222 protein-coding genes, 2 pseudogenes and 1 riboswitch (1 of these 225 cut by a window edge) are annotated in these 230,686 nt (G+C 47.7%); of the genes and pseudogenes, 167 read left to right on the forward strand and 57 right to left on the reverse strand.

From position 1 onward, the window contains the following. A protein-coding gene (locus tag HPT30_RS28030; protein ID WP_175374548.1) for a PHP domain-containing protein crosses the window boundary here: on the forward strand, positions 1-241 show its end. Its footprint begins 650 nt before the window's first position; 241 of the gene's 891 nt are visible here — the last part of the coding sequence; its start codon lies beyond the left edge, outside the window; the stop codon is at positions 239-241. Between the two features lie 174 nt (positions 242-415). On the opposite strand, the gene HPT30_RS28035 is transcribed toward HPT30_RS28030, so the two are convergent. After that, positions 416-2,260 carry an Rqc2 family fibronectin-binding protein gene (locus HPT30_RS28035; RefSeq protein ID WP_175374549.1) on the reverse strand — a complete coding sequence of 615 codons (1,845 nt, stop codon included), beginning with the start codon at positions 2,258-2,260 and terminating at the stop codon, positions 416-418. 193 nt (positions 2,261-2,453) lie between these two features. On the opposite strand from HPT30_RS28035, the gene HPT30_RS28040 reads away from it, so the two are divergent. From HPT30_RS28040 to HPT30_RS28060, 5 genes are all read left to right on the forward strand, one after another. After that, positions 2,454-5,273, forward strand: a complete 2,820-nt coding sequence (locus HPT30_RS28040) for a calcium-translocating P-type ATPase, SERCA-type (protein WP_175374550.1) — start codon at positions 2,454-2,456, stop codon at positions 5,271-5,273. Positions 5,274-5,404: 131 nt separating this feature from the next. Beyond that, positions 5,405-6,241 (forward strand): diaminopimelate epimerase, encoded by an 837-nt coding sequence (gene dapF / locus HPT30_RS28045; protein ID WP_175374551.1) that lies wholly within the window; start codon positions 5,405-5,407, stop codon positions 6,239-6,241. Between the two features lie 153 nt (positions 6,242-6,394). Further along, entirely contained in the window at positions 6,395-8,068 is a 1,674-nt protein-coding gene (locus tag HPT30_RS28050) for a spore germination protein (RefSeq protein WP_175374552.1), read from the forward strand. Next, complete coding sequence (locus HPT30_RS28055; RefSeq protein ID WP_175374553.1) at positions 8,061-9,266, forward strand: Ger(x)C family spore germination protein; 1,206 nt, start codon at positions 8,061-8,063, stop codon at positions 9,264-9,266. The genes HPT30_RS28050 and HPT30_RS28055 overlap by 8 nt, the downstream gene beginning before the upstream one ends. Before the next feature lie 21 nt (positions 9,267-9,287). Continuing rightward, positions 9,288-10,394, forward strand: a complete 1,107-nt coding sequence (locus HPT30_RS28060; protein ID WP_175374554.1) for a GerAB/ArcD/ProY family transporter — start codon at positions 9,288-9,290, stop codon at positions 10,392-10,394. On the opposite strand, the gene HPT30_RS28065 is transcribed toward HPT30_RS28060, so the two are convergent. Beyond that, positions 10,367-10,624, reverse strand: coding sequence for a hypothetical protein (locus tag HPT30_RS28065; protein WP_175374555.1), 258 nt, complete (start codon positions 10,622-10,624; stop codon positions 10,367-10,369). The genes HPT30_RS28060 and HPT30_RS28065 overlap by 28 nt on opposite strands. Before the next feature lie 159 nt (positions 10,625-10,783). On the opposite strand from HPT30_RS28065, the gene HPT30_RS28070 reads away from it, so the two are divergent. The 16 genes from HPT30_RS28070 to spoVM all read left to right on the forward strand — a co-directional run bounded on the left by HPT30_RS28070 (position 10,784) and on the right by spoVM (position 29,009). After that, a complete protein-coding gene (locus HPT30_RS28070; protein WP_175374556.1) occupies positions 10,784-12,655 on the forward strand; it encodes a bifunctional homocysteine S-methyltransferase/methylenetetrahydrofolate reductase in 1,872 nt (623 codons plus the stop codon). 38 nt (positions 12,656-12,693) lie between these two features. Continuing rightward, positions 12,694-13,590 carry a YicC/YloC family endoribonuclease gene (locus tag HPT30_RS28075; protein WP_175374826.1) on the forward strand — a complete coding sequence of 299 codons (897 nt, stop codon included), beginning with the start codon at positions 12,694-12,696 and terminating at the stop codon, positions 13,588-13,590. A 54-nt stretch (positions 13,591-13,644) separates the two neighbouring features. Next, positions 13,645-13,905, forward strand: a complete 261-nt coding sequence (remA, locus tag HPT30_RS28080; RefSeq protein ID WP_006209218.1) for an extracellular matrix/biofilm regulator RemA — start codon at positions 13,645-13,647, stop codon at positions 13,903-13,905. A gap of 19 nt (positions 13,906-13,924) precedes the next feature. Next, positions 13,925-14,500 (forward strand): guanylate kinase, encoded by a 576-nt coding sequence (gene gmk, locus HPT30_RS28085; protein ID WP_066370710.1) that lies wholly within the window; start codon positions 13,925-13,927, stop codon positions 14,498-14,500. A gap of 39 nt (positions 14,501-14,539) precedes the next feature. Next, entirely contained in the window at positions 14,540-14,743 is a 204-nt protein-coding gene (rpoZ, locus tag HPT30_RS28090; RefSeq protein WP_175374557.1) for a DNA-directed RNA polymerase subunit omega, read from the forward strand. A 272-nt stretch (positions 14,744-15,015) separates the two neighbouring features. Next, on the forward strand, positions 15,016-16,266 hold the full coding sequence (gene coaBC / locus HPT30_RS28095; protein WP_175374558.1) for a bifunctional phosphopantothenoylcysteine decarboxylase/phosphopantothenate--cysteine ligase CoaBC: 1,251 nt from the start codon (positions 15,016-15,018) through the stop codon (positions 16,264-16,266). Further along, complete coding sequence (gene priA / locus HPT30_RS28100; RefSeq protein ID WP_175374559.1) at positions 16,266-18,821, forward strand: primosomal protein N'; 2,556 nt, start codon at positions 16,266-16,268, stop codon at positions 18,819-18,821. Before coaBC ends, priA begins: the two co-directional genes overlap by 1 nt. A 963-nt stretch (positions 18,822-19,784) precedes the next feature. After that, positions 19,785-20,270, forward strand: coding sequence for a peptide deformylase (def, locus tag HPT30_RS28105; RefSeq protein ID WP_175374560.1), 486 nt, complete (start codon positions 19,785-19,787; stop codon positions 20,268-20,270). Positions 20,271-20,274: 4 nt separating this feature from the next. Beyond that, positions 20,275-21,219, forward strand: a complete 945-nt coding sequence (gene fmt / locus HPT30_RS28110) for a methionyl-tRNA formyltransferase (protein WP_175374561.1) — start codon at positions 20,275-20,277, stop codon at positions 21,217-21,219. Further along, entirely contained in the window at positions 21,216-22,763 is a 1,548-nt protein-coding gene (gene rsmB, locus HPT30_RS28115; protein WP_175374562.1) for a 16S rRNA (cytosine(967)-C(5))-methyltransferase RsmB, read from the forward strand. The genes fmt and rsmB overlap by 4 nt, the downstream gene beginning before the upstream one ends. Positions 22,764-22,912: 149 nt before the next feature. Further along, a complete protein-coding gene (rlmN, locus tag HPT30_RS28120) occupies positions 22,913-23,953 on the forward strand; it encodes a dual-specificity RNA methyltransferase RlmN (RefSeq protein ID WP_175374563.1) in 1,041 nt (346 codons plus the stop codon). Positions 23,954-23,959: 6 nt separating this feature from the next. Beyond that, positions 23,960-24,736, forward strand: a complete 777-nt coding sequence (locus HPT30_RS28125; protein ID WP_175374564.1) for a Stp1/IreP family PP2C-type Ser/Thr phosphatase — start codon at positions 23,960-23,962, stop codon at positions 24,734-24,736. Beyond that, positions 24,733-27,012: a Stk1 family PASTA domain-containing Ser/Thr kinase gene (gene pknB, locus HPT30_RS28130; protein ID WP_175374565.1), complete on the forward strand. Its 2,280-nt coding sequence runs from the start codon at positions 24,733-24,735 to the stop codon at positions 27,010-27,012. Before HPT30_RS28125 ends, pknB begins: the two co-directional genes overlap by 4 nt. A gap of 99 nt (positions 27,013-27,111) precedes the next feature. Then, a complete protein-coding gene (rsgA, locus tag HPT30_RS28135) occupies positions 27,112-28,017 on the forward strand; it encodes a ribosome small subunit-dependent GTPase A (RefSeq protein WP_175374566.1) in 906 nt (301 codons plus the stop codon). 2 nt (positions 28,018-28,019) lie between these two features. Beyond that, a complete protein-coding gene (rpe, locus tag HPT30_RS28140) occupies positions 28,020-28,685 on the forward strand; it encodes a ribulose-phosphate 3-epimerase (RefSeq protein ID WP_175374567.1) in 666 nt (221 codons plus the stop codon). A gap of 243 nt (positions 28,686-28,928) precedes the next feature. Continuing rightward, positions 28,929-29,009, forward strand: a complete 81-nt coding sequence (gene spoVM / locus HPT30_RS28145) for a stage V sporulation protein SpoVM (protein WP_006675261.1) — start codon at positions 28,929-28,931, stop codon at positions 29,007-29,009. Positions 29,010-29,108: 99 nt separating this feature from the next. Here the strand turns inward: spoVM and rpmB are convergent, their stop codons facing one another. Continuing rightward, entirely contained in the window at positions 29,109-29,297 is a 189-nt protein-coding gene (rpmB, locus tag HPT30_RS28150) for a 50S ribosomal protein L28 (RefSeq protein ID WP_066370676.1), read from the reverse strand. 190 nt (positions 29,298-29,487) lie between these two features. Between rpmB and HPT30_RS28155 the strand changes: the two genes are divergently transcribed. The 4 genes from HPT30_RS28155 to HPT30_RS28170 all read left to right on the forward strand — a co-directional run bounded on the left by HPT30_RS28155 (position 29,488) and on the right by HPT30_RS28170 (position 34,638). After that, positions 29,488-31,263, forward strand: a complete 1,776-nt coding sequence (locus HPT30_RS28155) for a fatty acid kinase ATP-binding subunit FakA (RefSeq protein WP_175374568.1) — start codon at positions 29,488-29,490, stop codon at positions 31,261-31,263. A 96-nt stretch (positions 31,264-31,359) separates the two neighbouring features. Beyond that, positions 31,360-32,220 (forward strand): fatty acid kinase binding subunit FakB, encoded by an 861-nt coding sequence (locus HPT30_RS28160; RefSeq protein WP_175374569.1) that lies wholly within the window; start codon positions 31,360-31,362, stop codon positions 32,218-32,220. A 12-nt stretch (positions 32,221-32,232) separates the two neighbouring features. Next, positions 32,233-34,284: an ATP-dependent DNA helicase RecG gene (gene recG / locus HPT30_RS28165; RefSeq protein ID WP_175374570.1), complete on the forward strand. Its 2,052-nt coding sequence runs from the start codon at positions 32,233-32,235 to the stop codon at positions 34,282-34,284. 66 nt (positions 34,285-34,350) lie between these two features. After that, positions 34,351-34,638, forward strand: a complete 288-nt coding sequence (locus HPT30_RS28170) for a stage VI sporulation protein F (RefSeq protein WP_175374571.1) — start codon at positions 34,351-34,353, stop codon at positions 34,636-34,638. Positions 34,639-34,758: 120 nt separating this feature from the next. On the opposite strand, the gene HPT30_RS28175 is transcribed toward HPT30_RS28170, so the two are convergent. Next, positions 34,759-35,637, reverse strand: coding sequence for a YitT family protein (locus tag HPT30_RS28175; protein ID WP_175374572.1), 879 nt, complete (start codon positions 35,635-35,637; stop codon positions 34,759-34,761). 56 nt (positions 35,638-35,693) lie between these two features. Continuing rightward, on the reverse strand, positions 35,694-36,059 hold the full coding sequence (locus tag HPT30_RS28180; protein WP_175374573.1) for a hypothetical protein: 366 nt from the start codon (positions 36,057-36,059) through the stop codon (positions 35,694-35,696). A gap of 182 nt (positions 36,060-36,241) precedes the next feature. Here HPT30_RS28180 and HPT30_RS28185 point away from each other — a divergent pair, with 182 nt between their 5' ends. Further along, positions 36,242-36,655, forward strand: a complete 414-nt coding sequence (locus HPT30_RS28185) for a DUF2500 domain-containing protein (RefSeq protein ID WP_246317497.1) — start codon at positions 36,242-36,244, stop codon at positions 36,653-36,655. A 166-nt stretch (positions 36,656-36,821) separates the two neighbouring features. On the opposite strand, the gene HPT30_RS28190 is transcribed toward HPT30_RS28185, so the two are convergent. Next, positions 36,822-37,745 (reverse strand): C40 family peptidase, encoded by a 924-nt coding sequence (locus tag HPT30_RS28190; RefSeq protein ID WP_246317498.1) that lies wholly within the window; start codon positions 37,743-37,745, stop codon positions 36,822-36,824. Positions 37,746-38,081: 336 nt separating this feature from the next. Between HPT30_RS28190 and HPT30_RS28195 the strand changes: the two genes are divergently transcribed. The 9 genes from HPT30_RS28195 to HPT30_RS28235 all read left to right on the forward strand — a co-directional run bounded on the left by HPT30_RS28195 (position 38,082) and on the right by HPT30_RS28235 (position 47,391). Further along, on the forward strand, positions 38,082-39,158 hold the full coding sequence (locus HPT30_RS28195) for an ABC transporter substrate-binding protein (protein WP_175374575.1): 1,077 nt from the start codon (positions 38,082-38,084) through the stop codon (positions 39,156-39,158). 59 nt (positions 39,159-39,217) lie between these two features. Further along, entirely contained in the window at positions 39,218-40,138 is a 921-nt protein-coding gene (locus HPT30_RS28200; protein ID WP_175374576.1) for an ABC transporter permease, read from the forward strand. After that, on the forward strand, positions 40,131-40,925 hold the full coding sequence (locus HPT30_RS28205) for an ABC transporter ATP-binding protein (RefSeq protein WP_175374577.1): 795 nt from the start codon (positions 40,131-40,133) through the stop codon (positions 40,923-40,925). The genes HPT30_RS28200 and HPT30_RS28205 overlap by 8 nt, the downstream gene beginning before the upstream one ends. 194 nt (positions 40,926-41,119) lie before the next feature. Further along, positions 41,120-41,911, forward strand: coding sequence for an SDR family oxidoreductase (locus HPT30_RS28210; protein ID WP_175374578.1), 792 nt, complete (start codon positions 41,120-41,122; stop codon positions 41,909-41,911). A gap of 193 nt (positions 41,912-42,104) precedes the next feature. Further along, positions 42,105-42,821, forward strand: coding sequence for an MgtC/SapB family protein (locus HPT30_RS28215; protein ID WP_175374579.1), 717 nt, complete (start codon positions 42,105-42,107; stop codon positions 42,819-42,821). Between the two features lie 86 nt (positions 42,822-42,907). Further along, entirely contained in the window at positions 42,908-43,897 is a 990-nt protein-coding gene (locus HPT30_RS28220) for an aldose 1-epimerase (RefSeq protein ID WP_175374580.1), read from the forward strand. Positions 43,898-44,235: 338 nt separating this feature from the next. After that, the gene (locus tag HPT30_RS28225; RefSeq protein ID WP_175374581.1) at positions 44,236-44,904 is read left to right on the forward strand and encodes a TraX family protein; all 669 of its coding nucleotides are present in this window, start codon (positions 44,236-44,238) and stop codon (positions 44,902-44,904) included. 91 nt (positions 44,905-44,995) lie between these two features. Beyond that, positions 44,996-46,516 carry a copper amine oxidase N-terminal domain-containing protein gene (locus tag HPT30_RS28230; RefSeq protein WP_175374582.1) on the forward strand — a complete coding sequence of 507 codons (1,521 nt, stop codon included), beginning with the start codon at positions 44,996-44,998 and terminating at the stop codon, positions 46,514-46,516. Positions 46,517-46,791: 275 nt separating this feature from the next. Beyond that, a complete protein-coding gene (locus tag HPT30_RS28235) occupies positions 46,792-47,391 on the forward strand; it encodes a nitroreductase family protein (protein WP_175374583.1) in 600 nt (199 codons plus the stop codon). 108 nt (positions 47,392-47,499) lie between these two features. Here HPT30_RS28235 and HPT30_RS28240 read toward each other — a convergent pair whose 3' ends face one another. Both HPT30_RS28240 and HPT30_RS28245 read right to left on the reverse strand, forming a co-directional pair. Continuing rightward, positions 47,500-48,666, reverse strand: coding sequence for a peptidyl-prolyl cis-trans isomerase (locus HPT30_RS28240; protein ID WP_175374584.1), 1,167 nt, complete (start codon positions 48,664-48,666; stop codon positions 47,500-47,502). Positions 48,667-48,860: 194 nt separating this feature from the next. Beyond that, positions 48,861-49,199, reverse strand: a complete 339-nt coding sequence (locus tag HPT30_RS28245) for a LytTR family transcriptional regulator DNA-binding domain-containing protein (protein ID WP_175374585.1) — start codon at positions 49,197-49,199, stop codon at positions 48,861-48,863. A gap of 219 nt (positions 49,200-49,418) precedes the next feature. Between HPT30_RS28245 and HPT30_RS28250 the strand changes: the two genes are divergently transcribed. Beyond that, positions 49,419-50,540 carry a lactonase family protein gene (locus tag HPT30_RS28250; RefSeq protein ID WP_175374586.1) on the forward strand — a complete coding sequence of 374 codons (1,122 nt, stop codon included), beginning with the start codon at positions 49,419-49,421 and terminating at the stop codon, positions 50,538-50,540. A gap of 118 nt (positions 50,541-50,658) precedes the next feature. Here HPT30_RS28250 and hfq read toward each other — a convergent pair whose 3' ends face one another. Beyond that, positions 50,659-50,931, reverse strand: a complete 273-nt coding sequence (gene hfq / locus HPT30_RS28255; protein WP_312876386.1) for an RNA chaperone Hfq — start codon at positions 50,929-50,931, stop codon at positions 50,659-50,661. Between the two features lie 25 nt (positions 50,932-50,956). Here hfq and HPT30_RS28260 point away from each other — a divergent pair, with 25 nt between their 5' ends. After that, positions 50,957-51,640, forward strand: a complete 684-nt coding sequence (locus HPT30_RS28260) for a phosphatase PAP2 family protein (RefSeq protein WP_246317499.1) — start codon at positions 50,957-50,959, stop codon at positions 51,638-51,640. A gap of 51 nt (positions 51,641-51,691) precedes the next feature. Here the strand turns inward: HPT30_RS28260 and HPT30_RS28265 are convergent, their stop codons facing one another. After that, positions 51,692-52,180 carry a hypothetical protein gene (locus HPT30_RS28265; RefSeq protein WP_175374587.1) on the reverse strand — a complete coding sequence of 163 codons (489 nt, stop codon included), beginning with the start codon at positions 52,178-52,180 and terminating at the stop codon, positions 51,692-51,694. 380 nt (positions 52,181-52,560) lie between these two features. On the opposite strand from HPT30_RS28265, the gene HPT30_RS28270 reads away from it, so the two are divergent. The 3 genes from HPT30_RS28270 to bcbE all read left to right on the forward strand — a co-directional run bounded on the left by HPT30_RS28270 (position 52,561) and on the right by bcbE (position 58,062). Continuing rightward, positions 52,561-53,589 carry an FUSC family protein gene (locus tag HPT30_RS28270; protein WP_175374588.1) on the forward strand — a complete coding sequence of 343 codons (1,029 nt, stop codon included), beginning with the start codon at positions 52,561-52,563 and terminating at the stop codon, positions 53,587-53,589. Positions 53,590-54,259: 670 nt separating this feature from the next. Beyond that, complete coding sequence (gene helD, locus HPT30_RS28275; protein WP_175374589.1) at positions 54,260-56,608, forward strand: RNA polymerase recycling motor HelD; 2,349 nt, start codon at positions 54,260-54,262, stop codon at positions 56,606-56,608. Between the two features lie 173 nt (positions 56,609-56,781). Beyond that, on the forward strand, positions 56,782-58,062 hold the full coding sequence (bcbE, locus tag HPT30_RS28280; RefSeq protein ID WP_175374590.1) for a bacillibactin exporter BcbE: 1,281 nt from the start codon (positions 56,782-56,784) through the stop codon (positions 58,060-58,062). Between the two features lie 154 nt (positions 58,063-58,216). Here the strand turns inward: bcbE and fsa are convergent, their stop codons facing one another. Beyond that, positions 58,217-58,864 carry a fructose-6-phosphate aldolase gene (fsa, locus tag HPT30_RS28285; RefSeq protein ID WP_175374591.1) on the reverse strand — a complete coding sequence of 216 codons (648 nt, stop codon included), beginning with the start codon at positions 58,862-58,864 and terminating at the stop codon, positions 58,217-58,219. Between the two features lie 278 nt (positions 58,865-59,142). On the opposite strand from fsa, the gene HPT30_RS28290 reads away from it, so the two are divergent. Together HPT30_RS28290 and HPT30_RS28295 are read left to right on the forward strand one after the other, a co-directional pair. Beyond that, positions 59,143-59,604 (forward strand): hypothetical protein, encoded by a 462-nt coding sequence (locus HPT30_RS28290; RefSeq protein ID WP_175374592.1) that lies wholly within the window; start codon positions 59,143-59,145, stop codon positions 59,602-59,604. Positions 59,605-59,654: 50 nt separating this feature from the next. Further along, positions 59,655-60,146: a GNAT family N-acetyltransferase gene (locus tag HPT30_RS28295; protein WP_175374593.1), complete on the forward strand. Its 492-nt coding sequence runs from the start codon at positions 59,655-59,657 to the stop codon at positions 60,144-60,146. 3 nt (positions 60,147-60,149) lie between these two features. On the opposite strand, the gene HPT30_RS28300 is transcribed toward HPT30_RS28295, so the two are convergent. Beyond that, positions 60,150-60,347: a hypothetical protein gene (locus tag HPT30_RS28300; protein WP_175374594.1), complete on the reverse strand. Its 198-nt coding sequence runs from the start codon at positions 60,345-60,347 to the stop codon at positions 60,150-60,152. 322 nt (positions 60,348-60,669) lie between these two features. Here HPT30_RS28300 and rpiA point away from each other — a divergent pair, with 322 nt between their 5' ends. The 7 genes from rpiA (at position 60,670) to HPT30_RS28335 (ending at position 67,892) form a co-directional block, all read left to right on the forward strand. Next, positions 60,670-61,356: a ribose-5-phosphate isomerase RpiA gene (gene rpiA, locus HPT30_RS28305; RefSeq protein ID WP_175374595.1), complete on the forward strand. Its 687-nt coding sequence runs from the start codon at positions 60,670-60,672 to the stop codon at positions 61,354-61,356. Next, the gene (locus HPT30_RS28310) at positions 61,353-61,808 is read left to right on the forward strand and encodes a VanZ family protein (protein ID WP_246317500.1); all 456 of its coding nucleotides are present in this window, start codon (positions 61,353-61,355) and stop codon (positions 61,806-61,808) included. The genes rpiA and HPT30_RS28310 overlap by 4 nt, the downstream gene beginning before the upstream one ends. Positions 61,809-61,826: 18 nt before the next feature. Beyond that, complete coding sequence (locus HPT30_RS28315) at positions 61,827-62,267, forward strand: GNAT family N-acetyltransferase (RefSeq protein WP_175374596.1); 441 nt, start codon at positions 61,827-61,829, stop codon at positions 62,265-62,267. A gap of 187 nt (positions 62,268-62,454) precedes the next feature. Continuing rightward, complete coding sequence (locus HPT30_RS28320) at positions 62,455-62,898, forward strand: MarR family winged helix-turn-helix transcriptional regulator (protein WP_312876391.1); 444 nt, start codon at positions 62,455-62,457, stop codon at positions 62,896-62,898. Then, complete coding sequence (locus tag HPT30_RS28325; protein ID WP_175374598.1) at positions 62,895-66,059, forward strand: MMPL family transporter; 3,165 nt, start codon at positions 62,895-62,897, stop codon at positions 66,057-66,059. The genes HPT30_RS28320 and HPT30_RS28325 overlap by 4 nt, the downstream gene beginning before the upstream one ends. 202 nt (positions 66,060-66,261) lie before the next feature. After that, complete coding sequence (locus HPT30_RS28330; protein WP_312876387.1) at positions 66,262-66,792, forward strand: sigma-70 family RNA polymerase sigma factor; 531 nt, start codon at positions 66,262-66,264, stop codon at positions 66,790-66,792. Continuing rightward, positions 66,789-67,892, forward strand: a complete 1,104-nt coding sequence (locus tag HPT30_RS28335) for a DUF4179 domain-containing protein (protein WP_175374600.1) — start codon at positions 66,789-66,791, stop codon at positions 67,890-67,892. Before HPT30_RS28330 ends, HPT30_RS28335 begins: the two co-directional genes overlap by 4 nt. A gap of 91 nt (positions 67,893-67,983) precedes the next feature. On the opposite strand, the gene HPT30_RS28340 is transcribed toward HPT30_RS28335, so the two are convergent. Beyond that, on the reverse strand, positions 67,984-68,655 hold the full coding sequence (locus HPT30_RS28340; RefSeq protein WP_175374601.1) for a tetratricopeptide repeat protein: 672 nt from the start codon (positions 68,653-68,655) through the stop codon (positions 67,984-67,986). A gap of 646 nt (positions 68,656-69,301) precedes the next feature. Between HPT30_RS28340 and HPT30_RS28345 the strand changes: the two genes are divergently transcribed. The 3 genes from HPT30_RS28345 to HPT30_RS28355 all read left to right on the forward strand — a co-directional run bounded on the left by HPT30_RS28345 (position 69,302) and on the right by HPT30_RS28355 (position 71,798). After that, on the forward strand, positions 69,302-69,601 hold the full coding sequence (locus HPT30_RS28345) for a hypothetical protein (protein WP_175374602.1): 300 nt from the start codon (positions 69,302-69,304) through the stop codon (positions 69,599-69,601). Next, on the forward strand, positions 69,519-70,709 hold the full coding sequence (locus tag HPT30_RS28350) for a stalk domain-containing protein (RefSeq protein WP_175374603.1): 1,191 nt from the start codon (positions 69,519-69,521) through the stop codon (positions 70,707-70,709). The genes HPT30_RS28345 and HPT30_RS28350 overlap by 83 nt, the downstream gene beginning before the upstream one ends. A gap of 87 nt (positions 70,710-70,796) precedes the next feature. Continuing rightward, positions 70,797-71,798: an aldo/keto reductase gene (locus HPT30_RS28355; protein WP_376767073.1), complete on the forward strand. Its 1,002-nt coding sequence runs from the start codon at positions 70,797-70,799 to the stop codon at positions 71,796-71,798. A gap of 80 nt (positions 71,799-71,878) precedes the next feature. On the opposite strand, the gene HPT30_RS28360 is transcribed toward HPT30_RS28355, so the two are convergent. Further along, positions 71,879-73,543: a ribonuclease J gene (locus tag HPT30_RS28360; protein ID WP_175374831.1), complete on the reverse strand. Its 1,665-nt coding sequence runs from the start codon at positions 73,541-73,543 to the stop codon at positions 71,879-71,881. 208 nt (positions 73,544-73,751) lie between these two features. On the opposite strand from HPT30_RS28360, the gene HPT30_RS28365 reads away from it, so the two are divergent. Continuing rightward, positions 73,752-73,910 (forward strand): hypothetical protein, encoded by a 159-nt coding sequence (locus tag HPT30_RS28365; protein WP_175374604.1) that lies wholly within the window; start codon positions 73,752-73,754, stop codon positions 73,908-73,910. 226 nt (positions 73,911-74,136) lie between these two features. On the opposite strand, the gene HPT30_RS28370 is transcribed toward HPT30_RS28365, so the two are convergent. Together HPT30_RS28370 and HPT30_RS28375 are read right to left on the reverse strand one after the other, a co-directional pair. After that, positions 74,137-75,036, reverse strand: coding sequence for a manganese catalase family protein (locus HPT30_RS28370; protein ID WP_175374605.1), 900 nt, complete (start codon positions 75,034-75,036; stop codon positions 74,137-74,139). A 153-nt stretch (positions 75,037-75,189) separates the two neighbouring features. Then, positions 75,190-75,402, reverse strand: coding sequence for a hypothetical protein (locus HPT30_RS28375; RefSeq protein ID WP_066370491.1), 213 nt, complete (start codon positions 75,400-75,402; stop codon positions 75,190-75,192). A 280-nt stretch (positions 75,403-75,682) separates the two neighbouring features. Here HPT30_RS28375 and desA point away from each other — a divergent pair, with 280 nt between their 5' ends. The 11 genes from desA to HPT30_RS28430 all read left to right on the forward strand — a co-directional run bounded on the left by desA (position 75,683) and on the right by HPT30_RS28430 (position 89,603). Beyond that, the gene (gene desA / locus HPT30_RS28380; protein ID WP_066370487.1) at positions 75,683-76,747 is read left to right on the forward strand and encodes a Delta(5) desaturase DesA; all 1,065 of its coding nucleotides are present in this window, start codon (positions 75,683-75,685) and stop codon (positions 76,745-76,747) included. Between the two features lie 136 nt (positions 76,748-76,883). Next, on the forward strand, positions 76,884-78,020 hold the full coding sequence (locus tag HPT30_RS28385) for a sensor histidine kinase (RefSeq protein ID WP_175374832.1): 1,137 nt from the start codon (positions 76,884-76,886) through the stop codon (positions 78,018-78,020). Next, entirely contained in the window at positions 78,017-78,619 is a 603-nt protein-coding gene (locus tag HPT30_RS28390) for a response regulator transcription factor (protein ID WP_175374606.1), read from the forward strand. The genes HPT30_RS28385 and HPT30_RS28390 overlap by 4 nt, the downstream gene beginning before the upstream one ends. A 460-nt stretch (positions 78,620-79,079) precedes the next feature. Next, positions 79,080-80,519, forward strand: coding sequence for an SWIM zinc finger family protein (locus HPT30_RS28395; protein WP_175374607.1), 1,440 nt, complete (start codon positions 79,080-79,082; stop codon positions 80,517-80,519). 30 nt (positions 80,520-80,549) lie between these two features. Continuing rightward, positions 80,550-82,388, forward strand: a complete 1,839-nt coding sequence (locus HPT30_RS28400; protein WP_175374608.1) for a HEAT repeat domain-containing protein — start codon at positions 80,550-80,552, stop codon at positions 82,386-82,388. After that, on the forward strand, positions 82,389-83,489 hold the full coding sequence (locus HPT30_RS28405) for an ATP-binding protein (RefSeq protein ID WP_175374609.1): 1,101 nt from the start codon (positions 82,389-82,391) through the stop codon (positions 83,487-83,489). After that, positions 83,486-85,870: a DUF5682 family protein gene (locus HPT30_RS28410; protein ID WP_175374610.1), complete on the forward strand. Its 2,385-nt coding sequence runs from the start codon at positions 83,486-83,488 to the stop codon at positions 85,868-85,870. Before HPT30_RS28405 ends, HPT30_RS28410 begins: the two co-directional genes overlap by 4 nt. 2 nt (positions 85,871-85,872) lie before the next feature. Then, a complete protein-coding gene (locus HPT30_RS28415) occupies positions 85,873-87,090 on the forward strand; it encodes a VWA domain-containing protein (protein ID WP_175374611.1) in 1,218 nt (405 codons plus the stop codon). Positions 87,091-87,239: 149 nt separating this feature from the next. After that, positions 87,240-88,328: an aspartate-semialdehyde dehydrogenase gene (gene asd, locus HPT30_RS28420; RefSeq protein WP_175374612.1), complete on the forward strand. Its 1,089-nt coding sequence runs from the start codon at positions 87,240-87,242 to the stop codon at positions 88,326-88,328. Between the two features lie 326 nt (positions 88,329-88,654). Continuing rightward, positions 88,655-88,855, forward strand: a complete 201-nt coding sequence (locus HPT30_RS28425; RefSeq protein ID WP_175374613.1) for a DUF3934 family protein — start codon at positions 88,655-88,657, stop codon at positions 88,853-88,855. A gap of 43 nt (positions 88,856-88,898) precedes the next feature. Next, positions 88,899-89,603: a pseudouridine synthase gene (locus HPT30_RS28430; protein ID WP_175374614.1), complete on the forward strand. Its 705-nt coding sequence runs from the start codon at positions 88,899-88,901 to the stop codon at positions 89,601-89,603. A 90-nt stretch (positions 89,604-89,693) separates the two neighbouring features. Here HPT30_RS28430 and thiE read toward each other — a convergent pair whose 3' ends face one another. The 6 genes from thiE to HPT30_RS28460 all read right to left on the reverse strand — a co-directional run bounded on the left by thiE (position 89,694) and on the right by HPT30_RS28460 (position 94,693). Next, positions 89,694-90,365, reverse strand: coding sequence for a thiamine phosphate synthase (gene thiE / locus HPT30_RS28435; protein ID WP_175374615.1), 672 nt, complete (start codon positions 90,363-90,365; stop codon positions 89,694-89,696). Next, a complete protein-coding gene (gene thiD / locus HPT30_RS28440) occupies positions 90,362-91,177 on the reverse strand; it encodes a bifunctional hydroxymethylpyrimidine kinase/phosphomethylpyrimidine kinase (RefSeq protein WP_175374616.1) in 816 nt (271 codons plus the stop codon). Before thiD ends, thiE begins: the two co-directional genes overlap by 4 nt. 57 nt (positions 91,178-91,234) lie before the next feature. Then, complete coding sequence (thiM, locus tag HPT30_RS28445) at positions 91,235-92,026, reverse strand: hydroxyethylthiazole kinase (RefSeq protein WP_175374617.1); 792 nt, start codon at positions 92,024-92,026, stop codon at positions 91,235-91,237. 69 nt (positions 92,027-92,095) lie between these two features. Further along, a complete protein-coding gene (locus HPT30_RS28450; protein ID WP_246317501.1) occupies positions 92,096-93,130 on the reverse strand; it encodes an ABC transporter substrate-binding protein in 1,035 nt (344 codons plus the stop codon). Beyond that, a complete protein-coding gene (locus HPT30_RS28455) occupies positions 93,127-93,903 on the reverse strand; it encodes an ABC transporter permease (RefSeq protein WP_175374618.1) in 777 nt (258 codons plus the stop codon). Before HPT30_RS28455 ends, HPT30_RS28450 begins: the two co-directional genes overlap by 4 nt. After that, complete coding sequence (locus tag HPT30_RS28460) at positions 93,884-94,693, reverse strand: ABC transporter ATP-binding protein (protein ID WP_175374619.1); 810 nt, start codon at positions 94,691-94,693, stop codon at positions 93,884-93,886. Before HPT30_RS28460 ends, HPT30_RS28455 begins: the two co-directional genes overlap by 20 nt. A gap of 62 nt (positions 94,694-94,755) precedes the next feature. Then, positions 94,756-94,862: riboswitch (TPP riboswitch) on the reverse strand. 104 nt (positions 94,863-94,966) lie between these two features. On the opposite strand from HPT30_RS28460, the gene HPT30_RS28465 reads away from it, so the two are divergent. Genes HPT30_RS28465 through HPT30_RS28475 form a run of 3 tightly spaced genes read left to right on the forward strand, consistent with a single transcriptional unit; the run spans position 94,967 to position 96,422 of the window. Next, a complete protein-coding gene (locus HPT30_RS28465; RefSeq protein WP_175374620.1) occupies positions 94,967-95,452 on the forward strand; it encodes a hypothetical protein in 486 nt (161 codons plus the stop codon). 48 nt (positions 95,453-95,500) lie between these two features. After that, positions 95,501-95,884, forward strand: a complete 384-nt coding sequence (locus HPT30_RS28470) for a hypothetical protein (protein WP_175374621.1) — start codon at positions 95,501-95,503, stop codon at positions 95,882-95,884. Positions 95,885-95,924: 40 nt separating this feature from the next. Beyond that, positions 95,925-96,422 (forward strand): hypothetical protein, encoded by a 498-nt coding sequence (locus HPT30_RS28475; protein ID WP_175374622.1) that lies wholly within the window; start codon positions 95,925-95,927, stop codon positions 96,420-96,422. A gap of 619 nt (positions 96,423-97,041) precedes the next feature. On the opposite strand, the gene HPT30_RS28480 is transcribed toward HPT30_RS28475, so the two are convergent. After that, complete coding sequence (locus HPT30_RS28480) at positions 97,042-97,683, reverse strand: TetR/AcrR family transcriptional regulator (RefSeq protein WP_175374623.1); 642 nt, start codon at positions 97,681-97,683, stop codon at positions 97,042-97,044. Between the two features lie 182 nt (positions 97,684-97,865). On the opposite strand from HPT30_RS28480, the gene HPT30_RS28485 reads away from it, so the two are divergent. Continuing rightward, complete coding sequence (locus HPT30_RS28485) at positions 97,866-99,374, forward strand: DHA2 family efflux MFS transporter permease subunit (protein WP_175374624.1); 1,509 nt, start codon at positions 97,866-97,868, stop codon at positions 99,372-99,374. Between the two features lie 25 nt (positions 99,375-99,399). Beyond that, positions 99,400-99,759, forward strand: a complete 360-nt coding sequence (locus HPT30_RS28490) for a DoxX family protein (protein ID WP_175374625.1) — start codon at positions 99,400-99,402, stop codon at positions 99,757-99,759. 92 nt (positions 99,760-99,851) lie between these two features. Here the strand turns inward: HPT30_RS28490 and HPT30_RS28495 are convergent, their stop codons facing one another. After that, positions 99,852-100,523 carry an S-layer homology domain-containing protein gene (locus HPT30_RS28495; RefSeq protein WP_175374626.1) on the reverse strand — a complete coding sequence of 224 codons (672 nt, stop codon included), beginning with the start codon at positions 100,521-100,523 and terminating at the stop codon, positions 99,852-99,854. Between the two features lie 85 nt (positions 100,524-100,608). Then, the gene (locus HPT30_RS28500) at positions 100,609-101,184 is read right to left on the reverse strand and encodes a hypothetical protein (RefSeq protein WP_246317502.1); all 576 of its coding nucleotides are present in this window, start codon (positions 101,182-101,184) and stop codon (positions 100,609-100,611) included. A gap of 284 nt (positions 101,185-101,468) precedes the next feature. Between HPT30_RS28500 and HPT30_RS28505 the strand changes: the two genes are divergently transcribed. Continuing rightward, a complete protein-coding gene (locus tag HPT30_RS28505) occupies positions 101,469-101,939 on the forward strand; it encodes a Fur family transcriptional regulator (protein ID WP_175374628.1) in 471 nt (156 codons plus the stop codon). A 104-nt stretch (positions 101,940-102,043) separates the two neighbouring features. On the opposite strand, the gene HPT30_RS28510 is transcribed toward HPT30_RS28505, so the two are convergent. Next, positions 102,044-102,463, reverse strand: coding sequence for a GNAT family N-acetyltransferase (locus HPT30_RS28510; protein WP_175374629.1), 420 nt, complete (start codon positions 102,461-102,463; stop codon positions 102,044-102,046). A gap of 355 nt (positions 102,464-102,818) precedes the next feature. Between HPT30_RS28510 and HPT30_RS28515 the strand changes: the two genes are divergently transcribed. Then, positions 102,819-103,412 (forward strand): YdeI/OmpD-associated family protein, encoded by a 594-nt coding sequence (locus HPT30_RS28515; RefSeq protein WP_175374630.1) that lies wholly within the window; start codon positions 102,819-102,821, stop codon positions 103,410-103,412. Positions 103,413-103,946: 534 nt separating this feature from the next. Here the strand turns inward: HPT30_RS28515 and HPT30_RS28520 are convergent. Continuing rightward, a complete protein-coding gene (locus HPT30_RS28520; protein WP_175374631.1) occupies positions 103,947-104,126 on the reverse strand; it encodes a hypothetical protein in 180 nt (59 codons plus the stop codon). 47 nt (positions 104,127-104,173) lie between these two features. Further along, entirely contained in the window at positions 104,174-104,728 is a 555-nt protein-coding gene (locus HPT30_RS28525) for a hypothetical protein (protein ID WP_175374632.1), read from the reverse strand. A gap of 94 nt (positions 104,729-104,822) precedes the next feature. Here HPT30_RS28525 and HPT30_RS28530 point away from each other — a divergent pair, with 94 nt between their 5' ends. Then, complete coding sequence (locus HPT30_RS28530; RefSeq protein WP_175374633.1) at positions 104,823-105,410, forward strand: TetR/AcrR family transcriptional regulator; 588 nt, start codon at positions 104,823-104,825, stop codon at positions 105,408-105,410. Positions 105,411-105,465: 55 nt separating this feature from the next. On the opposite strand, the gene HPT30_RS28535 is transcribed toward HPT30_RS28530, so the two are convergent. Continuing rightward, positions 105,466-106,146 (reverse strand): TIGR00266 family protein, encoded by a 681-nt coding sequence (locus tag HPT30_RS28535; RefSeq protein WP_175374634.1) that lies wholly within the window; start codon positions 106,144-106,146, stop codon positions 105,466-105,468. A 589-nt stretch (positions 106,147-106,735) separates the two neighbouring features. On the opposite strand from HPT30_RS28535, the gene HPT30_RS28540 reads away from it, so the two are divergent. After that, positions 106,736-107,179, forward strand: coding sequence for a LytA/YqiH family protein (locus tag HPT30_RS28540; RefSeq protein WP_175374635.1), 444 nt, complete (start codon positions 106,736-106,738; stop codon positions 107,177-107,179). Between the two features lie 115 nt (positions 107,180-107,294). Further along, the gene (gene brfA, locus HPT30_RS28545) at positions 107,295-107,546 is read left to right on the forward strand and encodes a ribosome rescue factor BrfA (protein WP_175374636.1); all 252 of its coding nucleotides are present in this window, start codon (positions 107,295-107,297) and stop codon (positions 107,544-107,546) included. Here the strand turns inward: brfA and HPT30_RS28550 are convergent. Then, positions 107,543-108,361, reverse strand: a complete 819-nt coding sequence (locus HPT30_RS28550; protein WP_175374637.1) for a helix-turn-helix domain-containing protein — start codon at positions 108,359-108,361, stop codon at positions 107,543-107,545. The two genes, brfA and HPT30_RS28550, sit on opposite strands and share 4 nt — an antisense overlap. A 315-nt stretch (positions 108,362-108,676) precedes the next feature. Here HPT30_RS28550 and HPT30_RS28555 point away from each other — a divergent pair, with 315 nt between their 5' ends. The 5 genes from HPT30_RS28555 to HPT30_RS28575 all read left to right on the forward strand — a co-directional run bounded on the left by HPT30_RS28555 (position 108,677) and on the right by HPT30_RS28575 (position 113,784). Continuing rightward, positions 108,677-109,444: a sugar phosphate isomerase/epimerase family protein gene (locus tag HPT30_RS28555; protein ID WP_175374638.1), complete on the forward strand. Its 768-nt coding sequence runs from the start codon at positions 108,677-108,679 to the stop codon at positions 109,442-109,444. After that, positions 109,437-110,534, forward strand: coding sequence for a Gfo/Idh/MocA family protein (locus HPT30_RS28560; protein ID WP_175374639.1), 1,098 nt, complete (start codon positions 109,437-109,439; stop codon positions 110,532-110,534). Before HPT30_RS28555 ends, HPT30_RS28560 begins: the two co-directional genes overlap by 8 nt. A gap of 46 nt (positions 110,535-110,580) precedes the next feature. Then, a complete protein-coding gene (locus HPT30_RS28565) occupies positions 110,581-111,663 on the forward strand; it encodes a Gfo/Idh/MocA family protein (protein ID WP_175374640.1) in 1,083 nt (360 codons plus the stop codon). A 30-nt stretch (positions 111,664-111,693) separates the two neighbouring features. Continuing rightward, the gene (locus tag HPT30_RS28570) at positions 111,694-112,662 is read left to right on the forward strand and encodes a sugar phosphate isomerase/epimerase family protein (protein WP_066370351.1); all 969 of its coding nucleotides are present in this window, start codon (positions 111,694-111,696) and stop codon (positions 112,660-112,662) included. A gap of 153 nt (positions 112,663-112,815) precedes the next feature. Then, the gene (locus HPT30_RS28575; protein ID WP_175374641.1) at positions 112,816-113,784 is read left to right on the forward strand and encodes a phosphotransferase family protein; all 969 of its coding nucleotides are present in this window, start codon (positions 112,816-112,818) and stop codon (positions 113,782-113,784) included. 115 nt (positions 113,785-113,899) lie between these two features. Here the strand turns inward: HPT30_RS28575 and fabV are convergent, their stop codons facing one another. Next, a complete protein-coding gene (gene fabV / locus HPT30_RS28580) occupies positions 113,900-115,090 on the reverse strand; it encodes an enoyl-ACP reductase FabV (RefSeq protein WP_175374642.1) in 1,191 nt (396 codons plus the stop codon). A 234-nt stretch (positions 115,091-115,324) separates the two neighbouring features. Here fabV and HPT30_RS28585 point away from each other — a divergent pair, with 234 nt between their 5' ends. The 3 genes from HPT30_RS28585 to HPT30_RS28595 all read left to right on the forward strand — a co-directional run bounded on the left by HPT30_RS28585 (position 115,325) and on the right by HPT30_RS28595 (position 117,790). Then, a complete protein-coding gene (locus tag HPT30_RS28585) occupies positions 115,325-116,392 on the forward strand; it encodes an ABC transporter ATP-binding protein (RefSeq protein ID WP_066370345.1) in 1,068 nt (355 codons plus the stop codon). A gap of 306 nt (positions 116,393-116,698) precedes the next feature. After that, positions 116,699-117,445, forward strand: coding sequence for a VOC family protein (locus tag HPT30_RS28590; RefSeq protein WP_175374643.1), 747 nt, complete (start codon positions 116,699-116,701; stop codon positions 117,443-117,445). Positions 117,446-117,520: 75 nt separating this feature from the next. Beyond that, the gene (locus HPT30_RS28595) at positions 117,521-117,790 is read left to right on the forward strand and encodes a NifU N-terminal domain-containing protein (protein ID WP_175374644.1); all 270 of its coding nucleotides are present in this window, start codon (positions 117,521-117,523) and stop codon (positions 117,788-117,790) included. A 165-nt stretch (positions 117,791-117,955) separates the two neighbouring features. Here the strand turns inward: HPT30_RS28595 and fabF are convergent, their stop codons facing one another. Further along, complete coding sequence (fabF, locus tag HPT30_RS28600) at positions 117,956-119,194, reverse strand: beta-ketoacyl-ACP synthase II (protein WP_175374645.1); 1,239 nt, start codon at positions 119,192-119,194, stop codon at positions 117,956-117,958. A 124-nt stretch (positions 119,195-119,318) separates the two neighbouring features. On the opposite strand from fabF, the gene HPT30_RS28605 reads away from it, so the two are divergent. Then, the gene (locus tag HPT30_RS28605) at positions 119,319-120,170 is read left to right on the forward strand and encodes a helix-turn-helix transcriptional regulator (protein WP_175374646.1); all 852 of its coding nucleotides are present in this window, start codon (positions 119,319-119,321) and stop codon (positions 120,168-120,170) included. 127 nt (positions 120,171-120,297) lie between these two features. Here HPT30_RS28605 and HPT30_RS28610 read toward each other — a convergent pair whose 3' ends face one another. Together HPT30_RS28610 and HPT30_RS28615 are read right to left on the reverse strand one after the other, a co-directional pair. Further along, a complete protein-coding gene (locus tag HPT30_RS28610; RefSeq protein ID WP_175374834.1) occupies positions 120,298-120,585 on the reverse strand; it encodes a hypothetical protein in 288 nt (95 codons plus the stop codon). A 122-nt stretch (positions 120,586-120,707) separates the two neighbouring features. Next, positions 120,708-121,871: an MFS transporter gene (locus HPT30_RS28615; RefSeq protein WP_175374647.1), complete on the reverse strand. Its 1,164-nt coding sequence runs from the start codon at positions 121,869-121,871 to the stop codon at positions 120,708-120,710. 409 nt (positions 121,872-122,280) lie between these two features. On the opposite strand from HPT30_RS28615, the gene HPT30_RS28620 reads away from it, so the two are divergent. Further along, complete coding sequence (locus HPT30_RS28620; protein WP_175374648.1) at positions 122,281-123,039, forward strand: exodeoxyribonuclease III; 759 nt, start codon at positions 122,281-122,283, stop codon at positions 123,037-123,039. A 235-nt stretch (positions 123,040-123,274) separates the two neighbouring features. Here the strand turns inward: HPT30_RS28620 and HPT30_RS28625 are convergent, their stop codons facing one another. Together HPT30_RS28625 and HPT30_RS28630 are read right to left on the reverse strand one after the other, a co-directional pair. Beyond that, positions 123,275-124,447 carry a serine hydrolase domain-containing protein gene (locus HPT30_RS28625; RefSeq protein ID WP_175374649.1) on the reverse strand — a complete coding sequence of 391 codons (1,173 nt, stop codon included), beginning with the start codon at positions 124,445-124,447 and terminating at the stop codon, positions 123,275-123,277. 176 nt (positions 124,448-124,623) lie between these two features. After that, a complete protein-coding gene (locus tag HPT30_RS28630; RefSeq protein ID WP_175374650.1) occupies positions 124,624-125,766 on the reverse strand; it encodes a VanZ family protein in 1,143 nt (380 codons plus the stop codon). Between the two features lie 313 nt (positions 125,767-126,079). Here HPT30_RS28630 and HPT30_RS28635 point away from each other — a divergent pair, with 313 nt between their 5' ends. The 8 genes from HPT30_RS28635 (at position 126,080) to HPT30_RS28670 (ending at position 134,169) form a co-directional block, all read left to right on the forward strand. Next, the gene (locus HPT30_RS28635) at positions 126,080-127,003 is read left to right on the forward strand and encodes a LysR family transcriptional regulator (RefSeq protein WP_175374651.1); all 924 of its coding nucleotides are present in this window, start codon (positions 126,080-126,082) and stop codon (positions 127,001-127,003) included. Positions 127,004-127,274: 271 nt separating this feature from the next. Beyond that, complete coding sequence (locus HPT30_RS28640) at positions 127,275-128,288, forward strand: alpha/beta hydrolase fold domain-containing protein (protein WP_175374652.1); 1,014 nt, start codon at positions 127,275-127,277, stop codon at positions 128,286-128,288. Positions 128,289-128,330: 42 nt separating this feature from the next. Then, complete coding sequence (locus HPT30_RS28645; RefSeq protein WP_175374653.1) at positions 128,331-129,302, forward strand: alpha/beta hydrolase fold domain-containing protein; 972 nt, start codon at positions 128,331-128,333, stop codon at positions 129,300-129,302. 256 nt (positions 129,303-129,558) lie between these two features. Beyond that, positions 129,559-129,906 carry a hypothetical protein gene (locus HPT30_RS28650; protein WP_175374654.1) on the forward strand — a complete coding sequence of 116 codons (348 nt, stop codon included), beginning with the start codon at positions 129,559-129,561 and terminating at the stop codon, positions 129,904-129,906. 119 nt (positions 129,907-130,025) lie between these two features. Then, a complete protein-coding gene (locus HPT30_RS28655; RefSeq protein ID WP_175374655.1) occupies positions 130,026-130,661 on the forward strand; it encodes a hypothetical protein in 636 nt (211 codons plus the stop codon). Between the two features lie 149 nt (positions 130,662-130,810). Beyond that, positions 130,811-131,536 carry a response regulator transcription factor gene (locus HPT30_RS28660; protein WP_175374656.1) on the forward strand — a complete coding sequence of 242 codons (726 nt, stop codon included), beginning with the start codon at positions 130,811-130,813 and terminating at the stop codon, positions 131,534-131,536. Between the two features lies 1 nt (position 131,537). Beyond that, complete coding sequence (locus HPT30_RS28665) at positions 131,538-132,878, forward strand: sensor histidine kinase (RefSeq protein ID WP_175374657.1); 1,341 nt, start codon at positions 131,538-131,540, stop codon at positions 132,876-132,878. Positions 132,879-132,936: 58 nt separating this feature from the next. Beyond that, the gene (locus HPT30_RS28670) at positions 132,937-134,169 is read left to right on the forward strand and encodes an aminopeptidase (protein ID WP_175374658.1); all 1,233 of its coding nucleotides are present in this window, start codon (positions 132,937-132,939) and stop codon (positions 134,167-134,169) included. Positions 134,170-134,318: 149 nt separating this feature from the next. On the opposite strand, the gene HPT30_RS30530 is transcribed toward HPT30_RS28670, so the two are convergent. Beyond that, a complete protein-coding gene (locus HPT30_RS30530) occupies positions 134,319-135,386 on the reverse strand; it encodes a M23 family metallopeptidase (protein WP_175374659.1) in 1,068 nt (355 codons plus the stop codon). A gap of 436 nt (positions 135,387-135,822) precedes the next feature. Here HPT30_RS30530 and HPT30_RS28680 point away from each other — a divergent pair, with 436 nt between their 5' ends. The 4 genes from HPT30_RS28680 to HPT30_RS28695 all read left to right on the forward strand — a co-directional run bounded on the left by HPT30_RS28680 (position 135,823) and on the right by HPT30_RS28695 (position 141,397). Further along, a complete protein-coding gene (locus tag HPT30_RS28680) occupies positions 135,823-136,575 on the forward strand; it encodes a response regulator transcription factor (RefSeq protein ID WP_175374660.1) in 753 nt (250 codons plus the stop codon). Positions 136,576-136,577: 2 nt separating this feature from the next. Beyond that, positions 136,578-138,326 (forward strand): sensor histidine kinase, encoded by a 1,749-nt coding sequence (locus HPT30_RS28685; RefSeq protein ID WP_175374661.1) that lies wholly within the window; start codon positions 136,578-136,580, stop codon positions 138,324-138,326. A 362-nt stretch (positions 138,327-138,688) separates the two neighbouring features. Then, complete coding sequence (locus HPT30_RS28690; protein WP_246317507.1) at positions 138,689-140,650, forward strand: AraC family transcriptional regulator; 1,962 nt, start codon at positions 138,689-138,691, stop codon at positions 140,648-140,650. 72 nt (positions 140,651-140,722) lie between these two features. After that, a complete protein-coding gene (locus tag HPT30_RS28695; RefSeq protein ID WP_175374662.1) occupies positions 140,723-141,397 on the forward strand; it encodes a hypothetical protein in 675 nt (224 codons plus the stop codon). A gap of 247 nt (positions 141,398-141,644) precedes the next feature. Here the strand turns inward: HPT30_RS28695 and HPT30_RS28700 are convergent, their stop codons facing one another. After that, entirely contained in the window at positions 141,645-142,946 is a 1,302-nt protein-coding gene (locus tag HPT30_RS28700) for an MFS transporter (RefSeq protein ID WP_175374663.1), read from the reverse strand. A 198-nt stretch (positions 142,947-143,144) separates the two neighbouring features. Between HPT30_RS28700 and deoR the strand changes: the two genes are divergently transcribed. The 5 genes and pseudogenes from deoR (at position 143,145) to deoD (ending at position 147,297) form a co-directional block, all read left to right on the forward strand. Further along, positions 143,145-144,080 (forward strand): DNA-binding transcriptional repressor DeoR, encoded by a 936-nt coding sequence (deoR, locus tag HPT30_RS28705; RefSeq protein WP_175374664.1) that lies wholly within the window; start codon positions 143,145-143,147, stop codon positions 144,078-144,080. Between the two features lie 160 nt (positions 144,081-144,240). Next, on the forward strand, positions 144,241-144,909 hold the full coding sequence (deoC, locus tag HPT30_RS28710) for a deoxyribose-phosphate aldolase (RefSeq protein ID WP_175374665.1): 669 nt from the start codon (positions 144,241-144,243) through the stop codon (positions 144,907-144,909). A 50-nt stretch (positions 144,910-144,959) separates the two neighbouring features. Beyond that, positions 144,960-145,364, forward strand: a pseudogene (locus HPT30_RS28715) (cytidine deaminase); the annotation flags it as partial. Between the two features lie 17 nt (positions 145,365-145,381). After that, positions 145,382-146,563, forward strand: a complete 1,182-nt coding sequence (deoB, locus tag HPT30_RS28720; protein WP_175374666.1) for a phosphopentomutase — start codon at positions 145,382-145,384, stop codon at positions 146,561-146,563. A 26-nt stretch (positions 146,564-146,589) separates the two neighbouring features. Then, positions 146,590-147,297, forward strand: coding sequence for a purine-nucleoside phosphorylase (gene deoD / locus HPT30_RS28725; RefSeq protein WP_066370252.1), 708 nt, complete (start codon positions 146,590-146,592; stop codon positions 147,295-147,297). Between the two features lie 62 nt (positions 147,298-147,359). Here deoD and HPT30_RS28730 read toward each other — a convergent pair whose 3' ends face one another. Next, positions 147,360-148,253, reverse strand: a complete 894-nt coding sequence (locus tag HPT30_RS28730) for a LysR family transcriptional regulator (protein ID WP_175374667.1) — start codon at positions 148,251-148,253, stop codon at positions 147,360-147,362. Between the two features lie 117 nt (positions 148,254-148,370). Here HPT30_RS28730 and HPT30_RS28735 point away from each other — a divergent pair, with 117 nt between their 5' ends. Continuing rightward, complete coding sequence (locus HPT30_RS28735) at positions 148,371-148,991, forward strand: histidine phosphatase family protein (protein WP_175374668.1); 621 nt, start codon at positions 148,371-148,373, stop codon at positions 148,989-148,991. Positions 148,992-148,994: 3 nt separating this feature from the next. Here HPT30_RS28735 and HPT30_RS28740 read toward each other — a convergent pair whose 3' ends face one another. After that, positions 148,995-149,972: a phosphotransferase enzyme family protein gene (locus tag HPT30_RS28740; protein WP_246317508.1), complete on the reverse strand. Its 978-nt coding sequence runs from the start codon at positions 149,970-149,972 to the stop codon at positions 148,995-148,997. 199 nt (positions 149,973-150,171) lie between these two features. Between HPT30_RS28740 and HPT30_RS28745 the strand changes: the two genes are divergently transcribed. The 7 genes from HPT30_RS28745 (at position 150,172) to HPT30_RS28775 (ending at position 156,885) form a co-directional block, all read left to right on the forward strand. Next, positions 150,172-150,303 carry a sporulation protein YjcZ gene (locus tag HPT30_RS28745; RefSeq protein ID WP_175374670.1) on the forward strand — a complete coding sequence of 44 codons (132 nt, stop codon included), beginning with the start codon at positions 150,172-150,174 and terminating at the stop codon, positions 150,301-150,303. A 175-nt stretch (positions 150,304-150,478) separates the two neighbouring features. Continuing rightward, on the forward strand, positions 150,479-150,595 hold the full coding sequence (locus HPT30_RS29645; protein WP_217622566.1) for a YjcZ family sporulation protein: 117 nt from the start codon (positions 150,479-150,481) through the stop codon (positions 150,593-150,595). Positions 150,596-150,829: 234 nt separating this feature from the next. Continuing rightward, on the forward strand, positions 150,830-152,617 hold the full coding sequence (locus HPT30_RS28755) for a sensor histidine kinase (protein ID WP_175374671.1): 1,788 nt from the start codon (positions 150,830-150,832) through the stop codon (positions 152,615-152,617). Continuing rightward, on the forward strand, positions 152,607-153,692 hold the full coding sequence (locus HPT30_RS28760; RefSeq protein ID WP_175374672.1) for a response regulator transcription factor: 1,086 nt from the start codon (positions 152,607-152,609) through the stop codon (positions 153,690-153,692). Before HPT30_RS28755 ends, HPT30_RS28760 begins: the two co-directional genes overlap by 11 nt. A 91-nt stretch (positions 153,693-153,783) precedes the next feature. Beyond that, entirely contained in the window at positions 153,784-155,079 is a 1,296-nt protein-coding gene (locus HPT30_RS28765) for an ABC transporter substrate-binding protein (protein ID WP_175374673.1), read from the forward strand. A 97-nt stretch (positions 155,080-155,176) separates the two neighbouring features. Beyond that, on the forward strand, positions 155,177-156,058 hold the full coding sequence (locus HPT30_RS28770; protein ID WP_175374674.1) for a carbohydrate ABC transporter permease: 882 nt from the start codon (positions 155,177-155,179) through the stop codon (positions 156,056-156,058). After that, complete coding sequence (locus HPT30_RS28775) at positions 156,058-156,885, forward strand: carbohydrate ABC transporter permease (protein ID WP_175374675.1); 828 nt, start codon at positions 156,058-156,060, stop codon at positions 156,883-156,885. Before HPT30_RS28770 ends, HPT30_RS28775 begins: the two co-directional genes overlap by 1 nt. A 452-nt stretch (positions 156,886-157,337) precedes the next feature. Here the strand turns inward: HPT30_RS28775 and HPT30_RS28780 are convergent, their stop codons facing one another. The 3 genes from HPT30_RS28780 to HPT30_RS28790 all read right to left on the reverse strand — a co-directional run bounded on the left by HPT30_RS28780 (position 157,338) and on the right by HPT30_RS28790 (position 160,098). After that, positions 157,338-158,969: a DUF4179 domain-containing protein gene (locus HPT30_RS28780; protein WP_175374676.1), complete on the reverse strand. Its 1,632-nt coding sequence runs from the start codon at positions 158,967-158,969 to the stop codon at positions 157,338-157,340. Then, complete coding sequence (locus HPT30_RS28785) at positions 158,938-159,519, reverse strand: RNA polymerase sigma factor (RefSeq protein WP_175374677.1); 582 nt, start codon at positions 159,517-159,519, stop codon at positions 158,938-158,940. Before HPT30_RS28785 ends, HPT30_RS28780 begins: the two co-directional genes overlap by 32 nt. Before the next feature lie 156 nt (positions 159,520-159,675). Then, positions 159,676-160,098: a GNAT family N-acetyltransferase gene (locus HPT30_RS28790; protein WP_175374678.1), complete on the reverse strand. Its 423-nt coding sequence runs from the start codon at positions 160,096-160,098 to the stop codon at positions 159,676-159,678. A gap of 171 nt (positions 160,099-160,269) precedes the next feature. Between HPT30_RS28790 and HPT30_RS28795 the strand changes: the two genes are divergently transcribed. The 13 genes from HPT30_RS28795 (at position 160,270) to HPT30_RS28855 (ending at position 174,655) form a co-directional block, all read left to right on the forward strand. Continuing rightward, positions 160,270-162,252, forward strand: coding sequence for an AraC family transcriptional regulator (locus HPT30_RS28795; RefSeq protein WP_175374679.1), 1,983 nt, complete (start codon positions 160,270-160,272; stop codon positions 162,250-162,252). Positions 162,253-162,682: 430 nt separating this feature from the next. After that, the gene (locus HPT30_RS28800) at positions 162,683-163,690 is read left to right on the forward strand and encodes an ABC transporter substrate-binding protein (protein ID WP_175374680.1); all 1,008 of its coding nucleotides are present in this window, start codon (positions 162,683-162,685) and stop codon (positions 163,688-163,690) included. 19 nt (positions 163,691-163,709) lie between these two features. Next, positions 163,710-164,633, forward strand: a complete 924-nt coding sequence (locus HPT30_RS28805; protein ID WP_175374681.1) for an ABC transporter substrate-binding protein — start codon at positions 163,710-163,712, stop codon at positions 164,631-164,633. Further along, positions 164,630-165,790 (forward strand): phosphotransferase enzyme family protein, encoded by a 1,161-nt coding sequence (locus HPT30_RS28810; RefSeq protein ID WP_175374682.1) that lies wholly within the window; start codon positions 164,630-164,632, stop codon positions 165,788-165,790. The genes HPT30_RS28805 and HPT30_RS28810 overlap by 4 nt, the downstream gene beginning before the upstream one ends. A 620-nt stretch (positions 165,791-166,410) precedes the next feature. Then, entirely contained in the window at positions 166,411-167,163 is a 753-nt protein-coding gene (locus HPT30_RS28815; protein ID WP_175374683.1) for an ABC transporter permease, read from the forward strand. Between the two features lie 11 nt (positions 167,164-167,174). After that, complete coding sequence (locus HPT30_RS28820) at positions 167,175-167,936, forward strand: ABC transporter ATP-binding protein (protein WP_175374684.1); 762 nt, start codon at positions 167,175-167,177, stop codon at positions 167,934-167,936. 28 nt (positions 167,937-167,964) lie between these two features. Then, positions 167,965-168,813: a MerR family transcriptional regulator gene (locus HPT30_RS28825; RefSeq protein ID WP_175374685.1), complete on the forward strand. Its 849-nt coding sequence runs from the start codon at positions 167,965-167,967 to the stop codon at positions 168,811-168,813. Next, positions 168,806-169,639 carry a sulfurtransferase gene (locus tag HPT30_RS28830; protein WP_175374686.1) on the forward strand — a complete coding sequence of 278 codons (834 nt, stop codon included), beginning with the start codon at positions 168,806-168,808 and terminating at the stop codon, positions 169,637-169,639. The genes HPT30_RS28825 and HPT30_RS28830 overlap by 8 nt, the downstream gene beginning before the upstream one ends. A gap of 242 nt (positions 169,640-169,881) precedes the next feature. After that, the gene (locus tag HPT30_RS28835) at positions 169,882-170,385 is read left to right on the forward strand and encodes an SMI1/KNR4 family protein (protein ID WP_175374687.1); all 504 of its coding nucleotides are present in this window, start codon (positions 169,882-169,884) and stop codon (positions 170,383-170,385) included. Between the two features lie 390 nt (positions 170,386-170,775). After that, positions 170,776-171,699, forward strand: a complete 924-nt coding sequence (locus tag HPT30_RS28840; protein ID WP_175374837.1) for a phosphotransferase — start codon at positions 170,776-170,778, stop codon at positions 171,697-171,699. 429 nt (positions 171,700-172,128) lie between these two features. Beyond that, entirely contained in the window at positions 172,129-172,587 is a 459-nt protein-coding gene (locus tag HPT30_RS28845) for an SMI1/KNR4 family protein (protein WP_175374688.1), read from the forward strand. A gap of 651 nt (positions 172,588-173,238) precedes the next feature. After that, on the forward strand, positions 173,239-174,126 hold the full coding sequence (locus HPT30_RS30535) for a peptidoglycan DD-metalloendopeptidase family protein (protein WP_312876388.1): 888 nt from the start codon (positions 173,239-173,241) through the stop codon (positions 174,124-174,126). Between the two features lie 16 nt (positions 174,127-174,142). After that, on the forward strand, positions 174,143-174,655 hold the full coding sequence (locus HPT30_RS28855; RefSeq protein WP_175374689.1) for a hypothetical protein: 513 nt from the start codon (positions 174,143-174,145) through the stop codon (positions 174,653-174,655). A 236-nt stretch (positions 174,656-174,891) separates the two neighbouring features. On the opposite strand, the gene HPT30_RS28860 is transcribed toward HPT30_RS28855, so the two are convergent. Further along, positions 174,892-175,932: an NAD(P)/FAD-dependent oxidoreductase gene (locus tag HPT30_RS28860; RefSeq protein WP_175374690.1), complete on the reverse strand. Its 1,041-nt coding sequence runs from the start codon at positions 175,930-175,932 to the stop codon at positions 174,892-174,894. Positions 175,933-176,095: 163 nt separating this feature from the next. Between HPT30_RS28860 and HPT30_RS28865 the strand changes: the two genes are divergently transcribed. The 7 genes from HPT30_RS28865 (at position 176,096) to HPT30_RS28895 (ending at position 181,286) form a co-directional block, all read left to right on the forward strand. Further along, positions 176,096-176,536, forward strand: coding sequence for a GNAT family N-acetyltransferase (locus HPT30_RS28865; RefSeq protein WP_175374691.1), 441 nt, complete (start codon positions 176,096-176,098; stop codon positions 176,534-176,536). Positions 176,537-176,652: 116 nt separating this feature from the next. Then, the gene (locus HPT30_RS28870; protein ID WP_175374692.1) at positions 176,653-177,675 is read left to right on the forward strand and encodes an ABC transporter ATP-binding protein; all 1,023 of its coding nucleotides are present in this window, start codon (positions 176,653-176,655) and stop codon (positions 177,673-177,675) included. Then, positions 177,672-178,481, forward strand: a complete 810-nt coding sequence (locus tag HPT30_RS28875; protein WP_175374693.1) for an ABC transporter permease — start codon at positions 177,672-177,674, stop codon at positions 178,479-178,481. Before HPT30_RS28870 ends, HPT30_RS28875 begins: the two co-directional genes overlap by 4 nt. A 1-nt stretch (position 178,482) precedes the next feature. Next, complete coding sequence (locus tag HPT30_RS28880) at positions 178,483-179,286, forward strand: ABC transporter permease (RefSeq protein WP_175374694.1); 804 nt, start codon at positions 178,483-178,485, stop codon at positions 179,284-179,286. Between the two features lie 16 nt (positions 179,287-179,302). Beyond that, a complete protein-coding gene (locus HPT30_RS28885) occupies positions 179,303-179,671 on the forward strand; it encodes a VOC family protein (RefSeq protein ID WP_175374695.1) in 369 nt (122 codons plus the stop codon). A 780-nt stretch (positions 179,672-180,451) separates the two neighbouring features. After that, the gene (locus HPT30_RS28890) at positions 180,452-180,619 is read left to right on the forward strand and encodes a hypothetical protein (protein WP_175374696.1); all 168 of its coding nucleotides are present in this window, start codon (positions 180,452-180,454) and stop codon (positions 180,617-180,619) included. A gap of 46 nt (positions 180,620-180,665) precedes the next feature. Next, complete coding sequence (locus HPT30_RS28895; RefSeq protein WP_175374697.1) at positions 180,666-181,286, forward strand: C39 family peptidase; 621 nt, start codon at positions 180,666-180,668, stop codon at positions 181,284-181,286. Positions 181,287-181,336: 50 nt separating this feature from the next. On the opposite strand, the gene HPT30_RS28900 is transcribed toward HPT30_RS28895, so the two are convergent. Together HPT30_RS28900 and HPT30_RS28905 are read right to left on the reverse strand one after the other, a co-directional pair. Beyond that, a complete protein-coding gene (locus HPT30_RS28900) occupies positions 181,337-181,858 on the reverse strand; it encodes a dihydrofolate reductase family protein (RefSeq protein ID WP_175374698.1) in 522 nt (173 codons plus the stop codon). A 92-nt stretch (positions 181,859-181,950) separates the two neighbouring features. After that, complete coding sequence (locus HPT30_RS28905) at positions 181,951-182,976, reverse strand: LacI family DNA-binding transcriptional regulator (protein ID WP_175374699.1); 1,026 nt, start codon at positions 182,974-182,976, stop codon at positions 181,951-181,953. Between the two features lie 349 nt (positions 182,977-183,325). Between HPT30_RS28905 and HPT30_RS28910 the strand changes: the two genes are divergently transcribed. The 9 genes from HPT30_RS28910 (at position 183,326) to HPT30_RS28950 (ending at position 194,864) form a co-directional block, all read left to right on the forward strand. Beyond that, positions 183,326-184,378, forward strand: a complete 1,053-nt coding sequence (locus tag HPT30_RS28910) for a 2,3-butanediol dehydrogenase (RefSeq protein ID WP_175374700.1) — start codon at positions 183,326-183,328, stop codon at positions 184,376-184,378. 298 nt (positions 184,379-184,676) lie between these two features. Next, the gene (locus HPT30_RS28915) at positions 184,677-185,912 is read left to right on the forward strand and encodes an MFS transporter (RefSeq protein WP_175374701.1); all 1,236 of its coding nucleotides are present in this window, start codon (positions 184,677-184,679) and stop codon (positions 185,910-185,912) included. Positions 185,913-186,126: 214 nt separating this feature from the next. Further along, entirely contained in the window at positions 186,127-186,660 is a 534-nt protein-coding gene (locus HPT30_RS28920) for a CueP family metal-binding protein (protein WP_175374702.1), read from the forward strand. A gap of 289 nt (positions 186,661-186,949) precedes the next feature. Further along, the gene (locus tag HPT30_RS28925; RefSeq protein ID WP_175374703.1) at positions 186,950-189,175 is read left to right on the forward strand and encodes a methyl-accepting chemotaxis protein; all 2,226 of its coding nucleotides are present in this window, start codon (positions 186,950-186,952) and stop codon (positions 189,173-189,175) included. 83 nt (positions 189,176-189,258) lie between these two features. Further along, a complete protein-coding gene (locus tag HPT30_RS28930; RefSeq protein WP_175374704.1) occupies positions 189,259-189,933 on the forward strand; it encodes a response regulator transcription factor in 675 nt (224 codons plus the stop codon). Beyond that, positions 189,930-191,297: a sensor histidine kinase gene (locus tag HPT30_RS28935; RefSeq protein WP_175374705.1), complete on the forward strand. Its 1,368-nt coding sequence runs from the start codon at positions 189,930-189,932 to the stop codon at positions 191,295-191,297. The genes HPT30_RS28930 and HPT30_RS28935 overlap by 4 nt, the downstream gene beginning before the upstream one ends. 232 nt (positions 191,298-191,529) lie before the next feature. Beyond that, positions 191,530-192,513, forward strand: coding sequence for an alpha/beta fold hydrolase (locus HPT30_RS28940; RefSeq protein ID WP_175374706.1), 984 nt, complete (start codon positions 191,530-191,532; stop codon positions 192,511-192,513). Between the two features lie 13 nt (positions 192,514-192,526). After that, a complete protein-coding gene (locus HPT30_RS28945) occupies positions 192,527-193,507 on the forward strand; it encodes an alpha/beta hydrolase (protein ID WP_376767077.1) in 981 nt (326 codons plus the stop codon). 628 nt (positions 193,508-194,135) lie between these two features. Next, the gene (locus HPT30_RS28950) at positions 194,136-194,864 is read left to right on the forward strand and encodes a GNAT family N-acetyltransferase (RefSeq protein ID WP_246317509.1); all 729 of its coding nucleotides are present in this window, start codon (positions 194,136-194,138) and stop codon (positions 194,862-194,864) included. A 98-nt stretch (positions 194,865-194,962) separates the two neighbouring features. Here the strand turns inward: HPT30_RS28950 and HPT30_RS28955 are convergent, their stop codons facing one another. Both HPT30_RS28955 and HPT30_RS31040 read right to left on the reverse strand, forming a co-directional pair. Further along, on the reverse strand, positions 194,963-195,235 hold the full coding sequence (locus HPT30_RS28955) for a barstar family protein (RefSeq protein ID WP_175374708.1): 273 nt from the start codon (positions 195,233-195,235) through the stop codon (positions 194,963-194,965). After that, a pseudogene (locus HPT30_RS31040) lies at positions 195,232-195,803 on the reverse strand (ribonuclease domain-containing protein). Before HPT30_RS31040 ends, HPT30_RS28955 begins: the two are co-directional and overlap by 4 nt. A 210-nt stretch (positions 195,804-196,013) precedes the next feature. Between HPT30_RS31040 and HPT30_RS28965 the strand changes: the two are divergent. The 3 genes from HPT30_RS28965 to HPT30_RS28975 all read left to right on the forward strand — a co-directional run bounded on the left by HPT30_RS28965 (position 196,014) and on the right by HPT30_RS28975 (position 198,465). Next, positions 196,014-196,610, forward strand: a complete 597-nt coding sequence (locus tag HPT30_RS28965; RefSeq protein ID WP_175374709.1) for a TetR/AcrR family transcriptional regulator — start codon at positions 196,014-196,016, stop codon at positions 196,608-196,610. A gap of 183 nt (positions 196,611-196,793) precedes the next feature. Beyond that, a complete protein-coding gene (locus HPT30_RS28970) occupies positions 196,794-197,615 on the forward strand; it encodes an SDR family oxidoreductase (protein WP_175374710.1) in 822 nt (273 codons plus the stop codon). A gap of 175 nt (positions 197,616-197,790) precedes the next feature. Further along, positions 197,791-198,465 (forward strand): class I SAM-dependent methyltransferase, encoded by a 675-nt coding sequence (locus HPT30_RS28975; protein ID WP_175374711.1) that lies wholly within the window; start codon positions 197,791-197,793, stop codon positions 198,463-198,465. A gap of 114 nt (positions 198,466-198,579) precedes the next feature. Here HPT30_RS28975 and HPT30_RS28980 read toward each other — a convergent pair whose 3' ends face one another. Continuing rightward, positions 198,580-200,013 (reverse strand): family 43 glycosylhydrolase, encoded by a 1,434-nt coding sequence (locus HPT30_RS28980; RefSeq protein ID WP_175374712.1) that lies wholly within the window; start codon positions 200,011-200,013, stop codon positions 198,580-198,582. 219 nt (positions 200,014-200,232) lie between these two features. Beyond that, positions 200,233-200,790, reverse strand: coding sequence for a GNAT family N-acetyltransferase (locus HPT30_RS28985; RefSeq protein WP_246317510.1), 558 nt, complete (start codon positions 200,788-200,790; stop codon positions 200,233-200,235). Positions 200,791-201,216: 426 nt separating this feature from the next. Here HPT30_RS28985 and HPT30_RS28990 point away from each other — a divergent pair, with 426 nt between their 5' ends. The 3 genes from HPT30_RS28990 to lgt all read left to right on the forward strand — a co-directional run bounded on the left by HPT30_RS28990 (position 201,217) and on the right by lgt (position 203,301). Then, positions 201,217-201,648, forward strand: coding sequence for a BlaI/MecI/CopY family transcriptional regulator (locus HPT30_RS28990; RefSeq protein WP_175374713.1), 432 nt, complete (start codon positions 201,217-201,219; stop codon positions 201,646-201,648). After that, entirely contained in the window at positions 201,645-202,442 is a 798-nt protein-coding gene (locus HPT30_RS28995) for a M56 family metallopeptidase (protein ID WP_175374714.1), read from the forward strand. Before HPT30_RS28990 ends, HPT30_RS28995 begins: the two co-directional genes overlap by 4 nt. Before the next feature lie 61 nt (positions 202,443-202,503). After that, a complete protein-coding gene (lgt, locus tag HPT30_RS29000; RefSeq protein ID WP_175374715.1) occupies positions 202,504-203,301 on the forward strand; it encodes a prolipoprotein diacylglyceryl transferase in 798 nt (265 codons plus the stop codon). A gap of 80 nt (positions 203,302-203,381) precedes the next feature. Here the strand turns inward: lgt and HPT30_RS29005 are convergent, their stop codons facing one another. Then, positions 203,382-204,371 (reverse strand): alpha/beta fold hydrolase, encoded by a 990-nt coding sequence (locus HPT30_RS29005; RefSeq protein ID WP_175374716.1) that lies wholly within the window; start codon positions 204,369-204,371, stop codon positions 203,382-203,384. Between the two features lie 206 nt (positions 204,372-204,577). Here HPT30_RS29005 and HPT30_RS29010 point away from each other — a divergent pair, with 206 nt between their 5' ends. Both HPT30_RS29010 and HPT30_RS29015 read left to right on the forward strand, forming a co-directional pair. Continuing rightward, positions 204,578-205,009 (forward strand): DUF3888 domain-containing protein, encoded by a 432-nt coding sequence (locus HPT30_RS29010; protein ID WP_175374717.1) that lies wholly within the window; start codon positions 204,578-204,580, stop codon positions 205,007-205,009. A gap of 337 nt (positions 205,010-205,346) precedes the next feature. Continuing rightward, positions 205,347-205,694: a VOC family protein gene (locus HPT30_RS29015; protein ID WP_175374718.1), complete on the forward strand. Its 348-nt coding sequence runs from the start codon at positions 205,347-205,349 to the stop codon at positions 205,692-205,694. A gap of 126 nt (positions 205,695-205,820) precedes the next feature. Here HPT30_RS29015 and HPT30_RS29020 read toward each other — a convergent pair whose 3' ends face one another. Then, entirely contained in the window at positions 205,821-207,185 is a 1,365-nt protein-coding gene (locus tag HPT30_RS29020) for an LLM class flavin-dependent oxidoreductase (RefSeq protein WP_175374719.1), read from the reverse strand. Positions 207,186-207,482: 297 nt separating this feature from the next. Between HPT30_RS29020 and HPT30_RS29025 the strand changes: the two genes are divergently transcribed. The 6 genes from HPT30_RS29025 (at position 207,483) to HPT30_RS29050 (ending at position 212,125) form a co-directional block, all read left to right on the forward strand. After that, complete coding sequence (locus tag HPT30_RS29025; protein ID WP_175374720.1) at positions 207,483-208,268, forward strand: methionine ABC transporter ATP-binding protein; 786 nt, start codon at positions 207,483-207,485, stop codon at positions 208,266-208,268. Beyond that, positions 208,265-208,933, forward strand: coding sequence for a methionine ABC transporter permease (locus tag HPT30_RS29030; protein ID WP_066370004.1), 669 nt, complete (start codon positions 208,265-208,267; stop codon positions 208,931-208,933). The genes HPT30_RS29025 and HPT30_RS29030 overlap by 4 nt, the downstream gene beginning before the upstream one ends. Before the next feature lie 53 nt (positions 208,934-208,986). After that, on the forward strand, positions 208,987-209,853 hold the full coding sequence (locus HPT30_RS29035) for a MetQ/NlpA family ABC transporter substrate-binding protein (protein ID WP_175374721.1): 867 nt from the start codon (positions 208,987-208,989) through the stop codon (positions 209,851-209,853). A gap of 195 nt (positions 209,854-210,048) precedes the next feature. Continuing rightward, positions 210,049-211,113, forward strand: a complete 1,065-nt coding sequence (locus HPT30_RS29040; protein WP_175374722.1) for a serine hydrolase domain-containing protein — start codon at positions 210,049-210,051, stop codon at positions 211,111-211,113. A 16-nt stretch (positions 211,114-211,129) separates the two neighbouring features. Next, a complete protein-coding gene (locus HPT30_RS29045; RefSeq protein WP_175374723.1) occupies positions 211,130-211,306 on the forward strand; it encodes a hypothetical protein in 177 nt (58 codons plus the stop codon). Positions 211,307-211,399: 93 nt separating this feature from the next. After that, positions 211,400-212,125, forward strand: a complete 726-nt coding sequence (locus HPT30_RS29050; protein WP_246317512.1) for a serine hydrolase domain-containing protein — start codon at positions 211,400-211,402, stop codon at positions 212,123-212,125. Between the two features lie 27 nt (positions 212,126-212,152). Here the strand turns inward: HPT30_RS29050 and HPT30_RS29055 are convergent, their stop codons facing one another. Continuing rightward, on the reverse strand, positions 212,153-212,692 hold the full coding sequence (locus HPT30_RS29055) for a GNAT family N-acetyltransferase (RefSeq protein WP_175374725.1): 540 nt from the start codon (positions 212,690-212,692) through the stop codon (positions 212,153-212,155). A gap of 281 nt (positions 212,693-212,973) precedes the next feature. Here HPT30_RS29055 and HPT30_RS29060 point away from each other — a divergent pair, with 281 nt between their 5' ends. From HPT30_RS29060 to HPT30_RS29115, 12 genes are all read left to right on the forward strand, one after another. Continuing rightward, positions 212,974-213,834 (forward strand): ankyrin repeat domain-containing protein, encoded by an 861-nt coding sequence (locus HPT30_RS29060; protein ID WP_066369978.1) that lies wholly within the window; start codon positions 212,974-212,976, stop codon positions 213,832-213,834. A gap of 121 nt (positions 213,835-213,955) precedes the next feature. Next, positions 213,956-214,945 (forward strand): aldo/keto reductase, encoded by a 990-nt coding sequence (locus tag HPT30_RS29065; protein ID WP_175374726.1) that lies wholly within the window; start codon positions 213,956-213,958, stop codon positions 214,943-214,945. Between the two features lie 46 nt (positions 214,946-214,991). Further along, positions 214,992-216,359, forward strand: a complete 1,368-nt coding sequence (locus HPT30_RS29070; protein WP_175374727.1) for an LLM class flavin-dependent oxidoreductase — start codon at positions 214,992-214,994, stop codon at positions 216,357-216,359. Positions 216,360-216,407: 48 nt separating this feature from the next. Beyond that, positions 216,408-217,190 carry an ABC transporter permease gene (locus HPT30_RS29075; protein ID WP_175374728.1) on the forward strand — a complete coding sequence of 261 codons (783 nt, stop codon included), beginning with the start codon at positions 216,408-216,410 and terminating at the stop codon, positions 217,188-217,190. 32 nt (positions 217,191-217,222) lie between these two features. Continuing rightward, on the forward strand, positions 217,223-218,251 hold the full coding sequence (locus HPT30_RS29080) for an ABC transporter substrate-binding protein (RefSeq protein ID WP_175374729.1): 1,029 nt from the start codon (positions 217,223-217,225) through the stop codon (positions 218,249-218,251). 18 nt (positions 218,252-218,269) lie between these two features. Continuing rightward, complete coding sequence (locus HPT30_RS29085; RefSeq protein WP_175374730.1) at positions 218,270-219,043, forward strand: ABC transporter ATP-binding protein; 774 nt, start codon at positions 218,270-218,272, stop codon at positions 219,041-219,043. Positions 219,044-219,072: 29 nt separating this feature from the next. Next, a complete protein-coding gene (locus HPT30_RS29090) occupies positions 219,073-219,921 on the forward strand; it encodes a sulfurtransferase (protein WP_175374731.1) in 849 nt (282 codons plus the stop codon). Between the two features lie 528 nt (positions 219,922-220,449). Beyond that, positions 220,450-221,250 carry a helix-turn-helix domain-containing protein gene (locus HPT30_RS29095; RefSeq protein WP_175374732.1) on the forward strand — a complete coding sequence of 267 codons (801 nt, stop codon included), beginning with the start codon at positions 220,450-220,452 and terminating at the stop codon, positions 221,248-221,250. Next, a complete protein-coding gene (locus HPT30_RS29100) occupies positions 221,247-221,876 on the forward strand; it encodes a GNAT family N-acetyltransferase (protein WP_066369952.1) in 630 nt (209 codons plus the stop codon). Before HPT30_RS29095 ends, HPT30_RS29100 begins: the two co-directional genes overlap by 4 nt. Then, positions 221,849-222,934, forward strand: coding sequence for an alpha/beta hydrolase family protein (locus tag HPT30_RS29105; RefSeq protein ID WP_312876389.1), 1,086 nt, complete (start codon positions 221,849-221,851; stop codon positions 222,932-222,934). Before HPT30_RS29100 ends, HPT30_RS29105 begins: the two co-directional genes overlap by 28 nt. 614 nt (positions 222,935-223,548) lie before the next feature. Continuing rightward, complete coding sequence (locus tag HPT30_RS29110) at positions 223,549-224,463, forward strand: phosphotransferase (protein WP_175374733.1); 915 nt, start codon at positions 223,549-223,551, stop codon at positions 224,461-224,463. A 536-nt stretch (positions 224,464-224,999) separates the two neighbouring features. Then, positions 225,000-225,221, forward strand: a complete 222-nt coding sequence (locus HPT30_RS29115) for a hypothetical protein (RefSeq protein WP_175374734.1) — start codon at positions 225,000-225,002, stop codon at positions 225,219-225,221. A gap of 403 nt (positions 225,222-225,624) precedes the next feature. On the opposite strand, the gene HPT30_RS29120 is transcribed toward HPT30_RS29115, so the two are convergent. The 4 genes from HPT30_RS29120 to HPT30_RS29135 all read right to left on the reverse strand — a co-directional run bounded on the left by HPT30_RS29120 (position 225,625) and on the right by HPT30_RS29135 (position 228,926). After that, the gene (locus HPT30_RS29120; protein ID WP_217622547.1) at positions 225,625-226,608 is read right to left on the reverse strand and encodes an ABC transporter ATP-binding protein; all 984 of its coding nucleotides are present in this window, start codon (positions 226,606-226,608) and stop codon (positions 225,625-225,627) included. A gap of 8 nt (positions 226,609-226,616) precedes the next feature. Further along, the gene (locus HPT30_RS29125) at positions 226,617-227,429 is read right to left on the reverse strand and encodes an ABC transporter permease (RefSeq protein WP_175374735.1); all 813 of its coding nucleotides are present in this window, start codon (positions 227,427-227,429) and stop codon (positions 226,617-226,619) included. Positions 227,430-227,436: 7 nt separating this feature from the next. Beyond that, positions 227,437-228,237, reverse strand: coding sequence for an ABC transporter permease (locus HPT30_RS29130; protein ID WP_066369925.1), 801 nt, complete (start codon positions 228,235-228,237; stop codon positions 227,437-227,439). Positions 228,238-228,368: 131 nt separating this feature from the next. Further along, entirely contained in the window at positions 228,369-228,926 is a 558-nt protein-coding gene (locus tag HPT30_RS29135) for a DEAD/DEAH box helicase family protein (protein WP_175374736.1), read from the reverse strand. Positions 228,927-229,185: 259 nt separating this feature from the next. Between HPT30_RS29135 and HPT30_RS29140 the strand changes: the two genes are divergently transcribed. Further along, positions 229,186-229,884, forward strand: a complete 699-nt coding sequence (locus tag HPT30_RS29140) for a hypothetical protein (RefSeq protein WP_175374737.1) — start codon at positions 229,186-229,188, stop codon at positions 229,882-229,884. A 115-nt stretch (positions 229,885-229,999) separates the two neighbouring features. Beyond that, positions 230,000-230,656, forward strand: coding sequence for an SDR family NAD(P)-dependent oxidoreductase (locus HPT30_RS29145; protein ID WP_175374738.1), 657 nt, complete (start codon positions 230,000-230,002; stop codon positions 230,654-230,656). Positions 230,657-230,686: the final 30 nt, after the last annotated feature.

Raw genomic sequence — 230,686 nt, forward strand, 5'->3', positions numbered from 1 at the left:
CGGTGATGATGAACTAGTACATAGCATTCTGCAGAAAGGAACTTTTACCGGTATCGAAGTCTATCATTCGGATCATGGCCGCCAGGAAGAAGATCGTTATTTGACGATGGCACAGGACTATAGTCTAGCAGTGACCGGGGGCTCGGATTTCCATGGCGAGCGTCAGGGTGTTGTCTTTCACGGTGAACTCGGTAGTGTCAACGTCCCTGTGGATGTACTGGATCAGCTGGGTAGAAGTTAGAACCTGAGCATGTTCATGGTAAAAGAATTCCCTGGCTCCTGCTACAGCCGGGGTCATACGCAATAAATAGAAGAGCCTCCCGCCCATCCGGATAATGTCGGAAGATGGCAGGAGGCTCTATTTTTTATGACATGCGCTGTTTCTTGAGAATCTTTACATATGCATCTCTTACAATTAGCTTCTCAGTGTATTTGGCAGGCTCTTGATCATGTCCTCTACCGGGGTCACAAACAGGGTCTTTTGATGATCATAGATGACATACCCCGGCTTGGAGCCACTCGGTTTGCGCACATGGCGGATCAGAGTGCAATCTACGGGGACACTGCTCGATTGCTTGGCCTGGCTAAAATACGCAGCCAATTGAGCAGCCTCTTCCAGCGTAGCATCCCCGAAGCTATCGCTGCGGATAACGACGTGCGAACCGGGTATATCCTTGGTGTGCAGCCAAGTATCGTTTGATGAGGCCAGCCGGTTCGTGAGGTACTCGTTCTGCAGATTGTTTTTGCCGACATAGATGTCAATACCTTCTGAAGAAGTGAACACCTGAAGGGTAGGGCGGGTCGCTTTTTTCTTCTTCTTGCCTTTCTTGCTACGATCCCGCAGATATCCCTGTCCCACCAGCTCGTCGCGGATCTCTTCGATATCATTCAGCGAAGCGTGGTCGAGCTGCTGCAGCAGGCTCTCCATGTAGGCGATCTCTTCGTGTGTTTTGATCAATTGCTCGTCAATGACCAGCAAGCTGTTCTTATACTTGTTATACTTCTTGAAGAAGCGCTGTGCATTGTCCGAAGGGTTCAGGAGCGGGTCAAGCGGTATTGTAATCTCTGCCTGATCCTCGTCATAGTAGTTGACCAGCACCGCCTGCTTATCACCCTTGGATACTGCATGCAGTGAAGCGAACAGCAGCTCGCCCCAAATCCGGTAGCGGTCTGCCTCCTGAGCTTCCTCCAGATCCTCCTGCAGCTTCGCCAGCTTCTTGACATTTTTCGTCCGTTCGTTGCTCAGGAAGCGGATGAGGTCGCTGACCCGCTGCTTGACGGTATCCCGTTCAGCTTTGTCCCCATAATAGTCTTCCATGCACTGGCTCATGGATTCATAGTGCTTCGCCTGTTCATCAGAGAGAGTGAGCGGGATGGCTGAGAAGATCAGCTTACCTCTTGCATTGGCCCCGGAGATTGGTGAGAACGTAAAATTCCGTACCGGTTCCATGACCGAATTAAAGGCGTCCCATAAGCGCTCAGCTTCTGATGTACCCGCTGCTACTGTATCAGTGGTTTGATGATAGCGATGCACGATCTCGCCTGCGACAAGTGGGCTGAGGCCGCTAAAGGCATGCACGATCCAACCGATAGGGTCGGCGGAAGGTGCAGGTCCGCCCGAACCGTCTTTTTGCGGAGCTTGCGAGAGTTCGTCAGACTCGGTTTCATCACTATCAGTGACCTGAAGGGCGGCGTCTCTCTCGGCTGAAGCGACCAGCTCCAGAAATTCCTGACGACCAAGTTCCAGAGGATTTAGCTTGTGCTGTTGAGGCGGCTCAGTATAAGCGAAGCCCGGCATAATGATCCGGTAGCTGCTGATCGAAGGCGTAACATGATGAATGCCGTCTATAATTGTGCCGTTCATGTCTGTGAGAATGATGTTGCTGTGTCTGCCCATCAGCTCGATGATGATTTTTTTGGCGGACACATCACCAAGCTCATCTCTCTGCTTAATGTGGATATGGATAATCCGCTCCATACCCACCTGGGTGATACTTTCTATAGTCCCGCCCTCGCAATGTTTACGCATTAGCATGCAGAACATTGGCGCTTCGGGTGGATTTATGCTGTTTCTCTCCGTGAGATGCAGACGGGGATAGGTGGGGTTCGCAGATAGAAGCAGCTTTCCGCCGCCTCCCTGTCCTCTCAGAATAAAGATGAGGTCATGAGTGGTGGGTTGATATATTTTGCCTATGCGTGCACCTGTAAAGGCTTGCAATTCCTGCACGATAGCCCGGGTAACGATGCCGTCCAATGCCATGATATAGATCTCCTGTCGCCATAAAATTGAAATTGTTATCCCTCTATGATGCCACACTTCGCGGTCTTCGTGCAAAAGGAGAAGTTCGCAGGGTGATATTTTGGGACGACCCTGAATAGACTTGGTCATGAACAGGTGGAAAAGCTGTGCGCCGCCGGAAGTCAAGAAACGACCGGGAGGGGAAAGAAAAGACATGGAACAAAACAGTTGGCACCGGCTCGGTGCAGAGGAACTGCAGAAAATCTTCGGTGTTCAGCCGCAGACCGGACTCCGAGAGGAGGAGGCTACGGAAAGGCGCAAGGAGAACGGCTACAACGAGCTGACCGAAGGCAAGGCCATATCTCCGCTGACATTGCTGCTGAATCAATTTAAGGACTTCATGGTGCTTGTCCTGATGGGGGCAACGTTTATCTCGGGCCTGCTCGGGGAGTATCTGGATGCGATCACTATTATTGCGATTATTCTGCTTAACGGGGTGCTGGGCTTCGTGCAGGAATTCAGGGCTGAACGCTCCTTGCGGGCGCTGAAGCAATTGTCAGCGCCCACAGCGAAGGTCATTCGCGATGGCAAAAGTCAGACCCTTCCCGCCAAAATGCTGTTGCCCGGTGATATCCTCCTGCTGGAGAGTGGAGACCGGATTCCGGCAGATGTCCGCTGGCTGGAATGCAGCGCGCTCTATGTGGAGGAATCTGCACTTACCGGGGAATCCCTGCCGGTGTCCAAGCATTCGCAGCCGATTCATGCTGAAGAAATTCCGCTGGGCGATCAGAAGAATATCGGCTTCATGGGAACTATGGTCACGCGTGGGACGGGCAAGGCCATCGTGGTACGGACCGGGATGGATACAGAGATGGGTAAGATCGCTGATCTGATCCAGAACACGGACGCCCAGGAGACGCCACTTCAGCATCGGCTGGAGCAGCTCGGCAAGATTCTCATCTATGTTGCGCTCGGTCTAACCATTGTGGTGGTGCTGGCAGGCATTATGCACGGACAACCTGCCACAGCGATGTTCCTGGCCGGTGTCAGTCTTGCAGTTGCCGCCATTCCCGAAGGCTTGCCGGCTATTGTCACGATTGCGCTGGCGCTGGGCGTTCAGCGTATGATTAAGCGCAAGGCTATTGTGCGCAAGCTGCCGTCGGTGGAGACACTGGGCTGCGCCTCAGTGATCTGCTCCGATAAGACCGGTACGCTGACCCAGAACAAGATGACCGTGACCCAGGTCTGGAGTGGTGGACGCAGTCTGGAGGTCACTGGAGAGGGCTATTCACCAACCGGTCAGATTTTACTGAAGGGTCGTGCCGTTGAGCTTAAGAATGATCAGAGTCTGCGCCGTCTGCTTCAGGTAAGCGCACTTTGCAATAACGCGGAAATCGTAGAAACTTTCCCCGAAGACCAGGGTAAGCGTAAAAAAGGCAAGGACAACGACAGTGATAAGGAACAGCAAGGCCAGGCAGTATGGGAGCTGAAGGGCGACCCGACGGAAGGGGCCTTGGTTGCACTGTCTTCGAAGATGGGGCTAACTCCGCAGTTTCTGGCGGGGACATATACGCGCGAGAAGGAATTTCCGTTCGATTCAGAGCGCAAACTGATGTCCGTTGTAGTAGAGCACCCCGGTGGTCGTATGGTTTGCACCAAAGGCGCACCTGATGTGCTGCTTAACCGCTGCTCCTACTTACTCTGGGAGGGCGCGGTAGTTCCTTGCACACCGACACTGCGCCAGAAAGTAATGGATGCCAATGAAGCTATGGCTTCAGGCGCACTGCGGGTGCTGGCCATGGCGTACCGTGATCTGCGTCCCAATGAGGTCGTGGGTGAGGACAAGGAAGCGGAATCCCAGCTTATCTTCGTAGGTCTGGCGGGGATGATCGATCCGCCGCGCCGTGAAGTGCGCGATGCGATCAGTATCACTCGCCGGGCAGGGATTAAAACGGTTATGATTACCGGAGATCACGGGACGACGGCGGAAGCCATTGCCCATCAGCTCGGTATTCTACAGCGGGGCGGCACGGTGCTGACTGGCAGTCAGCTCAGCCGGATGGATGATGATGAACTGGATAAAGTGTCAGACAACGTGTTTGTATACGCCCGCGTGTCGCCGGAACACAAGCTGCGGATCGTCAAATCGCTGCAGCGACATGGCCACGTCGTAGCTATGACTGGGGACGGAGTCAATGACGCCCCTGCTATCAAGGCGGCGGATATCGGGATTTCCATGGGGATTACCGGAACGGATGTGACCAAGGAGGCTTCCTCGCTGATTCTTGGTGATGATAACTTCTCCACGATTGTAGCAGCCATTGAAGAAGGCCGGAACATCTATGAGAACATTCGCAAGTTTATCCGTTATCTGCTGGCTTCCAATGTCGGGGAGATTCTGACGATGTTCTTTGCCATGATGTTAGGACTGCCGCTGCCGCTCGTGCCGATTCAGATTCTGTGGGTCAATCTCGTCACGGACGGGTTGCCGGCCATGGCACTAGGCGTCGATCAGCCGGAGAAGGATCTTATGGAGCACAAGCCACGCGGCGCCAAAGAGAATATCTTTGCCCGCCGCCTCGGCTGGAAGATTATCAGCCGTGGCCTGCTGATCGGTTTGTGCACGCTGGGAGCTTTCTGGCTGACGCTGCGTATCGCGCCGGAGAATCCGGATCAACTGATTCTGGCGCAGTCGGTTGCTTTTGCTACATTAGTTATGGCCCAACTGTTCCACGTGTTCGACTGCCGCAGCTCCCGTTCCGTATTTCATCGGAATCCGTTCCAGAACAAGTATCTTGTGTTGGCCGTATTATCTTCCATTATTCTGATGCTAGCCGTCATGTACTTGCCGGTACTGCAACCGGTGTTCAAGACAGTGCCACTGAACTTCCGCGAATGGTGCCTGGTACTGGTAGCCGCCGGCATTCCTACCTTCCTTATGGGAGCAGGCAGCGTATGGGGTGGCAGACGCAACCGTCACAGCATGAACAGAGGCGGTCGTCCGGTGATAAAAAGTACAAAAATTTCGGCATAAAGTCAATAGCATAAGCACATTCCTTACGGTATGCTTGTTGCAGCTAAGGCCTGTATCTTGGTGTGCTGGACATCGGCACTAGTCTATACGGCCCATTATGACAAGCATATCTCTCAAGGAGTGACTAGAATATGGAATTTACTAAAATGCACGGACTCGGCAACGACTTTATTATCGTCTATGGAGAACAGGAGCTGCCTGCCAATGCCTCTGAGCTGGCTGTAACGCTCTGCAACCGGTTCTTCGGGATCGGAGCTGACGGACTGGTGTTCATCCTGCCCTCCCAGCGCGGGGATTATATGATGCGTATTATGAACTCGGATGGATCGGAAGCGGAACAGTGCGGTAACGCGATCCGCTGCGTCTCTAAATATGTATATGATCATGGCCTCGTGAACTCAGAGGAAATCGTCATTGAGACTATTGGTGCAGGTGAGCAGAAAGTTACATTGAAGGTTAAGGACGGCATAGTCGAGACTGTAACTGTGGATATGGGCGAGCCGGTACTGTCCGGTCTCCAAATTCCGGTTGCTATTGATGCGGAGCCTGTACTGAACCAGCCGCTTGAAACGGAAGGGGAGGCATTCAAATTCACTGCGGTGTCTATGGGTAATCCACACTGTGTAATTTACGTGGAAGATGCGGTGTCCTTTGACCTGGCGACCTGGGGACCAAAGCTGGAAGTGCATCCGCTCTTTCCGCGAAAAGTCAATGTGGAATTCGCAACTGTTCTCGATCGGGGCCGCGTAGATATGCGGGTCTGGGAACGTGGTGCCGGACCGACACTGGCCTGTGGGACCGGAGCCTGTGCGACACTTGTATCGTCTGTGCTGAATGGTCTGACCGACAGATCGGCCTGGATCAGTCTCAAGGGCGGGGATCTCTTTATCGAATGGAATGAAGAAGACAATCATGTATATATGACAGGTCCTGCTGAAGTGGTGTATACAGGGACAGTTGAAGTATAAGGGAACCGCTAAACAACCATATGAGTCAAGCCGTAAGCCAAGCCGTCACGCATTGTGACGGCTTTTTTGTCATGCTACAGCCGGAAATCAGCCGAATAATGGAAGAGCCTGCCGTGAATAATAAGCTCCAGTGTGAGAAAGGAGGAGTCCACGGTGAACAGAAACGGCAGATTCTGGCGCAGTAGTGACGGCGGGAGGAAATCGCCGGCAGGCTCTTCAAATGCAGGAAATGAGAATGGCAGTGGCACATCCGGACTCAGCGCTGTACTTGACGAGACGTTGGACAATATTAGAAACGAGCTCGGCAACAGCCCGGATCTCAAAATCCGCCACGTTCTTCTCCCTGGAATGGTACCCGTCAAAGCAGCGGCTGTTCATTTCAGCGAACTCGCGAATTCGGACAGCGTCAACCAGTTTGTGATCGGTTCTCTGCTGGAGGTCTCAGTTGACAATTTCAGGGATGGTAAGGGAGGGAGCACGAATCTACCGGACTATATCCTGAATCGAGCCTTGGAGATCGGGCAGGCAAGCAGGATGGAAGTGTGGAACGATGCACTGCTGGCCCTTCTCTCGGGAGAGACACTGATCCTGCTTGACGGCTATTCAGCAGTGATTTCCTGCGAGACGACGGGTGGAGAGTGGCGCGCTGTCGGTGAGCCAAGTTCCCAGCTAGTGGTGCGGGGTCCCAAAGACAGTTTTGTAGAGTCGGTTGCTACAAATGTATCGCTTATCCGGAGGAGAATCAAATCGTCTAAGCTCAGGCTGGAATATATGAAGATCGGCAGTGTTACTCAAACCTATGTGGCCTTGATGTATATTCAGGACACAGTGGATGACAAGCTGCTGGCTGAGGTCAAATTGCGGCTGAACCGGATCAAGATCGACGCAGTACTGGAATCAGGGTATATCGAAGAGCTTATTCAGGACAAGACTTTTACGCCATTTCCGACGATCTACAATACGGAGCGGCCCGATTCCGCAGTAGCAAATTTGCTGGAGGGACGTGTGGTGCTGATCGTGGACGGCACGCCATTTATTCTGGTACTACCAGCGGTTTTTACCCAGTTCTTTCAATCCTCTGACGATTATGCCCAGCGGTTTGATATTTCCCTGTTGATGCGCATTATCCGGTATATCAGTTTTATCGTGCTGATGCTTGGACCAGCCGTATACATCGCCCTTACTACCTATCACTATGAAATGATACCGACCACGCTACTGATCAGCCTTCTGGCCCAGCGAGAGAACGTTCCCTTCCCAGCTTTTGTAGAGGCATTGTTGATGGAAGGAGCCATTGAAATTCTAAGGGAAGCAGGGGTGCGTATGCCTCGTGCAGTAGGGCAGACGGTGTCTGTTGTCGGGGCCTTGATTCTTGGCCAGGCCGTGGTGGAGGCAGGAATCATTACACCGGTAATGGTCATCGTGGTCGCCTTGACGGGGATCGCAAGCTTCGCTATTCCCGCCTACAATATGTCGATTGCGGGTAGACTAATCCGTTTCGTCTTTCTGTTTCTCGCCGGGATGTTCGGTTTCTTCGGGATCACACTAGGTATGATTGTCCTGGTTGCACATATGAACAGTCTGCGTTCTTTCGGCATTCCTTATCTGTCGCCGATCGTTCCACCTTCATTAAAATCCCGCAAAGACACTATTTTAAGACTTCCACTGTGGGCTAAGGGAGCGAGCAAATCACGGCACACGACGAGGGTATCCGTTCCGTCGGGCAAGAAGATCACCAGCGGGCATGAGGAGAATCTCTCACCCAAGATTCCGGAGGAGCATGCCGAGACAACCGGCCCCATGGAAGGAAGAGATCAGCATGAATAGAAAATTCCTGCGAGGGACAGTGGCAGCACTATGTTGCATCGCAATACTCGGGCTGACGGGCTGCTGGGACAGTGTGGAGCTGAACCGGAGGGCTGTAGTCACCGGAGTAGCTATTGACAGGGGGCCATCAGAGGAGGAGAAATACGAACTATCCTTTCAGGTGGTCGTCGCAGATGAGATTTCTGGGAAAAACGCCCGGAGCACCTCGCCCGTTGCAGTCTATACCGGCAGAGGGCGCTCCATGTTCGAAGCCCTTGCCAATGCTTCCCGTCAGACCGCTCGTTTTCTGTCGCTTGGCCATGTCCGGGTACTGGTCATTTCCGAGAAGTTCGGGAGGGAAGGGATCAAAGATATTATGGACGTACTGGAAAGGGATAGTGAGACGCGCCTGACGAGTTTTATGTTCATCTCCAAAGGGCAGACAGCAAAGGACAGTTTGACGACAATGACGGTGTTCAGCAAGATTCCTGCTAATGATCTGGTGGAGAAGCTGGAGACTACCTCCAGGCAGTTTGGCTACAATTTCAGAATGGAAGTAGACGATGTGGTCCGGGGGCTTCAAATTCCGGGCGGAGGCCCGCTCATCAATGGTGTACTGGTCTCCGGGGATGAGAAGAAGTCTGATACCAATGACAATTTAAAAAGCATTGCTCCAAAAGCAACATTGAAGGTGACGGGTATTGCCGCTTTTAAAGCAGACAAACTAGTGGGTTGGCTCGAAGGCAGCGAAGCTGTTGGCACGGCATTGTTGAAGAACAAAATCTCACAGATGCCGCTGTTGGTCAAAAGCGGGAAGGGAAACTACGTGTCGTTTAGTGTCTACCTGTCACAAGTCAAGGTCGAGGCAGAGGCGGACAATCCCGAAGATCCGCTGATCACGATTAAAATCACCCAGCAGGCAGGCCTGAAGGAATCTCCCAATAATTTAGACCTCACTAATCCCAAGGTGTTGAACGACCTCTCAAAGTTATTGCAGCAAGAAACTGAGAAACAACTAACGGCGGCGCTGACAGCAGCCCGTAGGATGAATAGTGATTTTCTGGGCTTTGGGGAAGCCGTGAAGAGAGACAACAAGAAGGGCTGGAAGATGGTAGAGAATCATTGGGAGCAAATATTCAAAAAATGCCGGGTCAAGTATGAGATTGATGCAGTGATCAGACATACAGATATGCGCAGTAGCTCTTTTCAGGCAAATTAGTCCGGATTAAGGGGTGAGATTATGAATAAAGGCAGCGTCAAAATTGGATTATTCGAAATATTTACACTGACCCTGCTGTTCGAGCTCGGGACGGCACTGGTAGTGAATCTTGGCATGGAATCGGGAAAAGATGCCTGGCTCTCCATACTGATTGGAGATTGCATCGGTCTATTCGTTTTTGTAGGGTATGCTTTTCTCTACAGGCGTTATCCAAAGCTGTCTTTGACAGGCTACACCCGGAAGCTGCTCGGAAAATATATCGGCGCGGTGGTAGCGGTGCTGTACGTTATTCTGTTCATGAATCTGGCGGGGCGCGATTTGCGGGATGGAAGTACAATGCTCGTTATGGCGACCATGCACCGGACGCCGTTGTTTATTATTTCTGTGCTCATGATACTATCCTGTGCCTATGTGCTGCACAAGGGCGTGGAGGTGCTGGCGCGGACATCATTGATATTCGGGGTGATCGTCCTGTCTATCGGGATCTTCTGCACGATTTTGCTGGTTCTGTCGGGGTCGATCGATATCAACCACTTGCTACCAATGTTAGAAAACGGGATTCAGCCCGTCCTGTCTTCCGTTGTGCATCAGAATTTCATGTTTCCTTTTGGGGAGATGATCAGCTTCACCATGCTAATGCCTTACTTGAGCAACCGTAAAAAAGGACCTTGGGTCATCGGTGCAACGATGTTTTTATCCGGCCTGCTGCTCAGTTTTACAATGGCTTTGAATATTTCGGTGCTGGGCGCCGATATCGCGAAACGGTCTCCGCTTCCTCTGATGCCCACCATCAGCAAGATTTCCATCTCGGATTTTATCCAGCGCGTTGACATCTTGGTTGTGATGGTGCTAATTATCGGCGTATTCTTTAAAATGGCGGTTTTTTTTGCCGCAGCGTTGGTGGGGCTTTCCGAGCTGTTCAACTTGCCCTACCGGAAAATGGTCTACCCGGTATCCCTGATTATCCTGTTCACTTCCATGCTGGACGCCCGCAGCTTTACCGAGCATTTGCAGGAGGGCGGGAAGCTGCTTTATACGGTATATCCCGTCTTTATGCTGCTGTTCCCCGCGATTCTGATCCTTCTCTCCTTCATAAGGGGTCACCGTTCGCCGCCCCGCTCAGGCTGATGTCCTGTGATCCACTGCTTAATATCGGGGATCACCAGACACAGTAGCATAATGAAAGCTGTCAATTTCTCGGAAGGCGTGTAAAGTAAATAGTTCAGGATATATGAAATATTATCCAGGCCGTAGCCGAACATCCAGTCTCCCAAATACAGATAGAGCAGACTCAGTCCACACAGGAGCAGCAGGATTGCGTATTTCCGCAGCAGAAGCTTTCTTGTTTTATTCATCATAGGTACATCTCCCTTGTTCTGGCTTCAGCTAGTATGGGGCAATTGCCACAGGGACATGCATCTTCAGCGGTAACGGGAAATTGCTTTACTATGAAAGCTTATCATTCATCCCGAATTATGTTACATTAGTATGAAACTGATGTCAGGGGAGGGCTTGCGGTGAAGCCGGATTTACGTTCCGCATGGGGAAACAAAGTGCTTGTCGGTGATGGCGCGATGGGTACATTTTTATATCAGAAAGGCTTCCCTGTAGGGATCTCTTATGAAGAATTGAACTTGACCTCTCCGGAGGTTATTGAGGAAGTACATCGTAGCTATATTCAGGCGGGAGCGGTGCTGCTGGAGAGCAATACCTATTCGGCTAACTATGATAAACTGTCTAAATTTGGCTTGGAATCCAAGGTCGAAGAAATTAACCGGACAGGTGTGAGGATTGCCCGGCGTGCTGCTGGAGAGGCTGGCTATGTTGTTGGGGCCGTTGGCTCTATCCGTGCCGGGAAGCGGGCCAATCTGTCCTCTTCGGAGCTTAAGAAATATTTCACACAGCAGATTACCGCATTGTTGGAAGAGGATGTAGACGGCATTATGCTGGAGACGTTCTACGATGTCGAGGAAATGCATTTGGCACTCAAGACGATCCGCAAACACAGCTCGGTGCCGGTGATCTGCCAGTTCGCCATGGATGATACAGCCCGGACACTGGACGGGCTTACGCTGCCGGAGGCGTTCCGGATTCTGGAGCAGGACGGCGCCGATATTATTGGCTTCAACTGCCGTACCGGCCCGATGGGGATCAAGCGTGCTCTGGGCACACTCCAGGGAAGCCTGACGCTGCCGGTCTCCATATACCCGAATGCGGGTATAGCGGATTATGTGGATGGACAGTACAAATATGGGGCGTCGCCGGAGTATTTTGGCCAGATGGCGATGACCTTTGCAGAGATGGGCAGCCGAATTATCGGGGGCTGCTGTGGAACAACTCCGCAGCATATTGCGGAAATCTCGAAGGCGCTGGCGGGTTACGAGCCAGAGGCGCTGCCGGAGCCGACAGTGAAGCCTGTTGAGCGTATTACAATTGCAGAGCATTTGAGCGACGAGACCGGACTGGGCGGAGGAGAGCCGACTCTGGTTGACCTCGTTAAGGAACGCCATACTGTAATAGTTGAGCTTGATCCGCCGCGTGATCTGGATATTAACAAGTTCATGAAAGGCGCAGAAGCGCTGCGCCGCGCGGGTGCTGATGCGCTGACACTGGCGGATAACTCGCTGGCTGTTACCCGCATGAGCAATATGGCGCTTGGCCATCTCGTACAGGCACGTACAGGGCTGCGCCCGCTGGTGCACATTGCCTGCCGGGACCGTAACCTGATCGGCACACAGTCCCATCTGATGGGCTTCGATGCACTGGGCGTCAACCACGTTCTGGCTGTAACCGGCGACCCGGCTCGCTTCGGCGATCTGCCAGGATCAAGCTCGGTGTATGATCTGACCTCATTTGAAATTATAAGAATGATCAAGCAATTGAATGATGGCATTGCATTCTCGGGCAAACCGTTGAAGCAGAAGGCTAATTTCGTGATCGGGGCTGCCTTTAATCCTAACGTTAAGCATCTGGATAAAGCGGTACAACGTCTGGAGAAAAAAATCGCCTCCGGTGCGGATTATATCATGACCCAGCCGGTCTATGATCCAGAGCTGATTGCCAATATAGGTAAAGCTACAGCACATCTCAGCGTGCCTGTATTCCTCGGTATTATGCCGCTTGCGAGCGGTCGTAACGCTGAATATCTCCACAATGAGGTACCCGGCATTCAGCTGTCTGAAGAAGTCCGGAACCGCATGAGCGGTCTGGAGGGCGAAGCCGGACGGGCCGAGGGTGTGGCGATTGCCAAGGAGCTGCTGGATGCGGCTACGGAGCATTTTAACGGAATTTACCTGATGACGCCTTTCATGTTCTACGATATGAGCGTACAGCTGCTGGAGTATGTATGGCAGAAGTCCGGGCGCAAATTGTCCCCCTTGTTTCGTTAAGTATAATCAATTACAATAGTGTAATGGATGTGATTCCGTTGTCATTTAGCATGACCGGATACGGTCAATCGTCCCTGCAATTCGGCGGTTACAAGATTACGTTCGAAGTCAAATCGGTGAATCACCGGTACTGCGAAGTTGTGCTGCGGATGCCCCGGGATTGGATGGTTTATGAGGATGTACTGAAGCGCAAGGTGCAGCAGCACATCAAACGGGGACGGGTAGATGTAGTTATTAACAGGGAGCGCGACGAGGAAGCCGCTGCCGGCCTGGTGTTGAACCAGGCCGCAGTGAAGTCCTATCTTCAAGCGGCGGATACGCTGCAAGAGTCGTTCGGACTTATCGGCGAACTCAGTCTGCGCGACCTGCTCTCATTGCCTGGTGTAATGGAAAGCAGGGAGGGAACTGCGGGTCTTGACCCGGTATCCCCCGAAGTTCTGTCTGAAAGGCTCGAACAGGGCCTGGATCAGAGCCTGCAATCCCTTATGGAGATGCGTGTCCGTGAGGGCGACTATCTGGGTGCAGATTTGGAACAACGGCTAAGCCATCTGGAGAAACTTCATGAGGATATGGTGGAGCTGGCTCCAACGGTTGTAAGTGAATATCGGGACAAGCTGCGCCAGCGGCTTGGTGAACTGAATGATGGAACTTTCCCTTTCGATGAGCATAAATTTGGAATGGAAATCGCCATCTTTGCCGACCGCTGCAATATTGATGAAGAGCTGACCCGGCTCCACAGTCATTTCGAACAATGCAGAAGCCTACTACGAGGGGGCGAACCGGTAGGGCGTAAACTGGATTTTCTCATTCAGGAGATGAACCGGGAGACGAATACTATTGGCTCCAAATGTAATCACTTGACACTGGCTGGCTGTGCGCTGGAAATGAAAGCGGAGCTGGAGAAAATTCGGGAACAGGCGGCGAATTTAGAGTAACCAAGCCTTGATCCACAAGCGAAGATGTAACTTATTGGGGGGAACAAACGGAACATGGCCATTAAACTTATCAACATCGGCTTTGGAAATATCGTGTCGGCAAACCGTATCATTTCCATTGTCAGCCCGGAATCGGCGCCGATCAAACGCATCATCCAGGAGGCCAGAGACAGGCATATGCTGATTGATGCCACCTACGGCCGCCGTACCCGTGCCGTCATCATTACGGATAGCGATCATGTCATCCTGTCTGCGGTTCAGCCGGAGACTGTCGCGCACCGCTTGTCCAGCAAAGACGACGATAACGACGAATAACGATTAAATGGAGTGTATTATGTCAAAAGGATTGCTGATCATATTATCCGGCCCATCCGGTGTTGGTAAAGGAACTGTCTGTACTGCGCTGCGGCCAAAGATGCCGGAATTGATTTATTCCGTATCAGCTACAACCCGTAGCCCGCGTGCAGGTGAAGAAGACGGTGTCAATTATTTTTTCAAAAGCAGAGAGCAGTTTTTGTCCATGATCGAAGCCGATCAATTGCTCGAATACGCAGAATACGTGGGTAATTATTATGGTACTCCGCGTGATTTTGTGGAACGGACACTGGAGAGTGGAAAGGACATTATCCTGGAGATCGAGGTGCAAGGTGCCTTGAAGGTAAAGGAGAAGTTCCCGGAAGGCATCTTTGTGTTCCTGCTTCCGCCGTCCATGGATGAGCTCAAGGACCGCATTCGCGGCCGTGGCACCGAGCATCCTGATGTCATCAATCACCGTATGTCGGTGGCAGAGGATGAGATCAGCCTAATGCAGCATTATGACTATGCTGTCGTTAACGATGAGATCGATCTGGCCTGCAAGCGAATAGAAAGTATCATTATCGCCGAACATTGTAAGATCAGAGAACTGTAGGTCGGTTCTATCCACAGTAAATTATAAAGAGGTGCTCACGTGTTATATCCATCCATTGATGAAATGATGAACAAAGTGGACAGCAAGTATTCGCTCGTTGTCGCTGCATCCCGCCGTGCCAGACAATTGCGCGAAGGCGGAAAGACTGATATCAAATCTCCTAAATCCCACAAGTTCGTTGGGGTTGCTCTTGAAGAAGTCTATGAGGACCGTATTATCGTAACAAAAGGGGAAGAAAACTAGTCCCAAACAGCTTCAGCATAAACGGAGGCCGCCTTCCCAAGAGGCGGACGCTGCCGTTTTTTTTCTGAGTGGAGAAGCTAAAGGTTGAAGTGACAATTTAGCGATAATAGCCCGGACGGGGCTGTTCCTGACAACCGGAAGGTTGTTATTTTTTTAAATATAAGGATGTATATGTTCTACGCTTATATTTCTCGCAGAAACGGATACCGTCCCTTAAAGGACGGCAAAGCCGTTTCTACTTGCTCACATGATCGTTCAATTGCAGGATGAGTATGAGGAGGAGGATCATTTTGAATAGCTTGAAGGGGAAAAAAATTGTACTTGGCGTAACCGGAGGGATTGCAGCTTTCAAAGCGGCTGCTTTAACTAGCAAGCTGGCCCAGAAAGGGGCCGATGTACATGTTATTATGACGAATTCGGCCAAACAGTTTATCACGGAGCTGACGATGCAGTCATTATCCAAGAACCTGGTGTACAGTGATACGTTTCAGGAGCGGGACCCGTCTCTTTTTGCACATATAGACCTTGCCGGCAGCGCAGATCTGGTGCTGGTTGCGCCAGCCACAGCCAATATTATCGGTAAAATGGCCCATGGCCTGGCAGATGATATGCTGTCTACCACACTTCTGGCTACAACAGCCCCTGTCATGGTGGCCCCGGCTATGAACGTGCACATGTACCAGCATCCTGCTGTTTTGAATAATCTTGATATTCTTGCCCGACGGGGTATTCAGTTTATTGAACCAGGTGAGGGTATGCTGGCTTGCGGTTATGTGGGTAAAGGAAGACTGGAAGAACCGGAAACGATTGTGCAATGTGTTGAACGTTTTTTTGCCCAGCAGGAGACGGTGACGTCAGGACCTCTATCCGGTAAAAAAGTGGTTATCACTGCAGGCGGAACCGTGGAACGGATTGATCCGGTCCGTTATATTTCTAACGATTCATCCGGGAAAATGGGTTTTGCGCTGGCCCGTGCTGCAAGGCTTATGGGTGCTGAAGTCACTCTGATTGCGGCCCGTACAGATGAAGCTCTACCGCAAGAAGCCGGTATTCATGTGGTGCGGGTACAATCTGCTGAGGATATGTATAACGCTGTGATAGCGCACTGGGAAGATTGCGATATTCTAATCAAAGCTGCAGCCGTCTCAGACTACCGTCCAAAGTTCAGCGCGGATACCAAAATCAAGAAGAGCGGAGACACGATGACGCTCGAGCTTGTAAAAACAACGGATATTTTGGAAACACTGGGCAATAAGAAGGAAAAACAGTTTCTGATCGGTTTTGCAGCCGAGACGGGTAACGCGGAGATGTATGCGAAGGACAAGCTGGTCCGCAAGAACTGTGATTTGATTGTAGCTAATGATGTAGCTATACCGGGAGCCGGTTTTGGGACGGATACGAATATAGTATCCATCTATGACCGGGATGGACTGGTGAAAGAGCTGCCGCTGTTGTCCAAGGACGAGGTTGCGAAGCAACTGCTCATCCTGGCGGCAGAACGAACCTCCGGAGTCTCTTTATAATGGATATAGCCAAGGTCATTGTCGATGTACCTGTACGCAGCACTGACCGGCCTTTTGACTATAGTATCCCGGAATCGCTGAAGCTCTGGATTGAAATCGGCAGCCGTGTTGCTGTTCCCTTCGGGCATCGTACGGTGCAGGGCTTCGTTGTATCCCTGGAATCCGGGGAAACCGGATCAATGTCAGGACTAAAGCCGATTCAGGAGGTGCTGGACCTTATCCCTCCGCTGTCGCCGGAACTGGTTGAGCTAGCAGATTGGATGAGCCGGAAGTATGCGTGCAGAAGAATTTCCTCTCTACAGGCGATGCTGCCCACTGCATTGAAGGGCAAAGCTGAACGGCTGATCTCGTTGGGCGAGTCTGCAGATGAATTGTCCGCGGCGGATGGGACTGACGGATTTTTCCCTGAAGAAGAATTGTTCCCGATGTTTACCGATACAGAGAGCGAAGAGCGGGAGATTACCGAATTTGTGCGGCGGGCCGGGGAAGTGTCCATGAAGCAATTAACCCGGTCTTTCCCGGATGCTGCGGAGACGGTGAAGTTCATGCTGCGCCGAGGTGTTCTGTCGGAAAGTCAGAGCATCAAGGACAAGATGGGCAAGAAAAAGATAAAGGTCGTAGACCTGACTATGGATGTTGATTCGGCTCGTGAGGCGCTTGATGGCTTCCCGGCAAGGTCAGCACGGCAGAAGGAAGTATTTACCTTTCTGATTGAGATGGCTGCGATGTTGCCGTTACCTCTCAAGGAAGTATTAGCGGTCTTACAGGTGACAGCAGGTACAGTGAAGGGACTGGAGGAAAAGGGATATATCGAGATCGGTGAGATTGAGGTGTACCGTGATCCTTACCAGGGACGTGACTTCAAGCCAAGTAAGCCTTTGCCGCTTACGCTGGAGCAGCAAAGTGTGTACTCACGTATTGCGGCCACGGTAGATGAACAGCAGCATGAAGTATTCCTGCTGCATGGTGTAACCGGCAGTGGTAAGACAGAAATCTATCTCCAGTGCATACAGCGTTGTCTGGATCAAGGTCGGCAGGCGGTGGTGCTAGTACCGGAAATTTCCCTGACACCGCAGATGGTGGAGCGGTTCAAGGGCCGTTTTGGCAGCGGTGTGGCTGTGATGCACAGCCGCTTGTCGGCCGGGGAACGGTATGACGAATGGCGCAAGATTCGCGAGGGGAAAGCAACGGTTGCTGTCGGAGCGCGTTCGGCGGTGTTTGCACCGTTTACTAACCTGGGATTGATTATCATGGACGAGGAGCACGAGACTTCCTACAAGCAGGAAGAGAATCCGAAGTACCATGCCCGTGATGTTGCGGTCCGCAGGGCGGAGCAATGCGGGGCTGCGGTTATTCTGGGCTCTGCGACACCGTCGCTGGAGAGCTACCATGCCGCACGATCGCAAAGTGACATTCACTTCTCGCCAGTGCTGCTGGAAATGCCCAGTCGTGCACTTGGTAACCCATTGCCGAAAGTGCAGGTAGTGGACATGCGCGAGGAGCTGAAGGACGGCAACCGTTCGATGTTCAGCCGCAGACTGCATGCAGCGCTGGCCGAACGTCTGGAGCGGGGAGAGCAAACGGTGCTGCTGCTGAACCGCCGGGGCTTTTCCACCTTCGTCATGTGCCGGAGCTGCGGGTATGTAGCTACCTGTCCGGAATGCGATATTTCGCTAACCTTTCACAGCCGCAGCAACAACCTGCGCTGTCATTACTGCGGTCACGCCGAGCCGGCGCCGCAGCTCTGCCCGGAATGCGGCAGCGAGCATATTCGTTTCTTCGGGACCGGCACGCAGCGTGTCGAGGAAGAGCTCGGTAAGCTTTTTCCCGGAATCCGGGTGATCCGGATGGACGTGGATACCACCACGGAAAAGGGGTCGCATGAGAAGCTTCTGGGCCAGTTCCGGGATAAAAAAGCCGATGTGCTGCTGGGAACACAGATGGTGGCCAAAGGTCTTGATTTTCCCGACGTAACTCTTGTTGGTGTCATCACTGCGGATTCGGCGCTGAATCTGCCGGACTTCCGCGCAGCCGAGAAAACGTTCCAGTTGCTCACACAGGTGGCTGGTCGGGCGGGACGCCATCAGCTCCCGGGTGAAGTGGTTGTACAGTCCTATACGCCGGAGCATTATTCCATTATCCATGCCAGCGGGCATGATTATCATGCCTTCGTCCGCGACGAGTTGAAGCATCGCAGAGGCCTGCATTATCCGCCATACTGTCGGCTTATTCTTGTGACGCTGTCGCATGAGCAGCTTCCGCTGCTGTTGCGGCTGGCTGAGAATTATGCGCTGAATATTCAGGGTAAAGCGAAGCAGCTTCGTTGGTACGGAAGTCTGGACAAGCTGTCCGCGGATGCACTCGATCTGCTGGGTCCGGTAGCTTCGCCGCTGCCGCGCCTGAAGGGCAGATACCGGTTCCAGTGTATGATCAAATGGCGCGGGAGTATTGATGCGGTAGGACTGGCGCGCCAGGTAGCGGCTGAGCTGGAAGATTCCGCGCGGGATACAGGGCTTCAAATCAGTATTGATGTAGATCCGCAAATGTTGATGTAAGTCGGGATCGTGTTACAATAGGCAAAAGAATGATTGCAGGGTTATTAATGTGAACTTGAAAATCTAACGCTCTGGGTGGATCATGGGTGGAATCCATTGTGTGCAAGGGTGCGATTTGAGATAACCCCGGGTATCTCGGGTATCTTAGGTATCTTAGGTAAATTAGGTGACTCAGGTATCACAGGAACTCAGGTATCTCGGATAACTTAGGTGACTCAGATGTCTCATGTATCTAAAGCATCTCAGGCGTCTTGGATTCTTAGGTTCTCAGGTATCTTGCGTATCTTGTGGTGCATGTGTGTCTTGTATAACACTTCCATAGCCGTTCATTCTTAAGCTCGGCGAATAGAGTGGGTTTAACTTTGATGAATTTGGGGAGCAACAGCGACCGCAGTTCACACTTCGCGGGGATATCGCCTAAGTCGACGTTCGAGCTTAACAGGGGCTTTGATAACAGGAAAATTTACCGTTAATTCTCTCTTTTCGCCTTATTTCTCATAAATAACGGGAATTTATCCCGTTAAAAACCTCTTTTCACCTTAATTGTCTAGTTATGAGGTGATTAACGGGAGTTTTTCCAGTTATTTTTAGAAAAGAAGAGAATTAAACCAAAATAACAGGAGTTATTCCCGTTATTTTTATTACTCCCATGCCCTATCGAGTGAAGTTGAGCTTTTTGGCGCATTAGTCACCTGAATGAGTGAAATCCTTGTGAGCCAAGGGTTTATTTTGTCCCTTAGGCTATAAAATGGCCTTCCAGCAACAAAGTGGCTGGTAAGATACAAAGTGGCTGGTAGGATATAAGAGCCCGTAGGATACACAGTGGCTCGTAAGATACAAGAAGGCTGTTATTTAGACGTCGGCGTCATTTTCGAAATGACGTTGTGTTCTTAAATGCTTTATATATCTCTTTATTAAATTAATAATACAAACATGTATCAGAACAGGGATGGTGTTGTTAAAATGGCAATACGTTTGATTGTAAAAGAACCGGATGAAGTGCTTCACAAAATAGCAAAAGAAGTAAAGGCTGTAACGCCAAATGTGCAAAAGTTGCTTGATGATATGGCAGACACCATGTATGACGCGGAGGGCGTAGGTCTTGCTGCCCCGCAGGTCGGCATTCTAAAACGGCTTATTGTGGTTGATGCAGACGAAGAGCATGGCCTGATCAAAATGATCAATCCGGAAATTGTTTCCACTGAAGGCGAGCAACTTGGACCAGAAGGGTGCCTCAGTATCCCTGGCCTTAATGGTGATGTCCGCCGTGCGGAGACAGTGACCGTACGTGGTCTTGACCGTGAAGGCAAAGAAATTACAATTACCGGCAGCGGATTGCTTGCCCGAGCCTTTCAACATGAGATTGACCATCTGAACGGCGTGTTGTTCACGGACATTGCCGAGAAGGTATACGAATATACGGCTGAACGCAACGAATCCGAGGAGTGATCTGATGAAGATAGTATTCATGGGAACCCCGGCTTTTGCCGTGCCCAGTCTACAAATGCTGGTGGAAGAGGGCTACGAGGTTGTAGCTGTTCTCACCCAGCCGGATCGGCCGCAGGGCCGAAAAAAAACGCTGACCCCTTCTCCGGTTAAAGAAGCGGCGCTGGCACTGGGTCTTCCGGTGCTTCAGCCGGAACGTTTGCGTCGTCCGGAAGCAGTAGCTGAGCTGGCGGCTTATGCGCCGGATTTGATTGTTACCGCCGCTTATGGGCAGATTCTGCCCAAGTCGGTTCTGGATCTGCCGCAGAACGGATGTGTGAACGTTCACGGTTCGCTTTTGCCAAAGTATCGTGGAGGCGCTCCGATCCAGCGTTCGATTATTAATGGTGAAAAGGTTACAGGTGTGACCCTGATGTATATGGCAGAAGGACTGGATACCGGTGATATGATCTCTCGTGTCGAGGTACCGATCGAAGACGGAGATACCTCTGGTGATCTGTTCGAGAAGCTGAGTCTGGCTGGACGCGACTTGTTGAAGGCTGAAATGCCCCGCCTTGCGGCCGGTCGTGTGGACGCGGTGGCACAAGAGGAGAGTGAGGCTACCTATGCGCCGAACCTGAGCCGCGAGGATGAGCGTATAGACTGGAACGTGTCTTCACGTGACATCTATAACCGTATCCGCGGGCTCGTGCCGTTCTCCGGTGCGTTTACCCTCTGGAACGGGGAGACGTTCAAGGTATGGGCAGCGGGTAATCCTTCGCTGGCTCCTACCGGGAACGGCGGTCAAGCCGCACCAGGCACGGTGCTGGCGGTGGAAGCACAGGGCGTCGAGGTGAAGACCGGCGACGGCAGCCTGCTTTTGACGACCGTGCAGCCGGCAGGCAAAAAGGCCATGAGCGCCGCTGACTTCAGCCGCGGGGCAGCGATGAAGCCTGGCACGGTGCTAGGATGAGCGGCGGTAGTAATAGCGCAGGCCGGAATGGCCAGCGCGGACATTCATCCCGCCAGGACGGAAGCCGTCCGCCGGGCGCAGGGAAAGCCGCCGCCGCAGGGAAAACGGTAGCCGCAGGGAAAGCAGCTACCGCAGGAAGCGCCGCTGCTGGCAAAGCCAGCGGTGCAGGCAGCAGCAAGGGCGGCGGCGGTAAACAGGCCTCGGCCCGCGAAGTGGCCTTGGATGTACTGGTAAGAGTCGAGCAGCAGGGGGCTTACAGCAATCTGCTGCTGAACAGCAGCTTGCAGAAATCTTCACTGAGCCGGGAAGATACGGGACTGGCTACCGAGCTAGTCTACGGAACTATCTCCAGAATGAATACGCTGGATGAAGTGCTTGAAGGGTTCGTCAGCAAGGGAATCGCCAAGCTGCAGCCATGGGTACGTAATTTGCTTCGTCTGAGTCTGTACCAGATTATGTATCTTGATCGCGTTCCATCGCATGCAGCCGTGAACGAAGCTGTGAATATCGCCAAGAAGCGTGGACATCAGGGCATCTCCGGGATGGTCAACGGGGTCCTGCGCAGCGTGCTGCGCGCTGGTGACCTTCCTGTATTGCCGGAGAATCTCGGTCCGGCGAAGCGTATTTCTATTCGGCACTCGCATCCACTGTGGCTAGTAAAGCGCTGGATTGATGAGTATGGTGTGGAGACGGCAGAGGCGATGTGTGCCTCCAATAATGAGCCTCCCGCTGTCAGCGTTCGTGTCAACACGACGATGATCAGCCGTGAACGTCTGCTGGAGAAGATGGCGGCAGAGGGGCTGGAGGTTTCGCCTTCGAAGGTCAGTCCTTACGGGATTGTCATCAAGGGTGGCGGCAATCCGGCGCTAACCTCATGGTACCGGGACGGTTATCTGTCCGTTCAGGATGAAAGCTCTATGCTGGTAGCTGAGGTTGTGGCCCCGGAACCGGGTATGAAGGTGCTGGACTGCTGTGCCGCTCCAGGGGGTAAAACCTCGCATATGGGCGAGCTGATGAAAGACGAAGGCACGATTCATGCCAATGATCTGCATCCGCATAAAGCTGCATTGATTGCGGATCAAGCCCGGCGGCTTGGGCTGGAATGTGTCGTGACGGGAAGTGCCGACGCTTTGGACCTGGAGCAGAAGTTTGAGCCAGGCTCCTTCGACAGAATCCTGCTAGATGCTCCTTGCTCCGGCCTTGGCGTGATTCGCCGCAAGCCGGATTTGAAATGGCGCAAGCAGCCCGAGGATATCGATAGTGTATCTGCGCTTCAGCGGCAGCTGCTCCAGTCGGTCTCCCGGCTGCTTAAACCGGGGGGCGTGCTGGTGTACAGTACCTGCACGACAGAGAAAGCGGAGAACGGGGAAGTCGTGGCCTCCTTCCTGGAGCAAAACCCTGATTTTGCACCGTTAACCTTTGCTTCGGAGGTCTGGAATCGCCTGGAGGGGACGGCTCTGGCTGCAGGGGAGGGAATCCAGCTACTGCCCCATCATTATGGCAGTGACGGGTTCTATATTGCCCGACTGCAGCGAATCTTGTAATATAGTAAAGGCGAAGGTAAAACCTTTACTACCCCGCCCACCGGGCCCGGTGCGGCGGGTTTTCTTTTACCACCTTTGAAATTTGTGTTAAACTAGAAAGAATGAGAAACAATAAGCATATCCTTATGAAAGAACAGGTGCCAATACGAATGAAACCTTTAATATATGATTTTTCTTTGGAAGAGTTGCAACAATGGGCGAAAGACAACGGAGAGCCTGCTTTTCGGGGCGGACAGATTTTTGATTGGTTGTATGTGAAGCGTGTGAATGATTTTGAATCCATGAGTAATTTGTCCAAGGCTTTGCGGACCAAGCTCAGTGAGCATTTCTCTATTAACGTCTTAACTGAAATTACGAAGCTGGAATCGAAAGATGGTACTGTGAAGTTCCTGTTCGGTCTCCATGATGATCATGCGATCGAGACCGTTATTATGAAGCACAACTACGGTAACAGCGTCTGTGTTACTACACAGGTGGGCTGCCGGGTTGGTTGTACCTTCTGCGCCTCTACACTTGGCGGATTGAAGCGTGACTTGACGGCGGGTGAGATCGTAGCACAGGTTGTTCGCTCTCAGCAGATTCTTGACGCCCGGGGAGAACGCGTAAGCAGTATTGTAATTATGGGCACAGGCGAACCTTTCGAGAATTATGACGCAACCATGAGATTCCTGCGTCTGATGATTCATGAGAAGGGCCTGAACATCGGCCAGCGTCACATCACGGTCTCTACAAGTGGTATTGTGCCAAACATCTACAAGTTTGCCGACGAGGATACGCAGATCAATTTGGCGATCTCCATCCATGCACCGAACGATGCGCTCCGCTCCAAGCTGATGCCGGTTAACCGCCGCTTCCCCTTTGACGATGTGATCGAATCCCTGCGTTACTACCAGGCCAAGACAGGACGTCGTATTAGTTTTGAATACGCGCTGATCGGCGGAGTGAATGACCAGCCTGAGCATGCTGCAGAATTGGCGGGCGTGCTGAAGAACATGCTGTGCCACGTCAACCTGATCCCAATCAACCATGTGCCAGAGCGCAAGTATGTGCGTACATCCCGTAAAGATATCTTTGAGTTTCAACGTGTGTTGTCCGACCATGGTGTGAATGTTACCATTCGTCGTGAACAGGGCCATGATATTGCGGCTGCATGTGGACAATTGCGCGCTAAACATATGGATCTGAGGTGAGGATATTTGATCAGGACAGTTCATGTCAGCGACATTGGCCGGGTGCGCTCTGTCAATGAAGATTCAGTCTGGATCGGCGTTACGCGTTACGGCTACACACTTGGCATCATTGCAGACGGAATGGGGGGGCATTTGGCGGGCGACACGGCAAGCAGGCTCGCTTTGGAATCGATAAAGGACACCCTGGATAATCTGGGACCTGATGTTTCCGGTGAAGAACTGAGTGCGACGCTCTCTTCAGCCATTCTGAAAGCCAATGATGTTGTTTTCAAGGAGGCATCCAGTGACGAGAAGTACCATAATATGGGGACTACAGTCGTTGCTGTCTTGCTGAACGGGTCAAACGGTTTTATTGGCCATATTGGAGACAGCAGAGCCTACATGATAAGAGACGGTAACGCGGTCCAACTAACAGAGGATCACACGCTGGTCAATGAGCTGTTCAAGAACGGCCAGATCAGCCTGGAGGAGCTAGATAACCATCCGCGGAAGAATGTGCTGACCAGAGCGCTGGGCACAGATGCGGAGACCTCCGTCGATTTGGCCCCTATCAAGCTGGAGGCAGGGGAAGTTCTGTTACTGTGCAGTGACGGTCTGAGTAATTTCGTCAGCACAGAGCATTTGGCGAAGGTAGCGGGAATCCAAGAAATCTCGCTGGAAGAACGGGCGGATCGCCTGCTGCAGTTGGCCCTGCTTGCCGGTGGCGGCGATAATATAAGCGTCGCTATGTTAGAACATCAAGGAGAGGCCGCAGTGCCCGAAACAAAGGAGTGGGATAGATGATCGGTCACGAGTTGGGAGGCCGTTACCAAGTCATCGAACGAATCGGTGGAGGCGGCATGGCGCTTGTGTACAGGGCCCATGATATTTTATTGAACCGTAACGTCGCCATCAAAGTGCTGCGCAGTCAGTTTGTGCATGATGAGGAATTTATCCGCCGGTTTAGGCGGGAGGCGCAATCTGCCGCATCGCTGTCTCATCCGAATGTGGTCAGCATTTATGATGTCGGGCAGGAAGATGAAATTCATTATATCGTTATGGAGTACGTAGAAGGCAAGAACCTGAATGAAATTATTAAGGAGCGGGCTCCGCTGCAGGTGGACGAGGCCGTTCGCATTGCCTCCCAGATCTGCGATGCGCTTGACCACGCTCATCAGAATCAGATCATACACAGGGACATCAAACCACATAATATCCTTATTGGACGCAACGGGCGTGTCAAGGTTACGGATTTTGGCATCGCACGTGCAGTTACATCTACAACTATCACCCAGACAGGCTCTGTGGTGGGATCGGTGCATTATTTCTCACCAGAGCATGCCAAGGGAGTAGCTACAGGGGAAAAGTCGGATCTGTACTCTCTGGGGATTGTACTCTATCAAATGCTGACAGGCAGTCTGCCGTTTTTGGGAGAAAGCCCGATCAGCGTAGCTCTAAAGCATCTTCAGGAGGAATTCGAGGAGCCGAAACTTCTCAACCCGCTGATTCCGCAAAGTGTGGAGAACGTGATCTTGCGGTCCATGCGTAAGAACCCCGAGGAGCGCTACCAGTCAGCCAAACAAATGCTGCAGGATCTGGAGAGCTGTCTGTTGCCTGAACGGCGCAGCGAGCCAAAGGCCGAGTTTCAGGATGATGATGATGAGGATAAGACGCGGATTATTCCTGCCATCAAGCCAATTCAGAGATCACAGGGGAACCGGGGTGGCAACACAGAGAGAATGCGTCATTCCGACGAGCCGGAGGTTCCGGTATCTAGCGGCAAGAAAAAGTGGGGCCGCCCGGCACTCTGGATCGGATTAACACTTCTGATTCTACTCGCGATGGCGAGTGTAGTATGGTATGTGAATGCGAAGCTGGTTATCCCTGAGGTGGCAGTACCAAACGTCATAAACCTGTCACTGAATGATGCCAAGGCGAAGCTGTCCGAATTGGGAATCGAGGTTGAAGAGCCAGTCACCGAGATTTATAACCCTAACTACGGGGAAGGCATTGTCTACAAGCAGAGCAAACAGGAGAATACGAAGGTCAAGAAGAATACTTCGATTCAACTCACGGTCAGTACGGCCAAGCCGTTGACTAAAATGCCGGATCTCTCTAACCAGACATTTGATGAGGCTGTCAAAGCGTTACTTGATCTGGGTGTGGCACAGAATCGCATTTCCCAGGATACGCGTACGAGCTCTGATGTGGCAGCCGGCAAGGTTATTACCCAAGATCCGTTGCCTGCAAGTGACTTTGACCCGGAGGCGGTGCAGGTTACACTGATTCTCAGTAAAGGTGAGGAAAGCGTCACGATGCCAGATCTCATCAACTTGACGGAGAAGGAAGCCAGAGCGAAGCTTGAAGCAGTGAAGCTTGTTCTGGAGGAAGTCAAGGAAGAGGCGAGCTTCTCTGTTGACAAAGGTAAGGTCGTTAAGCAGTGGCCTTATGATAAGGGGGTTCCAACACCTCCAGGTACGAAGATTACTATTACCTTGAGTTCAGGATATCCGCCGGAAGCCTTGAATTATACGTATAATCTTCCGGTTGCGCCGACCCAGGAGGGTAAGAAGACCAAGATCCGTATTGAGTATGCGGATGCCCGCAACAACGGTGAGAAGCAGGAGTGGGGTACCCGGACGATTACCAAGAATCAAGTACTCTCCATTAACATGTTACTCGCTCCTAACAAAGATGGTGTGGTCTTGATTTATCGCGATGGTGAACTCTATGATACGTATCCAGTGTCCTATGTGGATGCCAAGAACGGAACGGTTCCTGTTCCGACGCTCCCAGAGCCATCCCGCACGCCGGACCCGACCCAGGCGCCTACGGAACCACCGCCATCGGAGCAGCCGACAAGCGATCCGGCTATGGCTCCTGATCAGGGAGGTAACAGTACCGGTAATGGCACCGGAAACAATGGTGGCGATAACGGTGCGAATGGAACCGGGAATGCCGATCAGACGGGCTTCGTACCCGGTAATGGGCAACAGGGAGACAGTGCAAAGCATGTTGCCAGCAGCAACGGCAAGAACAAAGATAAGTCTTTGAAACATAAAGATAATAAAGACCATTAGCAGCTGATCAAAGGTCAGTAGCCAATGGCAGAGCGAGATGACCCGGGGATAACTACTTGGGTCATCTTCGTAAATTAAGGAGAGGAAGGCCCACTATGTATGCCTGAAGGTGTAATTGTTAAGGCTTTAAGCGGTTATTATTATGTGAAGCCGCTTTGTGACGGACTTATCGTCTCTGAAGAGACATCGGTACAGTGTAGAGCTAGAGGAATCTTCAAGAAAAAAGGGGTATCTCCTCTGGTAGGCGATCGTGTGATTTATGGTTTGACGGAGAACGGAGAGGGCATGGTAGATCAAATTCTCCCCCGGGATTCAGAGCTGATTCGGCCGCCAGTGGCCAATGTTAAGCTTGCCGTGCTATTATTCTCTTTGCGTGAGCCGGATATGAACCTCAACTTGCTCGACAAATTCCTGGTGCATATAGAGCATTCTGGATTGGAAACGCTAATTGTGCTGACTAAGCAGGATCTGGCGGCAGGTGACGATGAAGCGACAGCCACGGTGAAGGCCCTGTATGAAGAAATCGGTTATGAAGTACTGGTAACGAGTTCGCTAACAGGTGCGGGCAGCGAAGAGGTTCACAGACGGCTCGCAGGAGGAATCAGCGTGTTCGCCGGACAATCGGGAGTGGGTAAGTCTACCCTGCTCAACCGGATCGTTCCCGGCCTCCTTCTGGAGACAGGAGAGATCAGCCTGCGGCTGGGCCGTGGCCGTCACACCACCCGCCATGTCGAGCTAATGGACATTGGGGACGGAGGCTTTGTAGCCGATACCCCTGGCTTTAGTCAGCTCGATTTCCTGGAGCTTGGTGTAGAGGAGTTGTCCACCTGTTTCCGAGAGTTCGCTCCATATGCGGAAGCTTGCAAGTTCCGCGGCTGCAGTCATCTTCATGAGCCGGGCTGCAAGGTCGTTGAAGCACTGGAACAAGGGGAGATTGCCCCGAGCCGCTATGAGCATTACAAGCTGTTTTTTAATGAAATGAAAGATAAAAAGCGGAGGTACTGATCATGATTATTTTAGCCCCATCGTTGTTATCCGCGGATTTTGCCGCACTTGGAGCAGAAGTGAAGGAAGTACAGGACAGCGGCGCTGACTGGCTTCACGTAGACGTGATGGACGGACGTTTTGTCCCGAATATCACCTTGGGACCGCCAATTGTCGATGCCGTTTCCAAGCACACTTCATTGCCGCTGGATGTACATCTTATGATTGAGAATCCTGAACGTTATATCGGAGACTTTGCCAAAGCCGGAGCCGCTGTTATTACAGTACATGCTGAGGCTTGCGTGCATCTTCACCGTGTGATTCACCAGATCAAGGAGCTGGGTCTCAAAGCAGGGGTAGCCATTAACCCGGGCACACCGGCATCTGCCGTGCGTGAAGTGCTGGAGGATGTGGATCTGGTGCTTGTAATGACTGTGAATCCAGGCTTTGGTGGACAGGCCTTTATACCGAGTACACTACGCAAAATCCGTCAAATTCGCGAATGGGCCAATGAGGTCCATCCAGATCTGCTGATTGAAGTGGATGGAGGCATTGCTGAAGCTACGGCACCACTGGTTGTGGAAGCTGGCGCTAATGTACTGGTCGCAGGCAATGCGGTCTTCGGTAGAAGTGACCGTGCAGCGGCTATCGAGTCGATTCGAAGCGCGGCAACACAGGCCAAGCTATAGAATACACTGTGCAGACTGCTGGTATAGGCCAAGTCTGCAGCGCATAAATATGGTTACATGAGCAGAAATCTCATGTAGCCTTTTTTTTCGTCGTCTCCGGCGTGAACCTGAGGCAAGCCAAAGGAAGGGTCCAAGGTTACGGAGAAATTCTGGCGATTGGGAGAGGTCTGCAGGATGTAACCGTCAGCGAAAGAGAATATAAAGTCTCCTACCGTACGGCACGAATTGATGGGAGGGTAAACCATGAAATTTTACACGTTCAAGCTGCCAAAGTTTTTAGGAGGTTTCGTTAAAGCGATTTTGAATACTTTTCAGAAGAGTTGAGGCTGTAAAAGAAAAAAAGACATGAAAAAAAGCACCTTACATATGTAAAGGGTGCTTTTTGCTTGATATGAGATATCGCTCGATCTAAAATGCTAAAGACTAGACGCGCTCAACTTTACCGGACTTCAAAGCACGGGTGCTGACATAGACGCGTTTCGGCTTGCCGTTCACGAGGATACGGACCTTTTGAACGTTAACTCCCCAAGTGCGACGGTTGTGGTTGTTCGCGTGAGACACGTGGTTACCACTTCCCGGCTTCTTGCCTGTTACGATACATTTACGGGACACAGATTACACCTCCTTGTTACTTACACCTGCATAAAACAATACTTAAATATAATATCACAGTAAAAAATGCTTCGTCAACCGCTCAAAAACATTTATTTCTTTAGTCTCTTATAGTACAATATAAATTAGTGTATTATGTCCAGTTAATCCTAGTGTTGATTAGGCATGAAGTTAGGAAGGGGAATTCTCATTGAGTAAGCGTTCTATCAACGGAACAGATTTTACCGCAATGGTACTTACCGGTGCGGAGAAGCTGCAGCAGCATGCAGAGCACGTCAATTCGTTGAATGTTTTTCCGGTTCCGGATGGAGATACGGGAACAAACATGAATTTGACGATGACCGCAGGCGCGAATGAATTGAAAAGGAATAATACGGCCTCTGTTGGCCAATGTGCAGGTGTACTCTCTAAGGGCTTGTTAATGGGCGCCAGAGGGAACTCAGGCGTTATTCTCTCCCAGTTGTTCAGGGGGTTCAGTCGCTATGCGGCGCAGCTTGATGAGCTGAACACACAACAGTTTGCAGCAGCGCTGCAGAACGGAGTGGATACAGCATATAAGGCAGTTGTAAAACCTGTAGAGGGAACAATACTTACGGTTGCCAAGGAAGCTGCGCGGCATGCGGTTTATTTTGCACGGCGCACCAATGATGTGACAGAGCTGATGACGGAGGTATTGTCCAAAGCCAAGGAAGCGCTGGCGAATACGCCTGAACTTCTGCCTGTGCTTAAGCAAGTAGGAGTAGTCGACTCCGGTGGACAGGGGCTTGTCTATATCTACGAAGGTTTTCATCAGCACCTGACCAGTGGAATCACAGGTATAGCTGCTCAAGGACAGGCTACCATTCCTGCACCGATTGCAGTGACACCAGGTCCGATCAAACCAGAGCTTAATTTGGCCTCGGTACAGACATCTGCACAATCGCAGCTTTCCACGGAAGATATTGAATTCTTATATGATATGGAATTTTTTATTAACCGTCAGTTGGGCGGTTCTGCGAGAGCAATTTTTGATGAGGATGTATTTCGGAAAGCGCTATCAGTGAACGGGGACTCTATCATCGTTATTTCGGATGACGAAACAATCAAAGTACATGTTCACTCCAAGGCTCCTGGTGAGGTGTTGAACCTAGCTTTGCTCTATGGGGAGATCACTCAGATTCATATTCTTAACATGCGTGAGCAACACCGGGATTTGCTGACAGCGGGTATGGACATTGCTCCGATGCCGGATGTGTTCGCCGATATTCCGAAGGAAGAGGTTAGCATACAGGCTCCGGCCGTGCCACCTGCTGATGATCTGGCTCCATATGGATTTATCGCGGTCTCTTCGGGTGCGGGAATTGCTGATATTTTCAAAAGTCTTGGCGTCGATGTTGTGCTGGCAGGCGGACAGACGATGAATCCAAGCACCGAAGATTTCGTAAATGCCATTTCTTCGATTTCTGCGAAGCATGTATATATATTGCCTAACAATTCTAATATTGTACTGGCTGCACAGCAGGCCAAAGAACTGCTTGCTGATGAGCGGGAGATCACTGTGATTCCGAGCAAGAGCATTCCGCAGGGGATTTCCGCAGCATTTGCGTTCCAAGAGGATGATGCAGTGGATAGCAACACAAGCAATATGCTTGAAGCTATCGCACAAGTGAAGTCCGGTCAGGTTACACATGCGGTTCGAGATACACTCTATGATGAGCTGGAGATCAAATCCGGTCAGTTTATAGGAATATCTAATTCCAAAATTGTAGCCGCAGCGGATGATTTGCTGGCGACGAGTCAGGCGCTCCTGACCAACATGCTGGAGAACGGTGACGAGATTGTAACGATCCTGAGCGGTGAAGATGCGCAGGAGGAAGTCACTGAAGCGCTGAGCGAGTGGATTAGCTCGGTGTATCCTAATGTAGAAGTTGAAATTCATGAAGGCGGACAGCCGATATACTATTACCTGTTCTCCGTGGAGCCGTAGGCTGAAACGATCCTGATAGGTAAAGGGTAAAGTGAAGTAGGATGTTCTGATTTGTTGCTTTGAGGGTTGACCAACTATAGTTTGGGGAGGAAATTCATGAACCGTACCATAATCGTCACTGACAGCACATCCGATATTCCACCGGCCCTGGCCGAGAAGTATGACATTGAGGTTGTGCCGCTGACATTAATGTTCGGTGATCAATCCTACCGGGACAATGTGGATATGACACCGGAGCAGTTTTATGAACGTCTTCCTAACTCGCAGAAGCTGCCGACTACTTCGCAGCCGTCGCCGGTTGAATATGTGAATGTTTACCGCAGCATTTTGGACCAGTACCCGGGTAGCCCTATCCTGTCTTTTCATATTTCATCCGGTCTCAGCGGTACCTTTCAATCGGCTATGCTGGCCAAATCCATGCTGGAGGAGGACGGGGAAGAGATTACAGTCGTGGATTCCCTGTCTGCCTCCTATGGTTTTGGAGTAATGGTAGTACATGCTGCTAGACTGGCGGCGGAGGGGAAAGAGCCGCAGGAGATCCTTGAGGCAGTAGAGACACTGCGTCAGTCCCGTAAGCTGTATTTCCTTGTAGATACGCTGGAGTACCTGCAAAAAGGAGGCAGAATCGGCAAAGCGTCCGCCTTTCTTGGCACGCTACTTAACATTAAACCGATCCTGTCCATTGATGCTGAAGGCATTATCTATGCAGTGGAGAAAGTACGGGGCCGCAAGAAGGCTGTTGCCCGCATGATTGAGCTGTTCAAGAACGATCTGCCGGGTGTAGACAAAATCAATGTGGCCGTGGGACATACCGCAGAACCGGCTTCTGGTGAAGAGTTCCTGAGTGAACTCGACAAGCATTTTACGCTTGAGGAGAAAGTGCTGACCAACATTGGCCCTGTGGTAGGCAGCCATGTTGGAAACGGAACGTTGGCTGTATTTATTTGGCCCGCATAATGAGGGATGAACATGACACTTTCTTTGAATGAAATTGAAGTGAAAAAAGTAACTGGCGTGAGTGCTCAAAAGCAAGGCGAGCTTCACGCCTTTGGCATCTTTACAGTGAAGGATCTGCTGGAGTATTATCCATTCCGTTACGAAGATTACCGGCCACGCTCACTTAGCGAGGTTAAGCATGGGGACAAGGTTACGGTGGAAGCCAAGGTGATTGGTATTCCGGTACTTCAGCGCTTTGGCGGTAAGTCCAGGCTTAGCTGCAAAATGGTCTCGGAACCGTTTATGTTCACCGCTACCTGGTTCAATCAGCATTATATCCGTGAGCAGCTTACCGCAGGACGTGGTATCGTGCTATCTGGCAAATGGGACCAGAAGCGCAGCCAGATTACTGTGACGGACTATGAATTTCCGGACCGCGGCGAAGGCAAGACGGGAACTTTGCAGCCGGTCTATTCTGTTGGCGGTAAAATTACACAATCCTGGATACGGAAGTCGATAAGTCAGGGGCTGCAGCAATTTGGAGAGCTAATCCCGGAGATTTTACCGCGGGTGATTTTACAAAAATATGACTTTATGCCACGTAAACGGGCAATTGCGACCATCCATCAGCCGGAAGACAGCCGGGAAGGGCAGCAGGGCCGCCGCCGCATGGTCTATGAGGAGCTTTTTCTGTTCCAGTTGAAGGTCCAAGCCTTCCGTGTGCTAAATCGCGGGAGAATGGACGGAGTAGTGCATACGGTGGACAATGCAACAGTTCGGCAATTTGTCCGCAGCCTGCCTTTTGAGCTTACTGACGCTCAGAAGCAGGTCGAGCTGGAGATTTTGCATGATATGCGGTCTGCTTATTGTATGAACCGTCTTCTTCAAGGAGATGTAGGTTCTGGTAAAACGGTGCTTGCAGCTATTTCGCTGTATGCCACGGTAAAGTCCGGTTTTCAGGGTGCGCTAATGGTACCTACTGAGATTCTCGCGGAGCAGCATATGCGTTCTCTTACGAGAATGTTCGAGCCGTTCGGCCTTACTGTAGCGTTGCTGACAGGAAGTGTGAACGGACGCAAGCGCAAAGATCTGCTGGCTTCCCTGCAAATGGGAATGATTGATGTGGTGGTAGGAACCCATGCACTGATCCAGGAGGATGTTTTCTTCAAAAATCTCGGGATGGTAGTCACAGATGAGCAGCATCGCTTCGGGGTGAACCAGCGCAGTGTATTGCGCCGAAAAGGCTATAACCCGGATGTGCTAACAATGACGGCTACTCCTATACCGCGTACACTGGCCATTACTGTATTTGGCGACATGGATGTGTCCACGCTATCTGAGCGGCCGAAGGGGCGTGTACCTATTACGACTTACTGGGTTAAGCATGATCTGATGGAACGGGTCTTGAATTTGATTCGCCGTGAAATCGACCAGGGCCGTCAGGCGTATTTGATCTGTCCGTTGATTGAGGAGTCGGAAAAGCTGGATGTGCAGAATGCGATCGATCTTCATATCCAGATGTCCCAAGCCTTCCCGGACTATAAGGTCGGGCTGCTGCACGGACGGATGACACCAGGGGAAAAAGATGAAGTGATGCGTGCGTTCTACAGCAATGAGCTGCAGTTGCTCGTGTCCACCACTGTCGTGGAGGTCGGCGTCGATGTGCCGAATGCAACCTTGATGGTAATTATGGATGCGGATCGCTTCGGTCTTTCCCAGCTTCATCAGCTGCGGGGCCGTGTGGGCCGGGGGCAGCACGCTTCGTACTGCGTGTTGGTGGCTGATCCGAAGTCGGAGATTGGCCGTGAGCGGATGACGGCTATGACGGATACCGATGACGGCTTCGAGGTGTCGCGTCGGGATCTTGAACTGCGCGGGCCGGGGGATTTCTTCGGGACTAAGCAAAGTGGACTGCCGGAATTCCGCTTGGCAGATATGACGGCTGATTTTGAAGTGCTGGAGCAAGCCCGTGACGATGCCGCCGGATTGCTGCGGGATGCTTCCTTCTGGACTTCTCCTGACTATGCGCCGTTGCGGAATTATTTGCAGAGTGAGCAAATTTTTCAGGGGGATTTAATTGACTAAATAGGCACATGGGGCAAGGCTCCCTCATATACTTTGAAAGATTGGATATGACGGGAGGTGCTGCACTTGGGTTACCAACAATATGGAATCAGTCCCCAACTCGTTGATCGCATCAAGGTCAAGATGAAGAATAAGGCGGTCAAGGAACGCATCAAAACTATGATTGAAGGAGTTTCAAAGAAAGAGCTGCAGGAAACGGCAACTGTCCGCAAGCTGGTACGGAATTCATCTGCTGTGCTCAATGAGAAACTGACCTCTGCGCAGGAAGAACAGATTGTGAGATTTGTGATTGCGCAGAAAATAGACCCGAACAATACGTTTCACCTGATCCGGCTTTGGGGAATGTTCCGTTAAGGAACCCCAAGTCTGGTCAGCCTTCTTCACAGCAAAAAAAGCGTCCCCTGTCGTCTGACGGGGAACGCTTTTTTTGATTTGCTAAATCTGAAATCCAATCAGACTGCTAAAGCACAAGAGCTATTCTTTCTTGTCATTTAAAAATAATCTGCGTCTCCGGGCGCTTTCGGAGGATTTGAAAACAATCCGTGAATCCGGATCGGCCTTACGGATCCATTCGGTTAACACTTTCTCCTCTGACCTGTCTGTGAGGCAGAACAAAGTGCCTGGCTGGCCGTTATGCCCACCTTCGCCAATAAGTGCCGCCTCACGATCCAGCTGCTCCTTTAAGACCCGCTGGATGTCATCACAGCGGCTGCTGGTAATCCAGGCGGATCTGGAGGGCGAGAGTCCGCGAAGAGTGAGGCGCACGCCTTCAAAGGCCAGCAGGTAGGCGATGATGGAATACATCGCTTGATCCCAGCCGAAAAGTGCCCCTGCTGCAAACAGGATGGCGCAATTCAGCAGCATGATTACAATTTCATAAGATCGGGGCGGCCCGCCGCTCAGCAGTGAGTAACCCTGATCGCTGGCGCTGGCCTCCTGATTCATTCCGCCGAAGCGAACGGAGATGCCGACTCCAAGGCCAAGACAGATACCTCCGGCGATGGCCGCGGGCAGCGGGTCGCCGATGATGGCCGGGAACTGGTGTAATGCCAGGGAACCTATCGTAAGGCAGGCCAGCCCCAGTACTGTATAGAGAGCAAACCGCAAATTGAGTTGTTTGCGGGACATAAAGATAAAGGGCAAATTAAACAAGAACAAAAACAGTCCAAGCCGCATTTCTGTAGTATGAGCAAATAGGGCAGACAGCCCAGTGATACCTCCAACGACCAGGCCGTGGGGCATCAGAAACAATTCGAGGCCAACTGCGGCCAGAAGCGCGCCTGTGATGACAGCGAGAATGCGAAAGCCTTTGCTGCCTGGGCGTCTCCGAATGCCAGCGAAGCCGGTCTTCATAAGCATTCCTCCCTTCAGCAGGGAACATTTTATTTTAAATAGTGCATCATTTAAGTCTAATAAGATGCTACGAATTTTGAAGTGAATTTTAAAGGGTCCAGCCATTGTCGCAGCAACCATTTATAGATTAGCGGACAGAAAAGTATACAGAGCACAGGCAGTATAACAAATTCAGGGGCCGGGACGGTGTTCCCTGATGGCTTTGTTTTTAACACAGGTGTGACCATGTCGTTATGGGGCTTCAGGCGTGCATGAGGCATGCTTCTGCGTTCATAACGTTCGGACTCGTAATTCTCTGCTTCCGGTTCGCTGCTGTTAAAAGTCTCGAAAGACCAAGCTGGCGGAAGGGTCAGAGAAAGCACAACACTGAGTGTAATATTCAACAGCCAAACTAACGCAAAACGGCTTGCTGATCGTACCAAGGGAACACCTCCTTTCCTGCATTTATTACTAAAAGCATAACATACGTTCTGAGGTTGCTCCAAACCCGTTTGCAAAAAAACAGGCCTATCGAACGATGAACAAGCGAAACCGGGCCCCACAAACCGCGTAAGCTGTAGTAAAGAACGCTTTAATGATAATTTTATGAACAGGAGGGATGGATTTGAACGGATGGGACGATTTTGGCGCTTTTCGCAAGCAAAGTTTCTTTGAAGGGTTTCTGGGAGATGTCCCTACATTCTTCAAGATTTTTTTCGTGTTCTTTTTGCTTGTTTTTATTTTTATAATTTATAAAATGGTACAGAACTGGTTAGCATATAAAGCCAGCCCGTTGACCACAGGGTATTATCAAGCCGTCGCTAAACGCAGCGAGGTATGGGGAGGTTCAGGGGACCACAGCGCCAGCACTAGTTACTATGTGACCTTCGAGGATGAGGGTGGTAACCGTGTAGAGCTGCAGGTTCCGAATTCGGCATACGGATATATTATTGAAGGCGATACCGGAGAGCTAACCTACCAGGGTATAAGATTCAAGCATTTCCAACGGCAAGGAAGCAGATCGGGTTCACGGCTATAAAGCGGGACCGATACGTTCGGGGGAAATTGAAAACGATGGATGGCGAAGCCGCATTTGGAATTATCGTGATTGTAAAGAATGGAAGCTGTTCATCTTATTAAGTGGAAAAGGGAAGACCAGAGGGGGATCCCCCAGGTCTTCCCTTTTTGTGATCTGAGGAGAATGGCTACAGCACCCGCTGCATATGCAGAAGTACATTGCTCCAATAGCCTGTATCCAGTTCGCTGATCTGGACACCGGGATCGCCCCAGGTGTGTATGAACTTTCCGTCACCGATGTAAATGCCGACATGGCCCGGAATGGCATTATTTTCGAACCGTCCGGGAACGGTGAAGAAGACCAGATCGCCACTCTTCAGCTCGTTCCGATTTACACGCGACCCCAGATTATCCTGATCCTTGGCCAGACGGGGCAGATTTAACCCGAACTTCTTGAAGACATACTGAGTAAAGGAAGAGCAATCGAACTTTTTGCTTTCTTCATATGGGGCAGCACCGAATTCATAAGGGACACCGAGAAAGGATTTAGCATATGACACAAGCTCATCGCTCTGAGAAGGAGAGAGACTTTGAATTTTTAATGGCCTGGCGAGCTGGCTCTGGCCTTCTTCAATCGCGGTATCTTTTACCGTTGGGGTTGCGATATTAATCTCCCCGGTGTACTGGTTCCAGGCCACCTTCGTCTGGAGTAGCTTGGAAAGCGCCTTGGGCGTAATATAGATCTGGCCATTGCGGATCTGAGGGGCATCGCTCAAGGAAACTTTTTCACCCAATGACAAGACTTCGGTTGAACCAGGACGAAGCTTGTACATCACATCAGTGTAACCTATGCTGGTATATCCGTCCGGCTTCTTCTCGTCCTTCATCTGGTAGCCGATGGAGGCAATAGCAGGGGAGAGAGGAATCCAGAACTTGCCGTTGGCGTCGGTGACCTTGGCTTTCTCATAATAGCTGGTAGCAGGCGACCCATCGGGAGTCAGTGATCTTACTTTTGCGGTTTCCTGGGGCTTATAATAGCTGCAGGCTGTACAAGCCAGGACAGTGCACAATAAAAGGGCTGCAGCCCTGTTTTTTTTGGAATATTTCATCATCTCACACGCTCCATATCTTAAGCTTTAGTGTTAAGTTTGCACAGGAAGCTCTTTTTTATGTGAGCTCAATTCAGTTAATCCATTCCATCCTGCTGAATGAGTGTCAGCTATTCTCCATATTGAGTGCAATTTTATTAAGATATTGTTAAAAATGAGCGTGTTATATGTGATTGACGGATATACAACCTCCATATAATATAAGTTTAATAGATTCGCATGTATCATTGTGAGATTCGTGTAAGCTTTCGCTTTAATGCATTCATCTATAAAAGCGATAATGCTTTACCACTACTTCTGATGCACGCGCTGATACTGTACAAGAAAAGGGGTTATCTAATGAAGAAAAAGAATATTTTGCTAAGCTTGAGCATGTGTATTTTGCTGCTTGTGGCAGCGGGCTGCGGTTCCAACAGCAACAATGCGGCTGTTAATTCGGGAGCTGGAAATTCGACGGGAAGTACTGCAGCTACGGAAAATACGGGTAGCGGGGATGCCAAATCCTACAAGATTGCCATCTCGCAGTATGTTGAGCATCCATCACTTGATGCTACTCGTGAAGGTATTCTGGCTGCACTCAAGGATGCAGGAATTGTTGAGGGCGAGAATCTGAAGGTGGATTTTGAAAATGCCCAGGCAGATCAGGCGAATAACCTGTCCATCGCCCAAAAGATCGCAGGGGATAAAAATGATCTTGTACTGGCGATTGCAACACCTTCTGCACAGGCGGTAGTGCAGTCCATCAAGAATGACACACCGATTCTGTTCGCGGCAGTAACGGACCCGCTTGATGCGAAAATTGTCAAGGATCTCGATCATCCGGGCGGAAATGTCTCCGGGGCATCCGATACAAATCCGGCAGCAATCACTGAGCTAATGGATTTCATTGCGGCACAATTTCCGAATGTGAAGAAGCTGGGTCTCGTTATTAATGAGGGAGAGCCTAACGCAGTAACGATGGCGGGAATAGCCAAGAAAGCGCTCGACAAGCACGGCATTGAACTGGTTAAAGCAGCAATTACAAATACTTCCGAAGTGAAGCAGGCTGCTGAATCGCTCGTTGGCCGTGTTGATGCATTGTATGTCACACTGGACAACACTGTGGTAGCGGGGATCGAGCCGATCATTCAAACGGCAAATGCCAATAAGCTTCCTTTCTTCTCCAGTGATCGTGATACGGTTGAGAAGGGCGCTTTTGCCACAGTAGGTTTCAAATACTTTGACCATGGTTACCAGGTTGGACAGATGGCTGCTGAAGTGCTGAAGGATGGCAAAAAACCGGGAGACATGAAGGTCAGCATGCAGGAGAAGCTTGATGTTATTTTGAACCTGAAAGCGGCAGCAGCACAGGGCATTGAGGTTACCGACGCGATGAAGAGCGCAGTCAAAGACCCGGCTAACAGCATTATTCAATAAGACATGACACACGGGGCGATTCTGAAGAACGCCCTTGCCGCTTAGGGAGGAAGTCAGCGATGATGAATTCGATGCTTGGTGCTACGGAACTGGGCTTACTTTATGCTTTTATGGCTTTAGGGGTATACATTACTTTTCGCATTCTTGATTTTCCGGATCTTACGGTGGACGGAAGCTATACTACCGGTGGCGCAATAGCCGCTGTTATGATCTCGCACGGGTACTCGCCTTGGTTGGCAACGCTGGCAGCTTTGGCCGGAGGGATGGCGGCAGGCATATGTACGGGACTGCTGCACACTAAGGGCAAGATTAACGGTCTCCTATCAGGTATCCTGATGATGATTGCCCTATATTCAATTAACCTGCGCATTATGGGCAAACCCAACGTCTCGTTAATGGGTGCGGATCTGATATTTGGCTCCGTGAATCCGTTACTGGTTATGCCGTTCGTGGTTCTTGTCGTAAAGCTGCTAATGGACCTGTTCCTGCGTACTGATCTCGGCCTCGCTTTGCGGGCTACCGGAGATAACGCGCGAATGATCCGCAGCTTTGGGGTGAATACAGACAATACTACGATTCTGGGGATTAGCTTATCAAACGGTCTAGTGGCACTTTCAGGTGCCCTGATCGCTCAATACTCGACCTTTGCTGACTCCTCTATGGGAATTGGGATGATCGTTATCGGCCTGGCCTCCGTAATTATTGGCGAAGCGATCTTCGGCTCCGGGAGTGTATTCCGGGCAACACTGGCGGTCATTCTGGGGTCCATCGTCTACCGGATCGTGGTCGCACTGGCCTTGCGAGTGCCGTGGCTGAATGCCTCGGATCTTAAGCTGATTACTGCCGTTATCGTCATCGTTGCGCTGGTATTCCCTTCGATTCAGCGTTACTTAAAGCAGAAGAATGTTGGACGCAAGCGGACAGAAGAATTGGCTGAGCAAGCGCTCCGCAGCAAGAAAGGGGGCGCACTCGATGCTTAAACTGGACAATGTATCGAAGCTGTTCAACCCCGGAACATCTGACGAGAAGATTGCTTTGCTTGGTATTGATTTGGAGCTTCATCCTGGTGATTTTGTTACGATCATCGGGAGTAATGGTGCCGGTAAGTCCACGCTGATGAATATTATTTCCGGGGTAATGAAGCCTGATCTTGGCGAAGTGCTGATTGAGGGCAGTTCAATCAGTGGTCTGCCTGAGTTTCAGCGCAGCCGCTGGGTGGGTCGGGTCTTCCAGGACCCGATGGCAGGTACAGCTCCGCATATGACGATTGAAGAGAATCTGGCGATGGCCTATAAACGAGGCAAGAACAGAGGCCTGAGCTTTGGGGTTAATGCGGCGAGACGGACAATGTTCCGCGAGCAGCTAGAGCGTCTGGGCATTGGCCTGGAGAATCGTCTACGGGCCAAGGTAGGGCTGCTGTCGGGCGGGGAGCGGCAGGCGCTCAGCCTGCTGATGGCGACCTTCACGCAGCCGCAGATTCTGCTGCTGGACGAGCATACGGCAGCGCTTGATCCTTCCCGTGCGGAGCTGATCACGAAGCTGACGGAGTCCATTGTCCGCGAAATGAAGCTGACCACCTTGATGGTCACCCATAACATGGAGCAGGCGATCCGCCTGGGGAACCGGCTGATTATGATGGATAAAGGATCGATTATTCTCGATATTGATGCCAGCCGGAAGCAGGATTTGACTGTGGAACGCCTGCTGGGAGAATTCGAGGCTATTAGCGGGCACAAGCTGGCAGATGACCGGATCGTGCTTGGTTAATGGTAAAGCCCGTATATCATAAGTAATTAACAGCAGGCAAAGAGGCAGGGATATAAGGTCCGTTGAGGACTTTATATTCAGGCCTTTTTGTTGTACAGAAGATACGCTGCCGATTCATGCACTCGTATGCGAGGTAAAGGTTAGGGAAAGAACTGATCTTGAAGCATGCAATATGATAAGGAGGATGGACATCCATGGCAGAGAACCAGTTGAAAGGTAAAGTAGCGATAGTGACAGGTGGAGGATCGGGTATAGGCCGAGCGGCAGTGCTTGAATTCGCCAGACAAGGAGCAAAGGTGGCTTTATTGGACCGGACAGTGGATAAGGCGGAAAAGGTGAAACGACAGGTGGAGCAGGAGGGTGGCCAGGTTCTGGTCATCGGATGCGACATTGCCGATCCCGGGCAGGTGGAATCAGCAGTTAGACAAGCGGCTGAGGCTTGGGGACAACTGGATATTGTCTTCGCCAACGCTGGTATCAATGGCGCTCTGGCCCCGATTGAGACGATGGATATCGAGAGCTGGGATCAGACCATTCAAATTAACCTTCGCGGAACGTTCGCTACCGTGAAATATTCAATTCCTTATTTGAAAGAAAAGGGTGGCAGCATCGTCATTACCAGTTCGATCAACGGAAACAGGGTCTTCTCCAATATTGGATTTTCCGCGTATAGCACGACGAAAGCTGGTCAGGTGGCCTTTATGAAGATGGCAGCGCTGGAGCTGGCCCAATTCAAGATTCGCGTTAACGCAATCTGCCCTGGAGCTATCAAAACCAACATTGATAAGAATACCTTTCCTTCAGATGATTTAAGTGAGGTACAAATTCCTGTGGAGTTCCCCGAAGGGGATCAGCCGCTGGAAGAGGGTCCAGGAAGTTCAGAGCAAGTCGCCAAGCTTGCACTGTTTCTGGCCTCTGACAACTCAGATCATATCACGGGTACAGAAATCTATTGTGACGGGGCAGAGTCACTGCTGCATGGCTAGTTCCGACTAATTTGAGCCGACCTTGCATATGATGAACCGAATGTCCTTTCCTACCTAAAACGGGTTTCCGCCCCGCGCAGATTTACGGTGTATCCGGCCGTGCCTGTCAGGGGTTGAAATTCCGTTTTTGCTTATAGAAAGGGGCAGGGGTTTCAGTTATAATGGATTATCTGTGAGGAGAGGAGAATACAGGATGGAATTACATTTTGAATCGATTATCAAACTTTGTGTGGCCATGCTGTTCGGGCTGTTCATCGGTATCGACAGGCAGATTAAGCAGAAACCGCTGGGGATTCGGACCAGTATGGTCATCAGTATTGCGAGCTGTCTGGTTACGCTCGTATCCATTCATGCGTTCGACAAGTTTGCTGGACCGGATCATCCCAACATGGACCCGATGCGACTAGCTGCGCAAATTGTGAGCGGGATCGGTTTTCTGGGTGCAGGTGTGATTCTGCGCAGAGGAGGCGATGCGATCTCCGGTCTGACCTCTGCGGCGCTAATCTGGACGGCTTCTGGCATCGGGATCGCGGTAGGCGCCGGCTTCTATGAGGAGGCGGCTTATGCAGTTGCACTGCTGATGTTTGCTGTGAACGCTGTTCCGCACCTGATTAAAGCGATCGGGCCGCAGGTGCTTAACAAGCATGAGGTTTCCGTCAAAATCATTATGGAACCCAATTACGTATTGACAGACGTCATCCTTAAAATTGAGAAGCCTGAAGCCATCTCGCAGAAGCGGCCGAAAGGCTATGTCAGAACCATTCGCCGCATAAAAATTAAGGATTTGGATGACGGCAGGCAATTGATTGATATGGTCCTGTCTACGCCAGACCGGGATTATGCCACGGAAATCTATTATGATATCAAGAAGATTGAGCATGTTATGAGTGTGGAAGTAGAGCAGTTATAAAAGGTCATGTTAACGCTTGCGAAGATGTGGTAATCTAACAAGTGGAGAGTATTTCTGAAGGTACTGAAGGGAGACTGTACACAATCATGTCGATTACAGCATTTGAAGGGCAATATGAAGGAGAAGCCGCCATTTGGCTCAAAGCCGGGCGTTATGAAGCGGCGCTACTACCGGGGATCGGCGGCAACTTGATTTGCTTCCGTGATACCGAAAACGGTTACCGTTTCCTGCACGAGCCAGGAGCGGAAGAAATGGAAGACTTTAAAGCCAGTCCTGGCATTCATGGCATTCCGGTACTATTTCCACCGAACCGCTACGAGGATGGTAAATTTCCGTGGAAGGGACATACCTATCAGTTCCCTGTGAATGAGGCGGCAACCGGCAATCACTTGCACGGGTTCCTTCATACGGCAGCCTGGGAGGTTGAGGAGTTCGGCAGCAGTAAGACTGAAAGCTTTGTTACCGTCAAAATAAAAGTGGATGAGAATCACCCCTCCTATCAATATTTACCGTTTAACTATACGATCAAGCTGCGCTACAGCCTCGGAGAAGGCGGTTTGTCCCAACAACTGCTGGTACATAATGACGGCACAGAGGAAATGCCTTGCCTCTTGGCATTCCATACGGCGATCAATGCCCCGTTCGCTCCGGGAAGCACGTCACAGGACTACCGGGTGAAGCTTACGCTTGGACAACGTTGGGAACTGAATGAACGGATGCTTCCTACCGGATCTTTCCAGGAACTGCAGCCCGAAGAGCTTCAATTGCGCGATGAAGGTGTGAATCCGTTCTATGCTTCAATGGATAATCATTACACAGCCGTGGCTCAAAACGGACGCAATCGGATGGAACTGACAGACAGTCGAGCCGGCGTTACGCTAGTCTATGATGTAGGTGCCTCCTACAAGCAATGGATGATTTGGAACAATGGTGCGACAGAGGGCTTCTTCTGCCCTGAACCGCAGATTAACCTTGTAAATGCTCCAAATGTAAATCTTCCGGCAGAAGAGATTGGTTTGTTCAGTTTAAAGGCGGGCGAATATTGGGAAGAGACCAGCCGTTTATATGTAAAATAAGGTAGGGTGTTTCTTCAAAATTAGTATTTGGTAGATAGGTCTTAAAGTCCTATGAGTAACTGGAAACCGCTCTTTTGAAAATGGGAACAGAGACCCTGTACCATGAAGAGAGCGGTTTCTTATATTTGTATATCCCACGTATACAAGGTTCTTCAACGCATTTATATTTCACTGCTTTAAACTGTTATTGTACATGTGGAATTTGCGTCTTTACGCAATATCCAGTTAGTACGAATTTTACATATTAGTAGAAGGGACAGGCTTGCGGTTGATGATAAACCATTGGATAATAGGTTGAAAATCAATCTGTCCCTTCCCGAGTCTAAAGGAGGAGTGGAATGCAGATTCTTGCAATGGTGACCATGCTGATCGATCATATCGGCGCCATCTTTTTTCCGGGCGAAATGACCTGGAGATATATAGGGAGAATTGCTTTTCCAATCTATTGCTATGCACTTGTACAGGGGCACATCCATACCTCATCCCGATCCAAATATGTACTGCGGCTGCTCTTCATCGCCCTGCTTGCCCAGATACCATACAATCTGGCCTTGAATCCGGGTGGATGGAATGTCGTATTTACACTATTGCTTTCGGTGCTTGTGCTGATCGTACTAGACAAACTGCCCAGTCCCTGGTTGGGTGTACCGGTCGTTGCCGCTGCTGTGCTGTTGATGGAATATTACCCGCTGGATTATAACGCTTACGGTCTGCTGCTGGTTCTCATTTTTCGCTATACGAGATCGCATGGGCTGGTGCTGGCACATCTGGCGCTCAACATATTCTATCTATTCTACTACGGCTGGCTGATACAAATGGCGAGTCTTATTCCGACCCTGGCTATTGTATACGCACCGGCCATATGGACAACCCTGCAGCGTCGTCGTGTGCCGCGTTGGGTATGGTGGTCTTTCTATCCGGTTCATCTCACAGTGTTGGCCGTAGTAAGAGGGCTAGTGAATGGTCAGTGGATGTCTATAGACTGGATGCAACTGCTTAAGCTGTAGTGGAACATCATCGACAAGAATAGCGTTTACAAATCTTGGCTTGGTTGAGATAATGAATTGATTTCACAAAATTCGGAAGAGGAGACATGCTATGAGAAAAATCAAATCGAGAGCCCTATGGTTTATGCCTTTCATTGCGCTTGTGCTGGTTCTGGCAGGTTGTCAATCAGTTGGTGGATTCGATGTTAACAAGGCGCTGCTTGGAGATTTGGATGTAAAGTCGTCCGAATACAGCACGAAGTTATCCTTGGCTGCTGTGCCGTCTAGTGACAAACTTAGTGAAGAGGATCAACAGATTGTAGATCTTATTAATTCTTTATCTTTGAATGTAAGCAACTTGAAGCTGCAGGATAATGGTGATATTTCCGCAAAAGGAACTGTGGGCTACAAGAAGTTGAACTTGCCGTTCGCATTCTTTATGGATAAGGAAGCGATCGTACTTAATGTAGAGGGTGCGAAACAGCCGTTCTATTTCCCAATTGCTTCTTACGAGAAGGAGTTTGGTGTCGCAGGTCTGGATCCAGCCAAAGCGGAAGATCTGTCCAAGCTGATTACGCAATTTGTTGTTAAAAATCTGCCGAACCCGGGTGTAATTAACGTCTCGAGCGTTAGTGAGGCAGTCTATGGTGAGCAGCTTAATCTGACTAAGCTGCATGCAGAGGTGACAGGTCAAGAATTGCCTGCACTTCTGAAAACATTCCTAAAATCAATATCTAAGGATACCGAGGGCTTCACTACTTTGATCAGCGGTCTTTATGACTATCTATATCCAATTGTTAAGGCCTCGGGTGTTAATGCAGACGACTACCTCAATCTTGGTCTCGGCGATCTTCCGCTGGATGATAAAGAGGGTGTTGTAACCGTTCTGCATGACGCGGCGAAGCTAGCTGTAGATTCCTTGCTGCTTGTTTATGACAAGGAGCTTGATAATCTGTATGAATACGAGCCTGAATTGAAAACAGTGCTCAGTAAGGATACAAAACTTCAAGTCGACCTCTATGTCGACAGTAGCCTGCATATCCGCAAGCAGAATATCGATCTGAAGATCGCGCTTCCGCAAGTGGATGGCATTCCGCTGAAAAGTATTTCTCTGAAGGCAGAGTCGCAAGCCTGGAACATTGGGGGCAAAGTAACGGCTGATCACCTCAGCACAGAGGGTGCCCTGGATGTTAATAAGGTGAACCTGACTCCAGGAGAGACGCTGAGAAGCTTTGAACCAGGGTCCGATGTGTACCGTCTGCTCAAGGACGAAATCGGCATTACCAAAAAGTCGCTTGTGATTGCTCCAGACGATGATTATTACTATCCGGTTGTGATTGATAATACAACTTATGTACCGCTGCGCTACTTGGCAGAGGATTTGGATGCGACCATTAAGTGGGATGGTGCAACCAGAACGATTACTGTCACTGACGATTTGGAAGGCGACCAATTGGTCTTCAAAGTCGGTTCTGCCCAAGCTACGCTGAATGGAACCAAGATTAATCTTGGGAAGGCTGTATTTATTGATGAGTACGGCGATGCCAATGTGCCACTCCGTGTTCTGGCGGAAGCCCTGCATGGCAAGGTGACCAGAGACGAAGAGGGCTGGATTTACATTAATCGTAATTAGTACACATAATGAATTATAGGTAAGAGTAAGGCCGCTTTCTCTGCGCAAAGAACTTGCGTGGAGGGCGGCTTTTTATGTGTCGGGATGGGTCTTGTCCATGAGGTTTATAAGCTATCTTCCAAATGGTGAATAATAAGGCACGAGGACAGCGAAAATAAGCAATGATAAACATTCATATCCGACAAAAAAAGTAGAGTATTACTGTTGCAAATCTCGAAAAAAAGTGCTAAGATGTAAAAAAGTAAGCAACTAAAATTAATGGAGGTAGTTATTTTATGTCCAAAAATTTTTTTGAAGCCGTTAAAGGTAGACGTTCTGTATATGCCATCAGCAAAGAATCCACGATTTCCGACGAAAGAATCAAGGAAATTGTTGAAGAGGCTGTATTACATAGCCCATCTTCTTTCAACTCCCAAAGTGCCAGAGCTGTAGTTCTGCTCGGTGAAAATCACGATAAACTTTGGAATATTGCGGAAGACGCCCTTCGTAAAATCGTTCCAGCGGATCAGTTCGAAGCCACTGCACAAAGACTGGGTGCTTTCAAAGCCGGTTACGGTTCCGTCTTGTTCTTTGAAGACCAAAATGTTATTAAACAACTTCAAGAAAAATTTGCAACCTATGCTGACAACTTCCCGCTCTGGTCTAACCAATCTTCCGGTATTCTGCAATTCGTAGTATGGACTGCATTTGCTGAAGAAGGCTTGGGTGCATCCTTGCAGCACTACAACCCGCTGATCGATGATGAAGTCAAGAAAGAATGGGGCATCCCGCAAGAATGGAAGCTGATTGCTCAATTGCCGTTTGGCAAGACAGTAGCTGCACCTGGACCGAAAGAATTCCAACCGATTGAAGAGCGCGTGAAATTCGTTAAATAAGAATGACTCAATAACAAGAAAGCCTCCATTCCCTAATACTAGGGCCTGGAGGCTTCTTATAATTGCGGCTATGCTGTAAACAAGTAATGCCCGCACAGATAGTGCTACTTATTTTTTTGGTGCTTCTGTTGCTGCCGGTGCTTCAGAAGGCGTAGCTGCTTTCTTGGCATCGGTCAAAGTGTTGGTGATTTTAGCTTTCTCAGTTTGTTCTTGCAGCCAAGTTGAGGACAGTTCAGAGATCTTCTGAGAAACGAGAATTTTGCGAATCTCATCCTTCTTCTCATCCAGGGTATAATGCTTGGCTTCCTTGCGGTCGGTTACCTTGATGATGTGATATCCGTATTGGGATTTCACTGCACCGCTTGTTTCCCCAACCTTCAGCTTAAATGCTGCATCGGCGAACTCAGGCACCATATCGCCGCGTTTGAAGAAGTTCAGGTCTCCGCCGTTATCCTTGGAACCTGTGTCCGTAGACTTTTCCTTGGCAACCGTAGCAAAATCTTTACCATCTTTCAATTCTTTGAGAACGGCATCCGCTTCTTCTTTAGTTTTCACCAGAATATGGGAGGCACGTACTTCTTCTTCGGTATCGAAGTGCGCTTTATTGTCATCAAAATATTTCTTAATTTCATCATCGGTAATCTTCACTTGTGGCTCAAGGATTTTACGCAGCTCCACCTGAAGTGGCATTTGCTTCTTGAGATCATCCAGGGTCATTCCACTTTGGGCCAAAGCGCTGTTAAATGCCTCTTCGCCTCCGAATTGGGCCTTCAGATCTGTAAGCTCTTCAGCAATATCAGCATCGGTTACAGTGATGTTGGCTTTCTTAGCTTCTTGTGACACCAGTGTAGTGGTGATCAGAGATTGCAGAGTAGATGGGCCACCGGCTTCCACCATCTTATCGTAAAGCTGGGATTTTGTAATATCTTCACCGTTAACCGTTGCTACAGCTGTATTGTCGTCTCCCTTTTGGAAGGGGGGCTTGATCAGAACAATAATGAGCGCGGCAGCCAATACGATAGAGGCGATCATCCAGCCTTTTCCGTTTTTAGGGGCTGCAGGAGCTGGCGGAACGTTTTCGCCGACTTTGTTCATGACGGGAACGCTTTCTTCATTTTCCAGTCCGACCGGTTCAGCAAGCTTGTCCTCTTGAACGGTCTCAGAAGGGAGGCTGCCCTCGATAACTGTCTCGTTTACAGCTTCGGGAGAATCCGGTTCTTCCGTCTTACCGTTGTTGTCCAGGTGTTCATTTTCATTCAAATCTTTTTTGTCCATTAGAATTAATGACTCCCTTCAATATAGGTGTTGCCTGTCTTTCTACAACTTTACCAGAAATCGTGCTCCCAAACCTTAAGAAAGTATAAAAATGCACAATTTCTTTTTAAGTTTTCATTAAGATATGGAAAAAAGCCGGAAGACTCATGTAATCATGAGCTCCGGCTTTTTGGAATAGACAGATCAATGTCTTCCTAAGCGCGCCGTTTGATGAGCAAATGGCGGATGCTTTCCTGTTTGCGTCTAGGCACACGGACATTTTTGGCGTATGCACCCATTTCTCCGAAGTAGATGCAATCGTCTGTGATGGAGCTAATCTTGTTGAGATTGACGTAACAGCCTCCATAGACCTGATAATAATTCGGATTGGACAACAAGCGTTTTAATTGCTCGGCAGTCATTCTTTTTTTAATGTTATAGTTTCTGCCGTGAAAGATGACCAAATCATGGTCTCCGACCTTAAAGAACAGAATGTCCGTCTCCACCTCGAAGTCCTCATATACGTTTCTGGCTTCCAGCAGGATGCTACTCATTCATGTTCCCCCTTTATAAGGATTAAAAAATAGATGTTAGCGCTTTCATTATATCATAACAATCAACCCCTGAAAAGCCTTATTTTTAAAATAATTTACGACATTTTTAACGTTGTATTTGTCATGGACGCTGAAAAACTGTAAATTAATAAGGATAGCTACTTGTCCATCCGCAGACAGAAAGCCTTAAAGAGAACAACTATGGAGGAGGAACATGAAATGAGTGAACATAAGAGACTTTTATTGTATACAGGTGCCTATGCCAGCGCAGAGGAAAACGGTGTTCAGGTGTTTGAGTTTGACGGTGAGGCTGGAGGGACGCTTAAGCTGCTGGATAAGGCTCAAGGGATTACCAACCCGACGTTTGTCAATGTAGACCCGGTAAGATCACGGCTCTATGCTATCGGTGAGCAGCCAGACGGAAAAGGCAGTAAAGAAGGAGAGATCGTTACTTTTGCGATAGATCCGCAGACCGGTGCGCTGAATCGTCTGGGCGTTATCCCCACTATGCCTCCAGCAGGTGGGAAGCAAGCGACTACTTGCCATATTAACCGTGAGCCGCAGAATGAATTCTTAGTGGTATGCAGCTATCATGGAGGGACTGTTGGATTGATCTCGCTGGATGAACAAGGTCTGCCAGTTGCCTTAACGGACACAGCTGTACATAGCGGGCATGGTGCTCACCCGGAGCGTCAGGATCGCCCACATCCGCATTCGGCTATTTTCAGCCCTGACGGTCGTTTCCTGTTCGTATCAGATCTCGGACTTGATCTTATCCGCACTTATGTCATCAACCGTGATAAGAAGACTCTGGAAGCGCAAGGCGATACCGTGCTGCATCCTGGATCCGGTCCACGTCACCTGGCCTTCCATCCGGACGGTAAATCCGCTTATGTGATTAACGAAGTGGATTCTACTATCACCTCATTTACATATGACAGTGAGACAGGCACACTGACGGCGGTTGTTACAGTTCCTACGCTGCCAGCAGATTTCACGGAAGAGAATACTTGTGCCGAAATCGCCTTGACGCCGGATGGCCGTTATTTGTACGGTTCCAACCGTGGACATGACAGCCTTGTGGTATTTGCGGTTGATGCTGCAACAGCAGGTCTGACACTGGTAGAGCATGTATCTACGCACGGTGGCCATCCTCGCCATTTCACATTAACTCCTGACGGCGCTTATTTAATAGCTGCTAACCGGGATGCGGGCAATCTTGTCGTTTTCTCTGTGGATAGTAGCAGCGGCAAGCTGACCTTCACAGGGAACACAGCGGAGTTGTCCAAGCCGGTTTGTGTGAAGCCCGCCTTTCTTCCATCTGTGACTGCTGCGCTGTAATGCTGGATTGAACCCTTTACACAGCAGGGAAAAACAAAGGGAACACCGGATAATTCCGGTGTTCCCTTTGAATTGAATAGGGTAAAGCATTGGATGGAGACTACTTTTAATGGAGATCTTATTTAAGAGAGACAGGCTTGAGCGGAACAATGGTGGAGATCGCCGATTTGAAGAGGATATTCTGCCTGCCATCACCCTGGCCTTGCAAGGAAATGGTGTAAGCGTCATATGCGGTAACAAGACCCTGCATTTTGACCCCGTTAGTTGTAAAAATCGTTACCGGCACTTTTGTTGAGATCACCTGGTTCAACAAACGTTCCTGCAGTTTTAGACTTTCCACTTGGCAGCACTCCATCTTCTTTAGATTCAATTTCTCTAGCAAGTATACCACGGGAAGACCTCCATGAAAATGTGGTTTGCTGCTTCATGTACAGACAGGGGGGTTCACACTGAATTACCAACAATGGCCCAGAGGGTATCGTCTTTTTATATGGTTTGCGTTAGTTTTCGGGCTGATCGCCGCATGGGTGACACTTGGGAATGTCTCTTCTTTTGACAATCCCGTCATTCATGCCGTGCAATCTATGGAATCACCAACATTAACAGCCTTAGCGAAAATGCTATCCCTGGTGGGTTCTTCCAGACTCGCCATTGGCATATCTGTGTTGACTATAATTCTGCTCTACTTTCTGCTCAAGCACCGGATGGAGCTGCTTTTGTTCATATGGGTTGGCCTGGGCTCACAACTGCTCAACTCGTTAATGAAGCAATGGTTTCACAGAGAGCGGCCCAACATCCACCGAATTATCCAGGAAGTAGGTTACAGCTTTCCAAGCGGACACTCTATGGCAGCTTTCTCTTTGTATGGGGTAATTGCTTATCTGCTCTGGAGGCACTTGCCGAGACGCCGAGAACGGGCTATACTGGTTATTCTTGCCGTATTGATGACGGGAGGCATTGGCTGGAGCCGCATTTATCTCGGGGTACATTATCCTAGTGATGTTATCGGCGGTTATGCAGCAAGCGGGGCTTGGCTGATGCTGTCCATCGGGTGGTTTGAATCTTATCGTTCCAGAAGAAAGCGTATAACCGCAGCTTGACAGATAACAGGCGGGTGACCCTGAGAACAGGGCACCCGCCTGTAGATATTCCTAGATGTTGTTACGGTGAGGATTAACCGAACGATCCTGGAATTGTCCGACTTGGCCGATTCGTTGTTTGAGGATAGCGGGCAAGCCGGCTTTCAGCTTCTGGGCTTCGGCATCCGTGATCCGGCCCTCCGTAACAGCTTTATCCAGCCGCTTGCCGGCTGCTTCACTTAGCTTCTGCACATATTGATCTTTGTTCCAGCCTTTTTTTTCCTGGGCGAGAGCATACAGTGTTTTGCCGCCCTTCAGGTTCTGGACAAGATCCGACCGATCCATCTCCAGCAGCCTGGCGGTTTCGTTAATGATGAAGTGGCCGCCGCCAGTGCGGAATTTCCCGTTCCTGCCCTGATGATGAGGCTCACGTTGAATTTGAGGGGCGTGGGACGGTGTCGCACTCTCAGCTTGGACGCTGTTTGGGAGCGTTAGCGCCGAGGCAGCGGTGAACAGTAGCACAGCGGCGTAAGCCGCTATTTTTGAGACAGAGTTGTTCATGGAATCACCTCTTGTAGATTTTTAAATGGTCAGGCTCTTGAACTAGTATCCCCGAAAAGCTGAAATGATCCTGAATAGAGGCTTAAAAGAGTCTAAATTTCGTCAGCTTGCTCCAGGGGTAATAATGTTTGTACTATAATAAGGATGAAATATATGAGACGAACAAAAGACAGTAACAAAAAGTGAGAAGGAACAATGGGGAAGGTTTGGAACTGTAGGAGCGGAGCGATCGCATTTGTCACCGGATTTCAACCGCTAAAAGCGGTTATAAAGAAGAAATCTGGGAACAAGAGCGACCGGAAGTCCTAACATTCAACGTAGTAAACAATCGAGCTTTACCGTTCAGATCTTATGTTTGTCAAAATGAAGGAGGGATGGATTTGGCTTTTGGAGCCCGCATTCTTAAAACAGGGATGGCAGTTACCCTGGCCCTGTACCTGTCTGTGCTGCTGCAATTTTCATCTCCAGTCGGCGCGGCGATCGCTGCTATTTTCGCCATGCAGCCTTCCATTTACCGATCTTGGCGCTATTTCCTGGACCAGATTCAGACGAGTACGATGGGGGCGGTACTGGCTTTACTGGGCGGAATGCTGCTGTCCAATGAACCAATTGCCGTAGGACTGGTATGTATTCTGGTGATTATGATAAGCATGAAAATGAAACGGGCTGACACCATTGGCCTGACGCTGGTTACTGTAATTTCTGTCATGGAAGCATCGGGGCAATGGGAATTCGCCCTGACCCGTTTTCTGCTTACGCTGACGGGGATTGTCTCGGCCTTCTTAATTAATATAACTGTATTTCCGCCAAAGCCTCGTAAGCAGTATATCCAGCAAATTGAGAGTGTCTTCGCGAGTCTGTCCCTGTTACTTAGGACTTGTGTGTCGCATGAGATGAAGGAAAGCGTGTTCCGTGATGAGAAACAGGCACTGGAAGGCTCGATCAAATCGCTGTCGGACAAATACAGCCTGTTCGAAGAGGAGCAGAAGCAGCTCAGACGGGCCAAGTATAGCCAGACCAGGCAAATGGTCGTGTACAAGAACCTGCTGGCTTCCCTGCTGAAGGGGTATGCGGTACTGGAGGCTGTGGATCGCCATTATTTTCAGGCAGAGCGTACGGAGGAGACGGATCAGTTGTTCGACCGTCATCTGGAGCTGCTGATCAAATATCATGAGCATATTCTGCTCAAATTTGAAGACAAGCTGAAGCCGGGAGCAGCCGAGTGCAGGACGCTTTCCGAAGAGAACGACAAGTTCCTGGAGGCAGCGATCGAGGGGTACAATGGTGAGAAATTCGGGCAATTGCGTCTTTCTGTGGTGGCCGGAGCCATTTACGATTACGGATATCAGCTGGAGCGTCTCGATAAAGTGGCGGATCAGATCCACCGAATGTCGGAGGAGAAGGAATAGCTTTTTAAGAAAAATTGATTTGATTTAAAAGACCCGTCTGACTCAGTAAAATGTACCCTATAAGATAGACACTTTGAAAAAAAGTCCATCTTATAGGGTATTTTGTTAATAATGAAAAAAAGAATTGCGTCAGAAGGTGGAAGCTCATGCGTGGGGGCTAACGGACCCTATCGTCGTTATTTACATAGAAAGCAGCAGGTGGAACATGTAACGGACTCAGGGGGCGCTATTTCCTCCAAAACCGTGGATTTCACACAGTATTTCGACTCATAACGTCTTTCGAGTCCGTTATATTCTAGAATGGTAGGTGGATTAGGAAATAACGTTTCTGGGGTCCGTTAGCAGACGGAATAAGAAGTAGGTACTGGGTTCGAGCAAGATCCTTAAATTTGACATGAGCGCAGCGATGCAAGGTCCCATTTTTGCTATCTTCCCAATTGAATGCACTCAACAAAAAAATCCAGTCCCAAGGGGACCGGATTAATTATAATGTATTTGTTATTGCTGCATGTAAGAGAATAAAGTTACTATTCAACTTGAAAAAAAGAGGTGGAGTTGGTACAATATAAAAACGCCAGATAAGAAGAATTTGTGAGAAAACACAATTATTCAATATGAATTTTATCATGAACAGTTTGGAATGTCAACCTTCAAAAGGGGATGAAATGTAGTGGAAAATCAGCAAGAGGAATGGAAAGAAGAGCAGGAGCGGGTAACTCAGGTAACCCAGATCTTGTCGGGGCATATCCGGCAGTTATCTGAGGAGCTGGGGCTGCACCGGACCGATGTGGTGGATATGCGTAAAGAATTTTGGGAAGAGGTAACTGTCAACTTCAGTAGTCCCGATGATTTGGGCGAGACCTCAACCAGCTTGCGTCAGCAAGCACAGATTCTTAACGAACGGGAACGCCATCATCTGCAGTCCAGCAAAGCTCTTAAAAAATATAAAAAATTGGTCGTCTCCCCCTATTTTGGCCGTATAGATTTCTCAGAGGGTCCAAATGGAGAAGCGGAGCAGATTTATCTAGGGATTGGATCACTTATGGAGGATGACGGCCAATTCCTGATTTATGACTGGCGTGCACCGATCTCAAGTCTTTACTATGACGGAGCGCCCGGACCGGCAACCTATGATACCCCTGGCGGGATCATTTCCGGCACTATGGAGCTGAAACGCCAGTTTGTGATTGACAGCGGGAAGATCGAGGTCATGTTCGACACCGGGGTGACCATCGGGGATGAACTGCTGCAACAAGTGCTTAGCCACAGTGCGGATGACAAAATGAAGAACATTGTCGCTACAATCCAGAAGGAGCAAAATGCCATCATCCGCAATGATAAAAGCCGTATGCTGGTCGTTCAGGGAGCGGCCGGTAGCGGTAAGACTTCGGCAGCGCTTCAGCGGGTGGCGTACTTGCTCTACAAATACAGAGCAGTGCTACAGGCAGATCAAATGCTGCTGTTCTCACCCAACCCGCTGTTTAACAGCTATGTCTCCACCGTTCTGCCTGAATTGGGGGAGGAAAATATGCAGCAAACCACGTTCCAGATGTATTTGGAGCATCGGTTATCCCAAGAGTTTCAACTTGAAGATGTCTTTAGCCAGACGGAAAGCCTGCTGAACGCCCCAGACGGTCCTGAAGCCCGCGTCCGCAGGGACGGTATTCAGTATAAGTCCTCGGTAGCCTTCTTGGATGCTATTCGCCGTTATGCCACCATGCTGGAGAAGGAAGGTATTCAGTTCAAGCCGGTCGTATTCATGGGTCGTATCGTAGTCACCAAGGAAGAGATGGCGGCTCAGTTCTATAGCTATGATTCAGCGATCCGATTGGCAAACCGGGTGGAGCTGATGACTGGATGGCTGCTCAAGAAGCTGGCGGCCTACAGTCACGAGGAGCGGGGCTCAGAATGGGTAGAGAGCCAGATTGAGCTGCTGGATTCCAGCGATTATCACCGGGCTTACCAGATGATGCGGCGTAAGAAGCGGGGGACTGAGAGTAGCTTTGACGATTTTGACACGGAAAAAGAGGTACTGGCCCGCTATGTGGTCAGTCAGCGTCTTAAGCCGCTTCGCGGCTGGATCAAGCGCGGGCGCTTTGTGGATGTTAAGGCACTATACAGCAAGCTGTTCAGCGATCGCAAGCTGATGGAAAGCTTGAACGGCAGTCCTCTTCCAGCTGAATGGGATGAGATTAGTCAACAAACCGTGTCTGCTCTCGCAGAGAATCATCTTTATTACGAGGATGCCACGCCATTCCTTTATCTGAAGGAGCTTAGCCAGGGCTTCCGGACCAACACCCTGATTCGGCATGTCATTGTTGACGAAGTTCAGGATTATTCACCGTTCCAGCTGGAATTCCTGCGGCGGCTGTTCCCGCGGGCGAAAATGACGGTGCTAGGCGACCTAAACCAGGCAATTTATGCTCAAGGTGAGGTACTTGGTGAGCTGGGTAATCTTGTGAGCATTTATGGGGAAGAGAATACGGAAGTGATCTCGCTAACGCGCAGCTATCGCTCAACGTATGAAATTGTCGAGTTCACGAGATCGATGATTCCCGGCGGGGAGCGGATCACACCGTTCAACCGGCGCGGCGAGGAACCGCTGATACAAGTCGTATCAACTGGTGGGGAGCTGCTGGACGCGGTGGAAAGGGATATTTTGCAGCTGCATGCCCAGGGCTATCATTATGTGGCGGTGATCTGCAAAACAGCCGAAGAGAGCGCACGTGTTCATGCCGCACTAGAGGATAAATTACCTGCCAGACTGGTAACGAAGGATACGCCGAACTTCCAGAAGGGTACGCTGGTTCTGCCGGCTTACTTGGCGAAGGGTGTGGAATTCGATGCCGTTATTATTTATGATGGCTCGGATCAGCAGTATAACCGGGAGAGCGAACGCAAGCTGTTCTATACGGCATGTACCCGGGCGATGCATTTGCTGCATATTTATTGTCTGGGACGTCCCAGCCGGTTTATGCCGACCTCTAAGACTGAGTCACTCACAGTGGGCAGCGTATAATATAAAGAAATTCAATTTTTAAAAATCCCTAAAAACCGTCTTCGCTTCGCGAAGTACGGTTTTACTTTTTTTCACAGTCTACAAACGGCTGTTTATTTACATCACGGTGTATAAAGAGAGGGGAACAAACCACAATAAGGGGTAATGTCAACTAAGATAAAGGTGGTCAGTCCATGAAGGATAAAAAATGGGATCTGGTTGCACTGGCTTCCATTCCGCTGATAATGACGCTAGGCAACTCCATGCTACTACCAACTTTACCGCAGATTGAACATGCCCTGGGGATCAATTCTTTTCAGGTCAGCATGATCATCACGGTTTATGGTCTGATTGCCATTTTAATGATTCCAGTTGCCGGTTTTTTCTCCGACCGCTATGGACGGAAAATTGTGATACTGCCCAGCCTTATGTTAGCCGCTATTGGTGGAGTTGTTTGTGTAATCGCCGCCTGGTTCATGAAAGGGTATAGCGCATATTGGGTGATTCTTGCCGGGCGACTGCTTCAGGGAATCGGTGCTGCAGGCGCTTTTCCAATCGTGCTACCGTTCGTGGGGGATCTGTTCAAAGATGAGAAGGAGGTCAGCAAAAGTCTAGGGCTGATTGAGACCTCCAATACCTTCGGCAAGGTGCTTAGCCCGATTTTGGGCGCATACCTGGGGACGCTGCTCTGGTACGCTCCATTTATCGCGATTCCGTTTCTCTGCATTCTTTCATTCGTGCTGGTATTGTTTCTGGTCAAGCCGCCGAAAAAGGAAGATCAGGCTGCAGAGGAGAAACCGACCCTACGCAAGTTTTTATCCGATATTAAGGACATTCTCCGCAAAAGGGGGCGCTGGCTCTATGCGATATTTGCCATCGGGGGCATATGCATGTTCGTAACCTTCGGAGTGCTTTTTTATCTGTCAGAGATCCTGGAAACAAAACATAAGCTGCATGGAGCGATGAAAGGGCTGGTGCTGGCCATCCCGCTGGCGCTACTCTGTCTCGCTTCCTACGGGTGCGGGAAGATCATCGGCCAGAACAAGGCCCTGATGAAGTGGCTGGGCTTTGGCGGAATGGTTTTGCTGACAGGCGCGATGGTGATCACCGGCTTCAACAAAGGAATTTATATGATGGTGGGGTTCCTGACAGTGAGCGGCATCGGTATTGGGGTGGTCCTGCCCTGCATGGATGCGCTGATCACCGAGGCTTTTGAAAAAGAAAACCGGGGAACAATTACTTCGCTATATAGCAGTATGCGGTTTATCGGGGTATCGCTGGGACCTCCGGTAGTCTCGCTGCTGATGACCCGGGGGCATTGGGTGCTATTCGGAACCATGGCTGTATTGGGCGCTGTAGGCGGTTTGTTGAGTTTGTTTGCTGTAACGCCAAGCAAAGAAGAAGGCGGACAAGATGGAGCCCAAAAGACAGCGAAGTCTTTCTCGATCCGGACTCAGCGGGCCCGGGCTCGCTGAGCTACCGAAAAGAGCAGGGCTAGCACATTCTTTTGCATATATTCTAGGCTCTGCCTTTGTGGATGAATGCCAAGTAAATAATTAACGCTACTAAAAAGCCCTTGTCTGGACATTCGGACAAGGGCTTGGTGTTCACCATCAAGTGAATCTATATTTAGGATTTTGGAACTGTCTCCCAGTCCTTGAGGAAACGCTCGATACCGTTATCGGTGAGCGGGTGCTTCCAGAGAGATGGCAGGAGGGAACCAGGAATAGTTGCGATATGTGCACCCGCTAAGGCAGCTTGCTCGACATGGGCAATGTTGCGGATGCTGGCTGCGATAATTTCGGAAGTCAGGCCGTAGTTGGTCAGGATAGTCTTAAGATCTCTGATCAGCTTCAAACCGTCCACGCCGATATCATCCAGACGTCCTACGAATGGGCTGATATAGGTGGCGCCGGCCTTGGCGGCCATCAGGCCTTGGGCGGCGGAGAAGATAAGCGTCACATTGGTTTTGATACCTTTTTTCGTGAGTTCGTAACAGGCTTCCAGACCATCCTCGGTCATAGGCAGCTTGATTACCACATTCGGTGCCCACTCAGCGATTTCATAGGCTTCCTTCAGCATTTCGTCTGCCTTCAGGCCGATGACCTCAGCGCTGACAGGACCTGGCACGATCTCAACGATTTCTTTGATAACGTCTTTAAAGAGTCGGCCTTCTTTGGCGATCAGTGAAGGATTAGTCGTTACGCCATCCACCAAACCGAGGCGGGTGATACGTTTGATCTCTTCAATATTCCCTGTGTCCAAGAAAAATTTCATTGCTGATATCCTCCCTTGATTTCCTAATGGATTGGCTAGCCGCTTTCAGCTTTAATTATGGGACATGGCCGAAAAAGTTTCAACTGTTATTTTGAATATTTTAAAATGACTTTATAGGGTTTCTCCCGTAGTCCCTGTTATTATGGTTCACTGGAAGGCGAGACATACAGAAGGTGGATTGCAAAATCATATGTCTGCAAAATCCCCATTCCCGTGCGTCTTGTTACCGTGATAAGATAAAGGAAGTGTTGTTAATTAGGAATGGACGGTGAGGATGGATGATCCTGACGGTATTGGCTGCTGCACTCCTGTTGCTGCTGGCTTCGGGATGGCTTGCCTATCAGAACAGCCGGCTGATTGCCGGACGCAAGGGAAGCGGAGCAGCGGTGCATACGCCGTCCAGGCGTTATTCTGTGTTTAGCCAAGCTACACCTTGCCAGCTGGGGGATTCTGGACGAGGACATTTATTCAGCTTGAGGTTGCCTCTGGAATCAGCTGCATCAGTGACTGAAGGGCAGGGATACGCTTGGGTTACATTATGCAGGGATGACACAGGGCAAGGAGAAATGTTATTGCCGGATGCACAGCGCTATATGCTGAGCAGGATCAGGCAATTGGCCGGTCAGGGACAGCCGATCGAATATGTTGCCTATGTGGAGGAGGGAGTCAGTGATCTTGAGCAGGAACTGATCCTGAATCTGGAGAGTGCGGTAAAAGAAGCAGTTCAGCTTGCCGATTAGTGTTGATGGAATGCAGTTCATTATGAGAAAGTGCATGGAGGGAGTAACATATGCTGCCTGTTACAGATGTGGAATTTGTAGTTGTAGCTCCGGATAACAAAGAATTGCGGGAGCTTATTGTCACTCTGGATGAGGAACTGCGGGAGCGATATCCGCATGAGACGATTTATGTCGTGGATTTCAGTGATCCCAAGGTTCAGGAAATGACTTTTGTTGTGGCTTATGTGAACGGACAGCCGGTGGGCTGCGGCGGGTTGCGTCCGCTGGATTATCTGGATCCTGAAAGAAAGGCGATGGAGTTGAAACGCTTCTATGTAGATTCCAGCTGCCGCAAAATGGGGATCGCCACTAAAATGCTGCTGTTTCTCGAAGGAAAGGCCTTGGCCGCCGGTTACCGGGAAGTTCTGCTGGAGACCGGGATCAAGCAGCCGGAAGCCATTGGGCTGTATGTCAAGCACGGCTACCGGCCGATAGATCTGTTTGGGCCTTATGTTGGAGATCCTGACAGTCTATGCTACGGCAAAACGCTGATAGAAGAATAAGCGTCAGGCGTGGTATTTACCGACGGGTGCGTTAAGTACCCATTCCAGCATTAGAATCATATCTTTGAGTCGAACAAGCTGTGCCTGCAATGAACTCCGCTGGGTATCTTCCTCTGCCAAGGGGGCGAGGCGTGATTCCAGCGATCTGCGCTGCAGGGTTAGTTCATTAATTTTGGATTGAATCTGGTTTTCAGTTCTCATCTTGCTCCTCCTGGAGTTTGGTTATATAAGATGAACTTAATGTCTTAACATAAGGCTCGGTCGTCAATACGGTGGAATGTTTGGACTTCCGGTCGCTGTTGTCCCCAGATTTCTTCTTTATAACCGCTTCTAGCGGTTGAAATCTGGACACAGCTTAGGCTTCCGATGCGAGCTTTCCTGCGGAAAGCTTTCAGGCGAACGCTTCGCTCCTCCAGTTCCAAACTTCCCCCTTCGTTCCTTCTCGCTTTTTGTTACTTTCTTTTGTTCATCTTATATAGTTTTTGTATCATAAATATTATAACGGAAATGTGGAGGGAATAAAATGAGCGTCAATGTAAAGCAGTTAGCCGCTGAGAAAGCAGTAGAATATGTGAAGGATGGTATGAAGGTAGGCCTTGGTACCGGTTCGACGGCTTATTGGGCGATCCGCAAGCTTGGCGAACGGGTGGCTGAAGGGTTGAAGATTACGGCAGTTGCCACGTCACAGGCTTCTGAGGATCAGGCGCGTGAGCTGGGAATTCCACTCGTGGGCTTCGGTGACATTGACCGCCTTGACCTCACGATTGACGGCGCGGACGAGCTGGATGGCAAGCTGCAATTGGTGAAGGGTGGCGGTGGTGCCCTGCTGCGCGAGAAGATTGTCGCTATGGGGAGCGAGCGCATGATCGTGGTTGCCGATGAGAGCAAGGCAGTGGAGACACTGGGCAAGTTTCCGTTGCCTGTAGAGATTGTTCCATTCGCTTGTGAATGGACGCTTAGTGATCTCGCCAAGCTCGGTTGTGAGCCGGTACTGCGCCGCACCGGAGATGAGCTGTATAAGAGTGACAATGGCAATTACATTGCTGACTGCCACTTTGGAGCAATCCATTCGGCACCGGAGCTGGCTAAGGCGCTGCAAGGCATACCAGGCGTAGTTGAACACGGTCTCTTTATTGGCATTGCAGACTTTGCGATTATTGGCAAAAGTGATGGCAGCATTGAAGTTATCGAAGGAGATAAGCATCGTTGATCTTCCTTCCAGCGTCCGGACCCAGGCGCAGACGTAGGTGCGGGGCTGTTCTTATTTTATACAGTGCGCTGCTGCTCTACTGGATGTTTCTCGGTTTCGGCCGTGAAGCCCATATGGGTGGACCGTGGCAGTATAATCTGGTACCATGGAAGACCGTCTCTCTTTATCTGGACATGGGGAACCGCCTTTCCATTTGGAATCGGGCGGTGAACCTGCTGGGGAATGTGGCTGTATTTGTTCCGTTCGGGTTGTTATTGCCCCTGATTTGGAACAAGCTGTCTTCTGCGGTCAGACTGGCGCTAGTTATGATCCCTGTTATTCTGCTGCTAGAATGTCTGCAGATGCTTCTGCACGTTGGAAGCTTCGATGTGGATGACCTGCTGCTGAATATGCTGGGGGTATGGGCTGGCTATGCTGTACTTCGGCTGGGGAGAACTGGAAGGAATTCATAAGATGGAGGGATTACATACATGCTGATTGATTTGACACCGCGCATCGGAACACCTGAGGTGAATGAACTGCTGGAGTATGCGGTGGTTGAGGAAACCGAGACCCTTCAGCAGACTTCGGAGGAATACCGCAATTCATCCGGGCTGCAGTTGTTTGGCTGGGAAGAAGAGGAATTGCTCCTTGGTCTGGTAGGATTCGAGGAAACAGAAGATGGCTCGCTGGATATCCGCCACATTGCCGTACTGCCGGAGAATCGGGGCAAAGGGTATGCCCGTGGGATGATTCTGGAGCTGCTTACTGCCAGAGAGCCGCGTTACTTACTGGCAGAGACTGAAGATGAGGTAGCGGCCGATTTCTATCGGGCCCTGGGCTTTATGGTCTATAGTCTCGGCGTGAATGCAGCCGGAATCGAGATGTTTCGCTGTGTATATGAGGTTGAAGAGTTTGAGGATGAGGAATAACCTCACCCTGAACGGCATAGAATGGCAGGCCAAGGAGTTTTGTTGGCCTGTCATTTTTTTTCATGCAAATACAAGCACTACGTCATTAGATTTGACTTTTGAGTGCTGAAGTCATATAGTTCTAAAGTGAAACTATTCTACACATGAACTATTGTGGGGTTGTAAGGAGGATTAAGCTTTGGATGAAGTGGCAGAACAGTGGATAAACCGTTATCTGGATGCCTACCTGGCGGTGTCAAGAAATATCAGTGCCCAAATCAGGGATAGTATCGCTGGCGGACTTACGACAGACCAATACCTGATCTTGCGGCTGATCAACGGGAAGGAGCGCTGCACCTCCACATATCTGGCCGAATCGTTCGCTGTAGGTAAAAGCTCGATTACAGCAATCAGCAACCGGCTGGTCGATGCGGGACTTTTGGTGCGTACGCGCGACGAGAATGACCGGAGGCAGGTCTACCTCTCAATGACGGAGCAGGGGCGTGAAGTATTTGAAGTGGCGGGTAAGCATGTCATGGATACGGTGTCGCCGTACTTCTCCCATTTTGGAGACAAAGAGATTGAGAATTTCATTATGATGTTCGAGAGGTTGGCAAGAATGATGCAAGACTCAGGAGGGAAAGAGGATTGAAGACCATACTTAAGGCCCGATGGGCCATCATTGTGATCTGGATTGCAGCGGCTGTTGTATTGATGTTGACAGCACCTGGAATGTCCGATCTAGTCCGCGAGAAGGGACAGATTGCGGTTCCGGCCGGATATTCTTCATCCAGAGCAGCCGAGATTATGAAAGAAGCTGCTGAGGCCAAAGGCGGGGAGACGCTCCATCAAGTTGCACTTGTGTTCAACAAGCCGCAAGGCATTGGGGCCAAGGAAATGGAGAGTATTAAGCAAGGCGTTGAGAAGCTGAACCAGAATAAAGCCGATCTCAAACTGGACTCCATTACCGACCCGTTCTCGCAAAGTGAGCTGAAAGATACACTGATCGCCAAGGATGGCAAAACAATTATGGTGGCGTTGTTTGTCGCTGGCAGTGATGAAGACGTCAAGTTGCTTCCAGGTAAAGTAGACGCGCTACTGAAAGATGTGGACGCTGATCATTATCTGACGAGTGAAGGTTTGATTACCGAAGACACGATTGCCAGCTCCGAAGCGGGGCTGAAGAAATCAGAATATATAACCGTTGTATTCATTCTTCTAATTCTGTTCTTAGTGTTCCGGTCGTTCGTAGCTCCATTTGTTCCGCTGCTAACTGTGGGATTGAGTTATGTGGTCGCCCAGTCAGTTGTAGCGTTTCTGGTCGATCGTTATGATTTCCCGCTATCCACGTTCACCCAGATCTTTATGGTGGCCGTATTGTTCGGGATCGGGACGGATTACTGTATCCTGCTGATAAGCCGATTCAAGGAAGAACTGGCTGCTTCCGCGGATACCAAAACTGCAATTATTGAGACTTATCGTAAAGCAGGCGGTACGGTGTTCTACTCCGGCCTTGCCGTGTTTGTGGGTTTTGTAGCCATCGGCTTTTCTAAATTTATGCTGTATCGCTCGGCGGTGGCCGTGGCTGTCGGCATAGCGGTGATGCTGCTTGCACTAGTGACAGTTGTACCTTTCTTTATGGCTGTCTTGGGCAAAAAGATGTTCTGGCCGTCTCGCGGCAAGCTGGAACACAGCGAAAGCCGGATCTGGGGCGCGGCAGGCTCCTTCTCCCTGAAAAGACCTTGGGCGGCGCTACTAATCGTAGCAGCTATCGTTGTGCCTTTCCTGGTCACCTATGATGGGAAGCTATCCTATAACAGTATGGATGAGATTGGCTCGAACTATGCCTCGGTTAAAGGCTTTAATATTATATCCGAAAGCTTTGGTCCTGGTGAATCTATGCCAGGCAAGATCGTGATCAAGAATGACGACCGTATGGACAATTCGGAGTATATCGGGCTTGCGGAGAAGATCAGCCGTGAGCTGGAGAAGGTGGAAGGGATCAAGACCGTTCGCAGTATGTCGCGTCCGGCAGGCGAAGCGATCAATGACTTCCTGATTCCTACGCAGGTCAAGACGCTTTCAGAGGGTCTGGACAAGACGAATGACGGCTTGTCCAAGATTCAGAGCGGCTTGTCAGAAGCAAGCAAGCAGCTTAGTGATAATGCGCCCAAGCTGGCTGAAGCCGTGTCCGGCAGCGAGAAGCTGACGGAAGGAACGGCGGACTTGAAAGCCGGGATTGTCGCTCTTGGCGACGGCCTATCCCGGATTGAGAGCGGCATTAAGAGCGGCTCAGCCGGGGCCGGCCAGATCAAAGCCGGACTGCAGCAGGCTGCAACAAGCGCACAGCAGTTGGCGGACGCCAATCAGGCGCTGCTTGCCGGCTACAAAAAAATCGGCGCAGGTCTGACGGCGCTAGATGGCGGACTTGGCCAGATTCAAGGCCAGCTGCAAGGCGTAGCAACGGCATTGAATGGCCTGAGCACTTCCTTCGCTGGACTTGAGAGCAGCTATCCGGATCTGCTGCAGGATGTCAATTACCAGACTATTAAAGGCACAGTGACTCAGTCCGGTGCCGGTGCTGCTGGATTGGCGGCTGGCCTCGGCCAGATTTCGCAGAACTTGAAGGGGGCGGCTGGCGGCCTGACGGAAGCCAATGCCGGTTATGCCAAAGCTGTGGCCGGACAGACTGCACTGGCACAAGGCTTGCAGAAGCTTGTGGCGGGGATTGGTCAGCTTCAATCGGGACTTAACCAGGCTGCTGACGGTCAAGGCCAGATCGTTGGGAAAATTCCATCGATTACAGGCGGTCTGGATCAGCTGCAAGGTGGACAGAAGCAACTGGCGGACGGCTTCGGTCAGTTAACCGGCCAGATCGGACAGTTAACTGCCGGGCTAAGCGACAGTGCTGATGGGCTGAAGCAGATCTCCGGTGGTCTTGGCTCAGCACAGGATTTCCTGAACCAGATTCATAACGCGAAGGATGATGAATTGAGCGGATTCTTTGTGCCGGATGAGGCTCTCAAAGCCGACGGCATTCAGCGGGTGTTCGACAACTACCTGACACATGACCGCAAGATTATGACCCTTGATATAGTGTTCGCGCAGAACCCTTACAGCAAGGAAGCCATCGACAGTGTTAGCAGTATTCAGTCAGCTGTTGAACGTGCGGTGAAAGGAACGAAGCTGGAGAACGCGGAAATTGCCATTAGTGGCGTAACCAGCACCTACAACGACTTGCAGAACATCTCCAATGCGGACTATAGCCGGACGGTAATCTTGATGCTGGGCGGTATATTCATCATCTTGGTTGTTTTGCTCCGTTCCTTCATTATGCCGCTTTACTTGATTCTGTCGCTCGTGATTACTTACTTTACGGCACTGGCGATGACGGAAGCGATCTTCGTGAACATGCTCGGCTATTCCGGAATCACCTGGTCCACGCCATTCTTCAGCTTCGTTATGCTGGTAGCGCTTGGCGTTGACTATAGTATCTTCCTTATGGCCCGGTTCAACGAGAACAAGTCATGGGATGTGAAAGAAGCCATCCTGCATGCTATGCGCAATATGGGAACCGTCATTTTGTCGGCAGTAGTCATTCTGGGTGGTACCTTTGCTTCAATGTACCCATCGGGTGTGCTCTCGATGATGCAGATCGCTACTGTAGTGCTTGCCGGCTTGGCCTTGTATGCCTTTATCTTCCTGCCGTTCTTCGTGCCGGTGATGGTGAAGATATTCGGGCGGGCCAACTGGTGGCCATTCCCTGACAGCTCTAGTGCTGCTGAGGAGAAATCTAATACACTAGATGTGTAGAGTATTGTCACTGAAGGTCCAGATTGTAGCCTGGTGAGAATGCTACACTTCCTTGCAAAGAGAGTGTCCCGCAGCAATTGCTGTTTACTGGGACACTCTCTTTTTTGATTTTTACAAATAAAGAGAAACCTTTTTCCCTTCCCGGACATCTAATCAGCATAAAGAGCAGGAAATGAGTGGAAAAGGAACGGAGGTTTTACAGGTGGAAACAGAGGTGACGGAAGAGGTCAGGCGTGCCCAAGCGGGGGATAAAGATGCTTTCATCCATCTTGTGAAAGAGCTGGAGCTGCAAATGTATACAGTGGCGAAAGCTATTGTGAAAAAGGATGAAGACTGCGCGGATGCCATGCAGGAGACGGCGCTCAAGGCCTATCAGTCGATTGGGGGTCTGAAGGAGCCGTTATTTTTCAAAACATGGCTGTTACGCATATTGATTAATGAATGCAATCTAATCTTGCGCAAGCGTGCCAAAAGCGTCGTGATGGCTGAGCTGCCCAGCCTGCATAGAGAGAGTCCTGACTATGAACATATCGATCTGCGTGAAGCCGTGTATCAATTAGAGGAGATCTCGCGGAATATTATTATCCTGCATTATTTTCAGGATCTGCCACTTAGCCAAATTGCGGACATCCTGGAGCTGTCTGAAGGTGCAATCAAGACAAGGCTGCATAGGGCTAGAAAGTCATTATACCAGTGGCTGGCAGATCCAGCAGAAAGGAAGGTCAACGTATGAACAATCCTGATTTTGAGGCTAAACTTGCCGGTTTGAAGAGTCCTCCCATTGAAGAAGTTCCGGAATCCGTTCGTAGTAGAATGGACATCACTTATCAAATACTGGACAGCACTACCCAAAACCACGGTCTAGTAAAGAAGAAGCGACGGTGGTTGCGCCGTATAATCCTTATGACCGGTAGTGTGGCTGTAGCTTGCCTACTTTTTATTGCCCTGGGTTTCTTTTCGCCGGCTATGGCGGAGACCCTTAAGCAAATTCCTTTTGTGAAGAGTGTGTTCCAGTTAGCGGGAGATCTTGGTCTTCGCAATGCATCAGAGCGTGGATTAACTCACAGCGTGGATCAGAGTATTACTCACCAAGGCGTGACACTGGGGGTATCGGAGCTGATGTATGATGGCAGTCGCTTGTCTCTGGTCCTTAGCCGTGAGTCACCGGACTCCTCTGGTGCAACATTTATGGAGACGTGGGCACGCAGACAGGTGGTTTCTGGTAATGAAATCAATAATATCGACTTTTATGTGAATGGGGAGCTCGTGAATACAGCATGGGGATTGTCCCCCGGCGGCGACGAGTCTCCGAACTCGGTGATCGTGACCACTTTTGAAGGAGTGCAAGTTCCGGATCAATTTGAGTTCAAGATGGAGGTCCGATTGGCTGAGCTGAAGCAGAACTTTACTTTCACGATTCCTGTTACAAAAAATACTGCGGATAGTATTGTACTCACCCCGGCCGAAGTTAAAAGTCATGATCATGTCCATATGAGTATTAAGCGGTTAGAACTAAGCCAGACGACCACCCAACTGGTGGTAGAGGTCAAGAGTGAGGCAGGAGAAGGAATGAGTGACACTATCAAAAAAATACCGGAGAAATATAAATTTCCTGGGTTCCCTAATTTCAATTTTGATCTTTTCGATGAGCAGGGGCGGATGCTTGTCTCCATCGGTGGGAATGGAAGCGGTGATGAAGAGGGGATAAAGTATACCACTTCGTTCGAACCTCTTGACCCAATGCCAAGAATTCTCATAGTGAAGCCCTTCATCTGGATGGAAACCCAGAAACAATATATCTCCGAGCTTGAATTTATAGTACCTGTGAAATGACGATAACAGCAAAGAACCTCCGGGGGCCACGTGAAATGTGGATTCCGGAGGTTTTCTTTTTTTACGCTTAAGGATGTAAGAGGATCGTCATCTATCTCATTTTGGCAAAAAAGCTGCGCAGCGCCCAGCCGCGTTCCTGGCGTTTCTTGTATTTGGGAAGCGATCGGTAGATCGCTGTGGACTCTGCAAAAGCACTCTTCGCTTCTTCTTCCCTTCCTAGCGCCCGGTACATCGATCCAGCCAGATAATAAGCTTCACTGGAGGAAGATTGAATCTCTTGGAACTCGCTGACATAGTGAAGCGCCTTGTCGCGGTCTGTATGACGGAAAATCTCAGCCAGTCGCAGATAGGGTTGACCGTATTGGGCTCTGCGGTTAATGTCCAGTCCTTTCAGTACCTGAGCTTCGCCTTCTTCCATCTGTCCCAGCTTCAAATTCACGTGTCCAAGCTCGACCCAATATTCGGCAGACTGCTCATAACGGTCTTCAATTTCCTGCAGTAATTTCTTAGCTTCATTGAATTTTTTGCGTTCCGACAAATACCGGGCCAGTTCAAATTTAGAGGATACATCATTGGGATTAAGCGAAATAGTAGTTCTCAGTTTGGAAATTTGCCGTGATCTGCGGAAGGGTTTTGCTATGCTAGGCAAGATGCCGACAAAACGGCGATCCAGTACATACAGAATAATTAGCAGAATGAGCAGAGCAAGAAAAGGATTGCCGATAAATCGGAATAACAGGATGAATCCGAGAATTTTGAACATATTGTCCTCCTAGATGAGTGAAATTAAGATTAGGATCGAAGTGTAATTAACGGCATTTTCGTACCTTAAATCCTCTGTCGCTACCGGCTAGTGGGGATTAAGTGCAATATTGTACCTTAAATCTTCCAGAATACCCGTACAAGCGTGATTTTTCGAAAAATAAGATACAATAATGCCCTTATTTCCCTCTTTCACCTATATTAAAGAAAAATAAGGTACAAAAATGCTGTTAATTGGGGAGAAGGCCCCCTTTTTTCACTGTTAAGCAACTGGTGAAGGGGAATATACCGCTTCTGGTGGTTAAATCTGTCGAAAGTCATATTCCAGTGAAAGTTTTCCTATAGAAAGCTCTCAGGCAGGAGCGCCTTGCGCCCTATTGTGTTGGCATTGTTCAACCGGAGCTTGCGACAGTTCCTATGGAAAGCTTTCAGGCGAGCGCTTTGCGACTACAGTACCAAGCTTCCCCGTGCGCTCATCTTCAGTTTTTCGTGAATTTCTTTTGTTCGGCTTATATGGGCTATATTTGTTATTTTAATGTGTTCTATATCATTTGTCTTCTTATGTATTACGGTGCTGCGGTATTTCGTTATAATAGGATGTGTTCGGCCAGGATAATTATACCATAATCTGAGAAGGAGATCAGGTGATGAAGTTATCTCGATCCAAGTTCCTTATGCTTAGTGTTGTTTTATGTGTAGCTTTAGTGTGGGTGTCCATACCTCAAGCTGCTGGTGCAGCGGAAGTGCCGTCTACGGCAAAACTTTCAAATATCAAGAAGGTAATTACCTCTCCAGGCTTCTGGGGCGGGAACTCCTTCGCGCTTGGCCAAGACGGTACCGTGTGGGCTTGGGGGAGCAATGTCTATGGACAATTTGGTAACGGAGTCGCCAGTCCTGAGGGTTGGACGATCACTCCTCACCGTCTGGGAATGGAACTCCCCGGCTGATTCTGAAACCGGATATACCACTCTGCCTGCGGCAGTGAAGGTGCCGGGCTTAAGTGGAATCAAATGGGTTGGCAGTGAAAGTTACCATGCCGCGCTCAAGGATAATGGTACCTTATGGGTATGGGGAACCGGGGGTCAGGAAGATAACACAGGTCTCCCAAAGACGCCGACTCCGGTCAGCAGTCTTTACAATGTCAAGTCAGTGGTATTTAACGGTGACAGCTTAGTTGCCCTGACGAACAGTGGCGCAGTATGGTCATCTGTCGGCGGCTGGAAGAGCAGTGACTCCGGGGTTCCCGGTTATCCAATCAAGCTGCAGAAGATGTCTTCCCAATCCGGCATAATTTCAATAGAAACGAACGGCATGTTCAACCTCGTGCAGAACCAGAAGGGTGAATACTGGATATGGAGAGCAGGGAGTAATCAGAAGTTGCTTCAGAAAATTATATCATTGAGCAACATCGCCAGATTGGAGCTGAATCTGGATGGTTTTGCCGCTGTCCGGAAGGATGGCACAGTCTGGACATGGGGTTATAAGTATGCTGCCGACGGCCAGCTTAGTTTTACACAGCCGAGGCAGATTAAAGGGCTGCACGCGCCGGTGTCCTTTGCCACAGGAGAAAACAGCAAATATGCGGTTCTGAAAGATGGAACGGTTGCCGCCTGGGGCACGAACATGTTCGGTCAATTGGGCATCAGTGCTCTTGATTCCCGTCCTTTTACGGTTTCCCCCCTATTGAAACCCGTAACGCTAATAATTGACGGACAGACTGTGGAGCCTCTCCAGCCACCGGTTTTCAAGGAGGGCAGAGTGCTGGTTCCGCTGCGGGATGTAGCTCAAAGTCTCGGTTATACCATCGGGTCTGTGGGCGGCATCATGACATTGACCAAGGATGGAAACGTAGTTGCGCTTCAAGATGGGAATTACGAGCTGGGAAATGGCAGAATCCTCCCAATGGGGGAGGGCATTAAGGTGAGCTACACCTCGATGGTTCCGGCAGCCCAGCTAGCACAGGCCCTGGGCTTTGCAACAAGGTGGGAGGGCAGTTTATATAGCCTCACCTTGCAGAGTAAGCAAGAAAATATGATTAATCTAATCCAGCAATAAAGTTATCTTCTAATTACAGGAGATAAATGATATGTTAGGCGTAATCGTACTAATGGTTTTTATTTCATAGCGGGGAAAGAAGGATGAATGATGGAGCAGAACTTGACAACGGTGAAGCTGCGCCCACTGGGTCAGTCTTCGCTTTCCGTCTCGCCACTGGGACTGGGATGCTGGCAGTTCAGCCGGGGGAAAGGACTGGTGGGCAGCTATTGGAGCAACCTGAATGAAGGTGATATTCTCGAGATTGTGCGGGTTAGCCTTGAAGGCGGCATGAACTGGGTGGATACGGCAGAGGTTTACGGCGGAGGTAAATCAGAGGAAGCTCTGGCCCAGGTTCTTGACGAGCTGCGGCAGGAGGGAAGTCCCCAGGCGGCTCCGCTAATCGCGACCAAGTGGTGGCCACTTTTCCGCACCGCGGGTTCGATTACCTCGACGATAGAGGAGCGGATTGGGTGCCTGGGTGGACGAACCATTGACCTGTACCAGATTCACCAGCCATTCTCCTTGTCCACGATTGCTCAGGAGATGAAGGCGATGGCTGGCTTGGTTAAAGCGGGAAAAATCCGTTATGTCGGAGTCAGCAATTATTCGGCGAAGCAGATGGTCGCGGCTCACCGCCTGTTGCAGCAGGATGGACTGACGTTGGTCTCCAATCAGGTCAAATACAATCTGCTCGACCGGGCGATTGACCGCAACGGAATTCTGGAGGCTGCGAAGGAGCATGGCATTTCAATCATTGCTTATTCTCCACTGCAGCAGGGACTGCTCACGGGTCGATTCCACCATGATCCGGCGCAGATTCAAGCCCTGACCCGCAGCCGCCGGTTGATGTCCGGTTTAAATGAAAAGAGCCTGGCACGCAGTCGGCCATTAATAGAGGCTTTGGATGCCCTCGGTCGAAAATACAATGCGACCTCAGGGCAGATCGCACTGAATTGGCTGATTCATTATCACGGCGATACGGTTGTGGCGATTCCGGGTGCGTCGAAGGTGCGGCATGCCGAGGAAAACATCGGTGCGATGACCTTCCAGCTTACGGCTGATGAATTGGAGCAGCTCAATGAAGCCTCCTGGGCCGCGGTCAAATAACATAGCAAGCTATATACAAAGAGCCTCCGAGGACCCTTGGTCACTTGGAGGCTCTTGTCTGTCTATCCATGCTGTAGCCGTTACACCTCAATAATGATCGGCAGGATCATCGGTCGCCGTTTGGTCTTTTCATACAGGAATTTACCCAGGACATCTTTGATCGTCTGCTTCATGATATTCCATTGGCCAAGATCGGCTTTGTGCATTTTATGCAGCGTGTCCGTGACCAATTGATTGATTTCGTCCATTAGCGTTTCCGAGTTGCGGATATAGATGAACCCTCTGGAAATGGTATCGGGGCTGTTCAGCAGCCGTCCATCGGTCTGGCTAAGTGTAATGACTGTGATCAGGATCCCGTCAGCCGAGAGCTGTCGCCGGTCGCGCAGCACTACATTGCCAATATCCCCGATGCCCAGACCGTCGACGAGGATTTGCCCTGCGGTTAGTTTTTTGCCGGACTGTCTGACAGTCCCCCCCGCAGCTTCAACAATGTCGCCATTTTTGAGAATGAAAATTTTCTCAGGATTTACACCTACCGCCTCGGCCAACAGGCTGTGATGATGAAGCATACGGTACTCCCCGTGCACCGGAATAAAGTATTCCGGTTTCATAAGGGTCAGCATCAGTTTCAGTTCTTCCTGGCTGCCATGTCCGGATACGTGAAGCTCGCTGCGGGAGCCATAGATGACCCGTGCACCCAGCATATATAAGTTGTCTACAATTCGGGCGACATTCCGTTCATTACCGGGTATTGGATTGGCAGCGATCAGTACGGTGTCCCCGGCTTGAATCTCCATCAGCCGATTGCTGGAGTTCGCCAGACGGGATAAGGCCGCCATGGGTTCACCCTGACTTCCTGTACATAAGACGGCACATTGTTCAGGCGGTAGATCGGCAGCCTCTGCAGGCTCTATCAACATGCCATCCGGAATGTCCAAATATCCTAATTCTTGGGCTACGCCGACCACAGCCACCATGCTCCTGCCTAGCAGAGTGAGCTTACGCCCTGTATGATGAGCAGCATCCACAACCTGTTGCAGACGATGCACATTGGAGGCGAAGGTGGAGACAAAGATTCTTTGTTCAGCATTCTTAAACGCTTCTTCCATATGTGATCCTACCAGTCTTTCGGACGGAGTAAAGCCAGGGCGCTCAGCATTGGTGCTTTCCGAAAGCAGGATTTTAACACCCTTTTTGCCGATTTCAGCCATTCTGTGCAGATCAGGGTATGGTTTGTTGACCGGTGTCATATCAAATTTGAAGTCTCCGGTATGTACGACGGTTCCTTCGGGAGTATCGAATACAACCCCGAGACAATCCGGGATACTGTGATTAGTGTTGAAAAAGGTAGTGGTGATGGTGCCAAAGTCCAGGGTCGAATCCGCATCAATGCAGTGCAGGCTCGTCTGCCGCAGAAGGCCATGCTCCTTCAGCTTGTTTTCTATCAAGCCTAGTGTCAAGCGGGAAGCATAGATCGGAATGTTCAGTTGCTTCAGCAGATAAGGGATGCCGCCAATATGATCTTCATGTCCGTGAGTCACGACCAGTCCTCGTACCTTATCTATATTGTTCAGCAAGTAGCTGACATCAGGAATGATCAGGTCGATGCCTAGCAGACTTTCATCGGGAAATTTGGCACCACAATCGATAACAATAATATCATCGGCATACTGCACGAGGTACATGTTCTTGCCGATCTCATTGACGCCGCCTAATGCAGCGATCCAGAGCCGTTCTCCTGACATTTTCACAGGCAGTTCCCCCCAACTGAATTTACCTATATTATGGATGAAAACCATGGGGATTATCCTGTTATGAAAAAAAACATCTTTTTAGCATGAAAATGCACCTCAGCTGTTTAAGAGTAAGGCATACGGGTTAATAAAGAAGAAAGCAGCCAATGTATGGACATGTTGACAGGGAAAAGATTACGGAAGGGAGGATGAATCCAGCATGAATATGACAGTACATAGTCTTATGGCTTTCAATCATCAGTATTTCAGGCCTCAACCCGTGGCCAATTCCAAGCAGAAGAGAGCGGACGAGAAGATGGTCGTCTTCCGTGACGTACTGAAGGAGAAGATGAGATCGGGCAGTGGTCTCAAAAAGTGACATTCAGGCAACTCAACATAGCGCTACATAGAAAAGCCGGACGCATGACCCTCTGAGGTCCTGTCGCCCGGCTTTTTAGATTTTTTATAAAGTTGAATCAATTTCATAATACGGATTTCAATCCGAATAGGTACAATATCAAGTTATACCTAAACCATGTACAACTTGATATCGATGATTAGACGCTCACTTATGGATTTATGAAATTGATTCAGTGGTCAGCGTCTTATCGGATATTAGCGGCCTGCTGCAACCTGGCGGCAATCGCTTTGAAATCTTCTTCTGAGATGCCAGGGGCAAATTCTTCCGGCACTTCAGGTGCCTCAGCAATCGGATACCCCTTAGGTGAACCTTCTATAACTTCAAGCGGCTGTCCGTCTTCGGGATGAGTTCCCTTCCAGATCTGCTTGATCGCTGTGAAATCCCCGTCGCTGTTCGTATACAGCTTGGTGTGAAGGCTTTTCTCCTCATACTTTCGTGTTTCGTTGAATGCCTTGTTGCTGAGGGAGGGGATCGGCACCAGTTTGCTGACATCCACACCGGTAGCTACCTCCAGCGCTTTGGCATAGGCCACGACATGCACCCCGCCGCGGACTAGCAAGTATCCGACAACCTCCCGTGCAGCAGGGTGATCGGTCATTTCATAGACCTTCATTTTGTGAGCACGTGCTCCACACTCCAGGAAGAAATTATGCAGCAAATCGAGAATCAGATTCCCGCTATTGAACACATATTCTCCACTCCAGGGGCGGCCCATGGAATCAATGGGGAGCGCGGACTGTGCACCGGCTAGTCCAAAGTAAGAATTTCGGATATCTTTCAACGGATTTAGCGGCGTTTGGTCTGGTTCTTTATATTTCGTGGAGCCGCACAGACACTTATTAACAGCATGGGCAACCAGTTCGACATGGCCCAGTTCTTCTGCAGTGATGCTCGTAACCAGATCGTAGAAGGGTTTGAGCTTTTTTTTGCTCCGGAAGTTGAAGGATTGGAACAGGTAGTTGTTCAAGGTCGACATCTCGCCGAATTTCCCGCCCATTAGTTCCTGAACCGCAGCAGCGGCATTGGGATCGGGGCGTTCTACCTCCGGAATCTCAATGGCAATCTCGTCAAAACGTTTAAACATAGGCCAGCACCTCATTATCAGTTGAATTTGCCAAAAGCGGCATTCATCGCTCTTAGTGTCTCCAACCGTGGGGAACTATACCCGGATTCTCCGAATAAGCGCCTTGCACCACTGTTGCACAATTCTTATTTCAGATGTGATTGCAGTCAGTCTCTAAGGTCTGACCTCAAAGAACTGGCAGTTCGAACGGGAATAATAGGTCAAGTCGCTGACCCGGGATTGAATGACTACGTCGGAATCCGTGAAGCGGACAATGAAGCCGCCGGAATTCACCAGATGATCATCCTGGAAGACGCGCACAGGGTACTGGCGATCTACGGCTTCCTGCAGGTCAATATCCGTAAATAGAGGACGATTAATAGGCATGTTGAAACTCTCCTTTATTAATAAACATAAATATAATTCTATACCTTATAGAAGTAAAAATAGTATACCTGTCCTCCGGCCATAAATCCAATAGAACACCACCATCGGTTAATGATTTGAACTTAGCGTGTTGGGTTGGCCGCGTGACGTCCCCGGCTGGAATATGACATATGTCATACTGCCTACTTGATGTTTGTGTCTTAAAGGATGACACTGTCTCCTCTATACTTAGTAGCAGAAGTGTTTCCCCAGCGGGATACATCAAGGAGGAACGACGACCATGCGCAAAGATCAGTCAGCCCAGCTCGCCAGCCTAAAAAAAAGTGTAGCTCCTTATGAGAAAACGGATCGTACACGAAGTATAAAGCAGCTTATAAATACGCTGTTACCGCTTGTAGTATTATGGTGCAGCGCCTACTTTAGCCTGTCTGTATCCTATTGGCTTACATTGTTGTTTGCAATCCCAGCCGCAGGCTTCGTGATTCGAACATTTATCATTTTTCATGACTGCTGCCATGGCTCGTTCTTCAAAAGCCGCCGGGCCAACGATATCGTAGGTACCATTACCGGCATTCTGACACTGGTTCCTTACCGGCAGTGGAAGCATAGCCATTCTATCCACCATGCAACCAGCAGCAACCTCGACAAAAGAGGGATTGGCGACATCTGGATCATGACCGTGAATGAATATACTGAGGCCTCTTCATGGAAGCGGCTGTACTACCGGATTTACCGTAACCCGATTGTTATGTTCGGCATTGGACCGATCGCTGTGTTCTTGCTCCAATACCGGTTTAACGCCAAGGGAGCCAAGCGCAAAGAGCGGATGAACACGTACCTCACTAATGTCTCGCTTGTTGTGCTGTACGGTGTGCTTATTTGGGCCATTGGCTGGCCGGCATTCCTGCTGGTGCAACTGCCTATCGTCTTTGTATCCGGCTTCCTCGGAATCTGGCTGTTCTATGTACAGCACCAGTTCGAAGACTCCTACTTCGAGAACGAAGACGAGTGGAGCTATGTGAAAGCTGCGGTAGAAGGAAGTTCTTACTACAAGCTGCCGAAGCTGCTGCAATGGATTACCGGCAATATCGGCTTCCATCATGTACATCATTTAAGCCCGAAGGTGCCTAACTATAATCTGGAACAAGTGCATAACTCAACTCCACCATTGCAAAAGGCGACTACGATTACGATCGGCACCAGTCTCAAAGCCATTCATTTCCGTCTGTGGGATGAGGAGAATAAAGGCTTCGTGAGCTTCAAGGAGATGAAGGCCAGACTGCGTAATCCCAAGCGTGTCGCAGAAGTGTTAACTGTGCATAAACCGACTCTTCAGGGAGATTGAACACTATACCCAAGGAAGTACAGAGCCGAAGATCATTGTTCGGTGCTGTTCTTCCTTTTGTTTTCCCTTTGAAGCGATACTTGTCAAGTTTGTGCTAATATAAGGATGAACAACTTTGATCAAAAGGATGGCAGATATGCAGAAATGGTATTCTATTTTTCATAAAAGCACCGGACTCAGCCCTTATGTGTGGGTCGTCTTTTACATTCTTCCGTTCTATTTCATTTTCCGGTCTTCTTCCACCTATCAAGTGGTATCCGGCATCGTCATGATCATGCTGTTCTTTGTGTGCTATGTACTATCCTTTATTTCAAAAGGCTGGCTGGTGTACTTCTGGACAAGCGTGCAAATAGTGGTTTCAATTACGATGACGCTATTGTTTGGCTATGTGTATTTTGCGCTGTTTCTGGCGTTCTTTATCGGAAATATCCAGAACAGGGTCGGATTCTTCACGCTATATTCCATTCATCTGTTAACCACCATTGTGTCCATCAACTACGTGCTGCTCTCGCGCAATCCCGTATTTATCAGCCAATTGCCATTTGTGCTGGTTAGTATGATCGCGGTTGTGCTGCTGCCCGTTACCACCTATAACCGCAATAATCAGGACAAGCTGCAGGGCCAATTGGAGGATGCCAACAAACGTATCTCCGAACTAGTGAAGCTTGAGGAGCGGCAGCGGATTGCCCGTGATCTGCATGACACCTTGGGACAAAAGCTTTCCCTGATCGGGCTCAAGAGCGATCTCGCCAGCAAGCTGATTCATAAGAATCCTGCGCAGGCGGTGGTTGAAATAGGTGATGTGCGCCGAACGGCACGGAGTGCCCTGAAGGAAGTGCGGGAGATGGTGACAGAGATGCGGGGGATCCGGCTGGAGGAAGAGTTAATACGTATCCGGCAGTTTCTTCAGGCGGCAGAGATCGATTTTCTGCTGGAGGGTAATCCGAAGCTAACCAATACTTCTCTCATTACGGAAAATGTGCTCAGCATGTGCATTAAAGAAGCGGTCACCAATGTGGTGAAGCACAGTAATGCTATGGCATGCTGGATTATGATCCAGCCCTCGCGGACAGATCTGACAATCACTGTGAAGGACAATGGAACGGGCATTTCTGGGGATAACATTTATTCTAAAGGACACGGCCTGCAGGGCATGAGAGAGCGGCTTGAATTTGTTAACGGTACGATGGATATTGTGAAGGGCGGAGGAACCACCCTTGTGATAAGAGTTCCCAATGCATTCAAACAACCGGTGAAGGAGGAGACGACATGATAAAAATAGTAATTGCCGAGGATCAACGTATGCTGCTAGGAGCGCTGGCTTCGCTGCTGGATCTGGAAGAGGATATGAAGGTGGTGGGGCGAGCGAGTAACGGCGAGGAAGCGGTGTCGCTGGTGCAGCTGCATAAACCGGATATTTGTATCATGGACATTGAGATGCCAGCGATGAGCGGCCTGGAAGCAGCGGAAGCGCTGAAGAATTCCGGCTGCAAGACCATGATTCTGACCACCTTTGCGCGGGCGGGTTATTTTGAGCGTGCTGTGAAGGCTGGAGTCCATGCCTATCTGCTTAAGGATAGTCCAAGTGAAGAACTAGCCTCCTCCATTCGAAGTGTGATGGCCGGACGGCGGATGTATGCTCCTGAACTGATGGATCAGGCGTACGGCGGAGAGGTTAATCCCTTGACGGAACGGGAAAAGGAAGTGCTGGGTCTTATCGCTGATGGTAAGAACACCAAAGAAATCGCAAGTCAGCTGTTTATTACAACTGGCACGGTTCGAAATTATATTTCTGTCATTCTGGATAAGCTTGACGTGGGCAACCGGATCGAGGCGATTACCCGTTTTAAGGAAAAAGGCTGGTTCAAATGAAAGAACCGGCATTGCAACTGAGGCTCGCTACTGACGCTAGCGAAGCCGTCCGGCCCAGAGAAACATTATATGTAGTCGGAGCACAGCTGCATTTGTCAACGCTGAAAACTCTCAATGAGTAGGAACTTCAAGCTTAACTTAATAATATAAGTAAGTTAAATATGAGGATACCTTCGTAGTATGGTGCTACGAGGGTGTCCTTTTTGCGTTCTGTCCTGTAGACTAGCATGCCCCTATTCTTAATTGTTGACATACAGTATATCTTCCTTCATCTTTGCACGGTTATCCCTCTCAAATAAGTCTAAGTGCTTAGATTTGCTGAGACAGATTAACCACTTTATCTATAGGTCTTCCTGCTCGGATTGGAACATATAATTCTTTTTGATATGATAATATGCAAACATGTGATCTTATCTACTATCATATCTCATATCTGTTCGTAACAGGGAGGAATCATATTTTGCTTGAACTTACTTCATCCTATGTGGATTCACTGGCCCCTAATGCGGCCGCCATCAAGAATGGGCAAGGGCTTGTGAAGAAGAAAAGCTTTGTGGAGCTGAACCGCTCGGAGAATGGTGAGCTGCTGTTTGGCCAATGCTCGGGTAGCGGCAAGTCCAATTATGTCTGTTCGGTCGATTTTGTGGTTCCTGAGAAGCCGGTTGCCCGCTGCACCTGTCCCAGCCGTCAGTTTCCTTGCAAGCATGCCTTAGGACTGATGTACGCCTATTGCGAAGGTCTGGAATTTCAGATTGCTCCCGTGCCGGAGGATATTCTTTCCAAACGCGAAAAAGTGGAAAAGCGGGAGGAGACAAAGGCGAAGCAGGCTGAGGAAGGTAGCGAACCGAAGCCTAAGAAGGTCAACAAATCTGCCCTGAAGAAAAAAATCACCGCCCAGCTGGAAGGGCTTGATGTGCTGGAGAAGCTGATCCTTTCGCTGATTCGCGGCGGACTTGCGACGATTGACAGCAAAACGATCAAGACGATCAATGAGCATGTGAAGCAGATGGGCAATTATTATCTGCCCGGTGCACAGAACGAGCTGCGCCGCTTTGCGTTGCTGCTGTCCAGGGGTCAGGATCATGAGGAGAGCTATACATATGCGGTGGAGCAATTAACCAGGCTGCATGCGTTTATCAAGAAGGGCCGGACCTATCTGACTGCCAAGCAGGAGGACCCTGAATTGGCCCGTGACCATGAATCCACCATCGAGGAATGGCTGGGGCATGCCTGGCAGCTCGCGGAGCTGAAGGAGGTTGGACTCGTGACAGAGGGAGCAGAGCTGCTTCAGCTTGCTTTTTATAGTTATGATGACGCTGCCCGTCAGGAATATGTGGATCTTGGATACTGGCTGGAGCAGGCCACAGGAGACATTCACAGAACTGTGCAATACCGGCCATATAAGGCTGCCAAGCATTTGCGGGAGGACGACAGCTTCTTTGAAGTGGCGCAGCTTCCTCTATTGTACCGTTATCCAGGACAAATGAACGTCCGGGTCCGCTATGACGAGATGCTGCCGAGGGCTGTAACTGGTGCTGACCTGGCCGCTGTCTCGGCCAACGCGCAGCGTTCCTATGCGGAAGCTTTGAAGAAAGCGAAGAACGAATTGAAGAATCCGCTTGGAGAAAAGAATCCTGTCCTGCTGTTACATGCCGCAAGGCTGGGTCAGACGGAGGGCGGGCAATACACGCTGACGGATGAATCCGGACAGCATCTGGTGTTGGAGAACATTCCGTCCTTGCCACAGGGCACGACAGAACTGCTGCCGTACCTTGCGCCTGAATGGCAGGAGGATATTGCTGTTCTTGTCATGCTCGAACATTTGTCTGACCAAGGACGCCTCGTTGCCCAGCCGCTCACCGTTATCAACGATGCCGGGATAACCCGACTTTTATACTAATTATCCAAAATTACAATAGGGGGTTATCCCATGAGTACCGCTTTATTACAAGAGCTTAACCAGGAGCTTAGAAGATTGTATATTGCCGGGAGTGATCTGGCTGCGGGCGATTTCCGGCTTAAACGTCTTTTGCCGCAGTTTCAGCAGCTTGGTGAACGGTCACCGGTATTTAAAAGATTGGGGGAGGGTATCTCCTCTCTGGTAGAACAGGCGGAAGAACAGGGGACAGCTTCAGCCGTGAAGCTCCAGGATCTGGCACTGCTGCTGGGTTCGATACTGTACACCCAAGGCTCAACAGTCCCCCTTGCCGAACCGGGCAAGCTTGCGAGCCGCCCCATACTGCTGAAGACCAATTTATCCTACCGCAAGCTGGCGGAGGTGCAGCAGGCACTGTCCACAACCGGCAGCGGGCGTTACGAGATTGTGAAGGATGCGTATGAACAGGGTGTTTTTCAGGATTTGCGACTGCTTCCCGCCGCGATAGCTGCGCTCAGAGATCCTTATTCTGAGCTGGCCGAATTCGCGCGGGATGCCATCCTCCCAGCCTACGGCAAGCCTATAACGGCTTTTTTGCTGGAAGGTTTTGATCCGTCCGGGGGTAAAAGCGAGTCCCGCAAGCTGCATGTGATTGAACGGGTGAGCGGGGCAGAACAGATGGACTTCATCTGTCAAGCGGCAGAGAATGGTTCGGATGAAGTGCGGACGACGGCCATCAGGCTGCTGGCTGGATATGCCGGTTATGAAGCTGCATTGCTGAATTTCTCGATGGAGAAGAAAAAGCCGATCCGGGAAGCAGCCTTCAGGGCTCTTGCGGCGAGCGAAACGGTTCAGGCTGCCGACCGTCTGTACGAGGCATTTAGCGGCAAGGATATCGAACTGGCGGCGAGCGCTCTAAGTGAGTCTGAACGGCTGGACGCACGAATTGTGCGTGATTTTGCAGCTGATCTGGAGAAGACGCCAGAAGTAAAGGGAGACAAGAAGCGGGAAGAAAGTCTGCGGACCCGGTTGAATCATTACCAGCTGGCCGTAGTGGGCAAATACAGTGAAGGTCTGACGGAAATCTACAGCAGCATTTTGCAACAGCATTCCTTGTATACTTCATTAGGCTGGATTGAGCTTGTCGATTGGGCAGCTAATTACATAGGGAGCCTGAACACCCTTGAAGGGCTTACTTTGATCCAGCAAGTAGAGGAGAAGAACCACCGCTATCTTCCGCATGCCTTCCAGCTTGCCTTCCGCCTCTGGTCTCCGGCAGTGTTGTATGAACAGTATGCCGAGCCGCTGGCGAACCAGCTTGATGCAACACCTGACAAGGGGACCAAACAGCGCGAACAAAAGCTGCTGCAAGTTATCGAAGATCTGGTGATACAACGATCTTATCAAACGTATGACGCAGTGTGGAGACCGTCCTCCAGCAGGTATTATGCCATCTCTTCCCTGGAGCCGGTTTCTCCAGAGGAAATCGCTGATTGCTGGGACACGCGCTGGCTGCGCTGGTCGCTGGAGAAGAACAAACCGGAGCTTGTCAGTGCATTTGCCAGACCAGGGGAGTCCTTGATACAGAAGTATTTGCTGCGCAAGCTGAACAATAATCCGGAGTTCCGCAATAAATATGCTAGTCTCCTGCTCATGGGACTGGAACGGGTCGGAGCTGAACTTGACGTGCGGCAAGAAGCGCTGATGGCTGCTTTGGAGGATAAGCGCAACAACAATTGCTATGTATTAGATATTTATGTGTTCGATCTGCTCTGCGGGCTGCCTTCGTCTTTCTTGCCACGTCTGGAAGCAGTGCTTCCTACGTACAGATATGAAGCAGGCGAGCAGTTGTCTTATGTGATAAGAACTTTAAGCCAAAGGGGAGAACAATAAATGACAGAGCAAGCTCAGCTTCAGGATTACATGCGCCTTCCAGCGGAGATTCTGTACCGCGAGGAGTTGGAGGCGTTGATCAAAGCGGATAAGGGGAAAATTCCTGCCGGCTGGCAGATGTCTCCACGCTCGGTATTGACATTTATCGTAGGCGGCAAGGCCGGTAAGACAGTTATTACACCCAAGTACATCGGCAATACCCGATTAATTGAAATGGCCATCGCTACACTGGTGACTGACCGGGCTCTCCTTCTGATCGGGGAGCCGGGTACGGCAAAATCGTGGCTGTCCGAGAATTTGTCAGCGGCGATCTATGGCAATTCGGGTCTTGTCGTTCAAGGAACGGCGGGAACAAGCGAAGAGCATGTCCGCTATTCCTGGAACTATGCTATGTTGCTGGCGAACGGGCCGACGCCTGAGGCTTTGGTTAAAAGCCCGATTATGCGTGCGATGGAAGAGGGCGGGATTGCCCGCTTTGAAGAAATCTCCCGCTGCGCTTCGGAAGTGCAGGACGCGCTGATCTCGATTTTGTCTGAGAAGACGATCTCGGTTCCTGAACTGGGCAAAGAGACCGGGGCCCGCAAAGGCTTCTCCATCATCGCCACCGCCAATACACGGGACCGTGGGGTTAATGAAATGTCGGCGGCCCTTAAGCGGCGGTTCAACATCATTGTGCTGCCCGCACCGTCGGACCTGGAAACTGAGCTGTCCATTGTTAAAAAACGGGTTGGCGAGATTGCATCCTCCTACGAATTGCAGGCTGCGGTGCCTGCCGATGAAGCTTTGCTGAAGGTGGTCACCATCTTCCGCGAGCTGCGCAGCGGCATGACGCTTGACAAGAAAGAGAAGGTGAAGTCCCCGGCAGGTGTAATCTCGACAGCCGAGGCAATCTCCCTGCTCACGAACAGCATGGCGCTGGCCGCAAGCTTTGGCGGCGGCGAGCTGACAGACGAGGATCTCGCTGCCGGGCTTCAGGGGGCAATTGTCAAGGATGATGACAAGGATAAGCTGGTCTGGAAAGAATATCTTAATAATGTAATGAAGAAAAGAGGAGCCGAGTGGCGCGGCCTGTATCAAGCCTGTAAGGAGATGAACGAGTGAGACCAACTGCTGAAGCGGCTGTGCATATTTTTGGGGTGCGGCATCTGTCTCCGGGCGGTGCAAAGCATCTGCTGGATTTCCTGGATGAGCTTCAGCCGACGGCGGTACTGATTGAAGGCCCGGCAGACGCCACGGCTGAAATTCGCCATTTGACGAATAAAGAAACCAAGCCTCCGGTTGCTGTATTGGCGTTCACCGCTGATTTGCCAGTACGGACAGCGTTATGGCCGTTCGCCGTGTACTCACCTGAGCTGCAAGGCCTGCAATGGGCGGAGGCGAATGGCGCGATGGCCTCTTTCATTGATCTGCCATCGTCAGTCATTCTGGCGTTGCAGGACACTTCAAGACCTTCAACAGAGCTGGAGCATGATACAGCGCCGGGATCCGGGAAGGCGGGCGAACCTTCTGCGTTGGTAACTGGTCCAGACAAGGAGACAGAAGAGCAGAAGGCGCATGGAGACGCATCGCCTTCCCTATACAGCCGGATTGCCAGCGCCGCGGGTGAGCATGATTACGATATGTACTGGGAACGGAATTATGAGCACAATGCCAGCCCAGGCGCTTACCGGGAAGCCATTCTCTCCTTTTCTGCCGAGATGCGGAATCTCTCTGAAGGGCAGGAGCAGCGGGAACAGCCGATAGAGCATGCCTACAACTACGTACGTGAGTCCTATATGAGACGGCAGATTAGAGACACCATTGCCGCTGGCCATGACCCGGAGCGGATCGTGGTCATCTGCGGGGCCTATCACGCAGCGGCTTTGGCTGATGTGACGGATTACATGACTGATGAAGAATTAGCATCATTGCCTTCACGTAGTACTAAGCTGACACTGATGCCTTATTCTTATTATAAATTGTCCACGATGTCCGGATATGGGGCGGGGAATCGGGCGCCCCATTATTACCAGATGATGTGGGAAGCGATGGTGGCCGGAGCGCCGGAGGATTTGCCTTATCTATATTTGTCTTCCGTTGCCCGGCTTGTACGCAGCGGGGGAACCCACCGTTCCACGGCTGAGGTTATAGAGGCGGTTCGACTGGCGGAAGCGCTCGCCGCGTTGCATAGCGGAAGTGCTCCGACGCTGCGTGATTTGCATGATGCTGCACAGACGCTGCTTGGTCACGGCGATTTGTCTGTCATCGCCGAAGCACTCGCCAGAGTAGATGTCGGGACGGCGATCGGCAGCCTTGCCGAAGGGGTTAGCCAGACTCCGATTCAGGATGATCTGAACCGGTTGTTCAAGAAGCTGAAGCTGGAGAAGTACAAAACTACGGTAGCCTCCGATCTGTCGCTGGATCTGCGGGAAAACCGCCGGGTATCTTCCACGGAAGCGGCCTTTCTGGATTTGAACCGTTCGATCCTGTTCCACCGGCTGAGCCTGCTGGGCATTTCCTTCGCGAAAAGCCAGCCGAGCGGCCAGGATGGGGCGACCTGGGCCGAGAACTGGATCATCCAGTGGACTCCGGAGGTCGAAATTCAGGTTGTCGAATCCACGCTGCTGGGCGAGACGGTAGAAATTGCCTGCGCCTATGTGCTCCGCGAGAAGCTGAACGAATGCCGTTCCATTGCAGAAGCTTCGGCACTGATTAAGATCGCTTGTCAATGCGGCATGGCTTCACAGATTGAGGAAGGCCGGCAGGTGCTGCAGACCTTGGCTGTAGACAGCCGCGATGTGGTTGAGATTGCAGCGGCTGCGCGGGAGCTGTCGATCATCATCGGCTATGGGGATATCCGCAGAATCGACACTGTGCCTTTAGTGCCGCTGCTGGAGCAGCTGTTCCTGCGCGGCTGTCTCTTCCTGACCGATGCTGCGGGCTGCAATGATGAAGCAGCCACGGCAATGACCGCCGCGATGAATGAGCTGAACGCCATCGCTCTTGATCATGACGACACCGTCGATGGGAAGCTATGGCTTCAGGAGCTGCTGCATCTGTCGGAGCGGGACGACCGTAACCCGCGGTTGTCCGGCTTTGCCTGCGCCATCCTGATGGAGCGCGGCGCGATTACCGCCGCAGAATGTGCCGCCGAAGTCTCGCGGAGGCTATCTCCAGGCATTCCGGCTGATCTGGGCGCAGGCTGGTTCGAGGGCCTTTCCATGCGTAACCGCTACGGCTTGTTGTCGCGCATGAGCCTATGGGAGCAGCTCAATGATTACATCAACTCTCTGCTGGACAATGAGTTTGTCCGGGCGCTTGTGTTTTTGCGCAGGGCGTTCAGCACCTTCTCGCCAAGAGAGAAGACCATGATCGCCGAGCTGTTGGGTGAGCTGTGGGGTGTCAACTCGGAGCAGGCGGCAGAGATCCTGACGGGTGAATTGAAGGAGGAAGAGACGAAAATGCTGGACGATCTGAATGAGTTTGACTTCGAGGACTTTTGACCATGGAAGAGAACAGACAGGAACATACATTGAAAAGATGGAGGCTCATTCTCGGAGAGGGTGCAAATGACCAGCTATCGGGCTACTCGGAATCGGGTAACGTTGCGCTAACTGCAGAAGAGCAAATCATGGATGCGGCACTGGCCGCGATATACGATGACACCGGAACAGCCAGCAACGCTGGAGGTTCAGCAGCGGGCGGTAAAGGCAAAGGGGCTGGTACGGGGCATGGGGCTGTGCATCTCTCCAAATGGCTCGGTGATGTGCGGACCTTTTTCCCGGAGGATACCGTGTCGATTATTCAGCATGATGCTATGGAGCGAAAGGGCTGGAAACAGCTGCTGTTCGAGCCGGAAATGCTTGCCACCGTCAAACCGGATATCCAACTGGTAGGCACTTTGCTGGCGCTGAAGGGCAAAATCCCCGAGAAGACGAAGGACACAGCCCGTCTGCTGGTAAAAGCGGTGGTGGATGATCTGGTGAAGCTGCTGGAGACGGACATCCGCCGCGCAGTCACCGGAGCGCTCAACAAGCGGCAGCATTCGCCGCTGCCTTCCCTCAGTGGCTTGGATTGGAAGCGGACGATTCAGCGCAACCTGAAGCATTATGACACAGAGAGACGGCAGCTTATTCCTGAACGTTTCTATTATTTTGACCGTGCACGCCGCAGTAAGGAATGGACTGTAATTGTGGATATTGACCAAAGCGGCTCCATGGCGGATTCGATTATTTGGGCTTCGGTCATCGGTTCCATTTTTGCCAGCATTCCGGCGCTACGTACACGGGTCGTGGTTTTCGATACTGAAGTTGTTGATTTGACCGAGCAATGCGAGAATGATCCAGTAGATATGCTCTTCGGCATTCAGCTCGGCGGCGGTACGGATATTCATAAATCGGTGAAGTATTGTCAGCAGTTTATTGAAGAGCCCCAGAAGACACTCTTTATTATTGTCTCGGACCTTTATGAGGGCGGCAACCAATCCGGTCTAGTCCGGCGTATGCGTGAAATGCGGGAGTCTGGAGTGCGAACGATGTGCCTGCTGGCCTTGTCGGATCGAGGAAAGCCTTTCTATGACGAGCGTCTGGCGGGGCAATTGTCCCGTGATGGAACCCCGTGCTTTGCCTGCACGCCTGCACTTCTGCCGGGTTTGGTTGAGGGAGCGCTCAAAGGGCAGGATCTGGCAGAGCTGGCGAAGCGGCTGGGTGCTTTTCAAGGCTAATTATCGGGGAACATAGACAAGTCAGAATGTGTATATAGATAGTAGTGAACGATTGTCTTTCATTTAACATATTGTTAAACTTTCATATATCATTTATAATCGGCCTAATGAATGATAGGGAAGTAACTTAAAAGGAAGTGTATGATCTCATGACAACGAAGCTTAGAGCCGGCATTGTCGGCGGTACAGGAATGGTAGGCCAACGCTTTATCGCTTTACTAGAGAACCACCCTTGGTTTGAAGTGACTGCAATTGCTGCAAGCAGCAGATCTGCAGGCAAGAACTTTGAGGAATCCATTGCCGGCAGATGGAAGCTGGATACTCCACTTCCTGATAGCGTGAAGAATATTATGGTTCAGGATGCATCCCAGGTAGAAGAATTCGCTAAAGATGTGGACCTGATCTTCTGTGCAGTAGATATGAAGAAGGAAGAAATCAAGAAGCTGGAAGAAGACTATGCGCGTACTGGAACGCCGGTCATCTCTAACAACTCCGCTCATCGCTGGACGGCGGACGTACCGATGGTGATCCCGGAGATCAACCCGGATCATATTAAGGTGATCGAGCAGCAGCGTAAGCGTCTTGGCACGACAACAGGCTTCATTGCCGTGAAGCCAAATTGTTCTATCCAGAGCTATGTGCCAGCACTGCATGCCTTGGCGGCATTTGAGCCGGAGAAGGTTGTTGTAAGCACATACCAAGCGATCTCTGGAGCAGGCAAGACGTTCGCGGATTGGCCAGAAATGATCGACAACGTGATTCCTTACATCGGTGGCGAAGAAGAGAAGAGTGAGCAGGAGCCGCTGCGGATCTGGGGCGAGTTGACCGAAGAGGGTATCGTGAAAGCTTCCACGCCTGTGGTCACTTCTCAGTGTATCCGTGTACCAGTGGCTGACGGCCATATGGCATCGGTATTCGTGTCCTTCAAGAAGACACCTTCCAAGGAAGAGATCCTTGAGCTCTGGAAGAGCTTCAAGGGCCGTCCGCAGGAACTTGAGCTGCCAAGCGCTCCGAAGCAATTCATCACCTATTTCGAAGAAGAGAACCGTCCACAGACGAAGCTGGACCGGGATATCGAGAACGGCATGGGTGTTTCCACCGGACGTCTGCGCGAAGATTCGCTGCATGACTTCAAGTTCGTGGGTCTGTCGCACAACACGCTGCGTGGTGCAGCTGGCGGTGCGGTGCTGATCGCCGAACTGCTCAAAGCGGAAGGTTATATTCAGCCTAAAGCGTAATAAATGATGCTGTAATCACCCGTCTTCCTTCTGGATGGCGGGTGATTTGTGTTTTTTTTCGGCTTTTTGGCGAAGGTAATGGTATGATGTATAGATTGAACTGAAAAAACATGGAGAAAAGGAATGGAGGAAAAGTTTGGAGTTGTAGGAGCGATAGCGTCCGCCTTTGTCTCCAGATTTTTTCAATGGAAGAGGATATAATTATAAGAAATCTGGAGACAACAGCGGCCGAAAACCCAAACATTTTCCGCAATGACGACCTTAGTCTATGTAAAGATAAAGTTCAATGTGAGTAAACATCAGAGAAATAGTAATGGAGTGATCATATGGGTGCAAAGAGTAAGGGCGGCGGCACAGGTCGTGGAACAGGCAGCAAGGGATGGACACGCTGGAATAAGACAGCAAAGCCAGTAAAGCCCAAGTTCTTGAAGGGCGGTGCCTCAGGTGCTTCTGACGCTAAGGGAGCCGCTGGTGCCAAAAGTGGTACAGTAAAACCAGGCGCGAATAAGAGCGGAGGAAGCCGGTAAGACGGCTTCTGGCATAGCACATAGCAGGGAGAGCAGGTTTAGTATGAGAATCAATAAGTACATAAGCCTGTCCGGCGTTTATTCCAGAAGGGAGACCAACCGTTTGATTGCCGCTGGGCGGATCAGCATTAACGGTAGGGTCTGCGAGGAAGGTGCAGAAGTAGAGCCGGGCGATACAGTGCTTGTGGACGGTCAAGCCCTTCCGGAAGAGCGTTCTGAACCGGTGTATCTAGCCTTGAACAAACCTGTCGGCATTACTTGTACGGCAGCTAGAGAGGTTCAGGGTAACATTATAGATTTCGTTAACTATCCTGCGCGGATTTTCGCAGTCGGCAGACTGGACAAGGCGTCGGAGGGACTTATTCTATTGACGAACAACGGGGATATCGTGAATAAAATGATGTCTTCGGAGTATGGGCATGAGAAGGAATATGTAGTGGATGTTGACCATCCAATTACAGATGAATTTCTGCAAGCCATGGCGAGCGGTGTGGGTATTCTAGGGGTTATCACCAAGCCCTGCCGGATCTACCGGGAGAGTGAATGTAGATTTCGGATTATCCTTACCCAAGGACTCAATCTCCAGATTCGCAGAATGTGCAAAGCTTTAGGGTACAGGGTATTGAAGCTGGAGCGCCTTCGAATCATGAACATTACGCTGGACGGTCTGGAACGTGGGCAATGGCGCCACCTGGCAGAAGAAGAGCTCCAGAACCTGCTGACAAGGCTGGATGAAGCGGCAAAATAGTATGAAAAAAGGTGGTGTCCCGCTGATTAGCGGACACCACCTTTTTATTAGGTTTAGTGTCGATTGACTCTACACATAGTCAATACACAGTTATGGTCTTATATGCGCGCGTTCTATAGCCTGTACAAACTCTCTCGCCGCAGCAGTGGCGTCGGCGGCTCCGGCAATAGCGGAGATCACCGAAATGCCGTCCGCGCCGGCAGCAATGACCGGTGCGGTATTAGCGGCCGTAATTCCGCCAATGCCTACAAGCGGGATGTCTATGCCCTTCTCCCTGATCTCCGTGATGAGTCTGGTGCCCTGAACAGCCCGTGCGTCATCTTTGGAAGGGGTAGGGTAGACCGGGCCAATGCCAAGATAGTCTGCACCATCGGAGATGGCTTGCTGCACTTCCGCTAGATTGTGAGCGGAGACGCCGATGATTTTGCCAGACCCGAGACGCTGCCGGATCGATGCCGCCGGCTCATCCTCCTGGCCGATATGTACCCCGTCAGCATCGAGCTGAATAGCTAGTTCAATATCGTCATTGATGATAAAAGGAACACCCTCGGCCCGGCACAGGCACTGGAGCGATTTTGCCAACTCGAGAAGGGCTTGCCCGTGGAGGGCGGATGGACCCTTTTCCCGGAACTGAAACATCGTAGCGCCACCCTTGATCGCTGCCTTCAGCGTCTCTTCTGGTGACTTACGGCAATTGGCGGTACCCATAATGAAGTATAAGCTCAACTGCTCTCGCAGCTTGTGACTGTCCACAACACTCATCCCCGATCACCCCTCATTCTGTTCTGATAGGCAAAATGGTTCGTCGGCCCATGTCCCGCACCGATGGCCAGCCCGTCTTCAATGGCCGCCTGAATGAAGGCTCTGGCCGTATGAATCGCTTCCTGCACAGACTGCCCTTTGGCGAGCTCCGCAGCCAGTGCTGCAGAGTACGTGCAGCCCGTTCCATGCGTATGAGGGGTGTTCACACGTTTATTTTCCATATAAAAGAACGAATGTCCATCGTAGAGCAGATCAATTACTTGCTCTGTCGACTCGTCATGCCCGCCCTTTAGAATCACATAGCGTGAGCCCATGCCAGCAATAATACGTGCGGCTTGCTCGCGGTCCTGCAAGCTGGTGATACTGTGGCCCGTGATTAGCTCTGCTTCCGGGATGTTGGGCGTCGTTACGAACGCCAAGGGCAGCAGCCTTGTGATCAGGGCAGCAACTGCTTCCTGCTGAAGCAAAGGCGAGCCGCCTTTGGCGACCATCACCGGATCAACGACAAGTCGGTTCCAGCCATACTTTTCCACCTTGTCGGCGACAATACCGATGATTTCGCTGCTGAACAGCATACCGGTCTTAACGGCTCCTGGCTGCAAATCCTCTCCAATGGAATCCAATTGTCTTGTCACTGCTTCCAGGTCAAGAGGATACACGCCTTGAACACCAAGTGTGTTCTGAGCGGTTATTGCCGTCAGTGCGGACATTCCGTATACGCCCAGCTCCTGAAAGGTTTTTAGATCCGCTTGAATCCCTGCGCCGCCACCGCTGTCTGAACCGGCTATCGTCAGAGCTTGATAGACGCTCATATAAATTCTCCTTCCGCAAAAACGTTGCTTGATGTATTTGAAGCTTTTGTTACAGAATTAGACTTTTTTAATCAGCGATCTCTTCTGATAAATATCTGGTGTAACCAGCGAAAGCTGGTTCAGGAACTCGATTTGAAAGCTGCCTGGACCCTGTCCACGCGTCCGCTCCTCGGCGATTTCCGCAGCTACGCCATAGAAAGAAATCGCTTCGGCTACGGCCTCCAGCGGTGAATCTGAACCGACAGCCAGGAAAGCTCCGGTTACGGCGCTGAGCAGGCATCCGGTCCCGGTGACTTTGGTCAGAATGGGGTGACCGTTGGCAGCAATGTAAGTCGTTACGCCATCAGTAATAATGTCCTCTTTGCCGGTGACGATCACGATGCAGCCCAGCTTACGCGCAGCTTTTTGTGCCAGCCCTACCGCATCACCGTCACCTGCGCCAGCATCCACGCCCTTAATGGCCCACTGCTCACCGGCAACATTGGCGACCTCGGCGACATTGCCGCGCAGCGCCGTCAGGGAGATTGCACCGACCAGCTTCTGGACGATCTCCGTCCGGTAAGACGTAGCCCCGGCGCCGACCGGGTCAAGCACTACAGGCGTACCATGGACATTGGCGGACTGTCCTGCCAGAATCATCGACCGGATAACCTGTTCGTTCAGCGTGCCGATATTCAGTACAACAGAGGCGGCCATTTGGGCCACATCGGCAACTTCTTCTTGGGAGTCCGCCATGAACGGGGATGCGCCGAGAGCCAACAGTCCATTGGCCGTGAAATTGGTTACGACAATATTAGTGATATTGTGAATCAGCGGATTCTGCTCCCTTACCTTGGACAAATAAGTCATTGGATTGCCTCCCGGGAATATTGGATTTGTAACGCGATACTACATAATCTACCTATTGTTCATCTGGCCTTACAGATTGATAAATGCTTCTTCCGGCGCAGTTTCAGCTGTCAGCAGACCGTTTTCTTTTAGCCATTGTTGTACCTTGTTCCACGAAGCCGGGTCCTGATAACCAAACGGTTCTTTTCCCGCATCCATTAGTGGAAGCAGAACTTCCAGACTTTTTTTCTCGATATCTTTGTCAAGCGGGGAGCTCTGATCTTCATGCTTGAACAGAAGGGCCAGCGCTTCCTCCGGATGTTCTTTGACGAACTTTTGACCCTTTGCGGCGGCGGTCAGAAATTTTTTGAAATAAGCCTGAGAGTTCTGCATTCCTTGTTGGCTGGCTACCAGCACAAGCTCATAATAATCCGGAACTCCATAATCCGTCGGGTTAAGGGAGGTCACCGGATGTCCCTCTTTTTCCAGAATCAGCTGCTCATGATTGATAAAACCTCCAATGATAGCATCGGTCTGCCCTGTGGAGAGGGCCGGAACGAGGTTGAAGCCAATATCCACGAGCTTTAAGGATTCAGGATCACCACCGCTGCTGCGGACCATCGTTTTTACCATGGCTTCATAGAGCGGGATGGAGGAATAGCCTACGGTCTTGCCGGCCAGGTCAGCAGGCGTCTTCACAGCGGAATCGGCTGGAACCATCAGATGGTTCAAGGGATGTCTGACAATCGCGGCAATGGAGAGGACAGGGATCTGTTCCCCGCGTGCCATCAGCACCTGTGGCTGGTAACTCAGCGCAAGATCAATCTTGCCCGCAGCTACGAGCTTCAGCGCATCATTACTGTCAGCAGGCATTTGAATCTCCACATCAAGCCCCTCTTCGGCAAAATATCCATTCTCCTGAGCGGCGTAAAGGAAGGAATGAACAGCATTCGGATACCAGTCCAGCATCAACGTAAGCTTATGCGGCTTGTCGGACGCTTCTCCGGTTTGGCTTCCTGAGCTTCCAGACTTTGCTGCTTCGCCGCAACCACTCGCAAGCAACACTGTCATTGCAAGCAACAGCAGCGGAACAATTTTTTTGAATCTGTGATGTCTTGTAATCATTTGTGAAATCCTCTTTTCTTGAAAATAATCTTTTCGATCATAGCGATAATCAGAAATAAGCCAACGCCCATCGCGGACAGCAGGACCACTGCGGCAAACATTTCTTTGCTTTGCAAATTCCCTGCCATCCTGCGGCTAAAATATCCAAGTCCCTTGCTGCCGCCTAGCCATTCGCCAATCGTTGCCCCGATCACGCAGTAGACCATCGACAGCTTGAGGCCGGAGAAGTAAGAGGGCAGAGCCAGCGGAATCCGTGTCTTGAGCAGGATTTGACGGGTGCTGGCGCCCATGGTGCGGAGCAGGTCCTCATAAGCGTGATTCTTCTGCTGTAACCCATCATAAGCGCCAACCACCACTGGGAAAAAAGCGGTCAGGAATACGACAGCCACCTTACTCCATAGCGTGTATCCGAACCACATAATAAAGACAGGAGAAAGCGCGATGAGCGGAATAGTCTGGCTGATGATAATGAAGGGATAGAGTGCCTTTTCCAGCGGACGCCACGTGTGCATGCCAAGTCCCAGCAAGGTGCCGCAGGTAACTGACAAGACGTAGCCAAGCAGTACTTCTTGCAACGTAGCGGGTAAATGCAGCCCGAACAATATTTTACTGTTTTCAACCAGAGCGGTTCCTATCGACAGAGGCCCTGGGAGAATGAAAGGTGGAAGGACTCCTATCCGCGCCAGCATCTCCCATAGACCGAGAATAAACAGCAGCAGAACAAGGAAAGGGCCGTAATTCTGCAAGTTTTTTCTAAACAGCCGTGTTATCATACAATTTGCGCTCCAGTTCAGCCCGCAGCTCTATAAACCGCGGTTCATAATTCATTTTGCTATGCCGGGGCCTAGGGAGATCCACGAGTATTTCCTCTACACTTCCTCCAGCGCGTCCAGGTAAGAGATAGATGCGGTCACTAAGCAGCACAGCCTCCTCCAGATCATGCGTAATGAAGAGAATTGTCTTGTCCAGCTCATCCAAAATCTCCAGTAGCCAGCTATGCATTTCCCGCTTGGTCATGTGATCGAGTGCTCCAAAAGGTTCATCTAGCAGAAGTAGGCCGCCTCCCGTAATGAGTGTTCGGAGAAAAGCTACCCGCTGCCGCATTCCGCCGGACAGTTCATGGGGGAACGAGTTTTCAATACCGGCCAGACCTAAACGCTCCAGCAATTCAATTACCTGACTAGTAACCTCGGCTTTGCTACGGCTCCGCTTAATTTCCCAAGGAAGCAGGCAATTCTCCAGAACCGTCCTCCAGGGTAGCAGCAGATCCTGCTGAGGCATATAAGCGACCTGTCCCAAACGCTTGGCGGTAGCGGAAATTTCGTGAAGACGCAGTTCACCGCTGCTTGGCTCCAGCAATCCGGCGATAATTTTAAAAAGCGTGCTTTTTCCGCATCCGCTGGTCCCAACAAGGGAAACGAACTCGCCTTGATGAACCGCTAGGGATATATCTGATAGCACTGGTGCATCTGCGGATTTGGCATAGGCATAGGATAAATTGTGTACAGATATGATTTCCGTAATCCGCGTAACCTCCTTAGCACGATAAAAAGACCCCTTCATCTCCCGACGGAAATAAAGGGGCCTAAAATTTAAGTTTGCAAAAAGAACAGCCATGCAATACCTGAATTTCAGTTCCACTTCCCTCCGCTGGTATGATCCAGATCAGGTTCCAAGGGTCCGAAGCTTACCGCTTTCGTCTCAGCCAATTCAGGCTCCCCTAGTGAAAAAAGACTTTTATCGCTATCAAGTTTCATAATTCGGTTATAAATATACCATATTTTATAGTATTGTAAATAGCAGGGCATATTAAATTCATTCACTAGGGTGATCTCATTGGAACTAGACAAAGCAATCTGTAGCAGTATCGGGAATTATGAACATGCGCTGACTAAGGGGAATAAATATAAAATATTAGATGAAAAAGAAGAAATGATCAGAATCGTCGGAGACCACGGTAGGAGAGTTTGGATCAATAAGTATTACTTTTATTTTAATGACGAAGAAGTGCTTATATTGACTGACTGGAAATTCGATGATGATGTTGAAACAACGGAATTTATTGAAATGTCTTTAACATTTAACGATCGAGTAAAACGTTGGTGCATCATTACTACACCGGATAAATTAAAGCAGTATTTTGCTAGACAAGAGCCAGAATTACCAGGGATTCATATAGGACACATGATAATAGTGCAAAGGATAGATGTTGACACTGTTAATGCATTTTTGCGACAAATGGATAACCAAGGCGAATTACTTAAAGCATCATTACCACTAGGTGAAGGATCAGAAGACGAAGATATTTCCGGCTCTCTTTAAACTGTTAGTAGTATCTGATAACAACGCTGTAATGAAAGGAGCGTCAAGATGAAAGAAAGGACTGCGAAGTCAACTTTACAAGTATTTTTGTTTATCTCGATAGTGTTTATCATAACTTCATTGATACAGTTGTTGCTAAATATCGTGCAAGAGCGCCCAGCTTGGGTGTTAACTTTAGTGTCCCTACCCTTACCAATGTTTGTGTTTCTTGCGGTTGTGATAATCTTAGATTTAGCGAAGCAGGACTTTATGATATTAAAAGGTAGATTGACCACTATAAGAGGTAATAAAGTTATTGTGAAAACATCAAATGAAAGAGAAAAAAAGTTTAATATAACTAGCAATCAAATGAGAGAACTAGAGAAGGATAAGGATATTGAAATAACGTACTATAAGAGAACAAAAACAGTAATAAATGTAACAAATGTTTAGAGGGAATAAGAGGTGTTTGACCTTCAAAAGGAGTAATAAAGTGCAAAGAGCATCTGAAGAAGAAAAGTTAAATATCCTTGATTTATTCGGAAGATTGGATGTTGAAGAGTACAAAAATCCTGGTTCTATTTTTAGATATATAGGATTATTAGATGTACACGCTAAGCGCCTATCTGAAGAGGAAGCAGCATCGATATTAAGCTCGGAGCTTATTAGCAGGAATGAAAATAAATTTGAAAATTACTTTCGGCGATGTGTACAAAGCATCCCAGGCCGGATATTTGTTAAGAGATGTCCAATTATTGGAGGACGGGATAGCCATGAGAACATTTTCAAAATAGAAGAAAGTGATGAATTGATGGATATTATAAAACAGATAGCTCGAGAAGAATGCTTTTATAATATCTATTTTGTTGAAGCGATGACAGTAGTCGTTGGAAACTTTGATTTATCATGGCCGATCTATAGTTTTTCAGAAGACTACAGAACATTTAATCAAATAGCAAGAGAGGTAAACTTATACATAAGAACTGATTAGAGCATCAAGAAGGACTAATAACCCTAGAAAAGCTGAGCAAACTGGAGGTAATGATCGTACGTTAACAAAAAAAGATGCTTTTATAAGCAATATTCTTGATGTTTTAAGATGAATACCCGGTGATACTGTAATAAACCTCCAGCTTCGCGCACATGTGCGGAACCGGAGGTTTTTTCAGCATTAGCCGCTCTTATTCAGTAACTGAGGCTTCGCGGGACTTCAGGAGATTAAAAAAGCTGCCTACATAGAACGCATTAAAGTAACACACAAAGCTCAGAAATTATTACCGATGTGTAATTAACGGCATTTTTGTACCCTAAATCTTCCTCAGCTATAGGGTAGACGGTAATTAAGGACAATATTGTATGTTAATTCTTCCACAATAGGATGTTTAGCATGGTTTTTTCAAAAATAAGGTACAAAAATGCTCTTATTTACCTAATTTACCTTTATTCAAGAAAAATAAGGTACAAAAATGCTGTTAGTTGAGGAGGCAGAGCCACTCTTCTTTGTTGAGGAGAATGGTGCAGAGAATAGGAGAGTTGCGACCTAAACTAAGCCTTAATTTCACTAGAATAACGCCTGATCCCCAGTTTGAATCTTAATTTCTCTCCATATATCACCTTTTTTTTCTGACAAGCCCGTCAATGAACAAGGTGAGTATCCCCTGAGTAATATCTTCTTTGGTAGATTGATGCGCCTTCTGCTGATAGAGATAAAGATCGGGGCTCAGCACGGACAGGAGCGCAGTCACGGTAAAATGCGGGTCAATGTTCACGATCTCACCATTCTCTGCAGCTTGCGATAGCAATTCTGTGAAAATAACATTTACCCGTCGGAAAAAAGGGTGCTCGAATTGAGTGAGTTGCTTCTTGCCCACAAACTCAGATTTGATTAGGTGCAGTAGCTCCGCATGCTGATCAATGAAATCGACCACCTGCTCGATGCTGTTCTGAAGACGCTGAAGTGCCGGATCATCTGCGTTTGAGCTCTGTGCTTCCCGCTCCAGTTCGGTCAAGAAACGACCCGTGCTGTCCCGCAGAAGGGCTGAGCAAATCTCACCTTTGTCAGTAAAACGGCGGTAAAGGGAGCCTTGGCCGATGCCAGCCTGCTTGGCAATGCTGTACATGCTGACATTTTCCAGGCCTGACGCTTTGAAAAGTTCTCGGGCTGCATTCAATATGCGTTCATGATAAGGATCAATTGTTTGTTGGTTTGCAGGGTCTATTGGGGCAAGCGAAGCTTTCTCTGTTTTTTTCATACGGGGCTCCTTTTGGTTGCAGCGTATATTTTTTGAAAAATAAAAGTAGGGAATTGACAATGCGGACAATTGTCCGTAGACTAATTAATGCCAACACGGACAATTGTCCGTTCACTAATTATAATTTAGATCCATTTCAAAGGTCAATGATTCCTGAGATGGCGATAGAGGAGGAAGAGAGAATGGAACATACGGTACAACCGGATCGTGAATTTCGCATATCTGGGATCCTGGTCCCTTTGATTGCGATTATTGCCGGGGTATTCATGGTAGCGCTAGACTCCACGGCTATGAACGTTGCATTACCCACACTTTTGAAGGACTTCGATACAAATCTGACTACACTGCAATGGGTAGTTACCGGCTATATGCTGGCGCAGGCTTCAGTCATCCCGCTGTCGGGCTGGCTTTCCGACCGGTTCGGGGCCAAGAGAGTGTTCTTAAGTGCTGTTGTTTTGTTTACGATAGGGTCCATTTTGTGCGCGCTGCCCAATAGTGCGGAGTGGTTGATTACATTCCGGGTCATTCAAGGACTTGGGGGAGGTAGCGTAATTCCGATAGCTATGGCGTACGTCTACCGGCTTAGCCCACCTGGCAAGGTTGGCGTTGTGATGGGTCTTATGGGCATTCCTGTTCTGTTTGCCCCGGCAATTGGCCCTGTACTGTCTGGCTGGCTTGTTGAATTCCATTCCTGGCGTTGGATTTTTCTAATCAATATACCGATTGGCATCATCTGCTTGTTGATCGGCATGCGAAAGTTACCCAAAGTGGAGCGAACTCAGGTCCCGGGGATGGATAAGTTGGGTATGATTCTTGGGCCGCTGGCTTTTGCCGCATTAACTTACGGAGTTAGCCAGGGAGCTGAGAGCTGGACGTCCAGCAAAACGCTATTCGGTCTGGGTCTTGGTGCCGTTGCCCTGATCCTGTTTGTTATCGTGGAATTAAGAGCACAAACACCGCTATTAGAACTGCGTGTGATGGGTTCCATAGACTTCAGTTTAGGCATCATCGTCCAGTGGATCGGGCAGTTCGGGCTGTACGGCGCGTTGTTCCTGATGCCGCAATTCTTGCAGCAGGCCCGTGGTTTCGGTGCTTTTGATACCGGCTTGACGATGCTACCGCAGGCCATAGCTTCAGGACTGGTGATGCCGATTGCCGGGATGTTGTTCGATAAAATCGGAGTACGTTGGCTCATCGTTGGCGGTCTCGGTTTGATCTCCGGCGCGCTGTATCAGTACTCCCACGTGGATTTGACCATAACATCACGGGATGTAATCTTGCCGCTGCTGATGTGTGGTGCGGGTATGGGGCTGATGATCATGCCGATGAATACGCATCTCCTTAATAAAGCGCCACGCCATCTGGTGAACCGGGTGACTTCGTTGACCAATTCCATGCAACAGGTGATCAATTCCCTGGCGATCTCGACACTTGTGACGATTCTGACCTCCAGAACAGCAACGCATGCACTTGAAATGAAGGAGGCGGCAGCTGCCGCGGGAGTCAGTTCTGCAGCAACTTCGCCGGAAGCGGTGAAGCTGGCAACACAGAATCTACTTGTAAAAGGCTTTGACGACACCTTCCATATTATGATGTTCGTCGCTATTGGTGGCGCAGTACTGGGTCTTCTGCTCCGCAGAGGCAGCAAAAAGGCAGAGGAAGCGCCACATACCGAGATGATGCACAGCTAAAGGATCGAGGGAGGAGAAGCTCAAAATGACTATCGCATTATGGATTGTCCAGATTTTATTAGCACTTGTCTTTTTTTGGGCTGGTGGCATGAAATTGTTTCAAGAGAACAAGGCAATGGAAATGATGGTCTGGGCTAGAGAGGCTTCAAGAAGCTTTTTAATATTTGTTGGAGTGGCTGAAATAATAGGCGGAATCGGTCTAATCTTACCTGGAGCATTGGGGATTTTACCAGTCTTAACCCTTCTTGCAGCCATTGGCACAGCCATTATTCTGATTTTAGCAGCATTATTACATGCAAGAAGAAAAGAAAAAGGCGTGGGGATTAATATTGTATTTTTATTATTAGCTTTATTTGTGGTCATTGGCCATATCCTTATCAAGTAGACAAATAACGAAGAACCTCTAGCTTCGCATATACCGCGAAAATAGAGGTTCTTTTTCATTATAGAAGGGAAATACTGTGAATATTGAGCTGATTATTCAGCAGCTGCGGCTTCGCGGAACTTCAGGAAGTCCACTGCATTGTAGACCATGATGGCGGCTTCGGCACGGGTGATTTCAGCTTTTGGATTGAACTTACCGTTGCTGTCCAGCGTGTTGATCTTGTAGACAAGCGAGCGTTGAACGGCACCTTGGTAGGAAGGGTCCAACTGGCTGTCATCCACGATGTCGGCAGGCTTGATATTGATCATTGGCAGATTGCCGATGGCCTCCACACCCTGAACCAGCATGCTGGTGAATTGCTCTCTGGTCAAAATTTGGGAAGGCTTCACATCCTTCGGTATGTCCACCCGATTGTAGTGCGCATTAATGAATGCTTCTGCGTACCAGGCATTGTCCTTCACGTTGGTGAACAGGCCGCTGGCTGTGGGGGCAATATTGAAATCAATCGCGGCCAGGCTGAGCTGAAGTCCTCCAGCAATGAATTGTACACCTTGAGCGACCGTCACTTTCGAAGCAGGCAGGAAGGAGGTCTCTGTAACTCCCTTGATGAGGCCCTGATCTTTAAGGGAAATAATCTTTTCTTTGCCAGCTACGGAATCTAGATCCTTGAAGCTAGTCTCTGCGGCAAAAACTTGACTCCCGAGGGAGAAGGAGAGAAGAGTTACTGTAGCCATCGCAGCAAATGCGCTTTTTTTCAAATTCATGTTCATTCCACCTTGTCATTGGATTGGCACCCTGGCCATGCTTGTTCCCTTTGACGAGGCAATGATTGGAAAGGTTGCAGGTCATCTAATAGGATTCACGAAAAAGCAGATTGCGGTAAGGATACTTACTAAATGGCGTCTTGAATAAGAGGGCTATACCGCTGTCTTCGATGTTTACAGAGCGCAGGGCAGCACTTGTCACGAACTTTCGAACCAAACACTTCACCGTTCTCTGATCTTTACGGCGGATTGCGTAAGCCAAAGCCTTGGCATAACGGCAGCTCGTGGCCAGCTTTCGATAGAATGGCAGTAAGGCACGGGCAATGTAACGGTGGGCTTTAGTATTAAAAGTAAATTGGACCAGACCCGGTGGGATCGTAGTTCCATTCGTATAGTAGCCGACAGGCGGCGTGAAGGGAAAAGAAATAAAGTAGCCGATCGCATTTGTTCCATAATCCTGATTTCCGACCAGTGAAGGAATTCTTGCCAAGAGCTCGCCCATAAGGTTGAGATTCGCTGTAACCACCGCTTTTGACCACTGGCGGGCGAACTTTTCGTCCTTGGCGATTTTTGTATAGAACGGCAGCATGGCCCGGGCTGTTTTGCGTAAAACAAAAGCGGTGACATGAGGCCGGGATTTCTTTCGTACCAATTGCGACATCTTCACCATCCTCCTTCATATAGATTACACCCGTCTATATAAAGTATGGGGGCTGGGCTTATATCTGATTGGGCGATTGCTCCATATGCGGAAAAATATTTTTGAACTGGATGATGTTTTGGAACACTGGACAAGGATGTTATAATAGATTTAGACTCTTTTCAAGTGATGGTAAATTTGTTATGCTCATATCGTAACGATTACTATTTAAGGGTTGATTGTTTGGAACAGCATCGTCGTGAGAAAGTGCAGGTGCTGATTCGTTTCGGAAAGGCGGGAGACTTATGAATCCAATTGAAAATATTAGCCAGCAGTTTGCAGCACATAAGTATAAATTAACGCGTCAACGCGAAGCCATAGTTCAGGTCTTGCTGGATAACGAGAAGGAACATCTCAGTGTGGAGGAAGTGTACATGCTGGTCAAGAACAGCTATCCGCATTTGGGGCTGGCAACGGTATATCGTACGCTGGAACTGTTGTCGGAGCTGCATATCGTTGAGAAAATGAACTTCGGTGATGGCGTGGCCCGTTACGATCTGCGTGATGACACGCATGCCCATATGCACCATCATATGATCTGTCATGTCTGCGGAAGGCTCGAAGAGATCAAGGACGATTGGCTCTTGGATCTGGAGAAGAGGCTGGAGCGTGAATACGGCTTCACCGTTACCGATCATCGCCTGGATTTCAAGGGTACGTATGGTACCTGCAAGCATACGGGCTGCAAGCGGGACAAGGAGAAGAAGGCAGTATAAGACAAACTTAAAGCCAGTCCAGTCTGGGTGAATCCAGACAACAACTGGCATGATAAGTCAGGAGCGGGGGCAACCCCGCTTTTTTTAGTAGTTAATAGAACGAATTAAATGTCCTTTTTGAGATAATAATGGGTGTGTCTGCCTGCATTTTCAAGGGTGCCGAACACTTCAAATCCTAGCTTCTTGTAAAAATCTAAGGCTTGGAAGCTTAAGGTATCTACTTTTAGGAACTCGCATTCCTTCTCTTTGGCGATTCTTTCAGCTTCTAACATTAGCGTCTTGCCAATGCCCAATTTTCTAAGATCCTCGTTAACAAAAAGATATTCGATCTCCAGCCAATTCCAGCAGATTTCCCCAACAAGTCCCCCATAGATTTGCCCATCTTCATCCTTCAGGAATAAATTGACCGCTTGATATCTGCCCTTTAAGTCGTCGGGAAAATGTAACATATTGAATTCGAATATTTTATTCTTAATATAAGATTGGTGCGCACTATTCGATTCATTGTGAATATGAAGATTCATTTAGCCGTCACTCCTGTGTAGTTGTTTTAAGGTGTTTCTGGAGCTGTTCAACTATATTTTATCAGTCCTGCAGGGTAGATAGAGTGAAGAAAATAACTATAATTAAAGTATACTTGAGTCTATAATCTGAGAGGCGGATGCGAATACGATTGTAGCATGCGACCACCAGCATGGATCGGGCACAGTAGGGATAAACTAGGCAAGCGTACGGACTGTATCGCCGCTATTTTGCAGATTAATAGTGTTTTGACTCAATTAGAGGAGTCCGTTGCTATAAATAGATGGAGACAAGGACTATTTTTGTTAAATTCTTATTTTGCAAACACAATATTATGATAATGAAGGGTGTTACTTGATGACAACTAATAGAACGAATCCTAAGGTGGATGAATTTTTAGGTAAAGCTAAGAAGTGGAAAGAAGAATATGAGAAGCTGAGAAGTATCGTCCTTGATTGCGGGTTGACCGAAGATTATAAGTGGATGCATCCTTGTTATACGGATGAGAATAAAAACATAGTTTTAATACATGGATTCAAAGATTATTGTGCATTGCTTTTTCACAAGGGAGCCTTGTTAAAGGATGCTAATGGCATTCTAATCCAGCAAACGGAGAATGTACAGGCGGCGCGCCAGATTCGGTTCACCAATATTCAAGAAATAGTTGATATGGAGACCATCATAAAAGCCTATGTTCATGAAGCCATTGAAGTTGAAAAGTCCGGTCTGGAAGTGGAGTTGAAAAAGAACACAGAATACATCATTCCTGAAGAGTTGCAAAATAAATTCGCTGAAACCCCTGGCTTGAAGGATGCTTTTGAAGCACTGACGCCTGGACGGCAAAGAGCATACATTCTGTATTTCTCTGATGCTAAACAAGCCAAGACCCGAACGGCCCGGGTTGAAAAATATATGCAGCACATTCTTGATGGTAAGGGATTGAATGACTAGGAAGGTGCGCCGGTAAAATAGGTTACGCTGGGAAACAGAGTAAACTGGGGAGTTGATCTTTAGAAGCAGACCGGACAGGGATGTTGATCCTGGTCAATATTGAAAATAACGTCATTTTTGTACCTTAAATTCATCGGTTTACGTTGAGAAAGCAAATTAAGTGCAGAATTGTACCTTATTTTCCTGATTTCACCCCAAAAGAAGCTCTACCGGAAGAATTAACAAACAAAAATGTCCTTAATTTCCTTCTTAGCCTACTCTCATCCAAATTAAGGTACAAAAATGCTCTTATTTCCGTATTCGCAAGGCGGGAGCAGACCGGTACAGAGTCAGAGAATCTTCATGTTACTCCAGGGGGAACACGGGGGCGCGGCTGCGAACCAGCTTCGGTCAAGCGCTGCTGCATAGGATGGTTCGTCTGTAAAATAGGTTAGGCTGATTTTATTTTTAGACCAATGACTCCGGTTAAAGGGGTTCATTGGTCTATTTTTTGAATAGGTGAGTCTAATTTTTCTGCTAGAAATCTAATGTGATCTAAGAAGGATGAATCGTGTTCTTTGAAGTCATATAAACTGAAGGATTCAATGTTTCGCTTTCAATGACGAGAGCTGTTAGCCCTGTTTTTGTTCTGGTTTCGTGCCATTCCTCTTGCGTCCAAAATACAGCATCGCCAGCTTGAATTTTGAAATATTCATCGGTTTCACTTCTAACCAAGCCCTCCCCTGCTAGAATAAGAAGGAGTTGAGGTATCACTGCTTGATTTAGAAGTTCTTATCCACGTTGCCTTTGGCCTGCTTTGGCCAGAGTGTATAGCTGAAGCTGATGGCAAAATCTATGATCAGCACCATCGCCCAGAAGCGTATTGTGTCTGACAGACTCTCAGTTCGGGCTGGATCACCCACGAAGAGGATCATGAGATATAGGGCTGCACAGCCAATAACGAAGGCGAGCAGGTGCTTGAACCAGCCTTTGCGTTCATTGAGGGCATGCGCGGCTCCGTGTTTCGGTTTTGCTATGGGCTTCGGCCCGCCCGCAAAGCGGTGGGCGAATCGGCTGTCCGCCCAGGCGATCATTGCATGCCCGAAGGCGATGGAAGTTCCGATATACACAGCGGCGAGACTATGTGCGAAGGTGGCAGTGGACCCGGACCGCAGGTCAAGAATCGTAGCCAGGATCAACGCCAGATCCACGATGGGAGTACAAATAAGGAGCGCAGCACCTATTTTTTTCTGCTTTAACACATAACGAAAGACTAAACCGGCCAGCACAAATACCCAAAATGCGATCTCGCAGCCGATGATAAAAGCAGTGATCAATCCCTACTCCTCCTTTTATAATACAAATGTACTAAATTGTGAGTAGAGTTTACCATGTTTTTATTATTTAATACAACTGTGTTATAATCGGGTCATGCCCAAAATAGTGAATCATGATGAACGTCGGAGGCTGCTTGCAGAAGCTGCCTGGCGGATTATACGCCGGGAAGGTCTAGAAGCCGTGTCTGTGCGGAATGTTGCCAAAGAATCTGGAATGTCGCTGGGGTCGTTGCGGCATTATTTTGTCACCCAGGACGAGCTATTGGCCTTTTCCATGAGGCTGGTGTCGGAGCGGGCAGGCGAGCGTATTCGGAGTATGACATTTTCAGATGCTCCCCGGTGTAACGCAGAGCTGTTGATTGGTGAACTGTTGCCACTGGATGAGGAGCGACGTGCGGAAGCAGAGGTCTGGCTTGCTTTTGTAGGCGGGTCTGTAGCGGCATCTGCCCGGGAACTGAAACTGAAGGTACACAACGAGTTATATGAGTGTTTTCGGGGACTGGTTCATTATCTCTCCGAGCATAACCTGCTGAAGAAGGGAGTAGACTTGGAGCTGGAGAGCAAACGACTCCATGCTATGGTAGATGGCTTAGTAGTCCACCATATTCTTCATCCGGAAGAATTGACCCCGGAGGAGATGATGCGGCTGGTTACGTATCATCTAGACACCCTGCTGGTTTAAGAAAAAGCTGCCATGATTTCATGACAGCTTTTTGTGTTGCTTTATATTCAGAACATTAACTCCGGTTGGGTACAAAAGATTTGATCCAGTTTCCAAAGCTGCCGGGATTCCGGCTCTGTACGAAAATCACGCCTTCCCCGCGGAAGCGGCAGACGAAGGCCTCCCCACTAGTGATGCTGTTCAGCCAGCCGGACGCGGCTTTTTCAATTTTATAATCCATATAATCCGGCCAGGCGACCAGGTGTCCGTTGTCTATGATCATTTCTTCGCCAGGTCCCAGATGGATGGGATGAATGGCGCCGAAGGAAGAGAGGAAGACGGTGCCCCTGCCGCTGATTTCAACGATAAAAAAGCCTTCACCGGAAAAGAGGCCCCGGGTCAGATTTTGCATCTTGGTGCTGACTTGAATACCTTGTGTCCCGGCCAGAAATCCGTCCTTTTGCACGAGCAGCCGGTACGAGCCATCCAGTTCAAAAGCTTGCACATTTCCGATCGACCTCGGCGAGAGCAGCACTTCACTGTGTCCCCGTGTGGCCGTCAGCTCCTGAAAGAAGAACTTTTCTCCGCTCAGCATTCGCCCCAGCCCTTTCATAAGGCCGCCGTCCACGGTCCCCCGCAGCTCCACGTTTGGAGACATCGCCACCATCGCACCCATCTCAGCCTTGACACTTTCACCCGGGTCCAGCTCCACCTTCAGCATAGCGAATGCACCTTCATGCACAACCTCGTATTTCATCTTTGTTCCTCCGATTCTATGGATTAATTACTGCCTGCCATTTGTTCTAAGTATACCGGAAATCCTGCTGGTACTTATGGCCGCCTACGACAAAGGCTCCCAATACTCAACGTTCTTGCCATGCCGTATGGCGTATTCTATTTCTTTCTGCGTGCTTAAACCAATATAACCCCCATGATTTATAACAAGAATACCGTAAGACATGTCTATTTTTTGAAAATGAAGATTTTCGAATAGCTGTATTTGTTCGTCTGTAAGCGTGATTCCTTCACTTTGCTCGAAAAATCCAACACTAAGCACAATATAGCCTTTCAAGGTAAGCGCTGCATTTGCTTCTTCAAATTGACTTTTGAATTTGGTGGAACCGCACAGAGTTATGATTCTAGGAGGGTCTGTATTTTTTATAGTAATTCTCTCCTCAATTTGGTATAAAAGCCAAGTCTAAATACTATAATATACTAGGCCGTAAACACTAGAAAGCTTGTCCCTTCGTTTGAAAAATGGCTAATCCGGTTATATGAAAGATACAGTGCACTGGAATTCCTGTTCGTTCAAGCTTACAATACGCCATACATGAAGAGGTGCAGCTATGAATACAAAGAACTTCAAGAAATTAACCGGAAACAAGCGCAGTTCAAAACATATTGTGGCCATCCCGTTGATACTGTCTGCTCTATTGGTGACCTTGTTCGGTCAAGTGGCCTTTGCCCATTCAGTTCAGGATAGCGCATCTGCACATAGTCAGGAGAAGATCACTACGCGTGAGCGAACGCCTTTGATTAAAAAGACTGTTCATGCCATCTATGAAGGGCAGGCAGATGGTCATACGGTTGAAGTTTCGGTATACGGCGAGCCGATAGCTTTGCAGTTCAAGCAAGGTCTGGAGCCGAAGATTAGTTCGCTGGAGACCGGAGATGCTGTAGTCATCACTTACACCGAACAGAAATTCGTGGATGATCCGGTAGTCCTGCTGTGTAATCTGCTGTCCATCCGGAAACTTGAGTCCGGTGAGGTTAAGTATACAACTTTTTAAACTAATTATTACCGCCTCCAGAATCCGCCAGCCTGCTGTGTATTCCCTAACAGTATGTTAAACTTAAGGAGTACAGGAAATCACATGATTATATTGAACAGGAGAGTGGCGCCGCATGGCACGCACAAAAACAAAAAAAACATTATTGAAAGCAGAGCGCGCGGGAATCTGGAGCAACGTCAACCAGCGAAGAACCAATGAAGACTACAGTGTGATCTCACAGCATGTAAGGGTGACCCCGACCAAACGTCAGCAGTTGAACAAAATAAAACACAAGGAGCGGATCTTCCATGATGGCGCTCCTTTTTTGTTGCGTAAAATCCGCATACGAACCTGCCAAGACGCCGCAGCCGCGGCCGTAGCCTAAATCTGAGATCTGCTGTGAGCCCGGTACTCTTTCGGTGACATGCCGAATCGGCTCCGGAAAATCCGGTGAAAATAAGTATAGTTGGCAAAACCACAGGTCTCCGCCACATGCTCCAGTGGCATCGGACTGAACGTAATACGCTCCCGCGCCATTTCCAGTCTGACGTCGTTCAGGTATTTGACGATACTCGTCCCGAAGGCTTCCTTGAACAGATGGACCGCCCTGGAGACGGAGATATCGACATGACTTGCTACATCCTCAAGCTTGAACGGCATGGCCGCATGCTCTTCTATATATTGCTTCATACGGTACGCCAGGAACCCCTTGGGGCTAACGGCTGGCTGCTCAGTCGTCAGTCTGTCGATTTCCATACATACAATTTGCAGATAGCAAGATGAGATTTCCGGTGAAAAGTCCGATTGGCGGCGTTGCTCAAGCACCAGCTGGCGGAATAACCCCAGGAAGTTGTCGCTCAGCGGTACACTGACCTTATCCGGACGTTTTCTGCTGTACCACCATTCCTCAATCCAGCTCCCTCCGCAATAAATGTGATAATCCCCACTTTCGATACGCGGTTTGCCCGGAGAAAATTCCTCTTCGTCGATGATGAGATTGTAGGGGGCGGTAGGGGTGAACAGCATAATATCGCCTGGCTCCACCGGAGAGATTACTCCATCGATCAAAGCACGGCACCGGCCTTCGCTCTGGAGACGAATAAGGTAATACTGAATCCCCTGGCTTAACGACATACGGAACGGTTTGCGGTGAAAAGAAAATCCCGCGGATAGTACATGACAGTCAGCTGCTTGTATCATTAGTCCTCCAATGTTTTTTAAATGATAACCAAATTGTTCATGTTCAAATCATATTATTCATTTTATTATAAACGCTCTCATATTACCATGTAGCTAGGTTCAAGAGAAAGAATTTGAACAGAGAAGGCTGAATTAGGGCGCTGTAGCCTGAAAAAGGGCATTTTGTATTTTTAGTTCAAAAATATGGAAATAATGTCCTCATTTTATACATGACCCTATTGTTCATGTCGTTAATTCGGATACTATCCATGATTTGGTATCCTGAATGAAGATTGCAGCAGAAGTTAACCCTAACCCAATTGGAGTGATCAGACTATGTTGAAGATTGGTCTTCAGCTATATACGCTGAGAGAAGAACTGGAGCAAGATTTCGAAGGTACCATTCGTAAAGTGGCAGCCCTGGGCTACCGTGGTGTGGAGTTCTTCAATTATTTTGGACGTACGCCTGAACAAGTGAAGCAACTGCTGGATGAGACCGGACTCGTTGCATTAGGGGCACATCGCCCATACGATGTCATGATTAAGGATGCGAAGCAGGAAGTAGCTTTTAATCTGCATATCGGTAATACGAACCTCATTGTTCCTTATCTTAATGAAGAAGACCGGAAGTGGAAGGATGTTGCGGCCAATCTGCGGGTGATTGGTGAACAATGCAAAGAACACGGTGCTGTTCTTTCCTATCATAACCATGATTTTGAATTTACCGAGCAAGTGGAAGGTCGTACGGCTTGGGATTATCTATTTGATGAAGTTCCGGCTGATCTGCTTCATGCTGAGCTCGATACCTGCTGGGTGCATTTTGCCGGCTACGATCCCGTAGAGTATATCAACAAATACGCTGGTCGCCTGCCGATCATCCATCTCAAGGATGTGAAGAGACGTGAAGACGGTTCACCGGAAACGGTTGTACTGGGCGAAGGCGAAGTGAACCTGACTGCGATCTTGAAAGCAGCAGAGCAAGCGGGTGTGGAATGGGCCGTTGTAGAACAGGATTACTGCAGCCGTCCAGCGTTTGAAAGTGTAGCAGACAGTTTGAACTGGGTAAAAGCATACGCAAATCAAGGGGGAAATATAAATGTCTAACAAGTTGAAAATTGCAATTATCGGGTGCGGAGGCATCTCGAACGGTAAACATATGCCAAGCTTGTCACGTCAGGCTGATGCTGAAATGGTAGCTTTTTGCGATATCATTGAAGAACGCGCTCAGGAAGCTGCCGCGAAGTACGGTGCCGAAGGCGCTGCTGTATATACCGATTTCCGTAAAATGCTGAAGGACGGCGGGTTCGATGTTGTTCATGTTTGTACACCAAATGATAGCCACTCCGAAATTACGGTAGCTGCCCTGGAAGCTGGCAACCACGTGATGTGTGAAAAGCCGATGGCGAAGACTACTGCTCAAGCGCAAGAAATGCTGGATGCAGCCAAACGTACAGGCAAGAAGCTGTCTATCGCTTACCAGAACCGTTACCGTTCCGATAGCGAGTATTTGAAGGCGATGTGTGAGAACGGTGAACTGGGCGATATTTATTTCGCCAAAGCGATCGCGCTGCGTCGTCGTGCGGTTCCAACATGGGGCGTATTCCTTGATGAAGAGAAGCAAGGCGGCGGACCTCTTATTGACATCGGTACCCATGCCCTTGACCTTACGCTATGGATGATGGATAACTACAAACCACGCAGCGTAGTTGGCTCTACCTTCCATAAGCTGGGTGACCGTAAGAATGCCGGGAACGCTTTTGGCGAGTGGGACCCTGAAGAATTCAAGGTTGAAGACTCTGCCTTTGGTTTCATTACGATGGAGAACGGTGCAACCATTGTGCTGGAATCCAGCTGGGCACTGAATGTTGCCGAGTACGGAGAGGCTAAGACTTTGCTGGCCGGTACGGAAGCTGGTGCGGATATGACGAATGGTTTGCGCATCAATGGCGACCGTGGCGGACGTTTGTACGAGACCAAAGTAGACTTGTCCTCTGGCGGCGTTGCTTTTTACAGTGGTGGCCAAGAGGATGCATCCGACCGTGAAGCGCGTCTGTGGCTGGAAGCGATTAGAGAAGATAAAGAGCCAGTGGTGAAACCAGAGCAGGCATTTGTAGTTACGCAAATTCTGGAGGCTGTTTATGAATCAGCCCGTACTGGCCGTGCGGTATATTTTGACGGAACATCCGATAACTAATAAATATTAAAAATAACAATACTTCAAATAAAAGCAGGTGGAAACGATGAGCGTAAACAAACATTCTCTGGTTATTGTTGGCTTCGGGGGCATGGGCAGTTATCACAGTAAACTGATTAAGGACAACAGCCGTCTGGAAGTTACGGGAACTTTCGATCTGCTGGAAGATCGCCGCAAAGCCTCCGTTGAAGCAGGCTATACCTCTTATTCGAGTTTTGATCAGGTGCTGGCCGATCCGTCGGTTGAGGTGATCTTGATTGCTACACCTAACGACATACACAAAGACATTGCTATCTCTGCATTGCGGGCAGGCAAGCATGTCATCTGTGAGAAGCCGGTGGCGATGAACAGTCAGGAATTTGAGGAAATGATCGCGGTTTCCAAGGAAACCGGACGTACACTGATGGTGAATCAGAACAGACGCTGGGATGAAGACTTTCTGGTTATTAAGGAAATGCATGCCAAGGGCACAATTGGGGAGCTGTTCCAGATCGAATCCCGTGTTCATGGAGCCAACGGTATTCCGGGTGACTGGCGTCATCTGGAAGCTCACGGCGGAGGAATGCTGCTGGACTGGGGTGTGCATTTGCTGGACCAACTGCTCTATCTTATCGATAGTAAAATCAGTAGTGTATCCAGCCGCCTGAGCTTTATTCTCGGCGACGAGGTGGATGATGGCTTTGAAGCGTACTTGCAATTCGAGAACGGCGTAACTGCAACGGTAGAAGTGGGGACGACGAACTTCATTCAACTGCCAAGATGGTATGTTAAAGGAATCGAAGGGACGGCGATCATCGAGGATTGGTCATTGGCTGGAAAAGTCGTGACCAGAAACCATGATTCGGTTAAAGTTGAACCTAAGCCTATTAAGGCAGGCGTAGGTCTGACCAAGACGATGGCGCCTCCTTCCGAGGGTGCGACCATAACCGAAGCATTGCCGGCACCCTACAAGATGTCATCTGGCTTCTATGATAACTTTGCAGATGTTATTGAAGGAACTGCAGAGCCTATCGTCAAGAATACGGAAGCATTGCGTGTGTTGAAGTTAATTGAAGCGATTTTTGAATCCAGCCGGAGCAAGCAAGCGGTGACGGATTTTGATACGTATGAATCTTTGGTACTAAACTAAAATTTCTCCCAAATAGAGAGGTGGCATATCATGAAACTTGGCGTATTTATGGTTCTTTTCGGCGGCCGTAAGCTGGAAGACGCATTGGATTACGTAGCATCCAAAGGATTGAAGGCTGTGGAAATTGGTACCGGGGGTAACCCGGGTAAAAGCCACTGCGATCCGGCACTGCTGCTTGAGAACGAGACAGCTTTAAAAGAATTTAAGCACGCGGTAGAGTCACGCGGACTGACGATCAGCGCTCTGAGCTGTCACGGCAACCCGCTGCACCCGCAAAAAGAACTGGCTCGTAAGGATCACGAGGATTTCGTGAACTCTGTGAAGCTGGCTCAAAAGCTGGGCGTTCCAGTGGTTAACACCTTCTCCGGCTGTCCTGGTGACCATGAGGATGCAAAATATCCGAACTGGCCGGTAGCACCATGGCCGAACGACTATCAGGAGATTCTGACTTGGCAGTGGGAGAACAAGGTAATCCCTTACTGGAAAGAAACGGGCGCTTTTGCTGCTCAGCATGATGTGAAGATCGGTCTGGAGCTGCACGGCGGATTCTCCGTACATACTCCGGCCACACTGCTTCGTCTCAGAGAAGCGGCAGGCGAGGTTATTGGAGCCAATCTGGACCCAAGCCATATGTGGTGGCAGGGCATCGACCCTGTACAAGCGATTCACATTCTTGGACGTCAAGGGGCGATTCATCACTTCCACGCCAAGGATACCGTCATTGATCCGGTGAACGTGAACATGCACGGACTAACCGACATGCAGCCATACACCAATATGCTTGACCGCGCTTGGCAATTCCGTTCCGTTGGATTCGGTCATGATGTGAAGACTTGGGCGGATATCATCAGCGCACTGCGTCTAGTAGGCTACGATTATGTCGTGAGTATTGAACACGAAGACGGTCTGATGTCGGTAGAAGAAGGCTTCTCTAAAGCCGTTGACAACCTTCGTCAAGTTCTGATCGAAGAACCTTTGGCTGATATGTGGTGGGTATAATCACCAATAGCTGTAGTATATAGAAAGCTGTAGTATATAAAAGATAGCAAGTTTCCTTCAAGAAGCCGCCAGCTGCTGGCGGCTTTCTGCTGCAGCCGAAAGCATTTTTCCGTAGATGTCTGCAGTATGATCGATAATAAGGGTGGTTATTTCATGGAGAGTGTAATCAAGCCTAAATTAAGTGATGTGCAGCTGGATCTGCTCGTCAAGTCAGCATTTGGTACGACGATAGTAATCACCCGGTGTACAGAGCTGACCGCAGGTATGTTCAATACAGGATATGATCTGGAATTAAACGACGGCAGAACCGTTATTCTGAAGGTTGCGCCTGCGGCAGAAGTAGAGACTTTAAGCTGTGAAAAAGATATTATGCGCACCGAAGTTGAAGCCCTCAAGCTGATCCGTGCCACTGGACGTGTACCGGTGCCTGAGGTGTTCAGCTATGATCTGAGTCTGAATCTTATCCCTTATCCTTATTTTTTTATGGAGAAGGTTGAGGGTCATCCTTACAATGAGATCAAGGAAGGTCTCTCTCCGCAGGAGAGGGAGGCGATAGAAACACAGATTGGGCGATATAACAGACTCATTAACGAGGTCAAGGGAGAACACTTTGGCTATTTTCATCAGGAGAAGAGCAGTCTGACATCCTCATGGCGTGCAACTTTTGGAGTGATGATGGAGAATCTGCTGCGAGATGGCGAGCGAATAGGGGTGAGGCTGCCTGTTGCTTACGCAGAGATTAGGGAGAGAATAGATACACAGCTTCCGGCTCTTGATGAAGTAACTCAGCCCAGGCTCGTGCACTGGGATCTGTGGAACGGCAATGTCTTCGTAAAAGACGGGATGATTACAGCGATCATTGACTGGGAGCGGGCATTGTGGGGGGATGAACTGATGGAGTACTACTTCAGACATCACGAGAATTCTCCAGCCTTTTATCAAGGGTATGGAATGACAACGGATAGTCCAAACCAACGGGCACGCAAAAAGCTCTATGATCTCTACTTTGATCTCATTATGGTCATCGAATGCTATTCACGGAAATATGAGGATCAAGGCCATGTGAAATGGACACATGATAATTTCATTCAGGGTTGGGGAAGGTTTTGCGGTGAAGATTAGGCGGATTCAGTGGTCTAGGGCGCATAGTAGTATATGGTGACCCAGATAAGCCGGAGCCCTCAGAGGTGAGGATTCCGGCCTGTTTGATGTATTTTAAAGGAAACTTGTGCAAAGATTAGCGGACATTGGAAACACTGACAATAGGATTAGATTCAGCTTCATAATCTATGCCCTCTGTCTCGAAACCGAACAACTGGAAGAATTCACGGCGGTACCCTTGAAGGTCTGACAGCTCGTAGATATTCTCTGTAGTGATCTCGTCCCAGAGCTTGGCTATGGTCTCCTGGACCGCAGGAAGCATCTCCAGATCGTCCAAGCGGATACGGCCATCTGTATCCACTGGTGTACCTTCCGGAGCATACAGACGGTCTGAGAGCAGTCGATAGGCCTGCTGAATGCAGTCCTCGTGGACGCCTTGTTCTTTCATAACCTTATAAAGTAAGGAAATGTACAGCGGAACGACAGGAAGAGCGGAGCTGGACTGTGTGACTAGTCCCTTTGTGACAGCTACATAGGCTCTTCCGCCACGTGGTGCCAGCTGAGCATTCATCTCTTTGGCTGTTGCTTCGAGGTGATCCTTGGCTTTGCCGATGGAACCATCGCGGTAGATGGCACGGGTCAGCTCAGGTCCAATATAAGAGAAGGCGACAGTGGCGGCATCATCGGCCAGTACCCCGGCTTCGTCAAGGGCAGTGATCCAAAGCTTCCAATCGTCACCGCCCATTACCGTCACAGTGGCGTCCAATTCTTCTTCAGAAGCGGGGTCAAGGGTCACGAGACCAACTTCTCCAGTATGAAAATTGACGGTCTTATTAGTATATGGATGGCCAACAGGCTTCAATACAGACGTATGAGTGATGCCAGTGGCTGGATCAGTCCGCCGTGAGGTGGCTACACTGTAGACAACAAGATCGACCTGGCCTAGCTCGCTGCGGATCAGTTCAATGGTTCGAGCCTTTGTCTCGTCGGTAAACGCATCTCCAGTGATGCTGTAGGATTGCAGACCGGCTTCTGCCGCAAGCTGTTCAAAAGCAGCGGAATTGTACCAGCCAGCTGAAGCTGTACGAGTATCGCTAGCCGTGCTTGGACGATAGACGCCAATAGTGGCTGCCTGCGACCCGAAGGCTGCAGCAATGCGTGAAGCAAGGCCGTATCCGGCTGAGGCTCCAATCACAAGGACCTTTTTCGGGCCGCTGATCGGCGGCTGTGAGGTGATATAGTCCACTTGCTCCGCCACCTGGGCGGCGCAGCCTTCGGGATGGGCTGTTGTACAAATAAAGCCGCGCGTTCTCGGTTTGATCATCATTATGACGTTACCTCATTTCAATGATAGAATTGGGGAATAGCTATTGACATAGCTCGTTCTTATCTTAACAAGGACTTCTCCAAAGGAGAAGCTGAAATAAAAATTGAACACCTGTTAATTTCAGAAAACGCTTGACGTAGAGCTATAAAACTAGATAAAATTATACTTATTGCTCATCGTGGAATGAGATTTTTTATTATAATTTTCGGGAAATTGAGAGGGTGACGTGATAAGATGGAGCGCCTATTAGAGGTTAAAGACTTAGCGATTTCATTCAACACACGTGGTGGAGAAGTACAAGCCATCCGGGGTGTTAGCTTCCATGTAGATAAAGGTGAGACACTTGCGATTGTTGGTGAATCCGGTTCCGGTAAGAGTGTAACTTCACAAGCGGTAATGAAGCTCGTACCTGAACCACAAGGTACTTATAAGCGCGGACAAATTCTGTTTGAAGGACAGGATTTAATCGGCAAGACTCAGAAGCAAATGCAGAAGATCCGTGGTAAGGAGATCGGTATGATCTTCCAGGACCCGATGACCTCGCTGAACCCGATGATGAAGGTCGGTAAGCAGATTACAGAAGTGCTGTTCAAGCACGAGGAAATCACCAAGGAAGCCGCAGTCAAACGTGGTATTGAACTGCTCTCACTTGTGGGAATTCCTTCTCCTGAGAAACGGTTCCAGCAGTATCCACATGAATTCAGTGGCGGGATGCGTCAACGTGTCGTTATTGCGATGGCACTGGCAGCTAACCCGAAATTGCTGATTGCGGACGAGCCAACGACTGCACTCGACGTAACGATCCAGGCGCAAATTCTGGATTTGATGAAGGATTTGCAGAAGAAGATCGGTACTTCGATTATCTTTATCACCCATGATCTCGGGGTTGTTGCCAGAATGGCTGACCGGGTTGCCGTAATGTATGCTGGTCAGATTGTTGAGACCGGTACCGCGGAAGAGATTTTCTATGATCCGAGACATCCGTACACTTGGGGTCTGCTGGCTTCCATGCCAAGTCTGGAGAGCAAGGGCTCCCTGCTTACCGCAATTCCAGGAACGCCTCCCGATCTGATCAAACCGCCTAAGGGCGATGCATTTGCCCTGCGTAGTACGTATGCTATGCAGATTGACATGGAGAAAGAGCCGCCACTTTACAAAGTATCAGATACGCATTTCGTGAAGTCCTGGCTGCTGCACCCGATGGCGCCTGCTGTAGAACCGCCTGAAGTGGTAAAGAAGAGACAACGCGTTCTGAAGAACACGTATGAGCAGCCTGTCTTGGTCGAAGGCGTAGTCCTGTAACAATAGATGTACAAGTTAACTTTAATAGCAATGCTTAAGTCCTGCAAGGGGCTTATATAGTAATCGGGTCGCAGCAGCGGCCCGGTTTTTTTGTGTTTTATAGAAAATTATCTCAACATAAAAATCAGTGCTTGCCAAAAGGACATTGTCAAACCTACTTCATGAAAACAATACTTTTAGCAGGTTGAAATTCAATAATAGGAGCTAACGGACTGTATATCCGTTATTTCAAATATGAAGTTGTCCTGTGGTACACTTTATTTATAATATTTTACCAATAGAATTTATTCTAGGTGAGGTGATTCTTTGAAGATTGATCACTTGGTCGTGAATGTAGACGCTTACATACAAGAAGATAAAGAGAGAATAGCCGATATCGAGTCTATAGGATTGCCTTACATGCCCAAATGGGGCAAGGGGACAAAAGGGTTCAAAGTATCCAATCTCTGGATTGGGAAGGAATACTTCGAGTTCGTCAGAATTAAAGCTAAGGACGGTGGGGGATGGGTTCAGGAATGGACGACACAATATCTCTCCGGACATAGAGGGCTGATTGGTTTCGCCTTGGAAGTCGAATACATTGAAGACATCTATCACAAACTCCGCAGCCAAAGCGTTGATGTAACCCCGCCGGAGCCGCTTAGGTTCCGCTGGTTCTTCAATCTTTTAACCAAGACGATGCCTTGGCGTAACGCATATCTGCCTGGGTTCACCGGCGTGCCTTTTCAATTCTTTCTCCAGCAGATGAATGATGAGAAAGCTCGAAAGTTTATGGAGCAATATATGGTGCCGAACAGTCAGGATCAAGGCATTTCAGGGATTTCAGAGGTGATCATTCATGGTGCACTAACTGCAGACGACATTCGGATCATATGCGCATTATTCGATGATTACGAGCAGAACGGTGGTAGCATAACCATTCGTTTGGGTGCGCAGCGGATTCGTTTTGTAAATGCAGGTGACTATAAAGTAGAAGTTCTTCTGACATGCAGCAATCCGCTTTATGCCGGCAAGGAGATAGATATACATAATCTCCATATACGCAACACCTAGACACTTTAGAAAAACGTACAAATTGGGCAATTCAGGACAGCCGTGCTACAATGGCTTGTGAAGGAGAGTGGTACCATGTCTATTCAAATCAATGTTCAGAACACACCTAATCCCAATTCGGTCAAAATCAACACCAATCAAACTATCTTTGAGGGACCCTCGAGCACATCCCTAAAAAGCGGAGATGCGACAGAGCATCCTTTGGCAAAAGCGCTGCTGGCCATTGAAGGTATCGATAATATCTTCGGCATTCGCGATTTCGTGACGGTCAGCAAACTTCCGGATGCGGAGTGGGATCAAATTTTGCCGCAAGTGGAGCAAGCCTTTACAACAGTATACGAGTAAGACAACAACCGCAAAACCCCCAGTTATCGCTATTACGCGAAACTGGGGGTTTTTAGATAAGACGAATTTAAGATTCTCCCACTTAAAAGCTCGCTCGTCACAACGATGAATGTTTGGACTTCCGGTCGCTGTTGTACCCCAATTTCTACATTATAAACCGACCAGTTACTCTTCGTACTTGCGAACCACGATAACTGCGTTGTGGCCGCCAAATCCGAAGGAGTTCGAGATACCGATATTAAGATCCGCTTTGCGGGCTGTATTTGGTACATAATCCAGATCGCACACTTCATCAGGTGTTTCCTGGTTGATGGTAGGAGGGATGATTCCATCCTGAAGACTTTTAATCAGAGCGATGGCTTCCAGGCCACCCGCGGCCCCAAGAGCATGTCCAGTCATGGATTTGTTCGCCGTGATCGGGATACGGTAAGCGGCTTCGCCAAATAGCTTCTTGATCGCCATGGTTTCGGAGCGGTCGCCGACAAGGGTGCTGGTGGCATGTGCACTAATTACGTCCACTTCCTCCGGCTGAACCCCTGCTTCGGCAAGGGCCAGCTTCATCGCTTGATAGGCACCGATGCCTTCGGGATGGGTGGCGACCATATGATAGGCATCTGAGCTGGCGCCATAGCCAATGACCTCGCCGTAGATGACGGCATTTCTGCGCAGGGCGTGCGAGAGAGATTCCAGGATGACTATTGCTCCGCCTTCACCGATGACAAAGCCATCCCGGTTGCCGTCAAAGGGGCGGCTGGCCTTGGCCGGTTCGTCATTGCGCGTGGAGAGCGAAGTGGCATTGCCGAAGCTTGCCAGCGCGATTTCTGTAATCGCGGCCTCGGAACCTCCGGAAATGACGACATCGGCGCCGCCATAACGGATCAGGCGGAACGCCTCCCCGATCGCGGTATTGCCGATGGAACAAGCTGTGACCGGGGATAATGTAGGTCCTAGTGCCCCAAGCTTGATGCTGATCGTCGCTGCCGCCATATTGGAGATCAGCATCGGAATCAGTGTTGGGCTGACCTTTTGCGGGCCGCGTGTTTTCAGCACAGCTTCCTGCTCCATCAGGGTCTGGATGCCTCCGACACCTGAGCCGACATACACGCCCAGCCGTTCGCGGTCAATTTGGTCAAGCTCAAGCCCGGAATGCTTCCAGGCATCCTCTGCGGCGGCCAGTGCAAACTGAGTGAAACGGTCCATTCGCCGGGCTTCCTTACGGCCGAATCTGGACTCTGCATCGAAGTCATGTACCACCCCCGCGATTTTGCTCTTAAATGCTGATGTATCAAAAGAAGTAATCTGCGTGATGCCAGATTTCCCCTGAACCAATCCATTCCAGAATTCCTCCACCGAATTTCCTAGCGGCGAGATTAATCCCATGCCTGTTATAACTACACGTTCCATAATGCAACCTCCCAAATAAAGTGTAGGTTTATTTTTTCATTTTCAATATCCTATTACAAGTTGTAGTTTATCCTAGTATAATCAGTGATATAATAAATGCAGTGTTAAGGAGGGGATTAACAGTATGTCCAATCAGACGAGACTTCAGGCCCTGTCCGATTTTCTAAAAGCGCGCCGGGCGGCCATTTCGCCGTCATCCGTGGGATTACCAGAGGGATCAAGGCGGCGGACACCGGGCCTGCGGAGAGAAGAGGTCGCCCAACTGGCAGGCGTCAGCAGTACCTGGTATACCTGGCTGGAGCAAGGGAGGGATATCAAGGTCTCTTCGTCCGTACTGGACTGTATAGCGTCAGCACTACAGATGACCAAGGATGAACGAAAGTATCTGTTCGCGCTGGCTTTGGAGACGGGCGCCGGTAACCCTGTGCTTCCGCAAGAGGAGCCTTCGGCCATCAGCCCGTCCCTACAGAAGATTCTGCAGGAGCTGAAGTATTGCCCGACGATTATTTCGGACCGGCGTTGCGGGATTGTCGGCTGGAATGAGGCAGCGGCGCATGTATTTCTCAATTTTTCCAAGCTGCCTGTTGAAGAAAGGAACATGATCCGACTGTTGTTTGTACGCAAGGAGTTCCAGCGTCTCGCAGTGAATTGGGAGCAATTCGTGAGCGGTTACTTGTCCATTTTCCGTGCCTATTACGGTCAGTACGTTGAGGACCAATGGTACGATGATTTTATTACGGAGATGAGAGGAACCCATCCTGATTTTAATGAGCTTTGGGAGCAGAGCCGTGTCAGCACAGCGCCGGATGTGGTGCTTGAATTCAGGCATGCCAAGGCCGGGAAAATGCTTTTTCATCTCACCTCGCTTCAAGTGCACGGCACTACGGATCTACGTTGCAGTATCTATACGCCAGCAGGAGATTCTAATACAGAAGCGAAGCTAAAGCAATTACTAGAGCAGCACGAGTTGAATTAGAGGGGATAGCCCGGATTGTTAGAGGATCAGATCTTCATACTTAAAAGCATCACCAACCAAAGTGCGGTCAGTGATGCCAAGGAGGAGGAATTCAATGGGCGAGTATGGGCGGATACTCTGTAAAGCGTTAGAAATCGGAGGTGGCAATTTCAATTGTGCCGAATACGGCTCCGGCAGCTGTACTTAAAAGTCCGGCAACGAGTAGTCTATTCACGGAAAGTGTGAGACTGTTGAAAGCAGGAATTGTGTAAGTGATCACTGGCGCGTTAACACGGGTGAGAACGAGCTCTACAGGATAAGCAGAGTTGTTCTGTACAGTAACAGCAGCATTGATGCCTCCGGCCAGATTCTCGTAATAGGATTTGCCGACGACAGGTTGCAGAAAAAAGGATTGCTGCGGTAATAAGATTGCTATTCTGATGACCTCCTTTTCGCTTTGATAGAATATGATATGCTGAAAATCTATCAATGCCTTCTTATATGACTTAGGAGATCAGCACATTTTAATAGGGCTAAGCGAAAGCGTCTCGTCTTCAGCTACGCAGCATCTTCTCCCCGGAGAGGCCGCTTACCGTACACCCGGTACAGCAGGAATCCAACGGTCATACCCAGGAAGGACATGATGGAAATCGTCAAGTATAGCGTCTGACCGCCAAAGGTATTGTACAAGGCTCCGCCTGCATAAGAGGCGAGAATACCCGATACGCCGAAGAACAGCAGGGCAAGTACGGTCTGACCTGTAGCCCGCCATTCCACGGGGACAATTCGGTACAGATATTGGATCGCGGCAGAGTAGAAAACCGGGAATGTCAGGAGCTGCAGAATTTGCAGGTAGGCCAGCCAGTGCGGATCGGTAATCCACACTGAGAGAAGAAAGCGAACACAATAAAAAGCAGCCGAGAAGGTGATAATAATCAGTTCCTTCCCCTTGCGCAGCCACCAGAAGCTGAGGGCGAACACCGCAATTTCACTGGATGCCGCCAAGAACCATGCCTGTCCAACCAACTCCGGGCTACCTCCCAGTTCTTTGATGTATACGCCCAGGAAGATGTCGTTCATTCGAGCGGGAACGGAGCAGATGAAGACCAGCACCAGGAACAGCAAAGTCTCTTTATTGCTTAGGAATTGCTTGAGACTGCTCAGCGTGACAGGCTTGCTGGCGACTGGCGCATCTGGCATAATCCAGCTTATAGCAAAGCTGGCTACGCCAATGGCTGCAAACAGCCAGGCGATGCTGTGCGCGCCCCAATAAGACATCACATATCCGGTAACTAGAGCGGTCACTCCATATCCCAGCGCACCATATGTACGGATGGACCCGTAACTGACCCCCGACGCCTCAGCGATGCTGAAATTAAGGCTTTCAGTCAGCGGATCAATCGGCATGAGGAAGAAGTATAATAACATGGCGAACAAGACGAGCAGGATGTAGCTGGTAGAATCGTATAGCAAATACCCGAGAATGCTTGAGAACAGCAGCAGAAGCAGCAGCACCTTGCGGATCGTTTTTGTTTTATCGCTGATCATCCCCCACAACGGTTGAGCGATAAGCGTGACGAAGCCCCCGGTTCCGACTATAAATCCGATCTGGGCCGGGTTCAGCCCCTGTTCGCCCAAATAGACGGGAAGAAAGGGAATAAACATCGCCAGTAATGCAAAATACAAAAAATTAAAGCCTCTTAAAAGTCTTGGTGCGTTCATAGAAGTTCTGATCCCTCACGTATTCCATAGATTATGTTGACTCATCCTTATATTGTAACATGATTTTCCAGTAGGTTATGAGTAAAACGAAAATAATGAATCTATATAAACCGAACAAAAAAAGAAACTAAAAAGGAGAAGGAACGAAGGGGGAAGTTTGGAACTGTAGGAGCGAAAGCGACCGCCTGAAAGTTTTCCGCAGGAAAGCTCGCATCGGAAGCATAGACTGTCTCCAGATTTCAACCGCAAAAGCGGAAAAATTGAAAGAAATCTGGAGACAACAGCGGACGGAAGTCCAAACATTCCACCGTAGTGACGACCGAGTCTTAAGTTCGGATCTTAAGTTCGGCTTATATAAGTTAGAATCAGTGGTTGAACCCAAAACAACAGAGATGGAGAAAATAAGATTATGAAGCTAGTATCATGGAATGTGAATGGCCTGAGGGCCTGTGTGACCAAAGGTTTTAATGATTTCTTTAAAGAGATGGATGCCGATATCTTCTGTATCCAGGAAACCAAGCTGCAGGCGGGGCAAATCTCGTTGGAACAGCATGAGGAATATCACCAATATTGGAATTATGCGCAGAAGAAGGGCTATTCGGGGACGGCGGTATTCAGTAAAGTCGAGCCGCTTCGTGTGCGATATGGACTGGAGAGCGATGAAGAGGCAGAAGGGCGGATCCTTACCCTGGAATACGGGGGCTTTTATCTGGTAAATGTATATACGCCTAACGCCAAGCGAGACCTTGCCCGGCTGGATTACCGGTTAGAGTGGGAGGATCGCTTCCGTAGCTATTTGCAGGGACTGGATGCCATCAAGCCGGTCATTGTGTGCGGAGACCTCAATGTCGCTCATGAGGATATCGATCTTAAAAATGCTAAGGCTAATCGGGGTAATTCCGGGTTCACGGATGAGGAACGGGGCAAGATGACAGAACTGCTAGACGCCGGCTTTATAGACACGTTCAGAACCTTTTATCCTGAGCTTGAGGGGGCTTACACCTGGTGGTCCTATATGCCAAAAGTGAGAGAACGGAATGTCGGCTGGCGTATCGATTACTTCCTGGCTTCGGCCAGATTGGCCTCGCAGCTGGTATCCGCAGGCATTGAATGTCATGTGCTGGGCAGTGATCATTGCCCGATTACACTGGTTGTTGAGGAGTTATAACAAAAAGGGCGTTCCGGCAGCCATGTACAATGGTGCGGAGCGCCCTGTCTGTAATTAAAAGAGAGAGGCTGGAGAACTATATTCTTCCGATTATGGCTTCACGGTTATCTGTATCAGGAACCACGTTAACTTTTTCCTTCAGCGCAATGGTTTGTCCATCCACTTTTACTTCCACTGTGATGAGGACAGCTGTTTCAATAAACCGGATCGTGTATTCAAACGTATCTGCGTCCTTTCAGGTGAAGGAACTGACTACTTTAAGATCTTTTTCCTCTATTAAACTGCTTCTTCCCGCCAGCCAAGCACTCCGGCCGGCTCTAGTAATATATGAATTTTCCTTGTGGATCATTGTAATCATGGCTTCATTCCCGGTGAAGGTTACAGAAAATGATTGCCAGCCATGTGGATCCTCCAGTTTATAAATTTGTCCGTTCATCACTTTCTCATTTTCCGAACAATTCAAACCATGGGGCGGAAGAATCGCCAGCTCTCTTAATTGAGCAGCAACCCGTTCTGCTTCGGCCTCATTTGAAGCTAACGGCTCAGGTTCCATCGCTGGGAGCAGATGATCCCAGATCGTGTTCAGAACAATCTGCATATCGCCTTGTGCGCCTGTAATGGCGATCACGGCTTGTTGCTCCGGCATAACCAGGCAAAACTGGCCGAAGAAGCCGTCACCACGGTAAGCTTGATGGCGACACTGCCAGAATTGATAGCCATAACCTTGGTTCCAGTCGCTATCTGGGTTATCACCATTGTCAATTTGCTTCGTGGTTGCAGCTTGTATCCATTCTTCCTCCAGAAGGCGTTCTCCGTTCCATACTCCTTGTTGCAGGTATAGCAGTCCCAGCTTAGCGATGTCTTCTGTTATCACACTGAGGCCAAACGCACCTGCACTGATTCCGCGTGGACAAGTGTCCCAAACCGGGTTAACAATGCCGAGCGGTGCGAACAGTCTAGGCTTCAGATAGTCTAGGAGACTCTGACCGCTGACCTTTTGGATAATGGCGGACAACATATAGGTAGCTCCGTTATTATAAAGAAAATAAGTGCCAGGTTCTTTCTCCAGAGGGACCCCGAAAAAAGCTTTGACCCAGTTGCCATCAGGCTGTTGGCTCATGGTCTCCGTAATGTCTTGCGTATGTCCGGAGGCCATCATGAGTAAGTGCTTGATCGCCAGTCGTTCCAAATAAGGGGAGACCTTCTCTGGCAAGTCTTCAGGGAAGAATGAAATAACGAGATCATCTACCGTGAGAAGCTTCTCTTTTACAGCAAAACCTACAGCCGTTGAGGTGAAGCTCTTACTGACCGAATACAGGGCGTGTGGAAGATCTGCACTGTAGGGATTCCACCAGCCCTCAGCGGCAACCTTGCCGTGCCGGAGCAACATAAAGCTATGTAGTTCCACTCCACTGCTGCTTATAGCGGCAAGAAAACGTTCGATCGCCCTAGAGTCTATACCAAGTGCTTCAGGATGGCTTCTTGGCAGGCTTACATCTATACTAGATGTAATTCTATTCTCTCCTCAGCTCTGAATATGTTGCTTCATCTATTGTAATAAATTTCCATTGCGATGAACAATCTTTAATTCACAGAAACTGGGGGTATATCCTCTGTTTGGGACCCTATTTTCTCCGGCCAGGAAATAGCATGTATGGTTCCGCTGATGCTCTCATAGAACAGCAGGGAGTCTTTCTTGAAGACCCTGATTATGAGATGAATAAAGAATAGAAGGTCGACCAGCAGGAACAATCCTTGTAACCGTAAATACCATGCAGAAGATAAGAGATCTACTACCTTCGGTTCAAGGAGCAGCACTTGCAGACCAAAGAATGCCCAATAAAGTACCCCGTATCGCTTAAGTAGCCCCCAGAGGGAGATTTTTGCTCCATTTAATCCTTGCAGATGAATTCGTACAACCCATTTGCCAACGGTTCGCCCGTTAGTCAGCCACGGCAGCAGGATATAGTAGACCCCTGTTGCAATCCAATAGGCACCTGGTACGTAAAGGAAGCGAAGTGCCAGGTAGAAAAGGAAGACTACGCCAATGTCCATCATAAACGCGATACTTCGCCGTAGGAAAGTTACCCTTTTGTCTACAAGATTGGCCTCCGCATCGAGCTGTTCAATCTTTGGAAGCAATCCTGATATCCAAGAAGCTGCCCGGAAGCCGAGAATTCCGCCGAGCGTGTTCGCCATGAGATCATCCACATCAAAGACACGGTAAGGATGGTCGTAGAAACCATAGATTCCTGTAATTTGTGTGACTTCGAAGAAGAGAGATAAGCTAAAAGACAACATGAGACAGACCACCCAGCGGGTACGGAAATAATAATTCAGAAACATGCCAAAAGGCACCGTTAGAAGAGCATTGAACAGAACCTGAAGAAAAGCTGGTTCACTCAGTATGGACCAGTAGGACTTTGGAGCATCCGCAGATCCTGCACGGAAACTTTGCATGATATCCTGAACAAATTGGAAGGGAATGCTCTGGATCGAGTTGCCGGTTGGCGGCAGATTATGCCGGGAAGCCGGAAGTGGGAGAAGGACCAGATAGAATGCGTTCATCAAGTAGAGCAGGAGCAGGTACAGCATTAATGCCCTAACCTTATGGATATAGCCATGTCTGCGATATTGGACGATCATAAATGGGAGCGTAAAGAACAGTGCTGCAATTGGAAACGTCATAAAGGCATAAGAGATAGGAAACAAATACGATTGAAACATGATACACCTGCCATTCAGTTTTTTTGCATCCTTATTTAGGATATGTCTTCAAACTTAATGTGGCCATAACAAAATAGAGCCCCAGAGATAAGAAGGCTCTTCTTCTCATGTGAAAAGTTTACCATGCTTTTGGCCGTTTTTATAGTTTGAAGGCACGCCCCAGTAAGATCTGATAGAAGACTAGAATATTTTAACATGTTGATAATAAAAAATAGGGCTACGATTTGCGTCCAGCATAGGTCCTATGTTAACTTGAATCAAATTCATAATGTTCATAACTTATACTGTAGATTATGAAAAGGGGGGATTGCGGTTGCTTGATTTTAATCTGGAATATTTACGGGCATTCTATTATGTGGCGAACCTGGAGAGCACGACAAAGGCAGCAACAGCGTTGTTCATATCTCAGCCAGCTATTACCAGATCCATTCGAAAGCTCGAACATCATCTAGGCTGTGCTTTATTTGTCCGGACATCCAAGGGTATGAAATTAACGAATGAAGGCGAAGCCTTTTATAAACACGTTACAGAAGCGTTTGATGGATTAATGAGTGGTGAGAAGGAGCTTCAGCGCATGGCTTCCTTTGAATCTGGGCGGCTAAAGATCGGCACGACCGAAACTGCGCTATATGATTTTTTGCTTCCCAAAATTGAACGGTTTCGTGAGCAATTCCCCAACGTCCATATTGATATTATGGGGGGCTTAACGCCTGAAGCTGTTCAACTGGTACATAGTGGAAATGCGGATTTGGCCGTAGTTGTAACACCGGTGAGAGATCAAGAGGGGCTAACGTTAAAAAACGTACGGAGTTTCAATGATGTGTTTATCGTAGGTACCGGGTACCCTGAATTAACGAATAGAGTAGTGACAGCCCGGGAAATTTGCAAGTATCCGGTCGTCACGATTGAAAAAGGAACCAGCAGCCGTGATTTTCTTGATCATTGGTTCAAGGAACAAGGAATACTCTTCGAGCCCGATTACAATGTTAGAACTTCATCCATGATCATTCCCTTCGTTATGAGAAACCTGGCTGTTGGCATCGTTCCGGCTATGTTTGCCGACAACTTTATCAAGAACGGGAATATGACCCGATTACAACTTGATAAAGAGATGCCTCACAGACATATTTCCATATTGTATAAGCGATCCAAGTCCCTGTCCCTTCTGGGCCGCAAATTTATTGACTTCGTGAGTGATGAAGAAATGGACCAGAGCGGGTTATATGAAATAAAATAGGTGCTCCGATAGCCTTCAGTTCCTGAAGGTTATTTGTCGTACACAAGTTCTGATATTTTCCTTGATTATTGTGACCTTAGAAATAGGTATGACTTTAGATTATATTATGTATAACTATTATATATTTCAATTATATTGTGAGTTCTCTTAGAATGGACTCATGTGTTGCTAGCACACTTTAAGGGAATGAGATGAATGCTTAAAAGGTAATTGGGATGGGGACGACTTAAACTACGATTGCAAATTGATAGCCTCTAAGGAGAACTAACACATGGAGAATACAGATAAAAGAAAGAAAAAAAGTAAGATAAAGTATTTATATATCGGCATAGGCGTTTTGATTTTAGTGATTCTTGTTACTCTTTTGTATTTTGTTAGACCGCGTGGGGGCGAAGTGTCGACAAGTCTACGCTACAATGCTTTCGCTACGTTTCTGGAGCTTGTGAACAAAAGCGATTCCGGCTCTAAAGATGCAGCCATTGAAAAGCAACCGTATAATCCAGGCAAAGAAGCTGACCCTAGCAAAAAGCTGCGTAAAGAGTTCAGCGTAAGTGAGGAAACTCAAGATGACGGGTTGAAATACTATACACTAGCTCCTAAAAGCGGTGGCTCCGGGAAAAGCATATTTTATTTGCATGGCGGAGGTTACACCAACGAAATTTCCGCTTTCCATTGGCAGTTGATATCCAAACTAATCAACAAAACCGGAAGCACAGTGATCGTTCCAATCTATCCTCTGGCCCAAGCTCAACCTTATTACGATACGTTCCCAATGTTGTTGAAGCTATACAATAAAGCATTGACTACTACTGCTCCTGACCATTTGATCGTGATGGGGGATTCCGCCGGCGGAGGACTGGCATTGGGACTTGCGGAGCTGCTGAATAAGGAGAAGCTTCCTCAGCCTAGCGATATTATATTGTTCTCGCCATGGCTGGATGCTTCCATGTCCAACCCTGATATTGATGATTTAGAAAAGGTTGATCCGGTATTGTCCAAAGCGTCCCTGCTAAGAGCGGCAAAATTGTATGCAGGCGGAGATGACCTGAAAAATTATCTTCTCAGCCCGATTTATGGAGATCTCAAAAGCTTAGGGAAGATATCGGTCTATGTAGGGACGCACGAGATCTTCCTTCCAGACGCAAGAAAACTGAAAGCAATGGCTGATGAACAGGGGATAGCAATTAATTATACTGAATACCCGGAAATGTTCCACGCCTGGATCATTTTCCCGATCCCTGAGGCGGATAAAGCTCTTGATGATGTAATTAAACAGGTTTTCTAAGCCATTTCACCTGAACCCTGACGATATAAGGAGATGTTGAGAATGAGTAAATACAATAGCAGAAGCATTCATCTGATTGATTCTGAAGTGAGCGGATCGATTGCCTCGAGACGAACCGAAGCGCTCAGCGAATCCGCACTGGCAGAATCACGCAGCCAGCAGTCCCAAATGATGCCGGACATCGATGTCACGCAGATGTTCCCGGTAACAATTGAAGAGAAGTGGGTGCCAAGTTATTTTGGAGAACGGGAAGTTCGGATCGAGATGATTAAGCCCAAGCATCCCAAGCATGATCGCATGCCCTTGTATTACTCGATTCATGGCGGGGGAATGGTGATGGGGAGTCCGGCCTTTGACCGTCCGGGGAATGCGCTCTTAGCGGCGAAGCACGGTTTTTGCGGTGTATCTGTGGATTACGGACTGGCACCGGAGTATGTTCAGCCGAGTCAACTGCAAGATTGTTATTCGGGTCTCAAATGGTGCATCGAACACGCAGAAGAGCTTGGAATTGATCCTCAGAAAGTCGCGCTCGCAGGTGCAAGCGCTGGCGGCGGGTTGGCAGCAGGGACGGCCCTGTACATCCGTGATCAAAAGGAGTTCGAGATCCATCATCTAAGACTGGATAGTCCGATGCTGGATGACCGGACAAGTCTTGCCACGGAACATCCCTATGCCGGTGAATTTTTCTGGACCAAACAAGATGATTATTTTGGCTGGAAATCGGTATTGGGGCATGAGCCGGGTCAGGTAGGCGTTAGCGGGTATTATGCGCCTGCACGAGCAAAATCGCTCGCCGGATTCCCGCCTACTTATATAGGTATAGGTTCTGTTGATTTGTTTATAGACGAGAGCTTACTATTCGCCAAGCAGCTGATTTATGATGGCGTGCTGGCCGAGCTACATGTGTACCCCGGTTATCACCACTTGTCTGGCATGTTTACCGAAGCGCATTTCTCCAAGGAGGGTGCCAAATCCAGTGAGTACGCGCTGTTGAAGGCGCTGGATTTGCTTTAATTTGAAAGGACCATAATTAAAAACTGGTATAATGAAAACAGCGGCAGTCTATGATTGAATGTTCAGTCATACCTGCCGCTGTTGCTCGTTACTAGTACCTTGACGTTTCGTTCTGGCGGCAGTACGTCATTGCTCATCGCATATTGCGTATCGTTTTCTCATGTGAAAAGTTTACTATGGCAGGCCGTTTTTTAATTTAAAAACACGCCTTAATGAACTCTTCCAGCATAGATATGTAAGAGAGGAGCGTGATGCAATGGAGAAGAAGGTACAGCAATACTATAAACTCAAGCAGAAGCAGAAAGAGATTGAGAAGGAACTGGCGGGACTTCGGGAAGAGATAATCGCCTATTGTAGCAGCCAGGATTCCAGTGATGCCGAGCTTGGGAGTTATAAGGTCAAGCTTGTTGTACAGAACCGTAAAGAATACGATGATGCCAAACTCTATGAGACGCTGTCTGACCCCGAGGTGTGGCGTTTGCTGTCCAGAGCAGACCCGGCCAAAGTGGCAAGTCTTGTGAAGCTGAACGTGATCTCAGATGAGCGTATCCATCATACGTATACGTTAAAGACAGTAACTTTGCTTCAAGTGGATAAAAAATAGCTTAGAAAGGTCGCAGACTGCTGCGGCCTTTTTTCATATACTTTTCTCATATTTTTCCCACAGAAATGCCGTAACCGCCTGCTAAGATGAAGATACTTTAAAGAAAGAGGTGTTTCAAGATGAACAAATGGACAAAAAAAGTAATCTCGGTTATGGCAGTAGTGAGTGTACTGGGTGGAGCGACTAGCGCGTTTGCGGCAGCAGGACCGGTTAAACCGGCTACCCCAATTGTAAAAACTGTAACGCCTGCAACAACTTCTACCAAGCCAGTTTCAAGCGCTAAAGTCACTCCGCCCCAAACGACTGCTGTCAAACCAGAAACAAACAAGACTGCTACTGCACCAAAAACTACTACACCTGAGAAGTCTACACCAGCAACAACACCTGTCAAAGCTACACCAGCCAAAACCGCAACAACTAAAGCAACGCCTGCAAAAGCAACACCAACTAAAGCGACTCCAGCAAAAACTACAACTGCTAAAGCAACTCCTGCAAAGGCTAAAACAGCTAAAGCAACACCAACTAAAGCAAAATCTAAAACTACCAAAAAAGCTCCTGTGAAGAAAACTGTTGCCAAAAAAAGAGTAGCTAAGAAACCAGTAGCGAAAAAAACAGTGGCTAGAAAAACAGTAGCGAAAAAAACGGTGGCTAAAAAACCAATAGTGAAAAAACCAGTGGCGAAAGCTCCGGTAAAAAGCACGCCTAAAAAGGAAACTGCCGCGAATCCGGTAATTGTTCAACCTAAAAAGAAATAAGATTAGCAACTAGGTCACAGTTATAAAATAAATAATAGTGCAATATTAGGCAATAGACGGGACCGTAAAAGGGATACCCGTCTATTGTCATTTATGATAACCTGAAAGAACAGATTTTTGAACAACGAACGGTGAAGGGGCTAGGTATTATGAGCAAAATAGTAGTCGTGGACGACGATCTTTTCATTCTGCAGTTGCTCTCCGAGTATTTACGTAAGGAAACCTATGATGTAACCTCCTTTTCCAGCGGCCACAATTTGGTGGAGCATGTCCGCGCCAACACTCCGGACTGTCTCATCCTGGATATTATGATGCCCGGAATTAACGGGCTAAGTCTGTTAACGGAACTGCGCAGCTTTACCGAAATGCCGATTATTATGATCTCGGCGCGGGGTGAAGAGAATGATCGTATTCAGGGGCTGGAGCTAGGTTGCAGTGATTTTCTAAGCAAGCCCTTCAATCCCCGCGAATTGGTAGGTCGTGTCAAAGCGATGCTTCGTCTGGCCAAGTCAGGAGGGTCAGGGGGCATTGCTGCTACAGAGGAAGTTTCCGTACATGAGAATAGTGAAAGTATTTACAAATTCGGTAATGTTGAGATTCAACCCGAGTTTCGTAAAATAACTGTGGGTAACATCTCACTTAGCCTGACTTCGCGGGAGTTTGAGCTGCTGATGTTTCTGGCTATGCATATTGAACGTCCCTTTGAACGTGAGCATCTGATTCAACAGGTGTGGAAATATGATTTTTTTGGCGATGTAAGAGTGGTGGATGATCTAGTGAAGCGAATCCGCAAAAAGCTGGGTGAGCTGGATTCGATGTTACAGATCGATACAGTATGGGGCTTTGGCTATAAAGCCATAGTGCGGAAGGTATAGCATGAGGACGATCCGGGGTAAAATGCTGCTCTCCCTGTTCATTGCCATGCTGGTTACGGTCGGGATCACCGTGGTACTGTTTGTACGCCTGATTGATGATATCCTGGTGAACCAAGTGAAGTCCCAATTGCATGTTCAAGCACTGAAGGCAGCCAGGATTCTGCACGAAGGGGATATTGATGGTCTGAGCAGCACTGAATTTCGCTTTGTTGTGAAAGGCCTGATGATGAATGCCGACTATCTTCTGCTTGACAGTCATAACAAGATTATCGACGCCAGCGATACCAGACAGGAAGGGAAGACGCTACATGATTCGGTGGCGGCCAGCGAAGGAATCACTACGCTCCACGGCAAAAAAGTGCTTTACAATGAGGAATCGGTAAGAGGGCTGCCTTATCGTATTTTTGTTTATTCTCCGCTCTCCTCGCTAAGAGCTTTGTATGGATCGCTGATGCGGACCACGCTGCTGTCGATTGCCGCGAGCTTTTTTGGTATACTGGTCATCGGACTTCTGACCGTATCACGGGTCGTTCGTCCGTTGAACCGCTTGAAAGAGGCGGTAAGAAGCTATGAGCCGAATCGCGCCCAGAGCCAGGATTTTCCCGAAGGAGATCGGACCGAGATTGGCGAACTGATCACAACCTTTCACTCCATGTCCGGCCGTATCCGGCTGCATCAACGCAACCAGATTGAATTTTTGCAGAATGTATCCCATGAACTGAAGACACCGCTGATGTCCATTCACGGCTTTGTATATGCTATTCAAGATCAGGTCGTCTCCCAGGAAGAGGGGCTGAACATCATTACCGTTCAATCCCAACGGCTCATGGATATGGTCGACAAGCTGCTTCAGCTCTCGCGGCTGGAAGCAGTCGACGAGCACTGGCCCGCCGAAGCACTGGACCTTAGAAGCATTGCGGAGGAAGCGGTACAGCTTCTCCTGCCTGCTGCTGCAGAGCGGAATGTCAGGATGGAACTCGAAGGGGCTGGACTACAGGTGATGATTCCCGGTGAGCAGCTATTCCGTATTCTGCTCAACCTGCTGCAGAATGCCGTCAGACATACGTCGAGCCGGGTTAAAGTGGTGATTGAAGGTCCTGGAACTGGAACCGCCTGGGCTATCCATGTTGAAGATGACGGCCCTGGTCTGAATGACGAGGAGCAAGAAGCTGTATTTCAACGCTTTTATACCGGTTCCAATGGTGTAACTGGACTGGGACTTGCGATAAGCCGGGGAATCGCGGCTAGGTTAAACGGGGAATTGAGCTATACCCGTTCATCACTTGGAGGGGCTTGCTTTAGCTTTTTAAAATATGAGGATGAGTTTCCTAAGAGCGGGTAGATTCGGCATAGCATTTGACAGTTAGAGTTCGAAGATTAGAGAGACGGAGGCAAATACGATGGATAACTTTGAGCACATGCTAAACAAATATGCAGAGCTAGTAGTAAAGGTTGGGGTAAATGTACAGCCCGGACAGGTGCTGATGGTGCATGCTCCAATGGAAACGGTAGAGCTGACCCGCCTGATTGTAGGCAAGGCCTATGAAGCAGGAGCGAAATATGTAATTGTGGATTGGGAAGATGAGGCAACAACACGTATTCGTTACGAGAAAGCGTCAGAGGATTCCTTCGATTATTATCCGCAGTGGCAGGCCGATATGATGGAGAAGTTTGCTGAAGAGAACGGCGCCATTTTACATATTAAAGTGCCTGATCCGGAATTGTTCAATGGAATTGATTCTTCCAAGGTATCAAGAGCTGTTAAAGCGGCTGCTGTTGCACGTAAGAACTATTCTAAATATACACGTAACAGTAAGATTAGCTGGTCACTTGTTAAAGCTCCAACCCGTGCTTGGGCGAATAAAGTATTTGCAGATCTCCCTGAAGAAGAGCGGATTAATGCAATGTGGGAAGCCGTATTCCAGATGAACCGCGTGGGCAGCGATGATCCTGTAGCAGCCTGGAAAGAGCATATTGCTGGGTTGAAAGAAAGTCAGGATAGAATGAACGCTAAACGTTATAAAAGCCTGCACTACCGCGCTCCGGGAACGGATCTGCGTGTAGAGCTTCCAGAAGGGCATCTATGGCGTGGAGGTGGCGGTGAGAACGATAATGGCGTATATTTTGTTGCGAATATGCCAACCGAAGAGATTTATTCCATGCCGCATCGTACAGGTGTAAATGGTACGGTTGCTAGTACACTTCCTTTGAATCTGAATGGGCGTTTGGTTGAAGGACTTTCGTTCACCTTTAAGGATGGTAAGGTCGTGGCCTATGAAGCTCAATCAGGTCGTGAGCATTTGACGTCATTGCTTGAGACAGATGAAGGTGCGTCTTATCTCGGAGAAGTGGCACTGGTGCAGCATGATTCTCCAATTTCCCGATTGAACCGAATCTTCTATAATACAGGCATTGATGAGAATGCCTCATGTCATTTTGCGCTCGGAAGCGCCTATCCGGTGAATATCGAAGGGGGCACGAAGCTTAGCAACGAAGAGCTGCTGGCCAGAGGCGCGAACGTCAGCTTGACGCATGTCGATTTCATGATCGGCTCCGCAGAGCTGGATATTGATGGTGAACTAGCGGATGGAACAGTTGAACCTGTATTCCGTAAAGGGAATTGGGTACTGTAAGTTGGTTTGAAAATAAACGTTAAAAAAGATATGGCCGTAAGCCTCACCAGTAAAGTGGGTTTACGGCCTTTTTGCTGTTGAGCAGGGCATGCATACCATCCAGCTGCCATTCCAGGGCAATAGTTTGGGATTAAAGTGTGGCGCCATGTCTATGGTTTAACGGTGACGGTCATTCCTTTTATCGGATCTAGATTATTTTTCCATTGAATATTGATGGCTTGGGATTTGAAAAGATCTGCGCCGTCCGATACCTGGAAGTGCAGATGAGGTTCACTGGAATTGCCTGAGTTGCCGAGCAATCCGATGACATCACCTGTTTTGACCTTGTCGCCGGGCTTTACGGTAGCTGAGCCCTTTTTGAGATGGGCCAAATAACTGTATTCACCGCCGTGATCAATGACTACCACATTGCCTTCAGGATGCTTTTCATTCATCACTCCGACAGGTACATTGTCGGCAATATCATTCACTACGGAGACTACAGTTCCGTCGGCTGGAGCGAGTATATTTTGTCCAAAAGCGTAGTAGCTTTCATTCTTCAGCGGATCGCCTTTGAAGGAGTATTGGTCAACTACCCGGATAATGTCATAGGCGTAACGCTGAGCGGCAAAGGAGTAGTGTGCATTCTCCATTTCATTGTTCCCGCCCCAGAAGATATACCAGTCTCCGCGCAGGGGCAGCTCATAGGCGATCTTGGTTTTGATCTTGTCGGTATCCGGATGAGTCTCCAGGTGGGTGATGGCCATCTGAAAGATGGTTCCGCTTGGATCGAAAAGGGCCGTAATTCCTTTGTCTCCGGCATCGCTTTTCCAGAAGCGCTGATCTCCGCCATTTAGAAGGCTCACGTAGCCGGGAGTGAAGGACTTAACGCCTGCTATGAAGGAGGCGGACATCTCGCTGAATTCTTTTTCCGTAATATCTTCTTTAAAAGGGTCGCTGAAACGCTGGTAGATACCGCTGAAATTACCATTCAACATTTCCTGTGCCAGTGCCTCGGGTTGAACCTTGGATGTGGCTGTACTTCCTGGCTGCTGTTCTGCAGAAGAGTTCGTACTCGCCGTTGCCTGTTGCTGACCCGTTGAACCTGTCTTCTCCTTATTCTCCACTGCCTTTCCTCCTCCACAAGCGGTGAGCAGAACGGCTAACGCTGCTGTTCCCGCGATCATTTTGGTATACCCTATCGTTCGCTTGCCATATCTCTTGTGCTTTTTGTTCATTTCTGTTCCTCCTTGGCTTGTTGCTTGCCATCTGTTCTTCTCACATCTTTATTGTAACAACGTAACTTTTCGGCTTATGTAACGGGGGCTTAACGGAAGCTTAATTTTTAACAGATTATGCCTATATAAGACGAATAAAAGAAAATAACAAATAGCGAGAAGGAATGAAGGGGAAGGTTTGGAACTGTAGGAGCGGAAGCGCCCGCCTTTGTCACCGGATTTCAACCGCTAGAAGCGGTTTATAAAGAAGAAATCTGGGGACAACAGCGGCCGAAAGTCCAAACATTCACCGTAGTGACGATCGAGCCTTACGTTCGAATCTTAAATTTGTCTTATATAGAAGAATTAAGATTCTGTTAAGGTACGAGTCAACACTTCTATAGAATAAATTCATGTTAAGATGAGGGAAGACATGAAGTGTGGGGGAGGACCCGGGATGAAAGATGCTTCCATTCTGCTCGTGGATGACGAGGATTCCATTATAGAGCTGATGAAGACCGTACTACGTAAGGAAGGATATACCCATATTGATTCTGCCGGAAGCGGAGAGGAGGCCATTGAAGCCTGTTCCGTGACTACCTATGATTTGATCGTGCTGGATGTGATGCTGCCGGGACGAAGCGGGATTGAGATCTGTCCTTTTCTTAGGCAAAAAACGAATGCACCGATTTTATTCCTATCAGCCCGCGTATCCGACTTTGACAAGCTGACCGGCTTCGCGGTTGGCGGAGATGATTACATAACGAAACCTTTCAATCCGTTGGAACTGGTCGCACGGATCAGATCGCAATTGCGTCGTTATCTGGAGAAAGAAGCCACTACTGGTACATCCATAGAGCCGGGCAAGGGCAGCAACAGTCAGTCGGGTAACGTTTATGATTTCGGAAGATTTCAGGTCGATGAAGTCGCCGGAGAGCTAAGGGTAGAGGGGCTAACGGTTGCCTGTCCCTCATTAGTGTTTCAACTATTGCTGTTTATGTGCAAGCATCCCAACCGGCTATTCACCAAAACGGAGCTGTACGAAAGTGTATGGGGCGAAGAAGCCTTTTGCGACGACAATACGGTTATGGTTCATATCCACCGAATCAGAGAGCGTATTGAACGGGAGCCGTCTAACCCAGTCTTTCTAGTGAATGTGAGAGGAATGGGATATAAGCTCGTCCAGGAGAACCAGAGGAGACCCTTGTAGACATGAACATCAAGCGACAATTAACACTGAGATTCGTCCTGCATTCCGTCACTGCTGGCTTGGTTGTGCTCTTGATTGCCGCGTGTACCATTTGGTGGGTGATGGAGCGCATGAATGATGTTAGATTGCAGAACAATTTTTATTCTGTAGGGCTGGAGCGGCTCGTGGAGTCTTCCCAGTTTGGGGAGGATGGCGTTATCTTCGATCCCGAGCTGCTGGAGCAGGTAAGGAAGAATAACGGCTGGCTGCAAAGCCTCAACGAAGAGGGAGAGGTGGAGAAATCCTATAATACGCCAAGCGATGTACCCAAACAATATGCACCGGGAGAGCTGATTGCTTACTGGCAAGGACAAAAGGAGTTTCCTTATGGCCTGTATCTGTGGATTCAGGAGAAAAACGGCGTTCTCTACACATTGCTGTATGGCGTTCCCAAAAACTTGGAGCCTTTGCTGAAAACGCTCATGAAAAGCAGTCCATCATATTCAGAGGGCAGATTACAGCTCCCGGAAGGCTTAGCCGATCGTATGTATGCCAAAAAAGGATATGTGCAGCTAATTGATAGTTCAGGCGCAGAACTAGCCTCCTTCAACCGTCCCTCATCGGTCCCGGACCATTATAATGTTCAAGAACTAGCGCTGCGCTCAGAGTATGGTGACAGATACGGTTATGACATCTCATCTGCTTATGATGAAGATACTAGCTTGACCTGGGTGATTGGATTACCCCTTAACGCCAACATTTATTCGGCACAAGAGTTTTTTATTTCGGCAGAGACTCGCATCATTTGGACAGGCGCAGCAATTATGCTTATCGCAACCCTGATCATCTTTGCTCTACTTTCCCTTCTGAACGCTCACCGATTTGGCGGCCCTATGCTGCATATGCTGGCCTGGCTGGATTCGCTCGGCAAATCGTCCTTTAAAGAACCGGCTGACCGGAAAGGGCAGCCGCGCAGCCGGATGAAGTCAGGAAAATGGAGACGACGTTATCGCGTGTTCGGAGATGTCATGTTATCTATCGATAAATTGTCGGACAGCCTGCAGCGCGAGCAGGAGACCCGCCGCCAGACGGAAATCTTGCGTGAGGAATGGATCAGCGGGATTACCCATGATTTGAAGACGCCACTGTCCTCTATCAAGGGTTACGCCCATTTGCTGGCGGAAGCGGAATATGAATGGTCACCACTTGAAGTACGCAAGTTCTCCGCGATAATGCTGGAGAAATCTGCGCATATAGATACATTGATCAGTGATCTGGCGATCTCCTACCGTATCCGAAATGGTATCACGCCGCCGCTGACTGAAGAGATCGAGCTGAACGGCTGGTTGGCCAATGCGCTGGATCAAGCCGCAGCGAATCCCGCATACGGCGAGGGAAGGATCATCTATCAAGCTGCACCCAAAGAGATTAGGGTACATCTATATACGCCTTGGCTGGAGCGGATTGTCAATAATCTGACAGCCAATGCTTTGCTCCACAATTCTCCCGACACGAAGCTTACAGTTACCCTTACCGGTGATATGGGAAAGGGAATGATGATACATTTTAGCGACAATGGGCAGGGGATGGATCAGCGAACGGTCAGCAATCTGTTCGAGCGTTACTACCGTGGAGGCAATACCAGTGCTTCAACCGATGGATCTGGGCTGGGATTAGCCGTCTCCAAAGGACTCACTGAGGCGATGGGCGGCCGGATTGTTGTGAAGTCGGGTCTTGGTAAAGGGACGTCGATTTGGTTAATTTGGAGTTGAAGGTGAGAACCATTATCACTTATAATGAAGCAGGCATGAACGGAAATTTACTATTAGGGGCAATTATAGGGGATTTTGAATAACTATATAAGCCGAACAAAAGAAAGTAACAAAAAGCGAGAAGGAACGCAGGGGGAAGTTTGGAACTGTAGGAGCGGTAGCGACCGCCTTTGTCTCCAGATTTCAACCGCAAACAGCGGTACTTATGGAAAGAAATCTGGAGACAACAGCGGCCGGAAGTCCAAACATTCCACCGTAGTGACGACTGAGCCTTACGTTCGGTTCTTGAGTTCGTCTTATATAGGTCGAATAGAGACTCTTCATTAAAGAGCGAAAAGGGCTGGAATGGAGATGATTGCGTATTGAATCTGGATGAGCATATTACGCTATGGAACCAAGCTGCTGTGAAAATATTGGACATCAGGCATAATGTGATGAATCCTAGCGAGCTGTTGGAAGCCTATTTGCTACCTGCAAGCGCGTTTCTTTATAGCATCCGCGGCTCAGCCAGCCTAAAGCTGGATGGTATGGTGCATGAAGTGAGGCAATTTCATGTGCTGCACGGGGGGAAGGGGATGCGCCTGGATATAGTAGTGAAGGAGGAGTTTGAATATTACTTATTGTTCTACAGGGCAGTAAATGCTCTTCCAAGGGGGAAAAAGCTTGCACTGCTTATGGAGCTGAACAAGCCGTTCTCGCTTCAATATGGCTTCAAACCGCAGGAACCATTGTCACTGCTTCGCTACCTCACAGGGATGGAGAAGGTATGGGTGCATGCGAGAGAGCTGGAGCGCTTTAAGGTCAAGGGACTCTTTTACCAATTCGTCCACGAGCTACTGTGGCAGTTGGATTCGCAGGGTGTAGAGACACACAAGCCGAATCTCGTCTCCCAGGCGATTCGTTATATCCAACAGCATTATCAGGAAAGCATATCACTGGATTCCATCGCAGAACAGCTGAACTACAGTCCCCGCCATCTATCGATGACTTTCAAGGCGCAGACTGGGGCAAGCCCGATTGACTATTTAATTCAAGTCAGGTTGAGCCATGCTAAGGAACTATTGCTCACAACTGACGCAACCTTACGGGATATTGCGGCAGAAGTAGGATATTCGGATGTGTATTATTTTAGTCGAGTATTCAAAAAGCACACCAGTCTATCACCAGTTCGTTTCCGGACGCTAGGAAGGCAGCGCGGCTTAGCAGAAGATCGTCCATTTATTTTATCGGGATTATCTATTGGAACCGGTAGGCGGCCACGTTATATTGTTAATGATGATGATAATCATTATCGATTAAAACGTGGAGGGTCTATACAAATGAAAAGAAATTCCAAATCAAGCATGGCCTTGGTCTTGTTGTTCACTTTGACGCTGTTGCTGAGCGCGTGCTCGACAGGTGCAGGGAATACAGTGGTTGGAGGAGCTGGTTCACCATCAGGAAATACAGGATCGACCACGTCCTCTAATGCGACTGACAACAGTGGTACAGTGGCCAAGACGAGAACGGTATCAACGATCAATGGAGAGATTGAAATTCCGGCTGAGTCCAAGCGTATTATAGTTGATTTGTATTTGGGAAGCATGATTGCTCTCGGAATAACGCCGGTCGGGACGCCGGAACTGAATTTGAAAAATCCCTATTACAAAGAATTTCTTCAAGGTGTAGAGAATATTGGGGAATATGAAGCTATCTCGCTAGAGAAAGTACTGGCATTGGATCCGGATCTGATCATTACTGGCAATGATCAACTGTACGAGTCATTTAGCAAGATTGCCCCTACAGTCGTTGTTCCATTCGGAGAGTTAAAGAATGCGCATGAAGAAATCACTTATTTTGGTAAGGCGCTTGGTAAAGAGGCTGAGGCTAATAAGTGGCTTGAGGAGTATGATCGGCGCATTTCAAGTGCCAAAGAACGTGTAGCTAAGGCGATTCCTGCCACCAGTGAATTTTCAATTATGCAATACAATAAAAAAGGCACATTGGCTTTTGGAGACAATTTTGGCCGCGGAGGACAAGCTGTCTACACTGCGCTTGGACTGAAGCCTCCTGCAGCTAAGAAAGATCTGCTCATGAAGGAGCAGCTGGTGGAAATATCAGAGGAGACGCTGCCTGATTTTGCAGGAGATTATATTGTGATTACAACGAATGAGCGTACTATAGAAGATTTCAAGGCCGATCCTGTATGGGGCTCACTAGAAGCGGTAAAAAATGATCGAATATATGTCTGGAGTCAGGATAAATCTTGGTACTTTGATCCCATCGCAACGCTCTCTCAGACGGAGGAGCTAGCTGACTGGTTAGCGGGTAAAGATTCCAACTAAATGAGGTTCTTAGCTGTAAATCCTCGATTAAATTGTCCGCCTGATATAACAACATCGGTTGGAGGGCTATTCATGAAACTAAGCCACAAATTGAATCAGATTAGAGCTGCGAGCCAATCAACCACGATGCAAAGGGTTGTTTCAAAAGTTACTGCAATAATTATCGGAGCTATCTTGGGCCTAGCAGCAAAACTTGTGGATACACCGAATATGAACCCCATCTTTGACAATATCGGTGGACGACTTGGGATCTGGGTGTTTGTGGCCACACTGTTGTCAGTGTTCAGTTCTTCGCCTAAATTAGCCTCTGTCAAAATATTATCTTTTTTTGGATCGGTGCTTGCCGTTTATTATGTGTACACAGTGCAGGTTCTACATTTTTTCCCGCAGAGAGCCATTCTTTTTTGGGGAATATGCGCAGTGGTATCTCCTGTTTGTGCCTATTTTATGTGGTATGCGCGTGGAACAGGAATGTTGTCCACTATTATTTCAGCTCTTCCAATCACAGCTTTGCTGACAGAAGGGTTCCAATTGCGTCACGCCTATTTACCCATTCACACTCATTACTACTTAATTCCATACCTTATGGGGATTTATCAAATTATGATCCTTATTTTGCTATTTAACATTCCGAAAAAGAGAATGCAATTTATATACGTTCTACCGATAGCTCTAATACTGTCAATTATCATGATTTATTTTAATGTCTTTGGACGGATTTTTGGTGGAATGAACGGTTTTTTGTAGGATTTGGTGCTAAGAGTAAGACATATCTGAGGGATGGCTTGCCTTCATCGTCGATGAATGGCTGAGGGGAATACATACTCATGGTCATGCGCTGGTGCTCGCAGAAGTGGCAGCATATCCATCTAAGGATTGTTAACGGTGAAAAGGAGCACTTCAACGAGAGTTGAATGCTCCTTTTTCCTTTTCGACGAAAAATTTTAGCCGGAAGTATGACGCTGCCTGGCTGCTTTGACGCAGAATCTGTTACCTATGATCTTTGGGAACGAGGCCACAGCAATACAGGCACAAGCAGCAGGGCAAGAATTCCCCCCGCTAAGGAAAGGATGCTATAGCTGGAGTGGGCTACTACCATTCCGGATAAGGCTCCGCCAGAAGCACCAGCCAGGGCGATTAAGACATCCACAGAACCTTGGACTTTGGCCCGATTGGATGGAGTGGTGGCATCAACTACGAAAGCTGTTCCGCTGATTAAGCCGAAGTTCCAGCCCAGTCCAAGCAAGGCTAGAGCAAGGATCAGTAAGATCATAGATTGTGCTGGTGCGATGGCTGCCAAGATCCCGGATAGAAGCAGGGTAACACCCGCGGCAATCGCCATTGCCCTGCGGCCAATTTTATCGACTAACAAGCCTGTTACGAGGGAAGGCAGATACATCGCCCCCACATGAATGCCAATAACAAGCCCTATTTGCCCTAACGCATGCCCATGATGCTTCATATGTACAGGCGTCATGGTCATAACTGCAACCATCACGATTTGCGTTAGGATCATGATGATTGCCCCAATAGCGATCCCGTGTTTATTTACGGATGTAGCACTCAGCTTTTCTTGAGACTGCTGTAGCTTATTTATGCTCTGATGCTCAGCAATGGCTTTGGCTACCAGTAAAGGATCAGGACGCAGGAATATTAAAAATACCAATCCGGCTACAATATAAGCCGCAGCAGCAAGAATGAACGGACCAGCGAGAGCAGGGACTCCCAGCATTGCAGCAAACCGGCCCATAGGTTCAACCAAGTTGGGACCTGCAACCGCACCAAAGGTGGTAGCGACCATGGCTATACTTACCGCTGTAGCCCGTTTCTTGGAATCAGCCAAATCGGTCCCTGCATAGCGAGCCTGCAAATTCGTGGCTGTTCCGGCACCATAGATGAATAAGGAAATAAAAAGTAGTGGAAGATTAGTGGTTAGAGCTGCCAGCACAACGCCAATGGCACCCAGTCCACCAGTCAGAAAACCTGCAGCCAGTCCGAGCCGCCGTCCAAAGCGTTGCGAAAGTCTGCCAACGATCCAAGCCGCAGCGGCAGAACCGAATGTAAAGAGAGCCGTAGGGACGCCTGTGAAGCTATCTGCACCCAGCATTTCCTGCGCCAGCAGTGCTCCGACGGTAATACCAGCAGCGAGCCCCGCGCCCCCGAACATTTGTGATAGTACTACAACGAACAATGACCTTCGATATAATCGCTGCTGCTCTTCCGGAGACTGAACATATTGTTCCAGCCTGGATGAGGTTCCTTTAGTTGATGCGTTAGCATCTATTTCTGAATTCATTGTAACGCTTTCCCCCTGCATCTGATGGAATAGAGAATCACTATCTTTGAATATTCAATTAAATAATTGAATTAAAATCATTATAGGATTGACACTTTTTATTGTCAATTTATTTTCCTCTATTTTCATCCTTCATTATAGTTTAAAATCGCTATAGGATCTTGCGGGACAAAACATACTAAGGTAGTTGGGGTGACCATGGACATTGAAAAGCAACGTTTGAGCATACAAGCAGCGAGACTCTATTATCAGTCTGACTATAGCCAGCAGCAGATTGCCGTCAAAATGGGCTTATCCCGCCCAACTGTCTCCAGACTGCTGCAATATGCCAAGGACCAGGGCTACGTGAATATTACGATCATTGATCCCAGTGAGGATCTGGACCTGCTCGCCAGCGATTTGAAACGAAAATATGGGCTGGATACCGTTGTTTTGTGCAATTCGCCCACCAATGACGCGGAAGAGATCAAGAACCATATCAGTAAAAAAGCAGCGGACTATATCCACGAGACTGTGCAGGACGGCGATATTATCGGTGTAACCTGGGGCACCACAATGCATGCGGTAGCGCTTCAACTGCAATCCAAGCCCGTAAAGGGTGTGGAAGTGGTTCAACTGAAGGGTGGCGTTAGCCATTCTCAAGTTAATACTTATGCGGCGGAGATTGTCAATCTGTTCGCAGAAGCTTTTCGGACCATTGCGCGTTATTTGCCGTTGCCTGTGATATTTGACAGTGTTGCGGTGAAGACCATGGTAGAGGAGGACCGGCATATTCGGCGGATTATCGAGCTTGGCCGGCAAGCTAACATCGCAGCCTTTACAGTAGGAACGGTGGAGGAGGATACGCTGCTGTTCCGCCTTGGATATTTTAATAAGGAAGAGCAGGAATTGCTGCGCCGGACAGGAGCGGGGGACATTTGCTCACGCTTTTTCGATAAAGATGGGACCATTTGCAGTGAAGAGTTAAACAATCGCACGGTTGGCATTGATCTTGCTGAATTGGGCAAAAAAGAGAAGTCCATTCTGGTTGCCGGCGGTCAGCGGAAAACCGAAGCGATCCGCGCTGCGCTTAAGGGCAGATATGCCAATATTCTGATCACGGACCAGTTCACCGCACAAGCGTTATTGCGTTAAGGGGACTTTGTTTTTTAGCAAAAGGATAAAGGGGCTATACTTTACATGTACGTGTAAATCGACTCGTGAACGTAATTTCATACGTGTGTTTACAAGTGTTCAAACGCGTGATATGGTAGCATAGACTCAAGAATTGTTCACGGGAAAGGTGATGGAATAAATGTCGAATTTAGCAGGAATGATTGATCATACGCTTCTGCGTGCAGACGCAACGAAAGCGGAGATTTCGAAGTTAATAGAGGAAGCTAAGAAATATGAATTTGCATCTGTGTGTGTTAACCCTACATGGGTAAGCTATGCTGCTGAAGGGCTGGCTGGTACCAAAGTCAAAGTCTGTACTGTAATCGGATTCCCGCTGGGAGCGAGCACAAGCGCCACGAAGGCTTTTGAAGCGCAAAATGCGATTGCTGCCGGAGCCACTGAGGTAGATATGGTCATCAATATCGGTGCATTGAAAGATGGCGACCATGCTTATGTGGAGCAGGACATCAAGGCTGTAGTCGATGCAGCAGCTGGCAAAGCTATTGTAAAGGTTATTATTGAAACCAGCCTGCTGACGAATGAAGAAAAAGTGATCGCTTCTCAATTGTCAGTTAAAGCAGGCGCAGATTTCGTGAAGACATCGACTGGCTTCTCTACTGGTGGTGCTACTGCAGAGGACGTTGCGTTGATGCGCAAGACTGTTGGCGAGAATGTCGGCGTTAAGGCATCCGGCGGCGTACGTAATCTACAGGACATGCAGAACATGATCGAAGCGGGCGCTTCCAGAATCGGAGCCAGCTCCGGCGTGAAAATCATGGAAGGCGAGCAGTCCAACTCTTCCTACTAAAACGTTGTAATCACAGGTCTGTTCCTACAAGGGACAGGCCTTCTCAGGAGGGAATCATGATGAAAGAACAGTTAATCAAGGAAGCCATAGAAGCACGGAATGCTGCTTATGTGCCTTATTCTAAATTTGCAGTCGGAGCGGCGATACTTACCGGGGGCAAGAAGATTTACAAAGGGTGCAATATTGAGAACGCATCCTATGGGCTGACCAATTGTGCTGAACGTACTGCCATCTTTAAAGCAGTCTCCGAAGGAGAGCATGTAATTGAAGCCATTGCTGTCGTAGCGGATACTGAAGGACCAGTGTCGCCATGTGGGGCCTGTCGTCAAGTGCTGGCCGAATTCTGCGACGAGAATACCAAGATTTATCTGACCAATCTAAACGGAAATACCGAGGAGTGGACTATGGCCAAACTATTGCCGGGTGCTTTCCAAGCGGATGATATGAGTAAATAGAGAAGGGGTCTTCACGAATGAAGCCATTTAAACGAATCCATCTAATTGTTATGGACTCTGTAGGGATAGGAGAAGCGCCTGACGCTGCCCAGTTTGATGATTACGATGTAGATACACTGGGACATATTGCCCGTGAACGCGGGGGGCTGAACATGCCGAATCTCGCAGCACTCGGTTTATCCAACATCGAAGAAATTCAGGGCGTACCTGCTGCTGACCAGCCATTGGCCTATTATACGAAAATGCAGGAGGCTTCACGCGGTAAGGATACAATGACCGGTCACTGGGAAATCATGGGGCTGTATATTGATACGCCTTTCCGTGTCTTTGAGCATGGCTTCCCGGAGGCGCTGATTACCCAAATTGAGCAAAAGACCGGGCGCAAAATCATCGGTAACAAGCCGGCTAGCGGAACAGAAATTATAGACGAGCTGGGTGAGGAGCATGTGAAGACAGGGGCGCTCATCGTATACACCTCTGCGGATTCCGTGCTGCAAATCGCAGCCCATGAGGATATTGTGCCGTTAAAAGAGCTTTATGAGATTTGTGAATACTGCCGGGAAATTACGCTCGAAGATCCTTACATGCTGGGTAGAATTATTGCCAGACCGTTCGTTGGTGAGGCGGGTAACTTCAAGCGTACCGCGAACCGTCATGACTATGCGCTGAAGCCTTTTAGTCCAACAGTGATGAATGCCTTGAAGGAAGCTGACTATGATGTAATCGCCTTGGGGAAAATATCGGATATTTACGATGGTGAAGGTGTTACACAGAGTATCCGTACGGTGTCCAATTCGGACGGGATGGATAAAATCATCGCCACACTGGATGAACCTTTCCATGGACTCAGCTTCTTAAATCTGGTAGACTTTGATGCGTTGTACGGCCACCGCCGGGACCCGCAGGGCTATGCTGATGCTCTGGAGGATTTCGATACCAGGCTGCCTGAAGTGTTCGCCAAAATGACCAGTGACGATCTTCTGATCATCACCGCGGATCACGGAAATGATCCTACCTACCGCGGAACGGATCACACCCGTGAGTATGTGCCGCTTCTGGTCTATTCGCCGCGCTTTGCGGGAGGCGGACAAGCCTTGCCAATCCGGAAAACCTTTGCAGATATCGGAGCAACCGTGGCTGAGAACTTTAACGTCACCATGCCGGAGTATGGTAAGAGCTTTTTAACGGATCTGAAATAATTAACCAGCCTAAAGGAGAAATGACCATGAGTGTTCATATTGGAGCCAAAGCAGGCGAGATTGCCGAAACGGTACTATTACCGGGAGATCCGCTTCGTGCGAAGTTTATCGCCGAGACTTATCTTGAGGATGTTACCTGCTATAACCAGGTCCGCGGTATGCTCGGATTTACCGGAACCTATAAAGGCCAGAAGATTTCTGTACAAGGGACAGGAATGGGTGTACCTTCCATCAGTATCTATGTTAATGAATTGATCCGCGAGTATGGCGTGAAGAACCTGGTTCGCGTCGGTACCTGTGGTGCCATGCAGGAAAGCGTTCGTGTTCGCGAGGTCATTCTCGCCCAAGCTTCCTGTACGGATTCCAGTGTGAACCGTCACGTATTCGGGGGTTATGACTTCTCGCCGATCGCGAATTTCCAAATGCTAAAGTCTGCCTATGAGCGTGGTACTGCTAAAGGTCTGAAAATGCATGTCGGTAACGTCTTCTGCTCGGACACGTTCTACCGTGATGACAAAGCCATTGTACAAAAGCTGATGGATCATGGTGTGCTGGGTGTAGAGATGGAGAGCACTGCTCTTTACACACTGGCTGCAAAATACGGCGTGAACGCTCTTACGATCCTGACTGTAAGCGACCATCTATTGACTGGAGAAGAAACAACCTCCGAAGAACGTCAAAGCACGTTCAACGACATGATGGAAGTAGCACTGGATACAGTGCATTCCCTGTAATGGCATAAGCAAGTAAAGACATCCTTGTACCGGAAACGGTCGGCAGGGATGTCTTTTTTTATTTAATGAATAACGGCAATCGCTGAGAATTTCTCTACAAGTGGCTCGACATGCTCCTGCTGCCTTGTGCACATCACTATGGTGTTCTTCAACTTCACACCAGTGACGTTGACTTTAGCCAGCTCCCCGCGCGCCACGTATGGCTTAGCCACCAGTGATGAGATGAAGCTTGCTCCATAACCGGCACGAACGGCATGAATAGCCCCGCTCATTCCGTTAAATTGCAGTTCTATAGCAGGGGGTGTGAGCTGTTGCTCCCTGCATAATTCAATAAGCCGTTCCCGGGCTACGCTGCCTGCTTCCCGCATAATGAAGGGCTCTCCGAGCATGTCGACCAACGTGATTACCTTGTTAGCATACTTATGCTCTGGAGACACCACGAACCAGAACTCGTCATCATACAATTCTGTCCAGTGGAGCCCTTGCGCAATTGGCAGGGGCATGTCCCCTAGGCCGTAGATCGCGACATCTGCTTCGAAATTCATTAATTTCTCAAGGGCTTCCCGGGAATTGGCTGTGCTGATCTGCACCTCCACCTCCGCGTACTTCTTCTTGAACAAAGCGGCCCAGGACGGAATCAGAATACTGGTAGCCAGGTAATTGCCGACAATCCGCAGCTTGCCTTTGGGATGGCTGTGATGATCCTCGATGCGCAGCTGCACTTGTTCTTCAAGTGCAAACAGCTTTTGAAGCGGCTGGATCAGCTGCTCTCCAAGAGGTGTAAGTACAAGTTGTCTACCCTGTATCTCAAATAATAGGATGCTGTGTTCCTTCTCAAACTTATGGATTTGGGCCGAAATGGCAGGTTGGCTGATATTCAGCTTCTGCGAGGCCCGAGTTACGCTGCCTGTAGTGGCAACTGTGTAGAACAGCCTCAAGACATGAAGATTTAACATAGATTACGCCGCACCTCTTTATATACTGAAGTTATATATTATAGATATTATATAATTTTAATCTATAGATATACATAGTATACTCCAATTACATTCACAGCGAAGGAGAGATACAGCATGACTGAGACTACATTGTATTTGACGAGACATGGCCAGACCGAGTGGAATTTGCAGGGTCGGATGCAGGGACATCAGGATTCTCCGTTAACCATTACAGGGAAAGAGCAGGCCGAATGGCTTCAAGAACGATTGCAGAAGGTGCCATTTGAGGCCATCTACAGCAGTACTAGTCCAAGGGCGATAAGCACGGCCCATATTATTCAGGGCGACAGACCTGGGGAACTGCGGACCAAAGCTGAGTTAAGAGAGATCAACATGGGTCTGTGGGAAGGACAGCTTATTGAAGACAATCGGGTGAAAGATGCAGAGCAGTTTCATAATTTCTGGGAGGCCCCCCACCTGTATCAGCCATCCGGCGAGGGAGAGAGCTACGCGGCACTGCTGGAACGGGTGATTCCTGCTGTGGAGGATATCATGGGCAAACATACTGGAGGCAATGTACTTTTGGTGACGCATCGTATTACCTTGAAGGTCATTATGGGATATTATCTGGGCAAAAAGCTGCACGAGCTAAGAGAGCTGCCCGACATTTTGTCGACCAGCCTTAGCAAAATCGTACTGTGCAACGGTGATGTTCACGTAGAACTCTATGGTGACACCTCACATTATAAAGAATAGGAATTACTCCCAATAGGGTGTTCCGGTAAACAGGAAGGACTCTTCATTGATATAGTGTCTGAATTCTCTATGTGCTAACTTGCTAATATGATCGGGGAACCATTCCATTACATCGGGCAGTCCGAGCCAGAAATTCATGGTTTCAAGCTGTGTAGCGACGAAAAAGCCTTCTAGTAGTAGGATATGATCCTCGGGTAGTGGAAAATGCTTGGCATAGGCCGCAATCATTGGCTGTCTGAACGCCGGATGAATATAAGAGAACGCCCAGCCAAGGTCGCCCAGGAAATATCCAAACCCGCATGCTCCAAAGTCGATCGGGCAGGCTTCACCGTTATTAAATATAAAATTACTTGGGATCAGGTCGGCGTGAATCATCCCCCAGTTGTCCTTATTTCTCTCTAAACGATCCTTCATCAGTATTGCTTTATTGCCAGCTTCAAGCAACACAGCCGTGTCTGCTGGATCGAGTGTACCACTTGCCGCCAAAGTTTTGATTTTATCAAGAGCTTGCAAAATGCGGGTTCGGTCAAAAGAAGGACGGGTGAATGAGGCAGGAACGTTCCATGCTGCTGACTGCTTATGCAGCCTACCGATCATATGCCCAACCTGTTCAGCATCTTCTACGGTAGGGATAAAAGGCTTTTGTTCACCTTCTATCCAGCTGATTAATGTACAACTGATACCATCCACATCGGAGACGAAATGTCCCTGTGTATTCCTGTATGGCCTTGGAGTGATTAGATCTTCCTTTTCAGCTAGAGCTTCCAGCCATACCATTTCTGATGCGAGGACATTCGGTTCAGTCCAGATATCCTCCATAGTCGCACTATTGGACTGGTGAAATCGCAGGCTATAGCTATTATTATGAATATCAGTAACCTTATAAATCAAATTTGCACTTTGACCGATAAGCTGAACGGAATCTGCCTGAATATGATATTGCTGTAGTGCTGAAGCAGCTTTACCTAAGATCTGATCCAAAATCATGCCCCCATCAATGAATTATTTGTTCCATTGTATCAAAAGAATAACAGGAATATTAAGGTAGAAATTGGTTATAAGTGAATAATACCAGACTACAGGATTGTGTTTCCGCGCATGCCCAAGCAAGAGGCGAATGAACTACATATGTTGTGGTGTACTCAATTATGAGGGTTCATGACGAAGGAGGAAGAAAATTATGAGTGAAAAAGTCGCAGGAGCAGCGTGGGGTCACCACCATCATCACCCTCACGTAGGGTTTACATCCACAGGTGCTATTCTTGTACTGTACATCTTGTTGGTCATTATTCTTAGTGCATGCTTTATCTAAATAATACTTTAGTTTGTAAAGGAAAGTAAGTACTCCAGAGATGACCTCCGAATGTTGGGGGTCATTTTTCATGGATAAAAATTATTTAAATTTTGTTTTATTTCTCATTCACCCAAGCGGAAAGGTCAGATATGCATATTCTAAGCTGTACTCAAAAATAAAGGAGGAATTACAAATGAGTGAAGTTGGCGGAGTTGGCGGAGTTGGCGGATACGGTGGTTTTACATCTACAACAGCAATTCTTGTTTTGTTTATTTTGCTGGTCATCATCTCTAAAGCGTTTGTTATCTAACCTTTAAGTTTTTCTTGTGTTAAGGTTTTGCACCCATGTGACAATCGCCAGTACACGTACTGGCGATTTTTTGATGTACATACAACTCTTTAGGAGATCATATGCTCTGAGGCTTAAGAAAGATTGACAATCCGATGAAGCTTGATGTAACCTACCTAAACCCATACAGCGGGAGGCTGAAGCGTTGAAGAATCATTTGAGCTTATCGATAAGAGTGAAGACAGAGGGGAAGAGATGCTTTTGAAATGGCCAGGCTGTATCTATCGGTGGATATCAGAGCCTTTTAAACGGACGATCCGCAGCAAGCTTATCTTAATTATGCTTTGTATTTCTGTCATTCCAATTATTGTAGTGACATGGCTGGCGACTGAGAATACCCGAAAAGTAATGGAACAAGAGGTAATCCAGTCCAATCTCTCCAAAATTGCCTGGTCGGGCGAGGCGGTAGACAAGAATTTTACCCAACTCAATAATATGATTTACACGATCCTTATCAGCCCGACACTAAATGAGTATACGAAGGAAGAGGATGGAAGTGTGTCAGACCAATTTACCGTCCAGCGCAATGTTATCAATAACATTACGTCGATCTTCTATTCCGGCTATAACAGTCTCGTGGAGATTCAGCTGTATCTCAAGGAGAAGAACAAGCTGTTTACCATTAACGATATGCGGGACACTATCCAGTCTCCTGTAGCGGATACTCCAATCTGGCGTGATATTGTGGAGCAGCAAGCGGATTATATTATTAAAGATAGCGATGGTTCATCAGCGAACTTTAACCTGATTCGGAGCATCAATCGGTTTGAGAATAAAGACAAGCTGGGTAGCATCAGATTTGAAGTGAAGTGGAAGATGATGGATAATGCGCTGGGGTTATTGAACTCAGAGCAGGAAGCAGGGGTATATATCGTTAACTCCGGCGGCAAGGTGATGTATCAGCTTAAAGAAGGCACCATGCCAGCTACGAAAGATGTAGATTGGTCCGCGCAGGGAACCGGCTATATTCGTACTTCTGATCATTATATCTTTTATAATTACTTGGAGCCGTGGGGGCTGTCAGTAGTTAAAGTACTGCCTGTGAGCTATGTTATGCAGAGCGGTTCTGTCATTCAAACCAATGGTTTGATTATCGGAGTGTTGTCTGCTTTACTGTCGGCTTTGATTGCCGCATTTGTAGCCTACAGAGTAGCGGGACCCATTGTCCGTCTGGCCCGATCCATGAGTGGATTGAACTGGCTTAAGGGTGAAGGAGTTCCCCATTCCAATCGTGAGGATGAAATCGGGATGCTGGAGAAGAGATTCCAGACCATGTCCAGCCGGATTCGTGAGCATATCCGCAACGAATATACCATCAATCTGGAGAGGCAGACGGCCCAATTGAAAGCGCTGCAAGCGCAGATCAATCCGCATTTTCTGCAAAACACACTGCAGATGATCGGTAGTATGGCCTATTCTAAAAAACCGAGTGATATCTACAGCATCATTCAATCGCTTAGTGATATGTTCCGCTATACGATCCGTGATCCGGGAGAGCTGACTACGCTTGCCATGGAAATCAAGCACTTAAACAACTATATGAACATTCAACAGCAGCGTTATGCCGATAAGCTGAATTATGAAGTGGAGATTCCTCCGCTGTGGGAGGATATCCTCGTTCCGAAGCTGTCGCTTCATCCCTTGGTGGAGAATGCGTTCATGCACGGTTTTGATCGTAAAAAAGGGGTTTGGAATCTCAGCCTCCGTCTGGTTCCGTACCAGAACGGTCTGCTGATTCAGGTCGAGGATAATGGAATGGGGATCTCCCCGGACCGATTGGAAGAAGTACGTGCCCGATTGGCCGAGCCGCTTGACCCTTACTGGACCAGTGGAAATTCGATAGGACTGTATAATGTAAGTGCCCGGATCAAGCTTTATTTTGGCGAAAAGTACGGAGTGATAATTAACAATCAACCTGATGGCGGTGCCCGGGTGAGTATGTATATCCCTATAGTGAAGGTTGGTGAGCAGCATGAATATTAACGCCATGATTGTAGATGACGAGCAATGGAACCGAGAAATTATTAAAACCTTTGGGAATTGGGAACAGTATGGTATACACCTTGCAGCTGAAGCAGAAGATGGGGAGGAAGCGATCAAGGCAATAGAGACAGGGGATATTCATATCGTCATTACAGATATGAATATGCCGGGTGTGGATGGAGTCAGGCTGCTGCAATATTTGAATGATCATCATCCAGACATTCGGATCATTGTGATCAGCGGGTATGATGATTTCATGTATACACGCCAAGCCATTCGCTGCAGAGCGGACGAATATTTGTTGAAGCCTGTGGATCCCCAGGAATTGAATCAGGTGCTGCTGCAGTGCCGGCAAAAGGCAGAAGAAACGCTGCTTAAAAAGTCTGGGGAGGATATGGGTCTAAGATTGGATCTCCTTCAGGCCATACTGACATTTAGGCCAGCATTGGCCGCTCATTATAATGACTTGAATGCGGATAGTCTGCAGGACAGTCTGAATGAGCTGCAGGATAAGCTGATCCTGCTTGGGGTCACGCCTTCGACACTTCCGCGTATTGGTGAAGAACTGCTGCTGCTGTTACGGGATTTGATGCACAGTAATTCTCAAGAGATTGCGAATGAATATGCAGAGGAGAATCTGGCAGCCCTTCATACGGTGGATGAGCTGATGCAGCAAGTGTCAGGGATGTATCTTTCTGCGTTGAAGGAACTTGTACAGCATAGAAAAAATAAGAACCGCTTGAATTTGGAAGAAATTAAGCGTTTTGTGGATCAGAATTTTACAGAGAATATAAAACTGGAAGCCCTGGCGAGATCCTTTTTTGTCAGCAAGGAGTATTTGAGCAAGGTGTTTAAACAGGAATTTGGGCTGAATCTGACGGATTATATGACCAAATTGCGGATGGAGCGTGCGCGGCATCTGCTGCTTCATGATCATCTCTCCATCAAGTCTGTGGCTGAGCTGTGTGGCTATGAGGAGCTGGGTTATTTTTACAGAGTGTTCAAGAAGCAATTTGGTCTGGCACCCGGTGAAATGCGAAAAGGAGAAGGTGAGGTTCAAAATAGTACAAGCTAAGAGACTAATTTCGTCTAATTAACCGCTTTCATTTTGGATGTACAATGAAAGCGTAAACAAGAACGAGACAACATTTGAGGGGGTTTACAGAATGAAGAAGTCATGGAAAGTAACGGCAAGCGCAATGATGACAGTATTGCTTCTGGCTGGTTGTGGTTCTAATAGTGGTGCCAGCAACGGAAGCACTAATGCCGAAACCGGTGGAAAAGGCTCGGAAAAAACAGTTACGCTTAAAATGTTCATCGGGTTGCCTCGTTTTAAGGATCAGTTTGATCAATACATCGATAAATTTGTTGCCAAAGAAAAAGCAGAGAAAAACATAGATGTGAAAGTCCAATTGGAAATGCCTAACTCGGACAACGCATCCCAGATCCTTAAAACAAGACTTGCATCCAACGACGCGCCGGACATTTTCTCCATTCACGCGATCAACGAAATTCCATCTTTCTACAAAGCAGGCTATCTTGAAGATCTCACTAGCCAGCCATTTGTAGGTAAGCTACTGGATAGCGTGAAGCCTTCGGTAACCATCGATAACAAAGTCGTAGCGGTGCCGCTGGAAAGCGTATCTTGGGGTTACTTGTACAACAAGAAAATTTTCTCTGACCTCAAGCTGACACCTCCAACTACGCTGAGTGAAATGAAGACGCTTGTAGAAACACTGAAGAAAAACAACATCACACCGTTTGAGCTTGCTTATAAAGAATCATGGATTCCACAGTTGTTCCTGCCATTGTCAGTAGGGGCACAAATTCAGACAGGAAATAAAGACTTCATCGAACGGATGAACAAAAACGAAGGCTCCTTCGCAGAAATGAAATCCATGTTCGATATCATTGACCTGGTTAATGCAAACGGCACGAACAAGGCGCTTGAAGTCGGCGGTGACGACGGTGCGGCTGCCTTTGCGAACGGTAAAGCAGCAATGTGGGTACAAGGTCCATGGTATGCTGAAACCATTCAAAAAGCTAACCCGGACATCGACTTTGGCGTAGCACCACTGCCACTCAGCGACAACCCTGATCAGACACTGATTAACCTGGGTGCTTCCACTTCCCTGGTTGTATCGCCAACAAGCAAGAACAAAGATGTTGCTCTGGATTTCATCAACTTCGTTCTGGATGACAAAGAGTCCAGCGGGTTCTACGAAAGTCTGAAATTTAACCCAGTTGCAACCATCCACAACTATAAGAGCTACCCATGGGTTGATGACGCTACAGTGTATGTAAAAGAAGGCAAAGCTTACCGTGATCCATCCATCCCGCAAGCTGTAAAAGATGAAGTGGGTAAAGGGCTGCAAAGCTACTTCTCGAAACAATTGTCGCAGGATGATGTTATTAAGGCACTCGACAAAGCTTGGAAAGACTACAATAAAGTAAACAAATAAAGACTAAAAATAATGGATAGGGAGGGCGGAAAGGCCATTTCAACCGAAATTGCCTTTCTCCCTCTGGTATTTTAAACCTAAAGAGGTGAGTGCCATCATGTTAAAGAAATCCCGCAACCTGCGCTCGATGTTATACTTCGTGGGCCCAGCCTTACTGTTCTATACTCTGTTTATGCTCATTCCAACTATTGGCGGGATGTTCTACAGTATTACAGACTGGAACGGGCTGAACCGAAATTATAGTTTTGTCGGCTTTGCCAACTTTGTCGAAGCGCTGACCGATGACCCGGATTTTATTAATGCCTTACTGTTTACCCTGAAGTACGTTGTAGTAATGGTAATTCTGCAAAATGTGCTGGCTTTGCTGCTAGCTGTGTTTATTGAATCACGGACACGTTTCAAAGGCTTCTTCCGAACCATCTTCTTCATGCCAAACATGATCAGTTTGATCATTAGTGCATTCATGTGGACGTTCGTCTTCACTCAGGTGCTTCCACAGCTCGCTGAAAAAACAGCCTTGCTGTTCCTGGATCAATCCTGGATCGGCGATCCTAAATTCTCCTTCTTCTCGATTGTCATTGTGTCGTTATGGAATGGTGTAGGATACATGATGATCATTTACTTAGCCGGCCTGCAAGGTGTTCCACAAAGCTTGAAGGAAGCGGCAGTTATTGACGGTGCCAATCCGGTGCAAACCTTTAGACATATTACACTGCCAATGATTTCTCATGCGATTACAATCTGTTTCTTCCTCACCCTAAACGGTGCGTTTAAAGTATTTGAAGTTGTATTCGGTTTGACAGGCGGCGGTCCTGGCCGCAGCACACAGGTTATTACGATGAATATTTATGAAGAAGCGTTCTCCAATAACTTCCGTTATGGATATGCGAGTGCCAAGTCGGTCATTCTGTTCATCATTATCCTGCTTGTCACCTTGATCCAAATTCGCGTAACGAAAAGAAATGAGGTGGAGGCATAATGAAAAGCAGCAAACTGTCCTCTACAATCATCCTGATTGTCCTGATCATCGGAGCTGCGCTAGCCTTTTTCCCGATCTATATGGCGATCATCAACTCCTTCAAGACGCAAGGAGAGATCTTCAAAAACATTTTATCCTTACCTACCCAGCTTCATTTTGAGAACTACAGTCAGGCCTTCGCCAAGATTCACCTGTTCAATAGCGTGAAGAACTCTGTCATCGTCTCGGTTGTAGGTATTGGGGGCATCCTGTTGTTCGCTTCCATGGCCGGATACAAGCTGTCCAGAACACCAGGCAAGCTGAGCAGTGCGTTGTTCTTCCTGTTCATCGCTTCGATGCTGGTACCATTCCACTCGATCATGATCTCGTTGTCCCGTGTCACCAGAACGCTGGATGTACAAGGTAGCGTGTTTGGTCTGGGACTGATCTATATCGGACTTGGCGTGAACATGGCCGTGTTCCTCTACCATGGATTTGTAAAAGGAATTCCTAAGGAGCTTGAAGAGTCGGCTCATATGGACGGATGTGGTGAGTTCCAGACCTTCTTCCGGATCATTCTGCCGCTGCTGCTTCCGATCACTGTTACCATTGGTATTCTTGACTTCCTGTGGATCTGGAATGACTTCCTGCTTCCACTGCTTATGCTGACAGACGTGAACAAGTACACCTTGATCTTGTCCACAAACATGCTGTTCGGCGAGTACAACAAAGAATGGTCGCTGATTCTGGCCGCTCTGGTACTGACCGCGATTCCAGTTGTTATCATCTACGCTTTCTTCCAACGCTTTATCATGGAAGGAATCACAGAAGGTGCGGTTAAGGGTTAATACGAGTTATACTGAAGCGACAACTATACTTAATGGAAAACAAGCCGGCAAACACTCGAAAGAGAGGTTGCCGGCTTGTTCTTTATTTGAATAAGGTATCATTAATTGAACAAATTACGGAGGTGGACAGTCGCTTGTTTCAGCCCTGGTTTGCTTCCATCCGCGCGGATACGTAAATAAGCGCATTTTTGTACCTTAATTCCGCGGCAACGAAGGAGAAATGGTGATTAAGCGCATTTTTGTATGTTAATTCTTTGGGAAGGTCATCTTTTTTAGGATATGTAGGAAAATAAGGTACAAAAATGCTCTTAATTCCCTTTTTCACGCTAAAATCATCAATTTAAGGTACAAAAATGCCTTTATATAAACATTGATTAGATTTTGGGAAACTTTGCAGACCGGAGAACTCTAAGTGAAAGAGCCCCAGTCTGTTTTTAGTGATCAGAATCATTCTAAGGAATGGGAATGGATTTCAGGGCTTCGTTGCGTTCGATTTTAGGGAGATCAAAGCTCCAGTCCACATCGGTATACCGTTTGTCTGTGATGGTGCGTACCAGTGTCAGCTCCTTAGGTAGGGCAGTGAGTCCTTTGGCGATAAAGTAAGAAGGGCTAGTGCCTGTATTCGGTTTACTAATGGTGGCCTTTTCTCCATCAGTATATGAGCCTCTGAAAACAACCCTGTATTCTTTGCCATCTGGGTCGTGGGCCACCCATTGATCGGCTTTGAATTGGTTGGCAAAGCTACCACTGACCATCATCCATGCGGAAATACCGGGTTCATCTTTTATTTCAGTTATTTTCATATCATGGATTTCCAGATGGTCGCCTTGTTTATTAAAAATGACAGGCTGCTGCTTCAGTTCCTCCGGCCGAAACGTTATGCTATCGTTGGATTTCACTGGAATAGAATAGCCATCCAATACAAAACGAACGTTCATGCTGTCATACGGAAGGTAAGAGAAGTAGTAGTTCCAATGCAGTGTAGCGGTACCTTCTTCCTCTTTCATTGTGTAGGCGAAGGATCTGTCAACGTATCCTCCATCCTTGGAACTGTTAATTCGAGACAGCTCCTGTCCTTTCGCGTCCTCCAAATGGAACATCACCGTCAGCTTATTTCTCAGCTCCATTGGAGTGAGGGCAGCCGCAGCTTCGGGGAGCGAGGTCGTGAACTTTAGCTGCACACCTGCAGGCGTGTGGACAAGCTGATCCATCTTTACATGAAGTCCTTCCGGGGTAGTGTAGGACTCGTTCAGATCTGACGTCACGACTAGACTGTTCGCCTTTTCCATGTCAGCAGTGTAGCTGAAATTCCAGTTTCCCTTCAGCGATTTCTTTCCGTCTTTGCTAGTCTTTAGTTCGTTCACATTGCTCTGTATGAGAACTTTGTCTTTGGGCTGCTTATCTGGGAAAATGTAGATTAACATAACATACTTCTGTTTGGAATGGTCCGAACCAATGCGGGTTTCCATAGGCATAATTCCCCGAAGCTGTCCGATATCTTCGCCTTGCTGATCTTTGAGATGCAGTTGTTCAAAATCAAAACGGTCCATCGCCAGTTCTGCTGGCTGTCCCTTCTCGTCAACAATCTGCAAAGACAAGACCATTCTCGTAGGATCTGCCACAACATCACGTAACATAAGTGTATAGCCCTTGTCAGTCGCCTGAACATTAGCCTGTTGTACCACCCCAAGCGCTTGCGCCTCCATCAGACCGATATCGAAATCCGGTTTGTTGTCACCAAACATCAGGCTGGGCAGTGGTGCTGAGTAAGTGTAAGTCTGAACGATTTGTAGAGAATTTCGTACATAAGCCGAGTAAGATGAGACCAGCACAAAGGCCATAAAGGCCGTTCCGATGGTGACAGCACTGCCCCATTGCAGCTTTTTAATGACTCTGTTTCTGCGCATTCCGGATAATTTCCTTAAGTTCATTCCGGTTGGTGCATCCATTTCTGTGTGACGTACTTGTTCCATGACCTGTTCTGTGAAAAAATCAGGAAGCGTTGCCGGTATCACCTGCATTTGGCGTGACATCAGCTCATCCGCATCACGATCATCGCGATTGGTAAAGCTCCATTTGCTCACTGGAATCCTCCTTTGCTTGAGACCATTGTTTCTTCAACTTCTGCCGGGAACGATGAAGACGGTTCTTGACCTGATGCATGGACAATCCTGTAATCTCGCAAATTTCCTCGTAGGTTAATTCATTGGCATAACGAAGCAGGAGGATGATGCGATAACGCTCCGGCAGCCTGACTAATCTTCCCTGCCATTCCAGTTCCTCTTCCTTACGCATATACTGTTCCTCTGGTGTAAGGGGGGGACTTGCCTCTCTCAGTAAGGGGAGAGCTGCAAGGCTGACTTTTTTGCGCCGCTTCAAATCTCTTAAACGATTGATGGCAATCGCGTATAACCAGGCGGCAAAGCTGCTCTGGCTGTTGTGGTCCGGGAGCTTCTGGTAGGCTTTAATAAAAGATTCCTGTGCCAGATCCTGCGCATCTTGAGCATTCGCGCCCATGCCTAGCAGCAGGCGGTATAAACCGGATTTGTATTTGTCCACCAGTAGCGCAAAGGCTTCCCGATTTCCGCCCAGTACCTCCCTGATCACCAGCTTGTCGTCTATCCCTTCATTCACTTGGATGCCTCCAGACAAAATCGATTTATATATAAGACGTTGCAGACCTGAAAACTTCTCACTTTATGGAAATAATAAAAGCCTGCGACATGCGCAGACCAAGAGAGGGAGAGTATTTTACTTGTATAATCTCTTACTATGTACATTTAAACTTGTTTACTGCTGTCTCTCTTGAGGTGGTCTTCTCATGAATTTACCGTCTTCCTTCTCGAATCCGTACTGACTATACAGTCCATGAGCGTCTCGTGTAGCAAGGATACCAGACATCCATTCCAGCTCAGGTGCATTCGTGATGACTTCGATCAGTTTCTTCGAGATGCCTTGCCCGCGGTAATCTTCCAGCACGAACACATCGCACAAATAATAGGTTGTGGCGCCATCCGTGATCAGCCTTGCGAAAGCAATCATTTGATCCCCATCATAAACAGCATAGCAGACAGAGTTTTGAATCGATTTCTTGATCTTCTCAGGAGAGCGTTTATTGGCCCAGTAGCTGGTAGCCAAAAAATCGATTACTGTGGGGACGTGAACACGCTCTTGATCATCACTAATCACATATTCTTTGAATGGATACTCCATAAGACACCTCCGGCACACTATCTGCAGTTCTTATTTGTATTATTGAGGTATCTGGTATAAAAATCAATAACGGATGGAGGAAGTATATTCTCTTTTCCCTTTACGATGAGAATGGTTATCAATATAATGATAGGACAGAGTCGTCATAGTGTTGGGAGGATTAAAAAGGCGATGAAGCTATACGATCACATTGCGTTATGGAATCATGCTTCCCTAAAAGTGCTGGATATCCGCCATGGCCTGCTGGAGACAGGCATGGAGATGCAGAGCTACCGTCTGCCGGCCAGTGCTTTTTTGTATGTTCAACGTGGCAACGCAAGCGTACGGATGGACGATGTGTTGCACACCATGAGCCGTAACCATGTACTGCATGGTGGTCGCGGTGCGCGTCTGAATATTTTAGCAGAGGAAGCCTTCGAATATTATCTGGTCTTGTACAAGGCTGTTCTGATGCTGCCTGCATCTAAGAAATTAATGCTGCAATTGGAGAGAGATAATCCGTTTCTTCATCAATATAGCTTCGTTCCGCTGTATCCACTTCCTCTGCGGGGGAAGCTGGAGGAGATGATGGCGAATTGGATGGGGCAGGATCCGCTGAATTCTTTTCATGCACGGTCGTTATTTTATCAATTTGTACATGAGCTTTTAAGTCAGATCAACACCCAAGGGATTCACCCTGTTCATCCAGATCTGCTGGCACAGGTCGTTCGTTACCTTCAGGATCATTACATGGAGCCTATAACACTGGACATTTTGGCCGAAGAGTTTGACTGCAGTGTTAGTTACTTAAGTAAGCTTTTTAAACAGCGAATGAACGAAAGTCCGATCCGGTTTCTGACACGTACTCGTATGGAAAGAGCTGTGAATGTTCTGCTTCAAACCGACCTCTCACTACAAGAGATTGCCGAACGGGTCGGATATCCAGACGCCCATACGTTAAGCCGCAGCTTTAAGAAAATCTATGGATTACCTCCAATGCAATTCAGAACGAGAGTCCAAGCAGGGTCTCTTGTACCGGAATTGCCCGTGTCTAATACGAAATCTGCCCTTGTTGCTGTTGAGTCCCGATGCTATAGTTTCAATGGTTACGAGAATGATTATCATTTAGACAAAAGAGGGGGATATCCATTGCACAAAGTCACCAAGTCAACTTCTATGGCTACAGCGGCGCTGTTGTTATGCTTCATACTGTTCATTAGTGCTTGCTCCAGCACATCAAATACCGTAAATAACAATACCGCTGCAAATCGTGCGCAATCCACAGAGACAAGCCAGGAAACAACCAAAGAGAATTCGAGTACAGGGAATGCAGTTGCAGCAACAAAAACTTATACGGATGCTAAGGGGACTGTTACGATTCCCACTGATCCGAAACGGATTGTGGACTTAACTGGAAGTGCGATCGGTAATTTGCTTGTGCTGGGTGTAAAGCCGGTGGCTGCGACCCAAGATTCGTTAGTTAACCCTTATCACGAAGGAAAGCTGGACGGTATTATTAATATAGGTGAAGAGCCTAATATAGAAGCAATCCTCGCATTGGAACCGGACCTTATTATTGCATTTGATTACATTGAAGAAGCGCAATATGAACAACTCGCACAAGTTGCCCCGGTGATTAGACTTAAATATGGAGCGGGAACCCCGTCAGAACTTTTGATGGAGTTCGGGAAAATCACAGGCAAGGAAGATCTCGCTCAGGAATGGGCAGAGAAATGGAAAACTAAAATTGCTGAGGTGAAGCCGAAGATTACTGAGGTCGTTGGAGACAAGACGGTATCGATTCTTCAGCCGTTTGCCAAAGGCATCTACGCTTGGGGGAATAAGGGCGGCAGAGGCGGCGAGATTCTATATGATGACCTTGGCCTAAAAGCTCCGGAGACAATCCAGAAAGCGCTTATTGACGGTCCTGAATTTGGAACGGATTTATCACTTGAATTACTGCCCCAGTATGCTGGCGATTACATCTTTACAAGCAATTGGGGCTGGGACGATGGTAATGCGAATGTTGTGTACGACAGCAAGCTGTGGAAATCGCTCCCGGCGGTAAAGAATAACCAGGTGTATTTTATTAGTGAAAAGGGTTCCTATTACAACGATCCGATCTCATTGGAAGCGCAGTTGGATTTGATTGTTAAGAGCTTTTTGGGTAAATAAGGGAGGGGCGGTATCCATTCCGTTCTTTAATCGAATAGGATAGACAAAAACGGCCACCTTTTAGAGGTAGCCGTTTTTCTATATGAGCCCCTTCCCCTAAGGAGCAAACCAAACATGCTGAATAATATACCTAACCACAAAGAAAGCTATGATGATCGAAAAGGCTGTTCCGAGCAGGACCGAAACAATAGCTTTATCAGAGCGTGTAGCTTTACTCATATCATCACCTCATGGATTTTCCTAAATTATACAATAAAGAATGGGATTTGTTCATCGGTAAAAGTAAATAAAACGGAAGTAACCTAAAGAAGTGAAGAAAATGCTTGACCCTCCAGTTACATGGAGGGTTATTATTTTCTCTATACCATTGTAAATACATCGGAATAGGATTTATTTACTTGAGAGAGCTATTGGAGAGGAATGATTCTATATGAAATCAAGTTTATTCACCATACTGGGTATTACCGCTTTGTCGGCCACGCTCTTGTCTGGATGTGCGAGTAGTGGAAAAGAGCAGGCACAAGGTACCAAACTGGAACCTACCAGCGTTATTCTGGACTGGACGCCCAATACGAATCATACAGGTTTATATGTTGCTTTAGAGAAGGGCTATTACAAGGATGAAGGATTGGACGTACAAATTGTGCAGCCGTCAGAAGGAACGACTTCGACTTTGATCGCTGCTGGAAAAGGTGACTTTGGCGTCAGCTACCAGGAGGATGTAACTTATGCGCTAACCGGCAAGGAACCGCTGCCGATCAAGGCAGTCGCTACGATCATCCAGCATAATACCTCAGGGTTTGCAGCACCGAAGAGCAAGAACATTCAAGGTGTGAAGGATTTTGAGGGAAAAGTATATGGCGGCTGGGGTTCCCCGTCGGAGGAAGCGATTCTTCAAGCGGTTATGGAGAAGAATGGAGCCGACTTCAACAAGCTGAAGCTTGTGGATATCGGTAATGATGATTTCTTCGCGGCTACCCAGAAAAACGTTGATTTTGCCTGGATTTTTGAAGGCTGGACCGGCGTACAAGCCAAACTCAAAGGTGTTGAACTGAATTATATTCCGGCAAGAGAACTTGATCCGGCTTTGGATTATTACACACCGATTCTGATCACTGGAACCAAAACGATCGCCGAGAATCCTGACAAGGTACGCAAGTTCTTAAAGGCAACCGAAGAGGGCTACCAATATGCCATCGATCATCCAGAGGAAAGTGCGGAGCTTTTATTGAAGCATGCACCGGAGATCGATAAAACACTCGCTGTAGAAAGTCAGAAATTTTTGGCGACACAATATATAGCTGACGCACCGGCTTGGGGGCAGATGAAGACTGAGGTATGGAGCAGTTATGCGAAATTTCTCAAGGATAAAGGGCTAATTCCAACCGATTTGAAACCGGAAGAAGCTTTTACTAATGAATTCCTCCCGAAAAAATAACGAAAAGGATGTTGACTCCATGAAACACTTAAAGGTTATGCTTGAATATTTCTACCCTTGGACTAATTCAGCTGGGTTCTACTATGCGCGTGAGCAAGGTTGGTATAAAGATGCCGGACTCGATGTGGAGTTTACGGTTTACGATCCGCAGCGGGGTGACACCTTAGCCTATCTGGCTAGAGGAGAAGCGGATTTTGGTATTTTCCCTAGTAATCGGCTATTGGTACAAAGGGAGAGACAGCCAGTCGTTGTGGGCGTAGCAGCCATTAACCATAGGGGAATGGAAACCGTGCAAACAGTGCGAAGTACCGGAATTCGTCGCCCGGCAGATCTCAGCGGTAAACGGGTGGCTTTGAATCCGACGCCGCGGGGAATGGCCATGATTCGGCAACTGGTTAGCGCGGATGGCGGAGACCCGGATAGCATTATCGTTGTAGATAGTGGTTCAAGAGAGTTAACCCCTGATGATATTGCCGCCGGTGAGGCGGATGCAACCTTCGGAAGCTACTGGGCCTGGGAGATTCTTATGGACACCGCAGTTCCGGAAGAAGAGCGAATCGTATGGCCTGTGGATGAGATCGGTGCGCCGCCTTATCACAGTTATCTTCTAGGGACACAGGTGGAAAAGACTATTCAAGATCCTGAGACCGTCCGCGCTTTTTTGGCGGCTACGGAGAGAGGTTACCAGGCCTTGGTTGCTGATCCGCTGCTGGCCGCGCCAATCTATGAACGGATTATTCCATTTTTCCCTGCCCAGCTTGTGGAGCGTTCATTGCCGCTGATTGCCAGCACCTGGCTGCATAACGGCATCTGGGGCGTACAACGGACGGAATTGATCGAACCTTATTCCGAGTGGCTTGCTGACCATGGCATTTTGCAGGATCGGAATGGCTGGAAGACGGCTTACAGCAATGATTTCCTGTCTAAGGAGAATGAACGATGAGCCGGGAAGGAAGCGGTCCGGATCTACTGTCACATGGCATGGGAACAACCCTTGTCCGGCCGGATTGGGCACCGATTACCCTTGAGGAAGTCAATCAACTGTTTAGCTATTATCCTGATTTAGAGGAAGCTTCGGCGCTGACTTGGCATAGCCCAAGGCCATTCTCCAGTGCGACGATTGTGACCACCGCTACGGAGCGCCTGTTTGTTAAAAGGCATCATCATACGGTACGTGATGTAACGGGACTTCTGGAGGAGCATCGTTTTATCCGCCATTTGCGAACCCAAGGAATTCCGGTGAGCAATATCGTCGCAGGGAGAGATGACTTGACGGCCTTTGCGCTCGAAGAATGGACGTATGAGGTGCATCGCTTGGCAAAAGGGGAAGATTTGTACCGGGACGCGGTCTCATGGAGTCCTTTTCTGACAGAGGGTCACGCCTATGCAGCAGGTGAAGCGCTGGCCCGACTGCATGATGCGGCGGAGGGCTTTGAAGCTCCGGCAAGACCTGTCCGTGCCCTGGTCTCGAGCTTCTCGATTTTTGGTTCAGCCGACCCGCGCCAGGAAATGGCGGCTTATATTGCACCACGCGTAGCCTTGGGCAAGTATCTTGAGAACAGATCCTGGGAGCAGGATTTGGAAACGGTCTTCATGCCTTTTTACGCCAAGCTAGCGCCTCTACTCGACGTGCTGAATCCGCTCTGGACACATAATGACTGGCATGCCTCCAATCTACTGTGGAGTGACAGTGATGAACAGTCGGGTGTCGAGTCGATTCTGGATTTTGGCCTCGCAGACCGTACGAATGCTATCTATGATCTGGCTACGGCAATTGAGCGCAATACGATAGAATGGTTGGCTTTAGATGATCAAGAAAAGGATGATATTGTACATTACGCCCAACTTGAGGCCTTGCTGTCAGGATATGAGTCGATTCGGCCTTTGAGCAGTAAGGAGACCGCTGCACTTGTGGCGATCCTTCCGCTGGTACACGCGGAATTTGCACTGAGCGAGATGGATTACTTTATGGGAATTGTGAAGTCCAAGTCCAACACAGATCTGGCCTACGACAGCTTCTGGCTTGGTCATGCAAAGTGGTTTCAAGGACAGCAGGGCCAAGATTTACTGGCCTATCTGGAACAGAGGGCTACCGAGTGACTGGGCGGTACTATAGTACTATATATAGAAGTATAGAAGTATAATTAGTGGCATTTTTGTACCTTAAATTCTCTGCAACTAGGGGTTCGTGGAGATTAAGTGCAAAATTGTACCTTAAATCTTCCAGAATATCCGTACAGCGTGCTTTTTCGAAAATTAAGATACAAAAATGCTCTTATTTCCTTCATTTACCTATATTAAAGAAATATAAGGTACAAAAATGCTGTTAGTTGAGAAGGAGGCCCTTTTTCTCACTTCAAGACGACTGGTGAAGGGGAATATACCGCTTCTAGTGACATCGCTTCGCTAGTTTGAACAGCCTTGAATTATAGGTCTTGCTGTCGATAGTCTATATTCCAGTGAAAGCATTCCTATGGAAAGCCTTCAGGCGAGCGCTTTGCGGCTACAAAGCTCAAACGTCCCGTTCGCTCATCTTCGCTTTTTGTTAATTTCTTTTGTCGGCTTATATAGTTAAAGTTTAACATTGACAGAATGTTATGTGGTTGTTAATTTATAATATACACATAGGAATTATATGAATTTAAAAAATAGCGATAAAGGACCATATTGCCCATGATCCCGGGATATGGTCTCTTTACTAATCGCGGGAGATAACTACCATGGACAAACTTAAAAAGATAGACGAACGGATCTATCCGATTGCTACTCTGCTCATTGCCATTATTGTGTGGCAGCTAATCGTGACATTAAATCACGTACCACTTTATATTCTACCCTCGCCTCTGGCTACGGTCAGTGCCTTGATCAGCGACTTTGGCACCATTGCGGGTCATGTCGGAACAACGCTGTATGAATCTGTGCTCGGATTTGCATTATCGATCGCATTAGCTTTCGTTCTCGGGATATTGATGGACAGTTTTGTCGTTATCAAGAAATCGCTGTATCCCATCCTGATCGTCTCACAGACCATTCCGACCATTGCGCTAACACCGTTGTTAATCGTCTGGTTCGGTTTTGGCATACTGCCGAAAATCCTCATTATTGTGATGGTCTGCTTTTTCCCCATTTGTATTAGTCTGGTGGACGGGTTTGAGAAGGTGGACAAAGATTATTTGAACCTTTTCCATTCCTACAAGGCATCCAAACTGCAAACCTTCATCCATTTGAAGTTGCCGTATGCGATGGTGAATTTTTTCTCCGGACTCAAAATTGCGGCAACGTATATGATTATGGCGGCGATTATCGGGGAATGGCAAGGCGGGACGAAGGGGATCGGGGTGTATATGGTTCGCACCAAGAATGCTTATGCGCTTGATAAAGTGTTTGCCTCGATTTTGGTTATCGTGATCATCAGTGTGGGCTTTATTTACCTTATCAATTATATATCTAAAAAAACGACGCATTGGAAATAGTGGAGGTTACGATGCAAAATAAAGCACTATTGGAGAAGACTGTCCCTAATTCCGGCGAGAACAATACCTTAATTACACTTGATGGTATCAGCAAATCATATGATTCTGCGGAGATATTGAAAGATGTCTCTCTGCATATCCGCAAGGGTGAATTCGTATCCATCCTGGGACCGAGCGGTTCCGGAAAAAGCACCTTGTTTAACATCATTACCGGCCTATTGCCGGCAGATAGAGGAACGCTGGACGTTCATGGAGAGATCGGCTATATGCAGCAGAAGGACCTGCTTTTGCCGTGGAAGACGGTTCTGGACAATATTGTTTTGCCGCTGGATCTGAAAGGCTCTAATAAGGAAGCTTCACGTTCAAAGGCGGTATCATTAATGGACCGGATCGGGTTAAAAGGCTATGAGCATCGCTATCCGAGTGAGCTGTCCGGGGGAATGAAGCAGCGCGCGAGCTTTCTTCGCACTTTTCTGGCCTCTGGAGAGATTATGCTGCTAGACGAGCCCTTTGGTGCTCTGGATTCCATTACGAAAGGCAGTATGCAGGCTTGGCTGCTGGAAGTTCAGGAAGCTTTTAATGTTACCATCCTGTTCATTACCCATGACATAGAAGAAGCGATCTTTCTGTCAGACCGGATCTACGTGCTGTCTTCGAGACCAGGAGTAGTGAAAGAAAAACTCACTGTTAGTTTTAACCAGCAGAATAAGAGAGATCGGCTCATTAATCCTGAGCTATTAGTATTGAAGGAAACCATTAAAGGTCTTTTGTAAGAGTAAGCTCTGAAAAGGGGGAGACGAATTGGAATGGTACACCATTGGAGAAGTGGCAAAGACATGCAATGTTCCGATTCGGACACTTCGTTATTATGACGATATCGGCTTGCTGACACCCGACCGCATCGCTCCTGAAAGTAACTATCGGTATTATTCGGTGGAAAGCATACGGAAGATTCCGCTGATTAAATATTACAAGCAACTGGGCTTTAAGCTCGATGATATTCGTCAGATGCTGGAGCGCTCTAACTTTGAAGTGCTGGAAGATTATATGGCTAAAGAACTGCTGATGGTTGAGAGGCAGATGGCGGAGCTGCAGAAGAAGCATTTTGCGATTAAGGAATGGCAGCGTCTGCTGAAGCAAGGGGAGACGCTGCTGGCGACACCGCGGAAGGATAAGGATATCGAGATTGCGCCTTTCCCACAGTATCGTACGTTGAAGTTCCATTATGAGATTTCAGACCCTCAAGCCGCCAATATTGAAGTGCTTTATAGCAACGTGCTTGTCGGGCTCTGCAACCAGCATAATGTATTCGCGTATGGGCCGTTTATGCTGTTCTTCGAAGATTTTGATCAGCGTATCAATCATACCTTCACATCCGTAGATTGCTACACAGCGGTGATTGAGGATGAAGCCAATGCGGCGTTGACGACAGGGGTGGGAGGATTTCAGGCCATAAGTGTAGTTCACAAAGGCGATTACAGCACCCTCTCTGATACGTACCGGAAAGTGCAGCATTGGGCACAAGAGCAGGACATTCCGCTTCAAGGGGCTTCCTACGAAAGATACATCATTGATCCATGGAGTACCGCGGTCAGCGATAACTATGTAACTGAACTGATTTTGCCTATTGGAGGAACAGATTATGTCTAATTTAATTCATTCATCGGAGGCTGTATTGCGGCTGAATGATCCTAACACGGTATTTGCGGACGTTCGTTTTGTATTGGGTGAGCCATCAGCGGGTTACGCGGCCTATTTGCAGGGACATATTCCCGGCGCTGTATTTTTTGATCTGAATACCGATCTCTCGGGTCCAAAAGAGATTCATGGAGGCGGTCACCCGTTGCCCGATCCTGTTGTGTTCGCGGAGAAGCTGGGACAAGCCGGGATTGATGAGGGGAAAGAAGTGATTGTGTATGACGATCAGGGAGGCAGTATTGCGTCACGGCTGTGGTGGATGCTAAAGCATGCCGGCCATGAGAAGGTGAAACTGCTATCTGACGGTTTTTCTAGCTGGAGCCAAGCAGGTTATCCGATAACGAATGAGCCGTCACATCCTGTCGGTACCAAGTTTTCACCCCAGATTAACGACAGCCTACAGGCGACGATTACTGAGGTTAAAGCTGGTATCGGTCAGGAACAAAGAGTATTAATTGATTCACGGATACATGATCGCTATACCGGTGAGGATACATCGAAATATCAGAAGGCAGGTCATATTCCTGGTGCCATTAATCATTACTGGGAAGAAGGATCTCCGAGCGGGGTGTTCCTTGATGGCATACATCAACGTGAACGCTTTAAGGATATCTCGGTTGACCGGGAAATTATCGTGTACTGTGGCGCAGGAGTCACGGCTTGTCCCAACGTGCTGGCTTTAACGGAAGCAGGGTACAACAATGTGAGGCTGTATGTAGGAAGCTGGAGTGATTGGGTTAGCTATGAGGAGAACCCGATTGCGACGGGGGAAGAATAAATGTGTAAAGATGCATAGCAGTATGTAAAGTTTGAATACATCGCCAAGCGGTTTGTATACCTTGGTGGTGTATTTTTAGTGTCAACAAAGAGATCAATTGAATCAAAAAATTATAGTTGGCGCAAACGGGTTTGTGCGACGGAAAACCGGACTCTTCTTTTCACAAAAGGGTTCGGTTTTTTGCTACAATGTACCAAATAGTAGAAATGAAGATGTTAGAAAACGATTAGAAGGAGATGAATATGAATAAAAAAAATAGTGAATTTATTATTTGGGCTACTGAAAACCGTTGGGATATAACAGAAAAGTCCGGGTCTCAATTAAATTTGGATAGTAGCATTATATCAAGATATAAAGAAATCCCAAATGAATATTTAGATTTTTTAAGTATGGTTGAAAAGTGTATTACACCAGATGAGAAGACTTGGTTTATTTGTGAGGATGAGTTCAATAATAGCTCAGCTATTGAATTTAAATGGAATGAATATGAATCGCTTAGCTTAGAAGCAGCAATGGATGATTACATTTGGAAATCCGAAATAACTTCCTGGTGGGATAATTACTTGCCAATTGTGATGTCAGTTGATGGTGGATATTCCTTCTATGCAATTGATTTAACAAATGATAAAGGGGTTATTGTGCGTGGATGTGAGCCCGAATTTGAAGAAATTGAAAAAGTAGCCAATACGCTTGAACAATTTTTTGATCTAATAATGTCAAATTCAGTAGAGTTCAGTGTAACATAAATAGCGGTAAAGCGTAGGGTAGAACTAATGGTGAGTTTAAATATAAATAGTAAATCGCAAAAATACGACCGGAGCGCAGTACACTAAATCGGTCGTATTTTTGTTAACAATCATTCAGTTAATGGGCATCATAGTTGAGATGAGAGAATAGGGATGCCAGGCGGCCCGGAATTTTCATCAAAAAAAGCCTTTGGGATCATATCCAAGGGCTGTTTGTATGCCTATTTTTTTCAAGACCTTATTCAACATCATAACAATTCATAAAGAAAAAGTCTATATTTTTTAATGGATATTATTTACTATTGGGTAGCCGGCAAAACTTTAAAATGGAGTGTTCATTAAATGGATAATAATACTTGTCACCTCGATCAAGTTGATTTACAGGATTATGTGTGGAATGTTTTTGGTGCTGGTTATTTAGTTAATAATGTATCGAAAATGCATGGTGGCGCACAAAAAGTAGTCTACAAAATCGACTGCAGCAATGGTTTTTCCTGCGTATTGTATGTGTGGGATCTTACCATGAATTTTTTTCAAGAAGAAATTGCAAATGGTGATATGCATCAAAATCCCTATGGGGGTGACATGTTTGAATTAAACAACAAGTATCTAACAGAGCATGACATTCGAACGCCTACTCTTTATGATCTAAACAAGGAAAGAACCCTTTATCCTTTTGATTATGCTCTGGTTGAATATATAGATGGTCATAAAGCAGAAGCCTATTTTCATCACTCCGATTCACGAGTTCAAGATAAGGTGTTTCATCGGTTAGGGGAGATGCTAACTAGCATGCATACCAACGAAAGACATATTTATGGGGACGCGAATCAAAGCGGAATGAACATTGAGAGTTGTCATCACCTTCAAATCGAGAACGCAAAAGCGCAGTTGTCTTATGCTTCCCAACATATTGATAGCATGAGGATTAATCAAAGCAAACTACTCGATACTTTGTATGAGCTTGAATCAAAAATCAAACCTAGAACGCAGTATGGGTTTATTCATGGCGAACTGGGACCTGACCATGTTTTGGTTAATGACCGACTTGAACCTTATTTGATTGATACCGAAGGGGCTATGTTTTTTGATATTGAGCATGAACACAGTTTTTTAGAATTTAGATTCGGAGATTTCTATCGATATCTTAAGAACGTTACTCTCGATCCTTCTAGAATGTTATTCTATCGATACCACCACCATATCGCTTTAACATCAGGGGGGCTAAAGCTCCTTCATAGAGGGTTTCCAGATCAGCAATTTGCTACGCAACTAGCCGCTTATCATTCCCAATGCGCTTTGCGATTTATTTAAGGTTTTATATCTTTAGCGGGGCGGTTTGGATTTCTTACAGTGAGAACCGAATTGTGACGGGTAAGAGTAGAAGGTTTAAGCAGGTGTAAAGTATTTTAATTTGGAGTATATCGCCACATGAGCGATGTACTCTTTTGCACTGTACTCAAGAGTATCGAGGTCAACAGAGAGAACATCCCTAGAGCGGTCCTAAAATCGCGAAAGTCCACAAGGGTCAATGGAAGGCGACGACGTTACTGCCACGGGACACCCTAAAGGTTTGCAAAGTTCGGGTATGCCTGTACCTGCGGTTAATACCAAGACATCCGACCCCAGAAAAATATAGTGAATTAACAATAGGAATGTAGGCACTGTACCCGTTATTTTGTTGTGCTACAATATACAAAAAGTATAGCAACTGGAAATGAAAAAGGAGAGAGGATAACAGCCATGTACGAGCGTTTAACAGATAAACTGAAGACAACCTCTGCATTGAAATGGTTTTCCGGTCATGGGGCAGAAGAGAGCTGGATAGCGGAAGTAGAAGAGGAATTAGGATTCAGCCTGCCTCCGTCCTACCGCTGGTGGCTGATTCATTACGGTAATGCGCGGTTGAATGGCGGAAATATTCTAACGGTTGGCGATCCAGAACATAGAGATTATGACGATAGTGACCTGCTCTATATCCATAGACTGAATAAAGCTGAGGAGTGGTGGGTAAGTCGGTTTCCGGACAGACTGGACTTGTTCGTTCCAGATAGTGACGAGCTTTACTTTTTTGATATATCTTCGCGAAACGAACAGGGCGAGTTTCCGGTTATGTGTTATGATCTAATGAATGATTTGATCGACACGTATGCCTCGACATTTGTGGAATTTCTAGAGCGGCTGATCGATGAGCGTTCATAACTAAAAGACAAAGACTGGAATGGGCACCGCCTATACCTTAGCTTTTGCCTAAGGGGTAACATGAAACAAGTTTCTTTATATTATCCACTGACGTATTTGAGGTCAACCCCATTGCGATGAGGCTAAATAGAGGGGGGATATGTGAAGCTGAATGATCTATGTAGTCGCGCGGTGCCATAATGGCTACAAAGATTTACTCAACTCATTTTGCACGGTATAGTTCTGGAACCCATGATCGTCATTTATTTGTATAGTTAATGAAACAATTTCCTGTCTTGGTGAAGGATGTTTCGGAGGAGAATAAGAAACTCTTGTTGTTCATTTATTATAGAGAGTGAGTGAATTAAAATGCACTGTCTCAAGTCTTAGGGCTTGGAGGGTGTGTTTTTTGTGTTAACAAAGAGATAAATTGAAGCAACAAATGAAAGTTGTTAAGGGAAGTTCAATATAAATTCAACATCTAGAGTTGAGGATTAATAACGGTGAACCGTATCGGAGATTCGAATGTAAAGTAACAGTGGATTTTTTATCACAATTATTTATGATCGATTAAGCTTCTCTTGTGGTATGATTTTACAATATAGTAATTACTTCTAGAGAGAATATTATCAAATAGAACTAAATATTATTAAATAGAGGTGGAAATGATTTGTGAGAAAAGTAATTAAAAGTCTAGGAATCTTTAATATTTTTACTGCTTTAATTATAGGTATATTATGGAGTTGTGTGTTCTTTGTCCAAGGCATATTTGGTGCTGTCTCATGGGGATTATTAAAGATGTTTTTACCGTTTGCAGGTTTACTTGGTTTAATTGTTAGTATTTTAATTATTATCATTCTATCTATAAAAAAGAAGCGGATTTTTCGTACCGTCATATCGCTTGCGTTATGCACGGTTTTATTGTTTCCGATTCTTCTTACCTTAAATGTTATAAAATTTGCTTATCCTGTAAGTATCAATAAAACCAACTCATCTATAACGATAGTATGGCCGATTAAAGAAAAGAGCGTTGTTGGTTGGGGAGGAGATACAGTTGAAAGCAACTTGCCTCATGTCATATGGGCATCTGAACGATGGGCATATGATATATTGATTGAACCCTATAATTCTGGTAGTCCAGTGCTTGAGGATTATGGCATATGGAATGTTGAAGTGATATCCCCCGTTTCCGGCGTAGTAGTTGCGGCTTTTGATGATGAAGATGATATTATGCCTAATACAGAGGATTTTATATCAACTGAAGGGAACCATGTTTATATAAAAATAGAAGAAACCGGCACATACTTACTTCTTAACCATTTGAAAAAGGATAGCGTAACGGTAAAAGTGGGTGAACATGTGAATCCTGGCGACTTGATTGGATTTGTAGGTAATAGCGGATCTACCTCTGAACCACATTTGCATATTCATCATCAGCGTCAAGATCCAACCAAAGCTTTAATGCCTATTTTTGCCGAAGGATTACCGTTATACTTTAGAGATATCGACGGAAAGCCTATGCCAGAGAAGGGTGATATTATAGTTCCCCATACTAAGTAATGGAGCTCTTAACTATATGAATGTGGGGAAAACGATAGGAGAAAATATGAGGAAATTAGAGTGGATTAAAGTAATTTTAGTAGTATCACTAATGGGCAATGTGACTTTATTTATGAATCATAAGCGTGACAACAAAAGACAAGAATTAAAATATGAGTTATTAAATGCAAATATTTACCGAGATCTAACCCAATTAGAAGCAACTATACAGCATCAAATAGATAATAATTGGGATACCGAACCTCTTGTTACTCAAAAATTAGATGATGCGATTGATTCAGTTATCTTACATATGGGAATGGAAAAAGATGATGATAAGGAAGCTATTCTTTGGAAGTTACATGATTACTTGAAAGAGTTCAAGGTTAGTGATGAAACCCTATCGGTTAGCTTAACCGATAAGCAACGAACCAATTACATTTATTTAGGGGAGAAGCTTCGTTCAAGTGGGTGGAACTATAATGTAGGATATGATACTAAATGGGATGTTTTTGAATCAAAAGTAAAGGAGCTCATAGCGGAATCATAAAACTCAAAAAATTGAAAAAATATGGATGAGTATTGAAGAACCATATCCTAAGTTATATCTTTACTAGGGTGGTTGGATTTCTTACAGTGAGAACCCGATTGCGACTGGGGTAGAGTAGAAGGCTTAAGCAGGTGTAAAGTGTTTTAATTGGGAGTACATCGCTCATGTGGCGATGTACTCTTTTGCGTTGTGCTCAGGAGTATCGAGGTCAACAGCGGGACATTCCTCAAGTGGTCTTAAAATCGCGAGAGTCGACAATGATCTAATTCACCTCTTGGTTCCCGCTCGATGATTTCACTTGCGGCCAGACGTGCAATCAGGGGCGCCAGCGTAATAGCAGAATGCATCACCGCCAGATAAAGTCCCTTTATGTGATCTTGAAAGCCCACGATCGGGTAGCCGTCTTCAGGCATTGGTCTCATCCCGACCTTTATGCTCTCCAGTTCCAGTTGATTCCCGTCCTTCAGACTGCGACGCAACGTGTCGAACGCCCGCCTACCGACCGCCTCTGGTCCGTTTTCCTCCGACTCGTCGATATAATCTTCCGCAGCCAGTAGCGTATGATCTGTCAGTTGACGCGCTTCAAATTGCGCATTTGAGATTAATGTGCGTATCAGTTTATTCGGTGTTTTCATTTGAATCAGAATGGAAGGCGAAGAGGTTACCGGGACGGGACAACCTAACGGGTTGCAAAGCTCGGGTATGCTTGTACCTGCGGCCAATACCAAGACATCCGATTCCAGAAAACCCTTGGATGTGTGGACGCCAACCAGGCGGGAATCTTCTTGCTGCAGCTGTGTAACGTTGGTATCGAACTGAACCTTTGCTCCGTACTCCCGCGCTTTGCTCAATAACAGCTCCGTAACCCCAATAGGATCCACCGCACCTTCTTCGCTGACAAACATCGCTTCATCCGGATATTCCTGCAGATTCGGCTCCAATGCCTCAAGCTGCTCCCGGTTTAATTTTTGAAAGTGGGGTTGCTCCCGTAAGGTCGGAGTGCCCCAAGTCAGCGCTCCATGCCAATGAATTTTCAGTTCGGGCAGCTCCTGCTGAAGCGCATGATATTGCTCCAAAGCTGCATCGTACAGATGCCAGTATTCGGGAGCCACCTTATGAGTCGTATGTATCCAAGCAAAAGATTTATCTGTGACTTCACGCGCTGCGGCAGGGTGTCGTTCAATAACGGTTACATCCTGATTACGTTTGGCTAGATGATAGGCCACGGATGCCCCGACAATTCCTGCGCCAATAATCACGATTTTTTGTTTGTTCAATAATGACTCCTCCTCTGCACCCCATTGTAACATAGGCGTTTGAGGAGGGGAGTTAACCATGACAGGATTCTTTAGCTTTAATTATTTTCTACGCATGGAGTAAATCTTGATTATGGTATAATTCCCTAATTATTATGAATAAATTTCCACTGGGGGTAGACATATGTTAGAGATTACTTTAGACGATATCAAGATTACAACAGATGGCAAAGACACGGATTATGACCAGATGTGTAACAACCTCTATGAGTACAATGTTCGTGCAACTAACGGGCTGCTCAAAAAGCCGGGGAAGGATATTAATTTATATCTCAAAGATGACTCAGGCAACGTCGTCGGAGGGTTGTTTTGCGAAACCTGGTTATGTGGTCTGTATTTAGATGTTTTTTGGATTGCCGATGAATACCGGGGCAAAGGTTATGGAAAGATCATGATCGCTGAAGCTGAGCGGCTAGGAAAAGAGTTGGGCTGTATATTCGCTCATACCTGCACATTTACTTATCAAGCACCGGAGTTTTATAAGCGCATGGGCTATGAGGTTTTCGCCGTGAACGATGAATATCCAGAAGGGATAAAGCAATTTTTCTTAAAGAAAAAATTATAGACCTCCTGTATCGAAAATAGTTAACCAATTCCACACTACAAAAGATAAGATTGCCATCTAACAGTTGTCTCCTTCCATCTTTTATACTGGGTAAATATTGCGTGAGGAGGTCAGCCATGCCACTGATTCAAGTAGATCATCTGCGGAAAGAATTCAAACGGCAAAAGCGCAAAGACGGGTTCTGGCCATTGATGAAAAGTCTTTTGTACCGGGAGTATGAGCAGAAGGTTGCGGTCGAGGACATTTCATTTACGATTGATCAGGGTGAGATTGTCGGTTACATCGGTCCGAATGGTGCAGGAAAATCGACAACGATCAAAATGATGGTAGGTATTCTCGTCCCGACCAGCGGCAATGTGCGTGTGAACGGACTCGTACCGTTTGAAAATCGCATTGAAAATGCGCGGAGAATCGGCGCTGTATTCGGCCAGAAAAGCCAGCTATGGTGGGATACGCCAGTTATCGAATCACTTAGGCTGACGAAATATATGTATGACATCCCGGAGGATCGTTATCTGCAGAACATGGCGTTATTCAGCGACATCTTAGGACTAGAGGAATTTAAAAATGTTGCTGTTCGTTCGCTAAGCCTTGGTCAGCGGATGCGCGCAGATCTGTGTGCGGCGCTGCTGCATGATCCGCAAATCGTCTATCTCGACGAACCCACGATTGGGCTCGATGTTGTGGTAAAGGAACGCATCCGCGAATTCATCCGTCAGATTAACCGGGAACGAGGAACCACCGTCATCTTAACGACCCATGATATGGCTGATATCGAGAAGCTCTGCAGTCGCGTGATGGTCGTCGATCACGGCCGGCTAATGTATGACGGCAATCTGCATACGCTCAAGAACGATTACGGCAACATGGAGAGCATGGAGCTGGATACGGAAGAGGATTTTGTCATGGATGATGCCCTCTTGCGAATGGGAATTTCGTTCAACCGGACTGAAGAGGCCAAGACCCAGCTTGTCTATGATAAGAATAATATTAATTCGTCCGCGGTGATTAAATGGATTATGGCTCGCTATTCCGTTCGTGATTTCAAGGTCAAGGAAACGGAGATCGAAGAGATCATTCGAAATCTGTATGCCGGCTTTAGTCAGGAAGAGCCCAAGCGGCAGGAAGTGACCGTATGAGAATTGCACTTTATCGGGAAATGACGCTGAACGCCTTCCGTTCATTGCTTGCTTTTCGCGCTGAGGTACTGCTCTACCTGTTTGGGCAGCTATTTAAAGTCCTTGTGCAAATCTATATTTGGTACGCTTTGTTTGGAGATAATAATCTGTTGAGCTCACAAGCCGGTACAGTTAGTCTACAGGAAATGATCACCTATGTTGTGGTCAGCTCAGTGATCTCGGTGTTTGCCACGAATGACGTGATTTTTAGTGTAAGCTCGAAAGTATCGTCGGGCGAAATTGCAATGGATCTCATTAAGCCGATGAGCTTTCGCTCCGTCATTTTCTGTCAGGCTTTGGGCACGAATATGTACCGTATCTTATTTGAATTAATACCGTTAGTCATTATCAGCATGTCATTCTTCCACGTACAGCTCCCCTCGCTGGCTAACGGCCTCATCTTTCTAATTCTCGTCTTCAATGGCTTGATTCTTAATTTCCTGATTACGTATACGATTGGGCTAATCGCTTTCTGGTATATTCTCGTTTGGCAGGTGAACACGGTGCTGGGCGGACTAATCCGGCTATTTTCGGGCGCTTTTATTCCAATCTGGTTTTTCTCGGATTCGCTTGTGCAGATTTCTTACCTCCTTCCGTTTCGTCTCATCTACTATGAACCAATCTCTGTATACTTGGGAAAAGTCACAGGCTGGTACGATCTGCTTGCCATCGTTCTACAGCAATTAGCCTGGATGGCCGGTTTTTTGTTGTTGCAAAAATGGATGTGGTCGCGAGCTGTTCACAAGCTTGTCGTCCAGGGAGGCTAAGATGAGATACCTGAAACTCTACGCGCGGTTTATCCCTATTTATTTCAAAAGCAAAACAGAGCACGGCTTCGGCTTTTACATGGACTTTATCGGATTTGCGCTCACGCATGTGGTCAGCTATACCGTGATTTGGGCGTTAATGAGCCGGTTTCAGACCATAAACGGTTGGAATATGTATGAGGTCATGCTGCTGTACACCCTTAATATGCTGACCTATGCGGTAGCAGCGGTCTTTTTCTTTTTTCAAATGAATGATGTTGAAGATGATGTGCATAAAGGCTCTTTTGATAGTCTGCTAGTCAAACCGATCAATCCTTTCATCCATATGATCATTCGCAGTTTTGGTCATTTCTTTCTCGGCGACATTGCCATTGCGGTAATCATGCTGAGTGTCTGCTTCAGCCACCTGAATATCCATCTTCATTGGGGTTCTTATCTTAGCTTTGTCGTCATGCTGCTGGGAGCGGTGCTCGTTCAAGCTTCTTTTATTATCATTACTGGTTCGATGTGCTTCTGGATTGTTCGTGCAAGGTCGGTTAAAAATATTGTGATTTTCGGGATTCGTGGTTTTGTCGATTATCCTATTTCAATCTATAGCAAGATTATGCGGATCCTATTAACTTTTGTCATTCCTTATGGCTTCGTCAATTTCTATCCATCCCATCTAATCCTGAATAAGGAGGGAGGCTCGCTGTTCGCATCATGGCTTCCGTATACCACTCCGATCATCGGTCTTCTCCTGTTCTTCATCGCGTATCGGGTATGGAATGCGGGACTGAATCAATATCAGGGCACGGGTAGCTAAGAGAGGAGAATAAATCATGTTAACGTCATTAGAACATGTGCAGATTCCAGTCCGGCAGTTGGACCGGGCCATCTTGTGGTACACTGAAAACTTAGGGTTTCAATTGAGCAGCCGGGAAGGAGACCGTATCGCGTTCCTGACCTTGCCGGGAGGGCCATTTCTGATGCTATGGCAGACCGAAGATGATTCAACATTTGCGCACTATACAGTGGACGGAACAGACTTTCCAGTTCTACTATATCGCACAACGAGGATTCATGAACTACATGAACATTTGGTAACACTCAATACCCGCATCCAGTTATATCAAGATGACGGTTTTGCCTGGGTACTCAAATTTTATGATTCAGAGGGAAATCTATGGGGTGCTTTACAGTATAAATAATAGATTATAAAACGGGATGTTTGCGAGACAACGCATGCCCAAAAACAAAAAAAACGTTACTCCTACAGAGGAGTGGCGTTCAGACTGTCGAGAAACACATTCTCTACGATGGTTGATGAGGAATAGCCTTATAAATCAGGCTCAACTTCATCATCAGTGCTTACCAAAACCACTGCTTCAGAAGGTTGGAACTTATGCCTGGGGCTAACGGACCCTATCGTCGATATTTGCACAACAAGCAGCTTCTAGAACATGTAACGGACTCAGATGCCGCTATTTCCTCCAAAACAGTGGATTTCACACAGAATTTCTGCTCATAACGTCACTGGAGTCCGTTATTTTCTGGAACGGTCGGTGGTTAGGAAATAACGTCACTGGAGTCCGTTACCAGATGCAACAAGAAGCAAGTAATACTGATTTCGAGATAGGTCCATTAATCAAGGGTTAAATGGATTTTCTCGAAACCACTACTTTCTCAACAGTCTGGCGCCACTCCTTCAGAGGAGTGGCGTTATTTGTATTGTTGCATCAGACTCATCCGCCAAATCCTTCAAAAGTAGCAATGAGTAATATCGATTTACATAATGTTACATTTGTAATACGATATGATAATGTTCAGCCTATCTTTACCGTCAAAATAATTGGCTACAAGAAACAACGTACACTGTCACTTCTGAGAAAATTCCAGCCGAGTTTGAAGGCTTTCGTATCATCCAGTTGTTTGATTTGCACAGCAAAATGTTTGGGGGCGTTCTACGCATTCCGTTTGTGGGTGGGCTGTTGTCGCCGGAACGCGATTTTGTCCCGAAATACGATGCCGGTATGTTTAAAATCGATGATCATGATCAGACGCAAATGCTCGTAAACCGCGGTCTCGGTAGTGCCGAAGTTAGCTGGCGGGTTAACAATCGCCCTGAGATCGCAGTAGTGATACTGCGTGCTGAGTAGGCTGGCGCACTCATAGAATCACAGAATAGTTGGGAGGGTTTATCGATTGAAAGCTAAAGAGCAAAATGAGATATTAAAAATTTCGTATCCTATTCCATTTTACACGCAGCTAGTTGATTTTAATGATGTTAATCTACAAGGATTCAACAGTAAACAGGATGCTGAACATTGGCAAGTACGTGGTTGCGGGATTGCATCTATTAAAATGATCATCGACGGATTTCAGATTTATCGAGGCAATAAACTAAGTGAGACCTATGGGGAGTTCGTATATAGGGGAGTAGAAATCGGAGCCCATTGTGATCGAGGATGGATACATAAAGGGTTAGTTGAGCTCGCAAAAGAATATAAAGTTTCGGGTCAGACATTTAGACAAAGCAATGTTAATGATGTGCTTTCTGAGATAGAAAAGGATAGACCGTGTATTACATCCGTAAGTGCCGGTTTTAATGGCGGAAAAATGGATAGTAACGGTGAGATCATCAAAGCTGGCGGTCATTTGATAGTTGTGATCGGAGCCGTTAGAGAAGATGGGGAGCTGCAAGGTTTTGTTGTCAATCACCCATCCTCCAGTTCAGAGTACAATTTGGACAATCATTTTATACCCATTGATGATTTTAAAAGATCATTTTCTGGTGCCTTTATGTCATTTTGGATGAACGAATAATACGCAAGAACCGCCCAACCCGAAAGGGGAGAGGCGGTTTTTCGCATCCGCTATTTTACAACATAATGAAGCTCAACGAATTGTCCTAGTGATTTCGACCCTTTAAGCATGAGTTTCTGTTCCGGGTTATCACCTTTGAAGAGTGGAATGCCATTGCCAAGTACAATGGGAGTGATGGTGACGATGAATTCATCCACAAGCTTTTCTTTCATAAGCACATCGAGTACTTCAGCTCCGCCAACGATCCAAATCTTGGCACCGTCCTGATCCTTTAGCTTGTGCACAAAGCCGGCGACATCTTCATGAATGAAGGTAACATGCGGGCTAGGCGGTTGCTCGGAACGGGAGAATACGTAACATTTTTTATCAGCATAGGGGAATTCATCTGCTAGCTCAAAGGTTTGATCATAGGTTTTTTTGCCAATCAGGATCGTATCAATGGTGTTATAAAAATCACTATATCCATTGTCGCCTTCCCCCTCGACATCATTGAGCCAATCCACTCCGCCATCTTCTCTCGCAATGTAACCGTCGAGTGAGGCTGCGATGTATAGTACAACTGGTCGTTTCATTAATTTCATTTCTCCCTTCAGACATTAGATTCAACTTCATCATAGCAGTGATATACGTCATCCTCTGTCATATTAAAAAGAGTGAAGGAAGATTAATTGGAAGTATAGTAATTCGCTGTTACGCTGGACTCCCTGACTATGATTCGTGGTTCAAATTCGACCCGCTCATATTCCGTCACGCTTGCGGATTGAATCCGCTTCAGCAGCAGTTCCGCTGCCAGCCGACCCACTTCACTCCCCATAATAGAAACCGAGGTGATTTGCGGTGTGGTCACTGTCGCCCACAGGTTATTGTCGATCCCGGCAATCGCCACATCCTCAGGTACTCGAACACCCAACTCTTTGAACCTATTCACAATTCCGATGGCGATCATATCATTGACAGCATAAATCGCATCCGGCATGTGCTTAAGGCTGTAAAAATAATTCGCCGCCATTCTACCTGTCTCAAATGAAAAATCCTCACCAAAATAAACAAGAGAAGCATCCAACTGCGCCAAGGACTGTTCATAGGCAAAATAACGCTCTTCTATTTTATCCTTCGGCGCGCCGGCGTAAGCAATCCTCGTTCTCCCGATCCCCTTCAAATGCTCCATGACCAGGCGGCCTTCCTGACGGGATAAACCAACCACATCAGCCTTCAAGTCTGGACTGAGTTTTTTACTATAATTGATCACAGATATCGGTAGATTGGCATGATTAATTAGGCTCTCCAGCTGTTTAGGATAGGCTAGGGGCATAATGACTAATCCATCTACATGAAGCTTCTTAATCTCGCGCAGTGTCTCAAGCTCCAGTCTTGCATTACCAAGCGTATTAATCTGTACTACCCGGTAGCCATGCTGCTTGGCAGCTTGTTCTACGGCCCAGGCTATATCCGGAATGATTGCGTTGCGGATATCCGGAACAGCCAGTGCGATCTGAGAGGTCTGACGGATTTTGAGGCTTTGGGCCGAGGTGTTCGGACTAAACCCCATCTCTTTAATGATCTCAAGGATCCGCTCCTTTGTCGCTGCACTGATTCCTTCCTGATTGTTAAGTGCACGGGATACGGTGGCAATGCCTACGCCTGCTTTCTTCGCGACATCTGCGATCGTCACTTTTTTTGGATCAGTCATATCTATTCCTTCCAACTCGGAATCGTTTCCGAATATATATTGATTATTTCATTTCTTATTTTTATTATAGCATAGCTGGCAGTACCGAGGATTATGACTTGTAAACAGAAATTTCAATTACAGTATAAGACGAATAAAAGAAATTAACAAAAAGGCGACAATAGTGACCGTAAGTCCAAATATCACCGCAATGACGATCGGGATTTACGTTCGGATTTTTAGTTTGTCTTATATGGATAGGTTGACACTTTGAACAATTTGTGACATGATATTTGTCGGAAACGTTTCCGGTTCTGATAAGAATTTTACTTAACTCATTCATTAAACAAGTGTATAGGAGATGACTCACATGCAAGCGCTCAGATGGCATGGTGTGAAGGACTTACGTGTAGAAACGATTCGTGAGCCCGAGGTTCAGAAAGGTCAAGTTAAAATCAAAGTGGAAGCCTGCGGCATTTGCGGTAGTGATTTGCATGAATACGCGGCAGGGCCGATCTTCATCCCGGAAGGAGCACCTCATCCGTTAACGAATGAACAAGCTCCAATCGTCATGGGACATGAGTTTTCGGGTCAGATTGTCGAAGTTGGAGAAGGGGTATCTTCCTTACAGATCGGTGATCGGGTAGTGGTTGAGCCTATCTTTGCGTGCGGCAAATGTGCTGCCTGCAAACAGGGTAAATACAATCTGTGCGATAAAATGGGATTCCTCGGTTTGGCTGGTGGCGGAGGGGGCTTCTCTGAGTACGTGTCTGTTGATGTAAATATGGTGCACAAGATTCCAAGTAGCTTATCCTATGAACAGGGCGCGCTAGTCGAACCTTCTGCTGTTGCGCTGTACGCTGTTCGTTCCAGTCAATTCAAAGTTGGAGATCGTGCAGCCGTATTTGGTACAGGACCAATCGGGCTGCTTGTTATAGAAGCACTTAAAGCATCTGGCGCTTCCGAGATTTATGCTGTCGAGCTGTCGGAAGAACGCCGTAATAAGGCAGAGGAGCTTGGTGCTATAGGTATTAACCCTGCTGAGAAGGATGCTGTTCAGGAAATTATCAAGCTGACTAACGGTGGAGTAGATGTGGCTTATGAAGTTACAGGGGTTCCGGTCGTACTGACCCAAGCGATTCAATCTACCGGTATCGGTGGCCAAATTATGATTGTCAGTATCTTTGAACGGGAAGCATCCATTCATCCGAACCAGATCGTCATGCAGGAGAGAAACATTGCGGGCATTATCGGATACCGGGATGTATTCCCGGCGGTAATTAGCTTGATGGGGCAAGGCTATTTCCCAGCGGAAAAGCTGATTACCAAACGTATTGCGCTGGGTGATATTGTGGAGGAAGGTTTTGAGACCTTGTTAAAAGAGAAAAACCAAGTGAAAATCATGGTTTCTCCGAGACCTTAACGGAAAGTTATCCTATAACAAAGCGCCGCCTTAGTGAGACTAAGGCGGCGTTTTTGCGTAGGCAGCTCGTACTTTGAGAAACGTTGATCCGAAGTGGATGATCCGGGCGACCAATAATTTAAAGGAAAGAAATCTAAATGGATTTTAAATAATGAATATGAAACCATAGGCAGCCAGCCTCTAGTAGGGGTGGGCTGCATTTTTTATTAATACTTATTTGTTGACAAGGAAACAAAAATGCAATAAGATATAAATGTTTCCAAGGAATCAAACTCACAACTCTTGAGGGGAGAATTACATGTTCAAATCTAGATCACACAATGAGCAGAATGCAGAACCAACCATTGATAAACACGCTTTAATATTCGGTCTTATCTCTGTATTTCTTTGCGGGGTAGGCTTCAGTATCATAGCGCCTGTCGTTCCATTCTTAGTGCAACCTTATATTAGTAATCCGGGTCAACAAGCTATAGTTGTTACGCTGCTGACCTCTGCTTACGCATTCTGTGTGTTTTTTGCAGCCCCCGTACTTGGAGCTTTGAGCGATAGATATGGCCGCCGTCCATTACTTTTACTATGCCTATCGGGTTCCGCAATTGGGTACATCGTTTTTGGTATAGGAGGAGCTCTATGGGTGCTATTTGTCGGGCGCATCATAGAGGGGATAACAGGCGGGAGCATAAGCACGATCTTCGCCTATTTTGCAGACATCATTCCTCCGCAGCAGAGGACCAAATATTTTGGATGGGTGAGTGCGGTAGTAGGTGTAGGCACTGTCATTGGCCCAACGCTAGGCGGCTTTCTAGCCAAGTTTGGTTATTCTGTACCTATGTATTTTGGGGCAGTCATAACTTTATTGAATGTTGCATATGGATTCTTTTTTATGCCTGAGAGCCTTGATAAGCGTAATAGACTGAACAAGATAACCTTTGTAAGACTGAATCCATTTGCACAGCTTGCAAACCTGCTTTCCATGAAAAACTTAAACAGACTACTTATCTCAGCGTTTTTACTTTGGATACCTAACGGATCTTTACAGGCAGTTTTTTCACAATTTTCAATGGATACATTCAGTTGGAAGCCTGCAATAATCGGACTTATGTTCTCAATTATGGGCGTTCAGGACATCGTTTCACAAGGCCTAGTGATGCCACAGCTTTTGAAGAAATTTAATGATAAACAGATAGCCATTCTAGGAATGGTTTCGGAGATTATAGGCTACTGTCTAATTGCGGCATCTGCCTTGTTCTCATTCTATCCTCTCTTTATCGTTGGGATGTTTATATTCGGGTTTGGTGATTCGATCTTTGGGCCTTCGTTCAATGGGATGCTCTCCAAGTCTGTCGATTCTAGTGAGCAAGGAAGGGTTCAAGGAGGCAGCCAATCTATTCAGGCTTTAGCAAGAATGATTGGGCCGATCATTGGAGGTCAAATCTACGTGTTACTTGGTCATGCCGCACCTGCTTTTATGGGTATCATCCTAATAGCAGCAGCAATACCGGTTTTATATAAGAGAACGCAAGTAAGTGTGTAAACTACCTACTCTGATTGGTGTCTATGCTAAAAGTTCGCGTCTTCCGATGCGGACTTTTTTTGCTTGTGCATCCGCTTCTGAAGGTAGAGTTTCTACCCGATGCCGCTTATTGCTCTGACAAATATGATAATACGGTGTCTAAAGAATGTCATCCTGTCCATAAGCAGAGGATCTAGATTATAATGGTAAAAACAGACAAGGGGATGAATTCAAGATGAGATGGAAAACCTTGGTGGTCGCTGGTGTGGCTGTTATCGCATTGGGGACGTATCTATTTGCGAGTAATGCCGGGAACAAAAGTAATCATGAAACTGCAGATATTAAGCAAATGGTGCAAGAACTCAGCACGCGCAAAGTAACGGCGACGTCGGCATCAATCAATTCCAAGCAACTGATCGTAACAGGCGAAGACGCTAAGGAAGTAGCCTATGATCTGCCGGATAACGAATTCTTTCTATCGATTGCCCCCTATATCGAACAAACGCATCCTTGTGCGATCCATAGCTTGACCGGCTGCCAAGGTGAATTGACGGATCAAGAGTTCAATGTGACGATCAACGACTCAGAGGGGAATTCAGTGATTGAGAAGACTGCAATGAAATCCCAGTCTAACGGATTTATTGATCTGTGGCTGCCGCGAGATAAATCATACCATATCATCGTGGAGCGTGAGGGGAAGACTGCAGAGTCGGTAATTTCCACATTTGAGAACGACAATACTTGTGTTACAACGCTGCAATTAAGTTAAAGGCGATCATTTTGAAAGCGACATGAACTTTGCTTCATCGAGATAAGTAATATCTTGCTCAGGACACATTGCGAATACTGCAGTGTGTCTCTTTTTTATTCATATAGTTAAAAATATACAAAATTCACGTATGAATTATTACGTCATTATGTTACTATTGACTACACGAACGCATTAATTCATTAAAGTAGGAAATTTAAGCTTCCTTATTCTTTGTTTTACAAATAAATAAAGAGTCAAAGTGATGAAAACTCACATTGGAAGCGGTGATTTAAGAGGAGGGGATGTCATGTTTAGTTGGCTGGGATGGAAAACAGGTTTACCGCTATGGTGGTCAAATCGGCTGAACCGGAACTTGGAGTCTGATATTGCCGATATCTTTGAAGGAATTGCAGAAACAAGGAAAGAGATATTACATAATTGGGCTGAATTGTATTGGGGTTACTTAAGCCGGTTGCATGAGCAGTTACGGATGCTTCAAGGAGAGTCTCGTTTTCCTGAGGGGCATGACTATTCGACATGGGAATCCTTATTTGTTGCTACGCGTGGCAGAGCGGCAGACTTTTCGGAGATTTTTGTACTGAGCAAAGAGGGTGCAGTAATCTCGACCACCTTTCCCGCACATCGCGGAATGCAGTATGGAGAAGAGAGTGTAATCCGCAAGGGGTTGCAATATGCTTCCGAGGGTGTGGAGGGACAAAAATGCTTATTCGGGCCGTATGCTGATCCAGTTACCCTGCAAGCCGGACCGAGCACCTCATCCTTTTTTGATGAGATGACCTTATTATTTATTTTACCAATCGAAAGACAGGGGCAAATCGAGGGTTTCTTGTGTGGACGTGTGCCTAATGATGTGATTGGAGATTTGATTCAGCGGGAGTCGGGGCATATCTATCCTGATTCAGGCGACCATTATCTTTTTATGGCCGGGCCACGCCTACAAAGTGAGATTAAACCAGGTACTGCGTTATCCCGCAGCCGATTTGAGGACCGCACCTTCACACATGGCGAAAATCTGAAGGATGGCGTAACGACTCGCTGGGGTACGGTCAAGGTGGACAAGCATACAGAATTGGAGCTGGTGTTCACCGATCCCGCTTCAGGTGAGCTTCATCCCGGCGTGGCAAATACGATTGACAGCGGCAGCAATTTATTTGTTTCTTTTCCCGGATATTCGGATTACCGGCACATTCCTGTCATTGGCAAAGGGGTGACACTCCAGCTTCCTCATTGCCCCGATATATGGGGGATGATGTGTGAGGCTGACTTTGAGGAGGTCTATCGTACTCGTAGTCTTGGCTGGAATGTCACCAAAACGATGCTGCCGCTATTGCTCGGTATGACTGTTCTGGTTGCATTGATTGCTGGATTTTTGACAGGGAGGACAGAAGTTAGCGCGCTGGGTAGTGCTTCTATAATTGGTGCAGCAGTGCTGGTATATGGGCTGATTAGCTGGCAGATTATTCTCCGAAGAAGCCTTCTTCCGGAAACGGGGCGCATACGACAGCTTAATCGCTTCATACGGCGTAGCACTGAAGGCAGCAGTGATCTGACGCAAAGAATCCCGCTTCAAGACTTTGGGAGAGACGAGCTGTTGGATACAGCCAAATGGATTAATAGTATGATTGACTCGCAGGAAGGAATTCTGGTGAAAGTCAAGCATGCGGCGGATGATGTGATGGTGAGCCAGCGGCAGCTGAGCACATCAACTTCGGAGACAGAACAATCAACGGAACGTGTGAATGAACGGATTGAAATCATGGTGGAAAGCATCCTTCGTCAACTGCAGGATCTGGATGCTGTAAGCGATGCCGTAGGAGACATGCGTGTAACTTTGCAGGAGCTTGAACAACAGGCTGCGGATCAGATCCGAGTTGCCCGCCAAGAGGTGGAGAACATTGGAGATAAGATGGCTAACATTACCCAGCAGGTATCGGCGACGCATGAGACCATGGATTCTTTTGTAGGCACAACGCGCAGTATTGAGGATGTTCTGCAGATCATTGAAAGAATATCTTCACAGACGAATCTGCTCGCCTTGAATGCTTCAATTGAAGCGGCAAGAGTAGGGGAGCATGGAAGAGGGTTTGCAGTTGTGGCTTCGGAAATCCGTAAACTGGCGGAGACAACGGGTCAATCTGTAGCGGAGATTCAGGGGACCATCGGTCAAATCTATGCCGGTTCTGAGCGTGCGCAGCAATCCATGGCAGAGGTTACACAGGTCGTGGAGGAGGGCAGTGTCAGGGTTGCGGCAGCAACCGAACTGCTGATTCAGGCTAATGATCGTGAAGCCACCAAATCCGAGGTCGTTGAACGGGTAGTACGTTTGATGGAGGAGATCACGGCCGTCAGCATGGATAACCGGAATATATCCGCCGAGGTCGAACAGAAGCTGGCAGCGCTTAGGAACGACTATGTACATGTACAGCAAAGCGCTCAATATGTAGAGGTCATCGGTGAATTTTTGCAACAACTCATTGGGCAGTTCAGGTTAAAGGAAATCAGGAGAAATTAGATGATGCAGGGCTTGTAATTTAGGCAATAGCAACTGATTTATAGTATAGTGGTTAGGATGGACAACAAGAAAAGAGGGAACGAATGCCTACTATACTGGTTGCTGACGATGATGCGAACATTCGCGAACTTGTCTGTTTATTTCTTCGTAACGACGGATTTGAAACAGCCGAAGCGGCGGACGGTAAGGAAGCACTGAGTGTCTATGCTTCAGCACCTATCGATCTTGTCGTGCTTGATATTATGATGCCGATTATGGATGGTTGGACGTTATGCAAGGAGCTGCGAAGAGCCAATCCTGACCTTCCGTTACTTATGCTAACTGCGCGTGGTGAAACATGGGAGAAAGTGAAAGGCTTCGAGCTTGGTACGGATGATTATTTGACAAAACCCTTCGATCCGCTAGAGCTGACGGTCCGTGTCAGGTCATTGCTGAAACGATACCGGATTGGTTCCACGCAGACAATCCAGTTCGGCGACGTCACCCTTGACAGACAGACCTATAAGGTGATGAAAGGGTCGGAGGCGCTTGCATTACCGCTCAAGGAGTTCGAATTGCTGTATAAGCTGGCTGGAACACCCGGACAGGTCTATACGCGTGAGCAGTTGATCGATCAAATCTGGGGTCTTGATTACACTGGCGATGATCGAACAATAGACGTACATATTAAACGCCTGCGTGAACGGTTTGCGACTACGCATGAGTTTCGGATCGAGACGGTACGTGGTCTTGGCTACCGGCTCGAGGTGTATGAATGATCAAATCCATCTATACACGCGTTGTCCTGACATTTCTAGTCTCTGTGGTCGGAGGCTTATTCATTGCTTTGTTGGTGGCAAACTGGGTATTTAAAGGCCAAGTGAATGAAAACGCGCAGATTCCCTTGCGTAACTTCGCGCAGGATATGGTTCGGCTCTACAATACAATTCCGTTACATGAAGCCGACGTTTTTGTAAGTGGAATGAAGCAGCTCAATTCCTATCATATTCGAATTTACGATGACACAGGTCAGTTCAGGTCTTACGGAGCGCGAGAAGGACATAATCCTGTCCATGTGACAAGGGAACAAGTGAAAAAAGTGCTTAATGGAGAAGTGGTTCAACTTAGTTTTTTTGGTGCTACTACTAATCTATTAGGAATGCCATTGCAAACGGAAATAGGAACGAAGGCGATGTTTGTGGAGATGCTCACTCCCCCATCTATTTCTTTTAACAGAAAGCTGATATTGAATTTGTTGACCTATGCTTTGATCGCAGGTAGCCTGCTGATTCTGGTTGCTGCCATGTTCTTGGTCAGACCGATCAAGAAACTGACAACAGCGACCAGGCGTGTAGCAACCGGAGATTTCAACGTTAAGCTGAAGATTAAGCAAACAGATGAGCTGGGTACCTTGGCTCGCAGCTTTGAAGATATGATGCATGATCTACAGCAGCTTGAGCAGATGCGCAGGGAGTTCGTAACGAACGTCTCGCACGAAGTACAATCGCCGCTCACCTCGATATCCGGTTATGCTATTGCACTCAAGCAAGTAGACGTCCCGGAGCACGAGCGGCGCCGGTATCTCGATATTATCATCGCTGAGGCTGCCCGGATGTCCAACATGAGCGATAGCCTGCTAAAGCTGAGTGTGCTTGAATCGCAGTCACAGCAACTGCGGCTGTCCACGTTCAGTCTGGATGAACAGATCAGAAGGGTCATTGTGGCGATCCAGCCTCAGTGGGCGGCCCGCAACATCACCTTCGATCTTCAATTGAAGGCAGTGAATCTGTCGGCCGACTATGACCTGTTAAATCAGGTATGGACGAACATACTCGGTAATGGCATCAAATTCTCTGCGGACAGCGGCGTTATTCATGTCAGCATCCAATCAGATAGCCATAACGTAACCGTCCGGATATCAGACCATGGCATTGGAATTCCCCTGGAAGATCAGCAGCGTATATTCGAGCGGTTTTTCAAGGCTGATCGTTCGCACAGCCGTAAGTATGACGGTAGCGGCATGGGACTTGCCATCGTTAAACAGATCGTAACGCTTCATCAAGGCGACATCCGGGTAGAAAGCGAACCTGGCCAAGGAACGACATTCATTGTAACTTTACCAATCACAACCTCAGAAGATTAGTCAGACTTATATAGGGGGAAACCAACGTATAGTCTGAAATAGGTGATTTCTAGAACCTTCATGCTACGGCATTATGTGCAAGCTTGCTTGCAGATGACGCTGTAGCATTTTTTTGTTAGTTCATACTCCGTTCATAATGTCGTCACGGGGAGTACATTTTCCAAGTATAAAATCCTCTAAGCGGCAGTTTAGGACAACGCGGTATAAACATAACGAGAAGGAGAGTATGCAAATGGAAAATCCAGAAGGAAAGAATGCGAAGGAAAGGACGAAAGCAAGAAAAATACTAGTCCTTCTACTTAAAATAATAGGGGCAGTAATTATAGCAATAGTCCTTTTTCTTGCCATTGTTTTTACAGTTAATATTATTAGCAACAAATCGGAGCAAGAGAAAATCGTGCCTTATGGCCAGTTAGTGCCAGTAGATGGAAAACATATGAATGCTTTGATTCAAGGGGAAGGTGAAGAAACCGTCGTGTTGCTACCAGGGTTTGGGACAGCATCACCAGTTCTGGACTTTAAATCGCTAATCGAAGAGCTATCGCCTTTCTACAAAGTTGTTGTGCTTGAGCCTTTCGGCTATGGATTAAGTGATCAAACTGGAAAGGAACGAAGCACAGCGAATATTGTAGGTGAAATTCATGAAGCTTTACAGCGTCTTCAGATCGACCGTTACATTCTAATGGGTCACTCCATTTCAGGCATTTACGGATTGGATTATGTGAACAAATATCCAAACGAAGTAAGCGCATTTGTCGGGCTTGATAGTAGTGTTCCATCTCTAAGCGAGAAGGAGATTAGCTCATCAACAATAAGTGTTTTAAAGCTACTTAAAAAATCAGGTGTGATCAGATTGAATAGCAAGCTAGTTGATGACCCTACTGCTGAACTTCCATTTGATGATGCTACAAAAGAACAAATAAGATTGTTTGCGAATAAAAACATGTATAATTCTACCACAATGAATGAAGCCGGAAGTATGTATTCTAATTTTAAGGCAGCTGAAGCATTGACCTTCCCTAAAGAGCTTCCGCTTATTTTCTTTGTACAAGCGCATCATCCGGCAACTGATCGATGGCTCCCAGAGCATGAAAAGCAAATCAAAGATTCTATACATGGAAAAGTGATGACATTTGACGGAGGACATTATTTACATCGTATTCATGCCAAAGCTATCGTAGAAAATCTAAATGAATTTATGAAAGAAATAAAATAACGGGAAGATTACACTGAAACAAGGGGAGATAATGAAAATGAAGATGGGTCCGAAAATGAAAAAAGCGCTTAATATTTTTCTTAAAACAGTAGGCGTTATAGCAGTAGCAATTGTGCTTTTTCTAGTTGTTACATCTACAGTTAACGTTATTAGTACAAAGTCGGAGACTGCAAAAATACAATCCTACGGTCAGTTAGTACCTGTAGACGGGAAAAAGATGAATGTAATGATTCAAGGAGATGGCGAGGAAACGGTTGTACTGCTGCCGGGTTACGGAACAGCATCGCCAGCGCTTGATTTCAAGCTGCTGATCGATGAGCTATCCTCACATTACAGAGTTGTAGCGGTTGAGCCTTTCGGTTATGGATTAAGTGATGGAACTAAAAAAGAGCGGACCACCGAGAACATTATTAGCGAAGTTCATGAAGCGTTGCAGCAGCTTAATATTGACCGCTATGTACTAGGAGGCCATTCTATTGCAGGTATTTACGGGATAGCTTATGTGAACAAATATCCAAACGAAGTAACCGGATTTGTCGGGGTCGATACCAGTGTTCCAACACAAGCTGGAATGGATGCTAAATTGCCAATTAAAGGGTTCGCATTTCTTGAAAAAACAGGTCTGGTAAGATTGATCAAGAAAGTAGGCAGTGATCCATATACTGGATTAGCATATGATGAGCAAACCAAAGAACAAATGAGATTGATTTCGAATAAAAACTCGAATAATTCCACTAACTTAGACGAAATGCAGCATATCGCTTCTAACTTTGAAGGAGCTAAGGGTTTAACATTCCCTAAAGAGCTGCCCCTAATCTTCTTTATCGATGCGAATAATACCGCTAACCAAGGCTGGCAACAGCTGCATGAAGATCAGATCAAAGACTCTGTACATGGAAAAGTAGTATCATTGCCTGGCAGTCATTACTTGCACCATACGAAATATAAGGAAATCGCCGAGGGCTTTAAGGAATTCATGGAACAAGCGAAATAAGCGGAATGTATAGAATATACATCTAGTCAAAAGGGTTCGTGTCCGCACGAATCCTTTTTTGTATAGAATATGTTTATTTATACTATACCTTGATGACAGATGGAGAATATTCCACAATATTACATGAGGGTGGCTAGATATGATTTTCATGAATCCCTACTAGAACTAGAAGGAGTGATGGTGTTTTGAAAACAATGAATCCAACAAAAGAGCCTGTGAGAGGTTATTATTGGTAAAATAAGAACCTCTCGTTAGGTGACGGGAGGCAGATATTAAATGATGTTGCTAAAAAATATGGTCCGGGGAACAGCAGATGATTCCGTGGCTAAACAATTGGTTCAGCATTGGGAACATGATATGGTACGTTGAAGTTCTGGAGAGCAAGCAGCAATTTTATCTATGAGTTTAAAAGAAACGGTGTGTCGTATTTTCTTCGTTTCGTCCATGAAGAGGACAACAATATCGATAATATTCAAGCTGAGCTTGATTTTATGAATTACCTAAGATCTGAAGATTACTCGACGGTTGCTCCAGTCCTTTCTGTAGACGGTAACTCCATCGAAACGAGGCCGAGAAATCACGGTACTGTGTCATCGACTTTGATGATGCAATGGTGCACTGGTACGCAATGGATATTGTATCGGCCATTCCAGATCTGCTGGATGAAGAAAATGATGATAGTCAGCGGAAAATAGAGCATTTTCTAACTGGCTATCGTTCCATTAAGCCGTTAGAGGAATCTTTTATCCAATCGTTTCCGCTCTTCCAAAGGTTTGCAGATCTTTATAAGTATGCACGGCTCCTCCGCAGTGTAGAGGGAATGGAAGTCCATTCTTCACCAGAGTGGGCAGTAAGTCTTAAGGAGAAACTAGAGAGGGCGCGCCATGGACTGCGTGACCGATTATACAGTGGAGTGCAACTCAGTCCAATCGATCATAGTAATTGGTATGCCTGCACCCAGCTTGAGGTAACAGCAGAACAGAAGGAAGTGTTTCCAGTACCCGCGGTCTATTGGCTCGCAGAATCAGCTTATTGTGGATTTACACCGCTGGCTATTTACGCTGACGCACAATTAGTGGGGTTGGCAGTCTATGCTGTCGATCCCAAGGATGGAGCTTATTGGATTATGGCCTATATGATCCATCATAAGTTTCAACACCGGGGGTTGGGAACAGCAGGTATGAGAGCGCTTCTACGAACGATCCAAGAAAAGCACGCTTGTGACAAAATAATTCTGGGTCATCGCGCTGAGAATGAGGTAGCCTCTAGGATGTATGTCTCACTGGGTTTTGCAGAAATAAGCCGTAACGAAGGTGAGGTTATACGTGAATTGCGATTTATGGCGGACAGTCGATAGACTGTAGATAGCTTGAGGGTACTGTATATAAAAGAATCCACCGTCAAATGAGGAATCTCATCAAGCGGTGGATTGTTTATTGTTGCTTAGAGACGTTCTTACTGTTCAGTCACATAGTCGAAGCTTATCTCATCATATTGATCGGCAGCATCCTCGAAAACCTCGATCACCGCGGAATAACGTTCACCGTGCTCGGAATCTGCAATCCATATGATCTTCAGGGGTAAGGGGAGATGTCCGGTTACACAATCCCACAACGCATCTAAATTGCGACCATACCACTCAGGCAGCTCAAGACTTTGCTGTAGCCATTCATGTATATTCTCGTAACGATCTCCCTCAGACTGTCTTAATTCCACAACGTTACTCATTCGGGGACACTGCCTTCCTGGGTAATATCTGTAAACGACTTATAATGATCGGTAGTCATGTAGATCAACCCGTCATTGGAGTAGAGAATACGATCTGCCCCGCGTGAACCTTTCTTATAGTTAATGTCCGCTTCGTACCAAATCCGGTTTTTCGCTTTGGGCAAGAGTCCTTCCCGGTTGCCAAAACGGTCCCCGCCGATGCTTTTACCTGGCGCAATTTGATTCAGATTTCCCTTGGCAGTACCCAGCCGAGCCCTTCAGCTTCCTTCTTCGTAATAAAATTATCCGGAAGAGCATGATGCTGCCTAATATAATCCGATACGTCCTTGAAGTTCGTAAGCGGTGCCTGGGACTTGTCCTGTGTCTTGGAGGATTTCGGGGCAAGGGTAGATTTCGGTTGAGCCGTTTGGGTTTGGCTGGATGACGTTGGACTTGGTTCATAGATTGCTGAAGAGTTGTTGTTGCTGGTCTCTCCGCAGCCGGTCAGGGCAATGACCAGAATAACCGCCATCGCGGCGAGCCAGGAACGCGACCAGCGGCTCAGTTGTTGCTTTAATACTTCAAACATGGTGTTACCTCACTTCTATTCATCTATTTGTCCAAGTGTACCAAATTCATCGGGAATTAAAAAGTGCGGTATACGCTGTTGGTCCGGAAGGTGATGTTGTTATCTTCAGCAGGACCCTCGTTGACATCCTCATATTGAAAAGTTAGAATTAGAATGATCATTCTGTTCAAGATGATGACTGTTTAATTTTCAATGGGGGATATATGCGGTATGTTTGAAAAATATAAGAAATCTAAAAAAGCTGTACTGGAAACAACGCTCAGGCTTCTCAGCAAGCATGATCTACAGGCGACCTCCATGTCCTTGATCTCCAGTGAATCTGGAGTTTCGATGGGGAGCATTTACAACAGCTTTTCGGGAAAAGAAGAGATTATCAACGAGCTGTACACCAGTATCGTGGAATACCAGACGGAATATGTGCTTCAAGGCTTCAATGACAGCGCGGATCTTTTCGAACGTTTCCAGAGAACTTGGCAACGGGTCGTCCAGTCTAGTGTCGACAATCCCGAGGCGTTTCAGTTCATGGAGCAGTATTCGCTATCGTCGTATATTTATGATGAATCCAAGAAATTTGCTTATGAGAAGAACTGGTGCGGCCCATTGGCTGTGATGTATGCCGATGCTATGGAGCAACAAATCTTCAAGCAGAGCGATGCCCGGTTGATGGTTCAGATGCATTGGGGGACGTTTGTATTTTTGGTAAAAGGGCACTTGCAAGGCAACCTGAAGCTTACGTCTGAAGTGTTGGAAATGGCGGTTTCTTCGAGCTGGAACTCTGTAAGTACAGTGAAGGCTTTCTTGCCGTAGATTACGGCAGTTTTTCGGAGTAATTAGAATGAATGCTCACTACAGATTGGAGTGATTCAATCGCTATTTCTTGGGCATAATATCCAAGGTCCCCCCGCTTGACAAGAAACAGAGAAGCGCATAATATCTAGAGTGAACGTTCATTCTAATTTTTAATATCAAACCATCGAGGGAGAGATTCAGATGTCAAAGACCATTTTTATCACCGGAACAAGCAGTGGTTTGGGAAAATTAACAGCGATTCATTTTGCGAAACTGGGCTGGAATGTGGCAGCAACGATGCGTTCCCCAGAGAAAGAGACCGAGCTGACGACTTACAGCAACATTAAAATATTCAAGCTGGATGTAACAGATGTGGAGCAAGTGCGTAGCGCAGTACAGGAGGCAACCGAAGCTTTTGGGAAAATCGATGTCGTTGTCAATAACGCGGGAATGGGGGCTTACGGTGCACTGGAGCTTGCAGAAGAAGAAACCATCGACTGGCAATTCGCCGTGAATGTCCGGGGTCCGATCAATGTCATTCGCGGATTCCTTCCGCATTTTCGGGGAAATGGGGGTGGCAAGTTCATTAACATCAGTTCGCTCATGGGTGTGACCACGGCTGTGCCCATCGGATCGCTGTACAACATGTCTAAGTTTGCTTTGGAGGGGCTGACAGAAGGATTGTACTATGAATTGAAGCCGCTCAACATTGGGCTGCATTTGATCGAACAAGGCGGTTCGGCAGGCAATAATTTCTTGAACAACATCATTTGGAGTCAAAGTGAAGACATTCGAGCTTATGATGACATTATCGCTAAGGTAAAAGAAAGCTTCGAGCGCTCGGCCGAAAGTCCATCCGATGATCCGCAAGAAATCGTAAACGCAATTGCCAAGCTGGCGACAGGCGAAAGTAACCAGTTCCGCACACTTGTCGGTAAGTCCACCGAAGATCTGGTAGCCTTCAGAAAGTCTGTTCCGATCGAGCAGTTCTTGGAAACAGTGGCATCCAACTATAACTTGTAATCCACGGAAAGATTAATGCACCGTCATTTAGCTGAGAGGCTGTGGCGGTGTATTTTGTGTGATTGCCCTATATATAATTCCTATTAAGGATATAGCTCTTATATATTTCCATAATTAACCTCGTGTCTATAGAATGAAATTGTCAGCATTATTTAAGAGAAGAGGCGGAGATTATATGAACGATTTGCTTAAATCACAATTCGATGCGGTAGCTCAAAGTTATGATCTGCAGCGGCGTCAATTGATTCCCTGCTTTGATGATTTCTATGGTGCAGCAGTTTCTTGGATGAACACGGAGATAGACACGCCACGAATACTGGATCTGGGAGCAGGAAAGGGACTATTCTCTTCATTTGCGAAACAGCGCTACCCGAACGCTAAGTTGACCTTGGTGGATACAAGCGAAGAGATGCTTAAGGTGGCTCGTCAAAGATTCGGAAATGATCCGAATGTTCAGTACATAGCAGCCGATTACTGTAATTATCCGTTCACGGAGCAATATGATATTATCCTCTCTTCCTTGTCCATTCACCATTTGACTCACCCTGATAAAAGCACTCTTTTTCAAAAGATATTCAATCACCTCACGAGTGGCGGTATCTTCATCAATGCAGATCAGGCAGCGGGTTCATCCTCTTACTTCGATAATCGGTATAAAGAACAGTGGGAAGAGGACGTGCTCAAGTCGGGGTTAGCAGAACAAGCCATTGAAGCTTCCATCTTACGCAGAAAGCAAGATATCAACGCTACCGTAGAAGATCAACTTAAATGGCTGCGTGCTGCCGGTTTTGCAGAGGTGAATGTTGTATATAGCTATAACGAGTTTACGGTATTTTTCAACTTGAAGTAATTGAATTTAACTGTGAAGAAGCACAAGAGAACTGCAAAAGGCTCTCCATTAGCAACCTGTCGCAGTCCCCGAAATAACGTCGGATGTGGCTTTTCTAGCTCTATCTTAAGGAATTTACGGAATCCGCGACACGATCACACGAGAGACGTTAGCGCCGCCCATGCCACCGCTCAGCTTAATTACGTTGTTCGTACCTGGTTGCAGATCGATCAGCCGGTTCGACCGGCCGGTGTAATTGCCCCAGCCTCCTGTACCCGGAAGAGAGAGGAAGTAACCATCTCCAGCCGTATCCCCGCTGCTGTCTACCTTAAAGGCCGCACCGCTATCACCGGAAGCATAAAGCACGGTAAGCAATGCCTTGCCGCCGTTCGTGCCCCCATTGATGCCAGACAACTGGAGGTAGGAACCGCTGATATGCATATTTTCAACACTGTTACCGGATAGAACAGCCCCGCCCCCGACGGTGACGTTGCTGCTGGTTACCGGATATTCGGACTTCTGAGTGTATTGATCAAAATTTTCGTTAATTAAGTCATAATACTTTACTTCCGTAGCATTGGAACGTGGCCCGACAGCTGGAACACCTTCGGTCGTTTGTACAACCTTTTGGATGGTTCCATCTGGGTTGAAGAATAACTGATCTACACAGACAGAACGGAGCGTGCCGTTTGAGGAGATTTTGGAGTTATGGTAGAACAGATACCAATTCCCTTTGTACTCCACGATAGAACCATGCGTTGTTTCACTGCTGGTAACCGGGTCCAGCATCACGCCGCGATTGATCCATGGTCCAAGCGGACTGCTGCTGGTAGCATACCGCATCTTGTTGGCACCGGGATTGTTGTCGGAGTACATTAAGTAATAGATACCGTTCCGTTTGAAGACCCATGAAGCCTCATGGAAGTCTTGCAGCTCGGAGAATTGCTTGACCGGGCCGTCGATCGATACCATATCGGCTCCCAGCTTGACGCCATAGCTTGTCCCACCGCCCCCGGCATAAAGGTAGTAACTGCCATCGTCATCACGGAACACCGCAGGATCGATCAGATTGCTGCCGGGAAGTCCCTGAATATAGCCTTGGACGGTAAAATCTGCGGCCGGTTTATCACTGGTTGCTACACCGATTTTCCAGGAATTGTTCCAATTCGTGTCACTGGGATGAGGGAAGTAGAAGTAGTAAGTTCCGTCTTTGTAAGCCGCATCAGGCGCCCACATAAAACCGCCCTCCGGACGTCCCCATGGCACATCATCAGAACGCAAAATCTCTCCTTCATCCACCCAATCCACCATGTTGTCTGATGAGAAGACGTGATATTTATCCATTAAGTCGCTGCCCCTGGAAGGGAAAATATCATGTGAAGCGTATACATAAATTCGTCCGTCATTCCACACATGCGCTGAGGGATCAGCGGTAAAGATACTAGTGAAAATAGGATTTCCAGATTTGGTGATCTCCTCAGCCGAGGCGGAAGAAGAGGCGCTGAACGCAGGCAAAACGGACAACAGCATGGTTCCTGTCAAAAGCAGACGCAAAAATTTTTTTCTCATAAGTGTTACCTCCTCGTTACATGTATTGGTAATACATTCCCGATCTGCAGATTCGAATTTCTACTCTAAGCCTGCTGGGTAACCACAAAACGATAATTTTCTAATCTCCACCCCCTTGGATTTTAACATGGGAAATACTGTAAACTATGATCCAACATCAGTTTACAGTATGTGTAAGCGCTTTTATAATGAGAGGATCTTAAACTAATGCTGTCATTCTTAGCTTGATGGATGATTATTGAATCTGAATATTAATTTATGTCCATCCCAAGTATTCCCATGATATTCCACGTAATTCCCTAGGGTATAATTCGAAACCGTTCTTCTCCAAAATTTGTGTCCAACTATGTTCCGCTCAGATGGATTGGTAAAAAGCTCCCACTGACCTTTGAAATGGTCAAACACTTGAACTGCGGCATGCTCGGCAATACCGTTTCCTCGGAAGGGTTGCATCAAGAAGAAGTCGTTTACAAAATAGTCCGTTCCTTCAGAACAGTGAGGAGGAGTAGCAATAAGCGCAAATCCAGCGGGGATATTATCGACTTTCATTAAAAAAGGATACAGGCATCCCGGTTTTTCCCACCAGATGTTCTGGACATCGTATTGATCCATTAATGTTCTGAACTCCAGACCATCTTCAAAGATCCCATGTATATTAGGGATGTGACCCTCAGTTAGACCATAATGTCCTGAAAGGTCGTATAAGTAGAGAGGATATAGATTTTTAATAATGTATGCTTCGTCGTGACTAGTCAGGGTAACTTCTAATTTCATCATAAGACCTCTTTCTTGTAGGAGTAGGAGTAGGAGTAAATCGTTAATGTGCTCACCCCATTTTAAAATAGTAATGCAGATTGGTATGGGTACATTTTCGATATAGCTGATCTTTATACACGAAACTATCTATAAAAGATGAACAAAAGAATGTAGAAAAAGAGAGAAGGAGTGAAGGGGGAAGTTTGGAACTGTAGGAGCGAAGCGCTCGTCTTTGTCTCCGGATTTTATCCGCGAATAGCGATATAAACCAAAAAAATCTGGAGACAACAACGACCGGAAGTCCAAACATTCCACCGTAATGACGACCGAGCCTTACGTTTCGGATCATAAGTTCATCTTATCTAGCCATATAATGATTAACTACGTGCAGATTGACAACAGGAGGATACTATACTACAATCCGTAGTATGATGGAGCGTGATGGTCATGAAGATTAAGAAAATGAATGTCGGCGGTGAGGGGCTGAATCGTTTTTTTGGGCCGCTCGAAGCTAAAATTATGGACATCCTCTGGTCCTCTGAGGGTCTCAAGATTAAGGAAGTGCAGTCGATCCTGAATCAGGAAAGCCCCATTTCGGTGAACGCTGTGATGACGGTGATGAACCGTTTGGAGAGTAAAGGGCATCTGAAGAAAGTGCTGGTCGGAACAGGTAGAACCCAAGCGGCACAGTTCAGTACTGTACAGTCGAGAGAACAGTTTGTATCCGAACAGACGAAAGCTGTATCGCATGGGCTAATCAAAGAATACGGCAGTCTTGTCGTAAGCCACATGATTGATGCGCTGGACGAGGTAGATCCTGAGACTATCGCTAAGCTGGAACGCAAATTGGGTGAGATCAAACGAGGGAAAAAAGAATGAGTGCTCGGCTGAAGCTAAGATGGATGTCGGCGCTTATGCTCGTCTTCATCGCTGTGTTCAGTGTACAGATGGGAATCTTCGTTACCCGCCAAGTTGGAGAGAGTAGTCTTAAGGCATGTATCATGTTGTACTGGGCATTCGATCTAATTATTGCCTATACGCTTATCCGGGTGACGTGGCGAATCACAGCACAAGCGTATTTATCGCGAAAATGGAACAGGCTATTCGGCTCCATGAAGCACGACAAATTAACTAAGGCGCTAAATTACAAATACCGCAGCTTGGGGACGGAAATTATAGTCGTGCAGGACGAAGCCTTTGTAGCGCTGGCGATGGGGATGCTCAAACCGAAGATTATCATCTCTACCCATGTCCTCGAACAATTCAGCGACAAGGAAGTCAAGGCTATATTGCTGCACGAGTGGCATCATTGCCGCAATCGCGATAATGTGAAGCTTTTTCTGATGACTCTGTTTACTGAGGCTTTCGGTTACTGGCCGATCATGAAGCCAATTTTTCGTTACTATGAGACGTGGACAGAACTGCTGGCTGATCGATTTGTCATGACCCGGATGGGAACCGAGCTGCATCTGGCAAAAGTTCTATTGAAGCTATCCAAGTGGGGGAAGATTCAGCCTGCTGTAGCCGTACATTTTGCAGCATCCGCTTTGAATTATCGTATGATGCAGGTTCTGGAGCCGAATGAGACGGTAAAGGTTAAGATAGCATTGCTTAGACCCTTGTTGTTCTCGATATCCATGCTGCTGTTGCTCATGTTGGGCGGGGATACGTAAGTCCCCTTTTTTTACACTATTGTACTACATATTGTAGTTTGATTAACAGGAGGGTATTCGAATGAGAGTTGTTTTATTTACAATCGGGAATTATGAGGTTCACTCTTATGGGGTCATTGTGGCCTTGGCTGTTTTATTGGCGCTGGGGATGGCTCATTATTTGGCTAAAGGGACCATATATCGGGAGCATATCTTCAATATAGTGCCTTATGTGGCTGTGGGGGCGATAGTGTCTGCACGGATCTGGCATGTGTTCTTTTTCCAATGGGGGTATTACTCGCAGCATGTAATGGAGATTTTGTATATTTGGCAGGGTGGCATTGCTATTCAAGGCGCACTAATCGGTGGTTTTCTTGCTATCATCTATTATACGAAAAAGCATCGGCTATCCTTCTGGGAATTTGCAGATTTTCTCGCCCCGGCGATTATTCTAGGCCAGTCACTCGGCAGAATTGCTTGCTTCCTTAACGGAGATGCGTATGGTTCACCGACCGGATCGGGCTTTGGTCTTGTTTATCCTCCGGGATCAATGGCATATGATGCTTATGGTTCCCAGCCGCTTTGGCCAGCAGAAATATGGGAAGGGCAGTGGGATTTGGTTGTATTCGTCATTCTAATTCTGCTGAAGAATAGAAAATGGCCAACGGGAGTGCTGTTCCTGGCTTACAATATTTTGTATTCGTTCGGGCGGTTTAACCTGGAGTGGCTGCGTGGAGATTCACCGAGGTACATGTTTAACTGGACAGCAGGTCAGTGGACCAGCTTCAGCGTGATTATGGTCAGCGTAGGCCTGATTGTTTATCTGGTTCTGCATGACCGGAGTAAAGTGCAGCTTGCGGGTGCAGGGAAGGGAATCTGATTCATAATGATGAAAAAACGAGCGCTAGATTAATTCTAGTGGCTCGTTTTAATGATCTTTTTAAGGACGCTGTTTTATAACTACTTCATTTCAGTCATGAACGCTCGGAAGTTCTCAGCAATCGCCTTGGACTGGGTGTGGTGTAAATAATGGTCTCCTTCAAGCTTCACCAGTTTCCCGTGTTCAGATTGTTTAATTTGCTCTTCGTGCAGCGGAATCCAATCTTTCACTCCTGTGTTATTAGCGGCTACAAAGAGAATCAAAGGCAGATTTGGCGGGAAGCTTAACTTGCGGGCACCCACGAAATTGTCATAAAGATTCTTCAATTCATTCAAGGTTGTGTCTTCGTTGCTATTTCGGTTCGAAAGCATTTTTAATAGTTCTCTAGTATGTTCATCATAGCCTAGAGAAGCATAAGGGTCGCTGCCCACCTTCAGTATCAATCGGAGCAGACCAGACTTATTAAGAAATTTAAATCCTTGTATTGGTAATTTAGTGTCCATTCCGCCTTGTGTAGGTACACTGGTATCGATTCCGGCAAAGGCAGTGACTTCATTAGGATATTTGTTGACATAATCCAAACCGTATATGCCTGTGATGGAGTGCCCCATCAGAATGAAACGGTTAATGCCGAGCTGCTGCAAAGCTTCATGAATTTCACTCACAATATTATCTGTAGTGCGTTCCTTATCGGTCGGGTCACTCAATCCATAACCAAAAGGCTCTACAGCGACTACTTTATAGTGTGGAGAGAGTTCAGCGATCAGCGGCTTGAAATCTAAAGCTGGACCTGCAGTTCCATAGCCGGGAAGGAGCACGATGGTTTCTTCGCCTGATCCCTCAATATATACGTTCATTTTTTTGCCGTCTACAGGTACTAGTTGGCCATAAGCGTTTTCTAACTTCTTTTCCTCCGCTTTGCTACTAATCTTATCAGCAATAAAAGTAATTGCTAGAAAAAGTATGACGGCTGCAATAATTCCGCCAATTACTATAAGAGAGATTTTCCCTATTTTTTTGGCTATCGATCCATTCCTCGTTTTTACTACATCTGTCTGTGTCACAGTCATCTTCTCCTATTCTGATCTGTATATTCAGCTGTTTGAAAGAGCCATTGCAATCAGTCTAACCAACGAACATGTACTCTTCATGACCTTAATATGAACTGAATATGAATAGGTAAAAAGAAACTACGGAACGGATAGCCCCCTTTTGATTTGGGTAACTTATTGGAAAATCGGATGTTTTTTAGACGACTAAACTAAGGGGGGATAAGATGCGATTCATTCATATAATGATACTCGTTGTTTCGATGGGAATAACGCAGACTTCATATTGCTACGCAGTGGGGGAACAGCCAACAGAGGATTCGAGAGAACTACAGCTACAAGATATGCTTGTCCTGCAGTTGTTACCGTATATGGACGAAAAACTTGCAGAGGTCTATTCCAATACATTAACGGCTCCGCCTGTTTTGTACCCTTATTATGTTGATGTTACACATACTGAAAGAGTTAATGGATTTCGCGGGTTTAATTTTCTAATTACTCTTGATGCAACCCCAGTAGTTGGTCCTCATATCCCTGTCGGAGAGGATGTTTTTACATATCAGGTATCACCTTTCGGGGTGAAGCTTAAGAAATTCGAACATTTGAAAGGGCCGAATCCCCATGAGTTCCCTCCTAATTACAAGGATTTATTAAAGTAATGGAACATGGATAGAGGAACGTACCCTTAAACCACGAATTTTAATGTAATATATAGGACTAACAAAAGAAAATAACAACAGCGAGAAGGAACGAAGGGGGAAGTTTGGAACTGAAGGAGCGAAGCGATCGCCTGAAAGCTTTCCGCAGGAAAGCTCGCACCGGAAGCATAAGCTCTCCAGATTTCAACCGCTAGAAGCGGTTTATAAAGAAGAAATCTGGGGACAACAGCGACCGGAAGTCCAAACATTCCACCGTAGTGACGACCGAGCCTTACGTTCGGTTCTTAGGTTCGTCTAATAGAGATCCCTATAATTTAACAGACAGGAGCTAAATCCAATGATAAAAGGTTTCGGAGGCGTATTTTGGAGGACTAAGAATATTGAAGTTGTGAAAAAATGGTACAGTGAAGTGTTGAAGATAGAAATAGGAGATTGGAATGGAACGATGATAAAGCCTCAATCCGGAAATGAGACGATCTTTTCTTTCTTTACCGAGGATGACAGTTATTTTCCAACAGAACAACAAGTGATGTTAAATTTTGAGGTATATAATTTAGACGAGACTATTCAACATCTTGAACGAATTGGTGTTCCACTTGCCAAGAAAAAAGAGAGTGGCGAGTTTGGAAAATTTATATGGATTGAAGATCCTGACGGTCGACTGGTCGAGCTTTGGGAGAGATAGTTGTATTTATTGGCTATTGAGCTCTAACGCGACATGAAAGCCAGTAGTACAAATGAGGGCAGGCAAGTAAAGCCGAGAGAGCGGAGACGCTTGCTGCGGCCGATCCTTTGCCTGCCCTCAACTTTTTTAAGAACGAGTCTGATTTCCAATCACTTCATAGGCTGATTCGTCATAGCGGTTCGCAGGAATGGACAGACCCAAATGATCACGTAAGGTATTACCCTCATATTCGGTACGAACCAGTCCTCTTGCTTGCAGAATCGGAACGACCAGGTTAACAAAATCCTCTAGTCCGTCCGGTAAAGACGGGGCCATTAGCATAAAGCCGTCAGCGGCTTCTTCCTGGAACCATTGTTCCAGCGTATCCGCGATTTTCTCCGGCGTACCGACCAGATCGTTGCTGCTGAAAGCACCTGTAAGCATAGAATATAGCTCCCGCAGCGTCGGATTATCTCGGGCGATGAACGGCTGGTGCTTTTTGAAATCGGACTTGGATAGCTGAACCGTGTGTAGTCCAAGCTCATGAGCTCTCGCAGCCAGAGTGTAGCCGCTAAAGTCTATATTCGGAAAATAATCGGACAAGAAGCGAAGGCCAGCTTCATCCGTAATGAGTGCTTCAAGCTGCCGCCGTTTCTGCTCGGCTTCTTCTTCCGTTTTCCCGATAATAGGGGAGATCCCCTGTAAAATGAATACCTTCTCAGGATCCCGCCCTTGCTGCGCCAATTGGCTCTTGTAGGATCGGTAAAATTCCTGTGCATCTTCAAGATGATGTTTGATGGAGAAAATAACTTCAGCCAGCTGGAGAGAGAAGCTCTGTCCTGCATCAGAAGTTCCGGCCTGAACCAGCACCGGACGCCCCTGCGGTGAACGGGCAATATTCAGAGGTCCCTCTACCGAGAAGAACTCTCCCTTATGATTCAGACGATGAAGCTTGGCTGTGTCAAAAAACTCACCCTTCTCTTTATCATATACAAAAGCATCATCCTCCCAGGAATCCCACAAGCCTTTAACCACTTCCAGAAATTCCGACGCTCGCTTATAGCGATAACTATGCTCCAAATGTTCTTCTGCGCCAAAATTCCGGGCAGTATTGCCGGACAAATCCCGGGTAGTGACAATGTTCCAGCCTGCGCGTCCTTTACTGATATGATCCACCGACATCAATAAACGTGCCAGATTAAAGGGCTCAATGTAAGAAGTGGAGGCGGTGGCGACAAGTCCAATTTTAGAGGTGGCCCCAGCGAGGGCTGCAATAAGTGTGATAGGTTCAAAGCGGTTCAAGATATTAGGATGTGAGACTTCGTTGATGGCCAGACTGTCCGCCAAGAACGCAATGTCAAATTTGCCGCGCTCTGCGATCTGTGCCAGATTCTTATAGTAGTCGATATCAATACTGGAGTTCGCTTGTGCTTGCGGCAATCTCCAGGAGGCGGTGTGCATTCCGGTGCCAACCAGGTAGGCAGAAAGCTTGATTTGTCGTTTATAAGTCATCTTATTCATCCTCCGTGCTCTACTATAAAATATTTCAATAAGAATAGTTGGAATTAATTTAACGCTTTATGGATGTTGTGTCAATTTAAACTTTGCATAGAATTTTATTTTAAAACTATTGACGTTTGGAAGATCTGATCCTATACTTTGGAAATAAACACACCAAAACACTAGGAATAGTTACTATTGGGTTGTGGTCGAACAGCTGGCTTCGTCTAAGACCTAATACAGTATAGGTTCACACCATATGAGCTTTTGAATTGACAACCAAGATCAAGCGAGAGGGAGGTTGAAGCATTGATTACCGTTGAGGGACTTAGCAAGAGTTATAACACGGTGCAAGGCTCTATCCAAGTGCTAGACAATATTCAGTTGAATGTTAGAAAAGGGGATATTTTCGGAATTATCGGATTTAGCGGCGCTGGTAAATCTACGCTGATTCGCTGTCTGAACCGGCTTGAAGAACCCGACACGGGTCGCATCTTGATCGGCGACGAGGAGATCACAGCACTGAAGGGTGCGGCGCTTCGCAAGGCAAGGCAGAAGATCGGGATGATCTTTCAACAGTTCAACCTTCTAGATGCCAAAACAGTCTACCAGAATGTGGCCTTCCCGCTAGAGGTGGGGGGATATGACAAGGCGCATATTCGCACAAGGGTAAGAGAAATTTTGGATCTGGTTCAGCTGTCTGATAAGGAGAATAGTTATCCGTCACAGCTTAGCGGCGGACAGAAGCAGCGTGTCGGAATTGCCCGCGCGCTTGCTAATGACCCTACTGTGCTGCTGAGTGATGAAGCGACTTCGGCGCTTGATCCGGAGACAACCTATTCCATATTGGAACTGCTGAAGGACATTAACCGTCAGTTGGGGTTGACGATCTTGCTCATCACACATGAGCTGGATGTGCTGCAGCATATCTGCAATCAGATGGCGGTTATCGAGAAAGGGAGGATCGTCGAGACAGGTACGGTCGATAAGCTCTTCTTCAATCCGGAGAGTCAGACGGCCCAGCGCTTTATAAACATTATCCATCAGTATCAGAGCAGGCGATTCGCCGTGGAGGGGGTAGGGGCAGGCATATGAAGGACGATCTGTATGAGTTGCTATTGGAGGGTCTGGGACAAACGTTATATATGGTGTTCTGGTCTTCGATCTTTGCGATATTATTGGGGCTTGCCTTGGGCATTAGTGTAGTTGTGACGGAAAGAGGAGGAATTTTGCCGGCTCCAGCGGTACATAAAGTCATCGGAACCTTCATTAATACAGTACGGTCGTTGCCATTCATCATACTGATTGTTCTACTGCTTCCGTTATCCAGACTTATTGTTGGTACATCGCTTGGACCGACTGCGGCTATTGTCTCGTTGTCCATCGCTGCAGCGCCATTCCTGGCACGAATTATTGAGAATTCTCTCAAGGAGGTTGATACAGGCAAGATTGAAGCAGCCAAAGCGATTGGTGCCTCGCCATTTACGATCATTTTTCGGGTGCTTATTCCTGAAGCGCTGCCTGCACTCATACGCGGGCTGACCATCGCTGTCATTGCTATTACAGAGTTTACAGCTGTCGCCGGAGCGATCGGGGCAGGGGGACTGGGAAGTCTGGCCATTCGCTTTGGGTACCAGCGGTTCCGGGAGGACATCTTATTCGCCACCGTCCTCATTATTATCTTACTTGTGCAGAGTATCCAGTGGACCGGGGATTATACGGCCAAGCGGATTGAACGCAAGCGTTTCAAAATGGACTAGAGAACAGTTTTCATGAAATGGACCTATACTTTAAACGAAAGCAGGGATTTATAATGAAAATGAAAAAATCGTATGTAGTGACATCTGCACTTATTCTCTTGTTCACGCTGGCTTTGACCGCTTGCGGTTCTGGCTCAAACAATGGCGGCACTAAGGAGAGCAAAGCTAACACCCCGGCCAAAGCGGAAGAACCAGCTAAGAAGACAGTGCTCAAGATTGGATCGGCTGCTGTACCGCATGCTGAGATCCTGAACTTCATTAAGCCAAAGCTGGCGGAGGAAGGTATTGATCTGGATGTCGTTGTCTTTGATGATGAAGGGCAGCTTAACCCGGCGCTGAAGGAAAAGCAGATTGATGCGAACTTCTTCCAGCATGTACCGTACCTTGATTCCGTGAAGGGCGAGCAAGGCTATGACTTTGCTGTGACAACAAAGGTTCATGTGGAGCCGATCGGATTCTACTCGGAGAAGATCAAATCTATCGATGAACTGAAAGACGGTGCACAAATTGGTATCCCGAACAACCCTTCCAACGAATACCGCACGCTGGTATTGCTTCAGCAAAAAGGTCTGATTAAGCTGAAAGACGGACTTACTACATATGAGGCTACTCCAAAGGATATTGTAGAAAATCCGAAAAACTTGAAGTTTGTTGAGGCTGATGTTCCTACACTTCCGCGAGCGCTGAAGGATTTGGACGGCGCGTTGATTAACACAAATATTGTTCTGGAGTCGGGCCTGGATCCGGCGTCAGCACTTTTCCGTGAAGACGCCGATTCTCCCTATGCCAACGTGATCGTTGTACGCAGTGGCGATGAAAACCGCGATGATATCAAAAAACTCGATGCGGCTCTAACCTCGCCTGAAGTGAAGAAGTTTATTGAAGACAAGTACGGTGTAGCGGTTGTCCCTGCATTCTAATGACAGCTGGCGCTTCGCGCACTCAGTCAAATTAAAAGCCGGTTCGTTCTGCCTGGTGGCAGAGCGGCCGGTGTTTTTTGCGTTGTGGGGAGTTAAGCGAAGATTGATCAAGAACGGATATAAGTATTTTTTACCAATACATATAGTGCACTGATTAGTAAAATTAAGTAATGGATGTTATGAGGGGGATATACTATGGAACAACATTTGGATGCGTTATTTAACGTGTATGCTAAGGAGCATCATTTTGCAGGGGCTGCTTTGATTAAAGGTAGGGGACACACCTTGTTCGCACGTGCGTATGGTTTTGCACATAGAGGCTTCAAAATTCCGAATACAATCAGCACGATGTTCGATACGGCGTCTGTTACGAAGCTGTTCACGGCAGTGGCGATTCTACAGCTTGTGGAGCAGGGGAGGCTGGGGCTTAATGAGCGAATTACGGATATCATCGATTTAACGGGTACTAAAATTCCAACAGATGTTACGATCAGGCATTTGCTTACCCACACTTCTGGCATTGCTGACGACGCAGACGAGGAACTGGGGGAGAGCTACGAAGAGCTCTTCATAGAGAAGCCTAACTATGCGATAAGAGAGTGCGGGGATTTCATCCCGCAGTTCGCGTACAAAGAGCCAAAGTTCAAAGCGGGAACGGACATCAGCTATAACAACTGTGCGTACGTCCTGCTAGGTCTTGCCATCGAAAAAGTAACCAATACGAGCTATCGGGACTTTGTTGAGCAGTACATTTTTCGGGTTTGCGGCATGAAGAATACATCTTTTGCCTCTAAAGATGAGGGCGACAGTGCGGTGGCCGAAGGCTATGCTGCGATTTTTAACAAGAATAACGAAATTACATGGAAAAAGAATATCTATTCATTTCCTCCAATAGGTACCTCTGACGGGGGAGCCTTTACGACCGTAGGTGATCTGGATCTCTTCATGCGAGCATTGGTAAATGGGCAGTTGTTATCTGCTGAGATGACAGAAGAAATCATGAAGCCGCAAACGGAGCACGTACGGAGATATGAATGGGGAAGCATCATCAACGGTTATGGTTTTCATTTTGTTTATGATCAAGCAGGAAAGCTTATGCGCATGTACAAGGACGGTTCTAATGCGGGAGTAGCCGCAATGTTGGCCTACTATCCAGAGACCGAGACGACAAGTGTCATACTGGGGAACCAGACCTGTAATATATGGGAGCTTCATTGGAAGGCGGAACAGATGATAAGATCACAATATTTTAAAAAATAAATAGGGGGTGGACCTTATGAACTGGCAATCATCATCAACGGATATAATGTTCATTTTATCTTTGTGCAAGGAGCTCAGACCTGCAAGGTCTGGAACAACACTCGTATGGGAAAAGACTAATAAAAGTGATGAGAGGATCTACTTCGGTGCAAAAGAAAAACACTTGGCCAATATCAAGTCCAGAGAAGCATAACATGGATCAGGAGTATCTGGACAAACTCGATAAAGTATCATCTCCATTCTAATCGGGATCGCGATCGAGAAAGGATTCATACCTTCGCTTCATATGACGTTGGAGAATTATTTTCCGAAAATCTTGGATAAACAGGTCGACACTCGCAAGAAAGATATCACTATTGAACACCTGCTACAGATGAGCGTCGGCTTGGACTGGCCGGAATTTGGGGAATGGAATTACATGCCCCCAATGTTTGTCCACGATATCGTGAAGTTTGTATTCGACAGGCCACTGGTGGATGATCCGGGCAGTCGAATGAATTATAACTCAGGATGTTCTCATGTCCTGTCTGCGATTATTACGAAAGCTACGGGCATGAAAACATCTGCTTTTGCTGAGCGATATTTATTGGGGCCGTTAGGAATTGAGGATTACCTCTGGTTTGAGGATGCAAAAGGCATCAGTTATGGCTCAGATGGTCTTCGGCTGCTCCCGTATGATCTGGCCAAGATTGGTCAGTTGTATTTGCAGGAAGGAATGTGGAAGGGAAAGCAGATTGTATCTGCAGAGTGGGTTAAGGAATCTACGGAGCCCCGCCTTTTGACTTATGATTATATTGGCCATTACGCTTCTCATTGGTGGGTAGCAAAGCTAGAACCTGATCAGCAAGATTTTTCTATGAACAACAGAATGATTTTTGCGATGGGAAGAAGCGGGCAATTTATTATTGTCATTCCAAGTCTGCAAACGGTAATTGTATTTACAAGCACGCTGGAGAATACCATCAAACCTTTGGCGTTCGTGCGAGATTACATAGTGAAGTCGATGGTCTAGTGAACGAAAGCAATACTGGATATCCCTTCATCGCGCTTCAGCAGCATTAATATGAAATAGAACATGCTTATTTAAAGGACTGTCTAGCTCAACTTTCGGGTGATTGAAGGTTGAGCTAAAATTCATACCGATTTTTTGCATTACATTTTTCGAAGGAGTATTCACGTCGGCAGTAAAACTATAAATGTCGCTAAACCCCAATGTGTTAAATCCATATTGTAAGCAGGCTGCGGCTCCTTCAGTCGCGTATCCTTTTCCCCATGCCTCTTTTTTCAGCCGCCATCCAATTTCTACGCAAGGTGTAACATCCGCCTCAAAGGTTGCCTTATGAAATCCTATAAAACCAATAAACTCTTTCTGTTCCTTTACTTCTACAGCGTACAACCCAAATCCACACTCTGTAAACTCGGAGATTATGGATTGATAGAACGCAGTTGTTTCTTTGAAGGATAAGGTTTTAGGAAAAAAGGTCATAACCTCTTCATCCGCATTTAGTCGGCTAAATGGTTCTAAGTCTGCTTCTTCCCAGTCACGAAATAGCAATCTCGCTGTCTCAAAATATAACATGATTGTACCTCCTTATAATCGGCTAGTTATTTTTGATGAAAGGATCTAAAAAAGGAAAGCGGATTGTAGCGGCTGAGGGGGCTAGAAAATCGACGAATCTCGTTTTGAAACTGTAACTAAATAATACACAATTTTCAAGTTCTTATCTTTGTAAGGATTAATGAGGATTGTTGTGAAAATAAATCAAAGTAAAATAATATGAATTTAACGCTATTCAAATTTTAAGCTTCATGTTATAGTAATTTTGTAATTTAAATTACATGTAAGCGATAAGGAGAATCATGCCAAAGAAGAAAAGTACCGCAGTGCTCTCCATCAGACTAGACGAAGAGGCCATCAAGGCCGTAGATCTGCTTGTCGAGTCGGGGCTCGAATCCAATCGATCGCGAGCGGTCGCCCACTTTGTGAATATGGGAGTGCGCGCTTCCCATGACCTGTTGGTGCGGGCAAGGGAACAGGCTGACAACCTGCAGCGACTGCGCAATGAGATGTTCGAAGCGGTTAAGCTCCGAGACATCGACAAGGTTGCTGAACTGATTCACAAGGATGCAAGTCTAGTGAACGCTAGTAATAAAAAGGGGGAAACTCCTGTTCTGCTGGCTACTTTCATGAGGGCAAATGACATTAAAGAGCTGCTGCTTCAGAACGGAGCGGGCAAGCTGAACGTATTCGAAGCCGCAGCCGTTGGGTATAGCTCACGGGTAAAAGAGCTGCTAGATCGTTCTCCGGAGCTGCTGAACAGCTACAGTCACGACGGATTTCCACTACTCTCTCTGGCCGCACACTTTGGAAATACCGAGACAGTTGAGCTATTGCTTAGTCACGGTGTTGATATTCATGCTCGCAGTCGTGATGGCAGTCTTAACAATATGGCAATTCACGCCACCATATTCGGTGGATACGGGCATCTCGTGGACTTGCTGATAGAGGCTGGAGCCGATATTCATGCCAAGTGTGAAGGCGAACTGAGAAAAGGCTTCAATGTTTTGCATGTCGCGGCTTATTTTGATAACGTGCCGCTTATTGAGAAATTCCTCAGCTATGGAGCCGATAAGACAGAGAAGAACGCTAGTGGTGAAACGCCTTATGAACTAGCAATCTCTCTTGGTCATACAGCTTCTGCGAATTTACTGCAAATTTGATTAGGGACTACCATTCATTTACATACGACAACTCGACCGAACAGACGGAGAGACGCTGAAATTGTGAAGCGCGCTCGATGTCTGTTCTTTTTGTTGTATCCAAAGGAGAGAGAATACGAAAATGCTGTATCGAAAATTAGGCAGAACGGGTGTGAAGGTATCCGAAGTCAGCCTGGGAACAATGGCGTTCGGGAGATGGATTGATGAGGAAGCATCTGGAGCGGTACTAGATACGGCTCTGGAAGCAGGGATTAACCTGATTGACACTGCGGATGTGTACGGAAGCGGGATGGATACGCTCGACTATTCAAGACTTGGCGAATCCGAAGCCATTCTGGGCCGCCTCTTGCGCGGCCGCCGCGATGACATTCTGCTTGCGACGAAATTCACTGCTCCTGTGGGACCGGGCGTTAATGATGGCGGACAGAGCCGGTACCACATTTATCGAGCGCTGGAGAACAGCCTGCGACGGCTGCAGACTGACCACATTGATCTTTATCAGGTGCACTCGTTTGATCCCGAGACACCGGTCGAAGAGACGCTCCGGGCACTTGACGATCTGGTCAAGCAGGGCAAGATCCGCTATCTGGGCTGCTCCAACTATGCGGCTTGGCAATTGGCGAAGGCGCACGGAGTTAGCGCGCTTCATAATTTGCATCGGTTCGAGAGTGTCCAACCGGAGTATAGTCTTATAACAAGAGGAATTGAACGGGAGCTCGTACCCTTCGCTCAATCCGAGAACGTTGGCATTATTAGTTACAGCCCGCTGGGCAGGGGGATTCTAAGCGGCAAGTATCGCCAAGGTGAAGCACCTCCAACTGACTCCAGGCTCGCGCTGGGCGAGAAAAGGCTGGAGCTGCTGCTCGAATCCAATCCATCATATGAGCTAGTGGACAAGATTGCACCGCTGGCGGAGGGAAGAGGATGGACGCTGGCTCAATTCGCACTCTCCTGGGTGCTAAGTCATTCTTATGTAACCTCTGCTATTCTTGGAGCGTCGAAGCCGGAACAGATTCGGGACGCATTGCAGCATGTCGAAGAGAAGCTGACGCTGGAGGAACTTGCAGAGCTCGACCGTATCTCCCGCAGTATTGGCCTCTTTTCGATCTAAAACATACTATTCATATAGAAAAAATAAATTCAGGAGGATGAACATCATGACTCAAACCAAGCGACAACTCCATCTCGGCTTGTTTCTGTTCTCAACGGGCTACCATCCAGCAGGCTGGCGGCTGCCGGAAGCGGTAACGGATGGAGCGTTCGATCCCAAGTTCTTGCATCGGGTCGCACAGCGACTGGAGGAAGCGAAGTTCGACTTCTTCTTTCTAGGGGATGCTCTGGCGACAAGCCCGGACATGCAGCATACTTTTCCTTCACAGATGGTTCGTCTCGAGCCGTTCACAATGATAGCCAGCATTGCGGCGGTAACAGAAAAAATCGGTCTTATCGTCACGGCAAACACGACTTACTCGGAGCCTTATACGATTGCACGCCTGACAGCCTCGCTTGATTACCTAAGCGGTGGTCGGCTGGCATGGAATGTTGTCACTGGCGCAGATGGGCGTGCGGCGCAGAATTATAGCCGTGAGAAGCACTGGGACAACTCCAAGCGTTACGATTATGCGGAAGAATTCGTGGGAATTGTGCAGGAGCTGTGGGATTCCTGGGAAGATGACGCGTTTGTCCGTAACAAGGAGAGCGGTGTGTTCGTAGACGGAAGCAAGGTGCACCGAATCAATCACGTAGGGGAACACTTCTCCGTCGCTGGTCCATTGAACGTGGCCCGGCCCCCGCAAGGACAAATTCCACTCCTGAACGCTGGAACATCGGAGCGCAGCCGCGATCTTGGCGCCAAGCTCTCAAGTGCTGTCTTCTCGGGACAAATTCTGTTTGAGGTGTCCAAGCAGTTCTATGCTGAGGTCAAATCAAAGGCCGTAAAGTATGGCAGAAATCCCGATGAGGTATTTATTCTCCCGGGCCTTGTTCCTCTCGTTGGACATACCAAGGAAGAAGCGCATGCCAAGTACCGGGAGCTTAATAGTCTGCTCGTGACGAACTACGATTTAGCACCTCTGTCGGCAAGAATTGGCATCGATTTATCCCCGTATCCGTTGGACGGACCACTGCCGGATTTGTCATTATCGACCCTCTCAGGCGACGAAGCCAAGTGGCTTGTTGCGTTGGCACAGCGAGCGGAAGGCCGTGCGGACATCACTGTGCGTGAGCTGTTCCACTACTTCGCCGCTACATCAAGAGGTCATCTGCTTATTGTCGGTGATCCAGAGGAAATCGCGGATCAGATGGAAGAATGGTTTCTTCAAAGAGCGGCCGACGGATTCAATATTTGCCCTCCATATATGCCGGGTGGAATAGATCTCTTCATTGATTTAGTTATTCCGATTCTTCAGGACCGCGGACTTTTCCGTACGGAATATGAAGGTGATACGTTCCAAGGACACTTCGGCCTCTCCCGCCCGGAGAACCGCTTTTCCCGAAAGGCAGCGCTGGAAGGTGCAAGCGAGTAACGGAAGAAGCTACGGTAAGGCGGCGGGCTGGAAGAAGGAGAGAATGATATGAGCAACCAGAATCATAGGAATCGCTATAGATGGCGTATTTTAATTGGACAAATAGTGCTCTTGATCGCTTGTCTGGGCATTATTGAATACCTCGTACGGGCGGAAATTGTCGGCAGTCTGTATCTGTCGAAACCAACACAAGTGATCGAAGAGATCTACAAACTGTTTTCGAATGGTGAAATCTTTCATCATTTAGCTGTTACGCTTAAGGAATTCGCTGCGGGCTATCTGCTTAGTGCGTTCGCTGGAGTCGCAACGGGACTGCTTCTCGTACTTATCCCGCACGCGGAAGTGTTTTTCCGGCCGTTCCTCTCGGCGCTTCTTGCCATCCCGAAGGTAACGATTATTCCGCTGCTGATGCTTTGGCTCGGCATTGGGTTATCGCACAAAGTCGCAATTGTATTTCTCTTCTGCTTTTTCACGATTGCGTTCAATACCATTACTGGAATCAAGCAGACCGCAGAAGCTCATCTCAAGGTTGCCAGAGTGTTCGAGGCTTCCAAGCTGCAGACGGTTATGAAGGTCATTCTTCCGTCAGCAGCACCAACCATCTTCGTCTCCCTGCGGGTATCGGCGGCAACGGGGCTTGTCGGGGCCTTGTTCGGTGAGATGGTGGCATCGAAGGACGGACTCGGAAATTTGCTGGTGCAAGCGACGTCTCTGTATGATACGGCAAAGGCTTTTGCGATTATAACGATCGTGACGGTGATCTCCGTGCTTATTATTGCTGTGATCGATCTGCTGGAAAAGCGGATTGTGCTTAAATGGAAATCATCATAAAGAAGCTTTAATTATAGGAGGAGAAAGAAACCATGGTAAAGAGAAAATGGATAGGAACTGGGATTCTGACGCTTACGCTTGCACTCGTTGTTGCAGGCTGCGGCAGCAGCAATAATTCGCAAGGAGCTGCTCCTGAAGCTTCGAGTGAACCAACATCGGCAAATTCAGCGTCGGATAACCCTTCAGCGGAACTTCAGAAGATTAAATACGCACCATTTAACGGAGTGAGCGGCTTAGCCGTACGGTTCGGAATCGAGAAGGGATTTTTCAAGGATGAAGGGCTGGATGTTGAACTGATCTCTACACAGAATCCGATTGAGGCTCTAACAAGCAATGATGTTGATATCGCCGACAGCGCGACGACGAACGTTATTGTGGCTGCTGGCAAGGGAGCACCGCTCAAGATCGTTTCGTCGATGTTCCGTACAAAGGGACCGTTCTATCTGGTTGCAAAGCCGGGAATTGAGAGCATCGAGGATTTGAAGGGCAAGAAGGTCGGAGCAGCAGCACTCGGTAGCGGTCTTGACGTATACACCCAAACGATTCTAAAAAAACACGGCTTAAGCAAGAACGACGTTACGTATCTGGCCAACGGCGTAAATGATGCGGCATATGCGAGCCTGACTTCAGGACAAGTGGATGCGACTATCATTCATGAGCCATTCGCTTCTCTTGCGGAGAGTGAGGGAACAGGCAAAATACTTGCCAAAGGTTGGGATTATCTGCCGACCTTCCATACTGGCGTGCTAGTCTCACGTGACAATTTTATCAAAGAACATCCCGATCTCGTAGAGAAGCTGCTGAGTGGATACTTTAAGTCCCAGGAATATGCGAAGAGCCATCTGGATGAGTACAAGAAATACTTCCTCGAAAATGTGAAGGTAGATGCGGCTGTAGCTGATAAGGCGTTCGCACGCGAGGACGTGCTCTGGGAGAACAACCCGGACGTAGATTTGCAGGCGCTGCAGGATACTCAGGAGATCCAAGTCGAGCTTGGCTTTCAGGATAAAATTTATGATGTCAAGAATTTGCTGGATCTAAGATTTATTCCGAAAAAATAAATAGAGAGAGGTGATCGTATGGAGGGGTTCTCCATCCGTGGTGTATCTATGGTATACGGGGGGGCGACTCCGACGGAGACGCTCTCGGATATTAATCTGACGATCGAAGACGGGGAGTTTCTCAGTATTCTTGGTCCAAGCGGTTGCGGTAAGAGCACGCTTCTTGAAATTCTGGCCGGACTCCAGTTGCCTACTTCGGGAGAGGTATGGTTCGGGGGGAAGAAGCTTAAGGGACCGGGGATTGAACGTGGTGTTGTTTTTCAAGATCCATCATTATATCCATGGAGAACGGTGTATAAGAACGTCGAACTGGGGCTTGAATTCCGAGGGGTTGCCAAGAGTGAGCGTAGAGAGGCAGTCCAGCGGTATCTCGATCTGGTTGGGCTGTCGGGGTTTGAGCATAAGTATCCCCATCATCTGTCAGGTGGTATGAAACAGAGGGCGGGTATTGCCCGGGCGCTGGCGAACAATCCTGAGGTACTTCTAATGGATGAGCCCTTTGGCGCGGTCGACCATCTGACGAGGCTGCAACTGCAGGACGATCTGTTAAACATCTGGGAAGCGGAAAAGAAGACGGTCGTGTTCGTCACCCATGACGTTTCAGAGGCAGTGTTCCTGGGGGACAGGGTGGTGCTGCTATCACCAAGACCGGGGCGGATCAATCAGATCTTTCAAGTGCCGAAGCATCGTCCGCGTAAGAGAGACGACATTGAGCTACTGAAAATTCAGAATGATATCTATGCGGCTATTCATGAAGTGAAGTCTTCGGACAATCTTGAATTTACCATTTGAGAAATCAATGCAGAGGAGTGTGCGAAATTATGTCATCTAACCTAGTAAGCGTGGAGCAATTGAAAGCTAGACTGGAAAATGGAGAGCGAATCGTGCTGCTGGATGTGCGATTTAATCCGAAGGAGTCGGAGTATGGTCTTGACGCCTACGCCAAGGGACATATTCCTGGAGCGTTGTTTATCGACTTCAAGGCCGATCTGACCGATCCAGCCGAAAAGCATGGAGGACGCAGCCCGCTTCCTTCGCCAGAGCGACTTGTAACATTGTTCGGGTCGCTTGGCATCGATCGTGATGCGGCTGTTGTCGCGTATGAAGACGGCAATGGACCGGCCGCTTCAAGGCTATGGTGGGTGCTTCGCTACTTGGGCGCGGAACAAGCACAGGTACTGGATGGTGGCTATTCTGCTTGGACAGCCGCGGGTGAAGCTGTTTCAGCGGAACAGGTAATCGTCACAGAACCGCGCGAATTCGTACCGGCACCGCAAGCCGATTGGCTTGTCGGCGTAGAAGAGGTGCGTGGGGTGTCCGCTAGCCAAAGCGGCGCCAGACTTGTTGACTCGCGTGATGCAGCGCAATACGCAGGGCTTGAGGCACCGTTCGATCCAATCTCGGGCCATATTCCGGGAGCGACGAATTACTTCTGGAAGGACGCGCTTCAAGGTGACGGCTTCTGGAAGTCGCCAGAGCAGCTTCGCCAGCGGTTTGTCAATCTACCGAAGGAAGAAGAGATCATCGTCTATTGCGGTTCTGGAATCTCGGCAACTCCGAACGTGCTGGCACTGCACGAGGCGGGTTATGAGAATGTGAAGCTGTATGCGGGCAGCTGGAGTGATTGGATTTCTTATGACGAGAATCCGATTGCGACAGGGGAAGAGTAAGAGTCTTAAATAGATATACAGGATATGATCAAGAGTACATCGTTCAAGTGGCGATGTACTTTTTCGCGTTTTGCAGGGATGTGTCGAAATCCACAGAAAGTCAACGCTTGCTTCTTGAAAACATTTTCTTCAAGTCCCGAAGTGCTACCGTGGCATAGTCATGTCTAAACTACACGATATATTCAATTTATCTCGCTTACCTAAGCATAAATACAACGTCCTCTAAGAACGGTAGCTGAAGCGATGCATTGCCTTGGTGCATTCATATGGCTTTTTTAAAAATCAACAAGTATCCGGGATGGTCAACAACGAGTAAACAAAGCTTTGTTGAGATTAGATGTTGTCTGCTAGTAAATATTGAGTTTCTGAGATATCACCTTCTGATTACAATTACAATTATACATGTTATCGTTAGCAATTCTTTTCAAGATGTGAGGCGATAGTTACTAATATTGACTTGACCTTAGGTCAAACCTAAGGTGTATGCTTCTTTATATAACAATGATTATTTAGAAGGAGGTTATCTGGATGAAAAAAGAACTCACCATCAGCGAGTTAGCAAAACTGATGAACGTGTCTGTTCATCAAATTCGTTATTTTGAGGAAAAAGGCGTATTGTATCCTGCCTACTTAGATGAAAATAAATATCGTATGTACGGTATTGACCAGATTTATCGACTGGCACATATATTACTCCTGCGAAAGCTGGGGTTGTCTGTACAAGCGATTGCAACTTGGAGTGAAGATGGGACTCCAGACGAAATGCAGGATTTGCTTCTACAATCTGTCTCTAGAATAGAGTCTCAAATGGACCAATTGCAAGCATTAAATGGCCTTATTCACAAAGTGTTGGATGAGCACAAACGCTTTGGACATGATACTTCTTCTATTAAAATCATTCAACGTGAGGCATTAGTTCTATCGTCATGGTTCGAAACTGAGTTTGAAGCGGAACTTGATGCACGTATGTTCGTCCAACAGGATAATGTGCTGACAGAGTTGTTTGAAGCGGATATCCATTACGTGTATGAGGAGGAATCTCGAGTAACAATTTGTACGGAAGTGAATGGTGTGGAAGGAAATATCATTTTGCCAGGAGGAGAATATTTGTCTTTTATGTTCTCCATTCAGAGTGAGGCAGACCTGGAGAGACACTTCGAGTTATTTCAAACCTTTGCCGATAAATCTTCCTTTATTCTAACAGGTCCAAAAATTCTTGTGGAGAAATCGTATCTGTCTCTATTTGCTCAGGAAAGTATACATTATGAGTTGCTTGCGTGTGTTGATCGTAGTTCCGAAGTAGCTATTAAACAGGAGAAGAAACGATGAACATTCATATTGAGTGTATGAAAGAGGAGTATGGCGTTCCAGTGAGCCAATTGCTTATACAAGGATTTCGTAGCAAATTTCAGTTTGGTACGAAGATAAATGACATGAAACTGCAGTTGCTATTGGGAAAAATGCTTGTGTTGGATAAACAACCAGGCAAAGGCAAACGTTTTGTTGCTGTACAGGAATCTTCTGTAATTGGCAGCTTCTCTATAAAATTTCAGGAACAAGTTAGAAACCAACATCCAAATATGACGATCACAGAGCTGTTATCTTTCTGGAAAGGAATTAAAGAAGTTGGTTTGGGAAATGCGCTTGGATTTTCTGTACGATTAATATGCTTGAATCATCGTCCAAGACGTGGTGAAGTGTACATTTCTGATCTAGTTGTTCATGAAAGGTTCCAGGGATCTGGTGTGGGCAAAACCATGTTGGAGTGGGCGATTGGAGAAGCAGCGTTGCAGCCAGGAAACCAATTTGTAAGTCTGCATGTTTCTAATAGCAACGTAGGAGCCAAACGCTTATATGAACGAATGGGATTTAGGACGTTGGAAATTCAGAATAGCACACTTTTAGCATGGTTGATTGGCGAAAAAAAATGGAGTTACATGATTTACGAGGGCTAAGACTATTATTAGAAAAGGAATTTAATAGAAGCATGAAAAAGAAATGGGGAATAATTCTATTAATCATCCTACTTTTTTTGGGAGGTACAGGTGCGTATGTTTTGCACCAAAATACCTTTGCTATGGATGAAAAAACGGTGGTAATCGAGTCACCACAAGGTAAGTTGACGGGTATTCTCACGCTACCTAAGACATATAAAGACAAGGTTGGTCTAGTGTTGTTCATTCACGGAGATGGTCCAATTGATGCTACCCATAATGATGGATATAAACCGCTTTGGGAGCGTCTTGCCTCACTTGGCTATGCATCACTCTCATTGGACAAGCGAGGCATCGGAGGTTCAGAAGGCAACTGGCTAGATCAGAGTATTGATGATCGAGTGCAAGAAGCACAGCAGGCTTTGGTCTGGGCAAGACAGCAACCAATAATCGATACATCTCGTATTGGCATATGGGGAGCAAGTCAGGCAGGATGGGTTGTCCCCAAACTGGCAGATAAAGAGTCACTTGCTTTCAGCATTCTTGTATCTCCTGCAATCAACTGGTTGAGGCAGGGTGAATACAATACACGCAGTCAAATGGCAAAGGAAGGACGATCCTCAGATGAGATAGAGCAGCAGGTGAAAGTAGATAACAAAGTCAAAGAACTCCTAAAATCAGGCGTCTCATATAATGAATACGTGAGCTTTGTAGGTAAGAAAGATGCCATGTCCAGAGAACGCTGGACGTTTGTTAGTCAGAACTATACAGCGGATGCAACAGAAGATATTGCAAATTTTAACTCCCCAGTACTGCTTATGCTTGGTGATCATGATGTTAATATAGATGTGAAGGAAACGGAGAAGGTATATCTGGAAAGTGTACGACCGTACGAATTATTGCGCGTCAAAGTGTTGCCCGATACAGAGCACTCCATGCTTCCTACCAAGACAGCCGACTCGCCGCTACGTACGTTGTTGATCAGCTTATTTGCGCCAAGGGATATTACCAAGAAGGGCTACATGGATGAAATCACAGATTTCCTACAAAATGTTTATGCTAACCAAGAGATACAGTAGATAAAATAAATTGAAATTCTCTGTGTTAAGGTATATTCTATGCGAAAATGTATGCGGGCAGCTGGAGTGATTGGATTTCGTATAGCGAGAATCCGGTGGCGACAGGGGAAGAGTAAGAGCCGAAAGTCCGCGTTGGGCGCGGGTTTGGGGGCTGCGACAGGTTAGGAGCAAGTGACCTGTTGTGGCCCTCTTTGGGCTTTTCTGTAAACAGCTTGCAAACAAGAATCTGACGAAAGTAGTTACAGGAACCCCGGAGCCAGCCACAGTGAGACAGTGGGGACAGGTTGTTGTTGAACTCTCATCGGCTTTGCTTCTGCTCCTTCGTGAACAGGCGTGGTGCAACCTTTCGTGCGGAGCAAGTGTACAATCACCTTGGGAGCAATTCGCTTGGTTTTCCTTGACGTTCCGGGTATCTCCCGGTTCGGTAGCATCGGCCGAAGCTATGGCAGCATTAATCCTCTTCATTTATAATGATTGTAAATTATGAAAACCTAAGCGGACAAGGCATATGCGTAGTATTTAAAGAAAGGCCGTTACGCTAACTGGCAGTTATGCGTAACTTCCAGGGAATGTAAACATCTAAATAACGTAAGGAACGAGGAGGCAGACAATTCATGGGAGGAACGAATGTATGGGATGCGGAGTGGGAGGTTAACGAAGAGCAGGCGCGGACGCTGATCGGCAGACAATTCCCTCAGCTGTCATCGAAGCAAGTGAAGCGATTGGGCTGGGGCTGGGACAATACGGTTTTTCTCATCGGTGACGAGTACGTGTTCCGGTTTCCAAGAAGAACGATTGCAGTTGGCTCGATTCGTATGGAAGGGAAGCTGCTCCCGCAGCTGGAGGCATATATGACCATCCCCTATCCTAAACCGTTGTTATATGGCGAAGCAAGTGACGAATACCCGGCACCATTTCTTGGCTATGCCTACGTGCCAGGAGATTTCCCAATCGGTTTGACGGAAGAACGCCGGGCTTTATCGGCAGAGACGCTGGCGAAATTTTTGCGGAGATTGCATGAGTTTCCGGTGCAGGCGGCGCTGAAGTGCGGAGTTCAGCAAGATCATCGAAACTTGACGGACATAGCATCGCGCAAAGTGAAATTGAAGGGCTTTCTATCGAAGCTGGTTAAACACTTGTCGCCGGAGGAGTCCGGTGTGATCGAAGCGTATATTAGCAGACTGCAAAAGGACCGTGTCGAGGCGGTGAATGCACTGCTACATGGCGATCTTCATTTCAAAAATATGCTTGTGAATGAGAACGGGATCGTTTCCGGCATCATTGATTGGGGCGATCTGAGCGTAGGCCATCCAGCTTGCGATTTGAGCGTTGCTTATAGCTTTTTACCACCTTACGCTCGCGGCGTGTTTTTCGAAACGTACGGAGGAGCGGACGAGGAAACGAAGCTGCTGGCGCGGCTGATCGCGGTATACATCCCCATACTAATCTTAATGCAAGCGGTCGACGACGGGAATGAAGCGATTGCGGCAGAGGCGAAATCCAACATCATGCGGGCACTGTCGGATTAGGCTAATTATTCCGTTGCGGCTATGGGGCTATGGCTATCGGCACCATTTTGTCGTTTAGAGGCCGTGATAAGGTACGATCCGCCTTCTCTGATGCCGCTTTATGTTGAGGAACACGAAATCACGAAATTCAACAGAGTAAGTCGTTGCGCTAACGGGACACGATAGTTTAGTGTGTGCCGATTTGCCAACAACATGCCAATAATCTGACAACGACCATCCAACAACTTGCAAACAGCCCCCGTCCTCCACGGGCTTCTTGCTCTACAAGTCCTCCCAAGGTCGCCAAGGGAGGTTGTTGCACTTGGGCAATGGCATATCCTCCGAGACATTCCCGCCGCGCTGATCGTAATCACCATTTTTAGTTTCGGAACCATGGGAGTATAGAGGTTCGTGGGGGATAAAGAGCTGAAGTCATTGGATTAGTTATGAGGGATGGCAGTAGGAGAAGAAGAGAAGGTGTAAGCAGATATACAGGTTGTGGCTAGAAGTACATCGCATATGTGGCGATGTACTTTTTTACGTGGTGCTGGGAGGTGTTGAAGAGAGTCTTGAAGCTACTGGATGGAGGCACAACGCCAACTACGCCGGAGCAGAATGAAGGCATATCGCCATCTGCGCCGGAGCAGAATAAAGGACCCCAATTAAGCATGCTTCCAAAGACGGGTGAAGATAGCAGAGCTTTGTATTATATTTCAAGAGTAGCGTTCATTATTGTTGGATTGTGGATGCACAGAAAAATGAAGCCATCCCAACAGTAGTTTATCTCTGTAATGCTATTGCCGTTTTATTCTAGGAAAGTCGACGAAATTCAGGTTTGTCCTGATCTTCGCTCGGCTTTTTTATCTATATAGAGGGTCGCACCGAAACATTTGGACGATCGTTCGATTAAGAGGGAAGTTTCAAATTTTGCGTTGTGAGCACTGAGGATCGGGTGGTGTTGCGTGTTAACGATAATGGAATTGGAATGAATATTCAAGATCTAAGTAAAGAGAAAGAACAGGGTTTGATGAACATTAAAAATGTTAAATGATCGGCGCGCACCAAATGAATCTAAGGCCAGTTTGTAACAAAAACACCTTCAAGTCCCTGACTAGATCAGTGGGTTCTTGAAGGTGTTTTTGAATTTTATTAGAGGTACCATATGCTGCTTCTAGCCGCATCTTACCCCGTTGTCCGATATACTTCACGGATTGCGTCCTCAATGTCCGGCTCTTGAACGCTAAGGTCTCGAATTGGCAGCTTGCCTGAAAGGTCGGCGATTAGTTCAGCTGCCGTAATTCCCGCCTTGTCAAACTGATACCAGAGCTTTAGCCCTTCCTGCCGGACAAGCTGTGCCCGCAAATGTTCCGGTGCCTGGGATTCCTCTGACAATTCAATAACAAGCAGGCGGCTCGGGGCGAGCTTATTAACGATCGTGTCCAGTGGCCCCTCTTCTACGATGTGGCCATGATTGACGACAAGAAGGCGTGAGCATAATTGCTCGACATCGTCTAAGTCGTGTGTTGTGAGGAAGACAGTCATGCGACGTTCCCGGTTCATTGTCTTAATAAACTGCCTGATCGCATGCTTCGCATCAGCATCAAGTCCAATGGTTGGCTCATCGAGGAAGAGTACGGAAGGCTCGTGGATCATCGAGGCAGCCAAATCGCCGCGCATACGTTGTCCAAGTGACAGCTGACGTACCGGTGTATCAATGAAATCCTGAATGCGGAGTACATCGTTTAACATGTCCAGCGTATGTTTGAACTTTTTATCTTCAATTCTATAGATCCGTTTTAGCAACTCGAATGTTTCCCCAAGGCGCAGATCCCAGTACAGCTGTGTACGCTGGCCGAATACGACACCGAGCTGTCGTACGACCGCTTTGCGTTCTTTTTGCGGAGACAATCCGCAGACCTGGATGCTACCCGAGGTTGGGTGGAGAATGCCCGTTAGCATCTTGATCGTGGTGCTTTTTCCAGCCCCATTAGGGCCGATATATCCTACAATGTCGCCTTGCTCAATATTGAAAGATAGGCCATCTACACCTTTTACTATCTTCTTATCGGGCATAACTAGACTGCGTACAGCACCTGCTAGCCCTGTTTTTTTGCGGACAACAACAAATTCTTTAACTAAATCTTTGACTTCTATAATCGACATCATCAAGCCTCCTATGAACCAGCACTTTCATACCTGCGCAATCCTTGGCGAAAAACCATATAAGCGACAGCCATACAAACAAGCCCCACAATTAATGTTCCGATGGTCATATCAACCGGAAGCTCAAGCGATGCTGTTTTGCCGAGAAAGCTCTCTGCCGGGTAGAAGCTAATGAACCCGATAGGTAGCAAGAAAGTCAGCACTACTTGCACTACATAAGGGTATAGAGTGAGAGGATACATGGTTGTTCGTTCTAATGTTGCAATGGTCATACCAATGAGGTTGCCGCTGCGTTTGGTCCAGAACGCCACTGCCCCGACGATCGTGTAGATGCCTCCACGAATCAGTACTCCACCGATAATGGTAATGACAAGCTTAAGAATGCTGAGAAGCCCCCAGTTGAAGCCCACTGCATGTGCAGCATACAAGAAGATGACGATGCCTGGAATAAGATCGATCAGACCGATAAAGTTAAAGTAACCGGTGATGAATTGGAAAAATACGTTCAGCGGACGCAGCAGAAGTCTATCGAATTCTCCGCGAAGTACCGCCGACTCAGTTCCCCAGGTGGGAATGAAGAATACAACAACAAGCCCGTGGCTTAATAGGCCAAGACCATATAAGAACGCCAAATCATTGAAAGTCCACCCTTCTAAGGGCTGGAACTTGTCAACAATAATACGAAGCATCCATATACCGGCAAAATACTGCGTCGGGATCATCAGCAGCCAACTGACGAGAAATAACGGATATTCAAGCTGCCGCTGAATCGCAAGCTTCGCATAGTAGCCAAATACAGTGAAATAATGTTTGACGCCACTCATAACGGTATCATCCTCCTTGCACCATGACTTTGCCGCGCGCTCTTGACCATATCCAGCTGAGCAAACCACCGAGCAGAACAATCCAGATCAACTGTACGCCCATTCCGCGTAATGCTGCCTCTGGCTTCATGAGTCCGATGTATACACTGAGCGGCAGCTGGTAGGTATACTGGAACGGCAACCAAGCCGATACTTGCTGGAGCCATTCCGGGAATAACCATAGCGGAATAAGGCTTCCGGATAGTATACGGACAAAGGCATCCTTCACCATTCCGAGATTACCAAGCTCTGACACCCAGAATGCCACAAGCCCGACCATGGCACTCATCAGCCATAGAATCAGAAAACTGAGTATGCAGCTGATAATGAACAACACTGCTGCTATCGTACTATCAGGCATCGGAAAGCCAAATAGCAGGGTAGCCACCAGTACGAGCGGAATGGCTTTATTCATCACTGAGCTGACAATGTTGCCTAAATCCTCGGACAAGTAGATGGCAAGCAGGTTCAAAGGACGCATGAAATCAAGAGCGATGTTGCCATCGCGCACTTGGTGGTAGATAGTATCCTGTACACCGGTACTAAATACTGAAGCCATTAGCGTAGAGACCACCGTATACGTAATCATACCGTTCAGTCCGATAACGGAAGCGCCTGAGCCGAGAATGTCACCACCGTAAGCTGCTTTCCAGATGAATACTGACGCTGCAAGCAGAATAATATCGCCGATCATACCGATCCACACATCGAAACGATAGGCGAGTGCAGTCAGCATTCGCATTTTCATCAAATAACCGTAAGCTCTCATTTGCAACCTCTCCATAATTAGAAAAATAAGGATAGCAAAAAAAACAATATCAGAGAAAGAGAGATTGGTCACGGTAAATTTTACTTTAATGGGTTTTTTACCAAATCATTTTGAATCGACGACTCTATATGTTAGAGAGCGAATCTGTTTTTAATGATTTCGGCAACTTCATCAGCGTTTAGCTTCGTGTTGTTAATCCTGATATAATTTTCCCGCTTTATTTCGCCTTCGAATGAGTTCAATCGATGATGCTCCATCGTTTGTTTCAGATCGTGTTCAGAGCGAGCAATATCCCTCTTTGTGGGTTTATGTTCAAGTCTGTGAGGGGTTTTGTTACGCTCAATTCTCTCTTCAAGATCGGCTTCAAGTTCAACAAAGTAAACTTCTCCGCCTTTGTCTCCGAATATTTTACAAACGTTATCTAGATAGTCCCAGTCGTCCTGCATATCGAATGCCCACACATAAGTGAAAATCATTCCATACATACCGCTTGTAGCAGTGGCTTCAAAAATGTCTTGCCGAAGCTTACTTACTAATGTCCACATTTCAGGACTAAAGTTAAAGTAGGGAGCTAACAATTCAATAGTCATATGGTTGTGGAATAACTTTAACTCAGTGATCTTTTCAAGCTCATGTCCGACTGTCATTTTCCCTACTGCCTGCGGACCAAATATTACAACAAATTTCATGAGGTCACCTCTTTGGAATATATTTCAATATAATAGCAACCCCATATCTGTATGTAAACATATAAATATACGGAGTCCCGTAGTGGTTTCCGTTTCAATTACTGGTGTTTACAGCTACCAACAAACCGAAATGCTTAGTCTTTTGCTGATCTTATCCTTTTAACAAATTGATTAGTACTTTAGTATTGTTGCTAGATTATATAAAGATTATATATATTAGGATTGGGAGGTGGATTATATTCACACTGGAGGAACTGCAATGAAACGTGCTTACCTGTTGCTAGTGATTTTATTTACTCTTAGTGCATGCGACCAGGCTAATACTAGTACCAACGAAAATAACACTGCTGTTATTGCGGGAGATATCAATGTGAAGGATGCTACAAACACAGAAGTCTCACCCATCACGGTAGGAGATTTATCGAAAGAGTCCTCCGAATTTCTAGCTGAAGACGAAAGCGATCCCTCTGTTTGGGGTTTTGAAACGGCTTATAAAATGTGCACGGAAGCTCTGTCTGAATATTATAAAGCGATTTGGAATGGCATGGATATTGATTTGGATGCTTATATTGATAACGAAAACCTTAAACAATACATGCACACCAAGATAACTTCTCAATATGAGCTTTTCCTGAAGAACAACCTTACAGATAATCTGGTGACTGGTATTGATATTAGTGTTAACAAAGTAGAGCAGGTTGGCGGGGATAAGCGTTTTTTCTATTTAAAATTAGATGCACGGGTTGAAAAGGATGTAGGCAGCTATGCTGAACCCACTGAATTTCTTGTGCAGGTTTTGAATGGAAGGCTAGTTATTGTGGATTGGTATACCAATGGAAAGGATAGTTATGATGCTATTGTACGTGGAGAAAATCAGGCTATTCACAATCCTGAAATTTGGAATAACAGTGACTGGGTGAAAGAATTAACCCGCCGGATTCTGGTTCAGTCTCAGTGAGGAGCGAAGTACGCCATTCCATATAATCCTATCCTTTTTTAAAATTAAGATCTGTTGTATAATACCAAGTAAGTATATATGTATTATATAATATGGCGTATAGGAGGTTGAGGACATGAGTAAAAAACTAGCGGTAATTGTAGGTGCAGGACCAGGGGTAAGTCTGCATGTAGCACATAAATTTGGTCAAAATGGCTTTCACGTTGTATTGGCAGCACGCAATAAAGTCGCGCTTGAGGAGTTTACATCGCAATTGCGGGAAGAAGGGATTGCCGCCGACTATATCATCGTGGATGCGGGTAGCACTGCTTCTATTGAAGCTGGCTTCAAAAGTATCAAAGAGCAATATGGCTCACCAGATCTGTTAATTTATAACGCAGCAGTTATTGCTGGCGGTAAGCCGTCTTCCTTGACAAGCGAGGTGCTCACTCAGCATTTGCAGGTGGATGTTGTCGGAGCGCTGGAAAGCACACGTCAAGTTTTGCCTGATTTACTTGCCAAGAAATCCGGCACCATTTTATTTACCGGAGGCGGACTATCTCTGTTCCCTTCAGCCCAGAATGCTTCTTTATCGATCGGCAAAGCCGCAGTGCGCAATTTCGCGCTAACACTTGCTGAGGAATTGAAGCCAGAAGGTATATTTGTCGGTACAGTAACCATTGCTGGTACAGTGAAGTCTGATACATATTATGATCCGGCGATCATAGCAGATGCTTATTGGAAGTTGTATACCGAGCGCGAGGAACATGAAATTCTGTTTAAGCAGCCGTAATAACTAATCTTTTATAGAATAGATCAGGAT

It is taken from the genome of Paenibacillus agri (genome assembly GCF_013359945.1).
GTDB lineage: Bacteria > Bacillota > Bacilli > Paenibacillales > Paenibacillaceae > Paenibacillus_AQ > Paenibacillus_AQ agri.

Excerpts from the sequence above, each read along its gene's own strand:
- HPT30_RS29005 (WP_175374716.1), bottom strand. The coding sequence starts at position 204,371 with ATGACTGTGACACAGACAGATGTAGTAAAAACGAGGAATGGATCGATA.
- HPT30_RS28335 (WP_175374600.1), top strand. The coding sequence starts at position 66,789 with ATGAACAATCCTGATTTTGAGGCTAAACTTGCCGGTTTGAAGAGTCCT.
- HPT30_RS29020 (WP_175374719.1), bottom strand. The coding sequence starts at position 207,185 with ATGACTTATAAACGACAAATCAAGCTTTCTGCCTACCTGGTTGGCACC.
- HPT30_RS29085 (WP_175374730.1), top strand. The coding sequence starts at position 218,270 with ATGGAGGGGTTCTCCATCCGTGGTGTATCTATGGTATACGGGGGGGCG.
- HPT30_RS28370 (WP_175374605.1), bottom strand. The coding sequence starts at position 75,036 with ATGTTTAAACGTTTTGACGAGATTGCCATTGAGATTCCGGAGGTAGAA.
- HPT30_RS28735 (WP_175374668.1), top strand. The coding sequence starts at position 148,371 with ATGACTGAGACTACATTGTATTTGACGAGACATGGCCAGACCGAGTGG.
- HPT30_RS29045 (WP_175374723.1), top strand. The coding sequence starts at position 211,130 with ATGAACTGGCAATCATCATCAACGGATATAATGTTCATTTTATCTTTG.
- HPT30_RS28055 (WP_175374553.1), top strand. The coding sequence starts at position 8,061 with ATGAATAGAAAATTCCTGCGAGGGACAGTGGCAGCACTATGTTGCATC.
- HPT30_RS28425 (WP_175374613.1), top strand. The coding sequence starts at position 88,655 with ATGGGTGCAAAGAGTAAGGGCGGCGGCACAGGTCGTGGAACAGGCAGC.
- thiD (WP_175374616.1), bottom strand. The coding sequence starts at position 91,177 with ATGAGCGTCTATCAAGCTCTGACGATAGCCGGTTCAGACAGCGGTGGC.
- HPT30_RS28900 (WP_175374698.1), bottom strand. The coding sequence starts at position 181,858 with ATGAAACGACCAGTTGTACTATACATCGCAGCCTCACTCGACGGTTAC.
- coaBC (WP_175374558.1), top strand. The coding sequence starts at position 15,016 with ATGAGGAGGAGGATCATTTTGAATAGCTTGAAGGGGAAAAAAATTGTA.
- HPT30_RS28875 (WP_175374693.1), top strand. The coding sequence starts at position 177,672 with ATGAGAATTGCACTTTATCGGGAAATGACGCTGAACGCCTTCCGTTCA.
- HPT30_RS28855 (WP_175374689.1), top strand. The coding sequence starts at position 174,143 with ATGAATGTGGGGAAAACGATAGGAGAAAATATGAGGAAATTAGAGTGG.
- HPT30_RS29060 (WP_066369978.1), top strand. The coding sequence starts at position 212,974 with ATGCCAAAGAAGAAAAGTACCGCAGTGCTCTCCATCAGACTAGACGAA.
- fmt (WP_175374561.1), top strand. The coding sequence starts at position 20,275 with ATGAAGATAGTATTCATGGGAACCCCGGCTTTTGCCGTGCCCAGTCTA.
- HPT30_RS29145 (WP_175374738.1), top strand. The coding sequence starts at position 230,000 with ATGAGTAAAAAACTAGCGGTAATTGTAGGTGCAGGACCAGGGGTAAGT.
- HPT30_RS28605 (WP_175374646.1), top strand. The coding sequence starts at position 119,319 with ATGTCCAATCAGACGAGACTTCAGGCCCTGTCCGATTTTCTAAAAGCG.
- HPT30_RS28765 (WP_175374673.1), top strand. The coding sequence starts at position 153,784 with ATGAAGAAGTCATGGAAAGTAACGGCAAGCGCAATGATGACAGTATTG.
- HPT30_RS28235 (WP_175374583.1), top strand. The coding sequence starts at position 46,792 with ATGTCCAAAAATTTTTTTGAAGCCGTTAAAGGTAGACGTTCTGTATAT.
- HPT30_RS28495 (WP_175374626.1), bottom strand. The coding sequence starts at position 100,523 with ATGAATTTGAAAAAAAGCGCATTTGCTGCGATGGCTACAGTAACTCTT.
- HPT30_RS28190 (WP_246317498.1), bottom strand. The coding sequence starts at position 37,745 with ATGATGAAATATTCCAAAAAAAACAGGGCTGCAGCCCTTTTATTGTGC.
- HPT30_RS28670 (WP_175374658.1), top strand. The coding sequence starts at position 132,937 with ATGGATAACTTTGAGCACATGCTAAACAAATATGCAGAGCTAGTAGTA.
- HPT30_RS28650 (WP_175374654.1), top strand. The coding sequence starts at position 129,559 with ATGGAGAAGAAGGTACAGCAATACTATAAACTCAAGCAGAAGCAGAAA.
- HPT30_RS28540 (WP_175374635.1), top strand. The coding sequence starts at position 106,736 with ATGAATACAAAGAACTTCAAGAAATTAACCGGAAACAAGCGCAGTTCA.
- HPT30_RS28160 (WP_175374569.1), top strand. The coding sequence starts at position 31,360 with ATGAACCGTACCATAATCGTCACTGACAGCACATCCGATATTCCACCG.
- HPT30_RS28035 (WP_175374549.1), bottom strand. The coding sequence starts at position 2,260 with ATGGCATTGGACGGCATCGTTACCCGGGCTATCGTGCAGGAATTGCAA.
- HPT30_RS28460 (WP_175374619.1), bottom strand. The coding sequence starts at position 94,693 with ATGAAGGGGTCTTTTTATCGTGCTAAGGAGGTTACGCGGATTACGGAA.
- HPT30_RS28980 (WP_175374712.1), bottom strand. The coding sequence starts at position 200,013 with ATGAGAAAAAAATTTTTGCGTCTGCTTTTGACAGGAACCATGCTGTTG.
- HPT30_RS28640 (WP_175374652.1), top strand. The coding sequence starts at position 127,275 with ATGGAGAATACAGATAAAAGAAAGAAAAAAAGTAAGATAAAGTATTTA.
- HPT30_RS28505 (WP_175374628.1), top strand. The coding sequence starts at position 101,469 with ATGAATCCAATTGAAAATATTAGCCAGCAGTTTGCAGCACATAAGTAT.
- HPT30_RS28620 (WP_175374648.1), top strand. The coding sequence starts at position 122,281 with ATGAAGCTAGTATCATGGAATGTGAATGGCCTGAGGGCCTGTGTGACC.
- HPT30_RS28835 (WP_175374687.1), top strand. The coding sequence starts at position 169,882 with ATGAATAAAAAAAATAGTGAATTTATTATTTGGGCTACTGAAAACCGT.
- HPT30_RS28730 (WP_175374667.1), bottom strand. The coding sequence starts at position 148,253 with ATGTTAAATCTTCATGTCTTGAGGCTGTTCTACACAGTTGCCACTACA.
- HPT30_RS28265 (WP_175374587.1), bottom strand. The coding sequence starts at position 52,180 with ATGAACAACTCTGTCTCAAAAATAGCGGCTTACGCCGCTGTGCTACTG.
- HPT30_RS29080 (WP_175374729.1), top strand. The coding sequence starts at position 217,223 with ATGGTAAAGAGAAAATGGATAGGAACTGGGATTCTGACGCTTACGCTT.
- HPT30_RS29110 (WP_175374733.1), top strand. The coding sequence starts at position 223,549 with ATGGGAGGAACGAATGTATGGGATGCGGAGTGGGAGGTTAACGAAGAG.
- HPT30_RS28970 (WP_175374710.1), top strand. The coding sequence starts at position 196,794 with ATGTCAAAGACCATTTTTATCACCGGAACAAGCAGTGGTTTGGGAAAA.
- lgt (WP_175374715.1), top strand. The coding sequence starts at position 202,504 with ATGAGAGTTGTTTTATTTACAATCGGGAATTATGAGGTTCACTCTTAT.
- HPT30_RS28775 (WP_175374675.1), top strand. The coding sequence starts at position 156,058 with ATGAAAAGCAGCAAACTGTCCTCTACAATCATCCTGATTGTCCTGATC.
- HPT30_RS28390 (WP_175374606.1), top strand. The coding sequence starts at position 78,017 with ATGATAAAAATAGTAATTGCCGAGGATCAACGTATGCTGCTAGGAGCG.
- HPT30_RS28595 (WP_175374644.1), top strand. The coding sequence starts at position 117,521 with ATGTCTATTCAAATCAATGTTCAGAACACACCTAATCCCAATTCGGTC.
- HPT30_RS28870 (WP_175374692.1), top strand. The coding sequence starts at position 176,653 with ATGCCACTGATTCAAGTAGATCATCTGCGGAAAGAATTCAAACGGCAA.
- fsa (WP_175374591.1), bottom strand. The coding sequence starts at position 58,864 with ATGAAATTTTTCTTGGACACAGGGAATATTGAAGAGATCAAACGTATC.
- HPT30_RS29105 (WP_312876389.1), top strand. The coding sequence starts at position 221,849 with ATGGAGTTACATGATTTACGAGGGCTAAGACTATTATTAGAAAAGGAA.
- HPT30_RS28220 (WP_175374580.1), top strand. The coding sequence starts at position 42,908 with ATGTCGATTACAGCATTTGAAGGGCAATATGAAGGAGAAGCCGCCATT.
- HPT30_RS28755 (WP_175374671.1), top strand. The coding sequence starts at position 150,830 with ATGCTTTTGAAATGGCCAGGCTGTATCTATCGGTGGATATCAGAGCCT.
- rlmN (WP_175374563.1), top strand. The coding sequence starts at position 22,913 with ATGAAACCTTTAATATATGATTTTTCTTTGGAAGAGTTGCAACAATGG.
- HPT30_RS28450 (WP_246317501.1), bottom strand. The coding sequence starts at position 93,130 with ATGATTACAAGACATCACAGATTCAAAAAAATTGTTCCGCTGCTGTTG.
- HPT30_RS28865 (WP_175374691.1), top strand. The coding sequence starts at position 176,096 with ATGTTAGAGATTACTTTAGACGATATCAAGATTACAACAGATGGCAAA.
- rsgA (WP_175374566.1), top strand. The coding sequence starts at position 27,112 with ATGCCTGAAGGTGTAATTGTTAAGGCTTTAAGCGGTTATTATTATGTG.
- HPT30_RS30530 (WP_175374659.1), bottom strand. The coding sequence starts at position 135,386 with ATGAACAAAAAGCACAAGAGATATGGCAAGCGAACGATAGGGTATACC.
- HPT30_RS28940 (WP_175374706.1), top strand. The coding sequence starts at position 191,530 with ATGGAAAATCCAGAAGGAAAGAATGCGAAGGAAAGGACGAAAGCAAGA.
- HPT30_RS28660 (WP_175374656.1), top strand. The coding sequence starts at position 130,811 with ATGAGCAAAATAGTAGTCGTGGACGACGATCTTTTCATTCTGCAGTTG.
- HPT30_RS28290 (WP_175374592.1), top strand. The coding sequence starts at position 59,143 with ATGATCCTGACGGTATTGGCTGCTGCACTCCTGTTGCTGCTGGCTTCG.
- remA (WP_006209218.1), top strand. The coding sequence starts at position 13,645 with ATGGCCATTAAACTTATCAACATCGGCTTTGGAAATATCGTGTCGGCA.
- HPT30_RS28340 (WP_175374601.1), bottom strand. The coding sequence starts at position 68,655 with ATGTTCAAAATTCTCGGATTCATCCTGTTATTCCGATTTATCGGCAAT.
- HPT30_RS29095 (WP_175374732.1), top strand. The coding sequence starts at position 220,450 with ATGAAAAAAGAACTCACCATCAGCGAGTTAGCAAAACTGATGAACGTG.
- HPT30_RS28400 (WP_175374608.1), top strand. The coding sequence starts at position 80,550 with ATGAGTACCGCTTTATTACAAGAGCTTAACCAGGAGCTTAGAAGATTG.
- HPT30_RS28760 (WP_175374672.1), top strand. The coding sequence starts at position 152,607 with ATGAATATTAACGCCATGATTGTAGATGACGAGCAATGGAACCGAGAA.
- HPT30_RS28805 (WP_175374681.1), top strand. The coding sequence starts at position 163,710 with ATGAAACACTTAAAGGTTATGCTTGAATATTTCTACCCTTGGACTAAT.
- HPT30_RS28565 (WP_175374640.1), top strand. The coding sequence starts at position 110,581 with ATGAGCGTAAACAAACATTCTCTGGTTATTGTTGGCTTCGGGGGCATG.
- HPT30_RS28615 (WP_175374647.1), bottom strand. The coding sequence starts at position 121,871 with ATGAACGCACCAAGACTTTTAAGAGGCTTTAATTTTTTGTATTTTGCA.
- HPT30_RS28315 (WP_175374596.1), top strand. The coding sequence starts at position 61,827 with ATGCTGATTGATTTGACACCGCGCATCGGAACACCTGAGGTGAATGAA.
- HPT30_RS28575 (WP_175374641.1), top strand. The coding sequence starts at position 112,816 with ATGGAGAGTGTAATCAAGCCTAAATTAAGTGATGTGCAGCTGGATCTG.
- HPT30_RS28990 (WP_175374713.1), top strand. The coding sequence starts at position 201,217 with ATGAAGATTAAGAAAATGAATGTCGGCGGTGAGGGGCTGAATCGTTTT.
- HPT30_RS28770 (WP_175374674.1), top strand. The coding sequence starts at position 155,177 with ATGTTAAAGAAATCCCGCAACCTGCGCTCGATGTTATACTTCGTGGGC.
- HPT30_RS28195 (WP_175374575.1), top strand. The coding sequence starts at position 38,082 with ATGAAGAAAAAGAATATTTTGCTAAGCTTGAGCATGTGTATTTTGCTG.
- HPT30_RS28215 (WP_175374579.1), top strand. The coding sequence starts at position 42,105 with ATGGAATTACATTTTGAATCGATTATCAAACTTTGTGTGGCCATGCTG.
- pknB (WP_175374565.1), top strand. The coding sequence starts at position 24,733 with ATGATCGGTCACGAGTTGGGAGGCCGTTACCAAGTCATCGAACGAATC.
- deoB (WP_175374666.1), top strand. The coding sequence starts at position 145,382 with ATGAAGCCATTTAAACGAATCCATCTAATTGTTATGGACTCTGTAGGG.
- HPT30_RS28745 (WP_175374670.1), top strand. The coding sequence starts at position 150,172 with ATGAGTGAAAAAGTCGCAGGAGCAGCGTGGGGTCACCACCATCATCAC.
- HPT30_RS28040 (WP_175374550.1), top strand. The coding sequence starts at position 2,454 with ATGGAACAAAACAGTTGGCACCGGCTCGGTGCAGAGGAACTGCAGAAA.
- HPT30_RS28470 (WP_175374621.1), top strand. The coding sequence starts at position 95,501 with ATGAAAGAAAGGACTGCGAAGTCAACTTTACAAGTATTTTTGTTTATC.
- HPT30_RS28800 (WP_175374680.1), top strand. The coding sequence starts at position 162,683 with ATGAAATCAAGTTTATTCACCATACTGGGTATTACCGCTTTGTCGGCC.
- spoVM (WP_006675261.1), top strand. The coding sequence starts at position 28,929 with ATGAAATTTTACACGTTCAAGCTGCCAAAGTTTTTAGGAGGTTTCGTT.
- HPT30_RS29120 (WP_217622547.1), bottom strand. The coding sequence starts at position 226,608 with ATGATGTCGATTATAGAAGTCAAAGATTTAGTTAAAGAATTTGTTGTT.
- HPT30_RS29645 (WP_217622566.1), top strand. The coding sequence starts at position 150,479 with ATGAGTGAAGTTGGCGGAGTTGGCGGAGTTGGCGGATACGGTGGTTTT.
- HPT30_RS28885 (WP_175374695.1), top strand. The coding sequence starts at position 179,303 with ATGTTAACGTCATTAGAACATGTGCAGATTCCAGTCCGGCAGTTGGAC.
- HPT30_RS28845 (WP_175374688.1), top strand. The coding sequence starts at position 172,129 with ATGTACGAGCGTTTAACAGATAAACTGAAGACAACCTCTGCATTGAAA.
- HPT30_RS28995 (WP_175374714.1), top strand. The coding sequence starts at position 201,645 with ATGAGTGCTCGGCTGAAGCTAAGATGGATGTCGGCGCTTATGCTCGTC.
- deoD (WP_066370252.1), top strand. The coding sequence starts at position 146,590 with ATGAGTGTTCATATTGGAGCCAAAGCAGGCGAGATTGCCGAAACGGTA.
- HPT30_RS28555 (WP_175374638.1), top strand. The coding sequence starts at position 108,677 with ATGTTGAAGATTGGTCTTCAGCTATATACGCTGAGAGAAGAACTGGAG.
- HPT30_RS29070 (WP_175374727.1), top strand. The coding sequence starts at position 214,992 with ATGACTCAAACCAAGCGACAACTCCATCTCGGCTTGTTTCTGTTCTCA.
- HPT30_RS28415 (WP_175374611.1), top strand. The coding sequence starts at position 85,873 with ATGGAAGAGAACAGACAGGAACATACATTGAAAAGATGGAGGCTCATT.
- HPT30_RS29100 (WP_066369952.1), top strand. The coding sequence starts at position 221,247 with ATGAACATTCATATTGAGTGTATGAAAGAGGAGTATGGCGTTCCAGTG.
- HPT30_RS28630 (WP_175374650.1), bottom strand. The coding sequence starts at position 125,766 with ATGTTTCAATCGTATTTGTTTCCTATCTCTTATGCCTTTATGACGTTT.
- HPT30_RS28355 (WP_376767073.1), top strand. The coding sequence starts at position 70,797 with ATGATGGAGCAGAACTTGACAACGGTGAAGCTGCGCCCACTGGGTCAG.
- HPT30_RS28175 (WP_175374572.1), bottom strand. The coding sequence starts at position 35,637 with ATGAAGACCGGCTTCGCTGGCATTCGGAGACGCCCAGGCAGCAAAGGC.
- HPT30_RS28935 (WP_175374705.1), top strand. The coding sequence starts at position 189,930 with ATGATCAAATCCATCTATACACGCGTTGTCCTGACATTTCTAGTCTCT.
- thiM (WP_175374617.1), bottom strand. The coding sequence starts at position 92,026 with ATGACTTATTTGTCCAAGGTAAGGGAGCAGAATCCGCTGATTCACAAT.
- HPT30_RS28210 (WP_175374578.1), top strand. The coding sequence starts at position 41,120 with ATGGCAGAGAACCAGTTGAAAGGTAAAGTAGCGATAGTGACAGGTGGA.
- HPT30_RS28570 (WP_066370351.1), top strand. The coding sequence starts at position 111,694 with ATGAAACTTGGCGTATTTATGGTTCTTTTCGGCGGCCGTAAGCTGGAA.
- HPT30_RS28300 (WP_175374594.1), bottom strand. The coding sequence starts at position 60,347 with ATGAGAACTGAAAACCAGATTCAATCCAAAATTAATGAACTAACCCTG.
- HPT30_RS28820 (WP_175374684.1), top strand. The coding sequence starts at position 167,175 with ATGCAAAATAAAGCACTATTGGAGAAGACTGTCCCTAATTCCGGCGAG.
- HPT30_RS28955 (WP_175374708.1), bottom strand. The coding sequence starts at position 195,235 with ATGAGTAACGTTGTGGAATTAAGACAGTCTGAGGGAGATCGTTACGAG.
- fabV (WP_175374642.1), bottom strand. The coding sequence starts at position 115,090 with ATGATGATCAAACCGAGAACGCGCGGCTTTATTTGTACAACAGCCCAT.
- HPT30_RS28950 (WP_246317509.1), top strand. The coding sequence starts at position 194,136 with ATGGATATTGTATCGGCCATTCCAGATCTGCTGGATGAAGAAAATGAT.
- HPT30_RS28550 (WP_175374637.1), bottom strand. The coding sequence starts at position 108,361 with ATGATACAAGCAGCTGACTGTCATGTACTATCCGCGGGATTTTCTTTT.
- HPT30_RS29015 (WP_175374718.1), top strand. The coding sequence starts at position 205,347 with ATGATAAAAGGTTTCGGAGGCGTATTTTGGAGGACTAAGAATATTGAA.
- HPT30_RS28645 (WP_175374653.1), top strand. The coding sequence starts at position 128,331 with ATGAGTAAATACAATAGCAGAAGCATTCATCTGATTGATTCTGAAGTG.
- HPT30_RS28795 (WP_175374679.1), top strand. The coding sequence starts at position 160,270 with ATGAAGCTATACGATCACATTGCGTTATGGAATCATGCTTCCCTAAAA.
- bcbE (WP_175374590.1), top strand. The coding sequence starts at position 56,782 with ATGAAGGATAAAAAATGGGATCTGGTTGCACTGGCTTCCATTCCGCTG.
- HPT30_RS28365 (WP_175374604.1), top strand. The coding sequence starts at position 73,752 with ATGAATATGACAGTACATAGTCTTATGGCTTTCAATCATCAGTATTTC.
- HPT30_RS28485 (WP_175374624.1), top strand. The coding sequence starts at position 97,866 with ATGGAACATACGGTACAACCGGATCGTGAATTTCGCATATCTGGGATC.
- HPT30_RS29140 (WP_175374737.1), top strand. The coding sequence starts at position 229,186 with ATGAAACGTGCTTACCTGTTGCTAGTGATTTTATTTACTCTTAGTGCA.
- HPT30_RS28375 (WP_066370491.1), bottom strand. The coding sequence starts at position 75,402 with ATGCCTATTAATCGTCCTCTATTTACGGATATTGACCTGCAGGAAGCC.
- HPT30_RS28060 (WP_175374554.1), top strand. The coding sequence starts at position 9,288 with ATGAATAAAGGCAGCGTCAAAATTGGATTATTCGAAATATTTACACTG.
- recG (WP_175374570.1), top strand. The coding sequence starts at position 32,233 with ATGACACTTTCTTTGAATGAAATTGAAGTGAAAAAAGTAACTGGCGTG.
- HPT30_RS29090 (WP_175374731.1), top strand. The coding sequence starts at position 219,073 with ATGTCATCTAACCTAGTAAGCGTGGAGCAATTGAAAGCTAGACTGGAA.
- HPT30_RS28350 (WP_175374603.1), top strand. The coding sequence starts at position 69,519 with ATGGACAATTTGGTAACGGAGTCGCCAGTCCTGAGGGTTGGACGATCA.
- deoR (WP_175374664.1), top strand. The coding sequence starts at position 143,145 with ATGGACATTGAAAAGCAACGTTTGAGCATACAAGCAGCGAGACTCTAT.
- HPT30_RS28405 (WP_175374609.1), top strand. The coding sequence starts at position 82,389 with ATGACAGAGCAAGCTCAGCTTCAGGATTACATGCGCCTTCCAGCGGAG.
- HPT30_RS29125 (WP_175374735.1), bottom strand. The coding sequence starts at position 227,429 with ATGAGTGGCGTCAAACATTATTTCACTGTATTTGGCTACTATGCGAAG.
- thiE (WP_175374615.1), bottom strand. The coding sequence starts at position 90,365 with ATGAGTGTTGTGGACAGTCACAAGCTGCGAGAGCAGTTGAGCTTATAC.
- fabF (WP_175374645.1), bottom strand. The coding sequence starts at position 119,194 with ATGGAACGTGTAGTTATAACAGGCATGGGATTAATCTCGCCGCTAGGA.
- HPT30_RS28200 (WP_175374576.1), top strand. The coding sequence starts at position 39,218 with ATGATGAATTCGATGCTTGGTGCTACGGAACTGGGCTTACTTTATGCT.
- HPT30_RS28230 (WP_175374582.1), top strand. The coding sequence starts at position 44,996 with ATGAGAAAAATCAAATCGAGAGCCCTATGGTTTATGCCTTTCATTGCG.
- HPT30_RS28510 (WP_175374629.1), bottom strand. The coding sequence starts at position 102,463 with ATGAATCTTCATATTCACAATGAATCGAATAGTGCGCACCAATCTTAT.
- HPT30_RS28225 (WP_175374581.1), top strand. The coding sequence starts at position 44,236 with ATGCAGATTCTTGCAATGGTGACCATGCTGATCGATCATATCGGCGCC.
- rsmB (WP_175374562.1), top strand. The coding sequence starts at position 21,216 with ATGAGCGGCGGTAGTAATAGCGCAGGCCGGAATGGCCAGCGCGGACAT.
- HPT30_RS28535 (WP_175374634.1), bottom strand. The coding sequence starts at position 106,146 with ATGAAATACGAGGTTGTGCATGAAGGTGCATTCGCTATGCTGAAGGTG.
- HPT30_RS28680 (WP_175374660.1), top strand. The coding sequence starts at position 135,823 with ATGAAAGATGCTTCCATTCTGCTCGTGGATGACGAGGATTCCATTATA.
- dapF (WP_175374551.1), top strand. The coding sequence starts at position 5,405 with ATGGAATTTACTAAAATGCACGGACTCGGCAACGACTTTATTATCGTC.
- HPT30_RS28500 (WP_246317502.1), bottom strand. The coding sequence starts at position 101,184 with ATGTCGCAATTGGTACGAAAGAAATCCCGGCCTCATGTCACCGCTTTT.
- HPT30_RS28245 (WP_175374585.1), bottom strand. The coding sequence starts at position 49,199 with ATGAGTAGCATCCTGCTGGAAGCCAGAAACGTATATGAGGACTTCGAG.
- HPT30_RS28965 (WP_175374709.1), top strand. The coding sequence starts at position 196,014 with ATGTTTGAAAAATATAAGAAATCTAAAAAAGCTGTACTGGAAACAACG.
- HPT30_RS28695 (WP_175374662.1), top strand. The coding sequence starts at position 140,723 with ATGAAACTAAGCCACAAATTGAATCAGATTAGAGCTGCGAGCCAATCA.
- HPT30_RS28585 (WP_066370345.1), top strand. The coding sequence starts at position 115,325 with ATGGAGCGCCTATTAGAGGTTAAAGACTTAGCGATTTCATTCAACACA.
- HPT30_RS28810 (WP_175374682.1), top strand. The coding sequence starts at position 164,630 with ATGAGCCGGGAAGGAAGCGGTCCGGATCTACTGTCACATGGCATGGGA.
- HPT30_RS28685 (WP_175374661.1), top strand. The coding sequence starts at position 136,578 with ATGAACATCAAGCGACAATTAACACTGAGATTCGTCCTGCATTCCGTC.
- HPT30_RS28530 (WP_175374633.1), top strand. The coding sequence starts at position 104,823 with ATGCCCAAAATAGTGAATCATGATGAACGTCGGAGGCTGCTTGCAGAA.
- rpe (WP_175374567.1), top strand. The coding sequence starts at position 28,020 with ATGATTATTTTAGCCCCATCGTTGTTATCCGCGGATTTTGCCGCACTT.
- HPT30_RS28560 (WP_175374639.1), top strand. The coding sequence starts at position 109,437 with ATGTCTAACAAGTTGAAAATTGCAATTATCGGGTGCGGAGGCATCTCG.
- HPT30_RS28915 (WP_175374701.1), top strand. The coding sequence starts at position 184,677 with ATGTTCAAATCTAGATCACACAATGAGCAGAATGCAGAACCAACCATT.
- HPT30_RS28700 (WP_175374663.1), bottom strand. The coding sequence starts at position 142,946 with ATGAATTCAGAAATAGATGCTAACGCATCAACTAAAGGAACCTCATCC.
- HPT30_RS28920 (WP_175374702.1), top strand. The coding sequence starts at position 186,127 with ATGAGATGGAAAACCTTGGTGGTCGCTGGTGTGGCTGTTATCGCATTG.
- HPT30_RS28655 (WP_175374655.1), top strand. The coding sequence starts at position 130,026 with ATGAACAAATGGACAAAAAAAGTAATCTCGGTTATGGCAGTAGTGAGT.
- HPT30_RS28455 (WP_175374618.1), bottom strand. The coding sequence starts at position 93,903 with ATGATAACACGGCTGTTTAGAAAAAACTTGCAGAATTACGGCCCTTTC.
- HPT30_RS28815 (WP_175374683.1), top strand. The coding sequence starts at position 166,411 with ATGGACAAACTTAAAAAGATAGACGAACGGATCTATCCGATTGCTACT.
- HPT30_RS28250 (WP_175374586.1), top strand. The coding sequence starts at position 49,419 with ATGAGTGAACATAAGAGACTTTTATTGTATACAGGTGCCTATGCCAGC.
- HPT30_RS28360 (WP_175374831.1), bottom strand. The coding sequence starts at position 73,543 with ATGTCAGGAGAACGGCTCTGGATCGCTGCATTAGGCGGCGTCAATGAG.
- priA (WP_175374559.1), top strand. The coding sequence starts at position 16,266 with ATGGATATAGCCAAGGTCATTGTCGATGTACCTGTACGCAGCACTGAC.
- HPT30_RS28385 (WP_175374832.1), top strand. The coding sequence starts at position 76,884 with ATGCAGAAATGGTATTCTATTTTTCATAAAAGCACCGGACTCAGCCCT.
- HPT30_RS29040 (WP_175374722.1), top strand. The coding sequence starts at position 210,049 with ATGGAACAACATTTGGATGCGTTATTTAACGTGTATGCTAAGGAGCAT.
- HPT30_RS28930 (WP_175374704.1), top strand. The coding sequence starts at position 189,259 with ATGCCTACTATACTGGTTGCTGACGATGATGCGAACATTCGCGAACTT.
- HPT30_RS28985 (WP_246317510.1), bottom strand. The coding sequence starts at position 200,790 with ATGATGAAATTAGAAGTTACCCTGACTAGTCACGACGAAGCATACATT.
- HPT30_RS29030 (WP_066370004.1), top strand. The coding sequence starts at position 208,265 with ATGAAGGACGATCTGTATGAGTTGCTATTGGAGGGTCTGGGACAAACG.
- deoC (WP_175374665.1), top strand. The coding sequence starts at position 144,241 with ATGTCGAATTTAGCAGGAATGATTGATCATACGCTTCTGCGTGCAGAC.
- HPT30_RS29035 (WP_175374721.1), top strand. The coding sequence starts at position 208,987 with ATGAAAATGAAAAAATCGTATGTAGTGACATCTGCACTTATTCTCTTG.
- HPT30_RS28830 (WP_175374686.1), top strand. The coding sequence starts at position 168,806 with ATGTCTAATTTAATTCATTCATCGGAGGCTGTATTGCGGCTGAATGAT.
- HPT30_RS28480 (WP_175374623.1), bottom strand. The coding sequence starts at position 97,683 with ATGAAAAAAACAGAGAAAGCTTCGCTTGCCCCAATAGACCCTGCAAAC.
- gmk (WP_066370710.1), top strand. The coding sequence starts at position 13,925 with ATGTCAAAAGGATTGCTGATCATATTATCCGGCCCATCCGGTGTTGGT.
- rpiA (WP_175374595.1), top strand. The coding sequence starts at position 60,670 with ATGAGCGTCAATGTAAAGCAGTTAGCCGCTGAGAAAGCAGTAGAATAT.
- asd (WP_175374612.1), top strand. The coding sequence starts at position 87,240 with ATGACAACGAAGCTTAGAGCCGGCATTGTCGGCGGTACAGGAATGGTA.
- HPT30_RS28790 (WP_175374678.1), bottom strand. The coding sequence starts at position 160,098 with ATGGAGTATCCATTCAAAGAATATGTGATTAGTGATGATCAAGAGCGT.
- HPT30_RS29135 (WP_175374736.1), bottom strand. The coding sequence starts at position 228,926 with ATGAAATTTGTTGTAATATTTGGTCCGCAGGCAGTAGGGAAAATGACA.
- HPT30_RS28910 (WP_175374700.1), top strand. The coding sequence starts at position 183,326 with ATGCAAGCGCTCAGATGGCATGGTGTGAAGGACTTACGTGTAGAAACG.
- HPT30_RS29055 (WP_175374725.1), bottom strand. The coding sequence starts at position 212,692 with ATGTTATATTTTGAGACAGCGAGATTGCTATTTCGTGACTGGGAAGAA.
- HPT30_RS28240 (WP_175374584.1), bottom strand. The coding sequence starts at position 48,666 with ATGGACAAAAAAGATTTGAATGAAAATGAACACCTGGACAACAACGGT.
- HPT30_RS28905 (WP_175374699.1), bottom strand. The coding sequence starts at position 182,976 with ATGACTGATCCAAAAAAAGTGACGATCGCAGATGTCGCGAAGAAAGCA.
- HPT30_RS28065 (WP_175374555.1), bottom strand. The coding sequence starts at position 10,624 with ATGATGAATAAAACAAGAAAGCTTCTGCTGCGGAAATACGCAATCCTG.
- HPT30_RS28925 (WP_175374703.1), top strand. The coding sequence starts at position 186,950 with ATGTTTAGTTGGCTGGGATGGAAAACAGGTTTACCGCTATGGTGGTCA.
- HPT30_RS28665 (WP_175374657.1), top strand. The coding sequence starts at position 131,538 with ATGAGGACGATCCGGGGTAAAATGCTGCTCTCCCTGTTCATTGCCATG.
- HPT30_RS28975 (WP_175374711.1), top strand. The coding sequence starts at position 197,791 with ATGAACGATTTGCTTAAATCACAATTCGATGCGGTAGCTCAAAGTTAT.
- HPT30_RS28490 (WP_175374625.1), top strand. The coding sequence starts at position 99,400 with ATGACTATCGCATTATGGATTGTCCAGATTTTATTAGCACTTGTCTTT.
- HPT30_RS28205 (WP_175374577.1), top strand. The coding sequence starts at position 40,131 with ATGCTTAAACTGGACAATGTATCGAAGCTGTTCAACCCCGGAACATCT.
- HPT30_RS29065 (WP_175374726.1), top strand. The coding sequence starts at position 213,956 with ATGCTGTATCGAAAATTAGGCAGAACGGGTGTGAAGGTATCCGAAGTC.
- HPT30_RS29075 (WP_175374728.1), top strand. The coding sequence starts at position 216,408 with ATGAGCAACCAGAATCATAGGAATCGCTATAGATGGCGTATTTTAATT.
- desA (WP_066370487.1), top strand. The coding sequence starts at position 75,683 with ATGCGCAAAGATCAGTCAGCCCAGCTCGCCAGCCTAAAAAAAAGTGTA.
- brfA (WP_175374636.1), top strand. The coding sequence starts at position 107,295 with ATGGCACGCACAAAAACAAAAAAAACATTATTGAAAGCAGAGCGCGCG.
- HPT30_RS29130 (WP_066369925.1), bottom strand. The coding sequence starts at position 228,237 with ATGAGAGCTTACGGTTATTTGATGAAAATGCGAATGCTGACTGCACTC.
- HPT30_RS28295 (WP_175374593.1), top strand. The coding sequence starts at position 59,655 with ATGCTGCCTGTTACAGATGTGGAATTTGTAGTTGTAGCTCCGGATAAC.
- HPT30_RS28515 (WP_175374630.1), top strand. The coding sequence starts at position 102,819 with ATGACAACTAATAGAACGAATCCTAAGGTGGATGAATTTTTAGGTAAA.
- HPT30_RS29010 (WP_175374717.1), top strand. The coding sequence starts at position 204,578 with ATGCGATTCATTCATATAATGATACTCGTTGTTTCGATGGGAATAACG.
- HPT30_RS28880 (WP_175374694.1), top strand. The coding sequence starts at position 178,483 with ATGAGATACCTGAAACTCTACGCGCGGTTTATCCCTATTTATTTCAAA.
- HPT30_RS29050 (WP_246317512.1), top strand. The coding sequence starts at position 211,400 with ATGACGTTGGAGAATTATTTTCCGAAAATCTTGGATAAACAGGTCGAC.
- HPT30_RS28430 (WP_175374614.1), top strand. The coding sequence starts at position 88,899 with ATGAGAATCAATAAGTACATAAGCCTGTCCGGCGTTTATTCCAGAAGG.
- def (WP_175374560.1), top strand. The coding sequence starts at position 19,785 with ATGGCAATACGTTTGATTGTAAAAGAACCGGATGAAGTGCTTCACAAA.
- HPT30_RS28345 (WP_175374602.1), top strand. The coding sequence starts at position 69,302 with ATGAAGTTATCTCGATCCAAGTTCCTTATGCTTAGTGTTGTTTTATGT.